This window comes from Pseudomonas sp. (assembly GCF_048265905.1).
Taxonomy (GTDB): Bacteria; Pseudomonadota; Gammaproteobacteria; order Pseudomonadales; family Pseudomonadaceae; genus Aquipseudomonas.
This window is the reverse complement of record NZ_JBLXAP010000001.1, coordinates 510,180-689,305: the sequence shown is the minus strand read 5'-3', so window position 1 is coordinate 689,305 and position 179,126 is coordinate 510,180. Positions and strand designations below refer to the sequence as shown.

Genomic DNA, 179,126 nt, shown 5'->3' with positions numbered 1-179,126 from the left:
CGTCGCAAATGAAATGGCGGACAGAAAAGCGCTGTCCTCCCTACGATAAACATCACCGCGTAGGGTGTGACAACGCGAAGCTTGTCCACCACAAATCGCCAGGCAACCAAATTCCGCGTCGCAAATGAAATGGCGGACAGAAAAGCGCTGTCAGCCCTACGTAAACATCACCGCGTAGGGTGTGACAACGCGCAGCTTGTCCACCATAAATCGTCAGGCAATCAAATTCCGCGTCGCAAATGAAATGGCGGACAGAAAAGCGCTGTCCTCCCTACGATAAACATCACCGCGTAGGGTGTGACAACGCGCAGCTTGTCCACCATGGCTGAGTTACGTGTTTGATCGCGACATAAAAAAAGCTCCCGGCCACTGGGGCGGGGAGCGCGTGGAGTTAAAGCTAATCAATAATACCGTCGAGCTACTGCTCAATACCTCATGGCTGTCACCGGCATTGTCGGCAGCAGCCTGTTAAGTATTTCCAGTAGACGATTGTGGTAAATCGGCTTTTTGAAAAAATCGATGACATTCAGGCCCAGCACATCAGTCACTTCGTCTGCGTCGGCGTGACCTGAAGTAACGATAATTGGGAGGTGTTGGCGCGAACAGTGTTCGCGCAGGTGTTGGATCAGTTTTGCACCGCTCTCTTCAGGCATGCGCAAGTCGGTAATAACCAGCCCTATGTAAGGGTGACGGCTAAGTTGCTCGAGGGCCTTGCGCACCGAGATTGCGGTGTGACAGCAATAGCCCTCAAATTCCAGCATTTCTGCCAGCTCCAGCAGAATATCCTCTTCATCATCGACCAACAGCAGTTCATGGCGCTCGTTGGATTGATGGCGCATGGGGTAACTCCTAGCTTGATATCTAACTTAATAAAGTCAGGTCTAACTAATCTGGAGTGGCTGTTGGCGCTATTCCACAATTGGAGCCGAGTGCGTCACAAATTTGACCGAAAACTGTATCCAAACCGGTCTTGATATCGCTTGAGAAAGAAACCAGTACCACAGCAACTAAGGTTGCGGTAATGGCATATTCAATACCCGCAGCTCCTTTTTCTTCTTTTAGAAAGGTGGTGGTTTTAACCACGGCGGCAATATGCAGTTTTCGAATCATATTAATCAGGGACATCTTAATCTCCTTATACACAGACGTACTTGCACCATGAGCATTGTCTACGCAGGGCTCTGGCGCAACTGTAAGAAGTAATTAGACCCATGGGTATAGTTATAAAGGCATAGTGGCGAAGTAGCGCAATTCCAGCTATCACTGTACCTAGCCAGTAAACGCTTTGGCGCAAGGGTTTTACGCCCGAGAGGCGTGTGCTTATCAAGCCGTTTACTGCCACCTGTATTGATGCCGAACACGTAAAACAATAAAGGCATTCACTAGTTGTCAGGGCAAAGGAGAGAGTCACCATGGACAGCCGGGTTACCATGGCGTTGGCTGGAGTCTTATTACTGGGAGCAGTGGTTGCAGGGTATTGGGGAATAACTCTGAGTCAACAACCGCCACCCTCCAGTGATGCAGCCGTAGCGCCGCAAGCAACTGAACAACCTCAAACCCTGACTACACGTATCGATGAGGCCACTGACAATGCGCAGCGTTCAGCTGTGGTGGTTGCAGTTAAGGCTTTATCGCCGTTTGTGCCAATCAAGGTTGAAGATGTTGCCATTGAGCAGTTACGTGTCGCGCCTCAAGGCAGTTTCTCAAGCATTGAACAAGTCGTTGGGCGTACCAGCTGGAACCCTATCGGCGCAGGCGCTTGGCTAAGCCAGGAAAGCTTTGTCGCTGGCGGCCCGCTGGCGCAAATGATTCGTCCACAGGAGCGTGCAGTCGCCGTAGCGGTTGATGAAGTGATCAGCGGTGGCGGTCATGTACGTCCCGGTGACTACGTCGATGTGCTGCTGTTCATGCAGGAGAAGGAGGGTGAAAAGCAGCAAACCGCTCAGGTTGCGGTGCCTGCTGTGCGGCTCTTGAGTTATGGCCAGGAACTGGGGCCGAACCTCAATGGCCAAGCGGTGCAGATCAAAGACGAGGACGATAAGAAAAAACAACCGAGAGCCGGGCGCAGCGTGGTTCTTGCGGTGCCGCAAGAGTTGGTAACTCGTTTAATGCTGGCCAGCCAGGCCGGGACTTTGCGTTTGGCCGTGCGCAGTGCTGATGAAGATTTGCACAAGCGTTATGCCGCAGGTGAGATCAACTTGGTCGCACTCGATGAGAAAACACGCAGCCTACTGCCGCTGAACAATCTTGAGAGCAAGGCGTTGCCGCGTGTGGTGACCAATCGAGCCCCTCGAGCGGCTGCCCGCAGCCCTGGAGTCCAGGTATTTCGCGGCGTAGAAAACTCTTGGCAAACTCCCTGACCTGCAAGGAAGCAAGACCATGATCTGTATGAGTCGTCGGATTGTTCTTACCCTAAGTTTTATGAGCTGCGCCGTGTTGAGCGCTTCTCAGGTCGGGGCTGCGCCTGCAGCCTGTTCATCACTCGCGGCAGTATCCCCGGTGATTGAAGTCGGCCAAGGTTTGCAGCAGCAAATCCGTTATCCAATGGCGATCAAACGTCTTGCCGTTGGCGACCCCAATACTGCAGACGTGCGCCTGACCGGTAATGACAGTTTTTTGCTAACCGGTAAAAAATCAGGCGCCACCAGCTTGATGGTTTGGACCTCATGCAGCTCTGAGCCGCGCAGCAGCATGGTTTATGTCGAAGGTTTGGCCACGGCGGCAATGGCTCGTCCTGTGCAACCCGATTCGCTGGAGCTGCCCGTCAGCCAAGTGCAGACAGACATCCGTTTTGTTGAAGTCAGCCGCAGCAAGATGAAAGAGGCGAGCACCTCGTTATTCGGTACAGGCTCCAACAACTTTCTTTTCGGTGCGCCCGGAACTGTCGGCGGGGTCACTGTTTCTCCCGGACTTGTGGGTGGTATCAGCCCGGCGATTCCGCTGGTCAATAGCGGTTTCAATGTTGTCTTTGGTGGTGGCAGCAGCAAGGTGCTGGGCATTTTGAATGCCCTGGAAGGCAGCGGCTTCGCCTACACCCTGGCCAAGCCCAGCCTGGTTGCGCTGAGTGGTCAGAGTGCAAGTTTTCTCGCCGGTGGCGAATTTCCGGTCCCGGTGCCAAGCAGCGGCAGCGACAACATCAGCATTGAATACAAAGAGTTCGGTGTTCGTCTGACCCTGACTCCAACTGTGGTGGGCAATAACCGGATCAACCTCAAGGTTGCGCCTGAGGTGAGTGAGTTGAATTTTGCTGCGGGCATTGAGATCGCCGGCACCGTGGTTCCGGCGCTGAATGTGCGCCGCACAGACACCAGCATCAGCCTGGCTGACGGTGAAAGTTTTGTCATCAGCGGCTTGATCAGCAGCAGCAATAGCGCTCAGTTGAACAAGTTTCCTGGCTTGGGCGATATCCCGATTCTGGGCGCCTTCTTTCGTTCGACCAACATTAACCGCGAAGACCGCGAGCTGCTGATGGTTGTCACGCCGCACTTGGTTCAGCCGCTCGCCGCTGATGCACAAATGCCTTCCTTACCCGGAGAGAACCTGCGCAATTACGATCCGAATTTTTTCAAGATGTACTTCTTCGAGAACGGTAATTTCGACAAGCGCTCCGGCTTGTCGCAATAGGGGTTGGTTATGAGTCAGACATTTTTAGCCTTGACCCGTAATGACGCCGATCTTGAGTGGTTGCGGGGATCATTGAACTCATTGGGCGAAGTGCTCAAAGTAGGTAATGGTGCTTTAAACGAAGTGTTATCACTGGCGGACGTGACCGGTGCCGGTTTGTTATTTGTTGGCCTGGATCGTGAAAATCTGGTGGCGCAAAGCTCGCTGATAGAAGGGGTGCTTGAAGCCAAGCCGATGCTGGCAATTGTGGCGCTGGGCGATGGCTTGGATAACCAACTGGTATTGAGCGCCATGCGTGCAGGAGCGCGTGATTTTATTGCCTACGGAGCGCGTACCAGTGAAGTGACAGGCTTGGTTCGGCATTTGAGTAGGCGCATGCCGAGCCTGCAGCCGAGCGCACAAACCGGCAAATTGATTGCTCTGTATTGTCGTCAACAGGACGTCGATGCAAGTTTGATTTCCAGCCATTTGGCGCTGGCGATTTCGCAGACCAGTCAAACCACCTTGCTTCTCGATCTGGGGCTGCCGCCGGGCGAGTGCTTGGCCACATTGGGCCTGCAAGCCTCGTTCAATTTTGCCGATGCCATTCGCAATACCCGGCGTATGGATGCAAGCCTGATTGACAGCGCATTCAGCCAGACTGGCTGTGGCATGCGCGTACTCTCGCAAACGGCTAAGGATAAACCGCTTGAAACCGCCACTGCTGCAGAGTTGTACCTGCTACTCGGCGCGCTGCGTCAGCACTTCCAATACATAGTGGTCAATCTTGCGGGTCAGCCTGACAGCGAAGCGCTACGCCTGTTTGTGGGTAACGCCGAGCGGTTGCTGTGGTGCACCGATCAAGGGGTCTCGGGGTGTCAGCGCAACCTTGAGTTGCTGGCTAACTGGCGCGATGCCGGGGTTAAGTTAAACAACGCCAGCCTGCTGGTTGACCGTTACATGCCTAGCGTTGCCCCGGATAGCGAAACCCTGGGCAAAACCTTTGCGCTGCCGGTGATTGAAGTGTTGCCGTCCAGCCCGGAAGTACGCATGAGCGCACGTAACCTGGGCCGCAGTTTGTTTGATGTGTCGCCCCGCGAACGCATCAGCAAAGCACTTCGGCATTTAGGTTGCCTGTTGGCCGAGCGACGTAAAGAGGCACGCGCTTCACGCTGGCCGTGGCCGCGGAGGAAGTCCGCATGAGTGGTGAAACACTGTTTGGCGGCACCGCCCGTTACAGTCAGGAAGGCCAATATGACGGGCAGGGTCTGAAGCTGGTCCTGCACCGCTTCATCATCGATGCAATTGACGATGAAGGGGTCAATATTCTTGAGAGCCCACGGCCGCAGGTTTCGCGCTTTGTCACAGATCGCGTGGTGGATTACGTCAATCGCCATCACCTTGCCGTGTCGCGTTACGAGATGGAGCGGCTGGCAGAAGAATTGGTTGATGAACTTACCGGGTTTGGCCCGCTTGAAGTGCTGCTGCACGACGCTTCGGTGACGGAGATTCTGGTCAATGGCCCGAATCGCGTATTTATCGAACGTGACGGCATGCTTCATCAAAGCGACCTGCGCTTTATTGATGATCAGCACGTGCAGCGGGTGATTCAGCGAATTCTGGCACCGCTAGGGCGCAGGCTCGATGAGTCTTGCCCGATGGTCGATGCGCGTATGCCAGACGGCAGTCGGGTTAACGCAATTATTCCGCCAATCGCGCTTGATGGCCCTTGCTTGTCAGTGCGTAAGTTTCGCAAGGACTTGCTGCAAAGTGCGGATTTGCTTGCGCATCAGTCGGTTGATGAAGCGGTCCTGCAGTTTATCCGGCTGGCCGTGAACCAACGCTGCAACGTACTGGTGAGCGGCGGCACCGGCACCGGTAAAACCACCATGCTCAATGTCATGAGCTTGTTGGTTGCTGAGCATGAGCGGATTGTCACCATCGAAGATACCGCTGAATTGCAGCTTAATCACCCGCACGTGGTGCGCCTCGAAACCCGTCCGCCGAATGCTGAAGGGCATGGTGAAGTGGCTGCCAGTGATCTGATTCGTAACGCCTTGCGGATGCGCCCGGACCGGATCATTCTCGGCGAGATTCGCGGCGTTGAAGTGATCGACGTATTGCAGGCGATGAACACCGGCCACGACGGTTCAATGAGCACCGTGCATGCGAACAGCGCGCAAGATGCATTGTTGCGTCTGGAAACCTTGGTCGGCCTCACCGGGCGTCAAGTTGCTGAGCGTACGTTGCGCCAGATGATTTGCGCTGCACTCGACGTAGTTATCCAGCTGACTCGCTTGCCCAATGGCCGCCGCTGCGTGAGTGAAGTGGTCGAGGTGGTCGGGATTCGTGATGATGTTTACGTCACCAACACCTTGTTCCGACTCGAGCGTCATTCTGGGAAATTCCTCCGCGAGGCAATGAATCCAGCCAGTGAAAAGCTTCAGCATACTTGGCGGGAACTCCAGTGAACGCGTCGCTGCTGTTGGCTGCAATTTGCCTGGTATTGGCTGCGTTGGCCTTGCTGGTTATGCAGTATGGCTGGCGCCAGTCACGCACCGAACATGTGATTGAGCGGCTCGGTCAAGCCAAACCCGAAATGATCAAGGATACCCGTTGGGGTTGGCTGGAACGTGCGTTTCTACGGGCAGGTCTGAAGTTACCCAATGAACGGCTCGGGCTCTTGTTCAGCCTCTGGATGGTGTTGCTGGTACTCGGTCAGCTCGTTGGCGGCTGGATGTTTGCTTTGGTTGCGCTGGTGATGCCGCCGTTAGGCCTGCATATGTTTCTGAGCTGGCGTTATCGTCGGCGTCTGCGGCGTGTGGTGCATCAGTTACCGCAGATGCTTGATCAGGTTATGCGCAGCCTGCAAACCGGTCGGACTTTGGGTGATGCATTGGTCAAGGGTATCGATACCGCGCCAGAGCCACTGCATGGCGCATTGGCGCGCGTGCAGCGTAACGTGAAATTAGGCGTTAGCTTGCCGGAAGCACTGGATGATGTTGCCGAACTGTATGAGCAAGAAGAGCTGCGGATTCTCGCCTTGGGCGTCAAGGTTAATCATCGCTTCGGTGGCAGTGCCAGCGAATTATTGGCTGGCCTGATCAAAGTGATTCAGGAGCGCGAGCAAATCGCCCGGCAGCTCCGCGCAATGACCGGTGAAACACGGCTGACGGCTGTGGTGCTGGGGGTACTCCCAGTTTCGATGGCTGCCTATATCCTGGCGGTGAATCCGGGCTATTTGATGAGCATGTGGCTCGATAGCAGCGGCCAAAAGATGCTCCTTTGCGCATTCATCCTACAAGTGCTGGGCACTGTGATGTTGTGGCGCATGCTGAGGAGTATCTGACATGGCTTGGGCGGTGATGGTATTGCTGCTGTCCATGGCGGCTGCATTGTTGATTGCCAATGCATTACAGCAACAGCGGGTACGGGCTCTTGTTGCCAAGCGCCTGGTTGGTGGCCGCGAGCAATCTCAGCATAAGGGACGGCGGGGCGATGCACTGATTCAGCAGCTCGGTCGTAGCGGTTTGGGACGCAAGCTACTCAGCCTTGATGGTGAAACGCACGTACTGCTCAACCGTATCGGCTGGCGGCGGGCCAATCAGCGGGCGTTGTACATGGCCTGCCAATTACTGTTGCCGTTTCTCATGCTCGGGCTGGTGGTGCTGGTGATTTCGTTTCTGGCCGAGCCCCCGGAAAAAGTCTGGGTGTTCTGGATACTGGCCCTGGGTTGCGGTTTTTTGTTGCCCAAACGCGTGCTGTCACTGGCAGCGGCTCGGCGTCAACAGCAACTGGTTAACGAAGTATCCATATTCATTCCGCTGTTGCGCATTTTATTTGATGCCGGCTTGACGGTTGAACAGTCCCTGCGGGTCATCACCCTGGAAAGTAAAAAATTACTGCCAGTACTCACGACAGAACTCGACGCAGTGCTCAAGCATGTTGACTCAGGGCTGGAGCTGGCAGACGAACTTAGCATCATGGGCAAGCAACTGGATGTCGATGAGCTGAGCGATAGCTTGGCGATTCTGCAGCAGCTTATTCGCCAGGGTGGCGGTGCAATGAGCTCTCTGCTGGCGCTGAAAAAGCTGCTCGATGAACGCCGCTTGACCAACCTTCAGGAGTACATCTCCAAGCTGTCAGGGAAGATGTCGGTGGTGATGATGCTGTTTCTGTTTCCTGCATTGCTGATCGTTCTGGCCGGGCCAGGAATGAGTGCAATCGGCCGCGCCCTTGGAGGTATTTCATGAAGTTTGCAACAGTGTTTGGCAGCGTGTTGTGCGCCGTGGTGTTAAGTGGCTGCACGGCCAATCAGATAATGCCGGGGTATGCCGCAGATAACGCTAAAGACTGTGCCAACAAGCCCACTCAGGAGCAGGAATTGGCGCTGAATCTGGCCAAAGAGATGGCGGATGAGGGGCGTCTGTATGCCGCGTTGGCTAACTTGCAAGGGCTGCCACAATCCTCACCGGAGGTGCGATTGCGTCAAGCGCGGATCATGCGCAGCATTGGTCGCGGAGAGTCTCAGGCGCTTTATCAAAGTTTGATTGGAACCTGTCTGACGGCCGCAGGTGAGCAAGGTCTTGGCCAGCTTGCAGCAGCGCGTGGTGATCAAGTCGAGGCCATGCAACGTCTCGAACGAGCTGCTGCCCTGGCGCCAACCGACGCCAAAATTCGCAATGACCTTGGCATGGTTTATCTCACGCAAAAGCGTACCGATGATGCTCGCTTTGAGTTTTTAACCGCCGTTGAATTGAGCCAGTCAGACAGCTTGCCAGCCACCAACCTGCTGGCCCTGTTGTTTGTAGAAAACAAGTCGCAGCAAGCCGCCGATCTGGTTTCACGCTTGCACTTGAGCGTGGCTCAGGTTCGTGAAGCGTTACAGCGTTCCGAACAGCTTAAATCCGCTGCACAGGTTCCATTACCGCTGGCCACTCAGGAGTCAGAAACTGAGCAAGCAGCAGTCGCCACAATCAGCGTATTCGCCGAAACCGTCAGCCAAATTGAACAGGACGTCCAGCCATGAACGGCTTGCCAAAACACCCTTTGGTCGTTTGCTATCTGATTGCTTTTGGTTTGCTTTTTCCGGCATCCGTCCACGCGGAAGAACCAGCAACGAGCAGGCCGATACCGCAGCATTCAAAAACCGAAAGTTGGCTCGCTATCCAGCGTGATGGCCGGGCGGCGTCAATGAAGTTGCAAAGGGCGACACCGGCTGAGCGCGAACTGGCATACCAGCGTTGGCTCGACAGTTATAGCCACCCGATCCCTGAGTTTTATGAACAGGAAACGGGCGGGCAAATGTCAACTGGCGGCAGTAACTAGTAGGGCGGACAACGCTTTTTTTGTCCGCCGTTTCAGCGGTGGATAGATACAACGATGGTGGACAAGTTGCACCTGTCACACCCCGCCCAAGTAGGGCGGACAACGCTTTTTTGTCCGCCGTTTCAGTGGCGAATAGATTCAACGATGGTGGACAAGTTGCACCTGTCACACCCGCCCAAGTAGGGCGGACAACGCTTTTTTTGTCCGCCGTTTCAGCGGTGAATAGATTCAACGATGGTGGACAAGTTGCATTTGTCACACCCTACGCGCAGGAGCAATAGCATGGCTAGCAGGCGTTCTCCTCAACATGCGCTGAGCTATCAACGCCAGCGCGGTGCGATTGGCATCATGGCGGCCTTGGTGATGCTGATGGCGCTTGCCTTTTTAATGCTGGCAATCGATAGCGGTCGCTTGTACTTGGAAAAGCGCAGCGTTCAGCGTGTGGCGGATATGGCTGCACTGGAAGCGGTGCTTCGTGATGGAAATTGCCAGGCGAGTGCTGGCACGACAACCGCGCAAACCTATGCGGCCGAGAACGCGCAAATCCGTAACGGCTTTACCCTTGATGCCCAGCGCACGCTGGTCGCGACATGCGGTAATGTCGATGAAAGCGGCAGCCGCCGTAGCTTTACTGCAGACACCACCGGCAGTGCGATTCAAGTTGATGCCCGTCGCGAGGTGCCCGCCAGCCTGATTCTGGGCGGGATATTCGGCCAGCAGGTGACAATCGCTGCCCAAGCTGTTGCAGCCAAGCGCGAGCCACTTGCCGCATTAACCTTGCGCACCACGCTGGCAACGGTTGACTCAACTCAGTCGCCGCTACTCAACGCCCTGATTGGTGGCCTGCTCGGTGGTTCGGTCAATCTCTCGGCAGTGGGTTGGGATGGCTTGGCCAAGAGCCAGATAAGCCTGCTGGATTATCTCGATCAACTGGCGATCAGTCAGGGTATTACAGCGGGGGATTATCAATCGTTGCTTGAGGAGAATCTGTCGCTCGGCACCTTGTTGGATGTTGCCGCGACCACGCTGCAGCAGTCGGGTACCAGCGCTGATCTGGATGCGGCGATTGCAGGGCTTACCGCTCTGTCTGCGGTGGTCCCAGCCGCCTCACCACTGCTGCAACTGGGCGAGCTGATCAATGTACAAAGCGCTACGCAGAAGGCGGGGCTAGATACCGCGCTCAATCTTCTGCAGTTGGTTCAGGGCACGGTCGAGTTGGCCAACAGTAAAAGCGCAGCCTTTGCCAGCCTGCCCATTACGGTGCCGGGGTTGAGCAACGTCACCCTGAATATCAAAGTCATCGAGCCACCACAATTGTCGGCCATCGGTAATCCTGAACTGGCCAAAGCAGACCCGTATGGACCGAATCAGATAGCCGTGCGCTCGGCGCAGATTCGCACCTATTTGAGCATTGATTTGAGTGGGGTAACCGATGCTTTGGATGGTCTTTTACAACCCGCAGCAGGAGCGTCGTTAAACAGTTTTTTGAATAGCGCGCTAAACCTCGATTTGGTCGGTGCTGTTGGAAATCTTATTGGTTCCCTGGCTTGTGTTGCACCGTTGTGTCCGCAGCTGAAGGTTAGTGCTGCGCAGGTATTACCCGGCGGTCAAGTTGACGTGATGCTCGATGTCGCCGAGGCGCAAGCACGGGTTACTGATTACAGCTGTACTAGTAGTACAGATAAGACTCTTGATGTTGATGTGACAACCGCTGCTCTAAATCTTGCAGTCGGTAAGTTGGGCAGTGATTCAGCAGATGCCTTGGACCAAATATTTAACGGCCCCAACACTCCGGTCGCCGAACCCTTTGCGTTAGTGAAGCTGGGTGAACAGACACTTAGACCGACATCGTGCTTACTAGGCTTATGCTCTGGACTGCAATGGGCAAAAGCGGGCGGCGGCTGGGTTTCAGACCCAAAACTAGCGGCGTTTACCGTTCGCTCCGGGCTTGGCCTCACCCTCAATTCAAGCGTAATAGGCAGTGGGGTGGATGTACCTTTGGTATACGAGTCGACAGCAAATCAACTGCCTAATGTAGGGGAGACGCCTCATTACGAGTTTATAGATGCTAACGACAGTGTGGTGGACAGCTTGGGCGCTACATTGGCAGGTCTCGATTTAGAACCCTATACAAGCAGCAGCCCAGGCTTACTGGGCGGCTTGATAAACACCTCGGTAGGTCTTATCAGTGCGCTGCTTGGTAGCTTGGAGGGTGTGATCAAGAACGTACTTGGGCCATTACTTGACCCACTTGTCAGCACGCTGCTTAACGGCTTGGGAATTGGCCTAGCTGAAGCCGATGTCGGTGCCAACCTGACATGCGGCAGTCGCGCTGAGTTGTTGTTATGAACTCGGTAGCGCGCTGCTCTTTTGCAGTTACTGGCTCTGCGGGTGCAAGTGCTCGTGGTCAGCTGGGCATTAAACGCAGCGCTCCATCAATGAGCGGTTGCCGCAGAGCCTTCACTCTTTCGACTCGGCGACAGCGCCAAAGCCAATTGCGTGCGGTTATGCATATGGGTCAGGCGCAGTACCTGCGACACGTAGAGTTTCACCGTATTTTCGGTAATCCCCAATTCGCAGGCGATCTGATAGTTGGTCAGGCCCTTGCCAATCAGGCGTGCGACTTCCAGTTGCCGTGGAGACAGTTGGTTGAAGTGTGCGGGGATTGCTTCAGCAGACTCTGCGGCAGGAGTGAGTTCAGGCTGGCCAAAGTGACTGCGCATCTGGTGCAGATCCAGATGCAACTCGCCGATAGACTCAGCCAGAAAGTGCAGCTTCTGGTTCATCTGGTCGAGTTTAGCGCCATCGTCCATGCGCTCTTGCAAGTGCCGTTCAAGGCGCCTGACCGCTCGGCCAACTTCATCCATATTGATGGGTTTTTGATAGAAGTCTGCAACGCCCGCCCGCATTGCCGAAACCACATCCTGGGTTTTGGTTTGACCCGTGAAAATAATCGCTTCGAACTGGCGATTACCGTCGTAGGTCTTCTCCAACGTATTGATCAGGCTGATGCCATCCTTGCCCGGAAGATGCAAATCGCTGAGCACAATGCCGATTTGCGGGTCCGCGCAGAACAATTCGATCGCTTCGTGCGCGCTGTGACAACCAATGCAGGTGTAGCCACTGTGATTAAGAAACTCGCAAAGTTCTTCAACGATATCCGGTTCGTCGTCCACGACGAGGAGTTTTACCACGCGTTGATGCCTTTCCATGTCAGCTCACCCGGTTGCTTTAATTTTTTTAATGGTTTTGATGTTGTGTTAGCAGCTCATGCCCATACGCCGAGCAACCCATGCATAGAAATCAAAGACTTCAAGCAGTGAGTACGCTCGTCCCATACTTAAGGTATAGCACTTTGTTTGTATTCAGAAAGTTTTAGTCAGAATAAAGGATGTCAAAAAACCACCGAAAAGAAATAGCCCGTATGGATAAGCTGTTTTTGAGTGTGGTTTCAGGTATTTGAGTCGTTTTTGTGTGTTGCTGCTGAGGGTTGGCCAAATCTTGTTTGCAGAAGCTGTCCACGCGATGAAGCAGATACCAGCGACAGCAATCGTCATCAATAGCATTTGGCTGTTGCTGCTAAGGCCAATGAAGACCAGCAGCTTGACGTCTGCCGCTCCCAGCTTGTTAAGCATGTAACCGGGCAGGCTGAGTAATATGGCGAAGGCCGCGGCAATAAAGGCCTCCACGGGTGTGTGGCCCAGCAGGCTTTCAGCGCGGAGCAATAAATAGATAAGGGCGAAGGCAATGCCGCCGAATGTCAGCCAATTGGAAATGCGCTTTTGCTGCACATCTTGTGCGGCGCAGACCGCAAGCCAGACGAGCAAAATAGCGATATTCATGGGTGTTGTGTGCTCTGTTAGTTGAGGATCAGGAAATGGTACGTTCGTACAATAGAGTGAATGCTCTACAAATTAAACTGAATCTTCAACCCTGCTTGGATTGCGGGTGTGCAGTGGAGGCATCGAAAATGCAACAGATCATTACAAGGGAGCCTCTGAAAAAGGTAGCGAGCGACGGGAGTACAAGGCGAAAAGATGCGAAGACGCGCAGTTTAGTTGCCCTAAATGAGCATTCTGAGCAGCTTTTCAACGCAGTAATACCTAGCGCAGTAGTTTTTCAGAGGTTCCCAAGGGCTTTTGGTCGCCGCCAGAGAGGAGCTGCCGCGATCGAGTTCGCGTTGGTATTCGTACTGTTTTTTGCAATTTTCTACGGCACCGTCAGTTATAGCCTGCCATTGTTGATGATGCAGTCTTTTAACAACGCAGCCGCCGAGGCGGTGCGCCAAGCCGTTGGGCTGGTACCGGGGCAGGCGGATTACCAGCAGGAAGCGTCAGATGTTATTGATCAACAGCTGAGCTGGATGCCCAACTCAACCCGTGACCTGGTCGCGGTTGTTATCACCGCACCGGGTGCTGACGGTGTGATGAGTGTGCGCATCAGCTATCCGTACAACACAAACCCACTGGTGCCGTTTTTGGTCTTGCCGGGTATTGGGCGAGTGCCGAACTTACCAGATGATCTTGTTGCAACAGCTAGCATCAAGTTGAATAACTAAGGAAAGGCTATGGCGAGCTGGTTCGGTTTCACCCCTAAACATGATCTGACCGCCAGCAATCATTTACCTGCGGATTCAGAGCCGCAGCCGTCAGTAAATACGCCGCCAAGTTCGGCGGGGCTGAGCCTTTATCTGGACACCCAAGGCTTGGTTACACGCATCGCCGGGCCATTAGCCGCGCGTTTGGCAATAGCTGTAACACAGCATCCACTAAATGATTATTTGTGCAAAGGCTCGGCCTTGGCAGCCGATATTCCGAGCTATCAACAGCAGATGCTTGAACTTGATTTCAACGGTCGTGGTGGCGCGGTTATAACCCTGCGTGGCTGGCTGCAGGCCCATGCCGGAGGCTGGCTGCTGCAACTGTTGGATGTGTCTGATTTAGTCGAGCAGGCGCGCAGCAGCGACTTGCGCCGTCATGTGCTGACCGAGGCCGCTGACTTTGCCCAGCGCCTGGGTTATCAATCAGGAGAGCGTTTGCAGTCTGCGACGGTCGAGGTGTTGTCTGAGTTGCGCCAAAGGTTACGTATTCCCAGCGTGGCGATTGCCCTGCGTGATAAGGCCGGTGACTGGCGGGTTTATGCCCAGCAAAATGTGCATAACAGCCAAGTTTGGCGCGATGAACAGGCGCTGGGGAAGATCTTTGACGACTTGGAACAAGCCAGTCCGCAGCAGCTCAGTGCGCTGACGTTAACCAAACATCCCGGACTTCAGGTGTTATTTCCTCAAGGTCTTGGCTTTATTACGCCGTATCAGTACCAAGGGGTTACATCTGCTTGGCTGCTCTGTGCAGGCTTTGACGCCCAAATGCATGCTCCGGCGTTGCAGGTTGCCGACTGGACACGTTTATTTGACCAGATTGGAGCCGCATTAACCGGGCGCTTGCAAGCACTGCAGCAGGCTCATCAGCAAGACCGGCAAAGTGCCTTGCAAGGTTTACTGGGTGCCGGTTGGTGGGAGTTCAACAGCCTTGATCAACGATTGCAATTGGCGCCAGAGCTAGCCGCTACGCTGGGCATTGAGCTTGCCAGCGGACTTGAATTGCCCGCATGGCTTGAGCGCATTCATGCCGGTGATCGTGACGAGTTTCGGGTGCGTCTTAATCGCTTGATTGCGGGGGGGCAGAGTTTTATCCAGTGCCTGCGGTTGCAGGTTGCTGATGAAACTGTCGGTTATAGCTGGTATCGCCTGCAAGCCCTGGCCAAAGGGGCGGGCAATAATCTGCGCATTTATGGCTTTCTGATCGATATCAGCGATATTAAAGAGCAGCAAGCCAGAGCTTCGGAGGCGCATGAGCGCTTAAGCAATCTGATCGCCAGCGCGCCTGCGGTGATTTACGTGCAGCGCTACAACGATGGGGCTTTAAGTCTGGAGTTTTGCAGCGACAGTTTGCAGCCCTTGCTGGGTTGGAGTCTGGCCGAGCTGCAAGCGGGTTTACTCGCAGAAATAGTTCATCCGGATGACCACGAAACCTTCTTCAATCGTGCGCGGCAGTTACTGCGAAGCGGCTCGGTCAGTTGTCGCTATCGGCTGCGTGACCGTCAAGGCAACTATCACTGGTTGCTGGATGAGTCGAAATTACTGCGCGATGAATTGGGTCAGCCGCGAGAAGCTGTTGGCCTGTGGCTGGACATCACCGAAGCCACGCTTGCTGCTGAGCGTATCCGCGAGAGTGAGGAACGTTACCGGATTTTGGTCGAGGATTCGCCAGCGATGATTTGCCGTTATCTGCCCGACCTGACGCTCAACTTCGCCAACCGGCCGTTAGCGGATTATCTGGAACGCAGCACTGAGCAACTTATTGGTGCCAACCTTGGCGAGTGGCTTTCTGCCGAGCAACGTGAGGCCTTTGCGCAACGCCTGCTTGGCCTCACGCCAGAGCAGCCAATCAGCACCGCTGAAATATGCATGCAGTTGCCGGGGCGTGAGCATGCCTGGTGGGTGTGGGCCGATCGCGGAATTTTTGATGAGCAAGGCAACCTGCTTGAAGTACAGGCCGTTGGGCGTGACAACACCGAAGTGCGAAAAGCCCAGCAGCAGCTGTTTCAAGGCGCGAAGATGGCCACGCTCGGCGAGATGGCGACCGGCATGGCCCATGAGTTGAACCAGCCACTGAATGTGATGCGCATGGCTGTGGCCAATACCCTCAAGCGCATCGCAGCTGGTGACGTACCTGCCGAATACTTGGAAGACAAGCTGAAGCGGATTGAGGCGCAGGTGCTGCGTGCGGCGCGAATTGTCGATCATATGCGGGTGTTCGGGCGCCGTTCCGAGGCGGAGCATGCGTTGTTTGATCCGATGCAGGCAATAGAAGGTGCCATGTCGCTGCTGCGCGATGGTTTATTGGGCAAAGGTGTCGAGCTGCATTTTGAACCGGTAGATTTTACGGTCAAGGTCAGTGGCCACGGCGATCAACTTGAGCAGGTGTTGATCAATCTGATGGTCAATGCCCGCGATGCGCTGTTCTCGCGGCTGGAGCGTGAGCCTGAGTTTGCGCCGCGTATTGCGTTGTCCGCTACTTTATTGCCAGAAGGCGTGTTGATTGAGGTGCAGGACAACGCCGGAGGCATAGAACCGCGTTTGCTTGAGCGAATCTTCGAGCCGTTTTTCACCACTAAACCTGCGGGCAAAGGCACAGGTTTGGGGTTGTCGGTAAGCTTCGGCATTATCGAACAAATGGGCGGGCAGTTAAGGGTTTTCAATCGCGAGGAGGGCGCCTGTTTCAGCATCCTGCTGCCGCCAGCTTCTAGTTCCAGCCTTTAGTATGGCAAAGCATAACTAAAGTTCTGTCGAGTGCTGGCGAAAAGCTACGTACCAGCTAGTCTTCATCGTGCTACGTTCCGGCAATGTATCGGGACGACAACTGCCTGATGCAGGAGAATCACGATGGATATGAATCGTCGACAGTTCTTCAAGGTCTGCGCTGTAGGCCTTGGAACGTCGAGCCTAGCGGCATTGGGGGTTGCACCGCCCAATGCCTATGCCGACCAGATACGCCATTTCAAACTGGCGCGCACGATCGAAACGCGCAATACCTGTCCTTACTGCTCGGTCGGTTGCGGCCTGATTATGTACAGTCAGGGCGATGCCGCGAAAAACGTTGCGCAAAACATCATCCATATCGAAGGTGATTCTGATCACCCGGTCAATCGCGGCACCTTGTGCCCTAAAGGCGCCGGGCTGCTCGACTTTGTGCACAGCGAAAGCCGCCTGAAGGTTCCGCAGGTGCGTGAAGCTGGCTCAAATGAGTGGAAAGATATTGAGTGGGACACTGCGCTGGAGCGAATTGCCAGGCATATGAAGGAGGATCGTGATGCCAACTTCATTGAAACCAACGAGCAAGGCCAAAGGGTCAATCGTTGGTTGAGCACCGGCTTTCTCGCTGCGTCGGCATCGTCCAATGAAGCGGGTTACATCACTCATAAAGTGGTGCGTTCACTCGGCATATTAGGATTCGATAACCAAGCACGTGTCTGACACGGCCCGACGGTGGCAAGTCTTGCCCCGACGTTTGGCCGCGGCGCCATGACCAATCACTGGACCGACATCAAGAATGCCGATCTGGTTTTGATTATGGGCGGCAACGCTGCTGAAGCGCATCCGTGCGGCTTCAAGTGGGTGACCGAAGCCAAGGCGCATAACAACGCCAAGCTGATTGTGGTCGATCCGCGCTTTACTCGTTCCGCATCGGTGGCAGACTTGTACGCGCCTATTCGTACCGGCTCGGACATCGCCTTCCTCGGCGGACTGATCTATTACCTGATCGAAAACGACAAGTACCAGCACGAGTACGTCCGTAACTACACCGACGTCAGCTTTATCGTGCGCGAAGGTTATGATTTCGAAGCCGGGTTCTTCAGCGGCTACGACGAAGCCAAACGCGGCTATCCGGACAAATCCGGCTGGGGCTACGAAGTCGGTGAAGATGGCTATGCCAAGGTTGACCCGACCCTGAGTCATCCACGCTGCGTATTCAACCTGTTGAAGAAGCATTACAGCCGCTATACGCCGGACATGGTCAGCAGCATTTGCGGCACGCCGAAAACCCAGATGATGCAGGTTTGGGAGACCATCGCCGAAACCTCGGCACCGGGCAAAGTCATGACCATCATGTACGCGCTCGGCTGGACTCAACACTCAACCGGCTCGCAGATGATTCGTGCTGGCGCCATGTTGCAGTTGCTGTTGGGCAATATTGGTATGCCAGGCGGCGGCATGAACGCCTTGCGCGGTCACTCCAATATTCAGGGGCTGACGGATCTTGGCTTGCTGTCGAACTTGTTGCCGGGCTATCTGACGCTGCCCAGCGATGCCGAGCAGGACTACGCGGGCTACATTGCCAAGCGCACCAGTAAACCGCTGCGTCCGGGGCAACTTTCATACTGGCATAATTACGAGAAATTCCATGTCAGCCTGATGAAGGCCTGGTACGGCAAAAACGTCAACGCTGAAAATAATTGGGGCTACGACTGGCTGCCTAAACTCGATGCACCAGGGCCGGGTTACGACGTACTGAAAGTCTTCGACATGATGTACCAAGGCAAGGTCAATGGTTACTTTTGTCAGGGTTTCAATCCGATTGCCTCGTTCCCGAACAAGGCCAAGATTGGCGCGGCGCTGGCCAAGCTTAAATACCTGGTAATCATGGACCCGCTGGCGACAGAGACCTCTGAGTTCTGGCGTAACGTTGATGAGTTCAACGACGTTAATACCGCAGATATTCAGACCGAGGTGTTCCGCCTGCCAACCTCATGTTTCGCTGAGGAAGATGGTTCGCTGGTCAACAGTGGCCGTTGGCTGCAGTGGCACTGGAAAGGCGCAGAGCCACCGGGCAAAGCACGAACTGACATCCAGATCATGGCCGGTTTGTATCACCGCTTGCGTGAGAAGTACTCCAAGGACGGCGGTAAATTCCCGGACCCAATCCTTAACCTTGACTGGCCGTATTTGCAGCCGGATGAACCGTCGGCGGAAGAACTCGCGAAGGAGTATTCAGGTAAGGCGATAACCGATCTGACCGACCCTGCAAGCGGCGCATTGCTGGTTAAAGGTGGCGATCAACTGGCCGGATTTGCACAATTGCGCGCCGACGGCAGTACATCCAGCGGATGCTGGCTGTTCTGTGGCTCCTGGACCCAGCAGGGCAACCAGATGGCGCGGCGTGACAACTCGGACCCGTACGGTATCGGTCAAACCCTTGGCTGGGCTTGGTCATGGCCTGCTAACCGGCGGATTCTCTACAACCGTGCATCTGCCGATGTGGCAGGCAATCCGTGGCAAGGCCTGAAAAAGCCGCTGGTGTTCTGGAACGGCAAGTCATGGGCTGGCGCCGATGTGCCTGACTTCAAGGCGGATTCACCGCCAGAGGCGGGGATGAATCCGTTCATCATGAACCCGGAAGGGGTGGCGCGATTCTTTGCTGTCGACAAGATGGCCGAGGGCCCATTCCCTGAGCATTACGAGCCGTTTGAAACACCAATCGGGCGCAACCCGCTGCATCCTGACGACCCGCGTGTCACCAGCAACCCCGCTGCGCGGGTGTTCAAGGGTGATATGGAGCTGTTTGGCAGCGCGGCTGACTTCCCGTATGCCGCAACTACTTACCGGCTGACTGAGCACTTCCACTTCTGGACCAAGCACTGCCGTCTGAACGCGATTGTGCAGCCCGAGCAGTTTGTGGAAATGAGTGAGGTGCTGGGTAAGGAATTGGGTATCGCCGCAGGCGATTGGGTCAAGGTGTCGAGCAACCGTGGCTACATCAAGGCGGTTGCGGTGGTGACCAAGCGCCTCAAGCCGCTGACGGTCGATGGTAAAACCGTGCACCAGATCGGCATCCCGATTCACTGGGGGTTCTCCGGTACGGCGCGCAATGGTTACCTGACCAACACCTTGACCCCCTTCGTTGGTGACGCCAATACGCAAACGCCGGAGTTCAAGTCCTTCCTCGTCAACGTGGAAAAGGCATAGGAGCTGACGCATGGCTACTCAAGACATCATCGCCCGCTCCGCCACCACGACCCATTCGCCGTCCATTCGGCAGATTGACGAGGTGGCCAAACTCATCGACGTGTCCAAGTGCATCGGCTGCAAGGCTTGCCAAGTGGCGTGCTCGGAATGGAACGACCTGCGTGACGAGGTCGGTCATAACCACGGCACCTACGAAAGCCCGGCAGACCTCAGCGCCGACTCCTGGACCCTGATGCGTTTTGCCGAGCACGAAGACGAAGCAGGCAAGCTCGAATGGCTGATTCGCAAGGACGGCTGCATGCACTGCGCCGAACCGGGTTGCCTGACCGCGTGCCCGAGTCCGGGGGCGATTGTGCAGTACGCCAACGGTATCGTCGATTTCAATCAGGACCACTGCATCGGTTGCGGTTACTGCATCACCGGTTGCCCATTTGATGTGCCGCGTATCTCGAAAAAAGATAACAAGGCCTACAAATGCAGCCTCTGTTCAGACCGTGTTGGCGTAGGTCAGGAGCCGGCCTGCGTCAAAACCTGCCCAACTGGCGCGATTGTCTTCGGCACCAAGGAAGACATGAAGGATCACGCCGCCGAGCGCATCGTCGACCTTAAATCACGTGGCTATGAAAACGCCGGTTTGTATGACCCGCCAGGTGTCGGCGGCACCCATGTGATGTATGTGCTGCACCATGCTGACAAGCCAGCGCTGTACTCCGGCTTGCCTGCGGACCCAACCATCAATCCGATGGTTCAGGTCTGGAAAGGCGTGGCTAAGCCATTGGGGTTACTGGCAATGGGCGCAACTGTATTGGTCGGCTTCTTCCACTACTTGCGTGTTGGGCGCAACGTGGTTGAAGAGGACGAGCATCCTGCAGCTGTCGACACGGCCGTGCACAAGGTTGATCCAGCGGTGCATGAATTCGACCCTAAAGCCCCGCGCTGAGTGAAATGATCAATCTCTGCAACGGCGCAGGTCGATGCAGAGGTTAGAAGGAGTCAAGATGAAACATGACATCCAACGCTACACCGCAGGCGAGCGCAGCAATCATTGGGCGGTCGCGATTCTGTTTGTCCTCGCGGGTTTATCGGGGCTGGCGCTGTTTCACCCGGCCTTGTTCTGGCTGAGTCACCTGTTTGGTGGCGGGGTGTGGACGCGCATCTTGCATCCGTTTATCGGCATCGCCATGTTCCTGTTTTTCATCTGGCTGGTAATGCGCTTCATGAGCCACAACATGATCCATAAAAGGGACGTGCAGTGGCTCAAGCAAGCGGGCGATGTGATGGCCAATCGCGAAGGAAACATGCCAGAAGTCGGTCGCTACAACGGCGGCCAGAAGTTGCTGTTCTGGGTATTGCTGGTGTGCATGTTGCTATTGCTGGTGACAGGCATAGTGATCTGGCGCGAGTACTTCAGCCATCTGTTTGGCATCGACATAATTCGCTTGTCTGTGCTGCTGCATGCGGTGGCTGCGCTGGTGCTGATTGTCAGCATCATCGTGCATATCTATGCCGGTATCTGGGTCAAGGGCTCGGTCGGCGCGATGCTTACCGGCTGGGTTAGCAAAGGCTGGGCGCGCAAGCATCACAGCCTTTGGTATAAAGAAGTCGAGAAGGGCGAGAACAAACATTGAGCCAAGGTGGCGTGCGGGTGCATTGCACTCGCATACCGCTCGCTTTCATATTGAGTTGCGACTGCACTCATTAAGCTGTTTTGCGAAAGGAGTCCTGCGTGTCAGGCAGAATATTAGAGCGCGGCGAAATCGAAGCGTCGGCAAATATCCCCCCGTTTCTCAATCCCTCTACCCCAGCATTATTTCAGCGCCGTGCTGAGCGCTTTAAAACCCTCGCTCAGAACCACCCACTGAGCGGTTATCTACTGCTTATGGCGCAGCTCTGCGAAGCACAACATCGGGCGCTCGCGGCGCTGCCTGCCTTGCCGGGGCCAGACCAACGTGCGTTGGACCTGAGTCGTGAACATCGCATGCCGCCTCTGGCGTTCGAGGCATTGGTCCGTGGCGATGATTGGCTGCAAGCGCTGGATAAAGTGCTTGAGCAGTTCAGCGTGCAAGACAACCCTGCCGTTACGGCGGCGCTGCAACAGCTGACCCAAGCGGATAGCGGCCAGCGCAAGGCGTGGGCGGTGAACCTGTTAAGCGGCCAGTTTGATTTGCTGCCCGCAGCCGTGGTGCCATTTCTCGGTGCTGGGCTGCAGGTGGCGTTTAGTCATTGGCTGCTGGCATTGCCAGAAGGCACCTTGTCTGAGCGCGAAAGCTGCACTCAATGCCCAGCCTGTGGCTCGCCACCTGTTGCCGGCATGATTCGCCATCGTGGCAAGCAGATTGGCTTACGTTACCTGACCTGTTCGCTGTGCTCCTGTGAGTGGCATTACGTGCGGGTTAAATGCAGCCACTGTGAAGAGAGCAAGCAACTCGCTTACCTGTCGCGTCAGCTTGATGATGCAAAGCCCGAGGCCGCACCCATTCGTGCAGAGGTTTGCCCGAATTGTCAGGGCTACTTGAAACACTTCTACCTTGAATACGACAGCGAGGCAGATGCTTTGGCTGATGATCTGGCCAGCCTTGATCTGGATATGATGGTCGCCGACGCAGGCTATATGCGCCGGGCGCCAAACCTCTTGCTTGCCCCCGGCGCGGAATGAGAGCCTACACTGAGGTGTGCCCCATACGTTAAGGACGCTTGATGACGCCTGTTCGTCTACCTTCTGTCGACCGCTTGCTGCGCAGCCCGGCTATCGCGCCACTGCAACAACGCTATGGCCGCGAAGCCATGCTCAAAACCCTTCGCGACCTGCTCGATGAGCTACGTGAGCCTGCACAAAATGGTGCCTTGGCTGCCATTGAACTCAGCGAGGCAGTGCTGGCCGGGCGAGTCGGGGAACGTCTCGCTGCGCAGCACGCCAGTAAAATTCGCCGGGTGTTCAATCTCACGGGCACCGTGTTGCACACTAATCTGGGTCGCGCCTTATTGCCGGAAGTGGCCATTGAAGCCGTCAGCCTCGCCGCACGTTATCCGCTCAATCTTGAATTCGATCTTGCCACCGGCAAACGCGGCGACCGTGATGACTTGATCACCGGTCTGATCCGCGAGCTGACCGGCGCCGAAGCGGTAACTGTGGTCAACAACAACGCCGCAGCGGTACTGCTCACCCTCAACAGTCTGGGCGCCCGCAAGGAAGGGGTGATCTCACGTGGCGAGTTGATCGAGATTGGCGGCGCTTTTCGCATTCCCGACATCATGTCGCGCGCCGGGGTGAAACTGGTTGAGGTCGGCACCACCAATCGCACCCACGCCCGCGATTACGAAGCGGTGATCAACCCGCGCACCGGCTTGCTGATGCGCGTACACACCAGCAACTACAGCGTGCAAGGCTTTACCGCCAGCGTGCCGACGGCGCAGTTGGCCAGCATCGCCCACGCCCACAATCTGCCGCTGCTCGAAGACTTGGGCAGCGGTACGCTGGTTGATTTGACCCGCTGGGGCTTGCCCAAAGAGCCAACCGTGCAGGAAGCGCTGCGCGACGGCGCGGATATTGTCACTTTCAGTGGCGACAAACTCCTCGGCGGCCCACAAGCTGGTTTGATTCTTGGCAGCCGTGAGCTGATCAACAAGATCAAAAAGAACCCGCTCAAGCGAGCCTTGCGCGTTGATAAGCTGACCCTTGCCGCGCTGGAAGCGGTGCTCAAACTCTATCGCGACCCAGACAGCCTGGCCGAGCGCCTCACCAGCTTGCGTCTGCTCAGTCGTCCGCAGGCGCAAATCATGGAGCAGGCACAACGGGTCGCCCCGCTGATCGAGCAACAGTTTGGCCAAGGCTGGCAAGTCTCGGTGCAAGCAGCCTTGGGCATGATCGGCAGCGGCGCCCAGCCGGTTGCACGCTTGCCCAGCGCAGCCATCTGCATTCGACCGCTGCAATCCAAGCGCCTGCGCGGGCGCGCGTTACGCAATCTGGAAGAAAACCTGCGCTGCTTGCCGATTCCAGTGCTCGGTCGTATCGACGATGACGCGTTGTGGCTGGATCTGCGCCAACTGGATGACGAGCCTGCATTCACCGCGCAGTTGCATCTGCTAACCGAGGATTAGACCTTGATCGTCGGCACGGCAGGGCACATCGACCACGGTAAAACCGCATTGCTGCAGGCACTTACCGGGCAGCAAGGTGACAAGCGCCCGGCAGAGCGCGAACGCGGTATCACCATTGATCTGGGTTACCTCTACGCCGATCTTGGCGATGGCCAGCTCACCGGCTTTATTGATATGCCGGGCCACGAGCGCTTTGTGCATAACATGCTCGCCGGTTCCAGCGGCATTGACCTGCTGCTGTTGGTGGTCGCGGCGGATGATGGCGTCATGCCGCAAACCCGCGAGCATCTGGAGATTGCGCAGCTTTTGGGCATCCGCCGCGCGATTGTGGCGCTGAGCAAAATCGACCGGGTCGATAGCCAGCAAGTGATCAAGGTACAGCAGCAAATCACACAACTGCTCAGCGCTGGTCCGCTTGCAGGTTCGGCGATCTATCCCGTATCGAGCGTTGCAGGTGACGGCATCGCTGAACTCCGCGAGGCACTTAAAAACAGCGCGGAGCATATGCAGCAGCGCAGTGTCAGCGGCTACTTTCGCTTGCCTGTGGATCGCGCATTCAGCGTTTCCGGGTCGGGCATTGTAGTCACGGGCACCGCCAAGGCCGGGCAGGTTGCCGTGGGCGATGAATTGACGCTCAGCCCCAGTGGCCGCAGCGTGCGCGTGCGCAGCATTCATGCGCAAAACCAACAGGCTGAGCACGCCATCGCCGGGCAACGCGTGGCGCTGAATATCACCGGCGAGCGCTTGGCGCTGGAGCATGTACGCCGCGGTGATTGGCTGCTGACGCCAGCGCTGCATGCACCGACTACACGCATTGATATCCAGCTCGAAATACTGCCCGGCGAAAGCCGCGACTTCAGCCACTGGACGCCGGTGCATGTGCATCTTGCCGCCCAGGATGTCACCGGCCGTGTGGCGCTGCTGGAAGGTACTCAGGTCGAGCCGGGTAACACCGCGCTGGCGCAGATTCTGCTGAACGCGCCGGTGCATGCAGTGCATAACGACAGGCTGGTTTTACGCGACCAGTCGGCGCAACGCACCGTGGCCGGCGGGCGGGTGCTCGACCCATTTGCCCCAGCGCGCAACCGACGCTCCGAGCCACGCTTGGCGCAACTCAATAGCCTGCTGGTTGATGAGCTTGAGGGCGCGCTACCGGCGTTGCTGCAGCGTGCATTCAATGGTCTTGATCCAACACTTATTGAGCGTCAGTTCAATCAGCCTCGGGCGTTGTGGGCGTTACCTGATGATGTGCAGGAAATCAGCACGCGACTCGGCCCCCGGTTATTCAGCCGCAGTGTTTGGCAGCAATTAACCGCGCAGTTGCTAGAAGGTTTACAGCGTTTTCATTCCGAGTGCCCGGATGAACTGGGCCCCGACCGCGACCGTTTAAGGCGTTACGCATTGCCCGTTCTAGAGCGTCCAGTGTTTATCAGCCTGCTTGAACAGCAACTTGCGTCTGGCGCCGTCGCCAACAGCGGCCCGTGGCTGCATTTACCTACGCATCAGGTGCAACTCAGCGAGACGGATGAAGCCTTGCGCGAACAACTCTGGCCATTACTGCTCGCCGGAAAATTCGACCCACCTTGGGTGCGCGACCTGGCCAGCACCTTGCAACAGCCAGAGGCTGACGTGCGTTTACTGCTGCGCAAATTGGCCAGGCTCGGCATGCTCCATCAAGTGGTCAAAGACCTGTTCTACCCCGAACAAAGCATCCGTCAACTGGCTGCAATCGCAGTGACTATCGAACAACAAAACGGCTCGATCAAACCCGCCATCTGGCGTGACAGCCTCAACATCGGCCGCAAGCGCAGCATTCAATTACTCGAATACTTCGACCGGATTGGCTTCACCCGAAGGCTGGTTGGCGAACGTAAAATCAGAGCGGATTCGGCGCTGGCCGAGGTCAAATAATACCGATGCAACCACTGGGTAAACCTCAGGAAATATTATGGCTTCAGCCTTCGCCCACGCAGTCGTGCCACTGGTTGTTTACGCCGTCTTCAAAGGCGAGTCGATGAACCTGCGTTTGCTGGTGCTGGCGATTGTCTTGGCCATCGCACCTGATGCAGACGTACTGGCTTTCAAGTTCGACGTAGCCTATGGCTCGGAATGGGGACACAGAGGTTTTACCCACTCATTATTTTTTGCTGGCTGCATAGCGGCTTTCTTCACGCTGTTCGCCAAGCAGCTTCAATCAAGCCCCTTGATCGTCTTCTTCATGTGCTTCACCGCCTGCGCTTCGCATGCCGCCTTGGATGCGATAACCAATGGCGGGCAAGGTATAGCCTTGTACTGGCCGTTTAGTCAGGAGCGCGTGTTTTTCCCGTTCAGACCGGTACAGGTATCGCCAATAGGCGTTAGCGCTTTTTTCACCGACAGAGGGCTCAGAGTGATCGCCTCTGAAATGGTTTGGATATTTATTCCGGGGGTTGTGATTGGTTTGGTTGGCGTTTTAGTAAGGCGGAAACTGAGTTAACGAAGGTGAAGTGACTTGTTATTTGATGTGAGCCAAGTAATAGCCCATGCAATGGGCAGCCAATTGCAAAATGATTGGCCAGGGTTTTCAAAAAATGTTGGGCAGCGATCAGTTCAAGCTGCATCGATGGGTTATGCTCGGTTTGACGCTTTGGGGCACTAGGGCGAGTGCCGAGCAGGACACTTGAATCAACATGGAAGGCAATCACGCCCGGTGGCGTGGCCGGGCTTCAAACCCGGTAGGGGACGGCAGCCGTTCCTAGGTGGGTTCGACTCCCACTGCCTTCCGCCATTTTTTGCTTCTACCGAGGGTCGGTCATAGGGGTAAGTGGTGTTTGAATTGAAGGTGGTCAAAAAAACGTGGTCTGTCCCCTATTGTTCTATTGTTATGCTTTGTTAAGCTTTTCTGACGTCCAGTTATATATAGAATGTTTCGCAACGCCCAATAATAACTCGTAATTAGGAAGGATTACTTCCTTAATGTTATAACCATCATACTCTCTAACTTCCTGGAAAAAACGATTTAAAGAGGGGTTGGGATCAGTATGAGGGGGTTGTTCGCCACGATGGACAAAGCACGAACGATGCGCATAGACATCAGATAGTATCAAATTAATTTCTTCTTGAGTAAAGTCATCTGGGTATTTTTCAAACCAGTGCTTACCTGTTAAATTTTCAAAATTGTGTGAAGGATTGATCTCTTTAATTGAATCAGCCATGTCCTGCATCGGATGCACAATATATTGCTCCCAATTTTCTACGGGGGCATATTGTTCTATAAACTTTACAAATCGTTCGCGTAAATATTCATTTTTCCCTCGCGAATGAAGATAAGCCTCCAAAAGAGACTGAAATAACGGATCTTCATTAGATTTTTCTTTCCACGCAGCCTCATCAGCATCCTTTCTTTTTACCTTATCCCTTTTGATTGCTTTTTGAGCAACAGACTCAATCGCTGAAACGATCAAAAGGTATGCAAGACCAAAATCATCTCTCTTTGTAATCAGGGAGAGATGAATAAGCCTCAGGCTTTGCATGACAATGCGATATATTTTGTATTCAAGAGAGAACAAAATATCAATAAGGTTTGATATCTCTTCCTTCATTTGATCTTGCTTTGACTTTGAAAGCCTTGAGTAATTAGCTCCCGGGCCAGCCACTAACACGGGATGAATAATTGCAAGCTGATGAATGTCGTGTTCCGATAATTCAGTGCGCCTACATAAGTAATCATCTCTAGTAGACTTGCATGGCTTGAGAGTTACTGCGGAAACTATTGTCGATAATGCAACTCCAAAAAGGTGTGGGTTATGAGTGCCCACCCATTCAGGATTGTTCACTTTGCTAATAAATGCTGAATAAGCTCCAGGTAAAGTTACCTCAATTGAAGGCGATACCTGAAATCTTCGTAAATTCCACTCTTCACTTATTTTAAAAGGAGTCAACAAAAAGGAATAGCTTTCTCCTTTATCGTAAGTGCGGTAGTCGTCACGCTCTCTGCGAAAAGCGTCAATGCATTCGTCGAACAAGACATGATCAGCAGTTACGGCTCTGGACACTCGTTACTCCTAAAGCTTAACGCCACCAGAACGCGCGGCTTTGTTGTGAAGGCGAAGCCGCAACGAAAAAGCCGTCGCTGTGCCTGGCATTGTTAACTATTTGGTATTGCCTCGGAAAAAGTAGTTTCACCAACGCACCAAGTTCTAATAACTCTATATCCATGCTCTGTTAAAAGTTGCTCAATAGCCGTTCTGTCAAAAACCCCATAGTATGAAGTACCTTTCGGCCCGGAATGTAAGAACCCGTACAGCAACCTCTCGCCAGATTCGTATCTTTTGAAATAGGAGCTTCTATGTTGGTTTACAAAGATAGCGAGACCGTCTTTCTTAAGAAGTCTAAATATGTGGTTCATAACGTCCGATATCGTCTCTTTGCAAGGAATTGCCGATAGTACGTTAGTGCATGTGATCACATCATACTTCGAATTATGTTCATTTAGCTTCTCGTAGGAAACAGTATTGCAGCCAGGGTAATTGGCTTCAACGTACTTCTCTACCGTAGTTTTTTCCTCTCTTATCACCTGCTTACGGCTAAGCTGTACAGCGGAGTCTACGAAAGTGACTTTCGACGCGGCTGAAACGAGAGTGTCTGAATACCTAAGTTTGCCGCACCCAAAATCTAGAATCGAAGGGGCATTATCTAATGATCCAATATAGTCGTCCACTGAAGAAGATTTCTGACTGCTAGGTTTAGCAGCGTTTTCTGTTCTTATCTCTGCCCCGCCAATAACGTAACGCATACTCATCCTTAAGCTTGGAAAAACGACCTTATAGACGGTCCTGGTATTTGATCTGCTTGATCTTTAGATTTATTAGTAACCACAAATGACCAGTGCAATATAGCAATTAAAAACACCACGCCCAAATAAATAAACAGACCGCTGTGCGGCATAGATTGATTGGCAACCCACAAAGCAATCGTTGTTATCAAGATAACCAATAAATGCTCAAAAATAACCCAAAACTGTAAAGCATAGCGCCAAAATACATGGACGTAATGTTGATCAATATTCTTTACTTCGGGGTAGTAAAGACCAGCCATAATTTCCTTTACTCGACTTCGGTTAAGCTTCTGGCTTATTCCAGTTCTTTTCAACATTGGCTTCACTATAAAGAACCTATCCCATAAATATCGTAACAATATGACCTTGGATAACTTATTGTGTACCTCAAAAATACTGCTGCACAACCATGCGATAAAAGCGCCAAATAAAGGAATGGCCCCAAACGAAAGGCACCACTCAATCAATTCTTGGTGGTCTTTTATCGGCGGGACTAACGAGCTATCAACTTCGATTTTTGGAACCAGCTCGAAGTAACGTAATGCTATCAGGAAACACAGGGTGGTAAGGAACGTCCACCTCCCAAGCTTTGAGAGCATTTGATTATAATTTTCCGGTGCTGCCATAGTTTCTAGCTCCAAAAGCCGAAGCGCCGACCTTCGTTTAAACAGTTAACGTTTGGTTAAGGGGCGGGCTTTAGCCCGTCCCGAGTGAGCGAAGCGAACGACTTGAACCACTTGTTAGGCGCGACGCAGAGCTTCAGTGAACTCATGTTCGCCTTCGGCGCCCCACCACGGAGCGACAAGCGTACCACCTAGCCCGCATAGCTCTTTCAACAGTTTGAGCAGAGCGTTGACCTCGGATGCTCCCCATGCACTGCCCATTCGGTAGTCGATGTTCAAGCTAGAGGGCATAACGAGAACTCCTAAATCGGGAAGCGTGCATTTAGCAATGGTTATGCCTGCTAGCACTACATGGAATGGTTCTGCTGATTTACAAACAACCAATGCCGCATCACCACTACCAGAGAATGGTTTTTCTTTTTTCGAAGATTTGATCCAAAGGTAGCCTCCGCCGGCCGTTACATTCCGGGCATTATTTGCGAAGAGATATTCGAAAGCTTTGGATACTTTATCTGGATTTAAATATCGCACTTCCAACTCTGGAAGAGAGCCGTCATCGGTATCAAAGTATCGGAGCAGTTTCATACAACGCCTAATAGTTGAGTGGACCGACGGCTTTATGATTGCATATTAGTGACTTCTTCATAACAACACCTCGCCCGGCCGATTCAATACGTAAATTTTCTTTATAAAACAGTTGGTTATATTCTTGCTGTTGCATACGGCCTGTATTCGCTTGACCTCCTCATTTTGTGCAACCAATAACACTGTTCAAGCATACATCTCGGGTGCGAGATGGATACCACACCAGCCAAGCCACGCCTGCGAGGACGGGTATCAGGGAGTATCAGGGGACAGGCCACGCTTTATTTTTCTGCTGCAAGCAGCAATATGGACTAATGCCAATGTGCCATACCATTCAGGCGGAGGATAGGCATCAAGAGTCTATGTGTCGAAAACGAAGGGTTTTTATGTGCAAATTCGAGCAGTGCAAAAAGCTCAAACCCTTGAATTGAGCGGGTCAGAGCAGCAATTACATAGTAAATTGTAGGGTCCAACTTCCACTGCCTTCCGCCATTTCCCTCTCTTCATTTCCCTGCACATCACAGAGCGATTACGCGCGATCGTAGTTGCTTGGGCTAGAGCTTTGGTGGACAAGCTTCGCGTTGTCGCACCCTACGTGGGGAAGTGTTTGGCCAGAAAACGCAGTAACAACGCGTTTACTTCTTCGGCTTTTTCGCTTTGTATCCAGTGGCCACAATCGTTTAGCTGATGTTGTTCCAGGTTGCTGACGCGGCTTGGCATGCGGCTGATTGTGTGGGCTTCGAGGGTGGCGACTGGGTCTTTGTCGCCGACCAGAAACAGGGTGGGTTGAGTGATTTTTACATCCTGCAAATGCTCGGTTTTTTGCCAGTTGCGTTCGAAGTTGCGGTACCAGTTGAGGGCGCCGCGAAAGCCGTGTTCGCGGAAGGTTTCGACATAGACCTGAAAGTCTTTTTCGCTGCACCATTCGGGCAGCTCATTGGGTGTTTCGATGCCGTCGAATAATTTGCTATCGGCGGGGCGCTCTTGCAGCAGCAAGTCGCTGGAGCTGGCGCCTTGCATAAAGATGCGCAGGCTACGTGCGATATCGGCATCCAGTTCCTGTTCAGCCACGCCAGGCTGTTGAAAGTAGACGATGTAGTTGAAGCGCTCGGCAAACAACTCGCGCATGACGTCGATTGCCGGGCGCTTGCCGCGTCCGGCGAAAGGCACGGACATGGTCACCAGCGCGCTAACCCGCTGCGGTTCGAGTTGGGCGAGGTGCCAGGCGACCATCGCGCCCCAATCGTGGCCGACAATGCAGGCATTATGCTGATTGAGTGCGGTCATGCAGTCTTGGATATCTGCGCAAATCGTCAGAACGTCGTAAGCGCTGACTTCCTGCGGGGCGTCACTGCGGCCGTAGCCGCGCATTTCCGGGATAAACACGCGGTAACCTGCAGCGACCAGCACCGGTATTTGCTCGCGCCATGAATGCCAGCATTCGGGGAAGCCGTGCAATAGCCAAACTGGGCGACCATTTTCAGGGCCCGCCATATGCACATGCAGGTTGATACCGTTAACTGCCAAGTCTTGCGTTTGCATGCCGATGTCCTCGCGATTGCCGATGTGGCTCAAGCTAGCAGAGGGTGGCTTTCAGACTAAGCAGCATTCATCAGTCGAATGGTGGATAACGCGATGGGTTGCCTGCTTCAGCGCAGTGCTTGAACGCCGTCATCATCTGGATTGAAGCCATCCAGGCGCATGCGTTCGGTGAAGGCCGCCAAGGCTGCATCGCCACTCAACAGTTGCTGGCGGGCGTTGGCCCAATCGCTGGGCTGCAGGCGGATCATCCAGCCTGCGCCGTAGCAATCCTGATTGATTAGCGCAGGGCGGCGCACAACTTCGCTATTACTGGCGATGAGGATGCCTGCAATCGGTGAGCGTGCCGAGGATGCGGCTTTGGCAAACTCGACGATGCCGAAGCTGCGGTCCGCCTCGATGGTTTGGCCGTCACGTTTGGGGGTGAAGGCGAATATCTGACCGTAGCTGGCGCAGCCGTAAGCACTGAGGCCAATGGTTAGCGTAGCGTCGGCTTCTTCGCGTAACCACAGGTTGTGGTCGGGTGCGTAGAGCAGGTCATCGGGGAATTCCAAACCGTTCAGTTTCATAGGCTCAGGACTTTGTCGTATTCAATAATCATCTGTGCCAGCTCGCCACCGCTGGCGATTTCATCCAGTTCGGGGATGAGGCTGCTTTCGTCAATTACAACGCCCGGTGCTCGGCACATTAACAGGCGCACACCTGCGCTTTTTGCCTGCTGGATAAAGTGCCTGACGGGTTCGCCGTCTGTGGCGGCATACAGGTTATCGGCCACTTCAGCTCGCGCCAACTGCGCCGCTTCACCACTGAGGAACATCGTCACTTGTGCATCCATGCAGGCCAGTAGTGTGGCGGTGTAAAACGGCGCCGCACAGCGTGCAGGTGTACTTGGGCCGCTGTTGACCACAATCAATACTCGCTGGATGGCGGTGTCGCTCATAAGACTTTGTCCATCTGAATTAACGCGACGCGTTGCCCGTCCGGAGCTTCGCGTTCGACGATGGCGTACGGGTCATAACCCATTTGGCTGTAGAGTAGCAGGCCTGCAGTATTGCCATTGAAGCATGACAGGCGCATACGTTTGGCCTGCTGATGAGTGCGGGCTCGTTCTTCCATCACTTGTATCAGATAGCGCGCGACGCCTTGACCGCGTGTGTTGGGTGAAACCATCACATTGCCAAGCGCGCAATAGAGGCCCGTTTGCCATTGATAAAAGTTGGCGAAACCGACCACTTCATTGTTGAGCAAGACAACCGTGCTGTCGCGGCGATTGCTAATCGCATCAGCGATTTGAGCAGGCGTTAGCGGCCAACTCGCCTTGGGGTAGCAATAGAACAGCTCAGTGGCGCTCCGGACAAAAGTGGCAACGGTGAGTAGATCCCGTTCCTCTGCAGGCCGCTGGCTGAGCCGGTGGGGGTTGGATATTGTGATCAATGCGGTGGGTACTGACTGAGCACTTTGGTCACCGTCTCGCGGATCGCGGCTTCGCGTTCGGTTGGGCTAAGCGCATTACGCGGCATGACTTGCTGGGCGCTGCCACGCCACACCAGTTTTTTGTCTTTGCCGTCGTAGAGATCTACCTGCAAGGTGCCGACCTTGTAATCGACAGTCTGGGTTTCGGTGTAGATCGGGCCACCCCAATAACCACCGCCCCACGCGTTATTCCAACCGCCACCGTAGTTGGTGGTGTAGAGGTTTTGCCGGTCATCGACTATCAGTGCGACTTGAACACTGAGATCGGCTTTCGTGTTGGCAGGCGCTTCACGTAAGCCGCGCTGTTCAAATTGATCTTTTACCGCATCACGGATGCGTTGCTCTGTCAGATCGCTTTTTAGGCGTGGATCATCTGGCGAGTAGGTCAGTGCCGGGCTTTGCCAAGACCAGCTTTGGTAGCTGGCAAAGTCTCGGTTGGGGTCGTAGTCGCGGTCAATTTGAATGCTTTGACAGGCACTCAGCAGCAAGATGCTGGCGAGTAATAATATATGGCGTTTCATTCTTTATCTCCGACGACCACTTAGGGTGTGTTGTCTTATGCAAGCGCGGCCCATGCCGTCAAACCAGTATCGAGTGTTGCAATCTGTGTTGCTCAATCCGGCGGGTAGTTTGAGAGCGCGTTGTGCAACGCTTCTCGTAGCGCCTTATTGCGTTCACTTTCATCACTGCCGCTAAGAGCCTCGGCGCTGCCACTCCAGATAGGCTGGCCATCGCGGCTGTCGTAAAAGTCTACACGCACGACGGCGACCTCTTCCTGATACGTGCGCACGATGGGCACGCTACCGTAAGCGCCGTAACGGTCATAGTGATCATAATAGCCACTGCCTGTGCCGTAGTAGACACCGCCGCGGTCGTAAGACTGGCGCAGCCGGGTTTCTAGTCGCACGCTGGCGCTGACCCATAAGTCTGCGGTTTTACCGCTTTGCACCGGGCGTAAGCCTGCGCGGTCGAGGCTGTTACTGACTGCACTGCTAATCATTGCACTGCTCGCCCAGGCGCTGCCCGCGGGTAGCTGCTTGTTGGTCCAGCTCCAACTGCGATAACGGCCGTAGTCGCGTGTAGGAGCCGGGTAGGCGCTTAGATCAATCTGCCCGGCCGCATGTGCAGGCGCTGGCGGCAGTGGTGTTGAGGATGAGCTGTAGGGATTGCTTGACTGGCAGGCCGCAAGGCCGAGCAGAGCTGTCAGGCTGAAGATTAAGCTGACTGCACGATGCATCTTGCGACTCCTTATTGACGTGGACGGCACACCCAATGCAAATAGCGGCCTAAGCCTGCAAATGTGGGATGACGTCGGTAAGCCAGTTCCATCTCTAAAAGGTCGATTAGCTCTGCCTTTAGCTGAAAGTCCCGTGGCATGTAGTCATGGAAAACACGCACACCACTCTGTGTTTCGACTTGCCATTCTACGCTAAGTTGCGCTGCCAACTCATGAGGGTCGACAGGACGCTGCGGCGTCAGGCTTTGTTTTTCACCGGCAAACTCAGCTTTGCGTAACTTACGGAAATGGCCTTTGAGCAGGTTGCGGTAGATCAACGCGTCTTTGTTGTAAAACGCCAATGACAGCCAACCATTCGGCGCCGTCAGTTGATGCAGCACGGGTAGGATTGCGTGCGGCTCGGCCAGCCATTCGAGCACCGCGTGACAGATAACGAGGTCATAAGGTTGATTGCATTGGCCAAGCAAGTCTTGCCATGGCGCTTGGATGAACGTGGCCTCAACGCCTGCCTCGGCGAACCGTTCACGGGCGCCGTTAAGCATCGGCTCGGCAGGTTCGGCAAGCGTGACTTGATGACCTCGTTGCGCCAGCCACAAAGACATATGGCCCAGGCCCGCGCCGATATCAAGCACGCGCAACGGCCGATCGGGCAGGGCTTCGGCGAGGTCTGCTTGCAAAACCGCAAGCCGAATTGCACCTTTTGCACCGCCGTAGATTTTTTCTGCAAAGCGGGTGGCGAGCTCATCAAAATGACGATCTTTCACTATGCAAACCGCCTTTCGCTGTCCGCAAGTTTGGCCCGTACGACCTGTTCCATATCCAAACCCAACTCGCTGCACAGCAGCAGTAAATAAAGCACGATGTCACCGACCTCCTGACCCGCGTGTTCGAGCACATCATTTGATAGCTCATGGGATTGCTGTTCAGTCAGCCACTGGAAGATTTCAACCAGCTCAGCCATTTCGACGCTTGCAGCCATCGCCAGATTCTTAGGACTGTGAAACTGCTTCCAATTGTTACGGTCGCGAATTGCGTGCAGGCGGTTGGTGAGTTCGGTGATATTCATGCTGTGCTCCTTGAAGGCGCATAGCTTGAGATGGATCGTGCGGCGGTGCAAGCCGCTTGAGCTTACTTCGGCGGTAGTACTTGAAATCAATGGTTTAGCGGCTGCCAATTGCCATGCAAATGCAACACATCATCAGAGCTGGCCAAGGTGAATTGCCCAGTTGTGGCGTCGGCACTTGATTCAAGAGTGACGTCGCCTGGCAGTAACAGCGGTTTTTTGAAGCGCACATCAACCTGATAGCCACTGTCTGGAAGTTGATCGGCAAGATCGGCCAGCACTCGGCCTTTGTTCCACAGGCCGTGGGCGATTGCGCGCGGGAAGCCAAAGAGCTTGGCGCTCAGTGCTGACAAGTGAATCGGGTTGTAGTCGCCAGCGACTCTCGCGTAGCGGCGGCCGATATCGCTTGGTGCGTGCCACTGACCCCGCTTGGTCAGCGGTACATCCGGTAGTTCCAGTGGCGCTTCAGGGCTGCCGTCCAGCTTAACGCCGCGACAAAGTATTCTGCTGTCACCTCGCCAAAGTAGGCCGAGTTGGTCTTCTAAACGGGTAATAACGCTGAAAATGGCGCCTTTGTCATGAGGTTTCAGGTTTTCGACATGCACGCTGATGGTGAAGGGGCCAAGCCCCGCGAGCGGGCGTAACACCTGGATACTGTTTTCAAGGTGTACCAGGCCGAGCACAGGGAACGGAAAGCGTTTATCGGTGAGTAGTTTCAGTTGCAGGGGGAATGCCAGCACATGCGGGTAGGCGGGCGGCAGTAGACTGGAGTCAGCTGCGCCGCAGACTTTGCGGTAGGCCGCAAGATTCTGTGGATCGATGCTGGTATGCGTCCGCAAGCCAAGGTTTGGCAACTCTTTACCCGTAGATCCACGTCGCAAGAGCGCCTGCAACAATAGTCCGGGCAGTGCCGGCACAGTATCAAGGTCAAGCCATTGGATCGTCATAGTGTGCGCCTCCATAAAACGCTGACAGCAGCTTAGTAGCTGCGAAACCTCACGCATTGGCCTCTTCGCTTTAGCATTCGTCAGGCCAGTCAATAGCACTTTGGACAATGGTTATTCCGTTGCCGTTCGTTAGTCGGGCAAGATGGCTGCTTGAGCCCGCCTGGTAAAGCTGCCTAAGATGTAAGGCACTTCATAAGTACTCATAAGAAGTCTTAAGCATGCGCGATCTTACGGATGATATTGCGTTGATGCGGCCTGTACTCGCCGCATTACAAGCCAGTGGAACTGACCCGGCCAAGGTTTTGGCGCGTATCGGTTTAGAAGCAGGAGAGTTGCCGCCTAAACGCTTTTCTCATGCGCTTCAGGAAATGTTTTGGCAGGCGGTGATTGATGAGACCGGGGAAGACCATGCCGGGTTGTTTCTTGTCGAACATTTGCCCATCTATCAAGGCTTGTCGCTCGAATACTTATTCCTTTCGAACCAAACCTTCGGCGCAGGCCTGCGCCATGCCTTGCGCTACATACGCCTTCTTTCCGATACGTTGAATGCACGCCTTGATGCTGAAGGTGATCGTGCAGTTTTGACTTTGGCTGTGGACAGTGGTGTGTCGCGTCACTTTCCAGAGATGCTTGCCGGAGCAGTCATCCGTTTGTTCAACGCATTAACCGAAGGTGAGTTTACGCTTTACGAGGTGCATTTCATTCACGAGCAGGGCGCCTCTAGTGAACAATATCGAGCCGTTTATGGCTGTCCTGCGCATATGGGTAGCGAGCGTTATGCACTGGTGTTTGACAGTGCAATCCTGAACAGGTCTTCAGCGCTAGCGCAGCCTGAATTGCTACAAATGCACGACTCTTTGGCGCAGCGCCAACTCAGTGAGATTGAACGGCTTGATCTGGTCAACTCAGTCCGTGATTTGATTGCGGAGCTGGTGATTGAAAACCGCGCCACACTGGAGCAGGTCTCGCTGCGCTTGAGTATGCCTGCGCGGCGTTTGCGCGAACGTCTGACCATCGCCGGAGTGCGCTTCAATGATCTGGTCAGTGATTATCGGTGCCGTCTGGCCAAAGACCTGTTGCTCAATACTGATGAGCGCATTGAGGTGATTGTCGAACTCACGGGGTTCTCTGAGCCGAGTACGTTTTATCGAGCATTCAAACGTTGGGTTGGTGTAACCCCGGTTGAATATCGCAACCGGAGAAAGGCTTGAATCAAGCTTTGGTTAGCGCTGCACGAGTCTCGCACAGCGCTGGTTTTTGAGGTTGCTTAAGTCTCTGGCCCAGGGCTTAGGCGCCCAGCAGGCTTTGCCCACATACGCGCATGACCTGGCCGGTCACGGCGCCGGTGCAGGGTTGAGCAAACCATGCCACTGCTTCGGCGACATCTTGTGGCAAGCCGCCTTGGCCCATTGAGCTCATGCGCCTGCCCGCCTCACGAATGGTCAGCGGGATGGCCGCCGTCATTTGCGTTTCGATAAAGCCAGGCGCCACGGCATTGATTGTGATGCCTTGCTTGGCCAGCGCTGGCGCCCACGCCTGAGCAACACCAATGACCCCAGCTTTACTGGTGGCATAGTTAGTTTGGCCCATGTTGCCCGCAATCCCGCTAATCGAGGCAATCAAGACGATGCGCGCATTCTCATGCAGCTTCTTGGCATCGAGTAGCGCTTGAGTCAGTACTTGCGGTGCGCTGAGATTGACGTTGATCACCGAGTTCCAGAAACCATCACTCATTTTTGCCAGCGTCTTGTCGCGGGTAATTCCCGCGTTATGCACCACGATGTCTAGGCCTTCGGGTAAGGCTTCAAGCAGTGTTTCAGCGGCGTTCTCTGCACAAATATCCAAAGCAATACTGCGCCCACCCAAACGTGCGGCGAGGGCTTCGAGGTCAGCTTGTACAGCTGGAACGTCAAGTAGAACCACCTCAGCACCATCGCGGGCCAGGGTTTCGGCAATTGCTGCACCAATGCCGCGCGAGGCGCCTGTGACGAGCGCTGTTTTACCTGCCAGTGGCCGCGTCCAGTCTTTGACTTCGGCGCTACAGGCGTTGAGATGGAGCACTTGGCCCGAGACGTAAGCGCTTTTAGGTGACAGGAAAAAGCGTAACGCGCCTTCCAGTTGGGTTTCTCCACCTTTATCGACGTAGAGCAACTGCACGGTGCCACCGTGACGTATTTCTTTGCCCAGCGAGCGGGTGAAGCCTTCGAGTGACCGCTGGACGCTGGCAGCGACAGGGTCTTTAAGGCTTTGCGGTGGGCGGCCAAGTACGATCACATGCGGGCAGCTACTTAGTCCCTTGAACGTCGGCTGGAAGAAATCGCGCAGGGCTATGAGCTGCTCGAAGCGGGTTAGCTCGCTGGCGTCGAATACCAGCGCTTTGAGCTTCGGAGAATGCTCTGCGGTCCAGCGTGGAAGGTCAAATGTGCCTTCTTCATTGGCAAATATCTGGTCGCTGAGCTTGTTGGCAAAACGGCTGATGACTTGGCTCAGTTGACCGCCGCTAAGCAGTATGGCGCCATCAACTGGACGATTACGTCCGGCTGTCCAGCGTTCCAGTCTTAGCGGCGCGGGTAGGCCGAGGGCGCTAACAACACGGCGCCCGGTGGCTGAGTTGGCGAAAGATAGATAACGGTCAGACATGAAAGGCTCCTGCGAGCAGAACAAAAAAGTGAGCTGAGGGTCTTCTGAATAGCTAGCCAGCAAAGGGAGTGCAATGCGAGTTTTACCACTGTAAATGTTCGTCGCTGTAATGCACCAAGGACCAATCCAGCAATCAGAGGCTCGATTACTCTATTGTGACAACAGTATCGCGCAATTGACTTGAATCTTTATCCGGCCGGCATGCAGGCCAATGTGAAGCTGCGGCTACACGCTAGCCTATGCGACACTCCAATTTCACTTTCGCAAGGAGTCACTCATGACCCAGCTGCGTCGCGTTGCCATCATCGGTGGTAATCGTATTCCGTTCGCGCGCTCCAACACAGCGTATGCCACGGCAAGTAATCAGGAAATGCTCACCAGTGCGCTGAGCGGTCTGGTTGAACGCTTTAACTTGCATGGTGAGCGTATGGGGGAAGTGGTTGCTGGCGCCGTACTCAAGCATTCGCGGGACTTCAATCTGACTCGTGAGTGCGTTCTTGGCTCATTGCTTGCCCCGGAAACACCTGCTTACGATATTCAACAAGCCTGCGGTACAGGGCTTGAAGCCGCGCTGCTGGTTGCCAACAAAATTGCCTTGGGGCAAATCGAGTGCGGCATCGCTGGCGGCGTTGATACCACCTCCGATGCGCCTATTGGGGTCAACGAGGGGTTGCGCAAGATTCTGCTTGAAGCTAATCGCAGCAAATCCACCGCTGACAAGATCAAAACCCTGCTGAAAATTCGCCCGCGTCATTTGTCACCGTCACTGCCGCGCAATGGTGAGCCGCGCACGGGCCTGTCGATGGGTGAACACTGCGAGCTGATGGCTCAAACATGGTCGATTCCACGCGATGAGCAAGATCAACTGGCGGTCGCCAGCCACCAGAAAATGGCGGCGGCTTACGCTGACGGCTGGCAAGATGATTTGCTGACGCCGTTTCGCAGCCTGACTCGCGATAACAATCTGCGGCCTGATATCAACATCGAAAAGCTCGCTACCCTCAAACCGGTATTTGAGCGCAGTTCGCGCGGCACTCTGACCGCTGCAAACTCAACACCCCTGACCGACGGCGCTTCACTGGTGCTGCTTGCCAGCGAAGAGTGGGCAAAGGCACGTGGCCTGCCTATTCTGGCTTACTGGCGTGACGGTGAAGCTGCGGCGGTGGATTTTGTCGACGGTGCTGAAGGTTTGCTCATGGCGCCGGTCTACGCGGTGCCAAGGTTGCTGGCGCGTAACAATCTGACGTTGCAGGATTTCGATTACTACGAGATTCATGAAGCCTTTGCTGCGCAAGTTTTGTGCACCCTCAAAGCTTGGGAAGACCCGGAGTATTGCAAGGCGCGCCTAGGCTTGGACAAGCCGTTGGGTTCGATTGATCGCAGCAAGATGAATGTCAAAGGCAGTTCACTGGCGGCAGGCCATCCATTTGCGGCAACCGGTGGGCGTATTATCGCCAATTTGGCCAAGCTGCTTGCGGCTGCAGAGCAAACTGAGGCGCGCGGTTTGATTTCGATTTGTGCCGCAGGCGGGCAGGGCGTGACGGCAATTCTAGAGAAGTAATTATGAGATGACTGGAGTTGCTTACAGGAATATCGCTGATTAATTTAGCGGCGCCTCACAAGGCGCCGTTTTTGTACCCGCCGTTGGCGCCTAAGCACAAATGATTTTGGCCACAAGGACTAAGCTGCAATTAGTTAACAAAGGGCGACTTCGCTAAGGGTCTGGTTGATGGCGCGTATCGGTGGGTTGCTACTGTGCTGGTTGCTATGTTTCTCGGTGCACGCTGCACAGGTGCCGCTAAGTGATGAGGATCAAGCCTGGATAAAGGCCAATCCGGTTATCCGTGTGGGTGTCGAGCGAGATGGCTGGGCACCTTTTGATGTGATTGACGAGCAGGGTAAATACACCGGTCTAAGCGGCGAATATCTGCAACTACTCAGCAAGCGTCTGGATATGCGTGTTGAGGTGGTGCTGTTTGATAGTTGGGACGCTGCAATCGCAGCGTTTAAAGCTGATGAAATCGATCTGCTGCCTTCTGTGGTTCGAACCCCCGAGCGCGAGAGGTTCATGCGTTTTACTCAGCCGTACGTTGTCAGCAGCAGTTTAGTCTTCACTCGCTCCGATGACCGCGTGCAAACACTCTCCGACTTGAAGGGGCGTCGGGTCGCGGTTGAGCGTGGCTACGTGGTTGAGGAGGGGCTCAAAGCCAAAGTACCCAATATCAAACTGATGCGCGTCGATACCACCCGCGATGCGTTGCAGGCCTTGTCATCCGGGCGCGTCGATGCCTATGTCGGCGATATGATCGTGGCCAGCTATCTGATTCGTGAACTCAATCTGACCAATATTGAGGTCCGCGCTGAATCAGGCTTAACCAACAGTGAATTGACCTTTGCGGTGCGCATGAGTGCGCCAGAGTTACAGCGGGTAATGGATGAAGCGTTGCTGACCGTCACTGACGAAGACACGGCAGCGATTAAAGCGCACTGGTTGCCCGCGCTGACCGAGTTTAACTGGCAGCGTTTGATGATGGTTGGCTGGCCATATCTGCTCGGAATAATAGCGCTGATTACCTTTGTTCTGGTCTGGAACCGCCGGCTTAGTGTGCAAATCGTAGAGCGGGCGCGTGCGGAGGCAGAAGCTCAACTACAGCGGCGTACGTTGACCGCATTAATAAACGCGATTCCGGACCCGATCTGGTTTAAAGATGAAAAAGGTAATTACGCAGGGATTAACCAAGCCTGCGCCGAGTTGTTCGGCCTGACTCGCGAAGAGGTGCTTGGTAAAAGTGATATCGAGTTGCTGGATAGTGAATGGGCTAAAGCGCGCGCAGGTCACGATAAAGTTGCCCTGAGCCAGCAGGGTGCCTTCGAGACGGAAGGTTGGGCGCTTTATCCAGACGGGCGCCGCGTTGTGTTCGATACAGTGCGGACAACCTTTCAGGATGATCAAGGCGCGCTGCTGGGCTTGGTTGGAGTGAGCCGCGATATCACCGTGCGCAAGCAAGCTGAAGAAGCGCTACTGGCGGCCAAGGAGATGGCAGAGGATATCGCTCAATTGAGGTCGGATTTCCTGGCCAACATGAGTCATGAGATCCGCACTCCGATGAACGCGATTATCGGCATGTCGCATCTCGCGCTGCGCGCCGACCCTTCGCCGCGGCAGCGTGATTACCTCAACAAGATTCAGCAGTCCGGACAGCACTTGCTGGGGATCATCAATGACATCCTCGATTTTTCGAAAGTCGAAGCTGGTGAATTGAAGATTGAGCACATCGACTTCGACCTGTTCCAAGTGCTGGAGAATGTCGCCAACCTGATAGGTGACAAGGCCAATGAAAAAAACCTTGAATTGATTTTTAACCTTGACCCGGCAGTGCCGCAATTTTTGGTGGGTGACCCGCTACGCTTGGGACAAATTCTGATTAACTTGGCCAATAATGCGGTTAAGTTCACTGATAACGGGGAAATTGAGCTGCTAATCCGTGTCGATCAGCGCAGCAGCAGGGAAGTGTATATTTACTTTGCCGTGCGCGACACCGGCATTGGTATCAGCCCCGAGCAGATCGGTCGACTGTTTCAGTCATTCCAGCAGGCAGATACCTCAACCACACGTAAATATGGTGGCACCGGCCTTGGTTTGGCGATTTGTAAAAAACTGATTGAAGCAATGGGCGGTGAGGTCGGTGTCGAGAGCGAGCAGGGCAAAGGCAGCCTGTTCTGGTGCTCTGTGCCGTTTGGTGTCGTACTTGAGCAGGATACGCCACGGGATGAGCCAGTTCTGCTGAAGGACAGACGCGTGCTGGTGGTGGATGACAACAATACCGCACGTCAGGTGCTGCATGGATTGTTGAGTAACCTGGGGATGGCGGTTGATGTGGTCGAATCAGGTGTTCAGGCACTCAGCCAAATTCAGCACGCAATCGATCAGTGTTCACCTTATGAGTTGGTGATGATTGATTGGCAAATGCCGGTGATGGACGGCATCGAGACAACTCGGCGTTTGCGCGCACTTGAGCTGCAAAATGCCCCGCGAGTATTGATGGTCACGGCGTATGGTCGTGAAGAACTGCTGTTCAGCGCCAAGGCAGCGGGGATTGATGGTGTGTTGTTCAAGCCGGTCAATCCGGGGTTGCTGCGTGAAGCTGTTTTACGCAGTTTGAACGCAGAATCGCCCGATTCTGCGATCAGTTCATCGCGTAACCGGAGCTCGTTCCCCGACTTTAATGGACAGCGTGTGTTGCTGGTTGAGGATAACGAACTCAATCGTGAGGTGGCCGCAGGCCTATTGGAAGAAAGCGGGATGCTGATCGAGCACGCTGAGCATGGCGGTATCGCCTTGGATAAGCTGCGCGCCAACCCTGATGGTTATTACTCATTGGTGTTGATGGATATGCAGATGCCCGTGCTTGACGGTATAGGCGCCACTCAAGCGATTCGTAAAGAGTCACGGTTTGCAACGTTGCCGGTGATCGCAATGACTGCAAATGTACTGCCTACGGCCCGTGAGGATTGTATTCGTGCAGGTATGAATGACCACGTCGGCAAGCCAATCGATCCTCAGGAATTGTGGGCGACGTTGAAGCGTTGGCTGGTTATAAAAGAGCCAAATTTGCAGCGTACTGTTGCAACGGCTGCCACAAGTAAACCCAAGGCAGCCGAGACCGTACCGGTTACTCACAACTGGTATTTGCCTGGCGTCGATGTTGTCACTGGTTTGCGCCGTGTGTTGGGCAAAGTGGAGCTTTATCAACGTTTGCTTACAAAGTTTGCCGGTAGCCAACATGATGTGCCCGAGCAAATCCGCGCAGCCATGTTGGCCGGTGAGCATGAGGCGGCAGAGCGCCTTGTTCACTCGCTCAAAGGGTTGGCTGGTAATTTAGGTGCCGATGATCTGCTGGCCAAGGCGGGAATGCTGGAGTCGGCAATCCAGGATCCCGAGCACCGGCAATTGGATGTGCATTTGCAAAGTGTGCAAAACAGTGTGCGTGAACTCATTGCGGCAATCATCAAACAGTTCCCAGAGGCGCCGCCGCTCGATGAGACACCCGTGGATCAAGCCAGAATGCGTGAGGTATGTATGGAGCTTGAGCGCTTGCTGATCGAGGATGACCCTCGCGCAAGTAAGTTTTTGGAAGCGCAAGCTATTGAATTGCGCAAGTTTTTCAAGGATGACTATGATTCATTGGCGAGTGCCATACGTGCTTATGATTTTGTTCGCGCGCTCAGTGTAGTTCGCGATCGCAGCCGCGGCGATACTTGAGGTATTAGGGAGGAATCATGATGGACGATAGTTTGAATTACCCAGATCAGCCGCTGGTACTTGTTGTCGACGATGTTCCTGAAAACCTTGAGCTGATGAGTGAGTTACTGCTCGACAGCTACCGGGTCAAGGTCGCAAGTAGCGGCCTCAATGCATTGCGTATTGCGGCCAGTGATACGCCGCCTGATCTAATCCTGCTCGATATCACCATGCCCGGCATGGATGGTTATGAGGTCTGCCGGGCGTTAAAGAACAACCCGCAGACGGCAGGTATCCCAGTGATCTTCCTGACCGCGAAGAGCGAGTTGGCCGATGAGCAGCTTGGCTTCGACTTGGGCGCAGTTGATTACATCACTAAGCCGATCAGCCCGCCAATTGTGTTGGCGCGGGTTCAGTCGCACTTGCAACTCAAGGTCAGCGCAGATTTTCTGCGCGATAAAAATGAGTATCTGGAGCTGGAGGTACGCAGGCGAACCCGTGAAATTGAAAAGCATCAGGAGGTCGCGATTGAAGCCATGGCCAGTTTGGCAGCCATGCGTGACAACCCGTGTAGTCTGCATTTGGCGCGAATTAAGGCCTATGTTGTCGCATTGGCGACAGCAGTAGCGCGTCAGCAGCCAGGTTTGGCGGCTGAGCTCAATGAGGAGCGAATTGCACAGTTAGGTCGCTCCGCATTGCTGCATGGTATTGGTAAGCTGGTTTTGCCCGATCGCATCCTGCTGAGTCCTACCGAGTTGAAAGGCCATGACCTCGAACTCATGCGGGGGCACGCCAAGGCTGGATATACGGCGCTGGAAGCAGCTGAACAAAAGCTCGATGGCTCGTACAGCTTTTTGAGTGACGCTAAAGATATTGTCTACAGCCAGCATGAGAACTGGGATGGCACGGGTTACCCGCAAGGGTTGCGTGGTGAGAAAATTCCACTTTCGGCGCGCTTGATGGCCGTGGCGGGGCGCTATGAGCAACTCACCAGTCATCACGCCTATCGCCAGCCTCTGAGTCACGATGATGCGATGGCGCAGATCAATGCCGCCAGCGGCACACTATTCGATCCATCGGTAGTGTTGGCTTTAATCGAGGCTGCAGATAATTTCGCCGCGATCGCTTTGTCGCTGGAGGAGGATGCTGACGCCCTCAACTTCGAACTTGAACGCCTTAACGACTCAATGGGGGAATCAATCGAGCTGAGTTTACCGGCAGACCCTCATTAGCCGTAGCCGCTTAGTGCTGGCTCCACTCGAGCGTCAGCTCTTCCTGCCATGCAAAACGTTCAAAGTGACTGGCAACTACACCTTTGAGACGTTCAAGGTGTTCTTCGTTTTCGCTCTGTACACTCAACTGCAGGCCACCTTCAGTGGCCTGCAGCAGCGCTACGCCAAACTCAAACTCGATGCGACCCTGTTGCTCGTCGTAGTTAACAGGGATTTTGTGTGCGAAGTGTTTGCACAGCCGGCTGATGTAACGCGCCGGTGTTTCGGTGCTAACAAAGGCAGATGAAGTCAATGTCATGGGTAATTCCTTGGAAGGTTTGTCTGCGGACTAATAGTCGGCAGTGAAGCGTTGAATGACTGCGCCGGAGCTTGCAGCTCATCAATAATAGCCACAACCGAGCCCGCGACACTGAGGCGTCAAGCGTTCACTCATTGGCCTGTGCCAGCGAATCTGGTTGCGCTAAATATGTATATCGTAATGAGTCGTATCTGCTGTTGTCGCTAGATACATAATTTCATAAGGTTAAAGCCGAGATAAATAGGCTATAAATGCTTTAACTAATAAGCAGGGCTTAATAATGGAGCAGCTAAAGCGCATGGCAATTTTTGCCACAGTGGTTGAGCGCGGCTCAATGGTTGCCGCCGCGGAGGTGCTGGGCATGACCGCGTCTGCTGTGAGTCAGCAGATTCGTAAGCTGGAACAGAGCACACAGGTCAGCCTGCTGCATCGCACCACCCGCAAGCTCACTCTGACCGAGGCGGGCGCAACCTTTTACCAAAGTAGCGCACAAGTCATGGCGCTGGCGCAGGAGGCCGAGCAACGGTTGGCTGAGATGCGTGATGCGGCTGTTGGTGAGTTACGCATCGCAGTGCCTGTGGGGTTTTCCGGGCGTCACTTGAGTGATGCACTGGCACCGCTGCTGCAAGCGCACAAAGGCTTGAGTGTGCAGTTGTTCTTTCAGGATGAACGTATTGATCTGGTCGAGAAGCGGATTGATATAGCGATTCGCGTAGGCCCACAACAAGACTCAAGCTTGGTTGCGCGACATATTGGCGATGCCGTGTTTGTACTCTGCGCTGCACCGAGTTATTTGCTGAATCGCCCGCCGATCAGTAGTCCGCAAGATCTGGTAGGCGCCGACTGGCTGCTGCTGAGCACCACGCAGATGCATGAAGCCCTTAACCTACAAGGGCCGGACTCCCAGATTGAGAAAATTCGTATTGAAGGTCGGATGGGTTGCAACAACCTGCTCGCGGTGCGTAACTTTACGCTGGCGGGAATGGGTATATCGCTGCAGCCCAAGCATGAGATTGCAGATGAGCTGGCAACCGGGCAGTTGCGTGTAGTGTTACCAGGTTGGCAAATGCCGCCGGTGGGTATTTATATAGTGACGCCGCGCCGCGATGTGCAACCGGCAAAAGTGCGTTATGCGGTTGAGGCTTTGCGTCGGCATTTGTTGGCTAATTGACCTGCTTAAGCAAGGTATTGGTCGTATAGACTGGGCGCTGTCGAAAGATTGCCGTATAACGAGCAGAACAGGTGAAGTGAGCCACAAAGGACCCGTGATTAAAGCTGATGAAGACTCCAAAACGTCTTGAACCCTTGGTCGAAGATGGTCTGATCGACGAGGTGATACGCCCGCTAATGAGTGGTAAAGAAGCTGCAGTTTATGTAGTGCGCTGTGGTCAGGAATTGCGGTGTGCAAAAGTCTATAAGGAGGCTAATAAGCGTGGTTTCCGCCAAGCTGCGGAGTACCAGGAAGGGCGCAAGGTGCGTAACAGTCGCGATGCGCGGGCAATGGCCAAAGGCTCTAAATATGGTCGTAAGGGCCAAGAGGATGCCTGGCAGAATGCTGAAGTCGGTGCGTTATTCCGACTTGCAGGTGCTGGCGTGCGTGTACCTAAACCGTATGACTTCCTTGAAGGCGTATTGTTGATGGAATTGGTCGATGACGGTGAGGGCGGTGTTGCTCCACGTCTTAATGATGTTGACCTGCATCCCGATGATGCCCGTGAATTTCATGCGTTCATGATCGAGGAAGTGGTCAAGATGCTGTGCGCAGGTCTGGTGCATGGCGACTTGTCTGAGTTCAACGTACTGCTCGGCCCAGATGGCCCGGTGATTATCGACTTGCCACAAGCAGTCGATGCGGCAGGTAACAACCATGCGTTCAAAATGCTTGAGCGCGATGTCGGTAACATGGCGGCCTATTTTGGGCAGTTCGCTCCTGAGCTGCGCTACACCAAATACGCCAAAGAAATGTGGGCGTTGTATGAAGACGGCAAATTAACCCCCGAATCGGTGTTGACGGGCGAGTTTGACGACCCAGAAGATGCTGCTGACGTGGAAGCCGTAATGCGTGAAATCAAGGCCGCACTGGCTGAGGAAGCACGGCGCCAAGCGCTGCTTGACGCAGATGATGCCCCTGCTGGGGAGGAACCTCCGCCGCCGTGGATGCAATAAGCAAAAGCCCCTGAGAAGGGGCTTTTTTATGTCGCTTGCCCAGGCTACAGGCTTGCGGCGCCGAAGGTGTCGCAACTGCCCAGCTGGCCGCTGTCAAACCCGGCCTTGAACCAGCGGGTGCGCTGTGCTGAGGTGCCGTGGGTGAATGAGTCAGGCATCACTTGGCCGCGTGTTTGCTTCTGCAGGCGATCATCACCAATTGCATTGGCCGCGTTCAAGGCTTCTTCAAGGTCGCCTGGCTCCAGCCAGTTAAGGCGTCGTTGAGCGCTGTTTGCCCAAACCCCAGCGAGGCAGTCTGCCTGCAGTTCCTGGCGGACCAGCAAGCCATTGCTGCCTTCCATGCGTTGTCCGGCCTTGCGAGCTGCATCCACTTTTGCCGACACGCCGAGCAACGTCTGCACGTGGTGGCCAATCTCATGGGCAATGACGTAAGCCTGGGCGAAGTCACCGGCAGCACCGAAACGTTGCTCGAGTTCCTGGAAAAACGACAAATCGAGGTAAACCTGTCGGTCGCCCGGGCAATAGAACGGACCAACTGCCGCATCGGCAAAGCCGCAGGCTGAGTTAACCCCGCCGCTGAACAGCACTAGTTTCGGGTCTTGGTATTGGCGATTGGCGCTGCTGAAGATTTCGCGCCAGGTATCTTCTGTGTCGCCCAGAATCGAGCGTACAAACTCAGACTGTTGGTCATTGGCAGAAGGGTTGTTGGGTTGCTGCTGAGGGGCCGGGGCACTGCTTTGCGTGGCTTGGCCTGCAATATTGCCCAGTATCTGCAGCGGGTCTTGGCCCATCAATAACCCGACCACGACGATTACGGCAATCCCGCCGAGGCTTAAACCACGGCCGCCACCGAATCGTCTGCCACCGCCGCCACTGCCGCGCGCATCCACTACGTTGTCACTGCGTCGCCCTTTGCTCCAGCGCATTGCTCGATTCCCTTTGATGATGCTGTTAATCAGTGTTGCTCAGTATAAGCCAGGCGCCAGTCCAGTCGTCAGTCCGAGTTGATTATGAGTAATGCTGGGCTTGCGCTCGGATGACGCCTAAGCTGGCAGTTATAAACGGCTTAAAAGGAATAGGCGATGTTGCTTGCAAGAGTTGTATTGACGATACAGATCATCATTTTGTTTGGCCTTGGATTGGCCTATTTCGTTAGCCCACACCAAATGGCCAACTTATCTGGCATGTTGTTGCTGGAGTCAGCCGCGGTGACCGATGTACGCGCCTATTACGGCGGTACGCAAATTGGTTTGGCCGCGTTTCTCGGACTGTCACTGACGCGTATTGATCTAACTCGAAGCGCGCTGACTTTGCTGGTGCTGATTTACAGCACATTGGCCGTCGCCAGGCTTGGTGGCTTGTGGCTTGATGGCGGCGCTGGGCAAACCTTTAATCTCTATGCCTTACTGGCTGAAGTAGTTAGTGCAGGGCTGAGCTTTTGGGCATTGCGTAGCCTCAACCGAGGCTAGCCGCCTGGCTTAATTGTGCGCACAAAAAAGGCCCCTCAAACAGCGTTTGAGGGGCCTTTGAGTCAGTTGCAGCTACTTACGCACCAACAACACACCTGATTCCATATGGTGGGTGTAAGGGAACTGGTCAAATACGGCACAACGCTCAACGCGGTGAGTATCGCTAAGCTGCTCAATGTTCTCTGCCAACGTCTGCGGGTTGCAGGATATATACAGAATGCGTTCGAAGCGCCGGCACAACTCGCAGGTGTCCGGGTCCATGCCTGCGCGCGGCGGGTCAACAAATACGGTACCAAAGTCGTAGCTTTTGAGGTCGATGCCAGCCAGACGGCGGAACGGACGCACCTCATTCAGTGCTTCGGTGAGTTCCTCGGCGGACAAGCGCACCAAGGTGACGTTATCAACCTTATTGTCGGCCAGATTCGCCAGCGCTGCGTTGACTGAAGATTTACTGATCTCAGTGGCCAGTACTTTGCGCACGCGGGTGGCCAGCGGCAGGGTGAAGTTACCGTTGCCGCAATACAGCTCAAGTAAATCATCCTGACGTTCGCCCAGTGCGGCAAAGGCCCAGTTGAGCATCTTCTGGTTGACCGTGCCGTTGGGCTGGGTGAAAGCACCTTCAGGCTGGCGATAACTAAAAGTGCGCCCGTTTACTTCCAATTCTTCAATCACGTGGTCGCGACCAATCACCAGACGCTGCCCCCGCGAGCGGCCGATAAGGCTGACGCCCAGCTCGTCGGCAAGCTGTTGCGCGGCGTTTTGCCAGTGTTCATCAAGTGGGCGGTGATAACACAAGGTGATCAGCGCATCGCCAGCCAGCGTCGTCAGAAATTCAGCCTGAAACAGCTTGAAGTTCAGTGCCTCGCTGGCTTGCCAGGCTGCTTTCACCCGTGGCATCAAATCATTGATGCGCTTGCTGGCAATCGGAAAGTCCTCAATCAGGATCGGCGTGCGCTTGTCGCCTGCTGCAAACATTGCATAAAAGCGTTCGTTGCCTTCACGCCACAACCGAAATTCGGCGCGCAAGCGGTAGTGTTCACGCGGCGAGTCGAACACCTCTGGTGCAGGCGCGTCGAAGGGTGCGAGCAGATTGATCAAACGTTGCTTTTTTTCGTCCAGCTGAGCGTCGTAGCTGGCTAGGTCAAATTGTGGCGCACTCATGAATAACTCTTCAGCGTGATCAGAGCGCTGCGGATTCGTCCGCAGCGCGCATCAGATGTGGGGCGTTACCGGGCGTGGTAACTGCGTATCAGGCGTTAAACCAAGCGAATTTCATTACAAACAGGATAGCCAGAATCACCAGCGCCGGGTTCAGTTCTTTCCAGCGCCCCGCCAGCAGCTTGATAGCCGCCCATGCGATAAAACCAAAGGCAATGCCGTTGGCGATCGAAAAGGTCAATGGCATCGCCAGCGCTGTGATCACGACTGGCGCGGCAAGGGTGATGTCGCTCCAGTCGATCTCAGCCAGGCCTGCGGTCATCAGTACCGCGACAAACAACAGCGCAGGTGCCGTGGCGAAGGCCGGGACACTGCCTGCCAGTGGCGAGAAAAACAGCGCCAACAGGAACAGGATCGCCACCACCACTGCGGTCAAGCCGGTGCGTCCGCCAGCGGTGACGCCTGCGGCTGACTCGATATAGCTGGTGGTGGTTGAAGTGCCCAGCAGCGAGCCGACCATTGCCGCACTGCTGTCGGCAATCAGTGCGCGGCCCATTTTCGGCATATAACCGTCGGCACGCATCAGTCCTGCTTTTTTAGCGACGGCAATCAAGGTGCCGGAGTTATCGAACAGGTCAACGAAGAGGAAGGCGAACACCACGCTGACCAGACCAATATCCAGTGCGCCCATGATGTCCAGTTGCATAAAGGTCGGTGCCAGCGATGGCGGCATCGAGACAAAACCGCCGAATTGCGAAACTCCCAACGCCATACCAATACCGGTGGTGAGCAAAATGCCGATCAGCACTGCGCCTGTTACCTTGCGCGCTTCAAGCGCGACGATCACGAAAAAGCCGAGGATTGCCAACAGTGGCTCAGGTTTGGACAAGTCACCCAGGCCCACCAGCGTTGCCGGGTTGGAGACAACGATGCCCGATTCTTTGAGGGCGATAAGGGCGAGAAACAAGCCAATCCCGGCTGCAATCGCCGAGCGCAGTTCCAGCGGGATACTGTTGATGATCCATTCGCGAATCTTGAAGATCGACAACAGAAAGAACATGCACGCCGAGAGGAACACTGCACCCAGCGCGACTTGCCAGGTGTGGCCCATGTGCAGAACCACGGTGTAGGTAAAGAAGGCGTTGAGTCCCATGCCCGGAGCAAGCGCGATTGGGTAGTTGGCGATAAAACCCATGATCGCCGAGCCGATTGCGGCGGCTAAACAGGTGGCGACAAAGATCGCGCCCTTATCCATCCCGGTTTCACCGAGAATGCTCGGGTTGACGAACAGGATGTACGCCATTGTCAGGAAGGTGGTCAGACCGGCCAGCATCTCTGTACGGATGTTTGTATTGTGCGCTTTAAGTTGGAACAGTCTTTCCAGCATGCGGGGTTCCCCGTGACGCTAAATGCGCCGAAAGTGGTCTGATCGATAGCAAAGTACATCCATCCGTGAATGAACTTCATAACTGGCTATTCTGAAAAAGGCGCGCATCATACCAGTAAGCCCGGTGACGGTGAATTTATGACCCGACAGAGGGTTTGGGTGCTGTTCGGGCGAGGATCAATAGATGAGTGTCCTGACCTGTCACCGCAGCGACGCCAGCGCCTTAAACGCTGGCGCTGGCTTGCTTGGCCGTGGCCAACTCATGCTCGGTCTGTTCTAACGTATCGCGATGCGCCAATGTCGGGAACAGTTTGATCCAAGTACCTGTTACCAGCAGCGTGCCGACACCACCCAGTACCACAGCGGGTACAGTGCCGAACCAGTGCGCGGTGAGGCCAGACTCGAACTCCCCGAGTTGGTTGGATGCACCAATAAACAAGCCATTCACCGCACTGACCCGGCCACGCATGGCATCAGGTGTTTGCAGTTGCACGAAGGCGCCACGGATAACCATGCTGATCATGTCAGCGGCGCCGAGCACTACCAGCACTACCAAGCTGAACCAGAATGAGGTCGATAGACCAAAGGCGATGGTTGCCACACCAAAAATCGCCACTGCGGTGAACATGGTCCGCCCAACCTGACGGTTGATCGGGAAGCGCGCCAACCAGAAGGACATTAACAACGCACCCACCGCTGGCGCTGAACGCAACAGGCCAAGCCCCCATGGGCCGGTCATCAGGATGTCTTTGGCAAATACCGGCAGCAGCGCAGTGGCGCCGCCAAGCAGCACCGCGAACAGGTCGAGCGAAATTGCCCCAAACACATCGGGCCGACTGCGAATAAAGCGAATGCCCGCGAGCAGATTGTTCAGCGATGCTTTTTCCTTGCTTTGCTGCGCGGGGTGTTTCGGCAGGCTGAGCATCAGTCCGCACGCCAGTACATACAGAATCGCGGTGGGTACATAGACCCAGATGCTGCCGAAGGCAAACAGAAAACCGCCCAGCGCAGGCGCGACAATGGTTGCGGTTTGCATGGCCGATGCTGATGCCGCAACCGCTGCAGGAAATAATGCGGGAGGCACCAGTCGTGGCAACAGTGCCTGCGTGGCGGGCATTTCAAAGGCACGGGCCGCGCCCAAGCTAAACGCCAGCAGAAAAATCATCTCACGACTGATTTCACCGCTGTAGCTGCTGATCACCAGCGCCAAGGCGATCAGCGCCTGTACTGTCTGGCAAATGGCGGCAATGCGTGCGCGGTTGTAGCGATCAGCAACATGGCCGGTATGCAACATAAACAGTACGCGCGGCAAAAATTCGGCTAAGCCGACCAAGCCAAGGTCAAGAACACTGCCGGTGAGCTGGTAGATATGCCAGCCGATTGCCACTGTAAGCATCTGAAAGCCGCTGGCGGTTGCAACACGGGCAAGCCAGAACGCGATAAACGGGCGGTGGTGGCGCAGCAGGGTTGGCGTGGTGTTCGACATGACAGCGTCTGCTCGGGCGTGTGCGGGCGTAAAGTCTAACTGAAACAAATTATTTCAGCTGCTCGTCAGCACTATATTTAGTCGTAACGTCGGGTAAATAACTCAGGGCCAGCCAGCAGTGCTGAGTCCTGATAAAGTGGCACGCTTGATGAGGCCATGGAGCTAAAAATGCAACATCTTGATTTGCTGGTGATTCGTCAGGCTTTGCAATGGTCACTAGGCGGTCAGCGTGTTTGGCTGTGTACAGTCTTATTTACCTACGGTTCAGCCCCAAGAGCCCCTGGTTCTTTATTGATAGTTAACGAGCAGGGCGGCTGGTTGGGCTCGTTGTCTGGCGGCTGTGTAGAGGATGACTTTCTCCTGCGTGTCAGCGAAGGTGCGTTTCCTGAGCCCGTAACCTTGGTGCGTTATGGCGACGGTACAGACAGTTACTCGAATGTCAGCCTGCCCTGCGGCGGTGTACTGGAAGTGCTGGTCGAAAACCTGATGCCCAGCTGTGACGTGCAAGCGCATTTGTGTGAGCTGGAAAGCGCCTTACTGGGCCAGCGCCGGTTGTTGCGTTCGGTTACCGTACCGCACGGCGCGTGGCAGTTGAGTGCGGATGTTGAACATGGGCCGCGGGTGCGCCGCGATTTGGATACATTGCACATCCGGATTGGTGCGGCACAACGTTTACTGCTGGCGGGCTATTCAAGCGTTGCTCATATCTGCGCTGAGTTTGGCAAAACCCTTGGCTTTGAAGTGGTGCTCTGTGACCCGCGCGATGAAGTGCTTGAAGGCGTTGAGCTTCCGGGTATTGAGATCCGTCGTGAGTTGCCATCAATGGTTATCGCCGCAGGCGGTTGCCATGCGGACACCGCAGTTGTGGCGCTAACCCACGATCCGCGAATTGATGATCTGGCCATGATTGAAGCGGTGCGTACCGAGGCATTTTATATCGGCGTGATGGGGTCCCAGCAAACCACTAACAAGCGCTTTGAGCGTCTGTTGCGTTCAGGTGGTCTGTGTGAGGCTGACTTGGCGCGTATACAAGCACCGATTGGTCTCAATATTGGCAGTAAAACACCCGCTGAAATTGCTCTGGCTGTGCTTGCTGACATCGTCCGCCAGCGCAATGGCATTGCCAAGGCACAGCTCTGAAGCGCGCTACAAACAGCGTCATCGCGGTCGTTCTGGCCGCTGGGCGAGGGCGGCGTTTTGGCAGCGATAAGCGCATCGCCCAACTCAGCGATGGCCAAGGCTTGCTGGCAGCCACGGTCGCCCGCGCTCAGCGTCACTTCGCGCAGGTTTATGTGGTTCTGCGTGAGCACGATGACCCGCAGGCGCTTGGGCTCACAAGCCAAACTCAATTTGTGCGTTGCACTGATGCCGATCAGGGCATGGGCAATAGTTTAGCTGCGGCGGTTGCTCAGGTTGCGACCATGCACCTCGAGGCGCGTGCGGTTGCAGTATTGCTGGGAGATATGCCTTGGCTGGCTGACCTCACACTGCAACGCTTGGTGCGTGCGGCGGATAGCTCGCGGATTGTGTTCCCGGTGTTTAACGGTGAGCGCGGTCATCCGGTCATATTCGGTCGGCAGTATTGGGCGCAACTACAGTCGCTAAAGGGTGATCAAGGCGCCAAGGCGATACTGCTAGAGCATGCCCATTCCTGCATTGCGCTAGAGGTTGAGGATGCTGCGATCCTGCTCGATGTTGATCACCCAGACTCGATTCGTTGAAGTCTGAGGGCGATCGCGACAATGGGCCACAGCGGTTAATTCTGAGTAAGCAGCTATCCTTGATCCTGAGTGAGCAGCTTGGTGCTTGCAATGCATTGATATAAGTCAGTGCTTCTGCATCTAGTTTATGTTTATGTTTATAGTATGTTGTTATCGAACAACGCTTTAACGTCCAAGGCTTGGTTGGGCGTGTAGTTTGCGCGCAAAAATAGTGAAGGAACGCACCCAGTATCACTCTAATCACTAATCATAAAAACGCTGGCCTCATATGACGGTCAGAGTCTTGAGAGTAATCTGGCAGGCTTCGAATGATTCGAGGTCTTGTATAACCTGATTGAGGACGCGCCATGTTCGGCTTAGAGGCATTGGATTTAGCCCGGATCCAGTTTGCTTTCACCATTTCGTTTCACATCATTTTCCCCGCAATTACTATTGGTTTGGCCAGCTATTTGGCCGTTCTCGAAGGCCTGTGGCTGAAAAGCGGCAAAAGTGTCTACATGGATTTGTATCACTTTTGGTCGAAAATCTTTGCCGTTAACTTTGGTATGGGTGTGGTTTCAGGCTTGGTGATGGCCTACCAATTTGGTACTAACTGGAGTGCCTTCTCAGACTTTGCTGGCGCCGTCACCGGCCCCTTGCTGACTTACGAGGTGCTCACCGCATTCTTCCTCGAAGCGGGCTTTCTCGGGGTCATGCTGTTCGGCTTGAATCGTGTCGGGCCGGGCTTGCATTTCTTCTCTACGCTGATGGTGGCCATCGGCACGCTGATCTCGACATTCTGGATTCTCGCCTCCAACAGTTGGATGCAGACGCCGCAAGGCTTTGAAATTGTTGATGGCCGGGTGATCCCTGTCGACTGGTTCGCGGTGGTCTTCAATCCTTCATTCCCTTATCGTCTGCTGCACATGGCAACCGCGGCATTCTTGGCCACTGCTTTCTTTGTTGGCGCATCTGCTGCGTGGCATCTGCTGCGCGGTCGTGACAGTCCCGCTGTGCGCAAAATGCTTTCGATGGCGATGTGGATGGCGCTGATTGTGGCTCCGATTCAGGCGGTAATTGGCGATGCTCACGGCCTCAATACGCTGGAGCATCAGCCCGCAAAAATTGCCGCAATTGAGGGACATTGGGAAAATAAGCCGGGTGAGGCTACGCCGTTGATTTTGTTCGGCTGGCCGGACATGGAACGGGAAGAGACCCGCTTCAAAATCGAAATCCCCAAACTCGGTAGCTTGATTCTGACCCACAGTCTCGACAAGCAAGTGCCCGCGCTCAAAGAGTTTCCGAAAGAAGACCGGCCTAACTCTACCGTGGTGTTCTGGAGCTTCCGGGTTATGGTCGGCATTGGCATGTTGATGATCATGATGGGCGGTTGGGCGTTGTTGCTGCGTCCGCGGGGCAGGCTCTATGAGAATCGCGCTTTCTTGTACATGGCGTTGTGGATGGGACCTTCGGGTTTGATTGCGATCCTAGCGGGTTGGTTTACCACTGAAATTGGCCGTCAACCTTGGGTCGTTTACGGGTTGATGCGCACCGCAGATGCAGTTTCAAACCACACGGTTGTGCAAATGAGCGTGACCCTGGTGTTGTTTGTCGTGGTTTATTTCGCGCTGTTTGGTGCCGGCCTCGGTTACATGATGCGTTTGGTACGCAAAGGTCCTGTGCCTGTTGAAGGTACTAACCATCAAGAGGGTGGCCCAGGCCAGCAACGCACACCGTCTCGTCCGATGTCTGCTGCTCCGGATGAACACGACATTCAGACTGAAAGGAGCTGAACATGGTCGGCATAGATCTCTCGCATATCTGGGCTGTGATCATCGCCTTCGGTGTGATGATGTACGTGGTCATGGATGGATTCGATCTGGGTATCGGCATCCTTTTCCCGTTCGTTAAGGATGACAAAGAACGCGACCTTATGATGAACTCGGTTGCGCCGGTTTGGGACGGTAATGAAACCTGGTTGGTATTAGGTGGCGCGGCGTTGTTTGGCGCCTTCCCGCTGGCCTATGCGGTGGTGCTTGATGCGCTCTATCTACCGCTGATCTTCATGCTGCTTGGCTTGATCTTCCGCGGGGTTGCCTTTGAGTTCCGCTTCAAAGCCAAAGCCCACAAGCGGCATATCTGGGACAAGGCATTTATTGGTGGCTCAATCACTGCCACTTTCTTTCAGGGCGTCACCCTTGGCGCTTATATCGACGGTATCGAAGTGGCTGGCCGTACATACGCCGGCGGCCCATTGGACTGGCTCAAACCCTTCGCGCTGTTTTGTGGTCTGGCTTTGGTCGCCGCCTATGCATTGCTTGGTTGCACCTGGTTGATCATGAAAACCGAGGGGCGCTTGCAAGAGCAAATGCAGGACTTGGGCAAGCCGCTGATTCTTGTGGTCCTGGCGGTAACCGGCATTGTCAGCCTGTGGACGCCTTTGGCCCATCCCGAAATTGCCGAGCGCTGGTTCAGTCTGCCTAATCTTTTTTGGCTCTCGCCAGTGCCAATACTGGTTCTAGTCTGTACCTGGGCCTTGTGGCGAGCGGTGCAAAAACGTCAGCATTACGCACCGTTTTTGCTAACCCTTGGCCTTATCTTCCTGGGCTACAGCGGTTTGGGCCTCAGCCTGTGGCCGAATATCATCCCGCCAAGCGTGACCATCTGGGAGGCAGCGTCGCCGCCGCAAAGCCAGGCGTTTATCTTGGTTGGGGCGCTGTTCATCATTCCGTTTATTCTGATGTACACCGCGTGGAGCTATTACGTGTTCCGCGGCAAGATAACCCATGAACATGGCTATCACTAAGGAGCGCAGCATGACGGGCTCGCAGCAGAAGAAACCTTTGTATCAGCGTATCGGCTGGCTGGTGGCGATCTGGGCGGGCAGCGTGCTGGCACTTGGGGTTGTGTCATTGCTGCTGCGCTGGTTTATGAACGCAGCAGGCATGACCAGTTAAGTCGCCGCTGTAGGGTGTGTGGCAACGCGCAGCTTGCCCACCGTTTCTTGGCTAATCGCTTGACGTTCTGCAGTGCTTGAATGGTGGACGGAAAAGCACCGTTCACCCTACAGCAGCTTCGATAGAAACTGCTCTAGTCGCGGGTGTTTGGTGCTGCTGAAGATGTTGTCCGGCGTGTCGCTAACCAACAGTTCACCGTCCTCCATAAACAGCACGCGGTCGGCCACTTCGCGAGCAAAGCCCATCTCGTGGGTTACCACCACCATGGTCATGCCTTCATTGGCCAGACTCTTCATTACATCCAGCACCTCGCCGACCATTTCCGGGTCCAGCGCTGATGTAGGCTCGTCAAACAGCATCACATCCGGATTCATCGCCAGGGCACGAGCGATGGCCACGCGTTGCTGCTGACCACCCGAGAGTTGCGCCGGGTAAACATTCAGTTTGTCACCTAAACCCACACGTTTAAGCAGGTGCTCGGCGTCTTGCTCGGCTTGCTTGGGCTCACGTTTGGCGACCTTGATCGGCGCGAGCATCACATTGCCTTTAACCGTCTTGTGCGGGAACAGGTTGAACGACTGAAACACCATGCCGACGCGTTCGCGCAGCTTATTGATGTTGGTGCCGGGGGCATACATGTTGATGCCATCGATAATGATCTGGCCGTTATTGATCTGCTCAAGCTGGTTGAGTGCGCGTAGAAAGGTCGATTTGCCCGAGCCGGATGGCCCGATGATGACAACCACTTCGCCACGCGCAATGGTCGCACTGACGTTTTTAAGGGCATGGCAGCCATTGGCGTAGATTTTATTAACTTGGGTGGCAACGATCATGTCCTTGCCGGTATAGGCTTCAGTCACTGGCGGCTAACCTCTTTTCAATGCGGCGGACAACCCACGACAGCAGTGTCGTCAGAATCAGGTACAAACCGGCAACGGTAATCCATACTTCGAATGTTGCGAAGTTACCGCTGATAGCCTCGCGGCCAGCTTTGGTCAGGTCGGTGATCGCAATCACCGAAACCAGCGAGGAATCCTTGATCAGGTTGATCAACTGGCCCGCCATTGGCGGCAGTGTGCGTTTGAATGCTTGCGGCAAAATAACGTGGGTCATCGCCTTGGGATAAGACATACCCAGCGAGCGCGCAGCTTCCATTTGTCCGGGTGAGATCGATTGGATGCCGGAACGCACGATTTCAGCAATGTAGGCACCGGTAAAGATCGACAGCGCCATGACCCCGGCAGAGAAGCGATCAAGGTTGAGCATGGTGCCGACAAAGAAGTACATGATAAATATCTGTACCAGCAGCGGCGTGCCGCGAATCAAGCCGACGTAGGCAAATGCCAGGTTCTGGCAGGCCGGATTGCTGGAGATTCGCATCAGGCCAGCAGCCAGGCCGAGCAGGGTGGCGAAGAACAGTGAAATCACCGATATCTTCAGGGTTACCCACAAGCCATGGAGCAGCGGACCCGCGCGCCATTGCACAGTGCGTGCGACCACATCACCTTCGAATATCAGGTCGCCCTGGGCCGCAACGGCCTGGTCATAGGGCTTGAAGACCTGTGTCTTTCCGCCGTCGTCCAAGGTGAGGGTGATTGCATCTTGAGTGATATCAGTGATGGTGCCATTGCCGCTGGCCCGCAAGTCGAGCGGGGCGGTGTTGACGATGTAAGGCAGGACACGGGCCCATTGCCAGCTGTAGTTGATCTGCTTCGAGGCCATGTACAGCGTGCCCATTAGGCCCGCGATGATAAGTACTGATAAGCCGTGCCAAAGCCAGCGTCGGGGACTGGTCAACAAAGTGACCTCCTGAGAATTTAGGTTTTACGGTAACGCGCGAGGCAAGTGGAAATCAGGCCAGAGGTTGAGTCTGGCCTGATGGGCTTACTGAACCTGGTCGAGCCAGGCGTCGCTTTCGAACCACTTGGCGTAGAGACGATCGTAGGTGCCTTCACCCTTGATCTGACGCAGGAAGTTGTTCAGCACGTTGAGCATTTCCGGGTCGCCCTGGGCAACAGCCCAGCCCAGTGGCTCATAGGTGAATGGTTTGTCCAGGTGAACGATCTTGTCTTTGTTCTGCGCAAAGTAGATTGCGTTGAATGGCAGGTCGTAGATGAATGCATCCGCTTTGCCGTTGGTGACTTCAAGCACTGCGTCAGACTGGGTTTCAAATACATTGATCTTGGCTTTACTCAGCAGGCGCTTGACCGATTGCTCACCGGTGGTGCCGAGTTTGGTGGTGATGGTGTACTGCGGATCGTTGAGGTCTTTGTAGTCGTTGATTTTACCCTTGAGCTTAGGGTTCAGCAGAATGCTCTGGCCGATCACGATGTAGGGATCTGCGAAGTTCACGCGCATATTGCGCTGGGTGTTGATGGTCATGCCGCCGTTGATCATGTGGCACTTGCCAGTCAGCAGGGTTGGAATGATTCCATCCCATGCTGTGTTGACCGGGACGTATTTAACCCCCATTTGCTTGGCGAGCAGTTTGCCCATGTCAATGTCAAAACCGATAAACTGGCCCGACTTGCTCTTCATTTCGAAAGGCATGTAGCCCGCATCGAAACAAATTTTAAGCTCCCCTGATTTAACAATGTCATCAAGAACTGGACCCGCTTGAGCTGTGATTGAAGCGCCTAGCAGGCTGGCGCTAATCGCCAAGCCGGTAAAAAATTTTCTCATGTGAGAGTCCTTATTCTTTTTGAGCACATTAGTGCGTTCTTATTGGTTGGCATCGGCCTTTTGTAAAGGCCCTTCGTTATAACAGGTTAAGCCTTGAATGAAAAAGTCCCGAGCAGGTAGCTGGTCGCTTAAAGGTGAGTTGGTCGTTATCAGCTACTTGATGGCCTTGAGAATGACAAACTTAGGGTTTGACGCCACTTGTTCGACGCCACGAAACAGGCGCTTGAGCTTATGGTGGTAGCCCAGGTGACGATTGCCGACAATCCATAACTCGCCGCCAGTTACCAGTGAAGCATGCGCTTGCTGGAACATTCGCCAGGCCAGGAAGTCGCCCACAACTTGCTGTTGGTGAAAGGGCGGATTGCACAGCACCCTGTCCAGCGATTCAGCCGGTTGTTCAGCCAGACCGTCACCGGCGCGGATATCCACCGGACGCTCGCCGAGAGCGGCTAACCAGTTCTCGCGTGCCGATTGCACCGCCATGTAAGACTCATCAACCAATGTCAGCTGCGCCTCGGGATTGCTCAGTGCGTAGGCAATCGCCAGCACGCCATTGCCGCAACCCAGATCCGCGACCCGGAACGGACGCTGATCCTTGGGCAGGTGCGGCAAGAAGGCGCGCGTGCCGATGTCGAGGCCTTCACGGCAGAACACATTGGCATGGTTGATCAAGCTGAGTTTTGGTTTCTCCAAGCTGTAGCGGCTGGGATAAGGCGAGACAGGCTGCAATTTTGGCTCCGGCGAGGCAATCAGCAGGCGCGCCTTTTTGACAGCCAGAGAAGCCTGAACTGGGCCGATGTATTTTTCCAACAGATCGCCAGCCGCGCGTGGTAAATGTTTAACCATACCCGCTGCCACAACCTGAGCCCCCGGTGCTAACTGGCCGTGCAGGCGAATCAATTGTTCTTCAAGTAAGGCCAGTGTCTTGGGGATGCGGATCAGTACGCGATCAAACGGCCCTTGCGGTGTCTGTTCAGCCGGTACAAAGCTGACGGCGTCCGCGGCCAACTGATTGCGCCGCAGGTTGATCTGTAGCGCCATGTGCCCCAAGTGCGAGTCTGAACTGCTGGTAATCAGCATGCGGGGTTGTTCAATGGCTGCCAACGCGCAGGCCAATGCGCCAAAGTTATCGTTGAGAATCAATACGCGCAGATCCGCACCAACGCCTTGCTCGGCAAACTGGTTAAGCAGGTATTCGTCTGCGGCATCAAAGGCCTGCAGAGTCTCGTGCGACTGTTCTGGCTGACGGATTAATTCCAGTGGTGCAAAAGGCGTAACAAATATAGGCATATAAGCTGCTGGTTTTTATCAACGGAAAAGTGCGCGACACTGCAGGCTTGTGGGCCGAGCGGTTAGAGCCTTATAGCTTAGCTGTTTTAGGCTGTGCACCGTGCAGCAATAGTGCTTGGTATTTGCTCGAGTCCAACCACTGACTCACTTAGGGAGTCCTATGAGCGCTAGTGATGAGAAGTTTACCCGGCAAACCCTTAGCGATGTACGTGTCTGGTCGCCAACTTTATTCAGCTTGCGCTGCTCACGGGATCCGGGGTTTAGATTTCGTGCTGGGCAATTCGCCCGTTTAGGGGTCAACAAGCCAGATGGCAGTGTTGTCTGGCGAGCGTACTCGATGGTTTCAGCGCCGCACGATGAGTTTCTCGAATTCTTTTCAATCGTCGTGCCGGACGGTGAATTCACCAGTGAACTGAGTCGTTTGTCAGTTGGCAATACACTGCTGGTGGATAAACAAGCTTTTGGCTTTCTGACGCTTGATCGGTTTATTGATGGTCGCGACCTGTGGCTGGTCGCCAGCGGCACGGGCTTGGCTCCGTTCCTGTCGATATTGCAAGACCTTGACGTGTGGCAGCGCTTTGAGCGGATCATTCTGGTTTACAGCGCCCGTACAAAACAGGAGTTGGCTTATCAAGAGTTGATCAAGCAGCTCAGTACCTTGGAGCACCTTGCTGAAAATGCGCACAAGTTAGTGTATGTACCGGTGGTCACGCGTGAGCCGCTTGCAGGCTGCCTCAATCAACGAATCACCACATTACTTGAGAATGGTGAGCTGGAGCGTGCTGCCGGGGTGGCGATGGATGCCGAAAACTCACGGGTGATGCTCTGTGGTAACCCACAGATGATTGATGACCTGCGCCAACTGCTGAAACAACGCGACATGCAGCTAAGCCTTACCCGCAGGCCAGGCCAGGTAGCCGTCGAAAATTATTGGTAGGGTGCGACAGATGTAGGGTGCGACAACGCGAAGCTTGTCCACCAGAGCGGCGAATAGTCTGGATATTTGAGGTTGCAGACGGCGGACAATAAAGCGCTGTCCGCCCTACGGATTGGGGCTTTCAGGTAGGGTACGACAACGCGAAGCTTGTCCACCAGCGCGGTGAATAGTCCGGAGATTTGAGGTTGCAGACGGCGGACAATAAAGCGCTGTCCGCCCTACGGATTGGGGCTTTCAGGTAGGGTGCGACAACGCGAAGCTTGTCCACCGGAGCGGTGAATAGTCCGGAGATTTGGAGTTGCAGACGGCGGACAATAAAGCGCTGTCCGCCCTACGGATTGGGGCTTTTCAGGTAGGGTTCGACAACGCGAAGCTTGTCCACCAGCGCGGTGAATAGCCCGGATATTTGAGGATGCCAATGGCGGATGAAAAAGCGCCCGCCATTGGGTTCAATCAGGCCCGGTTTGATCACGCTAAGCGGTTCTGCAAGGGTAACTGCTATGGCTTATTCGGCCTTGCTTTTAAGCAGATCGCGAATCTCAGCCAGCAATACTTGCTCTTGAGTCGGTGCAGGAGGTGCGGCCGGAGCTGCTTCTTCCTTGCGCTTGAGACTGTTCATGACTTTGATCGCCATGAAAATAGCGAATGCCACGATTAGGAAGTCGACCAGTGTTTGGATGAACTTACCGTAATTCATGGTAACGGCTGGGATATCCCCCTGCGCCGCTTTAAGGACGATGACCAAGTCTGTGAAGTCGACACCGCCGATCAGCACGCCTAGCGCAGGCATGATCAGATCGCCAACAAAAGATGCAACGATTTTACCGAACGCCGCGCCGATGATAATACCGACAGCCATGTCGACCACGTTGCCTTTAACGGCAAAAGCTTTGAATTCACTGATAATGCTCATGTTTCCAATCCTTGCGATGTCTGGTTGTCTACTCATTCTAAACATTCAATTACATTTAGCCACTAGATAAGTTGGGCCGTTAAAAGAGTGTCTGCTCAGTCCTTCTGGTTTATTAGTGCTAAAAATTGACAGTTTGGTTGTGCGGTTTTGCGTCTTGTATAGGGATGCGATTGCGAGCAAGCAGAGCTGGCAGGCTCGACTAGTCTGAAGGTATATACATCAAGAGGGTGCAGACATGCCGTTGGAACATCACTCACTAAAGAACGAGTTTCCTCAATTCGCCAGCCAATTCAGCGCATTGGCGCAGTCCAATAAGCGTTTTGCCCGGCTTGCAGAAGAGTACGAAGCATTGGATAAACGCATTTATGAAGTAGAAGACGGCCACAGCTCGATGGATGACCTGAACTTGCAAGGCCTGAAGATGCAGCGCGTCACGCTCAAAGATGAAATCTCCGACATGCTGGCCAACAGTGAAGGCTAAGGTCTGGTAGCGCTTTGGCACGTGTCGGCAAATGAGGCATTTTCACGATATGTGGATTGTCTCAGCTTCCTCTGGAAAGGCTATGATGGGCACTTTGCTCTGAGGAAGTCTGCTGATGGCTAAGGCCAAACGCCTGTATGGCTGCACCGAATGCGGTGCCACGTTTCCCAAGTGGGCCGGTCAGTGTGGTGAGTGCAGCGCCTGGAATACCCTAGTTGAAACCATGCTTGAGGCAAATGCCGCTGCGCCAAGCGGGCGCAGTGGTTGGGCAGGCCAGCAAGCACCGCTAAAAACCCTTGCGGAAGTCAGCGTTGAAGAGATGCCTCGATTCTCGACGGCATCCGGCGAACTTGATCGAGTGCTGGGCGGTGGTCTGGTCGATGGCTCTGTGGTGCTGATCGGCGGTGATCCGGGCATTGGCAAGTCGACCATCTTGTTGCAAACCCTGTGCAACATCGCTACGCGTTTTCCCGCCTTGTACGTGACGGGGGAGGAGTCGCAGCAACAGGTTGCCATGCGTGCGCGGCGTTTGGGTTTGCCGGAAGACAAACTCAAGGTCATGACCGAAACCTGCATCGAAAACATCATTGCCACGGCGCGTCAGGAAAAGCCCAAGGTAATGGTGATCGACTCAATCCAGACCATCTTCACCGAACAGTTGCAATCCGCTCCTGGCGGCGTGGCTCAAGTACGCGAAAGCGCTGCTTTGCTGGTGCGCTTTGCCAAGCAAAGCGGTACTGCAATCTTTCTGGTCGGCCATGTCACCAAAGAAGGGGCGCTAGCCGGGCCACGGGTGCTGGAGCACATGGTTGATACCGTGCTCTATTTCGAGGGCGAGTCAGACGGCCGCTTGCGTCTGTTGCGAGCGGTGAAGAACCGCTTTGGCGCGATCAACGAGCTCGGTGTGTTTGGCATGACCGACAAAGGCCTGAAAGAGGTGACCAATCCTTCAGCTATCTTCCTGACTCGGGCGCAGGAAGAAGTGCCTGGCAGCGTGGTCATGGCAACTTGGGAAGGCACGCGGCCCATGCTGGTTGAGGTGCAGGCGCTGGTCGATACCAGTCATCTGGGCAACCCGCGACGGGTGACGCTGGGGCTCGATCAGAACCGCTTAGCCATGCTGCTTGCGGTGTTGCATCGTCATGGCGGCATTCCAACTTATGATCAGGATGTTTTTCTGAACGTCGTCGGCGGGGTCAAGGTGCTGGAGACAGCATCAGATTTGGCGCTGATGGCTGCGGTTATTTCAAGCCTGCGTAATCGACCGTTAGCCAATGACTTGTTAGTGTTCGGTGAGGTGGGTTTATCCGGCGAAATTCGTCCGGTGCCGAGTGGTCAAGAGCGCTTGAAGGAAGCCGCCAAGCATGGCTTCAAACGCGCCATTGTGCCCAAAGGCAACGCTCCGAAAGAATCTCCGGCAGGGCTCGAGGTGATTGCTGTCACGCGGCTTGAGCAAGCGCTTGATGCTTTGTTCGATTAACCATGCCTGATTGAATGGTTATCTCAGCGCGGCTTAGTTTTCTTCACCGAGCGCGCTGAGCTCACGTTCAAGTAGCGATTCATCACCTAGGTTAAGTTCGACCAGACGGCGCAGGTGGCTTATCGACTCCAAGTCAATGTGTTCACAAGCAAAGCCGAGTAGGCCGTCATCATCGCGGGTTTCGGTTACTTCCATGCGCACTTTGGCGACGTCGCTGAGGCTGATCTGCACATCAAACAACTGCTCCGGGTCTGCCTTCCAGTCAGCGGGCCGCTCGACCATCAGGCCTTTGAGTGAAACGTCATGCAGTTTCACGTCCCAACGCTGTGCGCCTTGGGATATCTCTGTCGGTGCATCAAAGGCGATCCGCTGAAAGCGTCTACGCTCTGTGTCTGTGCCGCTCATATTCAGCTCCTGATTTGTACTCTCAACACTATAGCCAAGCCTGCAGAGCTGAATATGTTTGTTTGCTTGTAAAAATATTTTGATACTGGTTTTTTGGCTAAACCCCTTAAATCGCTGGGTTGTGTGGCGATGGCTATTTGCTATCTTGACGCTGATGTCAGCATCCTATTTGACAGTTTTGCTACTTTCACCAAAGCTGCTAGTGCAGCTTTATAACTATTTAGCGTGGAGCAAAAGAAAAATGGAAAAGCGATTGCTGAGCAAAGGCTTGATTTTCGGTTTGTTAACTGTTGCCAGCGTCGGCGCATACGCCGAAGCACCAGGCGGTCCATCTTGCGGTTGGGGCAACATGCTGTTTGATGGCCAGCGTGGTCTTGCACCGCACTTTCTTGCCAGTACCACTAACGGCACTTCCGGTAACGCCACATTTGGTATGACGTCTGGCACCAACGGTTGTAGCACTGGCGGTAAGCTTACTTATGGTGGTCGTTCGATGCTTGCCATGAACGGCATGCTCGATTCGATTGCTGTGGACATGGCCCAAGGTCAGGGTGAGGCACTGGATGCCTACGCTGTACTGCTGGGTATTCCGGCAAGTGACCGTGCGCAATTCGCCAAGGTTACCCACGAGAACTTCAACACGATCTTCTCTTCAGCCGACGTCACCAGCGAGCAGGTTCTGGCTTCCACCATGGAAGTCATGAGCCGCGACAGCAAACTGGCCGCTTACGCTAAAACACCTGCGTAAAACCACTGGCTACGAAAAAGCCCGCCAAAATGGCGGGCTTTTTCGTTTCACTGGCCGTAGGTTGCGACAACGCGAAGCTTGTCCACCAAGGTTCGGCAGTTGGTGTAAATAGTTGGAGCTGTAAGCGGTGGGTAAAAAGCGTTACCCACCCAACCTATTTACGCACCGTAAACCGGGAAGCGTGCGCACAGGGCTTTGACCTGCTCACGTACCTTGGTTTCTACCGCGTCATCACCAATGTTGGCCAGTACTTCACAAATCCAGCCAGCCAACTGACGGCACTCGTCTTCTTTGAAGCCGCGCGTGGTAACGGCAGGGGTGCCGATACGCAGACCAGAGGTTACAAACGGTGAGCGCGGGTCGTTTGGCACCGAGTTTTTGTTGACGGTGATAAAGGCACGGCCCAGCGCAGCATCTGCTTCTTTGCCGGTGATGTCTTGCTTGATCAGGCTGAGCAGGAACAAGTGGTTCTCTGTGCCGCCAGAAACCACGTCATAGCCGTTTTCCATGAATACACTGGCCATGGTTTGAGCGTTTTTGATGACCTGTTGCTGATAAGTCTTGAACTCAGGCAGCAGGGCTTCTTTGAAGCACACCGCTTTCGCTGCAATAACGTGTTCCAGTGGGCCACCTTGACCGCCCGGGAATACTGCCGAGTTGAATTTCTTTTCCAGCTCTTCGTTTTTGCGCGCCAGAATCAGACCGCCACGTGGGCCGCGTAGGGTTTTGTGGGTTGTGGTGGTCACAACGTCAGCGAATGGCACCGGGTTCGGATACACACCAGCAGCGACCAGGCCGGCAACGTGAGCCATGTCGACGAACAGGTAGGCACCGACTTTGTCTGCGATTGCGCGAAAGCGCGGGAAGTCGAGAATCTGTGAGTAGGCCGAGAAACCCGCGATGATCATTTTGGGCTTGTGCTCAACGGCCAAGCGCTCAACTTCATCGTAATCGATCAGGCCGTCGTCGTTGATGCCGTACTGCACTGCGTTGTAAATCTTGCCGGAGAAGCTGACGCTGGCGCCGTGAGTCAGGTGGCCGCCGTGTGCCAGGCTCATGCCCAGTACAGTGTCGCCAGCATTGAGCAGGGCCATGTAGACCGCGCTGTTAGCTTGCGAGCCTGAGTGTGGCTGGACGTTTGCGTAGTCGGCGCCGAACAGTTGTTTGGCGCGATCAATTGCGACCTGCTCAACGATATCAACGTACTCGCAACCGCCGTAGTAGCGCTTGCCCGGGTAGCCTTCGGCATACTTGTTGGTCAGCACCGAGCCTTGGGCTTCCATCACCGCTGGGCTGGTGTAGTTTTCCGAGGCGATCAGCTCGATATGTTCTTCCTGGCGTTGGGCTTCTTGCTCCATCGCGGCAAACAATTCGGCGTCAAAACGGGCAAGATTCAAATCACGGCTGAACATGGCAATCCCCTGAGAAAACAGCTGGGCTGAAGAAATAGGGTGCGGATTCTACCCCATACTGCAGCCGTGCGGGTATGAATGGCAGTCATGTGCCTGACAAGTGGAGCTCATGCCAAGTGCGCAGTGGCTTTGCTATCAGGCGGCGGGCATCAGTTGAGTATGAACAGCGCCGCACCACTGAACTGGGCGCTTACCTGGTGAGCACGCATAGGCTGACCGAGCAGAAAACCTTGGACTTCATCACAGTTGTAGCGGCGTAAGAAGTCGAGTTGGGCTTGGGTTTCTACACCTTCGGCAATCACCGCCAAACTTAAACTATGGGCCATGGCAATAATCGCCCTGGCTATCTGCGCGTCCTGTTCACCTTGCGGTAAGCCATCGACGAAACTGCGGTCAATCTTGAGTATGTCGATAGGGAACTGCTTGAGGTAGTTCAGCGACGAGTAACCGGTACCGAAGTCATCAATCGCAATGCTCAAACCGAGGCTTTTGAGGCTAGTCAGTGTTTGCAGCGCGTTAGCCACATCGTTCATCAGGATGCTTTCGGTCAGCTCAAGCTCAAGGCTTGCGGCACTGACCCCGGTTTCTGCGAGAATTCGGGTAATGCGCTTGTCGAGGTCGCCATCCGCAAACTGTCGGGCCGACAGGTTGACCGATACTTTAGGGACGCGGACCTTGTTGTCTTGCCAATACTTGAGCTGGCGGCATGCCTCTTCAATCACCCAGTCACCGACATCGGCAACCAAGCCAAGCTCTTCCAGTACCGGGATGAATTCAGACGGTGAGACCAGCCCTCGTTTCGGGTGCTGCCAGCGCAGCAGTGCTTCAACGCCCGTCAGGCGCTGGCCATTAGCGGAGAACTGCGGTTGGTAAAACAACACCAGTTCGCCCTGTTCAAGCGCATGGCGCAGATCGCTTTCCAGCTCAATGCGTTCTAGCGCGCGAGCGTTCATGTCGCTCTGATAGAACTGGAAGTTATTCTTGCCGCGCTCTTTGGCGTGATACATCGCGGTGTCGGCGTTCTTCATCAACTGGCTGAGTTCTTTGCCATCTTGTGGGCTTAGCGCGATACCGATACTGGCGGTCACAAAAAACTCACGGCCTTCAAGCACAAACGCTCGGGCAAGGCTGGCGAGAATTTGTTCGGCAACGTGAATCGCACGGTTCAGCGCGTTGTCGCGGCTGGAGTGAGGCTTCAGCAGTAGGGTGAACTCATCGCCGCCCATACGCGCAACGGTGTCATCGTCATTGACACAGGCCGCCAAGCGGCTTGCGACATCTTTGAGCATGCGGTCACCGGCCGCATGGCCGAGCGAATCGTTGATCGGCTTGAAACGGTCAAGGTCGAGGAACATCAGCACCACCCATTCAGCATGACGCTCGGCTTGGTGCAGTGAGGTATGCAGGCGATCCTGAAACAATGTGCGGTTCGGCAGCAGAGTCAGGGCATCGTAGTAAGCCAGACGATGAATACGCTGTTCGCTGGCTTTGCGCTCACTGATGTCGCTGAAGAAGCACACGTAACTGACGAGATCGCCTTCATCATCCTGTACCGCGGTAATACCCACCCACGCCGGGAAGTTTTCGCCATCGCGACGTTTCAGCCACACTTCGCCTTCCCAGCTACCGCGCTGGTTGAGTTGGGCGAGGATGAAGTTCAGCTGGTTTGCCTGTTGTTTATCAGCCGTCAACCTGCTCGGCAGTTGGTCAATCACTTGTTTTGAGCTGTAGCCCGTCACGCGGCTGAACGCTTCATTGGTCTGCACGATATAACCGGCAGGGTCGGTGACCAGAATGGCGGCGGTCGAATGCTCGAATACCGTGGCAGCCATGCGTAACTCGTTCTCGGCACGACGGTGTTGGCTAATATCGCGTGCTACGCCATGCAGGCCTTTGAATCGGTTGTCTTCATCCCACATAGGGACCAAACGCAGCTCCATCGGAACTTTTCGTTCGTCGCTGCGCAAACAATCAAAGGTAAATAGCTGCGGTTGCAGCTTGCCAGTCAACTCGGCCACGCGCATCGGGTCACCCAACGCTGTACGTAACTCATCAACAATGCCTATAAGCTCTTTCAGTTGTTCAGGTTTGGCGGCCAGGCTGAGCAAACCTTGTCCTTTGAGCTGTTCAGGTTCGTAACCGAGAAGGGTCTTTATTGACGGGCTGATGTAGTTGGCGTGAAGTGAGTTATCGGTTGAGAAGATGACATCGGAGGTGCTTTCAGCCAGCAGTCGATAGCGCTGTTCACTGTCACGCAGCGATTCACTGTGTTCAATTTGCTCTGAAATATCCTTGGCGACGCCGATCAGTCGGTCGACGTGACCTGCAGCGTTGCGCGACAAGGCTTGTTCGCGGATGCTGAACCAATGCCAGTTACCATCACGGTGGCGCCAACGCAACTGTGACTCAAGCAGAATGCCATTGCCGACAACATGTTGCAGGTTGCGGATTCGGTGATAGTAATCGCTGTCATCTGGATGCAGCAGGTCTTCCCAGAAACACTCGCCCAAGGCCTTTAATTCTTCGCTGTTGTAGCCAAGCTGCAAACCTAGATGGTGATTGCTGAAGAGCACTGATTTATTGCTTAAGTCATGTACGTAGAGTGTGTCAGGCACGGCCTGTACCACGCTCGACCAGAAGCGCTCTCGTTCGATCAATGACAGTTCAGTTTGTTTGCGGCTGGTAATGTCGGTGATGCTCAGGGTTACCGAAACGAGGTCATCGCTGTCCTCAGGCAGATTAATCAGCAACCACAGGTGACGCTCTTGATCGTCAGGTGTGAGCAGGCAGATTTCTTGATCAAACTGAGTTTTATGCGTCAGCAGAGCGTTAAGCAATTCGCCACGAAAATCGTTGAGATTCAACTCGCCGCAGTTGAACAGTAATTCCCATACATCGCCTGGAGAATTGACTTTTAACAGGCGCAGGGCGACATGGTTGGTCTCGCTGACGCGCATAAGTTGGGGCAACTGCTTAAGTTGCTCGGGGTTGTCCTGCAGCCATTGGCTCAGCTCGGCTGGCGATGTTACCTGCTGATCATTCAGGTATTGGCTAAGCACCGAAAGGTCGAGTACACAGAGAGCTGTGCCGGTGCCATCGAATATGTCTTGGTAGCGTCGGCGCGCATTAAGCAGCACGCGCGTGGCATGTTGCTCATCGGTAACATCACGCAGCACCCAGGCGTAGCCATTGCGGTTCTCGCCATCGCTCAGGTTGCTACGATTGATATCGAATAAACGCCTGTTGCCTCTGAATTCAATTTCAAGCGGTTCAGGGCTGACGTCGTTGTTGAATGCGTTGCCTTGCAGCAGTAACGGGTCAAGCTGCGGCAGCACTTCAAAAATATGTCGGCCGCGGGCCATATCGGTCAATTCGAAAAGGCTTTCCGCTTGTGGGTTTAAATAGTCGATATAACCTTGGCTGTCGGTAACCAGTACCCGCTCTTCAATGGCGCCAAGCGCACTTGCTGCCTGGCGCAGAGAGCGTCGCGAGTCCGCATTAGCCTGGTGCAGTTGGCTTTGGTCGAGCAGCAGCCTGTACAAGGCCAGTAAGGTCAGAATCGAACATAGTATAAACAGCAGAAACTTACCGGCGAGCGTCGGCAGTTGTTCGGCCAGTACCAGGCTCTCGTTGAACAAGGCACGCAGTTGCCAGTCGCTATGTTCGATCGGCGAGATATGAATGGTCTGTGCCAGATCAATGGCGGTTACTGGCGGAAAAAATCTTTTGGGTGACGCCGCTTTACTGTGTGGGCCGACAATTGCGCGCTGGTTCAAGCGGTCTTCCAATAGCCATTGGTAAGCATTCAATTGGCGATCGTGTAACCAACTGGCGATGGCACCGCTACTGAAGCGCAGCAGCCAATAGCCGTTGCGCTTGGTCAGTAATAGGTAAAAGCGCCCATTGGGCTCGGCTGTAAACGCATAGTGATAAGGCGCGCCAGCGTTGCGACTAACCAGACTGGCAATAAACTGCGCATCCACTGAATGGGTTGCGCTATCCGAGGCAATCTCACCGCTGGCAGACAAGCGGGCGATGCTTTCTATTGCTGGGTAAATACCTTTTAGTGTGGCGATGAGTTCCCGGGCGTCATCAGGAGCGTCGTTTGTCAGCTTTTTTGAGCGTAACAAGGCTTGAGCCGACTGGGCCTTGATCGACATATTCATGCTCAGGGTGTTGGCCAACTGGTCGCTGTATACCAGCCCCAGTTGCCGCTGCGTCTGTAGCAGGTTGCGCGACTCAAGCAGTAATTGCCATAACAGCAAAGCCAGCATCACCAACACCAACACCACCAGGCAGCGCTTAAGCGAGCTGCGCATAGGCGTGACTTGAGGCTCAAGCGGGGAGAGCGGAGTCTTTGATGACGCGGTAGATGGCACGTGTATTCAGACCTTGCAACGACAAAAGACGCTGAGCGTTTGATTCAACACTGACGTTTGTACACAGCAAACAGTTGATCGCGCGCGGCAGGCAAGAATGCCACAGTTGTGGCAAAGTGCCAGCCCTGTCGATGAGCGGAATTTGCCCTAAAGCCTGCATTCCGGTAGCTTTGCTCGTCACGCGCGAGCAATTTTCTTTCAGATGTTGCCTAAGGACCCGTAAACAGATTCGCTACGTAAGGGTTTAAGCCAGTCTGAATAGCTTGAAGTGTTTATTTGCGTAGGTAAATCGGCCTTCAGCGTTATTTGCAAGGTATTTAAAGCCGGTCGTCGGAATCGTTACGCGTTCTCAAAATTCACGGAGTTTGTAGTCGCAGCGAGCGTATCGTAGCGCTCTATCCGTAAGGCGAATTGTTTCGCCTCAGTGAGCCATGTTGCGCGACATGCTCCTGTCCCCGTTTTTAGTCTAAGTATCAAGGTTATCCATGGCCCAATACGTCTACACCATGCATCGGCTGAGCAAAGTTGTGCCGCCGAAGCGGGAAATTCTCAAAAATATTTCTCTGTCGTTTTTCCCTGGCGCCAAAATTGGCGTGCTCGGCCTCAACGGCTCAGGTAAATCCACGCTGCTGAAAATCATGGCTGGCGTCGATACCGAGTTTGACGGTGAAGCGCGTCCAATGCCCGAGTTGAACGTGGGTTACCTGCCGCAGGAACCCGTGCTGGACCCAAGCAAGACCGTGCGTGAAGTGGTCGAAGAAGCGGTGAGCGTGATCAAGGATGCCCAAGCGCGCCTTGATCAGGTTTATGCCGCCTATGCAGAACCAGATGCTGATTTTGACAAGCTGGCCGCCGAGCAGGCCAAGCTTGAAGCCATCCTGCAAACCTCAGATGGCCACAACCTTGAGCGTCAGCTTGAAGTGGCTGCCGACGCACTGCGTTTGCCCGCGTGGGATGCCAAGGTCGAGCACCTGTCTGGTGGTGAAAAGCGCCGTGTAGCCCTGTGCCGCCTGCTGCTTTCTGCACCTGACATGCTGCTGCTCGATGAACCAACCAACCACCTGGATGCTGATTCGGTGGCCTGGCTTGAGCACTTCCTGCATGACTTCCCGGGCACTGTGGTTGCGATCACGCACGACCGTTACTTCCTCGACAACGTTGCCGGTTGGATTCTCGAACTCGACCGCGGCGCGGGTATCCCGTACGAAGGCAACTACTCAGGTTGGCTTGAGGCCAAGTCGGACCGTTTGGCGCAAGAGTCCAAGCAACAGTCGGCTCATGAGAAAGCCATGAAGGACGAGCTGGAGTGGGTGCGCAAAGGCGCCAAGGCGCGTCAGTCAAAATCCAAGGCTCGCCTGCAACGCTTCGAAGAAATGCAGTCGCAGGAATTCCAGAAGCGCAGCGAAACCAATGAGATTTATATTCCAGCGGGTTCGCGTCTGGGTGACAAAGTCATCGACTTTGTTAACGTCAGCAAAGGTTATGGTGACCGTGCATTGATCGACAATCTGTCGTTCAGCATGCCAAAAGGCGCCATTGTCGGCGTGATCGGCGGTAACGGTGCCGGTAAGTCGACCCTGTTCCGCATGCTGATGGGCAAAGAACAGCCGGACTCGGGCACCATCGAAGTCGGTGAAACCGTGCAGATGGCCTGCGTTGACCAGAGTCGTGAAGACCTGGACGGCAGCAAGACTGTGTGGGAAGCCGTGTCGGGTGGTTCCGACATGATCAAGATCGGTAACTATGAAGTGCCGTCGCGTACCTACGTCGGTCGCTTCAACTTCAAGGGTGGCGATCAGCAGAAGTTCGTTAAAGACCTTTCTGGTGGTGAGCGTGGCCGTTTGCACTTGGCGCTGACCTTGAAAGAGGGCGCTAACGTCTTGCTGCTCGACGAACCCTCAAACGACCTCGACGTAGAAACTTTGCGTTCGCTGGAAGAAGCACTGCTCGATTTCCCTGGCGCTGCCATTGTGATCTCGCACGATCGCTGGTTCCTTGACCGCGTTGCCACGCACATCTTGGCGTACGAAGATGACTCGCACATTGAGTTCTTCGAAGGTAACTACACCGAGTACGAAGCGGATCGTAAGAAACGCCTCGGCGATGCAGCTGCACAACCGCATCGCGTACGCCACAAGAAGCTCGCGCAGTAACGCCTTCTTGTCAAAAACCGGCCTCTCCTGAGGCCGGTTTTTTTTGGCCGGAATTTGTAGGTGGCGGGTGCTTTTTCATCGGCTATTTCGGCGACGAACGTTCGGGTTATGCACTGAACCTTGGCGGACAAACTCTGTGTTGTTCGTCTTGCAGGTTTTGCGTGCGCAATTTTTTCCTTGCGTGCCCGCACGCAAGACAAGCCATGGGTCGAGTTAATAGTCTGCGCTCAACTTCAAATTGAGCGGAGCATCGCCGTGAGCAACTGGCGCAATATCAGTCTGTGGATGGATCAGCTTGACCAACCTCTGCATGCCCGCCCGGCGTTGAGCGAAGACTTGCAGGCGGATGTCGCCATTATCGGTGCGGGCTACACCGGGCTGTGGACGGCCTATTACCTTAAGCGCCAGGCACCGCAGTTGAAGATTGTAATTGTCGAGGCTCAAACCGCTGGCTTCGGTGCTTCGGGCCGTAATGGCGGCTGGCTGATTGGCGACTTGCTTGGCAGTGATCGATTGCTTGCCGGGCTTTCAGCGCAAGCGCGACACGCCTCACGCACGTTGTTGCATGGCATACCCGATGAAGTCGCCTCGGTGCTGGCCCGCGAATCCATTAACTGTGATTACCGCAAAGGTGGCGTGTTGTATTGCGCGGCCCGTTACCCGGAACAGGAAGTTGCGCTGCGCGCACAATTACAGGCCATCCGGGCGCAAGGCATGGGCGAAGAGGATTATCGCTGGCTGACACCTACCGAGTTGGCCGGGCAGTTGCGTATTGCCAATCCCTACGGTGCATTGTTCAGCCCGCATTGCGCGACTATCCAGCCTGCGCGTTTGGCTCGTGGCTTGGCTGAGTGCGTCGAACGCATGGGCGTGAAAATCTTTGAGCAGAGTCAGGTAACCCATTGGAAAACAGGGTTGCTGCGCACTGCACAGGGCTCAGTAAAAGCCGATTGGCTGGTGCCCGCGGTTGAAGGATATGCCGCGTCATTACCGCCGCTTGGGCGTTATCAATTGCCGGTGCAAAGTTTGATTGCCGCAACAGAGCCGTTATCTGCAGACACGTGGGCGCAAATCGGTCTGGAACGCGGACAGGCGTTTAGTGAGAACAGTCGGCAGGTTACGTATGGGCAGCGCAGTGCGGATGATCGTTTAGTCTTTGGTGCGCGCGGTGGATACCAGTTCGGTGGCCGTTTGCGCAGCGACTTCAACCTAAAAGAGCATGAGCTTGAGCTGCGTCGCTACTTGTTCAGTGAGTTGTTCCCGGTGTTGCGCAATGTCCGTCTGACGCATTCATGGGGCGGCAACCTTGGCGTCGCCCGGCGTTTCCGCCCACATATGTTGATTGACCGTAAAGCGGGGCTGGCCTTGTCCGGTGGTTACGGTGGCGAAGGTGTCGGCGCCAGCAATCTGGGAGGGCGAACTCTGGCGGCGCTGATCCTCGGTCAGGACAATCAGCTCACTCAGCAGCCTTGGGTACTGGGCGATACACCACTGCGTAGTTTATCGGGCTGGGAGCCAGAGCCATGCCGTTGGCTTGGTTACAACGCCATTATCAAAAGTTTTGTGCACGAAGATCGCGTGCTCGCCAACCCCGCAACGGCGCCTTGGCGGCGCCAGCTTGCCCAGCAGTTGGCCGGATTTATGGAAGGTCTGATGCGCTGATTGCATTGGTCTTCTGTGGAGCAACCTCATAACCCATAACAACAGGGCAGGACGATGAGCATCACTCAATTCAAACAGACCGCAACACTGTTGCTGGATGAATCCAATCCCGTTGCCGTGCCGCTTGGCGAATCCGTTGCCATTGCTTCGACCCACAGCGTTGAACGCGCTGACGGCGTCGAAACCGGCGTTTGGGAGTGCACCCCGGGACGCTGGAGACGGCAGATTGTGCAGCAGGAGTTTTGTCACTTTATCGCCGGTCGCGCCACCTTCACCCCAGACGGCGGCGAGCCTGTGGTGATTGAGGCCGGTGATGCAATTTTGCTCCCAGCCAATTCAATGGGGGTTTGGGATATTCAGGAAACCCTGCGTAAGAGCTACGTGCTGATTTTTTAACAGATAAAAACAACAACAAGAAGTAGAGGTAAGCGTCATGCTAAAGAAACTCATCCCAATGCTGTTGCTGGCTTCAACGTGCCAGGCCACCGAGGCTGTGCGCGTCTACAACTGGTCTGAATATATTGCTCCAGACACTCTGGCAAGCTTCCAAAAGGCCACGGGTATTGGCAATCACTATGATGTATACGACAGCAATGAGACGCTCGACGCCAAGTTGATGGCCGGGCATTCGGGGTATGACGTGGTGTTTCCTTCCGATCATTTCATGGCGCGGCAAATAAAGGGCGGGGCGCTCAAAGAACTGGATAAGAGCCAGCTACCGAACTGGAAATACCTTAACCCGGCGTTGCTCAAGGCATTGCAAACCAATGATCCGGGCAACCAGCATGGTTTCCCTTATCTGTGGGGCACAACGGGTATCGGCTACAACGTCGACAAGCTCAAGGAGGTGTTGGGGCCTGACGTGCCGTTGGATTCATGGGACCTGATCTTCAAGCCAGAAAACATGGAAAAGCTCAGTCAGTGTGGCGTTGCCGTTCTGGATAATGGCCCCGAACTGTTGCCGATTGCATTGCACTACCTGGGTTTGCCTCATCACAGCAAAGATCCGGCGGATTACAAAAAGGCTGAAGCCTTGCTCCTGCAAATGCGCAAGAACGTATTGTATTTTCACTCGTCGAAATATGTCAGTGACCTTGCCAACGGCGACATCTGCGTGGCGGTCGGTTTCTCCGGCGACATCTTGCAATCGTCGACCCGTGCAGCAGAGGCTAAAAACGGAGTCAATATTGATTACGTCGTGCCGAAAGAGGGGGCGCCATTATGGTTCGACATGGTTGCCATGCCCGCTGATAGCAAGAATGAGGCAGCCGGCTATGCATTCATGAATTATCTGCTGCAACCCGAAGTGATGGCCAATATCAGTAACTTCGTGCATTACGCCAACGGTAATGGCGCCGCCGATAGTTTGGTTGATCCGGCGCTGAAGGCGGATAACAAGGTTTATCCACCGCAAGAGGTAATGGCGAACCTGTATACGCTGGAGGCGATGCCGCTCAAAATTGATCGCGTTCGTACGCGAATCTGGAGCAAGGTAAAGAGCGGGATCTAATCGCCTACAGCCACAAAAATCCCGCAATCAGCGGGATTTTTTGTGGCTGCAATTGAATGGCGCAAGCCTGTAGGCCGTCGTCACTTGCTTGTCGCGCGATACAGTCGCAGGCTTTCGACCCGGTCCCTGTACGCATTCAGGCGCTCCTTGAGCTGGCCTTTATGTTGCGCGGCCACGCAGTGCAACAATACGTTCAGGGCACTGGTCAGGCCGCCGGTTGACTCCAGAATCAAGCCTGTCTTGGTTTTCATTGTGATGATGTTGGGCGTGTCGATGTGCTTGGCGATGCCGTATTCATCGGTGAAAACGACCAAGTCAGTACCTTGTCTCAGGCAATTCTGAGCGAAGGAAATGCCTGCGTCGGCGTAGGGCGCAATGTCGATCAGAATCACGCAGCAGTGCTGGTCATGGCTGTCTATCCACTGTCCGAGCACGCCGCTGTACAGATCAAGAAACTCGACGCCAGAGCGCACCAGCGCTAAACGGTTGGCGAAGTCTTCAGCCAAGCCGCGAATCGTTTGGAAACCGCAGACAAACACCCGCTCGGCCTGACTCACCTTGGCGACGATATCACGCCAATATTGACTGCCGAGCTGGTCGGCAAACTCGTTGAGCGCGGCCACTTCCTGATGCAAATGCGCAACGAGATCTTCCGGCTGCTGCATGCGTTCGATCAGGGTGGTGTTGAGCAGTGACTGCATGCGCACATCGTCACGAAGCTCTTCTTTCAAGCTTTTCAGGCCTTTGTAGCCCAGGCGGCGCAAAAAACGGCTGACAGTATTCGGGCTGACACCGCTCTTGGTCGCAAGCGTGGCCCCGGTCTCAAACGCGAGCGTTTCCTGGTTGGCCTGGATATAGGCCAGCAGTGTGCGTTCAGCCGGTGTCAGCTTGCCTTCGAGGCGTTCCATCCTGCTCTCGAGCATGTGCGTGTCCCTAGTTATGATAAAAAGTTCTGGAATTAATATATCAAATTGTTGATCTTTGGAATAAATATATTCTACTCTCAAGCTGTAACGCTAAGAGGTGCCGGTTGACGGCAGCATGGGTCAGGCCTTGTACACCATAAAAAAGCCACCCTGCCGCGACGCTGCCTCGCATTCCTGCCGCAACAACAATTACAGCTGTCGTGCTGCATCAGCACGACTCAGCAACGGAGAACAGGAACATGCTCGCACTGCGTAAAACTACCCGCTGCGTCGCCCTCGGCGCACTTCTCGCCGCCAATGGTGTGCAGGCCGCTGAAGAGCTGCATCTGTACAACTGGGGCGACTATATCAACCCCGAAGTCTTAAATCGCTTCACCGCTGAAACCGGTATCAAGGTTTCACTCGACACTTACGGCAGTAACGAGGAAATGCTCGCCAAATTACAGGCTGGCGCCAGTGGCTACGATATCGTCTTTCCATCGGTACACATGCACGACAGCATGGCCGCGTTGGGGTTGTTGGAAAAAACCAACATCAACCAGAGTCCGGGCTTTGCCAATATCGACCCGCAATTCCTGCGCTCCAAGTCTGACCCCAAAGGCGAGTACTGCATGCCGTATGCTTGGGGCACAGTCGGTATTTTCTACAACAAGACCAAGGTTTCCAAACCGATTGAGAGCTGGGATGACTTCTTCGCTGAAGCCAAAGCTGGCAAGAAAGTCATCATGCTCGATGATATGCGTGAAACTCTCGGTGTTGGCCTGATCGAGAACGGTAAGTCGGTTAACAGTACCAATCGTGATGATCTAAAGCTGGCTGCTGACTGGCTGCTGGAGCGCAAGCCGTTAATCTCCGCCTTCACTTATGACAGCGTGCCGATGGTTCAGTCTGGTGATGCGGTCGCCGCACAGTATTTCGTCGGCGCCGAAATGTACGTCAGGCAGGAGCCGGAGAAGCTCGCCTATGTGATCCCAAAAGGCGGTGCGACCATGTATCAGGAAGATATGTGCGTACTCAAGAATGCGCCGAATAAGGGCAACGCCAAGCGCTTTATGGAGTTCTTCCTGAAGCCTGAAATCGCCGCACTCAATACCGAACAGCAAACCAATGGCACGCCGAACAAGGCGGCGCTTGAGCTGCTGCCTGATGAGTTGCGTAACGATCCACAGATTAATCCGCCGGCTGATGTGATGGCCAAGCTGCAGATCTTTGAAGATATCGGCAAAGCGCTCAAACAGTACGACCGCACCTGGACCAAAGTGCGCACCGCCAACTGAGTCGTGGGCGGTACGCCGCCTGATCTCCCGCTGTGAATCCCGGCCACTTGAGGCCGGGACGGAGTTATCCATGAGCGTTTACACCCGTATTGCGCCGGTCGTCGAAATCCGCGGCGCGGTGAAGCATTATCAGGCCCCCGAAGGTCACTTGGTGCGCGCGCTAGATGGCATTGACCTGAGTGTCGGTGCCAATGAATTCGTCACTCTGCTCGGCCCTTCGGGCTGCGGTAAAACAACCTTGCTGCGCACGATCAGTGGTTTTGAACAATTGGACGGCGGTGAACTGCTGATTCAAAACAAGCCAATGAACAACGTGCCAGCCCATCAGCGCCCAGTGCACACGGTATTTCAAAGCTACGCGTTGTTTCCCCACATGAGTGTGGGTGACAACGTCGGGTATGCGCTGGAGGTACAAGGTGTCGGTAAAGCAGAGCGCCGTCAGCGTATTGGCGAGGCGCTTGAGCTAGTCGGTCTTGGTGGTCTGGAGCGGCGCAAACCCGGGCAGCTTTCCGGTGGTCAGCAGCAACGCGTGGCACTGGCTCGGGCATTGGTCGATCGCCCTGCATTGCTGCTGCTCGATGAGCCGCTGTCGGCGCTGGATCGTCAGCTACGCCAAAGCATGCAGCGCGAGCTAAAGAAACTGCAGCATGAGCTGGGCATCGCCTTCGTCTTCGTCACCCACGACCAAGAAGAAGCGCTGACGATGTCTGATCGCATCGTCGTGCTCAACGGCGGCCACATTCAGCAAATCGGCACGCCAACCGAGATATACGACCGCCCGGCCAACGCCTTTGTTGCAGGCTTCATCGGTGAAAGCAACCTGTTCGATGTCAGCGTCGTGGCTGTCAACGCGGGTGTAGCGCAGTTGCGCAGCGAGCAGGGGGATGTGTTGCAGGTACCGGCTGCACAGTTGCAGGTTGGTCAAAAGCTGCAAGCAATGCTGCGTCCGGAGCAGTTTCAACTCGACACTATCGGCGCAAATGGCGCGGTGCTCGAAGGTATCATCGAGCAGACGCTGTTTATCGGCAAAGACTTTGAGGTCAGCCTGCGTACCGCGCATGGTATGCAGATAAAGGCTGTGATTCGTGATACTGGCCGCCATGATCTGCACCGTCTACAGCCTGGCAGCGGCCTGCAATTGTGCTATGCGCTGGACGGCGTACACCTGCTTGATGAGGCCAAGCAATGAGCAGTTTAGCGGGCCGTCGACGCCTGCAGCTGATTGGCTTGCTGAGCCCTGCAACATTTGTGATTGGTCTGTTCTTCCTCGCGCCACTGGCGATTATGGCTACCTACAGCCTGCTTGAGCCCGGCCTCTACGGTGGCGTCGAGTGGAATTTTTACCCAGACAATTTTGGCCGTGTACTGGGCTGGGCCGATGGCACGCTGGAAGAGTTTGATCCGGTTTACCTGGAAATAATCCTGCGCTCGTTCAAGCTCGCGGCGATCACTGTCGTGCTCACGCTGCTGGTGTGTTACCCCGCTGCGTTCTGGGTTGCCCGCCAGCCGGAAAAGATGCGCAACTTCTGCATGTTTCTTATCACGCTGCCGTTTTTCACCAGCCTGATCGTGCGCCTCTACGCCTGGGTGATAATTCTGCGTCCGAGTGGCTTTATCAACACCACCCTCTTGGCACTGGGCATCAATACCCCGATCAATCTGATCTACACCGAAACTGCGGTGCTGATTGGCATGACCTATATCTTTATCCCTTTTATGTTCATGCCGGTTTACGCCAGTGTTGAAAAACTCGACCGTCGCTTGCTTGAGGCTTCGGCCGACCTCGGAGCCAGTCGCTGGCAGAGTTTCTGGAAAATTATTTTCCCCATGACACTGCCGGGTATCGCCGCAGGTTCGATCATCGTATTTATCCCCAGTTTAGGTAACTTTATCGTGCCGTCGTTGCTGGGCGGCGCGCAGGTTTTGATGATCGGCAGTCTGGTCGAGCAACAGTTTCTTGCTGCCCGTAACTGGCCATTCGGCGCTGCACTGGCAATGCTTCTTATGGTCACGGTGTTGGTATGCCTGACCCTTAATGTGCTGGCTCAGAGTCGCAACAAGGCAGGTGCGCAATGAACTCACTTATGGCACGCATTGGTCGTGGTTTGCTCGGTGGCTATAGCTTAGCGTTCTTCATTTTTCTGTATCTGCCGATCGCGCTGATTGTGATCTATTCGTTCAACTCCAACCCGATCAACATGATGATCTGGAGTGGCGCTTCGCTCGACTGGTATCGCTCGTTGTTCGGCATGTCCAACAGCCTTGGCTCAAGCACGATGTACGTCGAGTCCACTGACCAGTTATTGGCGGCCTTGCGTACCAGCCTGATCATTGCCTTAAGCACCACCGCCATATCAACGGTTGCCGGTACATTCATGGCGCTGGCCCTGGCGCGTTACCGCTTCCGCTTGCAAGGCTTTTACCGAGTGCTGATGTTTATGCCGATGCTGATGCCTGACATTGTGCTGGGTATCGCGCTGTTGATTTTTTTCGTTGGGGTTGGCATGCCGCTGGGCAAAGCCTCGATCATCATCGGCCACTGCACCTTCCTCATCAGCTATGTCTTTCTGGTGGTTAGCGCGCGTCTGGCCGGCATGGATACACGCCTTGAGGAAGCCTCAGCAGATCTCGGTGCATCGCCATTGCGTACCTTCCGGCGCATCACCTTGCCGTTGATTTTGCCGGGAGTAATCGGTGGTGCGTTGCTGGCGTTTATCATTTCGATGGACGATCTGGTGATTACCTATTTCATCTCCGGCGTCGATTCAACCACCTTGCCGGTTTATATCTACGGCATGATCCGCCGAGGTATCAAACCTGAGATCAACGCCATCGCCACACTGCTGCTGATTGCTTCATTCATTATCGCTGCCGTCGGTTTATACCTGCGCAGTCGTCAGCCCGCGACAACCAAGGAAGACTCACATGGCTAAGCTCCGCGCCCGCGAACTCGGTCTGCCAATGCCCGGCAAAACCGGCCCGAACAATGCCATTACCGATGTGCCTGGGGTGCTGGTTGGCTACCAAACCATTAACGCATTTGCCGCCAACGGCAAGCAGGTGAAAACTGGAGTCACGGCGATTCTGCCGCGCGGCTATCAATCCGAACCCCAACCAGTTTGGGCCGGTTTTCACGCACTCAACGGCAATGGTGAGATGACTGGCACCCATTGGGTTGAGCACGGCGGCTACTTCGTCGGGCCAATGTGCATCACCAACACGCACAGCGTGGGCATTGTGCATCATGCCGCCACGCGCTGGACCATCAACCACTTCGCCGACGCTTGGAAAGCCGAGCATTTGTGGGCGATGCCGGTGGTTGCTGAAACGTACGACGGGGTGATTAACGATATCAACGGTCAGCACGTCACTGAAGCTGATGCGCTCGCCGCCATAAACTCAGCCACCAGTGGTGCGCTCGACGAAGGTAATATCGGCGGGGGCAATGGCATGATCTGCTATGGCTTCAAAGGCGGCACCGGCACAGCCTCGCGCAGCCTTGAAATAGACGGCCAAAACTACACCTTCGGCGTCTTGGTGCAAGCCAATCATGGTCAGCGCAAGTGGTTTAAAGTGCTCGGCACATCAGTTGGCGAGCGTTGGGAGGATGCCGCGCCGAAAGGGTTGGAGCGTGAGCGTGGCTCAATCATCGTAGTGATTGCCACCGATGCACCGCTGCTGCCTCACCAGTTGAAACGCTTAGCTCAGCGCGCAGGCCTTGGTATAGGGCTCGGCGGTACACCCGGCGGTAATAACTCAGGGGATATTTTTCTGGCATTCAGTGTGGCTAATCCCCGGCCATTACCGCAACTGACACAAACCAGACTGAACCTCGAGTACCTGAATGATGAGTGCTTCGATGCGATCTATCTGGCAGCGGTGCAAGCCACCGAGGAGGCTGTGCTCAACGCCATGTTGGCGGCAGAAGACGCACCAATGCAAAAGCCCGAAGGTATTTGCCCGGCAATAGATGGCGAGCGATTGATGGCGATGTTTCAGGCACAAAGCAGCTGAACCGCTGCGGATATTTGTGCCTGTAATGCACGTCATCTTCACGAGCAGGGCATCGCTTGGTGCTCTGCTACGGTGTGTTTAGTGGCTTGCGCGCTGCTGCAGATGGGCCAGATACACCTTGCTTGGTATTTGCGTGCTGAGGGTGATCGCGTGTTTGGCATCTGCTTCGTCCAGCAACAGCCCTTGTCCTGCGCTTAGTAGCTGCTGTTCACCCTTGAACTGACAGGTTAGCGGCCCGCCTGCGTGGCAGTAGATCATCAACACTGTTGTTTGCTCTGCAGCGGCTAAGCGGTGGCTGGTGCTGATATTCAGAGACTGCAAGTCGTGCGTCCAATCGGCGCGGCGGCTGATTAGGTTGAAATCGGTTACTTCGCCATCAATCAGTTCCGCATATACCGTCGTTTCGCCCTGAAACGCCCAAGGTTGTGAGTCGGTCGTCAGCTCTAGCGGGGCTGACGCTTCACTGTGCAGCCTTAAGCCTGCACCACTCAATATCGCCAGGCTGCGGTCCAATCCGCTAAAGCTGGAAAAGCTGCCATGGCCCGCCACCTTGGCGCTGCTGATGCGCCAGGCAAAATCGTCCAGGCTCGCGCCAGGCGGGGCGATGGCAAGTTCTGCGGTGCTGCCTGCGCCGTTTTTCCAAGGCATGTGTTTGGCGTTGGCGAGGTCAACTCTGCGAATGCTCATGAGTCATGTCCTATTAAATGTATATACAAATACTTCAATTAGAAAATTATATGCTGAAAGGCATTTGGTTTTCGTCATTTAAAGCATAAGACGTGCTGAGAATCAGCTAATTAATGCTATTTATCAGGAAAAATCAATGCTTTAGCTAGATGTTTGGCGGGGCTGAACAATCATCCTGTTGCGTGTCGGGTGGATCAAATGGGGCTTGACCCATCGAATGATCAATCATAATGTATATACATAAGAATTAAGGAGCATTCCGATGCCGTTATCCAGTCAAGATGCAAAGCTCTGGCGTGATGTCAGTGTTTTTGATGGTTTGCAGACGCTGCCCGAACCTATGGCTGTGTTGGTCAAGGGTGATGAGGTTGCAGGGCTGTGGCCTGAGTCAAGTTTTGATCTGCAGAATGCGCCGGGTGCTATAGAAGTAGGGCGCGGCAGCGTGATGACGCCAGGTCTGGTCGATTGCCACACTCATCTGGTGTTTGCCGGTAATCGCGCAGCCGAGTTCGAGTTGCGCCTTGAAGGTGCCAGCTATGCCGAGATCGCCCGCGCCGGTGGCGGCATTATCAGTTCAGTGCGCGCCGTGCGTGGCGCCAGCGAAGCTGAGTTGTTAGCGCAGGCGCTGCCGCGTTTGCAAGCGCTGATTGATGATGGTGTTACCAGCGTCGAGATCAAGTCGGGTTACGGTTTGAGCGTCGCTGATGAACTGAAGATGCTGCGTGTCGCCCGGCGTCTTGCTGAAAAACTCCCAGTACATATCACCACAACATTGCTCGGTGCCCATGCCTTGCCGCCCGAGTATGCCGATGACAGCGACGGCTATATTCAGTTGGTCTGTGAACAGATGATCCCGGCTGCCGCCCGTGAAGGTTTGGCCGATGCGGTGGATGTGTTTTGTGAAAACATCGCCTTCAGCCCTGCGCAAACCGAGCGGGTGTTCATCGCCGCCCAAGCCCACGGCCTGGCGATAAAGGTGCATGCCGAGCAACTCTCTAATCAGGGCGCCAGTGCCTTGGCCGCTCGTTACGGCGCACTTTCAGCAGACCACATTGAGTTTCTGGATGAGGCCGGGGTTAAAGCCATGGCGCAAGCCGGCACTGTTGCCACACTGCTGCCGGGCGCTTTTCACACCTTGCGCGAAACCCAGTTGCCACCGATTCAGTTGCTACGCGATAACGCCGTGCCAATGGCGTTGGCCAGCGATGCGAATCCCGGTACCTCACCTATTTGTTTTCCCACCCTCATGCTCAATCTGGCTTGCACGCTATTTCGCATGACTCCGCGTGAAGCATTGGCCGGGATGACTGCTCATGCGGCAGCGGCTATCGGGCGCAAAGACCTTGGTCGTATCGCGATCGGCGCGCCTGCCAACCTGTGCATCTGGGATGTGCAGCAGCCTGCCGAACTGGCTTATGCGGTTCAGCCCGGCCGTTTACGCCAACGTGTATTTGCCGGAGTGCTAACCCATGACCGTTGATCGTCATTCAATGCAGTTCTGGGCTGGTCGTACCGACCCGGAAGCAGACAGCCCGCGCTGGCATCAGCGCATTCAGCCGCTGACGGCTGACGCGCAGCCCGGTGTTGCGCTAATCGGCTTTGCCAGTGATGAAGGCGTGCGCCGCAATCATGGCCGCGTCGGTGCCGCCGCTGGCCCTGAAGCCATGCGTAAAGCTTTGGCTAATCTGGCTTGGCATCGCCGCGGCCCGGCATTTGATGCCGGTGATGTGGTTTGCGCAGATGACAATCTTGAGGCCGCGCAGGCGCGCTTGGGCGCTAACGTTGCGGCATTGCTCGACGCCGGGCACTTGCCGATTGTGTTGGGTGGCGGTCATGAGGTTGCTTTTGGCAGCTGGCAAGGCCTTGCCCAGCATATGAAAAGCGATGTTGCGCCGCGCATTGGCATCATTAATTTCGATGCCCATTTTGATCTGCGTGACCCTGCATTTGTGCGTTCATCGGGCACGCCATTCGCACAAATTGCCGAGCAATGCGCGCAGCGCAATTGGCCGTTTCGCTATGCCTGCCTTGGCGTGAGCCGGGCGAGCAATACTCGCGCGCTGTTTCAGCGTGCGCAGGCGCTGGATGTTTTGGTGCGTGAAGACCGGCAAATTCGTTCCGACAGCCTCGCTGAGATTGCAGCCGATGTGCAGGGCTTTATCGATGATTGCGACCTGATCTACCTGACTATTGATATCGACGTGCTGCCAGCGTGTGAAGCGCCAGGTGTGAGCGCTCCGGCGGCGCGTGGTGTGCCGTTGGCGTTGCTTGAACCTTTGCTGGAACTGATCCGCGACAGCGGCAAGTTACGTCTTGCAGACCTGGCCGAGCTGAACCCCAATCATGACATCGACACGCGCACCGCACGGGTGGCGGCGCGGTTGATTCACCTGCTGTCACTGACTGGCTGACGCACAGGCCCAACACAGCTATTTCTCCAATAAAAACAACAGTGAGGAATGATCCGATGAGTGTTTTCGCTAACCTAGATGATGCTGGATTGCCGTTTGTTGCAGGGGCGTTGTCATGAGTGAACAACTGTCGCTGACAACTGGCGTATCCAGGTCACGAGCTTTGGCGCGTCTGCTGGGTTACAGCCTGATTGGTCTGCTGATCTTTTTTGTGCCGTTCAGCATCGGTGGGCGCTCAACCATTCTTCTCGATCATGCCGCCAGCGCCTTGCAAGCCCATGCCCGTCCACTAGTCATCGTTATCGCGTTGTTGTTTATGCTCTACGGCGCGCTACAGCCCTGGCTCAGTGGTAGCTGGCGCAAAGACCTGACGACTACGGTATTCAGTGTGCTCAAGGTGTTTGGTCTGTTGGTCGGTGTTGCCTATCTGCTGGAGCTTGGCCCGCAAGCCTTGTATGCGCCGGGCATGCTGCCATTTCTGTTCGAAAAACTGGTGTTGAGCCTCGCCCTGATCGTGCCGCTGGGCGCGCTGGCGCTGGTGTTTCTGATCGGTTTTGGCCTGCTCGAATTGATCGGTGTTTTGATGCAGCCGGTCATGCGTCCCATCTGGCGCACGCCGGGCAAATCAGCGATTGATGCGGTGGCTTCCTTTGTCGGCAGCTATTCGGTGGGTTTGCTGATTACTGACCGCATGTATCAACAAGGTCATTACAGCCTGCGTGAAGCGGCAATCATTGCCACGGGCTTCTCCACCGTGTCGGCGCCATTTATGGTCATCATCGCCAAGACGCTCGGCCTGATGGACAGCTGGAACCTGTATTTCTGGAGCGCAATGCTGGTCACCTTCAGTGTGACGGCGGTAAGCGCGCGTATTTACCCCCTGTCGAAATTGCCGGACGAAAGTGCTCCTGAGCCAGAACTCAAGGCTGGGGAAAGCCGTATTGCCAGCGCCTGGAACGCTGGCCTGACCCAAGCCAGCCAGGCACCGGCCTTGTGGCTGTCGCTGCGTGAAACCTTTGTCGATGGTTTGCGTATGACGGCCGCTATTTTGCCAAGCATCCTGGCGGTGGGTCTGCTCGGTTTGTTGGCTGCTAAATACACCCCGGTTTTTGATGCCTTGGGCGTGCTGTTTTACCCGCTGACCTGGCTGCTTGGCGTGAGCGATCCAATGCAGGTTGCCGGTGCTATCGCGTCGGGTCTGGCCGAAATGTTTCTCCCCGCAATACTGCTCAAAGATGCCGAGGTGATGGTCAAGTTTGTCGTCGCCATCGTTTCGGTCAGCAGCGTGCTGTTCCTCTCTGCATCGATTCCCTGTGTGCTTGCCACGCGGATTCCCCTGCGCTTGCGCGACCTGTTGCTGGTCTGGCTGCAACGTACTGTTTTAAGCCTGGTATTCAGCATCCCGCTAGCTTACCTGGTGCGTTCACTCAACCTTATTTAAGCCTTGATGCTACTTCAAAGGAGCCTGTTATGAGCCTCTTCCGTGACACTGAAATCCGCGCTGCACGTGGCAGCAAACTGACCGCTAAAAGCTGGTTGACTGAAGCGCCACTGCGCATGTTGATGAACAACCTCGACCCGGAAGTGGCTGAGAACCCGAATGAGCTGGTGGTCTACGGCGGGATTGGCCGTGCGGCACGCAACTGGGAATGCTACGACAAGATCGTTGAAGTGCTGACTCGCCTTGAAGACAACCAAACGCTGCTGATTCAGTCGGGCAAGCCGGTGGGTGTATTTGAAACCCACGCCGACGCACCGCGTGTATTGCTCGCCAACTCCAACCTGGTGCCGCATTGGGCGACCTGGAAACACTTCAACGAACTCGATGCCAAAGGCTTGGCCATGTATGGCCAGATGACCGCCGGTAGCTGGATCTACATCGGCTCGCAAGGCATTGTTCAGGGCACGTACGAAACCTTCGTTGAAGCCGGTCGCCAACATTATGACGGCAACCTGAGCGGGCGCTGGGTGCTCACTGCAGGTTTGGGCGGCATGGGCGGCGCTCAGCCGTTGGCGGCAACGCTGGCGGGAGCCTGTTCGCTGAATATCGAATGTCAGCAGAGCCGTATCGATTTCCGTTTGAAAACCCGTTATGTCGACGAGCAAGCATCAGACCTGGACGATGCCTTGGCACGTATCAGCAAATACACGGCTGAAGGCAAAGCCATCTCCATTGCGTTGTGCGGCAATGCGGCTGAAATTCTGCCAGAGTTGGTGCGCCGCGGTGTGCGTCCGGACATGGTTACCGACCAGACCAGCGCCCACGATCCGCTCAATGGTTACCTGCCAAAAGGCTGGAGTTGGGAAGAGTACCGCGACCGTGCACTGACCGATGCTGACGCCGTGGTCAAAGCCGCCAAGCAGTCGATGGCTGAACACGTGAGCGCAATGCTGGAGTTCCAGAAGATGGGGATTCCTACCTTCGACTACGGCAACAACATCCGCCAGATGGCGCTGGAAGAGGGCGTCGACAATGCGTTCGACTTCCCGGGTTTCGTGCCCGCTTATATTCGTCCGCTGTTCTGTCAGGGCATTGGCCCGTTCCGCTGGGTTGCGCTGTCCGGTGATCCAGAAGACATCTACAAAACCGATGCCAAGGTCAAAGAGTTGATCCCGGATGACAAGCACCTGCACAACTGGCTGGACATGGCTCGCGAGCGCATCAGCTTCCAGGGTTTGCCTGCGCGCATTTGCTGGGTTGGTTTGAAAGACCGCGCCCGTCTTGCTCAAGCGTTCAATGACATGGTCGCCAGCGGTGAGCTGAAAGCGCCGGTGGTAATTGGTCGTGATCACCTCGATTCAGGCTCGGTCGCCAGCCCGAATCGCGAAACCGAAAGCATGCTTGACGGCTCTGATGCGGTGTCTGATTGGCCGCTGCTCAACGCCCTGTTGAATACTGCTGGCGGCGCAACGTGGGTGTCGTTGCACCACGGCGGCGGTGTTGGCATGGGCTATTCACAGCACTCCGGTGTGGTGATTGTGGCGGATGGCACGCCTGAGGCGCGCGCGCGACTGGGTCGCGTTTTGCGTAACGATCCGGGCACAGGGGTCATGCGTCATGCCGATGCTGGTTATGATATTGCCGCTGATTGCGCGCGGGAGCAGGGGCTTGATTTACCTATGCTAGGCGACCGCTAAGTTATAGAACCCGGCCACTGGTGGCTTCTCACCAGTTCTCACCAGTGGCTGGGTAATGGATGCAACACCCCATAAGGCAGACAACAATGCACTCCAATAGTCAAAAAAGCCTGAATCGTAGTGTTTTTATCCCGACATTTCTGGTCGTAGTCATCGCGGTAGCGGTCGGTTTGTTTAACAACGAGATGTTGGTCCGGGTGGCCAAGGACGTCTTCTATTTTTCGCTCTCGGATTTCGCTTGGTTGTATCAGTTATTAGCGATTTCGGTGCTGGGCCTGGTGGCTTATATCTTCTTTTCCAAGGCGGGTGATATCCGCCTTGGTGGAGCCAATGCAAAACCGACATTCTCAATGGCTTCGAATTTTGCGATGGCCCTGACTGGCGGGATAGCGACTGGCGTGGTGACTTACTCAGTCAATGAACCAATCATTTATCTGGGCAATATCTACGGCGAAATTGCGAATCAGTCGTTTGCCCCAGGCAGCGCGGAAGCCGCGATTTTTGCCTTGGCGCGCTGTTTCCATAACTGGAGTTTCATTCCCTATGCGATGTATTCGATTGTCGGCTTGATGATCGCCTACATGCATTACAACCGGAAAAAAGACTTTTCCATTGCTTCTACCTTGTCGCCCGTAATAGGTGCGCATAATCAGCGGCCACTGGTGAAGTCACTGATCAATATCGTTTCGGTGCTGGCGATCGCGCTTGGCTTGGCATCGTCGCTGGGTGCGGGGTTGGCGCTGATCAGCTCGGGGATTGAATCGCAGTACGGTATTCAATCAAGCCCGATGACATGGCTGGTGTTGTCGCTGGTGATTACGGCGGTGTTTGTCACTTCGGCGTTGTCCGGGCTCAAGCGCGGCATTCAATTTTTGTCCTCGATCAACGCTTATATCTTCTACGCCTTTGTGGTGATTCTGCTGATCGTCGGGCCTTTGAGTTATATCTTCAATCTGTCGGTGACTTCGATCGGTTACTGGCTGGATAACTTTTTCCTCTGGTCGTTTGACACCAAGGAATCTGGCGGCGAGGCACTGGTGACATGGTGGACCATGTATGACTGGTCGATCTGGATTGCCTATGCGCCGCTGATGGGGCTGTTTCTGGCGCGTATCTCATACGGGCGCACGCTGCGCCAGTTCCTGATCATCAACTGGATACTGCCTTCGGTGTTCGGCATGGTCTGGTTCGCAATCTGGGGCGCTTCAGCGATCAAGTGGCAGCTTGATGGCAGCCTCGATTTGATCAAGGTGATTACCGATCATGGCGCCGTAGCTGGCTTGTGGGGCTTCTTGCAGCACTTGCCGATGTCAGGTTTGCTGGTGCCTTTGGCGATCTTCACCCTGATTATTTCTTTCGCCACTGCAGCAGATTCCATGACCTCGACCATCGCCTCGATCTGCACCAAGAACATTCGCGCTGATGAAGAGTCGCCCAAGTCGCAGAAAATTATCTGGGGGCTTTCGATCAGTGCGATTGCTTTCATCATGGTTGCATTCGGTGGTGGCGCGCAGGGGGTCGATGGCATCAAGTATCTCGCCGCTGCTGGCGGCTTCACCGTTTTGTTCCTGTTTATCCTTATCGCGGCTTCGGCAGCTCGTGTGTTCGTGTTCAAGAAAGAAACACAAGACACCGATGAGCGTGTCAGTCGCGAGCAGTTAGGGGTGGTAAATGAACAACCTATTGCCTGATGTATTGCTGAGTGAGGCGCCGGTCACTTGGTCTGATGTGGTCAACGTTGCGCGTAATGGTGCGCGCATGGAGTTGTCGGCCTACCGCTGGATGCGGGTTAATGAAGCCCGCGAAGCAGTGTTGGCGATTGCTAACTCAAGCAAGCCGCATTACGGCATCAACACCGGGCTTGGTGCTTTGTGTGACGTGGTATTTGCCCCGAGCGAGCTGAGCAAACTATCGCGGCATACGCTGATGAGCCATGCCTGCGGGGTGAGTTCACCGCTGCGCAGTGAGCAGGTGCGGGCGATTATGTGCTGCGCGGTGGTTAACTACAGCCACGGTTATTCCGGGGTGAGCGCCGATGTAGTCAACGGCCTGCTGAACTTGCTCAACCAAGGCATCACGCCGGTGGTGCCGGGCCAAGGCTCGGTGGGTTACCTGTCGCATATGGCGCACATCGGTTTGGCGCTGCTGGGCATCGGTGATGTCGAATACGCCGGGCAAATCGTGACCGCCAGCCAAGCGCTGGCTAGTATCGACATGCAGCCCGTGGTGTTGGGCCCCAAAGACGGCTTGTGCCTGGTCAACGGCACGCCAGCAATGACCGGCCTGGCCTGTTTGACCCTAGCGGACACCTATCACTTGGCAAGCTGCGCTGATGTGGTCGCGGCGATGAGTTTCGAAGCCTTGGGCTGTCAGTTGGATGCGATCAGTCTGGCCGCCATTCAACGTAAGACTCACACCGGCATGCAGAAGACGGCGGCCAACTTGCACCAGTTGTTGGCGGGCAGCGAAGTGGTAGCCAAGAGTCAGGGCGCACACTTGCAAGATGCCTTGAGCCTGCGCGCAATCCCGCAAGTGCATGGCGCCTGTCGTGACCAGTTGGAACACGCCGCGCGTCAAGTCAGCGATGAGCTGAACTCCGCGACTGACAACCCCTTGGTGGTCAAGGATGGCGCAGAATATCGAATCATTTCACAAGCCAACCCGCACGGTGAGTCGGTGGCGATGGCGTGCGATCTCTTGACCATTGCGGTGTGCGAGTGGAGCAGCATCTCCGAGCGCAGGGCTTACCGTTTGGTCACGCCGCAAGCCAACAAGCTACCGCCGTTCTTGACTAAAGGCGGCGGGGTGAAATCCGGGATGATGATCGCGCAATACAGCGCGGCCTCATTGGTTGCGGATAACAAGCGTCTGGCCTTGCCAGCGGTGACTGACAACTTCCTGACGTCCGGGCTGCAAGAAGACCACCTGAGTTTGGGTGAAAGCGCGGCGCTGAAGTTGGATAAAGCCATTGAGAATGCGTTTTACGTATTGGCGATCGAGTATCTGTTGGCGGCTCAGGCTTTTGACTTTATTGAGGTCCGACCATTTGGCCAAGGCACCGGATGCGCATGGGGTTTGCTGCGCGAGTTGGTAGCCAGTTATGAAGAAGAACATCCGTTGTATCAAGATATTCGTCACACCTATGAAGTGCTGCGCGACGTGAACACGCTGTTCGCCTTGCGTCAGGCTCTGCCGAATTTCGATCTTTGAGTGGATACCAATATGTCTGTTTTAACCTTGGTACCGGGCCAGTTAAATCTCGCCCAATTGCGTAATTTTTATCAGCAAGCGCAGCATGTAACGCTGGATAGCAGTGCTGATCAAGGCATTGAAAACAGTGTTGCCTGCGTGCAGGGAATTCTTAATCAAGGCCGCACTGCCTACGGGATCAACACCGGTTTTGGCTTGTTGGCGCAGACCCGCATTGCCACTGAAGATCTGGAAAACCTGCAGCGCTCGCTGGTGCTTTCCCATGCTGCCGGTATTGGTGAGCCCCTGGATGACGCCATGGTGCGTTTGATCATGCTGCTTAAGGTCAACAGCCTGTCGCGTGGCTTCTCGGGCATTCGTCGCAAGGTTATTGATGCGTTGTTGGCGCTGATCAATGCCGAGGTTTATCCACATATCCCGCTAAAGGGCTCGGTGGGTGCATCCGGTGACCTCGCGCCATTGGCGCATATGTCTTTGGTGTTGCTCGGTGAAAGTCAGGCCCGTTATCGCGGCGAATGGTTGCCCGCAAAAGAGGCGCTGGCGATTGCCGGGTTGGAGCCACTGATGCTCGCGGCAAAAGAAGGGCTGGCGTTGCTCAATGGCACTCAGGTTTCCACCGCTTACGCGCTGCGCGGCTTGTTTGAGGCCGAGGATTTGTATGCTGCTGCCTCGGTCTGTGGCGCCTTGAGTGTTGAAGCCATGCTCGGTTCACGTGCGCCGTTTGATGCGCGGATTCACGATGCACGTGGCCAGCGTGGGCAGATCGATGCTGCTGCGGTTTATCGCTATCTGCTTGAGTCGAGCAGTGAAGTCGGGCGTTCGCATGAGGCCTGCGACAAGGTACAGGACCCGTACTCGCTGCGCTGTCAGCCACAGGTCATGGGCGCTTGCCTGACGCAGTTGCGCCAGGCCGCCGAGGTGCTGGCGGTTGAAGCCAATGCAGTGTCGGATAATCCGCTGGTGTTTGCCGCTGAAGGTGACGTGATTTCGGGGGGTAATTTCCACGCTGAACCGGTGGCCATGGCGGCAGATAATCTGGCGCTGGCGATTGCTGAAATCGGCGCTTTGAGTGAGCGACGTATCTCGCTGATGATGGACAAACATATGTCGCAGTTACCGCCATTTCTGGTGGCCAATGGCGGCGTCAACTCAGGCTTCATGATCGCTCAGGTGACAGCTGCGGCACTCGCTAGCGAGAACAAGGCATTGGCGCATCCGCACAGTGTTGACAGCTTGCCAACCTCTGCCAACCAGGAAGATCACGTATCAATGGCGCCAGCTGCTGGCAAGCGCTTGTGGGAGATGGCGGCCAATAGCCGTGGCGTGTTGGCGGTCGAATGGCTGGGTGCGTGTCAGGGCCTGGATTTCCGGGCGGGCATGAAAAGCTCTGAAGTGTTGGAGCAAGCGCGTAAGGTGTTGCGCGATGTGGTGCCTTATTATGTCGAGGATCGCTTTTTTGCACCCGATATCGCTGCCGCTGACGAGTTGCTCAAGCAGCGCGTGCTGTCTGGCTTGATACCCGCTAACTTGTTGCCGTCGCAAGGTTAGAAGGCGAAAAGGTCACGGCAGATTGGACGAGGTGTTGCTTGCGGCTCGTCCTAATCTGTCGCGGCCTGTATTATCAGGACGTCGCACCCACCCAAAGGAATCTACGTGGCCAGCAAGACCCCACGTTATCGTGTCATTGAGGAGCACCTGCTGGAGCGCATCAGCAGCGGGGCATACCCGGTTCATCATCAAATTCCACCCGAAGAGCAATTAGCCCGTGATTTTGGCGTAAGTCGAATGACGGCGAACAAGGCTATTCGCGATCTGGTGCAAAAAGGTTATCTAATCCGTCAGGCTGGGCTCGGTACTTTTGTTACTGACCGCAAAGCTGAATCGTCGCTGCATGAAGTCTTGAATATCGCCACCGAAGTCATCAGCCGTGGCCATGCGTACAGCAATGATGTGCTTCGTTGCGAAGCGATTGAGGCCGACGATGAAGTGGCGCTGCGCTTGGGTGTGCGTCTCGGCACCGAGGTGTTCCACACGATTCTGGTTCACCGTGAAAGTGGTGTGCCGATTCAACTGGAAGATCGCTTTGTTAACCCACGTTGGGTGCCCGATTACCTGCAAACTGACTTCTCGCAAAAGACGCCCAATGAGGTGTTGGTCGCCAACTGCCCGATTTCTGATGTCGAGCATGTTGTCGAAGCGCTATTAGTCGACGACCAGACGGCGCAGTGGCTGGATATCAGCACTGCTACGCCGTGCCTGAGCATGGTTCGTCGCACTTGGTCGGATGAGCACTTGATTAGCTATGCTCGGCTGATTCACCCCGGAGACCGCTACAAACTGCGCTCACGTTCCAGTCGGCGTAGTTGAGTTACGTTCAGCTCAGTACCAGACAATAAAATGCCGGCGCCATAAATAGCGCCGGCATTTTTGCAGTTGTCACAGACGTTTATTCAACTGTAGTTGCCGGGAAGGCTTGGCTGCCTATTACGTTGCCATCAAGCTCTTTACCGTAATAGCCGTCATCATCAGCGTGAAACTGTTTGGCTGTTGTCGCGACATCATCGATAAAGCGCGGGTCTTGCGGGCGCTCGCGGCTGTTCATATAGGCTGCTACGTCCCACGCTTGCTGAGGGTTGAGCTGTACGGCCTTGCCCAGCGGCATGTTCTCGAAGATAAATGTCGCCGCAGTGTTAACCCGGTGCATGCCCGCGCCCCAGTTATACGATTGTGGGCCCCATAATGCTGGAATTACCGGCACATCAGCCATCACCGTACCTTGACCTTCAGCACCGTGACACAAGGCGCAGTGCTCGCCGTACACCTTGGCGCCACGTTCCAGTGACGGAGCATGTGCGGGTTTTTCGAGCGCAGCAAAAGCGCGGCCCGGCATATGCCCGCGTCCATCGAGTTTGACCTTGTCGCTTAGCGGCCCAGGCAGTTTGAATGAGTCTGCATTGCCGCCTTGTTGCAAGGCGGCGTCGCTCATCTCGGGCACGGCTTTGTCGTGCATGCCGAACATGTCGAGCAATCCGCCCATCAGCAGCCAGTATGAATAAGCCGATATCGCGACCAGTTCCGGTGAGTCAGCAGCCGGAGCTTTACCGTTCATGGAAAAGTTGAAGCAACCCTGGATGCGTTCAGCAAAATTGCTGACTCTGTTGTTTTTCTTACGAAATGACGGGTACGCCAGATACGCTGCCCACATTGGCGCTGCATACGCTTTGCTGCCTGCATCGAGGTGGCAGTTGGTGCAGTTGAGTTGGTTACCGACGTATTTGCCTTTGAGCTGCTGGGTGTTGACGAACAGTTCGTAGCCTTTGCGGACTTTATCGCCAAACTCACCTTCGGGGATTTTGCTCAGGTCGCGTGATTGGAAATAACCCAGATTTGCGGCTTTTTGTTGTGCTGGAATTTCGTCCTGCATGTCAGCCATATAACTTTCGGCGCTGGCAACACCGCTGCCAGCCAGTAACAGGAACAGCCACGCATTGTTGATAGGCATCGGTTGCTCCTCTATTTGATGGCTGACAGGTAATCAGCCAAGGCCTGAATTTCGCTGTCTTTTAGCTTGCTGGCGATGTGGCCCATGGTGTTGTCTGGGTCACCGCTACGTTCTTTATCTTGCCAGGCGATTAGCTGGTCTTTGAGGTAACTGCTCTGTTGCCCGGCTAAACGCGGAAACAGACCGCCGCCAACTGCTGATGGGCCGTGGCAGCTATAACAGGCGGGCAGTGAGCGATGCAGGTCGCCTTGGTAATAGAGCTTTTCAGCACCCGACTGATTGAGCACATCACCGCGCTTTTGCAGCTTCGGTGCTGTGCCTTGCGTGGCGTAGTAGTCCAAGGCTTGTTTGCGAACGTTGAGGTCGACCAAACTCTGCGCCATTAATGTCATGACCACATTCTTCCGATCACCCGAAATGAAGTGTTCTATCTGCGCGTTCATGTAACTACTGGAGAGTCCGGCGAGTTTGGGGCCTTGCGTTGTGCCTTCCCCTTGTGCGCCATGACAGACAACACAGCTTTGCGCGGCCTCGGGGACTTCGGCTGCACTGGCGTAATTGGCCAGAAGCAGTGTCAACAGCGAGCCGATAGGTAAGAGTTTGTGCATACGATCCTTCGAGCGGGCATGAATATGCATTAATGATAGGTTGCTTCGTGATCCTCGCCAGCCGTATAGAACATCTTGATGTCGATCACTTGGATGTTTTTGCGGCGCTGTGCCTATTTTTCTACGCGTTCAATAGTTGTACCACTTGAGTTCTAACATCAGGGTGTTTTCCGGCGTGCTCATGTGACTGAAATCGCGGGCTGCACTGAAACGCAGGCCAAGGTCGCGCGAGATTTCCCACTGTTGGGTCAAGTTGATGCTGCGACGTACCTCGCCGTTATGGAAATAATCAGCTTTGCCTTCCAACAACAGGTTGCCAAGCGGGTTGCGCCACAAGAGCCCGCTATTAAACCCGGCGGCCGGGGCGACAAAGGCGGCAAAGTCGCGGTTGTTCTCAATACGTGCGGTGGCGAGGGCAAAACCGATGGTGTTGTCAGTCAGTTGCCACGTACCGCCACCGCCGCCAGTCAAATAAGTAGCCAGAGATTCGTCGTCATCCTTGCCAGAGACGCGCTCAGCTCCGCCTGAAACCTGCCATGACCATGGCTGCAGCAGTTCATTGCGCGGTGTCAGCGAGCGAATTTTTGCCAGGTCGAGTTGCTGCAACTGCCAATGATTATTTTCGTATTGGCGCAGTTTCAGCTGGGCGATCTCAATCTGTGCGCCTATTGGGAAGCCGTAGAGATTGTCGTTGAGGTCGTGATAAGCCATGCGCAAACCGTATTCGGCGAAGGCTTTATCACCACGGCTGCCGGCGCCCAACTGCCAGGTGCGCGATTCGTGTCCCGCCTCTGGCAGGTCGGGACGTTCAAGGTCGAGCAGCGGTGGCGGGTTTTGATTAATCGACTTGAGTAAGTCAAAGCTGCGAGCGGCCGTGGTTGAGTCGCGCTCACCGCTGGTTGTCCGGTAGCGCAGCAGGCGGAACGCGCCATCTTGAATCAGTGCTCGACGTTCAGCGGGCATCTGCTTGAAGGCCGGATCATTCAATACCGATTGATCATCCGCCAGGCGCAGCACCCATTGCTGTTCGTTATCGGTTAACTGTACGGCGCGCCCCAGCAGTTCGCGCTCACGGGATGGGCGATAGTCAATGCGTTCAATCAGCCCGGCATCTTCAACCGCCCGCACCGTATCGGTTGGAATAGCGGTTATCGGAAAATCGTCAGTCAGCTCAATGCCGGGGCGGGCGATTTCAAGCAATTCAAGCAAGCGGTATGAGCAGTTTTCATCAAAGAAGAAATAGTCGAACTCAATATCCTTGAGCTCCCAGACATGCTCCATCATGCGCCGGGTTTCTTCCGGGGTGAGGTTCAGTCGGTACTCCCACAAGTCGCGGTTTTCCAGGCTGCGGTACTCCGCCAGCTTTTCCCGGTAAGGCACCACTGCAAAAAAGCCGGGATAGCCGCCCATCAGACCTTTCCAGGCATAGAGCATGCTGTTGTCCATGCCTTCGATAAACGCACCGAAATTTAGCGCGTAACTGAGTAGAGCGGTGTTGTTGCTGTCCACGTCAGCTTGATCGATGCGCAGCAATGTGTGGCCGAACATCGAGGACGGGCTGTTGAGATAGGCGGCCGGGAATACCAACACGGTGCTGTTGGGCGAGACCTCAGTCATCCACTCGCTGTACTTTTGGCACACCGGTTTGGGTAAGTCATTCAGTGAAAGCTGCTCGCTCAGCCAGCGGGCGCGCGCGGGAAATTTGCACTGGGCATGTTCGTCGGCCAGTTTTGCGGGGGCGTACAGCGCTTTGACGGTTGCGCTCAGTTCCGACGCCGGGTCGCTGTCGCCATTGCTGGCGATAAAGAATTCATCATCGTCTACGTAACTGCGCCAACCGCCAAGTTTGCCGGTTTCATAATGGCCCAACGATATCCAGAAGGGGTGCGCAGCCAATGCTTGCAACTGTGCTTCAGGGATGCTCGGGGAAGCCTGTGCCGCTGCACAGCAAGAAGCCACCAGGACTGTCAAAATCCGTTTCAATTTCTAAGATTCTTATACGAAGGCCAGACTGGAGCTTTGGCGATGCTGGCGGTTTGTGTCAAGGCCATGAACCAACATCGCAGCCAATTGTTTAAGCCGTTATCTGTTTATTTTGTAGCATTGGTGCGTGCAGCTTTCACAATTAAGACACACACTGTACGCAGATGATCTGTGAGGAGCCTGTCATGACAGCGTTCGATCCATCTGCGGTGTTAAATGCATTACTTAGCGAGTACAGCGCACGTGCGACAACTATTCGTATGGCCCTGTCTGACAGTCACTCGCCAGACTTCGCCGAACAAGCGACGCAACGACAGAATGATGAAGTTCTGGAGGCGTTGTTAGCCGAGGCTGAGGAAGGCCGGCATGCGGTTGGCCTGGCCAAGTTGCGCTTGGCTGAAGGCACTTATGGGCAATGCTTGAAGTGCGCCGAGCCCATTGAGTCCGCTCGGCTGCAAGCATTGCCTGCCACGGCCTATTGTTTGGCGTGCGCCGAGCAAAGCGCTATAGGTCGTTGAGAACGCGTCTTTAGCGCCAGATTAAAAATAGTCGAAATTGATCGGCTGCTTTAGCTTGTGATCAACGTCCGAAGCGGCGATTATTTCTCCTGCGTGTGCCCTCCGTACAAGGATCTCCAATGCCTGAATCTGTTGCTACCCAATTGCGGCTAGCGCCTGAAGCTCTAACCCGTCCCTTTGCTCCCGAGCAGTTTAATTTCACAACCACAGATGACTTGGAGCCTTTTCGCGGTGTTTTGGGTCAGGAACGTGCAGTAGAAGCCCTGCAGTTTGGCGTGGCGATGCCGCGTCCCGGTTATAACGTGTTTGTCATGGGAGAACCCGGTACTGGGCGTTTCTCGTTCGTGCAGCGTTATCTCAAGGCCGAAGGTAAGCGTATGGATACGCCTGCCGACCATGTGTATGTAAATCATTTTGACGAGCCACGTGAGCCTCGCGTGCTAGAGCTTACCGCTGGTTCTGCTGGCGAGTTCATTGCGGATATCAACCTGCTTGTCGATAACCTGTTGGCGACGTTCCCGGCAGTATTCGAGCACCCGTCCTATCAGCAGAAGAAGAGTGCAATTGATCGCGCCTTCAACAAGCGTTACGACCAGGCGCTGGATGTAATCGAGCGCCTGTCACTGGAAAAAGGCATCGCGCTATACCGTGATAGCAGCAACATTGCCTTTACCCCAATGCTTGAAGGTAAGGCATTGGATGAGGCTGAATTTGCCCAGCTACCTGAAGCCGATCGCGAGCGCTTTCATCTCGATATCGCGATGCTTGAGGAGCGTCTGAACGAAGAATTGGCCAGTTTGCCGCAGTGGAAGCGTGAATCAAGCAACCAACTCCGGCAGTTGAACGAAGAAACCATCACCGTTGCCCTGCAACCACTGTTATCACCTCTCTCGGAAAAATATGCCGAGAACGCTGAAATTTGCGCTTATCTGCAGGCGGTGCAAGTTAACCTGCTGAAAACCGTGGTTGAGCAACTGGTTGATGTTGAGAAGATTGACGCGCAAACGCGCAAATTGCTGGAAGAGCAGTATTGCCCAAGCCTGGTGGTTGGCCATCATGTAGACGGTGGTGCGCCGGTTGTTTTCGAGCCGCATCCGACCTATGACAACCTGTTCGGGCGCATTGAGTACAACAATGACCAAGGCGCGCTCTACACCAGTTATCGTCAGTTGCGTCCGGGGGCATTGCACCGGGCCAATGGTGGTTTCCTGATTCTCGAAGCCGAGAAGATGCTCAGCGAGCCGTTTGTCTGGGATGCACTCAAGCGAGCCCTGCATTCGCGGCAACTGAAGATGGAGTCACCGCTGGGTGATCTCGGTCGTATTGCGACTGTGAGCCTCAATCCACAGGTTATTCCGCTGCAGATCAAAGTCATCATCATTGGTGCGCGCCAGCTGTATTACGCGTTGCAGGATCATGATCCAGACTTCCAGGAAATGTTTCGTGTTCTGGTCGATTTCGACGAAGACATTCCCTTGGCTGACGAAAGCCTGGAGCAGTTCGCCCAGTTGATGAAAACCCGCACCTCAGAAGAGGGCATGGCGCCCCTGACCGCAGCAGCGGTGGCGCGTTTGGCAACCTTCAGTGCCCGACTGGCGGAGCATCAAGGTCGCTTGTCGGCACGGATTGGTGATTTGTTCCAGTTGGTCAGCGAGGCGGATTTTATCCGTCAGCTAGCCAACGAGGCGGTGACTGATGTTGGCCATATCGAGCGTGCGCTTAAAGCCAAGGCCACCCGAACAGGGCGCGTTTCAGCGCGAATTATCGATGACATGCTGGCCGGAATTATCCTCATTGACACCCGTGGCGCTGCAGTGGGCAAATGCAACGGGTTGACGGTATTACAGGTCGGCGATTCTGCGTTTGGCGTGCCTGCACGGATTTCGGCAACCGTGTATCCGGGCGGCTCCGGTATTGTCGATATCGAGCGTGAAGTCAACCTCGGCCAGCCGATTCACTCCAAAGGCGTGATGATTCTGACCGGTTATCTCGGCAGTCGTTATGCACAGGAGTTTCCGCTGGAAATCTCAGCGAGCATCGCGCTTGAGCAGTCCTACGGTTATGTCGATGGCGACAGCGCCTCGCTTGGCGAGGTTTGTACGCTGATTTCAGCTTTGTCGCGCACGCCGCTAAAACAGTGCTTTGCGATTACCGGCTCGATCAACCAGTTTGGTGAAGTGCAGGCTGTTGGCGGTGTAAACGAGAAAATCGAAGGCTTCTTCCGCCTTTGTGAGGCGCGTGGGCTGACAGGCGAGCAGGGCGCGATTATTCCACAGTCCAACGTCACCACCCTGATGCTCGATGATCGTGTGTTGCAAGCTGTTCGTGACGGGCAGTTCCACATCTATGCCGTGCGCCAGGTTGATGAGGCGCTAAGTCTGTTGGCGGGTGAAGAAGTCGGGGCGCCAAACGATAAAGGCCAGTTTCCAAGCGGCAGTGTCAATGCGCGTGTGGTTGAGCGTCTACGCGAGATCGCCGAGATTGGCATGGGCGAAGAGGATAAAGAGCCGGAAGCGCTCGCTGAAAAGGTTGCGAAGGCGGTTGCAAAGCCTGCCGAGAAAAAACAGCCTGCGAAAAAGCCTGTGCCAGCCAAACCGGTTGCTCCCAAGTCTGAAAAGCCTGAGTAATACCTTGCCGTTATAGCGCTCGATACTGGAGGACATTGCCAGTATTTGAGCGCTAGCCTGCAACTCACTTGTTGCGCGCCCTCGCACCGTTCATCCACACACTTACCCACAGGTATTAAGCCGTAAGTATGTGGCTTCCCTATCAGTACTTTTCGGGTGTAGGCTGTAGTCCTGATCATGAGAGGGTCGCCGCGATGTCGCGTAGTCTCTGCCTCACACGTCAATGCTTGGGTTTGGTCACGCGTATCGAATGCGTGGTGTTGCCACTGGCCGGCGAAAATGGACTTTGGACGCTGATCTGCGCCGCCGGTATTTCCGGGTCTCAACCTTCTGTAATCAAGGCGCAAGGGCCATTCTACGGGCCTTCTGTGGCAGAAGGGGTATTGGCCGGAATAGCCGAAAGCCTGGCTGATCAAGGTTATGGTTGCTGTCCTGAACTGCTTATCTGGCGCCTGCACATTCAGTCTGAGTTGCGTCAGTTGAATGGCCATCGTTGCCGTAATCTGGGCGACTATCAGTTCCATCCCGAAAGCTGATCAAGCGGTTGCCTAGGTCTTTTCGGCAAGGCATGTATCTCCTGCGTTTGCGCAGTTAATCCCGAGCCTCTCCACAGAGTTATCCACAGTCTGCTGAATAAGTCTTCAAGGTGTTTCAGAGGGCTTTTACGGCGCAGCCGCGCAGGTATAATCGCGAACCAATTTATCCCTCGTGAGGCTTCATGGAACGCTTTATTGAAAATGCGATGTATAGCTCGCGCTGGTTACTTGCACCTATCTATTTTGGCTTGTCGTTGGGGCTGCTGGCCCTGGCGCTCAAGTTCTTCCAGGAAGTCCTACATATCCTGCCCAACGTGTTTTCGATGGCCGAGGCTGACCTTGTTCTGGTCATTCTTTCGCTGATCGACATGGCGCTGGTTGGCGGGCTTTTGGTCATGGTGATGCTTTCGGGCTACGAGAACTTTGTCTCCCAACTGGACATCGACGCCGGCAAAGAAAAGCTTAGCTGGTTGGGTAAGATGGACTCCGGCTCATTGAAAATGAAAGTCGCGGCGTCGATCGTGGCCATTTCTTCCATCCATTTGCTTAAAGTGTTTATGGACGCGAAGAACATTCCGGACAACAAATTGATGTGGTACGTGATTATCCACATGACTTTTGTGCTCTCGGCATTTGCCATGGGTTACCTGGATAAGCTGACCAAGCACGAGAACTGATTCAGCCCCATGCAGTGCTCCGCCCGCCTGGCTTTAAGCTTGGCGGGCGGTTTTCGTTGCGCGGGCTGATAACGCGCATTGGCCTGAGTGTTCAACACAGTTATACGCGGTGGTTAAGCCAGAGATTGCTTTGTGCTAGGCTTGCCGGCCTTTTAAACCCGCAGCGGAGCAGTTCATGTCCGAACTTAATCTTACTACTGACGAAACACGCGTCAGCTATGGCATTGGTCGTCAACTTGGCGGTCAACTGCGTGATAATCCGCCACCGGGTGTGAGCCTGGATGCGATCCTTGCTGGCTTGACTGACGCTTTCGCGGGCAAAGACAGCCGCGTTAGCGAAGCTGATATGAATGCCAGCTTCAAGGTCATCCGTGAAGTCATGCAAGCTGAAGCACAGGCTAAAGCCGAAGCGGCAGCAGGCGCTGGCATCGCATTCCTGGCTGAGAATGCTGGCCGTGAAGGTGTTAACAAGTTGGCTTCCGGCCTGCAGTACGAAGTGCTGGCTACAGGTGACGGCGCGACCCCGACCCGTGAAGACACCATTCGTGCTCACTACCACGGTACCTTGATCGACGGCACTGTTTTCGACAGTTCCTATGATCGCGGTGAGCCTGCTGAATTCCCAGTTGGCGGCGTAATCGCTGGTTGGACCGAGGCATTGCAGCTGATGACTGCGGGCAGCAAATGGCGTTTGTATGTGCCTAGCGAGCTGGCTTACGGCGCCCAAGGCGTTGGTAGCATTCCGCCGCACAGCGTACTGGTATTCGACGTCGAGTTGCTCGAAGTCCTGTAATCCCGGTGTGTACTGAGTCCGGCAACCTTATGCCGGGCTCAGAAATGCAGAGTGCCGTGATTGATGGGTTCTGGCATAGCGGTCACGTAGTGTGATTGCGCGCTTTTTCCGGAGCGCAAGAGATTGATCGTCCAGGCGCAATGCCCGGGCGTAGCAGAACAGGAACAGGTTACGCACCAGTTCTTTCAGTACCAAGGGTTCGCTCGAATTCAGCTCGTGTAGATCCAAATCGCCCATGTCACGCAGCTCATCCAATGCTTCTTCCTCAAGCATCGCGCAGACTTCACCCGTGTCACGATTGAGGATGCGCAGATAAGGTTGCGGTCGATCAAGCCAAGCGTCGATTAAATAGGTCATGTCTCATCTCCCTGATGTGTTAGATGATAATAATTCCTATTCGCATAATAGCAAGGATCAATTAGTGCTATTCGTCGGGCATTAAAAAGCCCGTCGCTTGGACGGGCTTTGTGGATGCTGCGAGTGTGTCAGTGCGTACGGGCTACGGCAAAGCGGCTTAGTTCGATCAACGCATCGCGGTATTCGCTGGCAGGCAGCACATCCAGGCAGGCAATTGCGCGTTCTGCAAAATCGCGGGCTTGCTGGGCGGTGTAGTCAAGCGCACCGGCTGTTTCAACCGCGTTGCGAATGCTTTCGAGATTCTCGATGCCACCTTTCTGGATCGCCTGACGCACCAATGCGGCTTGCTCGGGTGTGCCTTCGCGCATGGTGTAGATCAGCGGCAGGGTAGGTTTGCCTTCCGCCAGGTCGTCACCCACATTTTTGCCCAATGTGGTCGCGTCGCCGCGATAGTCGAGCAAATCGTCAACCAACTGGAAGGCCACGCCGAGGTGGTCGCCAAAGGTGCGCAGCGCTTCGGTCTGTTCTGGCGTGGCACCGGCCAATGCGGCAGCACTGTGAGTTGAAGCCTCGAAAAGCATTGCGGTTTTGCCGCGAATGACTTCCATGTAGGTCTCTTCAGTGGTGCTGGCATCACGGATCTTCGACAGCTGCAGGACTTCACCCTCGGCAATCACGCGAGTGGCTTTGGAGAGGATTTTCATAACCGGCATCGAGCCCAGTTCGACCATCATCTCGAAAGAGCGCGAATAGAGGAAGTCGCCGACCAATACGCTCGGGGCGTTACCCCATTGGGCATTGGCGGTGCTGCGCCCGCGGCGCATGTCTGACATGTCAACCACGTCGTCATGCAGCAAGGTGGCGGTGTGCAGAAACTCAATGGTCGCAGCCAGCAGGCGCAGGTTATCGTTCTGCAATCCAAGTGCCTTGCCGCTAAGCAGGACCAATAGAGGACGCAGACGCTTGCCGCCAGCTGAGATAATGTAGTCGCCGATTTTCTCTACCAGCGGTACACGCGAGACAAGTTGTTGACGGATAATGCCGTCAACGGCGGTGAAGTCGTCCGCCACCACGCGGTAGAAAGCCTGGGGTTGCATCAGTTGCAGGTGCTCCTCGAAGGTTGCGCGGCATGCTAGGCGGCGGGCTCGGGGCTGTCAAGGCAAGGGCCTGACTAGCTTGAGCAGTTTCAGGTATTAGGATGACAGCTTAACAAAGGGCTGAGCGTAGCTATATTACTGTTATAAAATGCAGCTCTGCATCAATATACCGCACTGCAGTTCGCAGCCTCCCGTTTCGCGATGGCTGCGGGGGCTTGCGCGGCGTTATCAGCTTGCGTACAATCGCGCACCCTGAACTTCCCCCTGGGCATTTCCCTGCCTTACGCAATTGCAAGGGCGTCTTTTCCGGCCCCGAGCAGCCATGCCAGCCGATAACTATCCCTCTAAAGAGCTGGGTGAGCAGGATTAACGGAGATATACCATGTACGCTGTAATTGTTACTGGTGGCAAGCAATACAAAGTCACCGAAGGCGAATTCCTGAAGATCGAAAAACTCGAAATCGGCACTGGCGAATCCGTCACTTTCGATCGCGTTTTGTTGATCGGCAACGGTGACGACGTTCAAATCGGCGCACCAGTTGTAGATGGCGCTAAAGTTGTTGCAGAAGTTGTGGCGCAAGGTCGTCATGATAAAATCCGCATCATCAAGTTCCGTCGTCGTAAGCACCACATGAAGCGTCAGGGCCACCGTCAGTGGTTCACTGAGATCAAAATCACCGGTATTTCGGCCTGATTCATTTCAGCCTGATCCCTTTATAGGAGTATTGACTCATGGCACACAAAAAAGCTGGCGGTTCCACCCGCAACGGTCGCGACTCAGAAGCCAAACGCTTAGGCGTTAAGATGTATGGCGGCCAGGCTATCAAAGCAGGCAACATTATCGTGCGTCAGCGCGGCACCCAATTCCACGCTGGTTACGGCGTTGGTATGGGTAAAGATCACACTCTCTTCGCTAAAGTCGAAGGCGTGATCAAGTTTGAAGTAAAGGGCGCCTTCGGTCGTCGTTACGTGAGCGTTGTCGCGGCTTAATCGCGGCAAGGTTAAAAGCCCCGTCCTTGCGACGGGGCTTTTTTGTTTTTGTATTCTTGGGGTTCTTGCCAAACTGTCCTGATAAAAGGCTTATGATTAAGCTCTTGTGCTAGGTCAATTTTGCAAGCACCTGTTCCTTGATTGTTGTTGACCCGCTGTACTGGTGGGAGGCGTGCTCATGAAATTCGTCGATGAAGTATCGATTTTTGTAAAAGCCGGTGACGGTGGAAACGGTTGTATGAGTTTTCGTCGTGAAAAGTTCATCGAAAATGGTGGGCCGAACGGCGGAGATGGTGGTGATGGTGGCTCGGTTTTCTTGATGGCAGATGAGAACCTCAACACGCTGATCGATTACCGTTACACCCGGCGTTTCGATGCTGAGCGTGGCTCCAATGGTGGCAGCACCGATTGCACTGGGCGCAAGGGTGAAGAGTTGGTCCTGCGTGTGCCGGTTGGTACTACGGTGATCGATGCGGGCACTCAAGAAGTTATTGGCGATCTGACCAAAGCGGGTCAGCGCCTGATGGTTGCGCAGGGCGGCTGGCACGGTCTGGGTAATACCCGATTCAAGTCCAGTACCAACCGTGCGCCGCGCCAGACCACGCCTGGTAAGCCGGGTGAGTCGCGTGATCTTAAACTTGAGCTTAAGGTGCTGGCGGATGTCGGTCTGTTGGGCTTGCCTAACGCCGGTAAGAGCACCTTTATTCGTGCCGTGTCGGCGGCCAAGCCTAAGGTTGCGGATTATCCCTTTACTACACTGATCCCTAATCTGGGCGTTGTCAGCGTTGATCGCTACAAAAGTTTTGTGGTTGCCGATATCCCAGGTTTGATCGAAGGCGCTTCCGATGGCGCTGGTCTGGGTATTCGTTTCCTCAAGCACTTGGCGCGTACGCGTCTGTTGCTGCATCTTGTCGATATGGCGCCGCTGGATCTGACTGATCCGAGTGAATCGGCGATCACCATTGTTGATGAGTTGACCAAATTCAGTCCGGCGCTGGCTGAGCGTGACCGCTGGCTGGTGTTGAACAAGTCGGATCAGATGCTCGAAGAAGAGCGTGATGAGCGTGTCGCTGAAGTGGTTGCGGCGCTCGACTGGAAGGGGCCGGTTTATGTAGTCTCGGCTATTTCTGGTGAAGGCACGCAGCGTTTGTGTCAGGACATCATGACCTACCTTGAGGCGCGTACCGAGAAGATCGCGGAAAATCCAGCCTTTGCCTCTGAGTTGGCCGAGCTTGATCAGCGCATCGAAGATGAGGCGCGTGCGCGTCTTCAGGCTTTGGATGATCAGCGTGCGTTGCGTCGCTCAGGGGTTAAGAGTGTCGAAGACGTCGATGAAGACGACTTTGATGATGAGGATGACGATGACGGCCCGGAAATCTTTTACGTCCGGGATTAAGCCATTATCAACGCCGCTTAATTGCGGCGTTTTTGTATGTTTCGTGACTAGTTAATGCTTTGTGCTTTTGGGTGCAAGGCTAGGGTTGAGGAATCATGCGTGACAAGGTGACTGGCGCGCGGCGCTGGGTGGTTAAAATCGGCAGTGCGCTGCTGACGGCAGATGGTCGTGGTCTGGATCGTGCAGCAATGGCTGTGTGGGTCCGGCAGATGGTTGCATTGCGTGAGCAAGGTGTAGAGCTGGTGCTGGTGTCTTCTGGTGCTGTGGCGGCTGGTATGAGTCGTCTGGGCTGGGTATCGCGGCCGAGTGCGATGCATGAGCTGCAGGCGTCTGCTGCCATTGGCCAGATGGTGTTGATTCAGGCGTGGGAATCGAGCTTTGCCGAGCACGGCCGGCGCACAGCGCAAATTTTGCTGACCCATGATGACCTGTCAGATCGCAAGCGCTATCTGAATGCGCGCAGCACTTTGCGCACCTTGGTTGAGCTCGATGTGGTGCCGGTGATCAATGAAAACGACACCGTGGTCACTGATGAAATTCGCTTCGGTGACAACGATACCTTGGCGGCGCTGGTTGCCAATCTGGTCGAAGCTGACTTGCTGGTTATTCTCACTGATCGCGACGGAATGTTTGACGCTGATCCGCGGAATAATCCAGATGCCAAGCTGATTCACGAGGCGCGTGCTGACGATCCTGCCCTGGATGCTGTTGCGGGTAGCGTGGGCGGCGCTCTGGGGCGTGGCGGTATGCAAACCAAGCTGCGCGCTGCACGGCTTGCTGCTCGCTCGGGGGCGCATACAGTTATTGTCGGTGGGGCGATTGAGCAGGTGCTGGCGCGGCTCAAGTCGGGCGAGCGTTTGGGCACCTTGCTTGCGCCTGAGCGCGGTATGTTGGCGGCACGCAAGCAGTGGCTGGCCGGGCACCTGCAGACCCGCGGTACATTGGTTTTGGATGATGGTGCGGTCAAGGCGCTGGCGACAGGGCGTAAAAGTCTGTTGCCTGTCGGTGTGCGCGCAGTAAAAGGCAGTTTCCGTCGCGGCGAGATGGTCGTATGTGTTGCTGCTGACGGTCGAGAAATTGCGCGTGGCCTGGCCAACTACAGCGCGCTTGAGGCGCAAAAGATTATTGGTCAGTCCTCTGATGCGATTCAAAGCTTGTTGGGTTATGTTGATGAGCCGGAGTTGGTTCATCGGGATAACTTGATACTGGTTTAGAGGAGCGCTTTATGCGTGTGGCAAATGGATTGCTGGGTGCGTTGATGATGTTGCCGATATTGGTTTCGGCAGAGGAAATTGGCGAGGTATCAACCGTTTTCAAGTGGTTGGGGCCAAATGACAAGATTGTCGTTGAGGCTTTTGATGATCCTAAGGTTGAGGGCGTGACCTGCTATTTGTCGCGGGCCAAGACTGGCGGTGTTAAAGGTGGTCTGGGTTTGGCTGAGGACCGTTCTGATGCCTCGATTGACTGTCGCCAAGTCGGGCCAATTAGCTTCACTGGCAAGCTTGAAGATGGTGAAGAGGTGTTTAAGCAGCGCACCTCGCTCATATTTAAAACCATGCAGGTGGTGCGCTTCTTCGACCCGAAGCGCAATGCGCTCATCTATCTGGTGTATAGCGATCGGGTGATCGAAGGCAGCCCGCAAAACTCAATGGCGGCTATTCCCATCATGCCGTGGCCATCTGGCAAGTAAGTGTTCTGCTAAGAAACCGCCACTTCGGCGGTTTTTTTCTGTCTATGCTTGGCTGTGTACGGACTTTGGGGGTTGAGTGCTTTATTTCAGGCAATAAAAAACCGGTCATAAGACCGGTTTTTTAAGGTGTTACGCCAAGAACTGACTGCTAATTAAGCAGCAGTGCTGAGTGCCTTGATGTGGGCATTCAGGCGGCTCTTATGACGAGCTGCTTTGTTCTTGTGCAGGATGCCTTTGTCAGCCATGCGGTCGATGACCGGAACAGCTGCGGTGTAAGCAGTTTGGGCCAGGCCAGCATCTTTAGCGTCGATAGCTTTAACAACGTTTTTGATGTAGGTACGGACCATCGAGCGCAGGCTGGCGTTATGGCTACGACGCTTCTCAGCCTGTTTTGCGCGTTTTTTGGCAGAAGGTGTATTGGCCACCGTCAAGCTCCTCGAAAATTTGGGGGTTGCAAACAAATAAGGCCGCGAATCATGCCTAGAAGGTATTCGTCTGTCAAGACTAAAGACAATTCCTGGCGCTAGCCTGACAAGTGGCAGGCCGCTACACTCGACGCCTTCGTGAACCGGTGGATTGTCCGCTGGCTCACTCGTATGCGGAAAAATCATTATCTCATGAATTTGCTTAAGTCGCTGGCCGCCGTTAGCTCTTTGACCATGCTCTCGCGTGTTTTAGGTTTTGTGCGCGACACCATAATTGCTCGAACATTCGGCGCTGGCGTGGCTTCGGACGCCTTTGTGGTGGCTTTCAAATTGCCAAATTTACTGCGAAGAATTTTTGCTGAAGGCGCTTTTTCGCAAGCATTTGTACCTATTTTGGCTGAATACAAGACCCAGCAAGGCGAGGAGGCGACCCGAACCTTCATTGCATTCGTCACCGGACTGCTGACATTGGTGCTTGCGGTCGTGACCTTGCTCGGGGTGTTAGCGGCACCGTGGATTGTGTGGATATCTGCTCCGGGCTTTGCCGATGAGCCTGATCGCTTTGCACTCACCACTGATCTTTTGCGGGTTACTTTTCCTTATATATTGCTGATTTCACTGTCGTCGCTTGCCGGGGCAGTGCTCAATACGTGGAATCGGTTTTCGGTGCCGGCATTCGTGCCTACGCTGCTTAACGTCAGCATGATTGTGTTTGCGCTGTTTTTAAGTCCCTACTTTGATCCGCCGATTATGGCGCTGGGTTGGGCGGTATTGGTCGGTGGTCTGCTGCAGTTGCTTTATCAACTGCCGCACCTGAAAAAGGTCGGCATGTTGGTATTGCCGCGCCTGAATCTCAAGGATCGCGGTGTATGGCGAGTCCTGAAGCAAATGGGGCCGGCGATTTTTGGTGTGTCGGTCAGCCAGATTTCCCTGATCATTAACACCATCTTTGCTTCATTCTTGGTGGCTGGATCGGTCTCGTGGATGTATTACGCTGATCGGTTGATGGAGCTTCCATCCGGGGTGCTCGGCGTCGCGCTCGGTACGATTCTGTTGCCAGCGCTGTCGAAAACCTACGCCAGCGCCAGTCGTGAAGACTATTCACGGCTGCTCGATTGGGGGCTGCGTCTGTGTTTTGTGCTGGTATTGCCGAGCGCGGTCGCGCTGGCTGTGTTGGCTGAACCCTTGACCGTGTCGTTATTTCAGTACGGTAAGTTCAGTGCGAATGATGCCTTGATGACCCAGCATGCGTTGATTGCTTATTCCGTCGGCCTGCTGGGCATCATCTTGGTGAAGATTCTGGCGCCCGGCTTTTATGCGCAGCAGAACATCAAGACGCCGGTGAAGATTGCGATTTTCACGTTGTTCTCCACGCAGTTGATGAATCTGGCCTTTATCGGCCCACTTGCTCATGTTGGTCTGGCCTTGTCCATCGGTTTGGCGGCTTGCCTGAATGCCAGCCTGTTGTATTGGCAACTGCGTAAGGCTGACATGTTCCAGCCGCAACCGGGCTGGATGATGTACTTGTTCAAGCTGGTGCTAGCGGTGTGTGTAATGGCGGCGGTGCTGCTTGCCCTTATGCACTACATGCCGCAATGGTCCTCTGGAGGCATGCTTGAACGTTTGCTGCGCCTTGGGGCGTTGGTGGCTGCGGGCTTGGTCAGTTACTTCGCCAGCTTGTTGTTGATGGGCTTGAGGGTGCGCGACTTTTCGCGCAAGGCCATCAGCTAGCTTGCAACTTGTTTTTCCAGCCCCAAATTAGGTCAGGCGGGTAACGCTTTTTTACCCGCCACCTGTTTGCACGAGTATTTGGATATTGGTTGTGGTTTGGTGGACAAGCTTCGCGTTGTCGCACCCTACAGATTGATCGTGGTGGGGCGGGTAACGCTTTTTTACTTGCCCTTGTCCGGTTGATGAGTTGAAACCGAGTTAATTGAGTGGCAGATTTCTGATCGCCGCGACGTTGTTGCCTGTTGTCTGCTGTCGGGTATGCGTATAATCGACCACTTTATGAGCAAGAAGCGCGTTATGCAGCTGGTAAGAGGCCTACACAATCTGCGCCCCCAGCATCGGGACTGTGTCGCCACAATTGGTAATTTTGACGGCGTCCATCGTGGCCATCAGGCTATTTTGGCGCGTTTGCGTGAGCGAGCTGCAGAGCTTGGCGTACCCAGCTGCGTGGTGATTTTTGAGCCGCAACCCCGCGAGTTCTTTGGCCCGGACACAGCCCCTGCGCGGCTGACGCGCTTGCGTGACAAGCTTGCCTTGTTGGCTGCGGAAGGTGTTGATCGAGTATTGTGCCTGGCTTTCAATCGGCGCTTGCGTGAGTTGAGTGCCGCAGAGTTTGTGCACAAAGTGCTGGTCGACGGTTTGGGTGTGCGTCACTTGGAAGTGGGTGATGATTTTCGCTTTGGCTGCGACCGTGCGGGCGACTTTGCATTCTTGTCAGCTGCCGCAGAGCGCGAAGGGTTTAGCGTCGAGGCCGCCACCACGGTCGAACTCGATGGGATTCGTGTCAGCAGTACGCGGGTTCGCGAGGCACTGCAAAGCGCTGACTTTACTCTTGCAGAACTGCTGCTCGGACGCCCATTCCAAATTGCTGGGCGTGTCTTGCACGGCCAGAAGTTGGGGCGTCAGCTGAATGCGCCTACAGCCAATATTCAGCTCAAGCGTCGCCGAGTGCCATTGACCGGGGTTTATCTGGTCAGCACTGAAATCGACGGTAAATACTGGCCCGGCGTCGCCAATATTGGCGTACGGCCCAGTGTGAAGAGTGACGGTAGCGCCCATCTTGAGGTGCACCTTTTAGACTTTGCCGGTGATGTTTATGGCCGGCGTTTGACGGTGGCGTTCCACCACAAGCTGCGCGATGAGCAGCGATTTGCCTCTCTTGAGGCGCTAAAGACGGCAATTGCTGCCGATATTGCCGCCGCCCGTGCCCATTGGCGCACTTAAATAAATAGTGCCGACCGCTTAAATGAAGAGCCGAAATGACCGACTATAAAGCCACGCTAAACCTGCCTGATACCAAGTTCCCGATGAAGGCTGGCCTGCCGACGCGCGAGCCGGAAACCCTGAAGCGCTGGGACGATATTGGCTTGTATCAGAAACTGCGCGAGCTGGGCGAAGGCCGTCCAAAGTTTGTGCTGCACGATGGACCTCCATACGCCAACGGCAGCATTCATATCGGTCATGCGGTCAACAAGATTCTCAAAGACATCATCACCCGCTCGAAAACCCTGTCCGGCTACGACGCGCCGTATGTCCCGGGTTGGGATTGTCATGGCCTGCCGATCGAGCACAAGGTCGAGACCACCTTTGGCAAAAATCAACCCGCGGACCTCACCCGTGAGCGCTGCCGCACTTACGCGGGCGAACAGATTGAAGGTCAGAAAACTGACTTCATCCGTCTGGGTGTTCTCGGCGACTGGGAAAAACCTTATCGCACCATGGATTTCGCCAATGAAGCGGGCGAAGTGCGCGCTCTGGCTGAAATGGTCAAGCAAGGTTTTGTTTTTAAAGGCCTGAAGCCGGTCAACTGGTGTTTCGATTGCGGCTCGGCCCTGGCTGAGGCTGAAGTTGAATATCAGGATAAAAAGTCTGACGCCATCGACGTTGCGTTTGCCAGTGAAGACAACGACAAGCTGGCCGCTGCATTTGGCTTAAGCAGCCTGCCAAAGCCTGCCAGCATCGTCATCTGGACCACCACACCCTGGACCATTCCGGCCAACCAGGCGCTTAACGTTCATCCAGAGTTCAACTACGCGCTGGTCGATGTTGGCGACAAGTTGTTGCTGCTCGGCGAAGAGTTGGTAGAAAGCAGTCTTGAGCGTTATGGCCTGCAAGGCAGCGTCATTGCTACCGCCAAGGGCGAGGCTCTGGAGCTGATTCGTTTCCGCCATCCGTTCTACGAGCGGTTATCGCCTGTGTATCTGGCTGACTATGTCGAGATGGGCTCGGGTACTGGTATCGTTCACTCCGCTCCGGCCTATGGCGAAGACGACTTCCGTTCGTGCAAAGGCTACGGCATGAGCAACGACGATATCCTCAGCCCTGTACAGAGCAACGGCGTCTATGTTGAATCGCTGCCGTTCTTCGGTGGCCAGTTCATCTGGAAGGCCAACCCGAATATCGTCGCCAAGCTCGAAGAAGTGGGCGCCTTGCTCAAGCATCAGCCGATCCAGCACAGCTACATGCATTGCTGGCGCCACAAGACACCACTGATCTACCGTGCGACGGCGCAGTGGTTCGTCGGTATGGACAAGCAGCCCAATGAAGGCAACACGCTGCGTGAGCGCGCGCTGGGTGCAATTGAGCAAACTGAATTCGTTCCAGCCTGGGGCCAGGCGCGTCTGCACAGCATGATTGCTGGCCGTCCTGACTGGTGCATCTCGCGTCAGCGTAACTGGGGCGTGCCGATCCCGTTCTTCCTGCACAAGGAAAGCGGCGACCTGCACCCGCGCACCGCTGAACTGATGGAAGAAGTCGCCAAGCGCATCGAAGTCGAAGGTATCGAGGCCTGGTTCAAGCTCGACGCCAGTGAGTTGCTCGGTGATGAAGCCGCGCAGTACGACAAGATCAGCGACACGCTGGACGTCTGGTTCGACTCGGGCACCACGCACTGGCACGTTCTGCGTGGTTCACATGCCTTGGGTCATACCTCTGGCCCGCGTGCAGACCTGTACCTCGAAGGCTCCGACCAGCACCGTGGTTGGTTCCACTCGTCATTGCTCACCGGTTGTGCAATCGACGGTCACGCGCCTTATAAAGAGTTGCTGACTCACGGCTTTGTGGTCGATGAAAACGGCCGCAAGATGTCCAAGTCGCTGGGTAACGTAGTTGCGCCGCAGCAGGTGAACGACAGCTTGGGCGCAGACATCATGCGTTTGTGGGTATCGTCGACCGATTACTCCGGGGAGATGGCGGTGTCTAACGTCATCCTGCAGCGCAGTGCTGACTCGTACCGCCGTATCCGTAACACCGCGCGTTTCTTGCTCTCAAACCTCAGCGGTTTTGAGCCCGCCGAGCACGCATTGCCTGTTGATGAAATGCTTGCGCTTGATCGCTGGGCACTGGATCGCGCTTTGCTGCTGCAACGTGAAATCGAGGAAGCCTACGACAGCTACCGTTTCTGGAATGTGTACCAGAAAGTGCATAACTTCTGCGTGCAGGAGTTGGGCGGCTTCTACCTCGACATCATCAAGGATCGCCAATACACCACGGCGGCCGACAGTGTTGCGCGTCGCTCTTGCCAGACCGCTTTGTTCCATATCGCAGAAGCACTGGTTCGCTGGATTGCGCCAATCCTGGCTTTCACCGCCGATGAAATCTGGCAGTACCTGCCGGGCGAGCGTAACGAGTCGGTGATGCTCAACGGCTGGTATCAAGGCCTGACTGAGCAATCGCAAGACGTCGAAATGAACCGCGAATTCTGGGAGCGGGTCATGGCGGTCAAGGTTGCGGTCAACAAAGAGTTGGAAAATCAGCGTAAGGAAAAAGCCATTGGCGGCAACCTGCAAGCTGAAGTGACTGTGTACGGCGAAGACAGCCTGATCGCTGACCTTAACAAGCTTGGCAACGAGTTGCGCTTTGTTCTGATCACCTCAACCGCAAGCCTGGCTCCATTGAGCGCGGCTCCGGCTGATGCGGTTGAGACTGAAGTCGCTGGCCTGAAGCTTAAAGTGGTTAAGTCGGCGCATGCCAAGTGCGGTCGTTGCTGGCATCACCGTGAAGACGTTGGTGTGAATCCGGCGCACCCGGAAATCTGTGGTCGCTGTGTCGACAACATCGAAGGCGCTGGTGAGGTTCGCCATTATGCCTAATGTTTCAAGCCGCTTTGGGCGGCTTGCCTGGCTGTGGTTGACGCTCTTGGTGTTCGTCATCGATCAGGCTAGCAAATTCTATTTTGACAACACCTTGACCATGTACCAGCAAATCGTGGTGATCCCCGATTTGTTCAGTTGGACGCTGGCATACAACAAAGGCGCGGCCTTTAGCTTTCTCGCGACTGAGTCCGGTTGGCAGCGCTGGTTCTTTGCTGCAATCGCGATTGCCGTGAGTGTGGTGCTGGTGGTCTGGCTGAAACGCCTGAAAGCCGATGAAACTTTGCTTGCGGTGGCGCTAGCGCTAGTCTTGGGCGGTGCTATCGGTAATCTGGTTGACCGCATTGTGCTGGGCCATGTAGTCGATTTTATTCTGGTGCACTGGCAAAACCGCTGGCACTTTCCTGCATTCAACTTTGCTGACAGCGCAATCACTGTAGGTGCAATTCTGTTGGGTCTGGACATGTTTAAAAGTAAAAAGTCCGAGGAGCAAGCGGATGACTGATGTACGTATTGGCCCGGACCGCCAAGTGACTCTGCATTTCGCCATCAAGCTGGAAAACGGCGATGTGGTCGACAGCACATTCGACAAGCAGCCAGCAACCTTCAAGGTGGGCGATGGCAACTTGTTGCCGGGTTTTGAAGCCGCGCTGTTCGGTTTCAAGGCTGGCGACAAGCGCAGCATTGAAATTTTGCCGGAGCAGGGCTTTGGCCAGCCAAACCCGCAAAACCTGCAAGTGATGCCGCGCAACCAGTTTGAGGGCATGGATCTATCCCCCGGCTTGCTGATAATTTTCAACGATGCAGCCAACGCCGAGCTGCCAGGTGTGGTCAAAGAGTTTGACGACACCCAAGTGACGATCGATTTCAACCATCCCTTGGCCGGTAAAACCCTGAGCTTTGATGTTGAAATCATCGAGGTTAAAGCACTCTGATTGAGTGCAGTAGAAGGGCGCCTGCACCTACTTCTACACGTCCTTACATAGGTGGCCGATATGCACTGCGCGCCACCTGATGTAGGCTAATTACCCAGTATCTTTCGAATTGCACGGCGCAACGAGGCCAATATGCAGATTAAACTCGCAAACCCACGTGGCTTCTGTGCCGGCGTTGATCGCGCAATTGAGATTGTTAACCGTGCGCTGGAAGTGTTCTCGCCACCTATCTATGTGCGCCACGAGGTGGTGCATAACAAGTTTGTAGTCGAAGATTTACGCGCGCGCGGCGCGGTATTTGTCGAAGAGCTGGATCAGGTGCCAGACGATGTCATCGTTATCTTCAGTGCTCACGGCGTTTCCCAAGCGGTACGTGCCGAAGCTGACCGGCGCGGGCTAAAGGTCTTTGACGCGACTTGCCCGTTGGTGACCAAGGTGCATATGGAAGTGGTGCGCTACAGCCGGGAAGGGCGCGAATGTGTGCTTATCGGCCATGCTGGCCATCCAGAAGTCGAAGGCACAATGGGTCAATACGACACCAGTAATGGCGGCGCTATTTATCTGGTTGAAGACGAGAAAGACGTCGAAAAGCTGAAAGTCCGCAACCCTGAGGCGCTGGCGTTCGTCACCCAAACCACGTTGTCGATGGACGACACCAGTAAAGTCATCGATGCCCTGCGCAACAAGTTTCCAGCCATCGGCGGGCCGCGCAAAGATGACATCTGCTACGCCACCCAGAACCGCCAGGATGCGGTCAAACAGTTGGCTGCAGAATGCGATGTGCTTTTGGTCGTCGGCAGCCCCAACAGCTCCAACTCCAATCGCTTGCGCGAGCTTGCAGAGCGCATGGGCACGCCAGCCTACCTGATCGACGGCGCTGAAGACCTCAAGCAAGAGTGGTTTGCCGGCGTAAACGGCATCGGCATTACTGCTGGCGCCTCCGCACCAGAAGTTCTGGTGCGAGGCGTTATCTCCCAGCTACATGCTTGGGGCGCAACCGGCGAAAGCGAACTGCTTGGCCGGCCTGAGAATGTAACCTTCTCAATGCCTAAAGAGTTGCGGGTTAAGCAGGTTTAGGCCTCTTTTCTTACCAACAAAAAACCGCCGAGGCGGTTTTTTGTTGGTTGCGGGTTGGGTTTTAGAAGCTAGCGGCGCCAGCATTCGGCGAGGGTCGCTGATCCATCTTGGCCTTTAGCGCCAGTATTGCTTAAGGTCAAGGTTCCACATGTGTCGCCGCTCATTGAGCCTTTAGGTATCGCCTCTAATACATAGGTGTTTGCAGTCGGGGTGTCTTCTGCGAAGCTCAAGTCATAAGCACCGGTTGAGCTGTCTTTGGGGGCCTCTGTAAAAGGCAGATTAGGTGCGTTATTGCTTGCATCCAAGTACCTGCCGTTGGCGGTGTAAAAGCGCTCCATAAACTGAGAGAGTTCCAGCAAGGCTGTTTGCGCATCAGCACGACGAGCCTTGCGGACATACTCTTGGTATGACGGGTACGCTATTGCACTGATGATGCCGAGAATTGCAACGACAATCATCACTTCAATCAGGGTAAAACCGCCACTCGCTTTTTTAGGGGCATTATTGTTCCCGCACCTCAAATTCATTACTCCTTCCTCAATTCTCGCCAAGAGTGGCGACCAAATCGTTGCGAGGCCGCTACCGGTATGCATTCTGGAGCAGCGCCATTGGATCCTGCGTAGCACAGCCATTTATAGAGTGGTGCCACACCTTTGACTACGCCATCACTTGGGTCAGAAATAGACGACCAAGGTATGTTGTTACCGTCATTGTCATCGTTACCCACGTTGTAGGTGTCATCATCATTGATGTCACCATCACGGTCAGTGTCGAAATAAATGTAATTCAGGCGAGACCCGCTTGATAGATCAATTGCCATGATCCAGCTATCACCGCCGAAAGCACAAGGGTCTGCGGATGGGGTCATTGAAGTGACAATCACCCGCCCACTACGCAAAGTTGCTTTGGCGACTACACGCTCACCTTTTGTTCCTGTTTGTCCGCTTGTCGCCCACCAGTCAAAATCTAGGTACCAGCCTTTCTCATTCGTTAGCGCGTTGTCTGAGATTGCGCGAGCATTGAGGCCACTCTCAAGTGTCTGCTGAGCGATGATGGTCTGTTGCAGCAAGTTGCTACGTCCATTGATGGCAATGCCCTTATCAATGATTCCATAGAAGCTTTCGATTTGTGGGTTGGTTGGGATCTCATTGTCACCGGTTTTGTAGAAACTGCCGGTACCAAAGAAAATCATATGCTCGTTCTTTTCATTAAATGCTGAGCTTAATGGAGCGGTTATAGCTTGGCGGTCACCATTGCGATCTTTAGCTATAAACAAAGGACTGGAACCCAAGCTGGAGGGAATAGACCAGCTTGACGGATTGCTGTCTGCGAGGTCTATGCGCCAGACATTGCCAAGGGTATCGGCTACATACACACGGTCTGCTACCTGGTTGTAGTCTGTATCAGCAGCAAGTGGAGAGCCTAAGTTCCCACGTGTTGGCAGGGTAAATTCTTTGATAATGCTGCCGTCTGCAGCGTCTAATATCCATACTTTGCCGTCAGTAGACGGCGTTGTGTCGTGATAACCACTGCTGACAATGACGCCAAATTTTTCATTGGGTAAAGCCACTAAGGCCGGTTGCCCTATTGTGTAGCCCATGTCAGGGTGAGTGAACTCCCACATGACTTTGGACTTACTCATATTCGCTGGGTCGGTAATGTCCAAGGCGAACACACTATTTCCACCAGCGCCTGTCGTGCCAACCACCATGCTTTTCCATGCATTGCCGAGCCATACATCAGAGACTCTTGGGGTTCCATCCACATAGTACTGGTGAGTATATGCAGGGTCGGAAAGGTTTTTCAGGTTGCCGATAACGCTATTGGGTACGTAGGCAAATAGCTCGCTACCACCATTTTTTTGCGGATCAGTGATGTCTACCCGGGCATCGAAGCCATGAAGCATGCCGTCGTTTGCGCCCACCACAACCAAGGGCGTACGGTTTTGGTAAGCATTACTTGCACGAAAGGTTTTATAGGCTTGACCTACAGCGCCGTCGTTCCAAACGAGGCGTGAGTAACCGAAGTCTTGTTGGTGGAGGTACTGTGGATCTGAATTGATGATGTCGCCCAAGCGGCCGCCGCGTTCGCGGAACGGCAGGGTACGGTCATCAACAGTCATTTCGTTAGTACGGTCGCCCCTTAAGTAGGCCAGGCGGTTTTGGGTTGTGGTGTTTGATTCACTGGAGGTCGCTTTTAACAGTGTTTTTTGTGAGTCTTTTAACCCGTTGCTCCATGTAAAGTCTAACCCGGTGGTAGCAATTAGCTCATCGGAGCTTCCAGCAGAAGTGTCTGGGGTGATAGTAAAAATCTTACGGCTACCAGTGGCATTATTGCTGAGCGCGTCTAGCTTTGTCGCGGCGCTCCAGGCTGCATCTTCCGCGACCTCGCCATCAGTGCTGATACCGCGGGCGAATAAGTCGCCACTCCAAAAGCGGCTGTCTAGGCGAGACTGGAACAGCGCCGTATCGGTCTCGAGACGGGTTGAGTTTGTAGCGAGGGATGCAGTTGTGCTCTGAACTTCGTTAGCAATTTGCGCAAAGGCTTGTGTTAAGCCTGCAACCATGTTGTTTGCATCACTGGCTACGTAAAAGTTATCAGGGCGCGGGTAGTTGGTTGCAAGGTTATCAGTTGTTGTGCGCCACCAACTCGTCGGCAGTGCTGTTGCACGCTCTAAAGCAAGTCCGTAGTCATCGGGAACTTTAAATCCACCATATTTTGCAGCGAGCCAGTATTGGTTGTTATTTTTTGCGGCCAGTGATTCATTTTCACGAACATCAACCCAGTAGGTAGAGATGGTTTGTTTGCCCGCTGTGTCTGGGCGAATATCTGTAGTGTTCGCATAATAAGCAAGGCCAGCAATGTAGGCGGAGTTGTTACGGCCCGTAAACTCCGAGTTGGCACTTTTATTGATGCCTTCAAGATCAAAAACTTTTTGAGTATAAGCATTAACATTTAGGGTGTCAGATCCCACCGGGAGATCTCGATCCCAGTGCGTATTGACATCACCAATTCCCAAAATAACATTCTTTTGGCAAGCGTATTGAAGTGGATCGCTCCAGTTGGTCACAACAGGAAATAAGTCTTTTTGTATATTGTTAGATGTATTGGAGTAGGCGGATAGGTTGCCTTGCTCCTTGAAGTAGCGCAGTGCAGTATAGTAAAGCTCACTCACAGGATCGTTGGACTTTAGTTCGTTTGTGAGTTCACCGAATTTATTGATGTAATTGATAACGCCGCTATTGCCAATCGAGTCATTGTCTGGATTGGTTATAAATTGACCTGTTGTAGTATTCCATTCTACTGCGTCATTGCTCTGTTCCCCAGCTTGGCCAGGTGTTCTTTTTTGTGGCCCCACGTATTTCTGTGCAGAGCGAAGTACACCGCCATCTTTAGCAGTACCATCGATATTCAAATAGCTAAAGGCGCTGTAGCGGATGTCACCTGCGTAGCGTTGAATGAGTCCTTCAGGCTTATAGTTATTACCGTACTGAACGCAGTTAGGCTCAAGTAGACCTGGTACACAAACTTTGACCCGTACAGAAAAATATTCCGTGGTTTTTCCTGCGGTAATTTTTACAGTTTTATTCTTTTGATAGGTTTTTATTGCATCGGATACATTTCTGTTGGTGCTGGCGGATTTAACGCTCGCGGTTATGCTATTTGAGTTATAAGGGGTTACTTGAGAGATAGTGCTACTCCCACTAACCGTTACATCTGCATAAGATTCGCCTCTATTTTCGCGTGTGGCTTTTTCTAATATTGTTGTGGTTCGAGTGTCTACAGACCTGTACCCGCCCGTTAGCGCTTTTCGGAAGGGGTCAATCGTCTGGGTTGCAGCCCAGTTTAAATAGTTACCGCTCCATTTTCCGGTACAGTTTCTGCTGACGTTTGTAGGATAAAAATAACCACCACCGTTAGGTCCGTCGATATAGCCGAATGCTACGTGGGTGAAGGCTTCCTCTTGATATTGATAGCATTTTTCGCTGTCGAAATAACCGGCGTAAGTCGCATTGATATCGAAGTTACCTAAGTTCGCACGGCTGATAACGGTTGGGTATTCCACCGACGGAACAAGTGCCAGGTTACCGGGCACTGTACCTGCACCCAAGAGAAGTGGCGTTTGCGAGACGCCTGCATAGGTGGGCAGAGCGACTAAGGCGATACATGCTGATAGAGCGAAACTGGTACTGGCTTTAATAATGCCGAAAGCGGCGCGACGCGAAGTCATGGTTGCCCCTCCAGGGGTAGGTAAGTCGAGTGGCAAAGTGATCATTGTTCAACCAAGAATGTAGAGCGCAATTCGCTTTCGACACTAGGCGAGTCATCCGAGTCTGTGTTCAGGCCGTAGCCCGAGGACTCAACCCTGACGAGGGCACCTTCTTCATCAATAGGAACACCCGCTTCAGTGCCTGTTTGGATTTTAGCGAGCAGAGTTATTGTATAAGTTGGGTCTTCAGCGGTGCCTGGAAAGTCAGCGTAGGAACCAGCCTCTGGCTGCGCTTCTAACGTGTTGAGTTCTCCCGCTAGAAATTTCTCTGTTACGCGTTGCTCGCCTTTGCGTAGTGCCGCTTCTGATGCTTGCAGAGCCAGATTGCTATCGCGCATGTTGCCTGCCATGTTCTCTTGCAGTGCAGTGCCGCGAATACTGCTAATTCCAATAATGGTTAATAGCAACAGCATAATTAAAGCAACGATAAGAACTGCACCTTGCTGCTTTGAGTTGTTTAAAGTAGTAAGTGTATTCATGGCAGGCGATTCCGAATGCCGATAGTCGTAGAGAAGATACGGGCCAGTCGACGGTTATCAATGGTTACATCCGCACCATTGAACGCAATGACTTGGTTTTCCGCTAACACGTTGGTTTCAGCGCTGGTAACTAAGAGATTAATTTGTACCGAAACTACATTTTCCCAATTGGTCACACTTTGTGCCGGTACATAGTCAGTAACTTGCATGTTGATGCCGGCAATACCGTAGAGAATTTGCATGTCCTGCACGCCTTCAACTAACTCTTCTGTATTCCAGGTTGTGCCGCCAGCCGCCAAACGCTCCCTTACAAGGGATGGCTGGCGCCCTGCGTTTGCACGGATATAGTAGGTCGCATTCTGAACGGTTAGCGCTTCAGTTTCTGCGGTGTAATCATGCGTCCAGTCTGCGTTTGTGTTTATTCCCCCGTCTCGCGAAACCGCATTTTCAGTAGCGGCTGCTGTATTTTGGAACAGATCGCAAGATATCGAGTCGGAGATCAGGGTGATGGCGCCTTCGGGTATCCCCGGGTTAGTACTGAAACCAACGGCTTCTGAAGCGGCGGTATTGGTAGTGTCCGCAGCAATGTCACCAACTCCGGCGGCGAGCTTAACCAGTATCGCATCTGTACCTCCCAATGGCGTTCCATTGAGGTGGCTGGGTTTTGTTGCAATGTTATTCCAGCCTTTAAGTGCTGAAGTAAGATTCAATAGGCCACTTTGATCATTGGTTAAATGATTGAGTGGCTCACCTAAGCACTGCCCTTTGTATCCTGTGTTACGAATATCTTGCGTTAGAAATTCGATGGCAAAACGGCCATTTTCCTGTACGCGTGATAATGCATTGTTAGTGCTGTAGGTTTGTTTGCTAGAGAGAAATATCTGGGTTACCCCCAAAATCAATAGCAGACTGAGTGTGATAGCAATCATCAACTCAACCAGAGATAGGCCTCGCTGCCTACTGATGGAAAGCGCGTTCATATTTCGGTCCGATAGACAAATATTTCAGTGTTGGTTGACTCGTCATCAGTTGCCTTGATGCGGCCACGGTTGTCATCCCACCGAACGGATATAGTGACCAGCGTGTCACTGCGTTCAACTTTTCCAGTGCCATCAGGCAGGTTCAATGCCAGGTTATTCAGCCACTGTGCAAGGTCCTTATCGGCTTGGCTGCCGGTAACCCCATTATTGCTAGCTGAAGTCGGAAAATCGATTACATAATCATCTTTCAGGGCTTGGGTGCGGTTTGCACGCATTCTATCGGCCAAATCGTAAGCAAGTATTGTTGCTTGTGAACGGTAATAAGCACTTTGATTGCTCTGTACGCTTGTGCTTTGCAGTCCTGCAAGGCCAATTAGGCCAATCGATAAAATGACTACTGTGATCAGAACTTCGATCAAGGTTGCCCCATTTTGTCGAGGCAGTAAGGATCTAGTCATTGGCAGGACCCCTTAGTCGATGATGTGCTACCTGTTGTATTGACTGACAGGGTGCGCCGCTGCTGACCGCTACAATTTGGCGGCGTTACTGACCATTGTTCGGCGCTTGAGCTTAATCCGTTGCTGCGGAAGCTGATCCCGGCAGTGGGGCCGGTAATGGTGGCTCCAGAGGCGGGATCCCATACTTTGAGAATGTCGCCATTTGCCAATTCAACTAACCAGCCGTTCGCCCAGTTTGTGCCATCCGCACAATCATCTTGAGCAGCATTGCTGCGGCATACAGTTACATTCTGGCGCCGTTTTATTGCCTCAGAGCGTGCAAGTTGCAGAGCTCCTTGCAGTTCGTTGGCTAAAGCAGATGCACGGTTATCCGCCAGTAGATTGCTAAAGGATGGCGCTGCAACTGTTATCACAATTGCAAGCACTGCGACTGTGACCATCAGTTCAATTAAGGTGAAGCCCTTGGAGTGAGGCATAGCGCGTCTCGGGTATTTTTACAGCGCCTATCTTTACAGCACCGCCTGCTCCAATAAAGCGTCGGGGGGATATTCGGTCGGTTAAGGTGGTTGGACGGGGTTAGGGTGTGCAGTTGTTCACGCTTTTGGGGGTGGCAAGCCGTACTCGTCCGGCGGCATTAAGTATGAGGCGTCTAACCGGAGTGGTATTTTCACAGAGAGTAAATGTTCCATTCAGGCTGTAGGTTGTTCCGTCTGCTCTAAAGCTCATGTGCCGCTGGTTACGGAAGTTGCTCCATACCCAGCTGTAATTTTCATGCAGGGTCTCTTGCCTAAGCAATTTGTCGTCGTGGTCGAGTAGGCCGTTTCGATTGTTGTCAGTGAATATAATGAAGTCGGTTTGCCAATTGGGGCGTTCGATGCAATCAGTTTTTCCAGTGCAGAGGCTCACCATGATGTTTTTGGTAATGGCTGTTGTGCGTGCGAAATTGAGGGCTCGAATTAATTGGTTGGTATGAGAGGCTTCTCGCTGATTGTTTATGAGTTTACTGAACCTTGGAGTCGCTAGGCTTAATAGAATTGCAAGTACACTGAGGCTGACAAGCAGTTCGATTAGGGTGAAGGCATCTTGTTTTGAGCATTTCATGACGAACCTTGATTGTTAAGGCTTTGATCTCGTTGAATAGAGCTACACGACTGGATAAGCGACTGAGCGCAGGTGGCTTATTTTTTCCAAGTAGGTATCAAATGCGTTTACGGTGGCTACCGGCTTTAGGTTCAGCTATCAACTGTATGGTTTGGCTCATTGCTAGCGTTTCTGCGCCTAGCGCAATTGTTTCAGCGGTTTTATAAGCGAGGGTGAAGCTAGTGGGGGGAGCAGTTGTCATTGTTGGTGGTGGTGTTATCGGTCTTTTGTCAGCGCTGAATTTGGCGAAACACTGCGATGTGGTTTTGCTTGAGTCCGCAGCCGTCGGTACCGAGGCATCTTGGGCGGGCGGTGGTATCGTTTCGCCGCTTTATCCATGGCGATACAGCGATGCGGTAACGGCTTTGGCGCAGTGGTCGCAGAACTTTTATCCTGAACTGGGCGAGCATTTGCTTGAGGTCACAGGCATTGATCCCGAGGTGTATTCGACCGGTTTGTATTGGCTGGATCTTGACGATGAACATGAGGCTTTGGCCTGGGCTGGCTCGGCACAAAAAGTCCTTAAAGCTGTAGATATCACTGAAGTTCACGCGGCAGTACCGGCTTTAGGAATGGGTTATAAACGTGCGATTTATATGCCGGATGTAGCCAACGTGCGTAACCCCCGACTGGTTAAGGCGTTGCGCGCAGCGTTGCTGAAATTGCCAAATGTCACCCTGAAAGAGCACAGCCCAGTCAGCGGGTTTATTCAGGAAGGCGATCGAATTGTTGGGGTGCAAACTGCTGCAGGCCCAGTTATGGCGGATCAAGTTGTGCTTGCTGCGGGCGCATGGAGCGGCGAGTTACTTAAGTCCCTTGGGATTGAATTGCCGGTCGAGCCGGTTAAAGGGCAGATGATTCTCTATAAGTGTGCCGCTGACTTTTTGCCGAGCATGGTGCTGGCAAAGGGGCGCTATGCAATCCCGCGTCGCGATGGCCACATCCTGGTTGGCAGTACGCTTGAACATGAAGGCTTTGATAAAACGCCTACCGATATAGCGCTGGCTAGTCTCAAGGCCTCTGCTGAAGAGCTTTTGCCTGCGTTGGCGGATGCCGAAGTGGTTGGTCACTGGGCTGGCTTGCGCCCGAGTTCGCCTGAAGGCATTCCGTTTATTGGTCCGCTGCCTGAGATTGAAGGGCTTTGGCTAAATTGTGGTCATTACCGTAATGGCTTGGTTTTGGCACCTGCATCGTGCCAATTGCTGGCTGATTTAATGCTGGGCCGTACACCGATAATCGACCCCGCGCCTTACGCGCCCGAAGGCAGGCTTTGATCTTCCAAGCTGCGTAGGGTGCGACAACGCGAAGCTTGTCCACCAGAATTCGCCGCGCAACCGAGTTGCACGCCGCAAACGGCGGACAGAAAAGCGCTGTCCGCCCTACAGGATGGAGTTGCCTGCGTAGGGTGCGACAACGCGAAGCTTGTCCATCAGAATTCGCCGCGCAACCGAGTTGCACGGCGCAAATGGCGGGCAGAAAAGCGTTGCCCGCCCTACAGGGTGGAGTTGCCTGCGTAGGGTGCGACAACGCGAAGCTTGTCCACCGGGCCGGTCAGTCAATTCCGAGTTTTTTCAGCCTGTAGCGCATCGAGCGAAAGCTCAAGCCGAGCCGTTGCGCCGCCGCCGTGCGATTCCATCGGGTTTCTTCCAGGGCCTGGACGATGAGTTTGCGCTCGATATTTTCCAGGTAATCTTCCAGATTGTCTATTTGCGCCAGGTTGGCTTCGCCTTGTTCGAACGAGGTGCCGGCATCTGCAAGGCGCAGGTCTGCTGCGGTGATTTGATCGTCTTCGCAGAGCGTGTAGGCGCGTTCGAGCATGTTTTCAAGCTCGCGCACGTTGCCGGGGAAACGGTAGCTCTTAAGTTTTTCCAAGGCTTCGGGTTGCAGCGTCGCAGCGGTTGCTCCGCCACCATTCGACAGGCGCTTAAGCATGACATCGGCAAGTTCCAGGATGTCTTCGCGGCGTTCGCGCAATGCCGGGACCCGGAGTTCGATCACGTTAAGCCGGTAGAACAAATCTTGACGAAAACGCTCGGCCGCAACTTCGGCGCCCAAGTCTTTGTGGGTTGCGCAAAGAATGCGCACATCAACCACCACTTCATGCTGGCCGCCGACGGTGCGCACTGCTTTTTCCTGGATTGCCCGCAGCAGCTTGACCTGCATGGTCAAGGGTAAATCTGCCACCTCGTCGAGAAACAGCGTGCCGCCATTTGCCGCTTGAAACAGTCCTTGTTTATCTTCTACCGCGCCCGTGAAGCTGCCTTTTTTGTGGCCGAAGAATTCACTTTCCATTAACTCAGAAGGAATCGCGCCACAGTTCACCGGCACAAAAGGTTGTTCGCTGCGCGGGCCTTGTTCGTGGATGAGCCGGGCCACGAGTTCTTTGCCGCTACCGGATTCGCCACTGATGTAGACCGGCGCCTGGCTGCGTGCAAGCTTGTGGATCTGCTTGCGCAGGGTGCGCATGGGAGGCGAGTCACCGAGTAGGCGACTGTCTACCGGGACTTCCTTGCCGTCAGCAGCCTGAATGCGTAGCGCGGTGGCGACGAGTTCACGTAGACGACCGAGGTCGACTGGCTTGGTGAGAAAGTCGAAAGCACCGGACTTAAGTGCATTGATTGCAGTATCAAGACTGCCGTAGGCGGTAATCATCGCAACAGGCATTTGCGGGTGGCGTTGGGCGATGTATTGCACCAGGTCCATACCCGTACCGTCGGGTAGCCGCATGTCGGTCAGGCATAAATCAAAGGGTTCCTTGGCCAGCCATTCGCGCGCCTCTTTAACGTTGCGTGCGCAACGTGTATCGAGCTTCATCCTGCCCAGAGTTATCTCAAGAAGTTCACGGATATCCGGTTCATCGTCGACGATCAGGGCTCTCTGGCGGGTCATTGTAAGCTCAGTTTGCTGGCGTGGGCGAAGGTGATGCGAAAGCAGCTGCCACCCTCTTCGCGGGGTTTATAGTCAATGTGGGCCTGGTTGCTCTCGCAGAGTTCACGAGAAATATACAGACCTAAGCCGGTGCCCTTGGCTTCGGTGGTAAAGAAGGGCTCGAAGATATTCTGATTCTGCTCCGGCGAAACGCCTGGTCCATCATCAAGGATTTCCAGTACCGGAAGGTCGCGCTCGGGCTCGCGGAACAGTTGCAACCAAACCTGGCCCCGCGGGTTCTTTTGGGCGCTGTAGCGCAAGCCGTTCTGGACCAGATTGCTCAGTACCTGAGTCAGCTGATTGGGGTCCATACGTGTATGAATGGTACCGACCTGGGTATCCAGGTGCAGGGTTTGGTTCGCGGGCATGGTGCTGCGAAACTCGCTGGCAAAGCGGTGCAGCCAGTACTTGAGGTCGAGCAGTTGAGGTTCCGACTGGCGTCTGCGCGAAAGCTGCAGCACGTTCTCAATCACCAGGTTCATGCGTCGTGTGTGATCGTGAATGATTTGTGCCAATCGCTGGTCTGGCTGGGTAAGCTCTTCAGACTCCTGGAGCAATTGCGCGGCATGGCTTATCGCTCCGAGTGGATTGCGGATCTCGTGAGCAATACCGGCGGTTAGGCGACCAAGAGATGCGAGTTTGAGCTGCTGGGCTTGCTGAGCTATCTGCGAGATATCTTCGAGAAACACTAATATGTGGCGTTGTTGCCCGCGTTGCAGTGCGACAAAGCTTGGCTGCACGATAGGGCCGTCTGCGAACGCTTGCAGACTGGCAGGGCGCATGGCCGGGTTTTGGCGCCACTGTTGCAGGCGCTTGATCAGTTCAGGGGTGTGCGGATCAAGAATTTTCCCCGCCAGATTGTCACTGCCGAGCAGCGTCAGCGCCCCGTGATTGGCCAGCAACACACGGTGCATGTTGTCCAAGACCAGAATGCCTGTGCGCATTCTCTCAATGATCAGCGCATTGAGGATTTCCAGGCCCGCAACGTCTGCTGCGCGCGCGCTGGCTAACTGTTCACTGTCATGCAGGCGTCGGGTAATCCCTTGAACAAACAAGGCTGCCGCGAAACAAAGCGCTCCCAGCGCGCCAGCCTGGATATATTGGCTGGCGGCGGCGGGGCGGCTGAGGCTCAGGTAGAACGTCAGATAGATCAAACCAACCGCGGCGGTGGCGGCAATAAAGATACCGATGCGCCCGCGTAGCAGGATGTTAGAGATGGCGACTGCAACGATCAGCAGGTTGCCGATACCGCTGGGCGTGCCGCCGGCCGCATAAAACAGGCACGACAACAGAATAACGTCGACCATTGCCAGGCTGACAACCTGCATGGAGCGTTTGGGTTGCTGGACTGCAAGGGTAACCAGCACATTGAATATCAGATAAAACCAACTGACGTTACGAAACAGCGTGGCGTGGGTCATCTCCAGCAGCTGTATATCCATTTCGCTTGAAATCAGCAGGACCAACAGCAGGCCGATGATCAGCCTGTAGAGGTGATACAGCTTGAGAATTCGTATGCCCTGGGTACCGCCCAGGGCCAGCGCGTCATTTACCACCTTGGTCAGAACCCTGTTTTAGGTGCTCGGTGCTGCAAAACCATTGCTGCTCACTGGCTATTGCGTGCTGGCGGGGCAGATGCACGCCACAGTGTGCGCAGCGCACCATAGGTTCTGGCTTGGTTGCCTGTTTCGGATTGGCTGTGCGCTTGGCTTGCATGAAGCGCCGCCATAGCCAGTAAACCATTGCGACAATTGCCAGGATAAAAAGCAGGCGAAATAGGCCCATAACAGACTCTTCTTAATTGATAGCAGCAGTTTAACCAAGCGCGCGCGTGCGGCACAGTCGTTACTTCACGCTAACGTACATCTGTTATGCGGGTGACAGGTTTTTTTGGCCCGGATGCTGTGTTGTATGGCTTGCATCGTTTTTAGTGACGCAATAAAAAAGGAGGCCGGTTATGGCCTCCTCTGTGATTACGCATTTCTATCAATCGAACAGGCCGAATGTCATGTAGCTGAACCATGAGCGGTCTTTGCCTTCGGCTTCATCGAGCTGTTGATCAACATCTTTCAACTCATCCGGGATCTGGTCTTCAGCTTCTTCGTACTGACGGATAACGTCCTGGCTGGCACGAGTCTCGCCCGGCGGCAGTGGCGTGTCGTTTTCGATCAATCCCAAGGTGACTTTACTCAGCCAGGTGCGGTCATCATCATCCTGACGCAGTGGGACGAATTCGCCATCCTCAAGGCTGGCGTGGTCTGGGTAGTTCAGTTTCAGCGTTTCCAGGCTGCTTTTCGCCAATTCGTTCAGCGTCAGGTGCTGGTAAGACTCAACCATCACTGCCAAGCCATCACCAACAGCTGGCGTTTCCTGAAAGTTCTCCACTACATAACGGCCACGGTTTGCAGCAGCCACGTACGCTTGGCGGCTCATGTAGTAGTGGGCTACGTGAATTTCGTAGGCTGCCAGCAGGTTGCGCAGATAGATCATGCGCTGCTTGGCGTCTGGCGAGTAGCGGCTGTTCGGGTAGCGGCTGGTCAGCTGGGCAAACTCATTATAAGAGTCGCGCGCGGCACCCGGGTCACGCTTGGTCATGTCCAGCGGTAGAAAACGTGCGAGCAGGCCACGATCCTGATCAAACGACGCTAAGCCTTTCATGTAATAGGCATAGTCAACGTTTGCGTGCTGTGGGTGCAGCCGGATAAAACGCTCAGCGGCAGAGCGCGCGGCTTCTGGCTCAGCATTTTTGTAGTAGGCGTAGATCAGCTCTAGCTGCGCTTGTTCAGCATAACGACCAAATGGGTAACGCGACTCCAGAGCCTTGAGCTTGGTCACGGCGCTGGTGTAGCTATTATTGTCGAGATCCGCTTGGGCCTGCTGGTACAGCTCAGACTCGCTGAGGTTGTCATCCAGCGTCTCATTGGATGAGCAGGCGGCAGTAATGGCGAGAATAGCGATCAGCAGCAGGTGTTTCACTTGCATGGCGGCTTGCGTCCCTGTGACGGCGGCTGTCTTGAACAAAGCCGTCCTGTTATGATGGGCGCCCCTGGCACTCCCGGGGGCAAAGACGCCGTATTTAACCACAAGCGCGTAGCTGAAACCAAAGGCTATGCCCCCCGCCGTTGCAGAGCATGTCATCTATAAATAAGCAGTCCATACAATTAAGTGCCGAAGTACCGACCGATTTGGGCGGTCAACGCCTTGACCAAATCGCCGCGCAACTCTTTGCGGAGCACTCGCGTTCGCGCCTGACTGCGTGGATTAAAGAGGGTTTGCTGACGGTCGATGGCAAAGTCATTCGCCCGCGCGATATCGTTCACGGTGGTGCCCAGCTTGAGCTAAATGCCGAGCAAGAGGCCCAAGGTGAGTGGGTTGCGCAGGATATCGCGTTGGATATCGTTTACGAAGACGATGATATTTTAGTGATCAACAAGCCTGCAGGTTTGGTGGTACATCCGGCTGCGGGTCATGCTGATGGCACCCTGCTCAATGCTTTGTTGCACCATGTTCCTGACATCGTCAACGTGCCACGTGCTGGTATCGTTCACCGTCTGGACAAGGACACGACCGGCTTGATGGTGGTCGCAAAAAATATTCAGGCGCAGACGCAATTGGTCGACCAGTTGCAAAAACGTACCGTTAGTCGAATTTATGAATGTGTGGTGATCGGCGTAATTACGGCGGGCGGCAAGATTGATGCGCCGATTGGCCGCAGTTCGTCGCAGCGTCAGCGCATGACCGTGACCGATGGCGGTAAGCAGGCAATCAGCCATTATCGCGTGCTTGAGCGTTTCCGCTCGCATACCCATGCCCGGGTCAAGCTGGAAACCGGGCGTACTCACCAGATTCGTGTGCACATGAGTCATGTTGGCTTTCCGCTGATCGGTGATCCTGTCTATGCCGGACGCTTCCGTATTCCCCCAGCGGCGAGCCCAACCTTGGTGCAAAGCTTGAAAGAGTTTCCACGCCAGGCACTGCATGCACGGTTTCTGGAGTTGGATCATCCGGTCACCGGCAAACGCATGAAGTGGGAATCAGCACTGCCAGACGACTTGGTTTGGCTGCTGACCCTGCTGCGTCAGGATCGCGAGGCGTTCGTCGGGTGAAACGCGTTGCTCATGATTGGTTGATTCCTGATTGGCCCGCCCCTGTGCGGGTCAATGCCTGTGTCACAACCCGCAGCGGCGGTATCAGCCAAGAACCCTTTGCCAGCCTTAATTTGGGTCTGCATGTTGATGACGACCCGGTTGCCGTGGCTAAAAATCGCCAGCGCTTGATGAGTCAGGTCGGTTGTCAGCCCGCATGGTTGAGTCAGGTGCATGGGGTTGTGGTTGCCGAGGCTGACAACAGTCGTGTCATCGAGGCTGATGCCAGTTGGACGCAAACACCCGGCGTAGCCTGCACCGTGATGACAGCGGATTGCCTGCCTGTGTTGTTCTGCGATCTTGCCGGCACTCGCGTGGCCGCCGCGCATGCAGGGTGGCGCGGTTTGGCTGGCGGTGTGCTGGAAGCTACGCTGGATGCGCTGGCATTCGATCCGGCTGAAACCTTGGTCTGGCTTGGCCCGGCAATCGGACCTGATGCATTTGAAGTTGGCCCTGAAGTGCGTGAGGCGTTTGTCAGCCAACATCCGCAAGCTGCCGAGGCCTTTGTGCCAAGTCGCAATGCCGGACGCTTTATGGCTGATATTTATCAGCTGGCACGAATTCGGCTGGCTGCGCGGGGTGTGACTGCGGTGTATGGCGGCGGATTTTGCACCTACAGTGATCCGCGCTTCTATTCCTACCGCCAGGCATCGCGCACTGGGCGTTTTGCCTCTTTAGTCTGGCTGGCGGACTAGCGACCTACCATTGCCTAGCGATATTTGCCGTAGTGTTGAACATCGGTGGGCAAGCTTCGCGTTGCCGCACCCTACGGAATCAAGGCAGGTCGCGCTTTTCTGTCAGCCAGACGTGGCGCCAAGTATTTAGGTTGTATCAACTGAAGTACTTGCTTGACCACTTGAAGGTATTTGTCAGTTGGACTTGAAAAACAGCCTTGACAGCCTCATCTATTGTCCATCTCAGCAGGCTTCCTTGATTAAATACTGATCAAGTGCTCACAAGCGCGATTTACAGCGCGGCCTGCTTTTTAAAGGAAGGATGACGCCATGCGAATAGATCGTTTAACCAGTAAGTTACAACTCGCGCTGTCCGATGCCCAATCTTTGGCCGTCGGCCTTGACCATGCCTCAATCGAGCCGCTGCACCTGATGCAGGCGCTGCTCGATCAGCAGGGTGGCTCGATCAAGCCGTTGCTGATGCAGGTCGGCTTTGACGTACACAGTTTGCGTCAGGCGCTGAGCAAAGAGCTTGATCATCTCGGTAAAATTCAAAACCCAACCGGCGATGTGAACATGTCGCAGGACTTGGCACGTCTGCTCAATCAGGCAGATCGCTTGTCGCAGCAGAAGGGCGACCAGTTTATCTCCAGTGAGTTGGTGCTGTTGGCTGCGCTGGACGCCAACACCAAGCTTGGCAAGCTTATGCTGGGCCAGGGCGTGAGTAAAAAAGCCCTTGAAAACGCAGTGAATAACCTGCGCGGTGGCGATGCGGTTAACGACCCGAACGTTGAGGAATCGCGTCAGGCGCTGGATAAATACACCGTTGACCTGACTAAACTGGCCGAAGAGGGCAAGCTTGATCCGGTAATCGGCCGTGATGATGAGATTCGCCGGACCATTCAGGTTCTGCAACGCCGTACCAAAAACAACCCAGTATTGATCGGTGAACCCGGTGTCGGTAAAACCGCCATTGCCGAAGGCTTGGCGCAGCGGATCATCAATGGCGAAGTGCCGGATGGTTTGAAGGACAAGCGCTTGCTGTCGCTGGATATGGGTGCATTGATTGCCGGTGCCAAATTCCGTGGTGAATTTGAGGAGCGCCTGAAGGCCGTGCTCAACGAGCTTTCCAAGCAGGAAGGCCGGGTGATTCTGTTTATTGATGAGCTGCACACCATGGTCGGTGCAGGCAAGGCCGAAGGCGCGATGGATGCGGGCAATATGCTCAAACCGTCGCTGGCCCGTGGCGAACTGCATTGTGTCGGTGCAACCACGCTCAATGAGTACCGCCAGTACATCGAAAAGGACGCTGCACTTGAGCGCCGTTTCCAAAAAGTATTGGTCGACGAGCCGAGTGAAGAAGACACCATCGCGATTTTGCGCGGATTGAAAGAGCGCTACGAAGTGCATCACCGCGTAGCGATCACCGACAGCGCGATTATTGCGGCGGCCAAGCTGAGCCATCGCTACATTACCGATCGGCAATTGCCTGACAAAGCCATCGATCTGATCGACGAGGCGGCCAGCCGCATTCGTATGGAGATTGACTCTAAGCCTGAGGTGCTTGATCGCCTTGAGCGGCGCTTGATTCAGCTAAAAGTTGAGCGTGAAGCGCTGAAAAAAGAAGACGACGAAGCAACCCTCAAGCGTTTAGAAAAGCTGAAGGATGATATTGCCCGCCTTGAGCGCGAATACGCGGACTTGGAGGATATCTGGAAGTCGGAAAAAGCCGAGGTTCAGGGTTCTGCGCAAATTCAGCAGAAAATTGAACAGGCTCGCCAAGAGCTTGAGGCGGCTCGCCGCAAGAGTGATCTTGAGGCCATGGCTAAGCTGCAATACAGCGTGATTCCTGATCTTGAGCGCAGCCTGCAAATGGTTGATCAGCACGGCAAGACCGAGAATCAACTGCTGCGTAGCAAAGTGACGGAGGAAGAGATCGCCGAAGTAGTTTCCAAGTGGACCGGCATTCCTGTGTCGAAAATGCTCGAAGGTGAGCGCGACAAGTTACTCAAAATGGAAGATCTGCTGCATCAGCGGGTTATCGGCCAGAACGAGGCTGTGGTTGCGGTGGCCAACGCCGTGCGGCGCTCGCGTGCTGGTTTGTCCGACCCGAACCGGCCAAGTGGCTCGTTCCTGTTCCTCGGCCCAACCGGGGTGGGTAAAACCGAGCTGTGCAAGGCGTTGGCCGAGTTCTTGTTCGACACTGAAGATGCCTTAGTGCGCATCGATATGTCGGAGTTTATGGAGAAGCACTCGGTTGCTCGCCTGATTGGTGCACCGCCAGGCTATGTTGGTTACGAAGAAGGCGGCTACTTGACCGAGGCCGTGCGTCGCAAGCCGTACTCGGTGATTTTGCTCGACGAAGTTGAGAAAGCGCACCCGGATGTCTTCAACGTGCTGCTGCAGGTGCTTGAAGATGGTCGCCTGACCGATAGTCATGGCCGTACCGTGGATTTCAAAAACACGGTAGTGGTGATGACTTCCAACTTGGGCTCCGCACAGATTCAGGAGCTTGTCGGCGATCGTGAAGCGCAGCACGCTGCGGTGATGGACGCCGTAACCACGCACTTCCGTCCGGAGTTCATCAATCGTATTGATGAAGTGGTGGTGTTTGAGCCGTTGGCGCGTGAGCAGATTGCTGGCATCGCCAAGATTCAACTGAGCCGCTTGCATCAGCGTCTGGCTGAGCGTGAGTTGAGCCTTGAGTTGAGTGATGAGGCGTTGGATAAGCTTATCGCCGTGGGTTACGACCCGGTTTATGGTGCGCGACCGCTGAAACGTGCGGTGCAGCGTTGGGTCGAGAACCCATTGGCGCAGCTGATTCTGTCAGGCAAGTTTGCACCCGGAACCACGGTGAAGGGCACGGTTGTAGACGATCAGATCAGCTTCATCTAAGTCACGTAGCTATTTGCGCTAACTCTAAAGCCCTGCATTTGCAGGGCTTTTTTGTTGGAGTGTTTACCCGTTCGGTGGACAAGCTTCGCGTTGTCACACCCTGCGCGTGATGCGTATTGCGTAGGGAGGACAGCGCTTTTCTGTCCGCCGTTTGTGCGCACAGATGTTGGTTCTGTGTGGTGATTTTTGGTGGACAAGCTTCGCGTTGTCACACCCTACGCGTGATGTGTATTGCGTAGGGAGGACAGCGCTTTTCTGTCCGCCGTTTGTGCGCGCATATGTTGGTTCTGTATGGTGATTTTTGGTGGACAAGCTTTGCGTTGTCACACCCTACGGGTGATGCGTATTGCGTAGGGAGGACAGCGCTTTTCTGTCCGCCGTTTGTGTGCGCAGATGTTGGTTCTGTGCGGTGATTTTTGGTGGACAAGCTTCGCGTTGTCGCACCCTACGCGTGATGTGTATTGCGTAGGGAGGACAGCGCTTTTCTGTCCGCCGTATGTGTGCGCAGGTATTGGTTCTGTGTGGTGATTTGTGGTGGACAAGCTTCGCGTTGTCGCACCCTACGGGTGATGTGTATTGCGTAGGGAGGACAGCGCTTTTCTGTCCGCCATATGTGGTATGGCGTGATTTATAGGTGCTTGAGCAGGGTTTCGAGCAATACCGCCTGGTCGTCGGCGATATCAATGATATGAAAACCAGCCCAGCAATGCTGACTGTCGGCACCGGGGCGACTCCACAGGCAATCTGCGCCGAGTTGGACTTCGCCAACACCCTCAATCAACTGCTCGCTGACGATCCGGCACTCAATGAGCGCATCGACCGCGAGTGGTGTATCGCTGAACAACATGAAACCCTCGCTGGACAGGTCAACGACCCGGCCAAGGCGTTGTCCTGAATGTAAGTCGAAGACTTCCAGCTGCAACTCGGGACTTTGCCGGTTGCGCTGACGACGATCCTCCATGTGGACTCCTTAGGTTGTTTCGGCTGCGCGGCCGGTAAAGCGCTGCAGCACACGATAAATTGAAGACAGAGCGCGATCTACTAGCGGAGTGCTGTGCTCGATGGGGGCGATCCGGGCAAGTCCTTGCTCAACTTCTGTGGCGAGGATTGCCAAGGGTTTGATCGCAACACGCTGCCCGCTGTGATCAACAAACATGTAATTACGAGTTGTTGGGCTAAACCATGAAAGTTTAAGGCGCTGAGTTTGCCCGTCGGTGACAAACTCAAACCAGGTATCAAAAGCGATGTGACTTAACTCTTTAGCCAGTGCTTGGGCGCGTGGCGATAGTCCGGAAAGGGATGTAGTTTGGCTAACCAGCGTTACATCTTCGCCGAGCATGGCGCCTAGTTGGCTTTCCAGTAATTGTGGGCTGAGTTTGGCGGCAACTTGGGGTTGGTTGGCTTGCACGGCATGCTGGCAAGTTACCAGGTCCTGAAGCAGGCGACGTATACCGTCTTCATGGTAGCCGCCCAGCAGCTGTAAGCCCTTGCTCAAGTCCTCAAGTAAAGGCACACGTATATTCTGCAAGTGGCTTGCGCCTGCCTCATCAAGCAGTGTGCCGCTCCAGGCCAGTTGTTCGGCAATCTCGCACGAGCGTGACCATTCTGCGCTTGAGTCACCATGGCGCAGCAGAACGAAGACCAAGACATCAGTCCAGGTGAGTTCAAGAAAGTTGCGAATAATCTCGGGTGGTTGGCGGTTGCTCAACGACGCACTGATTACCTCAACGGCTTGTTGGCGAGCGCTGAGCAGTTTGTCACGGCCTTTGGCGGCTTCTACCGCTCGGCGTTCACGCAAATCAGCTTTTTGTTTAAGTGTGGTTGAGAACTCGTTGAATTCTTCGAGCAGGGTTTCGAACAGCTGAAAATCGCCGGTGAAACCATGGATAACGCGTTCAACGACCCAGTGCATCTTGGCCATCAGACCGCGTTCGTCACCTTCTGTGCCATAAAGTACTCCAGCCTGCGCCATGCTGTTGAGCAGCTTGCGAGCTGGGTGATGGTGCTTGGTGAACAGCGCCTTATCAAGCAGCGCAACTTTCAGATACGGCGTGTGCAGGTGGGATAGCGCGGTTTTGCAATTGTCGGGCAGGTTGTCATCGTCAAGGATGAAGTCAAACAGCATGCCGACCAAGTCAATAATGTCGGCTTCTTGATCCGAGACTTTTTGTTGGCCGGGTAACTCGCTGTGCTCTTCGAGTTGGCTTTGCAGGTCTGCTTTAAGGCCGTCGACCTGCTGTGGTTGATGCAGGCGCTGGGCAAAGTCATCAGCGGATTGGCGCTGCATCCTGTTCAGCGCATCAATCAACTCGTTCGCGCTATAGGTGCGCGTGGCGCTGGCCGGGGCGAAACTGCTGATACTGCGCGTGTTGCCCTGCAGCGGCGTGTTGGGCGCGCGTCGACGATGCTCATTGAGCAATGAGGCCAAACTGCTAAGCAGCGCCATCGGATCGCTGGGCGGTGGAGCGTCAGCAGCGGGAGGTGGTGCATAGCCTTGCTCGGAGCCCGACATCCTCCAGCCTGCGGTTGTTTGGTAGTTCGGCTGGCTAGTGCCTGAGCTGATCGAGTTTTGATCGTGTGGCTGCGCATCCGCTTGCAGGTTTGGAGCTCTGTTTGCCGGCTCAGCTGAGTTGCTGTTGCGCGGCGCAGTGTATTTGAGATTAGGCAGAACACCGGCATCAATCAGGCGCTTATTCAGGCCTGCATAGATGCTGTCGAGGCTGTTCATCACATGCTGGTCAAACAAGGTGTAGAGAATGACCTTGATCCGTAACGGAAAAGGGCAGGGCTGTAGCGCCTCGCGAAAGGCCAGGGCAATCATCTGCGGACCGAACGGATTGTTGTCCTCAAACAGTTTTACCCCATTGTTGAGCAGGGCAAGTCGTTGCTCCAAGGCGAATAACGGTTGGGCGCAGCGGGCTTTGACCCGGCTTACCATATTGGTAACTTGCAGGCTCTCCTCGTATTCCTCGTTCTGCATCAGGCTCAGCCTATCAGCCTTCATTTCGCTAATTGCTTCGGCGGGCTTGAGTTTGCCCTCAAGAAAGTCGGAAAAATTCTGGGCTATTTTTTGATGGTAAAGGCGCTCAATTTGCGGCCGCTGTTTGCGTATCTCACGCATATTGTCAAAAAACAGCGTTTGCACCTGATTATTTTCAGCCTTTTCAGCACACTCAAATAAGGTGTCGTCCACTTGGCCAAATACACCAGTGAGGTGTTCGGCCAACCGGTTCATGACCAATTGCCTGCAGCTCTGCACCAGCACACCGAAGCGCGGGGTAATGCCGCGGCTGGCAAGTGCCTGTCCTGAAATGGAGTGAACGTTCGGTGGGCCTGGATTGCTCATGTACTTTCCTAGCAAGTGTCCTTCCAGCCATTGCATCCTGCGTCGGCTTTATTAATAGAAGATATAGCAGTCACTGGGTGCCGTGCAAAGCATTGTCATAAAAGCAAAAAAGGGGGTTGACAGTCCGGCCGTAAACCGTAAAATGGCGCGCCTCAGATACGGGAAAGGACTTAAGTCTAGACGCTTATCTGAGGCTTTGAAGGTATGTAGTTCCGCGATAGCTCAGTCGGTAGAGCAAATGACTGTTAATCATTGGGTCCCAGGTTCGAGTCCTGGTCGCGGAGCCAAGCTTTCAATATCGGGGTATAGCGCAGTCCGGTAGCGCGCCTGCTTTGGGAGCAGGATGTCGGGAGTTCGAATCCCCCTACCCCGACCATTTTTGGGTCGTTAGCTCAGTTGGTAGAGCAGTTGGCTTTTAACCAATTGGTCGTAGGTTCGAATCCCACACGACCCACCATTTTCGCTCTTGCTGTTGATAAGAGTTGAATCTTAGGAACAGAGTCATTCACTCTGTTCCAGTTAAAAAAAGCGCCGATAAGGCGCTTTTTTTATGCCTGAAATTTGTTGCGCCAGGTATTTATTCTGTATCGGATCGTCGGTGGACAAGCTTCGCGTTGTCGCACCCTACGGGATGATGTTTATCTTGTAGGGAGGATAGCGCTTTTCTGTCCGCCATATGGGCCACGGATCATGGTTGCTTGGAGATTTTTGGTGGACAAGCTTCGCGTTGTCACACCCTGCGGGTGATGTGTATTCCGTAGGGAGGACAGCGCTTTTCTGTCCGCCGTATGTGCGCGCAGGTGTTGGCCTGTCTGGCGACTTCTGGTGGACAAGCTTCGCGTTGTCACACCCTACGGGATGATGTTTATCCTGTAGGGAGGACAGCGCTTTTCTGTCCGCCATTTGTGGCTGTGGATAAGCTTCGTCACACATTACTCTCCGAAATTACCCTGCTCATGTGCCGGGCTGGTGCACCAGTCTTCGGGGTAAATGCCCATTGCCACTGCTCGGTGAAAGCTTGAGTAAGGCCAATCAGCCAGCTTTCGTACATGGTTGTGTTTCAGTGGGTTGTAATGGATGTAATCGTAATGCCGTTGGTAGTCCCGCTCGTCACGGATCAGGTGCTCCCAATAACGGCGTTGCCAGACGCCGCGCTCTCTGCGGTGAAGTTGGGTGGCTGTTCGTGGTTCGGTTGGTGGTAGGCGTTTGCTGAAGGCTCGTTTAATGACTTTCCAGCGCAGGGCGAACTCGTTGTCGTTCGGTGGCAGAGTCCACATGCAGTGCATATGTTCAGGCAATATCACCCAGGCATCGATATTGAATGGGTGGCGCGCCCTTGTTGCGCGCACTGAATCGCGGAATAAGTCGATTTCACGGATCAGTAGATCGCTTTTGCGGTTACGCAGGTTGACGGTGAAGAAATAAGTAGCGCCCTGAATGCTGGCGCGGCGGTAATTCGGCATGGTGGCTCATCCTTGAGCTGTTGGATGCCTAAACAATGGTGGACAAGCTTCGCGTTGTTCACCCTACCGTTCGGGTAGAGTGCGTTTTCCGAAACTCCGTAGGGAGGACAGCGCTTTTCTGTCCGCCGTATGTGCGCAGAGGTATTGGTTCAGTCTGTCGACTTCTGGTGGACAAGCTTCGAGCTGTCACACCCTACGGGTGATGTGTCGGGCGCTTAATGAAGCTTGAGGCGCGGTTCTGTGCTGCGGCCGATGCGGTCGCTGAGCATCAATAATGCGGTGCGGAAAAAGCCATACAGCGCCATTTGGTGCATGCGATAGAGCGATACGTAGAACATGCGTGCCAGCCAGCCTTCGAGCATCACGCTGCCGGTTAAATTGCCCATCAAGTTACCCACGGCTGAAAAAGTCGATAAAGAAATCAGTGAGCCATAATCACGGTACTGATACTCCGGCAGTTCTTTGTCTGAGCCCAATACGCGCATTTTCAGGGTTTTTGCCAGCAATGATGCCTGTTGGTGAGCGGCTTGAGCGCGTGGCGGCACATTGCGGCCTTCTGAACCGGGTTGCGGGCAGGCGGCGCAGTCGCCAAAGGCGAAGATGTTGTCATCTTCAGTCGTCTGCAGCGTGGGGCGGACCACCAATTGGTTGATGCGATTGGTTTCCAGACCGGCAATATCTTTAAGGAATGCGGGGGCGCGAATGCCCGCAGCCCAAATTTTCAGGCTGGCCGTAATGGTTTCGCCTTTAGCGGTAAGCAGCGCGTCGGCCGTGACTTCGCTAACCGCTGAGTTGGTCATCACGGTAACGCCAAGCTTTTCGAGGGTTTTATGCACCGGCTGGCTGATGCGTTCAGGTAACGCGGGAAGTACGCGTGGCCCGGCTTCAATCAGGGTGATGCGCATGTTTTCAGGCAGGATGCGGTTAAGTCCGTAAGCGGCCAGTTCGTGTGCGGCATGGTGCAACTCAGCCGCTAACTCAACGCCTGTGGCCCCAGCGCCAACGATCGCCACGCTGATTTCTTCGGTGTGTTCACTTTGGCTGGCATGCGCGCGCAGGTAATGATTCAGCAGTTGATTGTGGAAGCGTTCTGCTTGCTCACGGGTGTCGAGAAACAAACAGTGCTGCGCGGCACCCGGTGTGCCGAAATCATTGGTTGTACTGCCCACGGCGATAACCAGGCTGTCGTAATGAAGTTCGCGCTGAGGGACCAAAACCTGACCGTGCTCATCCAGCGTTGCATCAAGGCTGATTAACTTGTTGTTGCGATCCAGCCCGGACATGCGCCCGAGTTGAAACTCAAAATGATTCCATTTTGCTTGGGCAACATAATTCAGCTCGTCGCCCGATGAGTTGAGAGAGCCTGCTGCAACTTCGTGTAGCAGTGGTTTCCAGATATGGGTCAGGTTGGCGTCGACCAAAGTGACTTTGGCTTCGCCGCGTTTACCCAGAGATTTACCCAGGCGGGTAGCAAGCTCCAAACCGCCGGCGCCACCGCCGACGATCACGATTTGATGGCTCATTTAATAGACTCGCAAGGCTTTGAATAGAACAGTTAGCGGGTGAGAGGGCGAGCGCTAAGCAGCTCATAGCACCAAACTCCCAAGAAATCGGCTGAGAACCCCGAGGGCAACGACTATGCCCAGTACCACCAACAACAGGCGCCAGACTTTAAAAGGACGGCGTTCGATTTGGTGTTGTGGGGCGCTTAGATACTGATCAACACGTTGTTGGTCGTCAGGCTTAAGGCGGCTGGTCATGGAAACCTCGATGGTCGGGTGTATCCTTGGCCTGATTATAGAAAACTTCCAAGTTGCTTACAGGCTCTTGTGCATCCAAGACTAGCGCAATTAGCGGGATGAGGCGTAATCGATCTTCTGTGAAGCTGTTGTCACGGCCTGCGCCAGCCCGAGCGGTCGCCAAGCAGATGCAGTCTTGCGATTTAGGGCACCTCTGTCAGAGGCTCAACAATCAAGCTGTCGTCGCAACGAATGATGCCATTTTGCAGCACTCTGGCAGTAATCCCGCCATGGCCTCTCATGGCCTGAAATGTGCCTGCGCCTAGGCGCTCCTCTAACCGTGCGCAGGGCTGGCACCAACCGGTGGTTTCGAACACCGCCTGACCGATTCTAAAGCGCCGCCCTTTAAGGCTAAACAAGTTGATACCGCTGATCGCGATATTACGCCGCAGGTCTTCGGGGCGAATCGGGTTATCAGGCGCACGGCTTAATAATGCGCTGACGACTGCGAGGTGTTCCCACTGAATAAAGGTGACTTGTCGTGCATTACGCGGACCGGGGCGGCTGTGGTCGCCGGTCAAGCCTTCGTCGCGGCGCGCTTCCACTACTTCGAGTTCGATCATTGGCGCTCGTGATGCAGGGCGCACACCAATCCAGCGCACTTGTCCGTGCTGGGGAACTGCTGCAAGTAATGCTTTGAGCGGGCTCATTGAGAGGGGTGTCCGTGTCTGATTTTGGTTGTTTATGGTGGACAAGCTTCGCGATGTCGCACCCTACGAGGTGATGGCTTTCTTGTAGGGAGGACAGCGCTTTTCTGTCCGCCGTATACGGTGCGGAGCTTGGCAGTTTGTGGTGGACAAGCTTCGCGTTGTCGCACCCTACGAGGATGATGATTTTCTTGTGGGGAGAACAGCGCTTTTCTGTCCGCCAAATGTGGCGTTTAGTTATCACTTGGCAACTTGTGGTGGACAAGCTTCGCGTTGTCACACCCTACGACGGGCGATTCGTTTGGGTGGGTAACTGTTTTATCCGCGAATTAATGACTGCGATTATCGGCGGATATTACGTTCACAGGCTCATGCCGGCGTCAAAAATGACGCTGCGGCCAAGATTATTGCGCAAAAACTCAGGGGCATCAGCGTGAGCAAAAATGACCCGGGCAAATGTGGGGGCAACGACCGAGAGCGAACGCCAACCTTGGCGCAGGAACTCGGTGGGTGGCGGGAAGTGACTGTTGAAATCCAACACCGAGCGTTTCAGATTGATATAGGCCAGCAAGTCTAATTCGCTGGGATCTATATCGCGTTCACGGTAGTTATGGGCTTTTTTACTTAGAGTGGGGGCTAAGCGGGCGAGCATGTCTTTGGCGGGGATGCGCTTGGGTTTTGCCTCACGTCGCACCAACTGACTGAGAGAAAATGCACGGCGGCGGCGTTCGAGTTCAGCACGCCATTCATCATTAAGGCGGCGACCTTCGTCGAGCACAAAGAATACCTCGAAATTGGCATCGCGAAACAATACGTCAGGCGGTTCGTTGCCGGGCGCGATGAACTCTTCCAGCCGGTGGCGTAGGTTAAACGCTTGCAATAGGCGCTGGCATACCCAGCGCTCGCGTTCCCATTTGCGCGCATTCGACAGAAATGCATTGGCTTGCTCGGCATGGTCTGTGAGCAAACGTAGGTAATCAGAGTCATCCATTTGCCTAGCTTAGCTCCGCAGCCTGGCAAATGGGTATGCTCGGCGACGATCAGTTGGCGGTTTGGGGGCGGTTAGTCAGGGGTGTAGACTGCTGCCTACCTGTTTGTAGTTGAGGTGTGGCGAGATGATTGGTGCTGAATTACTCACGACCACTAGCGCGCTGGCTGGTTGGCTACTGTATGCGCCGGTCGTGATCTGGGCGATTTTTCGTGCGCCTTGGCTGGCACTGATCAGCGACCTGCGCCGCCAGCATCTGGTGTTCGCCACAGCTTTGGCGTTGTTTGTATTGTGGTTGGTGCGACGTGACTTTGAGTCTGGTTTGTCCTATCACTTCATCGGAATGACCGCGGTAACCTTGCTGCTCGACTGGCCGCTCGCTGTGCTGGTTGGCCTGCTGGCGCAAATCGGCATGCTGATGTTGGGGCTGCAGGATTTCTCGGCGCTTGGTGTCAACGGCATGCTGCTGATTGTGCTGCCGGTACTGGTCACTGAGCTCTGTGCCATGCGGGTCGAGCGCGAACAGCCGGACAACTTGTTTGTGTATATCTTCTTTTGCGGCTTCTTTCCGGCTGCGCTGGCAACCTTGCTGGTCATTCTGAGTGCATTTGGGGTGCTGTGGCTGGATGGCATATTTGAGATGCCGCCCTGGATCGAGGATTACATCGGTTATTTATGGCTGGTGATATTCCCCGAGGCCTTTATCAACGGTTTGGTGGTGAGTGCGCTGGTGGTGTTTTATCCAGAGTGGCTGGAAACCTTCAATCGCAGTCGCTATCTGTCGGCCCCGTGGAAGAACGACAAGCAGCCACCCGATTCGTAAGGGAACCTCTGAAAAACTACTGCGCTAGATATTACGGCGTTAAAAAACTGCTCAAAATGCTCATTTAGGCCACTAAAGTCGAGCGCGACCCCGGTCGCTTTTTCGCAGTTTTTTGCCTTGTACTATCGTCGCTCGCTACCTTTTTCAGAGGTTCCATAGGGTGGATGACGCTTTTTTCATCCACCATTTACACCGGCCGATTTGCTTGTTGATTGGGCTATGGTGGGCAAGCTTCGCGTTGCCCACCCTGCGCAGTGTATGGAACTCTTTGTCAGTGGGTGCGTGGCGGGATTTCCTCGGAGAACACATCATCTTCCAGCTCGTTACCGGGAATAGCATGCTCCTCAGATGCCCAAGCACCTAAGTCAATCAACTTGCAGCGTTCCGAGCAAAACGGACGGTTAGGGCTTTGTGGGCCCCATTCAACAGGCGCTGCGCAGGTAGGGCAGGCGACGAGGGTGGGTGTGGTCATGGTTGGCCTCCACGTAGCGAATCACTGAAAAACTGCTGCGCTAGATATTACTGGGGCAGCCCGTGCTGCGTTAAAAAACTGCTCAAAATGCTCATTTAGATCAACTAAAGTCGAGCGCGACCGCGGTCGCTTTTTCGCATTTTTTTGCCTTGTACTATCTTCGCTCGCTACCTTTTTCAGAAGATTCTTAGGGTTAGATAAAAAGTATGCAGGCGCTCAACTTCGCTGCGCAGCCAGATCAGGTCGCGATCGTTTACCAATACATCATCGGCAATTTGTAGGCGCTGCTGGCGTGTAGCTTGCGCGTTAAGAATCGCCTGCACTTGTTCGAGTGAAGTACTGTCGCGCATCAGCGTGCGTTCAATCTGTAGTGTTTCAGGTGCGTCGATCACCAGTACGCGTTGGGTCAATGCGTGCTGGCCGGTTTCTACCAATAAAGGTGTGACCAAAATTGCGTAAGGCGAGGTTGCTTGCGCCAGATATTGGCTGATCTCTTGATTGATCAGCGGATGCAGTAACGCCTCCAGCCAACGGCGCTGTTCGGCATCCTGAAAAATCAGTTTGCGCAGCGCGGTGCGATCAAGCTGTCCATCCGCTTGCAGGATACCAGCGCCAAAGTGTTCTGTTATCTGGCTGAGGGCGGGGCGGCCGGGTTCAACCACCCAGCGCGCCGCTTGGTCGGCATCGACCAGATGCACGCCTAGGTCGATAAAGCATTGCGCAACAGCGCTTTTGCCGCTGCCAATGCCGCCGGTAAGGCCCAAAATCCAAGGTTTCATGCGCGTGCAGTGGCTCTAATCAATCAAACAGACCGTAGATTGTAAAGCAGAGCACTTGCAACTGGCGACCCGGAAGATGAGATGCATGATGAGCGCATGGCCAGTGCGCTCAAACGTACTATTTCATTCCGGCAAATTGCAGGTAGGTTGAAGTGATCTGGTCGCCCCAGATCAGCGCTATCCAGCCAGCGATGGCCAAGTAAGGGCCAAAGGGTATTGGCGTGCTGGTTTCAGCATTGCGCATGCGCAGCATAATCACGCCAAGGACCGCGCCGACCAGCGACGAAAGCAGTATGGTCAGCGGCAGAATTTGCCAGCCGCCCCATGCGCCAAGCATGGCCAGCAGCTTGAAATCGCCATACCCCATGCCTTCCTTGCCGGTTATCAGCTTGAATAGCCAAAACACCGTCCATAGGCTCAGGTAACCTGCAATCGCGCCCCAGAGTGCATCATCCAGACTGGTGAACCGGCCAAAATAATTGGCAATTAACCCCAGCCAGAGCAGCGGCAACACCAGCACATCGGGCAGCAGTTGGTGGTCGGCATCAATCAGGCTCATCGCCAGCAAGCCCCAGGTCAGCAGGAGCATTAAGCCGGTTTGCCAAGTAAAGCCAAAGTGCCAGGCGATAAAGAATGACAGCGCCCCGCAGGCCAGTTCTACCAAGGGATAGCGCTTGCTTATCGCGGTTTTACAGCTGGAGCATTTGCCGCGCAGTGCCAAGTAGCTGACGACCGGGATATTTTCCCAAGGGCGGATCTCGTGCTTGCATGAAGGGCATGTGGAGTTTGGCAGAATCAGATTGAAGGTCTGCTTGGCGTCTTCGGCTGGCAGTTCCAGTGCTTCACGCGCTTGGGACTGCCAATCTCGCTGCATCATGATTGGCAGGCGATACACCACAACATTCAAGAAACTGCCAACCAGCAAACCGATAACCAGCACGCATAAAGAAAAGGCCAGCGCAGAGCTGGCCAGAAAGTCGAGTGTTTGCATGGGTTAGACGACGTTGCCCAGTTGGAAGATTGGTAGGTACATGGCAATAACCAAGCCACCAACTAAAACACCAAGTACCGACATAATCAGGGGTTCCATCAGGCTGGTAAGCCCGTCGACCATATTGTCAACTTCATCTTCGTAGAAAGTTGCAACCTTATCGAGCATTTCGTCTAGTGCACCTGACTCTTCACCAATGGCGGTCATCTGAATTGCCATGGTCGGAAATGTATTGGTGGTACGCATTGAGAAGTTCAGTTGCATGCCGGTGGAAACGTCTGCCTTGATTTTGTTGGTGGCGTTTTTGAATACGATATTCCCTGTGGCGCCAGCTACGGAGTCAAGCGCCTCAACTAAAGGGACGCCTGCTGCGAATGTAGTGGAGAGTGTCCGCGCGAATCGTGCTACGGCGGATTTATAAAGAATATCGCCTACAATCGGTAGCTTCAAAAAAGATCTATCAAGCCAGTTACGAAATTTTTGAGATCTTTTGTGAAATTCTTTAAGCGCGAAAACCAGTGCAAATAGTCCTGCCAAGAATAACAGCCACCATTTCTGCAGTACTTGGGAAAGATTAATTACCATTTGGGTAAACGCAGGAAGTTCTGCACCAAAGTTGGCAAATACTGACTCGAACTGAGGAACGACTTTAATCAGCAAGATAGCCGAAACGATCAGGGCTACCACGACCACTGCTATCGGGTAGTTCATAGCTTTTTTGATTTTTGCTTTCAGTGCTTCGGTTTTTTCTTTGTAGGTGGCGACCCGGTCAAGCAGGCTTTCAAGGGCACCTGCTTGTTCGCCAGAATCTACAAGGTTGCAATAGAGTTCATCGAAGTATTGCGGTTTTGTTCTGAGTGCAGTTGCAAAGCTATTACCGGCTGCCACCTGCTGTTTTATCTCATCAACCAGTTTGCGCATATTTGGGTTATCAAAACCCTCACCAATAATGTCAAATGACTGTAACAGTGGAACCCCTGCTTTCATCATGGTTGCCATCTGCCTTGTAAACAAAGCAATGTCCATTGGCTTGATTTTTTTGCCAGCGCTAAAAATTGAGACTGATTTTTTGCGAACCTTGGTTGGGTTGATACCTTGCTTGCGCAGTTGGGCCTTAACTAGGGCTGGATTTTGCCCATTGAGCTCGCCTTTGACGACCGCGCCTTTCTTATCTTTACCTTCCCAGGCGAATACGCTGGTTTTTAATGCTTTTGCCGCCATGGTTAATCCTTGGTTACGCGGTTGACTTCCTCAAGGCTGGTGACGCCTTGCATCGCTTTCACCAGTGCCGAGGTGCGTAGATCATTGAAGCCGTCTTTGCGCATCTGCGCGGAAATGTCGATGGAGTTGCCTTCTTCCATGATAATCCGTTGTAGGTTAGGCGTGTTTTTAACCACTTCATATATTCCGACACGGCCTTTGTAACCGCCTTTGCAATTTTCACATCCCACCGGGCCGAAAATCTTGAAAGTACCAATTTTTGCCTCTGGGAAACCTTCTTCTAAAAGCGTCTCTCGCGGTACATCAATTTCCTTCTTGCAGCTGTTGCAAAGCTTGCGCGCTAGCCGCTGGGCGATGATCAGGTTGACCGAAGTGGCGATGTTAAATGACGGTACGCCCATATTGCGCAGGCGGGTCAGGGTTTCTGCGGCGCTGTTGGTGTGCAGGGTCGACATCACCATATGGCCGGTCTGCGCGGCTTTTACCGCGATAGAAGCGGTATCAAGGTCACGGATCTCTCCAACCATGATGATGTCCGGGTCTTGACGCAGAAAGGCGCGCAACGCCTGGGTGAAGTCCATGCCCTGTTTGGGGTTGACGTTTACCTGATTGATGCCTTCAAGGTTGATCTCAACCGGATCTTCCGCCGTGGAGATATTTACATCAGCGGTATTAAGAATATTCAGACCGGTATACAGCGACACGGTTTTGCCCGAGCCGGTTGGGCCGGTAACCAAAATCATCCCTTGTGGCTGCTTAAGGGCAGTCATATACAGGTTTTTCTGATCTTCCTCATACCCGAGAGCGTCAATACCCATTTGTGCGCTGGTTGGGTCGAGAATCCGCATTACGATTTTCTCGCCCCACAGTGTGGGCAAGGTGTTGACCCGGAAGTCGATGGATTTGGTTTTTGAGATGCGCATTTTTATGCGCCCGTCTTGCGGTTTGCGTCGCTCGGAAATATCCAGCGAGGCCATAACCTTCAGGCGTGCGGAAATTCTCGGCGCCAGTTGAATAGGTGGACGCGCGACTTCGTGCAGAATGCCGTCCGTACGCAGGCGCACGCGGTAGGTTTTTTCGTAAGGCTCAAAGTGCAGGTCGGAAGAGCCACCTTTAATAGCGTCCAACAGCATCTTGTTAACGAAGCGAACCACCGGTGCGTCGTCAGCATCCTGGCCGCCATCTCCCCCGCGGGGTTCATCATCTACAGCCTCAACATCTAGCCCATCTAGGTCAACATCGGCTAGGTCTTCCATACCGCTGGTGCCGGAATCAAAAAACTTTTCTATGGCATCGCCAAGCTTGTCGTCTTCAACCAAGATGGCTTCGGTATTGAGGCCGGTGCTGAACTGGATATCAGTGACTGCTTGGTGATTAGTCGGGTCGGAAACGCCAATAAAAAGCTTGTTGCCCCGTTTCCAAAGCGGGATTACTCGATGCTGGCGAACCAGTTTTTCGCTAATAAGCTCACGCGGCTGACTTTCTTTGTCAATCGAGCCGAGGTCAACGAATGACACGCCAAACTGGTCAGAGGCTAGCTCTGCCAGCGCCCGGCTTTTAACCAGCTTGTTTTGCACAAGGTAGGTGACCAGCGACATTTTATTGCGCGTGGCTTGCTGCTGGGCTTGCTGGGCTGCTTTCTCATCAAGCAGTTCAGCGATGACCATTTGCTTGGCTAGGCCAGTGAGAGAGACGACGTCATTCATTGCAGGCTCCATAAACTATGCCTGCGTTATAGCCTAGTTGAAGGGCAGAACCAAACTGACATTCCATGACTGACAAATTGCGTCACATGCTGTCACTTATTTGGCTGGGGTTGTGGTGTGTAGCATGTTCTTTGCTGGATATGGCGGTGTTTTCATAGTTGGCACAGTGAGTGCATTAGCTTGGTCAGGTCGTTGGGCCTATTCATTTCTAGGAGAGTTACATGAAAGCTCAAAAAGGTTTTACGTTAATCGAACTGATGATCGTAGTTGCGATCATCGGTATCTTGGCTGCAATCGCTCTGCCTGCTTATCAGGACTACACCAACAAAGCTAAGGTTTCTGAAGTGATTCTGGCAGCTAGTGGTGCGCGTACTTGCGTGTCTGAAATCAACCAAGGTGCTGCTAGCTTGGGTGCTGCGGATTTCACATCTTGCAGTAGTCCAGTATCTGTAACCACTCAATATGTTAAGAGTGTGGAAGTTGATGAGGATGGTATTATCACAGCAACTAGCCAAGGTCTCCCAGAAGAAGTAGAAGTAACTCTTACTCCAACTCCATTGGCCAGTGCCGGCTATATTGAGTCCTGGAAGTGTGAGGGTACTGTTGATAAGTGGATGCCGGGTAGCTGCAAATAATACCTGATATCGAGTTATTAAAGACCCCCATATTGGGGGTCTTTTTTGTTGTTTAATGAGGTGGTATTTTGACCGGCGCTCTAGGGTATCGACGCGTTCCATTAATGTTTGCATTACTTTGTTTGATGTTGGCTTGGTTACTGCCGAACCATTATCGTCCTTGGGTAAGTGCCTATCAGGATTTTCTGGCATTTGGGGCTGTTGTTCTTGGGTCTTTTTCGTTGGTTCTTTCAAGAAAAACAGTTGTCCCAGCAGAGGCGTTATTTTTTGTTTTAATTGCACTTGTTCCGGTTGCTCAGTATTTTATCGGAACTATTTATTTTTTTGGTGATGCTGTACTTCCTGCGGTTTATTTACTAGGCTTTTCATTGGCTATGATTACCGGTTTTAATGTGTATTCTGTTGGCCGCTGGAATGTAGTTTTGGAATGGTTTGCAGGGGCATGCATCTTAGTTTCAGTATTGTCTGGGTCTATTGCACTAGCGCAGTGGTTGTCATTGGTTAACACCATTTGGATTGCAGATTTGCCTCCTGGTGCTAGACCCTTTGCCAATATGGCTCAGCCTAATAATCTTGCTTCGTTACTGTTCATGGGGTTGTTCGGCGTACATTATTTTTATGAGAAATATCTGCTAGGTCGTTTTTGTTCAGGTGTTTTGACTCTTTTTATACTGTTTTGTATTGCGTTGACTGGATCAAGAACTTCTTGGGTTGTAGCTTTGTCTGCGCTGACATTTGTTGGCTTGGTATCAATGCGGTTGCCAGCCCGGCTACCCATTAAAACTGTTTTGTTATGGGTGGCTATTTATTTTTTATTGGTGGTTACAGTTCCTAGCTTATCTAAAGCTCTTTATATAGATAGCTACAACCTAATGCAGCGAGCAATGGCTTCTGATCGATTGGGGTTGTGGTTGCAAATGTTGCAGGCAATTAAGTTAAGCCCGATGCTGGGTTATGGTTGGAGTCAAGTTAGCTTGGCCCAGGTTTCTGTGGCGGTTGCTTATCCACTGCAACTAATGACTGAACATAGCCATAATATAGTATTGGATTTTTTAATATGGAATGGTCCTGTTCTAGGTTTGATTTTTGTTTCTGTTACGGCTTTCAGGCTTGTGCAGCTTGTATTCCGAGTTGGTAGTGTTGAAGTGGTTTTTATTGTTTTATGCTTGCTCGCACTTTTAGTGCATGGGATGTTGGAATTCCCATTAGAGTATGCATTTTTTTTAGTGCCATTAGGCTTTCTTCTAGGAGGTCTAATTTCTGAACAGGGGGGGGCGCTCAGGCTAAGTTTGCCGCGGCCAGTTGTAGTTGCTATGGTTGTCACGGCTTGTTTGGTACTGCATATGTTCTGGAGGGAGTACCGGGTTGTTGCGGAAGACTACAGACTTATGAGGTTTGAAACGGCAAAAATTGGAACCCTTAAAGCAACAGAACCTGCCCCTGATGTTGTCTTGTTAAGTCAGTTGCGTGAATTTACTCGTTTCGCGAGAACGCAACCCACTGCTGAAATGAGTGGGGCAGACTTAGAATGGATGCGTAAAGTCTCACATCGCTATCCTTATTATTTGGCTTTACATCGTTATGCGCTTGCATTAGCACTCAATGGCCATGTTGAAGCTGCGCGAGAGCAGATGTTGATACTTCGAGGTTTGTACGGTGAGAAAGTTTATAAGCATGCGTTGGCGTTGACTCAGTTTGAGCATCCTGAGCTTGTCGAGGCACTTAAATTGTAGCCCTGAACGGCCGCTCCGCAATAGCGGGTCTCGGCGCTCACCTTACAACCCCAGCCGCATCGACAAGTCCACGGCCTTTACGTCTTTAGTCAGTGTGCCAATCGACACATAGTCCACGCCCGTTTCGGCGATGGCTCTTAGGGTGGATTCGTTGACGCCGCCTGAGGCTTCGAGTTTGGCTTTGCCTTGGGTGATGGCGACGGCTTGGCGCATGTCATCCAGTGACAGTTCGTCGAGCATGATGATGTCGGCGCCGGCGTCTAGCGCTTCTTGTAGTTCAATCAAGCTTTCGACTTCGACTTCCACCGGCTTGCCTGGGGCAATCTTGTGTGCGGCTTTTACGGCGGCGTCTATGTTGCCGCAGGCGGCGATATGGTTTTCCTTAATAAGGAAGGCGTCGAACAGGCCGATGCGGTGGTTGTGGCAGCCTCCGCAGGTGACGGCGTACTTCTGGGCGAGGCGCAGGCCCGGCAGGGTTTTGCGGGTGTCGAGGATTTTGATCTGGGTGCCTTGCACCATATCTGCGTAGTGCTGGCAGCGGGTGGCCACTGCCGACAGGGTTTGCAAGAAGTTCAGCGCGCTGCGTTCGCCAGTAAGCAGGGCGCGAGCTGGGCCTTCCAGATGAAATAGAGCCTGATTTGGCTCGACGCGATCGCCGTCGGCCACTTGCCAATGCACGGCCACGCGGTCATCAACCTGACGAAAAACCGCATCAACCCAAGCTGTGCCGCAAATAACCGCTGCATCGCGGCTGATGACGGTCGCGTGAGCCAAGCGTTCGGCGGGAATAAGTTGGGCGGTAATGTCGCCGCTGCCCATGTCTTCTGCTAGTGCTCGACGAACGTTGGCCTCAATTTCAGCGCTCAGGTCGGCGAGGATCAGGTTAGGCATGGTGCACTCCATTTTCAGTGAGCGGTGATTATAAAGGCAGACTCCATCGTTGCGCAGCTATAAACGCCGGTTTGGAGCAGGCGCCGGTTGGGGTTGGCTAGGCAATGAAATGAAATGATAAATCAGCTTATGTTTTTCGTATGGCAGAGGCTCCTTAGAGTGAATCATTTGATGATTTAAGGCTCTTAGAACGTAACTGATCGATGCGATATACCGCTCGTCAGTTGGGGCGGTCATGTGTGACCTGGGTCATGCCTGATGCTGTTGAAGGCTTGGTAAGTTGTGCTACATGGCTATAATGCGTTCATATATAAAATTATTGACGCCATTAGATTGACATCCGCTGATGGCGATTGAATGCATGCAGAGATAGCTGCCATGGAGGGCGATCTGCAGGAGACGGGCAACTATGACAACTGACGCTAAGGTGGTTCACCTTAATCCTTTGACTGCGGAGCAGAGCAATGCTGCTTCTGCGGCGCGGTTGCCTGCTGCCTTGATTCAGTTGCGCGACAAAGCGGCTCAGCAACTCAAGCAAGCTTTGCAGGCGTTGTTTGATAATGCTGACGACACGCTGTTCGAAATGGCTGATCGTGCAACCAGCAATGGCGAGCAGAATGCTTTTTTTGAAGCCATGCGTGATCTGCGTTTGAAGCGAAAGAACGTTGAGCGCGAATTTCTGCAAGCCATCTTCGAGTCCTTCTCCACCCTCAATCAATACTCCATCGGCAAGGCGCCAACCCTCGACAGCGTCTCGTTCGACAGCTTGTCGCTGGTGCAAAATGACGAGCTTGAAGAAACAGTCGCCACTGATGCAATGATCGCCAAGGTGCTCAGCCGTGATAGTCAGGCGTTGAGCCACCTTACTACGCGCTTGAATGCATTGGTCAGCCGCAAGCTTGATGACAGGAGCAATCCGTTGGGCCCCGCCTCGCTGTGCGCTAACTTCTTGAGCGCCTGCGCCAGTTTGGGTGTTGAAATCCGGGTTAAGCTGATCATTCTCAAGTTGTTCGAGAAGTTTGTTCTGGTCGATCTTGATCAACTCTATGCCGAGGCCAATCAACAACTGATCGCGGCAGGTGTTTTGCCTGAACTGAGGTCGGCACCGGCTCGTCGCTCTTCGGCTCATGGCCAAGCCGCAGCTCGCAGTGCTGTTGGTGAAACGGCTCATCAGCATTCGGTCGCAGGCGAGTTTGCCGAGCAGGATGTGCAAGAGGTTTTCAGCGCGCTGCAGGACCTGTTATCCCATGCCCGCGGTGGTTCGGTGGCTCAGCGGCAAGTGCCTGCTGATGCCATGCCGATTACCAGTAATGACCTGATGCGCCTGCTGTCACATATGCAGCAGCGTGCGCCCGCGCAGGTAAGTTCCGAATTTGTGGTGCGCGATCAGCTCGAGCTTCTGCTCAGCCGTGCGAGCGCCAAAAGTGGCAAGACGCGGGTTGTTGGTGAAGTCGATGAAGACGTCATCAATCTGGTGTCGATGCTGTTTGAATTTATCCTTGATGACCGCACCCTGCCGGACTCGTTGAAGGCGCTGATTGCACGCCTGCAAATTCCAATGCTCAAGGTCGCGGTGCTGGACAAGACTTTCTTCAGTCGTGGCAGCCATCCAGCACGTCGTCTGCTTAATGAGATCGCCGCCGCATCGTTGGGCTGGGGTGAGCAAGATAATGCTCAGCGCGACACGTTGTTCCAGAAGATTGAGCAGATTGTGCAGCGTCTACTCAATGATTTTGTTGATGATCCGCAGATTTTCTCCGAGCTGCTTAGCGACTTTATGGCGTTCACCGTTGATGAGCGTCGCCGCAGCGAGCTGCTTGAGCAGCGCACCCGTGATGCAGAAGAAGGCAGCGCCCGTTCTGAGTTGGCGCGCAAGCAAGTCGAGCACGCCCTGAACCAGCGTTTGCTGGGCAAGAAACTGCCTGAAGTCGTTGTGCGTCTGCTGCAGGAAGGTTGGAGCAACGTGCTCACGCTGACCTGCCTCAAGCATGGTGTTGAGTCAGAGGAGTGGAACGCTGCGCTGGGAACCATGGATGATTTGATCTGGAGCGTTGAACCGCACGAAGATCCGCAGGCGCGCTTGCGCTTGCTGGAGCTGGTGCCGGGGCTGCTCAAGGCATTGCGCGAAGGCATGAGCAGCGCTGCTTTTGATCCATTTGCCACCAGTGAGTTTTTCAGTGAGCTTGAGAAGCTGCATGTTCACGCGTTCCAGCGATTCAAACGAATCATGGCTGAGCCATTGATTGATGCTGGAACCGAAGTGCCGCTGCTGGAGTTGCCGCCGATTGTCGAGCCAGAAGTAGCGCCGATGATCGAAGTGGTTGAGGAAATCGTGTTGTTGGCTCCTGGCGAAACAGAGGTGGCTAAAGCTGAAGTCGTATTGCCGGACGACGATGAAATGCTGCCTAAAGTTGATGCGCTGCGTGTTGGCAGCTGGGTTGAGTTCCTTGAGGATGACGAGCACAAGCTGCGCTGCAAGTTAGCGGCGATTATCAAGCCGAGCGGTAAGTTTATATTCGTCAACCGCACGGGCATGAAGGTCCTCGAGAAAACGCGCATGGCCCTGGCCATTGAGTTCCGTCGCAATGCCATTCGTTTGCTTGATGACGCGTTGCTGTTTGACCGAGCGCTTGAGTCGGTTATCGGCAATTTGCGGCGCTTGAAGAACGGATAATTCTTTAGCGATTGTATAGAGCAACGCCCAGCCAACTGCTGGGCGTTTTGCTGTGTGGGCCTTGGAGAGTGCGGTCTCCGTGGTGGACAAGCTTCGCGTTGTCGCACCCTACGGATGATGTTTGTCCTGTTGGGAGGGCAGCGCTTTTCTGTCCGCCATTTATGGTGCGAACATGGTTGCTTGGCGGCTTGTGGTGGACAAGCTTCGCGTTGTCACACCCTACGTATGATGTTTATCCGTAGGGAGGACAGCGCTTTTCTGTCCGCCGTTTATGGCACGACACATGGTTGCTTGACGGTTTGTGGTGGACAAGCTTCGCGTTGTCACACCCTACGGATGATGTTTGTACTGTAGGGAGGACAGCGCTTTTCTGTCCGCCGTTTGTGCGTGCAGGTGTTGGTTCTGTGTGGTGATTTTTGGTGGACAAGCTTCGCGTTGTCGAAGCCCTACGGATGATGTTTGTCCTGTAGGGAGGACAGCGCTTTTCTGTCCGCCATTCATGTTGCGCAAGGTTTGCAGCGGTTTTCCGCTTGGCCCTGTCACCTTGCTGCTCTAGAGTAGGCGCCTGTTTAGAGGAATCTGTATGCAGCTGGATTCAAACACCGGTTGGTTTCAAGGAATCCGCCACTGTCCTTCACCGAACTGCAATGAGCGGCCAGCGGGTGAGGTCTCATTGTTGGTGGTGCACAATATAAGCCTGCCTCCGGGTGAGTTTGGTGGCGGCAACGTGCATGCTTTTTTTCAGAACCAACTTGATGCTGATAAGCACCCGTACTTCGCTGAAATTGCTGAGTTGACGGTGTCAGCGCATTTCTTGATTGAGCGTGATGGACAGATCACTCAGTTTGTCTCGTGCCGGGATAGAGCCTGGCACGCTGGAGTGTCGTGTTTTGAGGGGCGAGAAAACTGCAATGATTTTTCCTTGGGTATTGAGCTGGAAGGTACCGATGAACTGCCTTTTAGCGATGCGCAATATCATGCATTGAAAGCGCTCACTTTGGCCTTGCAACGCGCCTATCCACAGATCACTCTTGAACGTATGCGCGGTCACAGTGATATTGCGCCTGGGCGCAAAACTGATCCCGGCCCGGCGTTTGACTGGCAGCGTTTGCGCAATAGTTTGATTGAACAATAGAGGCTTATATGAATTTTCTGGTGTTGCTGTTGGTGCTCTGGGTTGAAAAGTTTTCGGCCTGGCGCAGTGCCATTCAGCAAGACGGTCCCTGGTTACGGCTGCTAGCCAAGGTTGAGCGCAACGAAAAGCAGCTGGCGATGCCATGGCTAGCGCTTGTCGGGTTGCTGGCCGTGCCGCTGTTGGTCTTGGCGCTGGTGCTCATTGTGTTGGCGCCTGTTGCTTACGGCTGGCTGGCGTTACCCGTTCACTTGTTGATTGTGGTCTACAGCTTGGGCCGGGGTGATTTGCTGGTTGCCTTAGGGCCGTTTCGCGACAGTTGGCGTCGCAGCGACAGTGAGTCGGCTTATCTGGTGGCGCGCCGTGACCTAGGTATTGACGCGCAAGACCCGGAAGCTTTGCTGACCAATGTGCAGCAATACTTGGTCTGGCAGGCCTACCAAAGCTTCTTTGCAGTTATTTTCTGGTACGCATTGCTTGGACCGCTGGCTGCGCTGGCGTATCGATTACTGGCATTGATCGAGGAACATTCACAACGGTCGGAATTGCAGTCGCGAGCCGGGCAATTACGTCACGCATTTGATTGGTTGCCTGTACGTTTACTCTGCGTAAGTTTTGGGCTTGTGGGTAACTTTGTAGGCGTCAGCCGGGCGCTGCTGCATGAGTTGCTGAGCTGGGATATTAGCGCTGCACGATTGGTCGCCAATGTTGCCAGAGCCGCCAGTGAAGTGCCTGCACCTGCACTGGGCGAGGCCGGGGTCAACACGCTGGATGAGCTGTGGCAGCTGCTGGTGCGCTGCGCGATTCTTTGGTACGCAGTATTCGCGCTATGGACGCTATTTCTCTAGGAAGTCCGCCACTCAACAACCCTATTTCGCGCCATAAACGGCGGACAGAAAAGCACTGTCCTCCCTACGAATAAACATCATCCGTAGGGTGTGACAACGCGAAGCTTGTCCACCACAAATCACCACGCAGAACCAACACCTGCACGCACAAACGGCGGACAGAAAAGCGCTGTCCTCCCTACGAATAAACATCATCCGTAGGGTGCGACAACGCGAAGCTTGTCCACCACAAATCACCACATAGAACCAACCAACACCTGCGCGCACAAACGGCGGACAGAAAAGCGCTGTCCTCCCTACGAATAAACATCATCCGTAGGGTGTGACAACGCGAAGCTTGTCCACCGAGCTGCTTTTCTGCCGTACTTTGCGGTTCTTCGCTTACCTTAAGTTACAGAAGATCAGGTCGATAACAGGTATACAGAGTGCCTCTGTTGCTGCGATTGATTGTGCTGTCTGGCCAATCGTCATGTTAAGGGCGCATGAGTAGTAAAAGGCAGCCAGCGTCATCGCTGAGCCTACTAATAAAAATAATTAGATCTGGAGACGTCCTGTGAAGACCGCGTTGTATCCGGCCATCGCGCTGATGAACCGCCTGAGTTTCGGCATGAAGTTTGGACTCATCAGCATCCTGTTTTTTCTGCCCATGTTGGTGACCAACTACTATTTGATGCATGACGCCTATCGTCAGTATCGGATGAGTGAGTCTGCTCGCAACAGTATTGAGCTGCTGTCAGACGCTCTGCAGTTGCGCCGAGCCGCAGAGCTTTACGCCAACTTGCTGAGTGTCGATGCTGAATTGGGCGCCAACAACCAAGGCAGTGGTTTAGCTGACGAAATCAGCGCGACAAAAAACTCGATTGAAAACACTGTGGCCAGCATGCAACCCGCAGTGAGCGACGCTGCCGACCTCGCCGAATTTACCGCCCAACAGGAGCAGGTTTCCGCAGGACTGCAGGCGATTGAGGCAGAAAGCTCAATGCGTAGCAAAGCCGCGCTAAGTCGAGAGTTGCTGGGCCGCACGGGGGTATTTGCCAAGTTGATAGCCAGCCAGGCTGGCTTGAGCCAAGACAGTGAACGCACTGTGCGGCAACTGACCAATTTGCTTATCAGCAGCATGCCTCAGGTTACTCAGACATTGGCGCAGGGCCGTGAGTTGGGTGCGGCGACACTCGGGCGGGGGGTGTTGAATTCGGCGGACAGCAATGCCTTTGCCGACTTGCTGGAGTCTTTGGAAACCCTTAGCGGCGCTTACGCGGTTGATGTTCAACAAGTGCTCAGCGCCAGCCCTGATGTACGCTCTGCGCTGGAAGGTCTGGCTCAACCCAGTCAGGAATCACTGACTGATGCCGTGCGCTTATTTGAAGATCGAGTGGTGATCGCTGACACGCTGGATGCGCCATGGCAGACTTTCCTCACTGATACCACGGCTTTGATTGGCAAAACCTATGATTTGAGCAATGCCGTGGTCAACCTGCTTGACCAGCGCCTTGAGGCGCGCCTGCAGGCCAGCTTAAACAAAATGTTGTTGATGGCTGTCGCGTTGGGGCTGGTTTTACTGCTGATTTTTTATCTTTATAGCGGTTTCTATGTCTCGGTCCGCACCAGTCTCAAGCAGTTGGGCATGACCATGAATCAAGTCGCCACTGGCGATATGACTGCAAACTTCAAGGCCAGCAGTCGGGACGAAGTGGGTGATCTGGGCGGGGTCTTCAACGGCACTGTAGTGAAAATTCGTGAGCTGATTAACCGCGTTGGCCTGACGGTTGTTGAAGTTGAGCGCCAGGCTGAGCGTGTTGAGTCGGTTTCGGCACAGAGCAACCAGGCCGTTGCCGGTCAACTGGGGCAAATCGAACAGGTCGCCACGGCGATGAATCAGATGTCTGCAACTGCGCAGGAAGTCGCGCGCAGTGCCGCCGCGGCGGTAGGCAGTGCCAATAGTGTCAATGATGAAACCATCTCCGGTCGCGCCTTGCTTGAAGCTCAAGTCAGCAGTATTCAGCGGCTTGCCAGTGAAATTGATCAGTCGGTCCTGGTGATCAATCAGCTTGCCAGCGATAGCGCCTCGATTTCGCAGGTTCTGGATGTGATCAAAGGGGTGGCAGAGCAAACCAATCTGCTCGCACTTAACGCCGCAATTGAAGCCGCACGCGCCGGTGAGCAGGGCCGGGGCTTTGCGGTGGTTGCAGATGAAGTGCGCAATTTAGCCAAGCGCACGCAGCAATCAACTGAAGAGATTGAAGTGATGATCTCCAAGTTGCAGGGCGGTGTAGGCGCTGCAGTTAAAACCATGGGCATCAGTCATAAAATGGCGGATGACACGGTGAAAGAATCAAGCAAAGTACAGACTGCGCTGGAAAACATACTGGGCGCCGTGGGTATGATTGTTGATCAAAACCAGCAAATCGCAGCAGCGGCTGAGCAGCAGACAGCTGTTGCCCATGATATCGACCAGAATATCGTGCAGATCAATCAGGCGGGCGAGCGCACGGCTGAAGGTGCCAGCGATACCGAGCAAGCCAGTCGCGCGCTGTCTGAGCAGGTTTCACAGCTAAAGCAGTTGATTGGCGCATTCCGCGTCTAAGCAGCCTTGCTGCACGGTTACGTGTTGGTCGAAGACTGATGAGGTCAGCTCGACCAGCCAAACAGCTGTTCAGCATTGCTGCTGCTAATCGTGGCCAGTTGCTCGGGGCTGAGATTGAGGTGCTGTGCCAGTGCGCGACAAATATCCGGCAAGTGTTCAGGGCTGTTGCGTTGTTGCGGATACATCGCGGGCGGCATGTCCGGTGAGTCTGTCTCCAGCACTATGGCTTCGTGCGGCAGGCGCGGTAGAACCCGGTGCATGCGCAATGCTTGCGGCCACGTCGGTGCGCCGCCAAGACCGAGTTTGAAGCCAAGCTTGATGTATTCGCGTGCTTCTTCATAACTGCCAGCAAACGCATGAATAATACCGCCAGATGGCAGTTTTATGCGTTTCAGCGTGGCGATGGTGACTGCGTGGGAGCGGCGCACGTGAATTAAAGCCGGAAGATTAAATTCAACCGCGAGTTCTAACTGTGCTTCGAACCAGACTTGCTGCGCTTGTGGGTCAAGCCCTTCGATAAAATAGTCGAGGCCAATCTCACCGACCGCGCAGAGTTGCGGGTGGCCCTGCAGGCGTTGTAGCCACTCACGGAGTTCTTGCAGATGCGCTTCGCGGTGCTGGGCTAAATACATCGGGTGTAAACCCAGTGCGGCGTACAGGCTTTTATCGCTCTCGACCAGTTGCCAGACACGCTGCCAATTGGCTTGCTCCACACCTAAAACCACCATGCGCTCAACGCCCAGCTCGCGGCTGCGCGTCAGCACTTCTGTGCGGTCAGCGTCGAAGTCGGGGAAGTCGAGGTGTGTGTGTGTATCAATCAGGCGCATGCATTCAGGCCGGTAACGGTTGAGTCTGTCGTCCGTCTAGCATCGGTGATTTAGCTCGGAGTGGCCAGTTTTTCGCACTGATTTGAGGGTTAACTTTGCTCAGGCTTGGCTTGCTCGGATGCTTGTTCTGTTTGTTTCCTGGCTGCCGCATCAGCATTGTCTTGCAGCCTTTTACTGCGCCGCTTGGCGATCGACTCACGCTCGACATCCATAACCTGCATGGCTAATGCGCGGTACAGCGGCACGGGCGAGATGCGGCCCGAGATAGCGCTGGCCAGCAGGCTGGCGGCCAAAATCGGCAGTGCCATGTCTTGGCTGTGCGATAGCTCGATAGTGATTACTGTCGCGGTCAGCGGGGTGCGAGTTACACCGGCAAGGTACGCCGCCATGCCAATCAACCCCGCTGCTTGCAGGCTGATACCGGGAATCCAGTCGGTAATCCACGGAGCAAAACTCGCACCTACAGCCAATGAAGGCGAAAACAGGCCTCCGGGAATACCCGCCAGATACGAGACCACGTTGGCGAGAAACTTCCAGATGATAAAGCCAGCGTCTGTAACCGGCTGGCCTTCAAGAATTGCGCGGGTTTCGGCGTAGCCGGTGCCGAAAACATGTTGCCCGGAAATCAGCCCGAGCAGCGCCATGATCAAGCCGCAAATACCCGCAAAGATCACCGGATGCTTCGCTCGCCAAGCCGCCATCAGCGCCAGGGGACCGAGCTTAGCGGGCAAGACCAGCCGACAATACAAACCGCCTGCCAAGCCGCCCGCTACACCACAGGCTAATACGGCCAGCCAGTCGCGGCTTAGCGGTAACTCGGCACTGAGCTCGCCGAAGTAACTGTAGTGGCCCATCAAGCCAAGGGTGACCATGCCGCCGATCAAAACAGCCGTCAGCACCAAGCCGTTGAGGCTTTGTTCGAAGCGGTGGCTGAGCTCTTCGATCGCAAAGACCACTCCCGCCAGAGGAGTGTTGAATGCTGCGGCGATGCCTGCCGCGCCGCCCGCGATGATCAGGCCTGAGCCTGCGCTACGGGCCTGTAAACCAAGGCGGCGGCCAAAGGTGTACATCAACGCAGCGCCAACATGCACCGTCGGGCCTTCGCGACCAATCGATGCGCCCACCAGCAGGCCGGCGACTGACAGAACCATTTTTACTGCTGCAATGGGAAGTGAGAGCACGCGATTGCGGAAGCGACTGGAGGGGCGTTCAAGCGTGGCAATCACTTGTGGGATGCCGCTGCCCTTGGCGTTGCTGAACCAGCCTTGGGTGGCCCAGGCCAAGGCAGCGAAACCGAGCGGGGTAACGAGCCATGGCCAGTAACTGCTGTGGTCGAGCATCAGTTGGAAATAGACGTTTGCCTCATCCGCCAGCCAGGCAAATGCCAGCGCCACCAACCCCACCAGCAGCGCACCGACCCAGAATGCCAAGCGCTGGCGCAGCACGCGCAGGTATCGACGCCTTGCACGAAAGCGTTGGCGCGCAGAGAGTTTTTTCTCAGGTTTAAAGTCGTTGGGCATAAGGCGCTGGACCGCATTAAGGAGAGGTCAGGCAAGCTTGTCGTCAGGCTTGTTGTAGTATTTTGACACATATTGGTGTGTGGTGCCGCGCGGGCTAAATTGATTGGCCCTCGATACGCTCAGTCATGCGCTCGTTTGACCTTTTGGGTGGTGTTGCGGGTGCGCAAATGCATGCGGCGGGTAACGGGACGCCGCTGGCCTCAATTATTGCTTCGTTTTTTTGTGTGTCGGGCGTAATGCTTGCGCGTGCCGGGTTATTCGCCGCTGCGGTAAAGGCAGGGAATTGCTTGGAGGTTTAAGAGAAGACGAGAGGCGGGCGCCTCTCGTCGTTCGATCAATATAACTATTAGTGGTGTTCGCGAGTGGCGCGGAATTTAATATCCGGCCAGCGTTCTTCCATCAGCGCCAGGTTGACTCGGGTTGGCGCCAGATAGGTCAGATGACCGCCGCCATCGATGGCCAGGTTTTCGTGAGCCTTGTTCTTGAAGTCTTCGAGCTTTTTCTTGTCGCTGCACTCGATCCAGCGCGCCGACCACACGGTGATTGGCTCGTATGCACATTCAACCTTGTATTCGCCCTTCAAACGGCTGGCGACCACATCAAACTGCAGCACACCGACCGCGCCGAGGATGATGTCGTTGCTACGCTCCGGGAAGAACACCTGTGTCGCGCCTTCTTCTGCAAGTTCCTGCAAGCCTTGACGCAGTTGCTTGGATTTCAGCGGGTCTTTCAGACGAACGCGACGAAACAGTTCTGGGGCGAAGTGCGGAATACCGGTAAAGCCGATGCTTTCGCCTTCGGTGAAGGTGTCGCCGATCTGGATGGTGCCGTGGTTGTGCAGACCGATAATGTCGCCTGCATAGGCTTCTTCCAGCTGTTCGCGCTCGGAAGAGAAGAAGGTCAGTGCATCCGGTACGCGAACGTCTTTGCCCAGGCGCGCGTGACGCATCTTCATGCCTTTTTCGTACTTGCCCGAGCAGATACGCATAAAGGCGATACGGTCACGGTGCTTTGGGTCCATGTTCGCTTGGATCTTGAACACGAAGCCGCTGAATTTTTCTTCAGTGGGTTCAACCAGCCGTTCGTGAGCAGCACGCGGCAAAGGTTTCGGCGCCCAGTCAACGACGGCATCGAGGACGTGATCAACCCCAAAGTTGCCCAGAGCGGTGCCGAAGAAGACCGGGGTCAATTGACCGCTGAGAAACTCTTGCTGATCGAACTCGTGGCAGGCGCCTTGCACCAGCTCAAGCTGTTCGACAAAGCGGTCATATTCATCACCGAGGTGCGCGCGGGCTTCGTCTGAATCAAGGTGCTTGATGATCTTGGTTTCAGTTCGCTCGTGGCCGTGACCGGCGGTGTAAACGATGATGTAGTCTTCGCTGAGGTGGTAAACACCCTTGAAGTCGCGGTAGCAGCCAATCGGCCAGGTGATCGGCGCAGCTTTGATCTTGAGCACTGCTTCAATCTCGTCGAGCAGCTCGATCGGGTCACGAATGTCGCGGTCAAGTTTGTTGACGAAGCTGACAATCGGCGTATCGCGCAGACGGCAAACATCCATCAGTGCGATGGTCCGTGGCTCAACCCCTTTACCGCCATCGAGCACCATCAAGGCGCTGTCCACGGCAGTCAGTGTGCGGTAGGTGTCTTCCGAGAAGTCTTCGTGGCCCGGTGTGTCGAGCAGGTTGATCATGTGCTCGCGATAGGGGAACTGCATCACCGAGGTGGTAATCGAGATACCACGCTGCTTCTCCATTTCCATCCAGTCGGAGGTCGCGTGACGGTCGGACTTTCGCGATTTAACGGTGCCCGCCACCGCAATGGCTTTACCCATCAACAGTAGTTTTTCGGTAATGGTGGTTTTACCGGCGTCGGGGTGGGAAATAATGGCGAACGTGCGACGTTTCGCGACTTCGGCGGCCTGAGTGGTCATTGGGTGGTTGCCTGACTGAATGCGGTTGCGGGCGGGCGAACGACAGCCGACCCGTAAAACCGCCAATTATAACGTGAAAAGTGGCTGCTTTTGGAGAATGACCTGATCAGTTGTCAAGCTGATGCCAACCGGGGCTTCTGGTAGCCCTGCATCGGCGGCTGATACCAAGGCTGAAAGGTTGTCATCTTGCGGTCATGCCGGGCGCTGATATTGGTCTCAACGCTTAATTTGTGCAGCATAAAACACGTTTTGTTTTGAATCTAAAACGATCAGCAGCTAATGCGTCAAATAGGGCTAAAAAGCGCTTATTGGTGATTGATCTGCAGGGCGCATGGCCCTAAAGTTCCGCCCCGAACGTCCATGCTGGCAACGATCCATCCGGCTCAAGTACAGACGACGAGAGGTCATGCTTTTGTGGAAACAGCACAAGGCTGATTCTCGGCGAAATGCCTTGGGAAGTAGGCGACCAAAGTGGGGAGACTGATCAGACGTTCAAAATTGGTACAGGTGCCCAAGTGTTTGGCTGCCGCGCCAATTTGCGTTGTTTCAACTGAGTGCTTTGAGTTGAAACAACCGGCCCCGCCGATTAATTGAACCCTGATGGGCTCAGTTAATCGAAATTTATGCATTCCGGTTTAGCCAAATGGAGTCCACGCATGTCGATCAATGTTGATGATTACTACGCACCCGCCACTTTTCAGAAGATGAAGGCGTTTGCCGATAAGCAAGAAACTCCGTTCGTGGTGATTGATACCCAAATCATCAGCAAGGCATACGACGACTTGAGCGCAGGGTTTGAGTTCGCCAAGATTTATTACGCGGTCAAAGCCAACCCGGCCGTGGAAATCATCGAGTTGCTCAAAGACAAAGGCTCGAACTTTGATATCGCCTCCATCTATGAGCTGGACAAAGTGATGGCTTGCGGCGTGAGCGCCGACCGTATCAGCTACGGCAACACCATCAAGAAAGCCAAAGACATCCGCTACTTCTACGAGAAGGGCGTGCGCATGTACTCCACCGATTCAGAGGCGGATCTGCGCAATATTGCCAAGGCCGCGCCAGGTTCGAAGATTTATGTGCGTATTCTCACCGAAGGTTCGACCTCGGCTGACTGGCCACTGTCGCGCAAGTTCGGTTGCCAGACTGACATGGCGTTGGACCTGCTGATTCTCGCCAAGCAACTGGGCCTCGACCCATACGGCGTTTCGTTCCACGTGGGTTCGCAGCAGCGCGATATCGACGTGTGGGACGCGGCAATTGCTAAGGTCAAAGTGATTTTCGAGCGTTTGAAAGAGGAAGATGGCATCGTCCTGCGCATGATCAATATGGGCGGCGGCTTTCCAGCCAACTACATTCAGCGCACCAACAGCCTGGAAACCTACGCTGAAGAAATCATCCGCTTTCTTAAAGATGACTTTGGCGATGACTTGCCAGAAATCATTCTTGAACCGGGCCGCTCGTTGATCTCCAACGCCGGTATTCTGGTCAGTGAAGTGGTGCTGGTTTCGCGCAAGTCGCGTACAGCGGTCGAACGTTGGGTGTTCACTGATGTAGGTAAGTTCTCGGGCCTGATCGAAACCATGGACGAAGCGATCAAGTTCCCGATCTGGACCGAGAAGAATGGCGAGATGGAAGAAGTGGTTATCGCCGGTCCAACCTGTGACAGCGCCGACATCATGTATGAAAACTACAAGTACGGCCTGCCGCTCAATCTGGCCAGTGGCGATCGCCTGTATTGGCTCTCAACCGGCGCCTATACCACCAGCTACAGCGCAGTGGAGTTCAATGGTTTTCCACCGCTGAAAGCCTTTTACCTGTAAGGGATACAGCAACGCAAATGCCCGCCAATTGGCGGGCATTTGCGTTTTTGGTGTTGTGAACATTGATTGCGCTCAGGCGCCTGACCAGCGCTTGCGCATCACTTAACCATTGATGGTTTCGGCGTGATGGCAAGCCACTTGCCGTGAATCGATCAGGCGCAGCTCTGGGCGCTCGACTTCACATTGCTCGGTCGCGTACGGGCAGCGCTTGTGGAAGGCGCAGCCTGTTGGCGGGTTAAGCGGGTTGGGCAACTCGCCACTGATCTTGATCTTGGGCTTGCTTGGGTCTGGATGAATCGCCGGCGTCGCGGACAACAATGCCTTGGTGTACGGGTGCAGCGGGCGTTGATAAATCTGCTCGCTGGGGCCCATCTCCGCTGGTCTGCCGAGGTACATCACCAATACATCGTCGGCGACATGGCGCACCACCGAGAGGTTGTGCGAGATAAATACGTAACCGGTATTGAGCTCTTCTTGCAGGTCCATAAACAGGTTGAGCACCTGGGCTTGGATCGACACGTCAAGCGCCGAGGTTGGTTCATCTGCAACCAGAACCTTGGGCGTCAGCATCATGGCGCGGGCCAAAGCGATACGCTGACGTTGGCCACCGGAAAACATATGCGGATAGCGCTGGTAATGTTCTGGGCGTAATCCGACCTGCTGCATCATGGCCTGGACTTTTTCGCGACGCTCGATCTTCGACAGTGATGTGTTGATCAACAGCGGCTCAGCCAGTTGATCACCGATTTTCTGCCGGGGATTGAGCGATGCATAAGGGTTTTGGAACACCATCTGCACATCGCGGCGTAGTTGTTTGCGCTGTGCTTTGCTGGCGCCTGTGACTTCCTGACCGGCAATTTGCAGTGAGCCCGAGCTGGGCTCCTCAATCAAGGTCAACGCCCGCGCCAAGGTTGATTTACCGCAGCCGGACTCACCGACAACCGCTAGCGTTTTGCCTGCGGCCAATTCGAACGAGACACCATTGAGTGCCTGTACCGTGGCGTTGGGTTGGAACAAACCGGTGGACACCGAATAATGACGAGTGAGGTCGCGAGCAGACAACACGCTGTTAGTTGTAGGCGCGCTCATCAAGCCACCTCCGAAGTCAGATTAAGCGGGAAGAAGCAACGCACAGCGCCTTGTGCATGGGGTTCGAGTTGCGGTCGTTGTTGGCGACATTGCTCCTGCACATAAGGGCAGCGCGGCGACAGCAGGCACCCTTGCGGCCGGTCGTAGCGACCGGGAACGATGCCCGGCAATGTCGATAAACGCTCGGCGCCGAGTGAATGCTCGGGGATCGCCTTGAGCAGCGCTTCGGTGTAAGGATGAGTGGGGGTGTTGAATAGCTCCGGCACCGTGCCGACTTCCACTGCTTGGCCTGCATACATGACGCACACGCGCTGCGCGGTTTCGGCAACTACGGCGAGGTCGTGGGTGATGAGGACCAACGCCATGTCTTGCTCACGCTGCAGATTGACCAGCAGTTCCATGATCTGCGCTTGAATGGTTACATCGAGGGCGGTGGTCGGTTCGTCGGCGATCAGCAGTTTCGGTTCGGCGGCAATCGCCATGGCAATCGCAACCCGCTGGCTCATACCTCCAGACAGTTGATGTGGATAGGCATCGAGACGACTCGCTGCGCCCGGTATCTCAACTTTTTCCAACAGTTCCAGTGCCCGTTGGCGCGCTGCTTTGCCTTTCAGGCCCATGTGCTGGTGCAGGACTTCTTCAATCTGAAAGCCGACAGTGAAGCTTGGATTGAGTGAGGTCATTGGGTCCTGGAAGATCATCGATAAATCTTTACCGATGATGTGGCGCCGCTGTTTGCCTTTGAGGCGCAGCATGTCGGTGCCGTCAAACTGAAGGCTGTCAGCTTTGACCTTGCCCGGCGCTTCGACCAAACCCATCAGCGCCATCATGGTCACCGATTTACCTGAACCAGACTCGCCAACAATTGCCAGCACTTCGCCTTTGTCGACACTGATGTCGAGGCCATCGACAACCGGAACGGCATTCGCGTCGCCGAAGCGCACGCTGAGATTTTTAATATCAAGCAAACTCATTCTGGGCTCCTCACACTGCGTTCTTGAGTTTCGGGTCTAGCGCATCGCGCAAACCGTCGCCCATCAAGTTGATTGCCAGCACGCTGAGCAAAATGGTCAAGCCGGGCAAGGTTACAACCCACCACGCGCGCTCAATGTAGTCGCGCGCAGAAGCCAGCATGGTGCCCCACTCAGGGGTTGGTGGTTGCACGCCAAGGCCCAGGAAGCCCAGCGCGGCTGCATCGAGAATTGCCGAAGAGAAGCTCAAGGTTGCCTGCACAATCAGGGGCGCCATGCAGTTTGGTAGCACCGTAATGAACATCAGGCGGGGCAAGCTGGCGCCAGCCAAACGTGCAGCAGTTACGTAGTCACGGTTCAGCTCACCCATTACTGCGGCGCGGGTCAGGCGCACATACGAAGGCAGCGAGACAATGGCAATGGCGATCACGGTGTTGATCAGGCCAGGGCCGAGGATGGCAACAATCGCCACCGCCAGCAGCAACGATGGCAGGGCCAGCATTACATCCATCAAACGCATGATCCCGGGGCCCATCAGCCGTGGGAAGAAGCCTGCGACCAGCCCGAGGAAAATGCCGGGGATCAGTGACATCAGTACTGATGCCAAGCCGATCATCAGGGACAAGCGTGCCCCGTGAATCAACCGCGAAAGCAGGTCACGGCCGAGTTCATCGGTGCCCAGCAAAAACTGCCACTGGCCGCCTTCAAGCCATGACGGTGGCGTCAGCAGAAAGTCGCGAAATTGTTCGCTCGGGTTATAGGGCGCGACCCAAGGCGCAAACAGCGCACAGAACACAATCAGGATCATGAACATCAAGCCCGCTACTGCACCTTTGTTGTGGGCGAAGGCTTGCCAGAATTCTTTTAATGGCGAGGGGTAGAGCAAGCTCTGATCAACCGCCGGGAGGGAGTTGGTTGTAGTCATTTCAGGCCTCCTTAGCGCTGATGGCGAATGCGTGGGTTAGCCAAGCCGTAGAGAATATCGACGACGAAGTTGACCATAATGACCAGGCAGGCGATCAGCAGAATGCCGTTTTGCACCACCGGATAGTCTCGTGCGCCAATCGACTCGATCAGCCATTTACCGACACCGGGCCAAGAGAAAATAGTTTCAGTCAACACCGCGCCAGCCAGCAGAGTGCCGACCTGTAAACCAATCACCGTGAGTACCGGTATCAGCGCGTTACGCAGGCCGTGAACAAATACCACGCGGGTGGGTGAAAGACCTTTGGCGCGGGCGGTACGCACGTAGTCTTCACGCAGAACTTCGAGCATTGCCGAGCGGGTCATGCGGGCGATAACCGCTAGCGGAATGGTGCCGAGCACGATTGCTGGCAGAATCAGGTGTTGCAGGGCATCGATAAACGAGCCTTCTTCATCCGAGAGCAGGGTGTCGATCAGCATAAAGCCGGTGCGCGGTTCGATGTCGTAAAGTAAGTCGATGCGCCCAGACACCGGCGTCCAGCCGAGCCAGACCGAGAAGAACATGATCAGCAGCAAGCCCCACCAGAAAATCGGCATGGAGTAACCGGCCAATGATATGCCCATGACGCCGTGATCGAACAACGAGCCACGTTTCAGCGCTGCAATCACTCCGGCAATTAGCCCAAGCGTGCCAGCAAACAACAAGGCCGCCAGCGACAGCTCAAGGGTCGCCGGAAATAGGGTGATGAACTCATGCCAGACACTTTCGCGAGTGCGCAGGGATTCACCCAAGTCGCCTTGTGCGAGGTTGCCAATGTAATCGAAATATTGGGCATACAAGGGTTTGTCGAGGCCCAGTCGGTGCAGCGCCTCGGCGTGCAGTGCGGGGTCGACACGTCGCTCGCCCATCATCACTTCGACCGGGTCACCGGGAATCATCCGGATCAACGCGAAGGTCAGTAGGGTCACGCCGAAGAAGGTTGGGATCAGTAGTCCCAGACGCCTGGCAATAAAAGACAACATACGGTTTTAACACTCCAGCAATTTTCAGTTCACCAAGCTACGTGGCTCAGCGATTTTTTATAACGAGTACGCAACATTGCCGAATACAGTGCCTGCATTCGCTTTAGCTTGGCTGTTAAGGCTCGAGGCTCACTTTGGCAAAGTTATTTGAACCCATCGGGCTCTGTACAAAGCCCTGTACATTGCTGCGCAGGGCGGTGAATTGTTTCGGGTAGGCGAGGGCTATCCATGGCGCCTGGTCCTGAAATATCGACAACGCTTCGCGATACAACGCAGCACGTTGCGAACGTTGGCTCACCCGGCGTGCTTCATTGAGTAAGCTGTTGAAGTCTTTGTTACACCAGCCGGACATGTTTTCCCCCGACTTTGCGGCGGCGCACGACAGATTTGGAGTAAGGAAGTTGTCCGGGTCGCCGTTGTCGCCAGCCCAGCCCATAAACACCAAGTCGTGCTCGCCGTTCTTGGCGCGCTTGATTAACTCACCCCATTCAAACACGCGAATATCAGCGGTGATGCCGATTGTGGCGAGGTCTGCCTGCAGCATTTGTGCGCCGATACCGGGGTTTGGGTTAGTCGGGCCGCCACCGGGACGAGTCCAGATAGACAGTTTGAAACCCTCGGCGTGGCCAGACTCCTCAAGCAATTGCCGTGCGCGTTTTACATCATGCGGCCAGCCAAGCAATTGCGCGTCGTGGCCCCAGAGTGTCGGCGGATAAGGCGCAACAGCGGGTGTCGCGCCGCCTTCACCGTACTGTGCGCGTACATAAGCGGTCTTATCGAAAACCATATTGATTGCACGGCGTACGCGCACATCATCCAGCGGTGGGCGCCGGGTGTTGATGGCAATATAGGCGGTCAGCAATGAGTCCAGCGCCTGGACCTTGATCCCGTTGCTGGTCTTGAGCGCCGCAATATCGGTGGGTCGTGGATACAGCGCAATCTGACAGGCATCGGCCTTTAGCTGTTGAATGCGCACATTTGGATCCGGGGTGATGGCAAACAACAGCTTTTTGATTGCAGGCACACCGTCCCAGTATTGCGGGTTGGCGTGATAGCGGACTTGAGCATCCTTACTGTAGCGATCAAATACAAACGGCCCCGTGCCAATCGGATGGCTGTTGAGTTGTTTGCTGTCGTTTTGTGCGAGTAGCTGATCGGCGTACTCGGCGGAATAGATTGAGGCAAAGCCCATCGCCATATCGGCAAGGAACGGTGCTTCGGGGTGGTTCAGGATGAAGCGAACGGTGTGGTCGTCAAGCTTGTCGATGCGTTGAATGATGCTGGCCATGCCCATTGATTCTGCATAGGGATAACCGCGCAGCGCCTGGTCGTGCCACGGGTGACCTGGATCCAGCTGGCGGTTGAAACTCCAGAGCACGTCGTCGGCATTGAAATCGCGCGTCGGCTTAAATGTTTTGGAGTGGTGGAATCTAACGTTTTTGCGCAGGTGAAAGGTGTAGCTCAGGCCATCTTCAGAAATATCCCAACGTTCGGCCAGTGCAGGCTCTATATCTGTGGTGCCCGGGGTGAACCGGACCAGTCGTTCAAGCACTGTCTCCGCCGAAGCATCAGCAGTGACTGCAGCGCTGTATTGCACCACATCGAAACCTTCGGGACTGGCTTCGGTGCAGACAATCAGGCTGTCTTTGTTAGCAGCTTCAACCACGCTTGCGCTAAGGCTGCTGCCGAGCAAAAGCAGGCTAAACAATAATCGTGATCTAGGGTTTGGCATTGAGTAATCCCTGATGCGTATTCGGAATGCGCCAGCAGGCGGATAGGCTTGCTGGCGCCCGGTTATCCAACCGACGTTTGGTCGGCTGGATAACAGCTGCTAGGGTTATTTCTCGACGCTGACGCCGTAGAACGAGTTAAGGCCGAATGGACTGATCTTGAAGTCTTTTACCGATTTGTTCATCGGCTGGAAGACGGTTGAGTGTGCCACTGGGGTGATTGGCACATTGTCCTTGAGGATGTGCTGCGCTTGCATGTAAAGCTTGCTGCGCTCGTCCTTATCGTTGAGCGTTTTGGCTTTCTTGACCAAGCCGTCGAAGTCTTTGTCACACCAGCGGCTGTAGTTGTTGCCACCGATTGCATCGCAACCGTAGAGCACGCCCAGCCAGTTGTCCGGGTCACCATTGTCGCCGGTCCAACCAATCAGCAAGACGTCGTGCTCACCCGCTTTGGCGCGCTTGTTGTACTCGCCCCATTCATAGCTGACGATTCTGGCCTTGATCCCGATCTTGGCCCAGTCAGCCTGAAGCATTTCAGCCATCAACTTGGCGTTAGGGTTGTAGGGACGCTGTACTGGCATGGCCCACAAAGTGATTTCAGTGCCTTCTTTAACACCTGCATCCTTGAGCAGCTGTTTGGCTTTCTCTGGATCGAAGGCTACATCTTTGATGGTGTCGTCGTAAGACCACTGAGTTGGCGGGATGCTATTGACGGCCAGTTGGCCTGCACCTTGGTACACGGCATTGATGATGGCTTTTTTGTTGACCGCCATGTCCAGCGCCTGACGCACTTCGAGCTTGTCGAATGGCGGGTGCTCAATGTTGTAGGCGATATAACCGAGGTTGAAACCCGCTTGATCCGGCAGTTGCAGCTTGGCATCAGCCTTCAGCGATTCGAGATCCGCAGGGCGCGGGAACACGCTGACCTGACATTCGCCAGCCTTAAGCTTTTGCATGCGCACTGATGCATCGGTATTGATGGCGAAGATCAGGTTATCAATCTTCACATCATCCGGGTTCCAGTATTCTTTGTTGCCAGTGAAACGAATCTGCGCATCTTTCTGATAACGCTTGAACACGAACGGACCGGTGCCGATTGGCTTCTGGTTGATGTCGCTGGCTTTGCCTTCTTTCAACAGTTGCGCCGCATATTCGGCGGACTGGATGGAGGCGAAGCTCATGGCCAAGTTCTGGATGAACGCAGCGTCTACTGTATTGAGGGTGAAGCGCACGGTCATGTCATCGACTTTGTCGATTTTGGCAATGTTTTGATCCATGCCCATGTCGGTGAAGTAAGGGAATTCTGTGGGGTAGGCTTTACGAAATGGATCGTCTTTGTTGAGCATACGGTGGAAGGTGAACAGCACGTCGTCTGCATCAAAATCGCGGCTCGGCTTGAAGTAGCCGGTGGTATGAAATTTCACCCCAGGACGTAGATGAAAGGTGTAGGTCAGGCCGTCGTCGGAAATATCCCATTTCTCAGCAAGACCAGGAATTACCGAGGTGCCGCCACGTTCAAACTGAGTCAGACGGTTGAATACGGTTTCGGCGGCCGCATCAAAGTCGGTGCCTGTGGTGTATAGCGCAGGGTCAAAACCTGCGGGGCTGCCTTCTGAACAAAAGACTAGATTGCTTGCAGCCTGAGCAAATGGCGCACTGGCGATCAGCCCAGCGACGAGCATTGCCTGGATGACGGCATTCTTACGCATAGAAACCTCATGTTTGTTGTGGTTATGTTGAGGGGCCTCTTATGGAGACCTTGGGTGAAACTATGCAGGGCACATGCCGGAGACAAGTGCGTTAAGTCATAAACTGGGCTATGAGTAGATGTGGTGTACGTTGCTGTCGCATTTAGACAAACTTCAGGTTTAAACATGGCGAAACGCCGCTATTCGAGCATAGCGGCGTTGCGTTGTTTTAGTGCCGTGAAGTGTTACTTTTTAGGGCATTAGTACTTCGATGACGCCGTCGGCGTTAACTGTGACCTGGCTGGTGCCTGCTTCGACTTCAGGTGGCGCCGCGTCCATCATCATCTCCATGCTTTTGCCACGTGCCATGCGAATCGGCATTGGTGATTGGAAACCGCCGCTGTTGATATTCAGGCTAACCAGCTTGTAACCCTTGCCGCCCAGCGCTTGAGTTGCCAGTTCAGCGCGAGCTTTGAATGCGTCAACCGCACCTTTAAGCATGGCGTCTTCTTTGCTCTTGCGCGTGTTGTCGGCAATGCTGAAGCTCATTGAGCTCATCTGCATGGTTTTCAGCATTTCACCGGTCAGCTTCGATAGCGCCGCAAAATCTGCACTTTCAAGGCGCACTTCAGCGCGTTCGCGCCATGCGATGATTTTCTTACCTTTTTCGTCATACACCGGATAGCTGTTGCGGCTGCCGGTTGCCACGCTGACACCTTGCGCTGCGCGTGCTTGTTTCAGCGCAGCGTTGAGGGTTTGCGTGACCTCAGTGGCAAGCGCTGCAGGGTCGCTGTTTTGCGACTCTGTATAAAAAGTCACGTGCATCAGGTCATGGGCGATCTCTTCACTGACTTCAGCGCGTAAGGCTACTTGGTTGTAGCGGGCTTCATCCGCATGTGCCGAGATGCTCAGCAGGCTGCTGGCTGTTAATAACAGGGCGGTTGCGAGGCTTGGGAGGCGTGACATTGATTGCATGGATACTTCCTTAATTGGCATGTTGGCGCACAGCTTGTGCACTAGGTTCACAAGGGTAGACGGTCCTTGTTGTGGATTCGGGTTAAACAATTTAAAAAAATAATAAGGACGTCACAGCAGCCCTAAAACGTGGCTTACCTACCTTGCACAAGCTCAGCGTTAAAGGCTTGTGCGAGGCTTAGCCGGCAACATGATTATTAAGGCCGCTAAACTGCTTTGAGTGCTTTAGCTCGATGTTGTTCAGCCACTATCCGTTGCAAAGTACATCAACTGCGGCGCGTTGACGCACTAAGCCATTCGGCTGCTTGGTTATACTCGCCAGACTTGTAACAGGCGTTATCGGAGAACCAATGCTCGCACCGGTGCAGTTGTTGTCGGCCAGTCGGCAAAACCTCAGGCGTTTAATTCTGATCCGCTTCCTGGTGCTCGCCGCCCAGGCTGGCGCGGTAGGGCTTGTCTATAAGTCCGGTTTGCTGGTGCTGCCATGGTTTGAATTGAGTGTCACATTAGCTGTTTCGCTGGTCCTGTGTTTGCTCACAACCTTGCGTTTACGCGGCCCATGGCCAGTGACTGAGCAAGAATATGCGCTGCAACTCAGTTTCGATTTGATCATTCACAGCGTGCTGCTGTTTTACTCCGGCGGTTCCAGTAATCCGTTCGTGTCTTATTACCTGGTGCCTTTGACCATTGCTGCTGCCACGTTGCCGTGGCTCTACACCGTAACCTTATCGGGGCTGGCGTTGGCGGGTTATACCGCGCTGTTGGTGTGGTCACATTCAGTGATGGTGCCGCTGGAGCAGCGCGAGAGCTTGCTGGTTTATGGGATGTGGCTGAGCTTCGCAATGGCAGCCGGATTGATTACCTTCTTCGTTGCGAAAATGGCTGAAGAGCTGCGCGGGCAAGACCAGCAGCGCGCCGAACGCCGTGAAGAGAACCTGCGTGATCAACAACTTTTAGCTGTTGCCACTCAGGCTGCGGGCGCTGCACACGAGTTGGGAACGCCATTGGCGACCATGAGTGTATTGATCAAAGAGTTGCGCCGTGAGCACCCCGAGCCACTGTTGCAGGAAGATTTAGCCGTCCTGCAAGAGCAAGTGAAACTGTGCAAAGACACGCTGCAACAGTTGGTGCGCGCGGCTGAGGCAGATCGTCGTCTGGCTGTTGTCGAGCAATCCTGTGTTGAGTGGCTTGAGGTGACCCTCAATCGCTGGCACTTGATGCGTCCCGAAGCGAGCTATCGTTATCAATGCTTGGGTCGAGGTACAGCGCCACGCTTGATGCCGCCAGCTGATCTCACTCAAGCGTTACTTAATCTGTTGAATAACGCCGCTGATGCGCATCCCGACAAACTGGATATCCGTCTGGATTGGAACCACCAGTGGCTGTACCTGACTATTCGCGATTTTGGCGCGGGTGTGCCTCTGGCGATTGCCGAGCAGTTAGGGCGCCCATTCTTCACCACCAAGGGTAAGGGATTTGGTCTGGGGTTATTTTTAAGTCAGGCCAGCGTCACGCGTGCCGGTGGTACGGTTAAACTGTATAACCATGAAGAGGGCGGCACGCTCACCGAATTGAAACTGCCGCGTGCCTATGGCCGTTCGTAACCGTGGCCAGTAAGGAGACAAATATGTCCGAAGAAGTATTATTTGAAGGCGACGAACAGCCGCATTTGTTGCTGGTCGATGACGATCCAACCTTTACCCGGGTCATGGCGCGGGCAATGAGCCGTCGTGGCTTGCGTGTATCGACCGCCGGCTCTGCGGAAGAGGGCTTGATGCTGGCCGAGCAGGATTTGCCGGAGTACGCGGTAGTCGATTTGAAAATGGACGGCGATTCTGGCTTGGTGCTTCTGCCCAAGCTGCTCGAACTCGATGCTGAGATGCGCGTGGTAATCCTCACCGGTTATTCGAGTATTGCCACCGCTGTTGAAGCAATCAAGCGCGGTGCCTGCAACTATCTGTGCAAGCCAGCGGATGCCGATGATGTGTTGGCCGCCTTGCTGACTCAGCATGCTGATCTTGACAGCTTGGTCCCGGAAAACCCGATGTCGGTCGATCGCCTGCAATGGGAGCATATTCAGCGGGTACTGGCTGAACACGAAGGCAATATCTCGGCGACTGCCCGTGCGTTAGGCATGCATCGACGGACTTTGCAGCGTAAGTTACAGAAGCGTCCAGTGCGTCGTTAAGGAATCTCTAAAAAGCGCTGTGGGTCTTAGTAGCTGCTGGGCGCCAGCGAGGCAGCGCGCGGCTTATCTACCTTCACTCAAACCTTTTATGCGACAAGCTTGCTATTATTGTTAGCAGGCTACGGACTTGTCTTGTTCTCCAGATCAAAACGTACCTAGATACCTAGACGCTTGGAATTGGACTGAGGCAGCTGTGTTCGAAATCGTTCTGCAAACCGTCAGTATTACCGCACCGGTATTCGCCATGCTGTTTCTCGGTGTGGTGCTCAAGCGTTTGCGCTGGATCGACGATAACTTCATTGGTACGGCATCCGAGCTGGTATTTCGCGGCACCATGCCGACCTTGCTGTTTCTCGGTATCGTCAACGCCGACATGAGTCAGGCCTTCAAGCCTGGGCTGATTATCTATTTCGTGCTCGCCACAATAGCGACCTTCTGTGTGGCTTGGGGCTGGGCGATTCTGCGTTGTCCTGAGATTGAGCGCGGTATCTATACCCAAGGTGCGTTTCGCGGTAATAACGGCGTCGTCGGCCTGGCCTTGGCGACCAGCATGTACGGTGACTATGGTTTGGCAATCGGCAGTGTGCTCGCTGGGGTGGTGATCTTTTGCTACAACATCCTTTCGGTGCTGGTGCTGGCGATTTATAGCCCCGGCGCCAAAACCGACCCACGAACATTGTGTAAAAGCATCCTGACCAACCCGCTGATCATCGGCGTGGCATTGGCGGTGCCATTTGCCTATTGGCAGATAAAGCTGCCGCAATGGTTATTAGCGTCAGCCGAGTATTTTGCGCATATGACCCTGCCTCTGGCGTTGATCTGTATTGGCGGCACGCTGTCGTTGGCATCCATGCGCCAGAGCAGTGATATTGCGATTGGCTCAAGTTTGATGAAGCTGGTGTGGCTACCCATTTTGGCAACGCTTGGCGCCTGGCTTTGTGGTTTTCGCGATGCTGATCTGGCAGTGTTATTTCTCTACTTCGCCAGCCCGACGGCGGCGGCTAGCTATGTCATGGCCCGCGCCGCCAACGGCAACCATGAGTTGGCTGCTGCAATTATCGTGATGACCACGCTCGGGGCGGTGGTTTCAATCAACGTTGGCCTGCTGCTATTGAAGATGCTGGGTTGGATCTAGGCTTTGATGTTGCTCTGGCCTGTTTGCGTTCAGCGACATAACGGCCGAAAGCATCGAAATCACTGGTGCAGAGGAGTGGGGCGATGGCCTTGATTTCTTCGGTAGGCCAGTCCCACCAAGCGGACTCTTGCAGCATCTGCCTGATTGGTTCTTCGAAACGCCAGCGGATCAGGCGTGCAGGGTTGCCCCCAACTACGGCATAGGCCGGGACGTCTTTGGTGACAACGGCGCCCGCAGCAACTATTGCTCCATCGCCAATGGTCAGGCCAGAAAGAATCATGGCTT

At 54.4% G+C, this 179,126-nt stretch carries 155 protein-coding genes, 4 tRNA genes and 1 pseudogene (1 of these 160 only partly in view); 86 read left to right on the top strand and 74 right to left on the bottom strand.

Features of this window, described 5'->3' with window-relative positions; all coding sequences use genetic code 11:
• Positions 1 to 425: 425 nt before the first annotated feature.
• Positions 426 to 839, bottom strand: a complete 414-nt coding sequence (locus ACN0UH_RS03220; protein ID WP_417660687.1) for a response regulator — start codon at positions 837 to 839, stop codon at positions 426 to 428.
• Positions 840 to 885: 46 nt separating this feature from the next.
• On the bottom strand, positions 886 to 1,125 hold the full coding sequence (locus ACN0UH_RS03215; RefSeq protein WP_417660686.1) for a Flp family type IVb pilin: 240 nt from the start codon (positions 1,123 to 1,125) through the stop codon (positions 886 to 888).
• Between the two features lie 287 nt (positions 1,126 to 1,412).
• On the opposite strand from ACN0UH_RS03215, the gene cpaB reads away from it, so the two are divergent.
• The 9 genes from cpaB to ACN0UH_RS03170 all read left to right on the top strand — a co-directional run bounded on the left by cpaB (position 1,413) and on the right by ACN0UH_RS03170 (position 11,280).
• Positions 1,413 to 2,360: a Flp pilus assembly protein CpaB gene (gene cpaB / locus ACN0UH_RS03210; protein WP_417660685.1), complete on the top strand. Its 948-nt coding sequence runs from the start codon at positions 1,413 to 1,415 to the stop codon at positions 2,358 to 2,360.
• Positions 2,361 to 2,379: 19 nt separating this feature from the next.
• On the top strand, positions 2,380 to 3,624 hold the full coding sequence (locus tag ACN0UH_RS03205) for a type II and III secretion system protein family protein (RefSeq protein WP_417660684.1): 1,245 nt from the start codon (positions 2,380 to 2,382) through the stop codon (positions 3,622 to 3,624).
• Between the two features lie 9 nt (positions 3,625 to 3,633).
• Entirely contained in the window at positions 3,634 to 4,806 is a 1,173-nt protein-coding gene (locus ACN0UH_RS03200; RefSeq protein ID WP_417660683.1) for a pilus assembly protein, read from the top strand.
• Complete coding sequence (locus ACN0UH_RS03195; RefSeq protein ID WP_417660682.1) at positions 4,803 to 6,074, top strand: CpaF family protein; 1,272 nt, start codon at positions 4,803 to 4,805, stop codon at positions 6,072 to 6,074. Before ACN0UH_RS03200 ends, ACN0UH_RS03195 begins: the two co-directional genes overlap by 4 nt.
• Positions 6,071 to 6,952 carry a type II secretion system F family protein gene (locus ACN0UH_RS03190; RefSeq protein WP_417660681.1) on the top strand — a complete coding sequence of 294 codons (882 nt, stop codon included), beginning with the start codon at positions 6,071 to 6,073 and terminating at the stop codon, positions 6,950 to 6,952. The genes ACN0UH_RS03195 and ACN0UH_RS03190 overlap by 4 nt, the downstream gene beginning before the upstream one ends.
• Before the next feature lies 1 nt (position 6,953).
• Entirely contained in the window at positions 6,954 to 7,856 is a 903-nt protein-coding gene (locus ACN0UH_RS03185; RefSeq protein ID WP_417660680.1) for a type II secretion system F family protein, read from the top strand.
• Positions 7,853 to 8,632, top strand: a complete 780-nt coding sequence (locus ACN0UH_RS03180; RefSeq protein ID WP_417660679.1) for a tetratricopeptide repeat protein — start codon at positions 7,853 to 7,855, stop codon at positions 8,630 to 8,632. The genes ACN0UH_RS03185 and ACN0UH_RS03180 overlap by 4 nt, the downstream gene beginning before the upstream one ends.
• On the top strand, positions 8,629 to 8,931 hold the full coding sequence (locus ACN0UH_RS03175; RefSeq protein ID WP_417660678.1) for a DUF3613 domain-containing protein: 303 nt from the start codon (positions 8,629 to 8,631) through the stop codon (positions 8,929 to 8,931). The genes ACN0UH_RS03180 and ACN0UH_RS03175 overlap by 4 nt, the downstream gene beginning before the upstream one ends.
• A gap of 282 nt (positions 8,932 to 9,213) precedes the next feature.
• Positions 9,214 to 11,280, top strand: coding sequence for a TadG family pilus assembly protein (locus tag ACN0UH_RS03170; protein WP_417660677.1), 2,067 nt, complete (start codon positions 9,214 to 9,216; stop codon positions 11,278 to 11,280).
• An 86-nt stretch (positions 11,281 to 11,366) separates the two neighbouring features.
• Here ACN0UH_RS03170 and ACN0UH_RS03165 read toward each other — a convergent pair whose 3' ends face one another.
• Together ACN0UH_RS03165 and ACN0UH_RS03160 are read right to left on the bottom strand one after the other, a co-directional pair.
• Positions 11,367 to 12,143: a response regulator transcription factor gene (locus ACN0UH_RS03165; RefSeq protein ID WP_417660676.1), complete on the bottom strand. Its 777-nt coding sequence runs from the start codon at positions 12,141 to 12,143 to the stop codon at positions 11,367 to 11,369.
• Between the two features lie 153 nt (positions 12,144 to 12,296).
• The gene (locus tag ACN0UH_RS03160; protein ID WP_417660675.1) at positions 12,297 to 12,773 is read right to left on the bottom strand and encodes a prepilin peptidase; all 477 of its coding nucleotides are present in this window, start codon (positions 12,771 to 12,773) and stop codon (positions 12,297 to 12,299) included.
• Between the two features lie 257 nt (positions 12,774 to 13,030).
• Between ACN0UH_RS03160 and ACN0UH_RS03155 the strand changes: the two genes are divergently transcribed.
• The 10 genes from ACN0UH_RS03155 to ACN0UH_RS03110 all read left to right on the top strand — a co-directional run bounded on the left by ACN0UH_RS03155 (position 13,031) and on the right by ACN0UH_RS03110 (position 26,321).
• Positions 13,031 to 13,489, top strand: a complete 459-nt coding sequence (locus ACN0UH_RS03155) for a TadE/TadG family type IV pilus assembly protein (protein WP_417660712.1) — start codon at positions 13,031 to 13,033, stop codon at positions 13,487 to 13,489.
• Positions 13,490 to 13,498: 9 nt separating this feature from the next.
• Positions 13,499 to 16,252 (top strand): PAS domain-containing sensor histidine kinase, encoded by a 2,754-nt coding sequence (locus ACN0UH_RS03150; RefSeq protein ID WP_417660674.1) that lies wholly within the window; start codon positions 13,499 to 13,501, stop codon positions 16,250 to 16,252.
• Between the two features lie 123 nt (positions 16,253 to 16,375).
• Entirely contained in the window at positions 16,376 to 19,456 is a 3,081-nt protein-coding gene (gene fdnG, locus ACN0UH_RS03145) for a formate dehydrogenase-N subunit alpha (RefSeq protein ID WP_417660673.1), read from the top strand.
• Positions 19,457 to 19,466: 10 nt separating this feature from the next.
• Positions 19,467 to 20,396, top strand: a complete 930-nt coding sequence (fdxH, locus tag ACN0UH_RS03140; protein WP_417660672.1) for a formate dehydrogenase subunit beta — start codon at positions 19,467 to 19,469, stop codon at positions 20,394 to 20,396.
• 58 nt (positions 20,397 to 20,454) lie between these two features.
• Positions 20,455 to 21,084, top strand: a complete 630-nt coding sequence (locus tag ACN0UH_RS03135; RefSeq protein ID WP_417660671.1) for a formate dehydrogenase subunit gamma — start codon at positions 20,455 to 20,457, stop codon at positions 21,082 to 21,084.
• Between the two features lie 98 nt (positions 21,085 to 21,182).
• Positions 21,183 to 22,112, top strand: a complete 930-nt coding sequence (gene fdhE, locus ACN0UH_RS03130; protein ID WP_417660670.1) for a formate dehydrogenase accessory protein FdhE — start codon at positions 21,183 to 21,185, stop codon at positions 22,110 to 22,112.
• 41 nt (positions 22,113 to 22,153) lie between these two features.
• Entirely contained in the window at positions 22,154 to 23,554 is a 1,401-nt protein-coding gene (gene selA, locus ACN0UH_RS03125; RefSeq protein WP_417660669.1) for an L-seryl-tRNA(Sec) selenium transferase, read from the top strand.
• A 3-nt stretch (positions 23,555 to 23,557) separates the two neighbouring features.
• Positions 23,558 to 25,465, top strand: a complete 1,908-nt coding sequence (selB, locus tag ACN0UH_RS03120) for a selenocysteine-specific translation elongation factor (RefSeq protein WP_417660668.1) — start codon at positions 23,558 to 23,560, stop codon at positions 25,463 to 25,465.
• Positions 25,466 to 25,502: 37 nt separating this feature from the next.
• Positions 25,503 to 26,030, top strand: a complete 528-nt coding sequence (locus ACN0UH_RS03115) for a metal-dependent hydrolase (protein ID WP_417660667.1) — start codon at positions 25,503 to 25,505, stop codon at positions 26,028 to 26,030.
• 195 nt (positions 26,031 to 26,225) lie between these two features.
• Positions 26,226 to 26,321: transfer RNA gene (locus ACN0UH_RS03110), tRNA-Sec, on the top strand.
• A 94-nt stretch (positions 26,322 to 26,415) separates the two neighbouring features.
• On the opposite strand, the gene ACN0UH_RS03105 is transcribed toward ACN0UH_RS03110, so the two are convergent.
• The 13 genes from ACN0UH_RS03105 to ACN0UH_RS03045 form a co-directional block, all read right to left on the bottom strand.
• Complete coding sequence (locus ACN0UH_RS03105) at positions 26,416 to 27,588, bottom strand: hypothetical protein (protein ID WP_417660666.1); 1,173 nt, start codon at positions 27,586 to 27,588, stop codon at positions 26,416 to 26,418.
• A gap of 92 nt (positions 27,589 to 27,680) precedes the next feature.
• Positions 27,681 to 28,328: a class I SAM-dependent methyltransferase gene (locus ACN0UH_RS03100; RefSeq protein ID WP_417660665.1), complete on the bottom strand. Its 648-nt coding sequence runs from the start codon at positions 28,326 to 28,328 to the stop codon at positions 27,681 to 27,683.
• Positions 28,329 to 28,336: 8 nt separating this feature from the next.
• On the bottom strand, positions 28,337 to 28,996 hold the full coding sequence (locus tag ACN0UH_RS03095; protein WP_417660664.1) for a hypothetical protein: 660 nt from the start codon (positions 28,994 to 28,996) through the stop codon (positions 28,337 to 28,339).
• A gap of 114 nt (positions 28,997 to 29,110) precedes the next feature.
• Complete coding sequence (locus ACN0UH_RS03090; protein ID WP_417660663.1) at positions 29,111 to 29,578, bottom strand: hypothetical protein; 468 nt, start codon at positions 29,576 to 29,578, stop codon at positions 29,111 to 29,113.
• A gap of 591 nt (positions 29,579 to 30,169) precedes the next feature.
• The gene (locus ACN0UH_RS03085) at positions 30,170 to 31,120 is read right to left on the bottom strand and encodes an alpha/beta fold hydrolase (RefSeq protein ID WP_417660662.1); all 951 of its coding nucleotides are present in this window, start codon (positions 31,118 to 31,120) and stop codon (positions 30,170 to 30,172) included.
• Between the two features lie 107 nt (positions 31,121 to 31,227).
• Entirely contained in the window at positions 31,228 to 31,686 is a 459-nt protein-coding gene (locus ACN0UH_RS03080) for a glycine cleavage system protein H (RefSeq protein ID WP_417660661.1), read from the bottom strand.
• Positions 31,683 to 32,057, bottom strand: a complete 375-nt coding sequence (locus ACN0UH_RS03075) for a DsrE family protein (protein WP_417660660.1) — start codon at positions 32,055 to 32,057, stop codon at positions 31,683 to 31,685. The genes ACN0UH_RS03080 and ACN0UH_RS03075 overlap by 4 nt, the downstream gene beginning before the upstream one ends.
• Positions 32,054 to 32,542, bottom strand: a complete 489-nt coding sequence (locus ACN0UH_RS03070) for a GNAT family N-acetyltransferase (RefSeq protein ID WP_417660711.1) — start codon at positions 32,540 to 32,542, stop codon at positions 32,054 to 32,056. Before ACN0UH_RS03070 ends, ACN0UH_RS03075 begins: the two co-directional genes overlap by 4 nt.
• A gap of 5 nt (positions 32,543 to 32,547) precedes the next feature.
• Entirely contained in the window at positions 32,548 to 33,111 is a 564-nt protein-coding gene (locus ACN0UH_RS03065) for a DUF4136 domain-containing protein (RefSeq protein WP_417660659.1), read from the bottom strand.
• Positions 33,112 to 33,203: 92 nt separating this feature from the next.
• On the bottom strand, positions 33,204 to 33,827 hold the full coding sequence (locus ACN0UH_RS03060) for a DUF4136 domain-containing protein (protein ID WP_417660658.1): 624 nt from the start codon (positions 33,825 to 33,827) through the stop codon (positions 33,204 to 33,206).
• A gap of 11 nt (positions 33,828 to 33,838) precedes the next feature.
• Entirely contained in the window at positions 33,839 to 34,591 is a 753-nt protein-coding gene (locus ACN0UH_RS03055) for a methyltransferase domain-containing protein (protein WP_417660657.1), read from the bottom strand.
• Positions 34,591 to 34,893, bottom strand: a complete 303-nt coding sequence (locus ACN0UH_RS03050; protein WP_417660656.1) for a MazG-like family protein — start codon at positions 34,891 to 34,893, stop codon at positions 34,591 to 34,593. The genes ACN0UH_RS03055 and ACN0UH_RS03050 overlap by 1 nt, the downstream gene beginning before the upstream one ends.
• Before the next feature lie 86 nt (positions 34,894 to 34,979).
• Positions 34,980 to 35,837, bottom strand: a complete 858-nt coding sequence (locus ACN0UH_RS03045) for a MaoC/PaaZ C-terminal domain-containing protein (RefSeq protein WP_417660655.1) — start codon at positions 35,835 to 35,837, stop codon at positions 34,980 to 34,982.
• Between the two features lie 218 nt (positions 35,838 to 36,055).
• Here ACN0UH_RS03045 and ACN0UH_RS03040 point away from each other — a divergent pair, with 218 nt between their 5' ends.
• Positions 36,056 to 37,048 (top strand): AraC family transcriptional regulator, encoded by a 993-nt coding sequence (locus ACN0UH_RS03040; RefSeq protein WP_417660654.1) that lies wholly within the window; start codon positions 36,056 to 36,058, stop codon positions 37,046 to 37,048.
• Between the two features lie 76 nt (positions 37,049 to 37,124).
• Here the strand turns inward: ACN0UH_RS03040 and ACN0UH_RS03035 are convergent, their stop codons facing one another.
• Positions 37,125 to 38,477, bottom strand: a complete 1,353-nt coding sequence (locus tag ACN0UH_RS03035) for a 3-oxoacyl-ACP reductase (RefSeq protein WP_417660653.1) — start codon at positions 38,475 to 38,477, stop codon at positions 37,125 to 37,127.
• 277 nt (positions 38,478 to 38,754) lie between these two features.
• On the opposite strand from ACN0UH_RS03035, the gene ACN0UH_RS03030 reads away from it, so the two are divergent.
• The 3 genes from ACN0UH_RS03030 to ACN0UH_RS03020 all read left to right on the top strand — a co-directional run bounded on the left by ACN0UH_RS03030 (position 38,755) and on the right by ACN0UH_RS03020 (position 44,951).
• Positions 38,755 to 40,038, top strand: a complete 1,284-nt coding sequence (locus ACN0UH_RS03030) for an acetyl-CoA C-acetyltransferase (RefSeq protein ID WP_417660652.1) — start codon at positions 38,755 to 38,757, stop codon at positions 40,036 to 40,038.
• Between the two features lie 168 nt (positions 40,039 to 40,206).
• On the top strand, positions 40,207 to 43,740 hold the full coding sequence (locus ACN0UH_RS03025) for a response regulator (protein ID WP_417660651.1): 3,534 nt from the start codon (positions 40,207 to 40,209) through the stop codon (positions 43,738 to 43,740).
• A 20-nt stretch (positions 43,741 to 43,760) separates the two neighbouring features.
• Positions 43,761 to 44,951: an HD domain-containing phosphohydrolase gene (locus ACN0UH_RS03020; protein ID WP_417660710.1), complete on the top strand. Its 1,191-nt coding sequence runs from the start codon at positions 43,761 to 43,763 to the stop codon at positions 44,949 to 44,951.
• Positions 44,952 to 44,961: 10 nt separating this feature from the next.
• Here ACN0UH_RS03020 and ACN0UH_RS03015 read toward each other — a convergent pair whose 3' ends face one another.
• Positions 44,962 to 45,249, bottom strand: a complete 288-nt coding sequence (locus ACN0UH_RS03015; protein ID WP_417660650.1) for a DUF2218 domain-containing protein — start codon at positions 45,247 to 45,249, stop codon at positions 44,962 to 44,964.
• Positions 45,250 to 45,529: 280 nt separating this feature from the next.
• Here ACN0UH_RS03015 and ACN0UH_RS03010 point away from each other — a divergent pair, with 280 nt between their 5' ends.
• Both ACN0UH_RS03010 and ACN0UH_RS03005 read left to right on the top strand, forming a co-directional pair.
• Positions 45,530 to 46,420: a LysR family transcriptional regulator gene (locus tag ACN0UH_RS03010; protein WP_417660649.1), complete on the top strand. Its 891-nt coding sequence runs from the start codon at positions 45,530 to 45,532 to the stop codon at positions 46,418 to 46,420.
• Between the two features lie 107 nt (positions 46,421 to 46,527).
• Positions 46,528 to 47,415, top strand: a complete 888-nt coding sequence (locus ACN0UH_RS03005) for a PA4780 family RIO1-like protein kinase (RefSeq protein ID WP_417660648.1) — start codon at positions 46,528 to 46,530, stop codon at positions 47,413 to 47,415.
• Between the two features lie 44 nt (positions 47,416 to 47,459).
• Here the strand turns inward: ACN0UH_RS03005 and ACN0UH_RS03000 are convergent, their stop codons facing one another.
• Positions 47,460 to 48,341 (bottom strand): neutral zinc metallopeptidase, encoded by an 882-nt coding sequence (locus ACN0UH_RS03000; protein WP_417660647.1) that lies wholly within the window; start codon positions 48,339 to 48,341, stop codon positions 47,460 to 47,462.
• 156 nt (positions 48,342 to 48,497) lie between these two features.
• Between ACN0UH_RS03000 and ACN0UH_RS02995 the strand changes: the two genes are divergently transcribed.
• Positions 48,498 to 48,884 (top strand): DUF4345 domain-containing protein, encoded by a 387-nt coding sequence (locus ACN0UH_RS02995; RefSeq protein WP_417660646.1) that lies wholly within the window; start codon positions 48,498 to 48,500, stop codon positions 48,882 to 48,884.
• Positions 48,885 to 48,956: 72 nt separating this feature from the next.
• On the opposite strand, the gene trmA is transcribed toward ACN0UH_RS02995, so the two are convergent.
• From trmA to ACN0UH_RS02980, 3 genes are all read right to left on the bottom strand, one after another.
• Positions 48,957 to 50,045: a tRNA (uridine(54)-C5)-methyltransferase TrmA gene (gene trmA, locus ACN0UH_RS02990; RefSeq protein ID WP_417660645.1), complete on the bottom strand. Its 1,089-nt coding sequence runs from the start codon at positions 50,043 to 50,045 to the stop codon at positions 48,957 to 48,959.
• A gap of 88 nt (positions 50,046 to 50,133) precedes the next feature.
• Positions 50,134 to 51,429 carry an NCS2 family permease gene (locus ACN0UH_RS02985; protein WP_417660644.1) on the bottom strand — a complete coding sequence of 432 codons (1,296 nt, stop codon included), beginning with the start codon at positions 51,427 to 51,429 and terminating at the stop codon, positions 50,134 to 50,136.
• A 223-nt stretch (positions 51,430 to 51,652) separates the two neighbouring features.
• Entirely contained in the window at positions 51,653 to 52,915 is a 1,263-nt protein-coding gene (locus ACN0UH_RS02980) for an MFS transporter (protein WP_417660643.1), read from the bottom strand.
• A gap of 168 nt (positions 52,916 to 53,083) precedes the next feature.
• Here ACN0UH_RS02980 and ACN0UH_RS02975 point away from each other — a divergent pair, with 168 nt between their 5' ends.
• From ACN0UH_RS02975 to ACN0UH_RS02955, 5 genes are all read left to right on the top strand, one after another.
• Positions 53,084 to 54,055, top strand: a complete 972-nt coding sequence (locus tag ACN0UH_RS02975; protein WP_417660642.1) for an XdhC family protein — start codon at positions 53,084 to 53,086, stop codon at positions 54,053 to 54,055.
• Positions 54,052 to 54,636 carry a nucleotidyltransferase family protein gene (locus ACN0UH_RS02970; protein WP_417660709.1) on the top strand — a complete coding sequence of 195 codons (585 nt, stop codon included), beginning with the start codon at positions 54,052 to 54,054 and terminating at the stop codon, positions 54,634 to 54,636. The genes ACN0UH_RS02975 and ACN0UH_RS02970 overlap by 4 nt, the downstream gene beginning before the upstream one ends.
• A gap of 347 nt (positions 54,637 to 54,983) precedes the next feature.
• The gene (locus ACN0UH_RS02965; protein WP_417660641.1) at positions 54,984 to 56,408 is read left to right on the top strand and encodes a cytochrome ubiquinol oxidase subunit I; all 1,425 of its coding nucleotides are present in this window, start codon (positions 54,984 to 54,986) and stop codon (positions 56,406 to 56,408) included.
• Positions 56,409 to 56,410: 2 nt separating this feature from the next.
• Positions 56,411 to 57,421: a cytochrome d ubiquinol oxidase subunit II gene (gene cydB / locus ACN0UH_RS02960; RefSeq protein WP_417660640.1), complete on the top strand. Its 1,011-nt coding sequence runs from the start codon at positions 56,411 to 56,413 to the stop codon at positions 57,419 to 57,421.
• Positions 57,422 to 57,431: 10 nt separating this feature from the next.
• Positions 57,432 to 57,572 (top strand): DUF2474 domain-containing protein, encoded by a 141-nt coding sequence (locus ACN0UH_RS02955; RefSeq protein WP_417660639.1) that lies wholly within the window; start codon positions 57,432 to 57,434, stop codon positions 57,570 to 57,572.
• Positions 57,573 to 57,679: 107 nt separating this feature from the next.
• Here the strand turns inward: ACN0UH_RS02955 and ACN0UH_RS02950 are convergent, their stop codons facing one another.
• The 4 genes from ACN0UH_RS02950 to ACN0UH_RS02935 all read right to left on the bottom strand — a co-directional run bounded on the left by ACN0UH_RS02950 (position 57,680) and on the right by ACN0UH_RS02935 (position 61,544).
• The gene (locus tag ACN0UH_RS02950) at positions 57,680 to 58,405 is read right to left on the bottom strand and encodes an amino acid ABC transporter ATP-binding protein (protein WP_417660708.1); all 726 of its coding nucleotides are present in this window, start codon (positions 58,403 to 58,405) and stop codon (positions 57,680 to 57,682) included.
• A gap of 19 nt (positions 58,406 to 58,424) precedes the next feature.
• Positions 58,425 to 59,372 (bottom strand): amino acid ABC transporter permease, encoded by a 948-nt coding sequence (locus ACN0UH_RS02945; RefSeq protein WP_417660638.1) that lies wholly within the window; start codon positions 59,370 to 59,372, stop codon positions 58,425 to 58,427.
• An 84-nt stretch (positions 59,373 to 59,456) separates the two neighbouring features.
• Positions 59,457 to 60,254: a transporter substrate-binding domain-containing protein gene (locus tag ACN0UH_RS02940; RefSeq protein WP_417660637.1), complete on the bottom strand. Its 798-nt coding sequence runs from the start codon at positions 60,252 to 60,254 to the stop codon at positions 59,457 to 59,459.
• Positions 60,255 to 60,407: 153 nt separating this feature from the next.
• Entirely contained in the window at positions 60,408 to 61,544 is a 1,137-nt protein-coding gene (locus ACN0UH_RS02935; RefSeq protein ID WP_417660636.1) for a methyltransferase, read from the bottom strand.
• Between the two features lie 160 nt (positions 61,545 to 61,704).
• Between ACN0UH_RS02935 and ACN0UH_RS02930 the strand changes: the two genes are divergently transcribed.
• On the top strand, positions 61,705 to 62,481 hold the full coding sequence (locus ACN0UH_RS02930) for a ferredoxin--NADP reductase (RefSeq protein WP_417660635.1): 777 nt from the start codon (positions 61,705 to 61,707) through the stop codon (positions 62,479 to 62,481).
• A gap of 505 nt (positions 62,482 to 62,986) precedes the next feature.
• On the opposite strand, the gene mscL is transcribed toward ACN0UH_RS02930, so the two are convergent.
• Positions 62,987 to 63,394 (bottom strand): large-conductance mechanosensitive channel protein MscL, encoded by a 408-nt coding sequence (gene mscL, locus ACN0UH_RS02925; RefSeq protein ID WP_417660634.1) that lies wholly within the window; start codon positions 63,392 to 63,394, stop codon positions 62,987 to 62,989.
• A gap of 235 nt (positions 63,395 to 63,629) precedes the next feature.
• On the opposite strand from mscL, the gene ACN0UH_RS02920 reads away from it, so the two are divergent.
• Complete coding sequence (locus ACN0UH_RS02920; RefSeq protein WP_417660633.1) at positions 63,630 to 63,875, top strand: YdcH family protein; 246 nt, start codon at positions 63,630 to 63,632, stop codon at positions 63,873 to 63,875.
• A 115-nt stretch (positions 63,876 to 63,990) separates the two neighbouring features.
• Positions 63,991 to 65,355: a DNA repair protein RadA gene (radA, locus tag ACN0UH_RS02915; protein ID WP_417660632.1), complete on the top strand. Its 1,365-nt coding sequence runs from the start codon at positions 63,991 to 63,993 to the stop codon at positions 65,353 to 65,355.
• 33 nt (positions 65,356 to 65,388) lie between these two features.
• Here radA and ACN0UH_RS02910 read toward each other — a convergent pair whose 3' ends face one another.
• Positions 65,389 to 65,760 (bottom strand): PilZ domain-containing protein, encoded by a 372-nt coding sequence (locus ACN0UH_RS02910; RefSeq protein WP_417660631.1) that lies wholly within the window; start codon positions 65,758 to 65,760, stop codon positions 65,389 to 65,391.
• Positions 65,761 to 66,001: 241 nt separating this feature from the next.
• Here ACN0UH_RS02910 and ACN0UH_RS02905 point away from each other — a divergent pair, with 241 nt between their 5' ends.
• The gene (locus ACN0UH_RS02905; RefSeq protein WP_417660630.1) at positions 66,002 to 66,508 is read left to right on the top strand and encodes a DUF3015 domain-containing protein; all 507 of its coding nucleotides are present in this window, start codon (positions 66,002 to 66,004) and stop codon (positions 66,506 to 66,508) included.
• 158 nt (positions 66,509 to 66,666) lie between these two features.
• Here ACN0UH_RS02905 and glyA read toward each other — a convergent pair whose 3' ends face one another.
• The gene (gene glyA / locus ACN0UH_RS02900) at positions 66,667 to 67,920 is read right to left on the bottom strand and encodes a serine hydroxymethyltransferase (protein WP_417660629.1); all 1,254 of its coding nucleotides are present in this window, start codon (positions 67,918 to 67,920) and stop codon (positions 66,667 to 66,669) included.
• Between the two features lie 149 nt (positions 67,921 to 68,069).
• Entirely contained in the window at positions 68,070 to 72,239 is a 4,170-nt protein-coding gene (locus ACN0UH_RS02895) for an EAL domain-containing protein (RefSeq protein WP_417660628.1), read from the bottom strand.
• Positions 72,240 to 72,784: 545 nt separating this feature from the next.
• Here ACN0UH_RS02895 and ettA point away from each other — a divergent pair.
• From ettA to ACN0UH_RS02875, 4 genes are all read left to right on the top strand, one after another.
• A complete protein-coding gene (ettA, locus tag ACN0UH_RS02890; RefSeq protein ID WP_417660627.1) occupies positions 72,785 to 74,452 on the top strand; it encodes an energy-dependent translational throttle protein EttA in 1,668 nt (555 codons plus the stop codon).
• Positions 74,453 to 74,707: 255 nt separating this feature from the next.
• The gene (locus ACN0UH_RS02885; protein ID WP_417660626.1) at positions 74,708 to 76,114 is read left to right on the top strand and encodes an NAD(P)/FAD-dependent oxidoreductase; all 1,407 of its coding nucleotides are present in this window, start codon (positions 74,708 to 74,710) and stop codon (positions 76,112 to 76,114) included.
• Positions 76,115 to 76,168: 54 nt separating this feature from the next.
• The gene (locus tag ACN0UH_RS02880) at positions 76,169 to 76,510 is read left to right on the top strand and encodes a cupin domain-containing protein (protein ID WP_417660625.1); all 342 of its coding nucleotides are present in this window, start codon (positions 76,169 to 76,171) and stop codon (positions 76,508 to 76,510) included.
• Between the two features lie 37 nt (positions 76,511 to 76,547).
• Positions 76,548 to 77,624 carry a polyamine ABC transporter substrate-binding protein gene (locus tag ACN0UH_RS02875; RefSeq protein WP_417660624.1) on the top strand — a complete coding sequence of 359 codons (1,077 nt, stop codon included), beginning with the start codon at positions 76,548 to 76,550 and terminating at the stop codon, positions 77,622 to 77,624.
• 80 nt (positions 77,625 to 77,704) lie between these two features.
• Here the strand turns inward: ACN0UH_RS02875 and ACN0UH_RS02870 are convergent, their stop codons facing one another.
• On the bottom strand, positions 77,705 to 78,547 hold the full coding sequence (locus tag ACN0UH_RS02870; protein WP_417660623.1) for a MurR/RpiR family transcriptional regulator: 843 nt from the start codon (positions 78,545 to 78,547) through the stop codon (positions 77,705 to 77,707).
• 242 nt (positions 78,548 to 78,789) lie between these two features.
• Here ACN0UH_RS02870 and ACN0UH_RS02865 point away from each other — a divergent pair, with 242 nt between their 5' ends.
• The 5 genes from ACN0UH_RS02865 to ACN0UH_RS02845 all read left to right on the top strand — a co-directional run bounded on the left by ACN0UH_RS02865 (position 78,790) and on the right by ACN0UH_RS02845 (position 83,841).
• Positions 78,790 to 79,827, top strand: coding sequence for a polyamine ABC transporter substrate-binding protein (locus tag ACN0UH_RS02865; protein ID WP_417660622.1), 1,038 nt, complete (start codon positions 78,790 to 78,792; stop codon positions 79,825 to 79,827).
• Positions 79,828 to 79,897: 70 nt separating this feature from the next.
• Entirely contained in the window at positions 79,898 to 81,016 is a 1,119-nt protein-coding gene (locus tag ACN0UH_RS02860; RefSeq protein ID WP_417660621.1) for an ABC transporter ATP-binding protein, read from the top strand.
• Positions 81,013 to 81,903 carry an ABC transporter permease gene (locus ACN0UH_RS02855; RefSeq protein ID WP_417660620.1) on the top strand — a complete coding sequence of 297 codons (891 nt, stop codon included), beginning with the start codon at positions 81,013 to 81,015 and terminating at the stop codon, positions 81,901 to 81,903. The genes ACN0UH_RS02860 and ACN0UH_RS02855 overlap by 4 nt, the downstream gene beginning before the upstream one ends.
• The gene (locus ACN0UH_RS02850; protein WP_417660619.1) at positions 81,900 to 82,760 is read left to right on the top strand and encodes an ABC transporter permease; all 861 of its coding nucleotides are present in this window, start codon (positions 81,900 to 81,902) and stop codon (positions 82,758 to 82,760) included. The genes ACN0UH_RS02855 and ACN0UH_RS02850 overlap by 4 nt, the downstream gene beginning before the upstream one ends.
• The gene (locus tag ACN0UH_RS02845; RefSeq protein WP_417660618.1) at positions 82,753 to 83,841 is read left to right on the top strand and encodes a P1 family peptidase; all 1,089 of its coding nucleotides are present in this window, start codon (positions 82,753 to 82,755) and stop codon (positions 83,839 to 83,841) included. Before ACN0UH_RS02850 ends, ACN0UH_RS02845 begins: the two co-directional genes overlap by 8 nt.
• A 78-nt stretch (positions 83,842 to 83,919) precedes the next feature.
• Here the strand turns inward: ACN0UH_RS02845 and ACN0UH_RS02840 are convergent, their stop codons facing one another.
• On the bottom strand, positions 83,920 to 84,528 hold the full coding sequence (locus ACN0UH_RS02840) for a HutD family protein (RefSeq protein WP_417660617.1): 609 nt from the start codon (positions 84,526 to 84,528) through the stop codon (positions 83,920 to 83,922).
• A 262-nt stretch (positions 84,529 to 84,790) separates the two neighbouring features.
• Between ACN0UH_RS02840 and hutI the strand changes: the two genes are divergently transcribed.
• The 8 genes from hutI to hutC all read left to right on the top strand — a co-directional run bounded on the left by hutI (position 84,791) and on the right by hutC (position 95,654).
• The gene (hutI, locus tag ACN0UH_RS02835; protein ID WP_417660616.1) at positions 84,791 to 86,008 is read left to right on the top strand and encodes an imidazolonepropionase; all 1,218 of its coding nucleotides are present in this window, start codon (positions 84,791 to 84,793) and stop codon (positions 86,006 to 86,008) included.
• Positions 85,998 to 86,939 (top strand): formimidoylglutamase, encoded by a 942-nt coding sequence (gene hutG / locus ACN0UH_RS02830; RefSeq protein WP_417660615.1) that lies wholly within the window; start codon positions 85,998 to 86,000, stop codon positions 86,937 to 86,939. The genes hutI and hutG overlap by 11 nt, the downstream gene beginning before the upstream one ends.
• A gap of 115 nt (positions 86,940 to 87,054) precedes the next feature.
• Positions 87,055 to 88,380 carry a YjiH family protein gene (locus tag ACN0UH_RS02825; protein WP_417660614.1) on the top strand — a complete coding sequence of 442 codons (1,326 nt, stop codon included), beginning with the start codon at positions 87,055 to 87,057 and terminating at the stop codon, positions 88,378 to 88,380.
• A gap of 29 nt (positions 88,381 to 88,409) precedes the next feature.
• Entirely contained in the window at positions 88,410 to 90,077 is a 1,668-nt protein-coding gene (hutU, locus tag ACN0UH_RS02820; RefSeq protein ID WP_417660613.1) for a urocanate hydratase, read from the top strand.
• Between the two features lie 86 nt (positions 90,078 to 90,163).
• Positions 90,164 to 91,768 (top strand): BCCT family transporter, encoded by a 1,605-nt coding sequence (locus tag ACN0UH_RS02815; protein ID WP_417660612.1) that lies wholly within the window; start codon positions 90,164 to 90,166, stop codon positions 91,766 to 91,768.
• Positions 91,749 to 93,287 carry an HAL/PAL/TAL family ammonia-lyase gene (locus ACN0UH_RS02810; RefSeq protein ID WP_417660611.1) on the top strand — a complete coding sequence of 513 codons (1,539 nt, stop codon included), beginning with the start codon at positions 91,749 to 91,751 and terminating at the stop codon, positions 93,285 to 93,287. Before ACN0UH_RS02815 ends, ACN0UH_RS02810 begins: the two co-directional genes overlap by 20 nt.
• 12 nt (positions 93,288 to 93,299) lie before the next feature.
• Positions 93,300 to 94,835, top strand: a complete 1,536-nt coding sequence (gene hutH / locus ACN0UH_RS02805) for a histidine ammonia-lyase (protein ID WP_417660610.1) — start codon at positions 93,300 to 93,302, stop codon at positions 94,833 to 94,835.
• Between the two features lie 105 nt (positions 94,836 to 94,940).
• Positions 94,941 to 95,654 (top strand): histidine utilization repressor, encoded by a 714-nt coding sequence (gene hutC / locus ACN0UH_RS02800; RefSeq protein ID WP_417660609.1) that lies wholly within the window; start codon positions 94,941 to 94,943, stop codon positions 95,652 to 95,654.
• 79 nt (positions 95,655 to 95,733) lie between these two features.
• Here hutC and ACN0UH_RS02795 read toward each other — a convergent pair whose 3' ends face one another.
• From ACN0UH_RS02795 to ACN0UH_RS02785, 3 genes are all read right to left on the bottom strand, one after another.
• On the bottom strand, positions 95,734 to 96,789 hold the full coding sequence (locus ACN0UH_RS02795) for a c-type cytochrome (protein ID WP_417660608.1): 1,056 nt from the start codon (positions 96,787 to 96,789) through the stop codon (positions 95,734 to 95,736).
• 11 nt (positions 96,790 to 96,800) lie between these two features.
• A complete protein-coding gene (locus ACN0UH_RS02790) occupies positions 96,801 to 97,397 on the bottom strand; it encodes a c-type cytochrome (protein ID WP_417660607.1) in 597 nt (198 codons plus the stop codon).
• Positions 97,398 to 97,526: 129 nt separating this feature from the next.
• Positions 97,527 to 99,380: a DUF4105 domain-containing protein gene (locus ACN0UH_RS02785; protein WP_417660606.1), complete on the bottom strand. Its 1,854-nt coding sequence runs from the start codon at positions 99,378 to 99,380 to the stop codon at positions 97,527 to 97,529.
• A gap of 185 nt (positions 99,381 to 99,565) precedes the next feature.
• Here ACN0UH_RS02785 and ACN0UH_RS02780 point away from each other — a divergent pair, with 185 nt between their 5' ends.
• From ACN0UH_RS02780 to ACN0UH_RS02760, 5 genes are all read left to right on the top strand, one after another.
• On the top strand, positions 99,566 to 99,898 hold the full coding sequence (locus tag ACN0UH_RS02780) for a TraR/DksA family transcriptional regulator (protein ID WP_417660605.1): 333 nt from the start codon (positions 99,566 to 99,568) through the stop codon (positions 99,896 to 99,898).
• 119 nt (positions 99,899 to 100,017) lie between these two features.
• Entirely contained in the window at positions 100,018 to 102,525 is a 2,508-nt protein-coding gene (locus ACN0UH_RS02775) for a Lon protease family protein (protein ID WP_417660604.1), read from the top strand.
• Positions 102,526 to 102,719: 194 nt separating this feature from the next.
• On the top strand, positions 102,720 to 103,061 hold the full coding sequence (locus ACN0UH_RS02770) for a hypothetical protein (protein WP_339511576.1): 342 nt from the start codon (positions 102,720 to 102,722) through the stop codon (positions 103,059 to 103,061).
• Positions 103,062 to 103,243: 182 nt separating this feature from the next.
• Positions 103,244 to 103,738, top strand: a complete 495-nt coding sequence (locus ACN0UH_RS02765; protein ID WP_339511574.1) for a TIGR00645 family protein — start codon at positions 103,244 to 103,246, stop codon at positions 103,736 to 103,738.
• A gap of 175 nt (positions 103,739 to 103,913) precedes the next feature.
• A complete protein-coding gene (locus ACN0UH_RS02760) occupies positions 103,914 to 104,531 on the top strand; it encodes an FKBP-type peptidyl-prolyl cis-trans isomerase (protein WP_417660603.1) in 618 nt (205 codons plus the stop codon).
• 135 nt (positions 104,532 to 104,666) lie between these two features.
• On the opposite strand, the pseudogene ACN0UH_RS02755 reads toward ACN0UH_RS02760, so the two are convergent.
• Together ACN0UH_RS02755 and ACN0UH_RS02750 are read right to left on the bottom strand one after the other, a co-directional pair.
• Positions 104,667 to 104,888, bottom strand: a pseudogene (locus ACN0UH_RS02755) (hypothetical protein); the annotation flags it as partial.
• A gap of 128 nt (positions 104,889 to 105,016) precedes the next feature.
• Positions 105,017 to 105,985 carry a polyprenyl synthetase family protein gene (locus tag ACN0UH_RS02750; protein ID WP_417660602.1) on the bottom strand — a complete coding sequence of 323 codons (969 nt, stop codon included), beginning with the start codon at positions 105,983 to 105,985 and terminating at the stop codon, positions 105,017 to 105,019.
• A gap of 382 nt (positions 105,986 to 106,367) precedes the next feature.
• Here ACN0UH_RS02750 and rplU point away from each other — a divergent pair, with 382 nt between their 5' ends.
• From rplU to ACN0UH_RS02725, 5 genes are all read left to right on the top strand, one after another.
• Positions 106,368 to 106,679, top strand: a complete 312-nt coding sequence (rplU, locus tag ACN0UH_RS02745; protein ID WP_087518185.1) for a 50S ribosomal protein L21 — start codon at positions 106,368 to 106,370, stop codon at positions 106,677 to 106,679.
• A 38-nt stretch (positions 106,680 to 106,717) separates the two neighbouring features.
• Positions 106,718 to 106,975, top strand: coding sequence for a 50S ribosomal protein L27 (rpmA, locus tag ACN0UH_RS02740; protein ID WP_003281574.1), 258 nt, complete (start codon positions 106,718 to 106,720; stop codon positions 106,973 to 106,975).
• A 178-nt stretch (positions 106,976 to 107,153) separates the two neighbouring features.
• On the top strand, positions 107,154 to 108,371 hold the full coding sequence (cgtA, locus tag ACN0UH_RS02735) for an Obg family GTPase CgtA (protein ID WP_417660601.1): 1,218 nt from the start codon (positions 107,154 to 107,156) through the stop codon (positions 108,369 to 108,371).
• Positions 108,372 to 108,466: 95 nt separating this feature from the next.
• Complete coding sequence (gene proB, locus ACN0UH_RS02730) at positions 108,467 to 109,585, top strand: glutamate 5-kinase (RefSeq protein ID WP_417660600.1); 1,119 nt, start codon at positions 108,467 to 108,469, stop codon at positions 109,583 to 109,585.
• An 11-nt stretch (positions 109,586 to 109,596) separates the two neighbouring features.
• Positions 109,597 to 110,061, top strand: coding sequence for a CreA family protein (locus ACN0UH_RS02725; protein ID WP_417660599.1), 465 nt, complete (start codon positions 109,597 to 109,599; stop codon positions 110,059 to 110,061).
• Between the two features lie 152 nt (positions 110,062 to 110,213).
• On the opposite strand, the gene rpsT is transcribed toward ACN0UH_RS02725, so the two are convergent.
• Positions 110,214 to 110,486: a 30S ribosomal protein S20 gene (rpsT, locus tag ACN0UH_RS02720; RefSeq protein WP_010489670.1), complete on the bottom strand. Its 273-nt coding sequence runs from the start codon at positions 110,484 to 110,486 to the stop codon at positions 110,214 to 110,216.
• A gap of 192 nt (positions 110,487 to 110,678) precedes the next feature.
• On the opposite strand from rpsT, the gene murJ reads away from it, so the two are divergent.
• The 6 genes from murJ to ispH all read left to right on the top strand — a co-directional run bounded on the left by murJ (position 110,679) and on the right by ispH (position 118,320).
• Complete coding sequence (murJ, locus tag ACN0UH_RS02715) at positions 110,679 to 112,217, top strand: murein biosynthesis integral membrane protein MurJ (RefSeq protein WP_417660598.1); 1,539 nt, start codon at positions 110,679 to 110,681, stop codon at positions 112,215 to 112,217.
• Positions 112,218 to 112,514: 297 nt separating this feature from the next.
• Positions 112,515 to 113,441, top strand: coding sequence for a bifunctional riboflavin kinase/FAD synthetase (gene ribF, locus ACN0UH_RS02710; RefSeq protein WP_417660597.1), 927 nt, complete (start codon positions 112,515 to 112,517; stop codon positions 113,439 to 113,441).
• A 35-nt stretch (positions 113,442 to 113,476) separates the two neighbouring features.
• Positions 113,477 to 116,308 (top strand): isoleucine--tRNA ligase, encoded by a 2,832-nt coding sequence (gene ileS, locus ACN0UH_RS02705; protein ID WP_417660596.1) that lies wholly within the window; start codon positions 113,477 to 113,479, stop codon positions 116,306 to 116,308.
• Positions 116,301 to 116,813 (top strand): signal peptidase II, encoded by a 513-nt coding sequence (lspA, locus tag ACN0UH_RS02700; RefSeq protein WP_417660595.1) that lies wholly within the window; start codon positions 116,301 to 116,303, stop codon positions 116,811 to 116,813. Before ileS ends, lspA begins: the two co-directional genes overlap by 8 nt.
• A complete protein-coding gene (locus ACN0UH_RS02695) occupies positions 116,806 to 117,243 on the top strand; it encodes an FKBP-type peptidyl-prolyl cis-trans isomerase (protein WP_417660594.1) in 438 nt (145 codons plus the stop codon). The genes lspA and ACN0UH_RS02695 overlap by 8 nt, the downstream gene beginning before the upstream one ends.
• A gap of 132 nt (positions 117,244 to 117,375) precedes the next feature.
• Positions 117,376 to 118,320, top strand: coding sequence for a 4-hydroxy-3-methylbut-2-enyl diphosphate reductase (gene ispH, locus ACN0UH_RS02690; RefSeq protein ID WP_417660593.1), 945 nt, complete (start codon positions 117,376 to 117,378; stop codon positions 118,318 to 118,320).
• A gap of 68 nt (positions 118,321 to 118,388) precedes the next feature.
• Here ispH and ACN0UH_RS02685 read toward each other — a convergent pair whose 3' ends face one another.
• From ACN0UH_RS02685 to ACN0UH_RS02655, 7 genes are all read right to left on the bottom strand, one after another.
• Positions 118,389 to 118,847 (bottom strand): type IV pilin protein, encoded by a 459-nt coding sequence (locus ACN0UH_RS02685; protein ID WP_417660592.1) that lies wholly within the window; start codon positions 118,845 to 118,847, stop codon positions 118,389 to 118,391.
• Complete coding sequence (locus ACN0UH_RS02680) at positions 118,847 to 122,551, bottom strand: pilus assembly protein (RefSeq protein ID WP_417660591.1); 3,705 nt, start codon at positions 122,549 to 122,551, stop codon at positions 118,847 to 118,849. Before ACN0UH_RS02680 ends, ACN0UH_RS02685 begins: the two co-directional genes overlap by 1 nt.
• Before the next feature lie 41 nt (positions 122,552 to 122,592).
• Positions 122,593 to 123,069, bottom strand: a complete 477-nt coding sequence (locus tag ACN0UH_RS02675) for a pilus assembly PilX family protein (RefSeq protein ID WP_417660590.1) — start codon at positions 123,067 to 123,069, stop codon at positions 122,593 to 122,595.
• On the bottom strand, positions 123,066 to 124,049 hold the full coding sequence (locus ACN0UH_RS02670) for a PilW family protein (protein ID WP_417660589.1): 984 nt from the start codon (positions 124,047 to 124,049) through the stop codon (positions 123,066 to 123,068). Before ACN0UH_RS02670 ends, ACN0UH_RS02675 begins: the two co-directional genes overlap by 4 nt.
• On the bottom strand, positions 124,046 to 124,507 hold the full coding sequence (gene pilV, locus ACN0UH_RS02665; RefSeq protein WP_417660588.1) for a type IV pilus modification protein PilV: 462 nt from the start codon (positions 124,505 to 124,507) through the stop codon (positions 124,046 to 124,048). Before pilV ends, ACN0UH_RS02670 begins: the two co-directional genes overlap by 4 nt.
• A complete protein-coding gene (locus ACN0UH_RS02660; RefSeq protein WP_417660587.1) occupies positions 124,504 to 124,983 on the bottom strand; it encodes a GspH/FimT family pseudopilin in 480 nt (159 codons plus the stop codon). Before ACN0UH_RS02660 ends, pilV begins: the two co-directional genes overlap by 4 nt.
• A 100-nt stretch (positions 124,984 to 125,083) precedes the next feature.
• Complete coding sequence (locus ACN0UH_RS02655; RefSeq protein ID WP_417660586.1) at positions 125,084 to 125,608, bottom strand: GspH/FimT family pseudopilin; 525 nt, start codon at positions 125,606 to 125,608, stop codon at positions 125,084 to 125,086.
• A 221-nt stretch (positions 125,609 to 125,829) separates the two neighbouring features.
• Here ACN0UH_RS02655 and thiO point away from each other — a divergent pair, with 221 nt between their 5' ends.
• A complete protein-coding gene (thiO, locus tag ACN0UH_RS02650; RefSeq protein ID WP_417660585.1) occupies positions 125,830 to 126,921 on the top strand; it encodes a glycine oxidase ThiO in 1,092 nt (363 codons plus the stop codon).
• 277 nt (positions 126,922 to 127,198) lie between these two features.
• On the opposite strand, the gene ACN0UH_RS02645 is transcribed toward thiO, so the two are convergent.
• From ACN0UH_RS02645 to ACN0UH_RS02630, 4 genes are all read right to left on the bottom strand, one after another.
• Positions 127,199 to 128,536 carry a sigma-54-dependent transcriptional regulator gene (locus ACN0UH_RS02645; protein ID WP_417660584.1) on the bottom strand — a complete coding sequence of 446 codons (1,338 nt, stop codon included), beginning with the start codon at positions 128,534 to 128,536 and terminating at the stop codon, positions 127,199 to 127,201.
• Entirely contained in the window at positions 128,533 to 130,131 is a 1,599-nt protein-coding gene (locus ACN0UH_RS02640; RefSeq protein ID WP_417660583.1) for a two-component system sensor histidine kinase NtrB, read from the bottom strand. Before ACN0UH_RS02640 ends, ACN0UH_RS02645 begins: the two co-directional genes overlap by 4 nt.
• A complete protein-coding gene (locus tag ACN0UH_RS02635) occupies positions 130,121 to 130,360 on the bottom strand; it encodes a PP0621 family protein (RefSeq protein ID WP_417660582.1) in 240 nt (79 codons plus the stop codon). The genes ACN0UH_RS02640 and ACN0UH_RS02635 overlap by 11 nt, the downstream gene beginning before the upstream one ends.
• Before the next feature lie 201 nt (positions 130,361 to 130,561).
• Complete coding sequence (locus tag ACN0UH_RS02630; protein ID WP_417660581.1) at positions 130,562 to 131,557, bottom strand: outer membrane protein assembly factor BamD; 996 nt, start codon at positions 131,555 to 131,557, stop codon at positions 130,562 to 130,564.
• Between the two features lie 149 nt (positions 131,558 to 131,706).
• Here ACN0UH_RS02630 and rluD point away from each other — a divergent pair, with 149 nt between their 5' ends.
• The 3 genes from rluD to clpB all read left to right on the top strand — a co-directional run bounded on the left by rluD (position 131,707) and on the right by clpB (position 136,289).
• The gene (gene rluD / locus ACN0UH_RS02625) at positions 131,707 to 132,681 is read left to right on the top strand and encodes a 23S rRNA pseudouridine(1911/1915/1917) synthase RluD (protein WP_417660580.1); all 975 of its coding nucleotides are present in this window, start codon (positions 131,707 to 131,709) and stop codon (positions 132,679 to 132,681) included.
• The gene (gene pgeF, locus ACN0UH_RS02620; protein WP_417660579.1) at positions 132,678 to 133,415 is read left to right on the top strand and encodes a peptidoglycan editing factor PgeF; all 738 of its coding nucleotides are present in this window, start codon (positions 132,678 to 132,680) and stop codon (positions 133,413 to 133,415) included. The genes rluD and pgeF overlap by 4 nt, the downstream gene beginning before the upstream one ends.
• 309 nt (positions 133,416 to 133,724) lie before the next feature.
• The gene (gene clpB / locus ACN0UH_RS02615) at positions 133,725 to 136,289 is read left to right on the top strand and encodes an ATP-dependent chaperone ClpB (RefSeq protein WP_087518162.1); all 2,565 of its coding nucleotides are present in this window, start codon (positions 133,725 to 133,727) and stop codon (positions 136,287 to 136,289) included.
• A 628-nt stretch (positions 136,290 to 136,917) separates the two neighbouring features.
• Here the strand turns inward: clpB and ACN0UH_RS02610 are convergent.
• Positions 136,918 to 137,250 carry a PilZ domain-containing protein gene (locus ACN0UH_RS02610; RefSeq protein WP_417660578.1) on the bottom strand — a complete coding sequence of 111 codons (333 nt, stop codon included), beginning with the start codon at positions 137,248 to 137,250 and terminating at the stop codon, positions 136,918 to 136,920.
• 9 nt (positions 137,251 to 137,259) lie between these two features.
• A complete protein-coding gene (locus ACN0UH_RS02605) occupies positions 137,260 to 139,635 on the bottom strand; it encodes a DUF1631 domain-containing protein (protein WP_417660577.1) in 2,376 nt (791 codons plus the stop codon).
• A gap of 211 nt (positions 139,636 to 139,846) precedes the next feature.
• On the opposite strand from ACN0UH_RS02605, the gene ACN0UH_RS02600 reads away from it, so the two are divergent.
• The 3 genes from ACN0UH_RS02600 (at position 139,847) to ACN0UH_RS02590 (ending at position 140,092) form a co-directional block, all read left to right on the top strand.
• Positions 139,847 to 139,922 (top strand) — tRNA-Asn (locus ACN0UH_RS02600).
• Positions 139,923 to 139,934: 12 nt separating this feature from the next.
• Positions 139,935 to 140,011: transfer RNA gene (locus ACN0UH_RS02595), tRNA-Pro, on the top strand.
• Positions 140,012 to 140,016: 5 nt separating this feature from the next.
• Positions 140,017 to 140,092, top strand: a tRNA-Lys gene (locus ACN0UH_RS02590).
• Between the two features lie 475 nt (positions 140,093 to 140,567).
• Here the strand turns inward: ACN0UH_RS02590 and ACN0UH_RS02585 are convergent.
• From ACN0UH_RS02585 to ACN0UH_RS02565, 5 genes are all read right to left on the bottom strand, one after another.
• On the bottom strand, positions 140,568 to 141,098 hold the full coding sequence (locus ACN0UH_RS02585; protein ID WP_417660576.1) for an REP-associated tyrosine transposase: 531 nt from the start codon (positions 141,096 to 141,098) through the stop codon (positions 140,568 to 140,570).
• A 215-nt stretch (positions 141,099 to 141,313) separates the two neighbouring features.
• Complete coding sequence (locus tag ACN0UH_RS02580) at positions 141,314 to 142,621, bottom strand: NAD(P)/FAD-dependent oxidoreductase (RefSeq protein WP_417660575.1); 1,308 nt, start codon at positions 142,619 to 142,621, stop codon at positions 141,314 to 141,316.
• A 63-nt stretch (positions 142,622 to 142,684) separates the two neighbouring features.
• Positions 142,685 to 142,858: a DUF3094 family protein gene (locus ACN0UH_RS02575; protein WP_417660574.1), complete on the bottom strand. Its 174-nt coding sequence runs from the start codon at positions 142,856 to 142,858 to the stop codon at positions 142,685 to 142,687.
• A 182-nt stretch (positions 142,859 to 143,040) separates the two neighbouring features.
• Complete coding sequence (locus ACN0UH_RS02570) at positions 143,041 to 143,547, bottom strand: MOSC domain-containing protein (RefSeq protein WP_417660573.1); 507 nt, start codon at positions 143,545 to 143,547, stop codon at positions 143,041 to 143,043.
• A 358-nt stretch (positions 143,548 to 143,905) separates the two neighbouring features.
• On the bottom strand, positions 143,906 to 144,535 hold the full coding sequence (locus tag ACN0UH_RS02565; RefSeq protein WP_417660572.1) for a DUF1780 domain-containing protein: 630 nt from the start codon (positions 144,533 to 144,535) through the stop codon (positions 143,906 to 143,908).
• Positions 144,536 to 144,659: 124 nt separating this feature from the next.
• On the opposite strand from ACN0UH_RS02565, the gene ACN0UH_RS02560 reads away from it, so the two are divergent.
• Positions 144,660 to 145,355, top strand: a complete 696-nt coding sequence (locus ACN0UH_RS02560) for an energy-coupling factor ABC transporter permease (protein ID WP_417660571.1) — start codon at positions 144,660 to 144,662, stop codon at positions 145,353 to 145,355.
• 271 nt (positions 145,356 to 145,626) lie between these two features.
• On the opposite strand, the gene yacG is transcribed toward ACN0UH_RS02560, so the two are convergent.
• The 5 genes from yacG to pilB all read right to left on the bottom strand — a co-directional run bounded on the left by yacG (position 145,627) and on the right by pilB (position 150,524).
• A complete protein-coding gene (gene yacG / locus ACN0UH_RS02555) occupies positions 145,627 to 145,827 on the bottom strand; it encodes a DNA gyrase inhibitor YacG (RefSeq protein ID WP_417660570.1) in 201 nt (66 codons plus the stop codon).
• Positions 145,828 to 146,003: 176 nt separating this feature from the next.
• Positions 146,004 to 146,606, bottom strand: coding sequence for a dephospho-CoA kinase (coaE, locus tag ACN0UH_RS02550; RefSeq protein WP_417660569.1), 603 nt, complete (start codon positions 146,604 to 146,606; stop codon positions 146,004 to 146,006).
• A gap of 118 nt (positions 146,607 to 146,724) precedes the next feature.
• Positions 146,725 to 147,597: a prepilin peptidase gene (locus ACN0UH_RS02545; RefSeq protein WP_417660568.1), complete on the bottom strand. Its 873-nt coding sequence runs from the start codon at positions 147,595 to 147,597 to the stop codon at positions 146,725 to 146,727.
• A 3-nt stretch (positions 147,598 to 147,600) separates the two neighbouring features.
• Positions 147,601 to 148,818 carry a type II secretion system F family protein gene (locus ACN0UH_RS02540; RefSeq protein ID WP_417660567.1) on the bottom strand — a complete coding sequence of 406 codons (1,218 nt, stop codon included), beginning with the start codon at positions 148,816 to 148,818 and terminating at the stop codon, positions 147,601 to 147,603.
• 2 nt (positions 148,819 to 148,820) lie between these two features.
• Complete coding sequence (pilB, locus tag ACN0UH_RS02535; RefSeq protein WP_417660566.1) at positions 148,821 to 150,524, bottom strand: type IV-A pilus assembly ATPase PilB; 1,704 nt, start codon at positions 150,522 to 150,524, stop codon at positions 148,821 to 148,823.
• 221 nt (positions 150,525 to 150,745) lie between these two features.
• Here pilB and ACN0UH_RS02530 point away from each other — a divergent pair, with 221 nt between their 5' ends.
• Positions 150,746 to 151,159 (top strand): pilin, encoded by a 414-nt coding sequence (locus ACN0UH_RS02530; RefSeq protein ID WP_417660565.1) that lies wholly within the window; start codon positions 150,746 to 150,748, stop codon positions 151,157 to 151,159.
• A 68-nt stretch (positions 151,160 to 151,227) separates the two neighbouring features.
• Complete coding sequence (locus ACN0UH_RS02525) at positions 151,228 to 152,892, top strand: Wzy polymerase domain-containing protein (RefSeq protein ID WP_417660564.1); 1,665 nt, start codon at positions 151,228 to 151,230, stop codon at positions 152,890 to 152,892.
• Between the two features lie 42 nt (positions 152,893 to 152,934).
• On the opposite strand, the gene nadC is transcribed toward ACN0UH_RS02525, so the two are convergent.
• A complete protein-coding gene (gene nadC / locus ACN0UH_RS02520; RefSeq protein WP_417660563.1) occupies positions 152,935 to 153,783 on the bottom strand; it encodes a carboxylating nicotinate-nucleotide diphosphorylase in 849 nt (282 codons plus the stop codon).
• A 409-nt stretch (positions 153,784 to 154,192) separates the two neighbouring features.
• On the opposite strand from nadC, the gene ACN0UH_RS02515 reads away from it, so the two are divergent.
• From ACN0UH_RS02515 to ACN0UH_RS02500, 4 genes are all read left to right on the top strand, one after another.
• Entirely contained in the window at positions 154,193 to 156,457 is a 2,265-nt protein-coding gene (locus ACN0UH_RS02515; RefSeq protein ID WP_417660562.1) for a DUF1631 domain-containing protein, read from the top strand.
• 583 nt (positions 156,458 to 157,040) lie between these two features.
• Positions 157,041 to 157,592 carry a 1,6-anhydro-N-acetylmuramyl-L-alanine amidase AmpD gene (gene ampD / locus ACN0UH_RS02510; RefSeq protein ID WP_417660561.1) on the top strand — a complete coding sequence of 184 codons (552 nt, stop codon included), beginning with the start codon at positions 157,041 to 157,043 and terminating at the stop codon, positions 157,590 to 157,592.
• Between the two features lie 8 nt (positions 157,593 to 157,600).
• Entirely contained in the window at positions 157,601 to 158,437 is an 837-nt protein-coding gene (gene ampE, locus ACN0UH_RS02505; protein WP_417660560.1) for a regulatory signaling modulator protein AmpE, read from the top strand.
• Between the two features lie 553 nt (positions 158,438 to 158,990).
• Positions 158,991 to 161,021, top strand: a complete 2,031-nt coding sequence (locus tag ACN0UH_RS02500; protein WP_417660559.1) for a methyl-accepting chemotaxis protein — start codon at positions 158,991 to 158,993, stop codon at positions 161,019 to 161,021.
• A 44-nt stretch (positions 161,022 to 161,065) separates the two neighbouring features.
• Here the strand turns inward: ACN0UH_RS02500 and ACN0UH_RS02495 are convergent, their stop codons facing one another.
• The 3 genes from ACN0UH_RS02495 to ACN0UH_RS02485 form a co-directional block, all read right to left on the bottom strand.
• A complete protein-coding gene (locus ACN0UH_RS02495; protein ID WP_417660558.1) occupies positions 161,066 to 161,848 on the bottom strand; it encodes a TatD family hydrolase in 783 nt (260 codons plus the stop codon).
• Between the two features lie 89 nt (positions 161,849 to 161,937).
• A complete protein-coding gene (locus tag ACN0UH_RS02490; RefSeq protein WP_417660557.1) occupies positions 161,938 to 163,368 on the bottom strand; it encodes a chloride channel protein in 1,431 nt (476 codons plus the stop codon).
• Between the two features lie 346 nt (positions 163,369 to 163,714).
• Positions 163,715 to 165,298 carry a peptide chain release factor 3 gene (locus tag ACN0UH_RS02485; RefSeq protein ID WP_417660556.1) on the bottom strand — a complete coding sequence of 528 codons (1,584 nt, stop codon included), beginning with the start codon at positions 165,296 to 165,298 and terminating at the stop codon, positions 163,715 to 163,717.
• Between the two features lie 656 nt (positions 165,299 to 165,954).
• Between ACN0UH_RS02485 and ACN0UH_RS02480 the strand changes: the two genes are divergently transcribed.
• Positions 165,955 to 167,118, top strand: a complete 1,164-nt coding sequence (locus ACN0UH_RS02480; protein WP_417660555.1) for a type III PLP-dependent enzyme — start codon at positions 165,955 to 165,957, stop codon at positions 167,116 to 167,118.
• Positions 167,119 to 167,220: 102 nt separating this feature from the next.
• Here ACN0UH_RS02480 and ACN0UH_RS02475 read toward each other — a convergent pair whose 3' ends face one another.
• The 7 genes from ACN0UH_RS02475 to ACN0UH_RS02445 all read right to left on the bottom strand — a co-directional run bounded on the left by ACN0UH_RS02475 (position 167,221) and on the right by ACN0UH_RS02445 (position 175,509).
• Positions 167,221 to 168,207, bottom strand: a complete 987-nt coding sequence (locus ACN0UH_RS02475) for a peptide ABC transporter ATP-binding protein (RefSeq protein WP_417660554.1) — start codon at positions 168,205 to 168,207, stop codon at positions 167,221 to 167,223.
• The gene (locus ACN0UH_RS02470) at positions 168,207 to 169,181 is read right to left on the bottom strand and encodes an ABC transporter ATP-binding protein (protein ID WP_417660553.1); all 975 of its coding nucleotides are present in this window, start codon (positions 169,179 to 169,181) and stop codon (positions 168,207 to 168,209) included. Before ACN0UH_RS02470 ends, ACN0UH_RS02475 begins: the two co-directional genes overlap by 1 nt.
• A gap of 10 nt (positions 169,182 to 169,191) precedes the next feature.
• Complete coding sequence (locus tag ACN0UH_RS02465) at positions 169,192 to 170,103, bottom strand: ABC transporter permease subunit (protein ID WP_417660552.1); 912 nt, start codon at positions 170,101 to 170,103, stop codon at positions 169,192 to 169,194.
• 11 nt (positions 170,104 to 170,114) lie between these two features.
• Positions 170,115 to 171,125 carry an ABC transporter permease subunit gene (locus tag ACN0UH_RS02460; RefSeq protein ID WP_417660551.1) on the bottom strand — a complete coding sequence of 337 codons (1,011 nt, stop codon included), beginning with the start codon at positions 171,123 to 171,125 and terminating at the stop codon, positions 170,115 to 170,117.
• A 115-nt stretch (positions 171,126 to 171,240) separates the two neighbouring features.
• A complete protein-coding gene (locus ACN0UH_RS02455) occupies positions 171,241 to 172,857 on the bottom strand; it encodes an ABC transporter substrate-binding protein (RefSeq protein WP_417660550.1) in 1,617 nt (538 codons plus the stop codon).
• Positions 172,858 to 172,962: 105 nt separating this feature from the next.
• Positions 172,963 to 174,564, bottom strand: a complete 1,602-nt coding sequence (locus ACN0UH_RS02450) for an ABC transporter substrate-binding protein (protein WP_417660549.1) — start codon at positions 174,562 to 174,564, stop codon at positions 172,963 to 172,965.
• A 231-nt stretch (positions 174,565 to 174,795) separates the two neighbouring features.
• Positions 174,796 to 175,509 (bottom strand): SIMPL domain-containing protein, encoded by a 714-nt coding sequence (locus ACN0UH_RS02445; protein ID WP_417660707.1) that lies wholly within the window; start codon positions 175,507 to 175,509, stop codon positions 174,796 to 174,798.
• Between the two features lie 359 nt (positions 175,510 to 175,868).
• Here ACN0UH_RS02445 and ACN0UH_RS02440 point away from each other — a divergent pair, with 359 nt between their 5' ends.
• The 3 genes from ACN0UH_RS02440 to ACN0UH_RS02430 all read left to right on the top strand — a co-directional run bounded on the left by ACN0UH_RS02440 (position 175,869) and on the right by ACN0UH_RS02430 (position 178,841).
• The gene (locus ACN0UH_RS02440; protein ID WP_417660548.1) at positions 175,869 to 177,122 is read left to right on the top strand and encodes an ATP-binding protein; all 1,254 of its coding nucleotides are present in this window, start codon (positions 175,869 to 175,871) and stop codon (positions 177,120 to 177,122) included.
• A gap of 23 nt (positions 177,123 to 177,145) precedes the next feature.
• The gene (locus ACN0UH_RS02435; protein WP_417660547.1) at positions 177,146 to 177,706 is read left to right on the top strand and encodes a response regulator transcription factor; all 561 of its coding nucleotides are present in this window, start codon (positions 177,146 to 177,148) and stop codon (positions 177,704 to 177,706) included.
• Positions 177,707 to 177,899: 193 nt separating this feature from the next.
• Positions 177,900 to 178,841, top strand: coding sequence for an AEC family transporter (locus ACN0UH_RS02430; RefSeq protein WP_417660546.1), 942 nt, complete (start codon positions 177,900 to 177,902; stop codon positions 178,839 to 178,841).
• Here the strand turns inward: ACN0UH_RS02430 and ACN0UH_RS02425 are convergent.
• Positions 178,798 to 179,126: the end of a CatB-related O-acetyltransferase gene (locus tag ACN0UH_RS02425; protein ID WP_417660545.1), read on the bottom strand. Its footprint extends 352 nt past the window's final position; only the last 329 of its 681 coding nucleotides appear in the window; its start codon lies beyond the right edge, outside the window; the stop codon is at positions 178,798 to 178,800. The genes ACN0UH_RS02430 and ACN0UH_RS02425 overlap by 44 nt on opposite strands.

Coding starts and splice junctions, on each gene's coding strand:
- ACN0UH_RS02610 (WP_417660578.1), bottom strand. CDS start 137,250: ATGGAGGATCGTCGTCAGCGCAACCGGCAAAGTCCCGAGTTGCAGCTG.
- pilB (WP_417660566.1), bottom strand. CDS start 150,524: ATGAATGACGTCGTCTCTCTCACTGGCCTAGCCAAGCAAATGGTCATC.
- ACN0UH_RS02765 (WP_339511574.1), top strand. CDS start 103,244: ATGGAACGCTTTATTGAAAATGCGATGTATAGCTCGCGCTGGTTACTT.
- ACN0UH_RS02940 (WP_417660637.1), bottom strand. CDS start 60,254: ATGAGAAAATTTTTTACCGGCTTGGCGATTAGCGCCAGCCTGCTAGGC.
- ACN0UH_RS02825 (WP_417660614.1), top strand. CDS start 87,055: ATGAGTGAACAACTGTCGCTGACAACTGGCGTATCCAGGTCACGAGCT.
- ACN0UH_RS02995 (WP_417660646.1), top strand. CDS start 48,498: ATGTTGCTTGCAAGAGTTGTATTGACGATACAGATCATCATTTTGTTT.
- ACN0UH_RS02855 (WP_417660620.1), top strand. CDS start 81,013: ATGAGCAGTTTAGCGGGCCGTCGACGCCTGCAGCTGATTGGCTTGCTG.
- ACN0UH_RS02895 (WP_417660628.1), bottom strand. CDS start 72,239: ATGCGCAGCTCGCTTAAGCGCTGCCTGGTGGTGTTGGTGTTGGTGATG.
- ileS (WP_417660596.1), top strand. CDS start 113,477: ATGACCGACTATAAAGCCACGCTAAACCTGCCTGATACCAAGTTCCCG.
- ACN0UH_RS02935 (WP_417660636.1), bottom strand. CDS start 61,544: ATGCCTATATTTGTTACGCCTTTTGCACCACTGGAATTAATCCGTCAG.
- selA (WP_417660669.1), top strand. CDS start 22,154: ATGACGCCTGTTCGTCTACCTTCTGTCGACCGCTTGCTGCGCAGCCCG.
- ACN0UH_RS02905 (WP_417660630.1), top strand. CDS start 66,002: ATGGAAAAGCGATTGCTGAGCAAAGGCTTGATTTTCGGTTTGTTAACT.
- murJ (WP_417660598.1), top strand. CDS start 110,679: ATGAATTTGCTTAAGTCGCTGGCCGCCGTTAGCTCTTTGACCATGCTC.
- pilV (WP_417660588.1), bottom strand. CDS start 124,507: ATGACTAGATCCTTACTGCCTCGACAAAATGGGGCAACCTTGATCGAA.
- ACN0UH_RS03090 (WP_417660663.1), bottom strand. CDS start 29,578: ATGAAACTGCTCCGATACTTTGATACCGATGACGGCTCTCTTCCAGAG.
- hutH (WP_417660610.1), top strand. CDS start 93,300: ATGTCTGTTTTAACCTTGGTACCGGGCCAGTTAAATCTCGCCCAATTG.
- ACN0UH_RS02655 (WP_417660586.1), bottom strand. CDS start 125,608: ATGAAATGCTCAAAACAAGATGCCTTCACCCTAATCGAACTGCTTGTC.
- ACN0UH_RS02865 (WP_417660622.1), top strand. CDS start 78,790: ATGCTCGCACTGCGTAAAACTACCCGCTGCGTCGCCCTCGGCGCACTT.
- ACN0UH_RS02515 (WP_417660562.1), top strand. CDS start 154,193: ATGACAACTGACGCTAAGGTGGTTCACCTTAATCCTTTGACTGCGGAG.
- ACN0UH_RS02490 (WP_417660557.1), bottom strand. CDS start 163,368: ATGCCCAACGACTTTAAACCTGAGAAAAAACTCTCTGCGCGCCAACGC.
- ACN0UH_RS02605 (WP_417660577.1), bottom strand. CDS start 139,635: ATGAGCAATCCAGGCCCACCGAACGTTCACTCCATTTCAGGACAGGCA.
- ACN0UH_RS02630 (WP_417660581.1), bottom strand. CDS start 131,557: ATGCAAGTGAAACACCTGCTGCTGATCGCTATTCTCGCCATTACTGCC.
- ACN0UH_RS02565 (WP_417660572.1), bottom strand. CDS start 144,535: ATGGATGACTCTGATTACCTACGTTTGCTCACAGACCATGCCGAGCAA.
- ACN0UH_RS02685 (WP_417660592.1), bottom strand. CDS start 118,847: ATGAATTTGAGGTGCGGGAACAATAATGCCCCTAAAAAAGCGAGTGGC.
- ACN0UH_RS03135 (WP_417660671.1), top strand. CDS start 20,455: ATGAAACATGACATCCAACGCTACACCGCAGGCGAGCGCAGCAATCAT.
- ACN0UH_RS03025 (WP_417660651.1), top strand. CDS start 40,207: ATGGCGCGTATCGGTGGGTTGCTACTGTGCTGGTTGCTATGTTTCTCG.
- ACN0UH_RS03020 (WP_417660710.1), top strand. CDS start 43,761: ATGGACGATAGTTTGAATTACCCAGATCAGCCGCTGGTACTTGTTGTC.
- ACN0UH_RS02790 (WP_417660607.1), bottom strand. CDS start 97,397: ATGCACAAACTCTTACCTATCGGCTCGCTGTTGACACTGCTTCTGGCC.
- ACN0UH_RS03005 (WP_417660648.1), top strand. CDS start 46,528: ATGAAGACTCCAAAACGTCTTGAACCCTTGGTCGAAGATGGTCTGATC.
- fdxH (WP_417660672.1), top strand. CDS start 19,467: ATGGCTACTCAAGACATCATCGCCCGCTCCGCCACCACGACCCATTCG.
- ACN0UH_RS03030 (WP_417660652.1), top strand. CDS start 38,755: ATGACCCAGCTGCGTCGCGTTGCCATCATCGGTGGTAATCGTATTCCG.
- cgtA (WP_417660601.1), top strand. CDS start 107,154: ATGAAATTCGTCGATGAAGTATCGATTTTTGTAAAAGCCGGTGACGGT.
- ACN0UH_RS03165 (WP_417660676.1), bottom strand. CDS start 12,143: ATGGAAAGGCATCAACGCGTGGTAAAACTCCTCGTCGTGGACGACGAA.
- ACN0UH_RS03040 (WP_417660654.1), top strand. CDS start 36,056: ATGCGCGATCTTACGGATGATATTGCGTTGATGCGGCCTGTACTCGCC.
- ACN0UH_RS02530 (WP_417660565.1), top strand. CDS start 150,746: ATGAAAGCTCAAAAAGGTTTTACGTTAATCGAACTGATGATCGTAGTT.
- ACN0UH_RS02695 (WP_417660594.1), top strand. CDS start 116,806: ATGACTGATGTACGTATTGGCCCGGACCGCCAAGTGACTCTGCATTTC.
- ACN0UH_RS02570 (WP_417660573.1), bottom strand. CDS start 143,547: ATGAGCCCGCTCAAAGCATTACTTGCAGCAGTTCCCCAGCACGGACAA.
- ACN0UH_RS02965 (WP_417660641.1), top strand. CDS start 54,984: ATGTTCGGCTTAGAGGCATTGGATTTAGCCCGGATCCAGTTTGCTTTC.
- ACN0UH_RS02680 (WP_417660591.1), bottom strand. CDS start 122,551: ATGACTTCGCGTCGCGCCGCTTTCGGCATTATTAAAGCCAGTACCAGT.
- trmA (WP_417660645.1), bottom strand. CDS start 50,045: ATGAGTGCGCCACAATTTGACCTAGCCAGCTACGACGCTCAGCTGGAC.
- yacG (WP_417660570.1), bottom strand. CDS start 145,827: ATGACCACACCCACCCTCGTCGCCTGCCCTACCTGCGCAGCGCCTGTT.
- ampE (WP_417660560.1), top strand. CDS start 157,601: ATGAATTTTCTGGTGTTGCTGTTGGTGCTCTGGGTTGAAAAGTTTTCG.
- ACN0UH_RS02875 (WP_417660624.1), top strand. CDS start 76,548: ATGCTAAAGAAACTCATCCCAATGCTGTTGCTGGCTTCAACGTGCCAG.
- ACN0UH_RS02985 (WP_417660644.1), bottom strand. CDS start 51,429: ATGCTGGAAAGACTGTTCCAACTTAAAGCGCACAATACAAACATCCGT.
- rpmA (WP_003281574.1), top strand. CDS start 106,718: ATGGCACACAAAAAAGCTGGCGGTTCCACCCGCAACGGTCGCGACTCA.
- ACN0UH_RS02870 (WP_417660623.1), bottom strand. CDS start 78,547: ATGCTCGAGAGCAGGATGGAACGCCTCGAAGGCAAGCTGACACCGGCT.
- ACN0UH_RS02545 (WP_417660568.1), bottom strand. CDS start 147,597: ATGCAAACACTCGACTTTCTGGCCAGCTCTGCGCTGGCCTTTTCTTTA.
- ACN0UH_RS03185 (WP_417660680.1), top strand. CDS start 6,954: ATGGCTTGGGCGGTGATGGTATTGCTGCTGTCCATGGCGGCTGCATTG.
- ACN0UH_RS02950 (WP_417660708.1), bottom strand. CDS start 58,405: ATGATCGTTGCCACCCAAGTTAATAAAATCTACGCCAATGGCTGCCAT.
- ACN0UH_RS02975 (WP_417660642.1), top strand. CDS start 53,084: ATGCAACATCTTGATTTGCTGGTGATTCGTCAGGCTTTGCAATGGTCA.
- hutG (WP_417660615.1), top strand. CDS start 85,998: ATGACCGTTGATCGTCATTCAATGCAGTTCTGGGCTGGTCGTACCGAC.
- ACN0UH_RS03065 (WP_417660659.1), bottom strand. CDS start 33,111: ATGAAACGCCATATATTATTACTCGCCAGCATCTTGCTGCTGAGTGCC.
- ACN0UH_RS02910 (WP_417660631.1), bottom strand. CDS start 65,760: ATGAGCGGCACAGACACAGAGCGTAGACGCTTTCAGCGGATCGCCTTT.
- ACN0UH_RS02585 (WP_417660576.1), bottom strand. CDS start 141,098: ATGCCGAATTACCGCCGCGCCAGCATTCAGGGCGCTACTTATTTCTTC.
- ACN0UH_RS02860 (WP_417660621.1), top strand. CDS start 79,898: ATGAGCGTTTACACCCGTATTGCGCCGGTCGTCGAAATCCGCGGCGCG.
- ispH (WP_417660593.1), top strand. CDS start 117,376: ATGCAGATTAAACTCGCAAACCCACGTGGCTTCTGTGCCGGCGTTGAT.
- ACN0UH_RS03170 (WP_417660677.1), top strand. CDS start 9,214: ATGGCTAGCAGGCGTTCTCCTCAACATGCGCTGAGCTATCAACGCCAG.
- ACN0UH_RS02460 (WP_417660551.1), bottom strand. CDS start 171,125: ATGTTGTCTTTTATTGCCAGGCGTCTGGGACTACTGATCCCAACCTTC.
- ACN0UH_RS03050 (WP_417660656.1), bottom strand. CDS start 34,893: ATGAATATCACCGAACTCACCAACCGCCTGCACGCAATTCGCGACCGT.
- ACN0UH_RS03160 (WP_417660675.1), bottom strand. CDS start 12,773: ATGAATATCGCTATTTTGCTCGTCTGGCTTGCGGTCTGCGCCGCACAA.
- ACN0UH_RS02845 (WP_417660618.1), top strand. CDS start 82,753: ATGGCTAAGCTCCGCGCCCGCGAACTCGGTCTGCCAATGCCCGGCAAA.
- ACN0UH_RS02495 (WP_417660558.1), bottom strand. CDS start 161,848: ATGCGCCTGATTGATACACACACACACCTCGACTTCCCCGACTTCGAC.
- clpB (WP_087518162.1), top strand. CDS start 133,725: ATGCGAATAGATCGTTTAACCAGTAAGTTACAACTCGCGCTGTCCGAT.
- ACN0UH_RS03075 (WP_417660660.1), bottom strand. CDS start 32,057: ATGAGCGACACCGCCATCCAGCGAGTATTGATTGTGGTCAACAGCGGC.
- ACN0UH_RS02435 (WP_417660547.1), top strand. CDS start 177,146: ATGTCCGAAGAAGTATTATTTGAAGGCGACGAACAGCCGCATTTGTTG.
- rluD (WP_417660580.1), top strand. CDS start 131,707: ATGTCATCTATAAATAAGCAGTCCATACAATTAAGTGCCGAAGTACCG.
- ACN0UH_RS02540 (WP_417660567.1), bottom strand. CDS start 148,818: ATGGCGGCAAAAGCATTAAAAACCAGCGTATTCGCCTGGGAAGGTAAA.
- hutU (WP_417660613.1), top strand. CDS start 88,410: ATGAGCCTCTTCCGTGACACTGAAATCCGCGCTGCACGTGGCAGCAAA.
- ACN0UH_RS02955 (WP_417660639.1), top strand. CDS start 57,432: ATGACGGGCTCGCAGCAGAAGAAACCTTTGTATCAGCGTATCGGCTGG.
- ACN0UH_RS02980 (WP_417660643.1), bottom strand. CDS start 52,915: ATGTCGAACACCACGCCAACCCTGCTGCGCCACCACCGCCCGTTTATC.
- ACN0UH_RS02850 (WP_417660619.1), top strand. CDS start 81,900: ATGAACTCACTTATGGCACGCATTGGTCGTGGTTTGCTCGGTGGCTAT.
- ACN0UH_RS02880 (WP_417660625.1), top strand. CDS start 76,169: ATGAGCATCACTCAATTCAAACAGACCGCAACACTGTTGCTGGATGAA.
- ACN0UH_RS03095 (WP_417660664.1), bottom strand. CDS start 28,996: ATGGCAGCACCGGAAAATTATAATCAAATGCTCTCAAAGCTTGGGAGG.
- ACN0UH_RS03175 (WP_417660678.1), top strand. CDS start 8,629: ATGAACGGCTTGCCAAAACACCCTTTGGTCGTTTGCTATCTGATTGCT.
- proB (WP_417660600.1), top strand. CDS start 108,467: ATGCGTGACAAGGTGACTGGCGCGCGGCGCTGGGTGGTTAAAATCGGC.
- ACN0UH_RS02770 (WP_339511576.1), top strand. CDS start 102,720: ATGTCGCGTAGTCTCTGCCTCACACGTCAATGCTTGGGTTTGGTCACG.
- ACN0UH_RS03015 (WP_417660650.1), bottom strand. CDS start 45,249: ATGACATTGACTTCATCTGCCTTTGTTAGCACCGAAACACCGGCGCGT.
- ACN0UH_RS03150 (WP_417660674.1), top strand. CDS start 13,499: ATGGCGAGCTGGTTCGGTTTCACCCCTAAACATGATCTGACCGCCAGC.
- ACN0UH_RS02660 (WP_417660587.1), bottom strand. CDS start 124,983: ATGCCTCACTCCAAGGGCTTCACCTTAATTGAACTGATGGTCACAGTC.
- ACN0UH_RS03205 (WP_417660684.1), top strand. CDS start 2,380: ATGATCTGTATGAGTCGTCGGATTGTTCTTACCCTAAGTTTTATGAGC.
- ACN0UH_RS02560 (WP_417660571.1), top strand. CDS start 144,660: ATGATTGGTGCTGAATTACTCACGACCACTAGCGCGCTGGCTGGTTGG.
- ACN0UH_RS03060 (WP_417660658.1), bottom strand. CDS start 33,827: ATGCATCGTGCAGTCAGCTTAATCTTCAGCCTGACAGCTCTGCTCGGC.
- ACN0UH_RS03180 (WP_417660679.1), top strand. CDS start 7,853: ATGAAGTTTGCAACAGTGTTTGGCAGCGTGTTGTGCGCCGTGGTGTTA.
- ACN0UH_RS02760 (WP_417660603.1), top strand. CDS start 103,914: ATGTCCGAACTTAATCTTACTACTGACGAAACACGCGTCAGCTATGGC.
- ACN0UH_RS02485 (WP_417660556.1), bottom strand. CDS start 165,298: ATGACCACTCAGGCCGCCGAAGTCGCGAAACGTCGCACGTTCGCCATT.
- mscL (WP_417660634.1), bottom strand. CDS start 63,394: ATGAGCATTATCAGTGAATTCAAAGCTTTTGCCGTTAAAGGCAACGTG.
- ACN0UH_RS03085 (WP_417660662.1), bottom strand. CDS start 31,120: ATGCAAACGCAAGACTTGGCAGTTAACGGTATCAACCTGCATGTGCAT.
- ACN0UH_RS02670 (WP_417660589.1), bottom strand. CDS start 124,049: ATGAACGCGCTTTCCATCAGTAGGCAGCGAGGCCTATCTCTGGTTGAG.
- ACN0UH_RS02775 (WP_417660604.1), top strand. CDS start 100,018: ATGCCTGAATCTGTTGCTACCCAATTGCGGCTAGCGCCTGAAGCTCTA.
- ACN0UH_RS03215 (WP_417660686.1), bottom strand. CDS start 1,125: ATGTCCCTGATTAATATGATTCGAAAACTGCATATTGCCGCCGTGGTT.
- ACN0UH_RS03000 (WP_417660647.1), bottom strand. CDS start 48,341: ATGCGCTGGAGCAAAGGGCGACGCAGTGACAACGTAGTGGATGCGCGC.
- ACN0UH_RS02725 (WP_417660599.1), top strand. CDS start 109,597: ATGCGTGTGGCAAATGGATTGCTGGGTGCGTTGATGATGTTGCCGATA.
- ACN0UH_RS02675 (WP_417660590.1), bottom strand. CDS start 123,069: ATGAATACACTTACTACTTTAAACAACTCAAAGCAGCAAGGTGCAGTT.
- lspA (WP_417660595.1), top strand. CDS start 116,301: ATGCCTAATGTTTCAAGCCGCTTTGGGCGGCTTGCCTGGCTGTGGTTG.
- ACN0UH_RS02635 (WP_417660582.1), bottom strand. CDS start 130,360: ATGGGCCTATTTCGCCTGCTTTTTATCCTGGCAATTGTCGCAATGGTT.
- ACN0UH_RS02645 (WP_417660584.1), bottom strand. CDS start 128,536: ATGACCCGCCAGAGAGCCCTGATCGTCGACGATGAACCGGATATCCGT.
- ACN0UH_RS02575 (WP_417660574.1), bottom strand. CDS start 142,858: ATGACCAGCCGCCTTAAGCCTGACGACCAACAACGTGTTGATCAGTAT.
- ACN0UH_RS02465 (WP_417660552.1), bottom strand. CDS start 170,103: ATGACTACAACCAACTCCCTCCCGGCGGTTGATCAGAGCTTGCTCTAC.
- ACN0UH_RS03200 (WP_417660683.1), top strand. CDS start 3,634: ATGAGTCAGACATTTTTAGCCTTGACCCGTAATGACGCCGATCTTGAG.
- ACN0UH_RS03010 (WP_417660649.1), top strand. CDS start 45,530: ATGGAGCAGCTAAAGCGCATGGCAATTTTTGCCACAGTGGTTGAGCGC.
- ACN0UH_RS02445 (WP_417660707.1), bottom strand. CDS start 175,509: ATGTCACGCCTCCCAAGCCTCGCAACCGCCCTGTTATTAACAGCCAGC.
- ACN0UH_RS03045 (WP_417660655.1), bottom strand. CDS start 35,837: ATGACGATCCAATGGCTTGACCTTGATACTGTGCCGGCACTGCCCGGA.
- cpaB (WP_417660685.1), top strand. CDS start 1,413: ATGGACAGCCGGGTTACCATGGCGTTGGCTGGAGTCTTATTACTGGGA.
- ACN0UH_RS02750 (WP_417660602.1), bottom strand. CDS start 105,985: ATGCAACCCCAGGCTTTCTACCGCGTGGTGGCGGACGACTTCACCGCC.
- cydB (WP_417660640.1), top strand. CDS start 56,411: ATGGTCGGCATAGATCTCTCGCATATCTGGGCTGTGATCATCGCCTTC.
- glyA (WP_417660629.1), bottom strand. CDS start 67,920: ATGTTCAGCCGTGATTTGAATCTTGCCCGTTTTGACGCCGAATTGTTT.
- ACN0UH_RS02840 (WP_417660617.1), bottom strand. CDS start 84,528: ATGAGCATTCGCAGAGTTGACCTCGCCAACGCCAAACACATGCCTTGG.
- ACN0UH_RS02480 (WP_417660555.1), top strand. CDS start 165,955: ATGTCGATCAATGTTGATGATTACTACGCACCCGCCACTTTTCAGAAG.
- ACN0UH_RS02580 (WP_417660575.1), bottom strand. CDS start 142,621: ATGAGCCATCAAATCGTGATCGTCGGCGGTGGCGCCGGCGGTTTGGAG.
- ACN0UH_RS03080 (WP_417660661.1), bottom strand. CDS start 31,686: ATGAAACTGAACGGTTTGGAATTCCCCGATGACCTGCTCTACGCACCC.
- ACN0UH_RS02930 (WP_417660635.1), top strand. CDS start 61,705: ATGAGCGCTAGTGATGAGAAGTTTACCCGGCAAACCCTTAGCGATGTA.
- ampD (WP_417660561.1), top strand. CDS start 157,041: ATGCAGCTGGATTCAAACACCGGTTGGTTTCAAGGAATCCGCCACTGT.
- ACN0UH_RS02455 (WP_417660550.1), bottom strand. CDS start 172,857: ATGCCAAACCCTAGATCACGATTATTGTTTAGCCTGCTTTTGCTCGGC.
- radA (WP_417660632.1), top strand. CDS start 63,991: ATGGCTAAGGCCAAACGCCTGTATGGCTGCACCGAATGCGGTGCCACG.
- ACN0UH_RS02795 (WP_417660608.1), bottom strand. CDS start 96,789: ATGCCTATCAACAATGCGTGGCTGTTCCTGTTACTGGCTGGCAGCGGT.
- ACN0UH_RS03115 (WP_417660667.1), top strand. CDS start 25,503: ATGGCTTCAGCCTTCGCCCACGCAGTCGTGCCACTGGTTGTTTACGCC.
- ACN0UH_RS02475 (WP_417660554.1), bottom strand. CDS start 168,207: ATGAGCGCGCCTACAACTAACAGCGTGTTGTCTGCTCGCGACCTCACT.
- ACN0UH_RS03100 (WP_417660665.1), bottom strand. CDS start 28,328: ATGCGTTACGTTATTGGCGGGGCAGAGATAAGAACAGAAAACGCTGCT.
- coaE (WP_417660569.1), bottom strand. CDS start 146,606: ATGAAACCTTGGATTTTGGGCCTTACCGGCGGCATTGGCAGCGGCAAA.
- ACN0UH_RS02810 (WP_417660611.1), top strand. CDS start 91,749: ATGAACAACCTATTGCCTGATGTATTGCTGAGTGAGGCGCCGGTCACT.
- hutI (WP_417660616.1), top strand. CDS start 84,791: ATGCCGTTATCCAGTCAAGATGCAAAGCTCTGGCGTGATGTCAGTGTT.
- ACN0UH_RS03220 (WP_417660687.1), bottom strand. CDS start 839: ATGCGCCATCAATCCAACGAGCGCCATGAACTGCTGTTGGTCGATGAT.
- nadC (WP_417660563.1), bottom strand. CDS start 153,783: ATGCCTAACCTGATCCTCGCCGACCTGAGCGCTGAAATTGAGGCCAAC.
- ACN0UH_RS03195 (WP_417660682.1), top strand. CDS start 4,803: ATGAGTGGTGAAACACTGTTTGGCGGCACCGCCCGTTACAGTCAGGAA.
- ACN0UH_RS02815 (WP_417660612.1), top strand. CDS start 90,164: ATGCACTCCAATAGTCAAAAAAGCCTGAATCGTAGTGTTTTTATCCCG.
- ettA (WP_417660627.1), top strand. CDS start 72,785: ATGGCCCAATACGTCTACACCATGCATCGGCTGAGCAAAGTTGTGCCG.
- rplU (WP_087518185.1), top strand. CDS start 106,368: ATGTACGCTGTAATTGTTACTGGTGGCAAGCAATACAAAGTCACCGAA.
- ACN0UH_RS02450 (WP_417660549.1), bottom strand. CDS start 174,564: ATGCGTAAGAATGCCGTCATCCAGGCAATGCTCGTCGCTGGGCTGATC.
- ACN0UH_RS02440 (WP_417660548.1), top strand. CDS start 175,869: ATGCTCGCACCGGTGCAGTTGTTGTCGGCCAGTCGGCAAAACCTCAGG.
- ACN0UH_RS02780 (WP_417660605.1), top strand. CDS start 99,566: ATGACAGCGTTCGATCCATCTGCGGTGTTAAATGCATTACTTAGCGAG.
- ACN0UH_RS02470 (WP_417660553.1), bottom strand. CDS start 169,181: ATGAGTTTGCTTGATATTAAAAATCTCAGCGTGCGCTTCGGCGACGCG.
- ribF (WP_417660597.1), top strand. CDS start 112,515: ATGCAGCTGGTAAGAGGCCTACACAATCTGCGCCCCCAGCATCGGGAC.
- ACN0UH_RS02920 (WP_417660633.1), top strand. CDS start 63,630: ATGCCGTTGGAACATCACTCACTAAAGAACGAGTTTCCTCAATTCGCC.
- ACN0UH_RS03035 (WP_417660653.1), bottom strand. CDS start 38,477: ATGTCTGACCGTTATCTATCTTTCGCCAACTCAGCCACCGGGCGCCGT.